The 230,686-nt window shown below is 69.9% G+C and carries 182 protein-coding genes, 4 pseudogenes and 1 riboswitch (1 of these 187 cut by a window edge); of the genes and pseudogenes, 100 read left to right on the forward strand and 86 right to left on the reverse strand.

From position 1 onward, the window contains the following. The first annotated feature begins 168 nt into the window (after positions 1–168). A complete protein-coding gene (locus ACIRG9_RS20495; RefSeq protein WP_402857954.1) occupies positions 169–684 on the forward strand; it encodes a hypothetical protein in 516 nt (171 codons plus the stop codon). Positions 685–849: 165 nt separating this feature from the next. Here the strand turns inward: ACIRG9_RS20495 and ACIRG9_RS20500 are convergent, their stop codons facing one another. After that, a complete protein-coding gene (locus ACIRG9_RS20500) occupies positions 850–2,793 on the reverse strand; it encodes a BTAD domain-containing putative transcriptional regulator (RefSeq protein ID WP_402857957.1) in 1,944 nt (647 codons plus the stop codon). Positions 2,794–3,249: 456 nt separating this feature from the next. Here ACIRG9_RS20500 and ACIRG9_RS20505 point away from each other — a divergent pair, with 456 nt between their 5' ends. Then, on the forward strand, positions 3,250–3,585 hold the full coding sequence (locus ACIRG9_RS20505; protein WP_402857960.1) for a hypothetical protein: 336 nt from the start codon (positions 3,250–3,252) through the stop codon (positions 3,583–3,585). A 154-nt stretch (positions 3,586–3,739) separates the two neighbouring features. On the opposite strand, the gene ACIRG9_RS20510 is transcribed toward ACIRG9_RS20505, so the two are convergent. Continuing rightward, positions 3,740–4,957 (reverse strand): ParB N-terminal domain-containing protein, encoded by a 1,218-nt coding sequence (locus ACIRG9_RS20510; protein ID WP_402857963.1) that lies wholly within the window; start codon positions 4,955–4,957, stop codon positions 3,740–3,742. Positions 4,958–5,193: 236 nt separating this feature from the next. Further along, positions 5,194–5,415, reverse strand: coding sequence for a hypothetical protein (locus ACIRG9_RS20515; protein WP_402857966.1), 222 nt, complete (start codon positions 5,413–5,415; stop codon positions 5,194–5,196). Positions 5,416–5,688: 273 nt separating this feature from the next. Between ACIRG9_RS20515 and ACIRG9_RS20520 the strand changes: the two genes are divergently transcribed. The 6 genes from ACIRG9_RS20520 to ACIRG9_RS20545 all read left to right on the forward strand — a co-directional run bounded on the left by ACIRG9_RS20520 (position 5,689) and on the right by ACIRG9_RS20545 (position 22,288). Further along, positions 5,689–6,381, forward strand: coding sequence for a helix-turn-helix domain-containing protein (locus tag ACIRG9_RS20520; RefSeq protein WP_402857969.1), 693 nt, complete (start codon positions 5,689–5,691; stop codon positions 6,379–6,381). Between the two features lie 23 nt (positions 6,382–6,404). Continuing rightward, positions 6,405–7,652, forward strand: coding sequence for an ATP-binding protein (locus ACIRG9_RS20525; RefSeq protein ID WP_402857972.1), 1,248 nt, complete (start codon positions 6,405–6,407; stop codon positions 7,650–7,652). 8 nt (positions 7,653–7,660) lie between these two features. Further along, positions 7,661–8,398, forward strand: coding sequence for a LuxR C-terminal-related transcriptional regulator (locus tag ACIRG9_RS20530; protein WP_402857975.1), 738 nt, complete (start codon positions 7,661–7,663; stop codon positions 8,396–8,398). Between the two features lie 384 nt (positions 8,399–8,782). Beyond that, complete coding sequence (locus ACIRG9_RS20535; RefSeq protein WP_402857978.1) at positions 8,783–14,500, forward strand: RHS repeat domain-containing protein; 5,718 nt, start codon at positions 8,783–8,785, stop codon at positions 14,498–14,500. A gap of 79 nt (positions 14,501–14,579) precedes the next feature. Next, positions 14,580–16,187, forward strand: a complete 1,608-nt coding sequence (locus ACIRG9_RS20540) for a DUF5722 domain-containing protein (protein ID WP_402857981.1) — start codon at positions 14,580–14,582, stop codon at positions 16,185–16,187. 278 nt (positions 16,188–16,465) lie between these two features. Beyond that, positions 16,466–22,288: a LamG-like jellyroll fold domain-containing protein gene (locus ACIRG9_RS20545; protein WP_402857984.1), complete on the forward strand. Its 5,823-nt coding sequence runs from the start codon at positions 16,466–16,468 to the stop codon at positions 22,286–22,288. A gap of 149 nt (positions 22,289–22,437) precedes the next feature. On the opposite strand, the gene ACIRG9_RS20550 is transcribed toward ACIRG9_RS20545, so the two are convergent. Together ACIRG9_RS20550 and ACIRG9_RS20555 are read right to left on the reverse strand one after the other, a co-directional pair. Next, a complete protein-coding gene (locus tag ACIRG9_RS20550) occupies positions 22,438–25,485 on the reverse strand; it encodes a tetratricopeptide repeat protein (RefSeq protein WP_402857987.1) in 3,048 nt (1,015 codons plus the stop codon). A 406-nt stretch (positions 25,486–25,891) separates the two neighbouring features. Then, positions 25,892–26,608, reverse strand: coding sequence for an MBL fold metallo-hydrolase (locus tag ACIRG9_RS20555; RefSeq protein ID WP_402857990.1), 717 nt, complete (start codon positions 26,606–26,608; stop codon positions 25,892–25,894). A gap of 112 nt (positions 26,609–26,720) precedes the next feature. Between ACIRG9_RS20555 and ACIRG9_RS20560 the strand changes: the two genes are divergently transcribed. Then, positions 26,721–27,338 carry a TetR/AcrR family transcriptional regulator gene (locus ACIRG9_RS20560; RefSeq protein ID WP_402857993.1) on the forward strand — a complete coding sequence of 206 codons (618 nt, stop codon included), beginning with the start codon at positions 26,721–26,723 and terminating at the stop codon, positions 27,336–27,338. A 227-nt stretch (positions 27,339–27,565) separates the two neighbouring features. Further along, entirely contained in the window at positions 27,566–31,813 is a 4,248-nt protein-coding gene (locus ACIRG9_RS20565) for a S8 family serine peptidase (protein ID WP_402857996.1), read from the forward strand. A 37-nt stretch (positions 31,814–31,850) separates the two neighbouring features. On the opposite strand, the gene ACIRG9_RS20570 is transcribed toward ACIRG9_RS20565, so the two are convergent. The 4 genes from ACIRG9_RS20570 to ACIRG9_RS20585 form a co-directional block, all read right to left on the reverse strand. After that, entirely contained in the window at positions 31,851–32,795 is a 945-nt protein-coding gene (locus ACIRG9_RS20570) for a helix-turn-helix domain-containing protein (RefSeq protein ID WP_402857999.1), read from the reverse strand. A 16-nt stretch (positions 32,796–32,811) separates the two neighbouring features. Continuing rightward, positions 32,812–33,924, reverse strand: a complete 1,113-nt coding sequence (locus ACIRG9_RS20575) for an IS630 family transposase (protein ID WP_402858002.1) — start codon at positions 33,922–33,924, stop codon at positions 32,812–32,814. Positions 33,925–34,179: 255 nt separating this feature from the next. Then, positions 34,180–34,728 carry a winged helix-turn-helix domain-containing protein gene (locus ACIRG9_RS20580; protein WP_402858005.1) on the reverse strand — a complete coding sequence of 183 codons (549 nt, stop codon included), beginning with the start codon at positions 34,726–34,728 and terminating at the stop codon, positions 34,180–34,182. A 107-nt stretch (positions 34,729–34,835) separates the two neighbouring features. Beyond that, on the reverse strand, positions 34,836–35,069 hold the full coding sequence (locus ACIRG9_RS20585) for a hypothetical protein (protein WP_402858008.1): 234 nt from the start codon (positions 35,067–35,069) through the stop codon (positions 34,836–34,838). 563 nt (positions 35,070–35,632) lie between these two features. Between ACIRG9_RS20585 and ACIRG9_RS20590 the strand changes: the two genes are divergently transcribed. Then, a complete protein-coding gene (locus ACIRG9_RS20590; protein ID WP_402858011.1) occupies positions 35,633–39,607 on the forward strand; it encodes a carboxypeptidase regulatory-like domain-containing protein in 3,975 nt (1,324 codons plus the stop codon). A 182-nt stretch (positions 39,608–39,789) separates the two neighbouring features. On the opposite strand, the gene ACIRG9_RS20595 is transcribed toward ACIRG9_RS20590, so the two are convergent. Next, positions 39,790–40,347 carry a DinB family protein gene (locus ACIRG9_RS20595; protein ID WP_402858014.1) on the reverse strand — a complete coding sequence of 186 codons (558 nt, stop codon included), beginning with the start codon at positions 40,345–40,347 and terminating at the stop codon, positions 39,790–39,792. Positions 40,348–40,351: 4 nt separating this feature from the next. Between ACIRG9_RS20595 and ACIRG9_RS20600 the strand changes: the two are divergent. Next, positions 40,352–40,495 (forward strand): annotated as a pseudogene (locus tag ACIRG9_RS20600) (IS5/IS1182 family transposase); the annotation flags it as partial. A 134-nt stretch (positions 40,496–40,629) separates the two neighbouring features. On the opposite strand, the gene ACIRG9_RS20605 reads toward ACIRG9_RS20600, so the two are convergent. Both ACIRG9_RS20605 and ACIRG9_RS20610 read right to left on the reverse strand, forming a co-directional pair. Beyond that, positions 40,630–41,409, reverse strand: coding sequence for an SDR family NAD(P)-dependent oxidoreductase (locus ACIRG9_RS20605; protein WP_402858017.1), 780 nt, complete (start codon positions 41,407–41,409; stop codon positions 40,630–40,632). Continuing rightward, positions 41,406–42,191 carry an SDR family oxidoreductase gene (locus ACIRG9_RS20610; protein WP_402858020.1) on the reverse strand — a complete coding sequence of 262 codons (786 nt, stop codon included), beginning with the start codon at positions 42,189–42,191 and terminating at the stop codon, positions 41,406–41,408. The genes ACIRG9_RS20605 and ACIRG9_RS20610 overlap by 4 nt, the downstream gene beginning before the upstream one ends. 305 nt (positions 42,192–42,496) lie before the next feature. Here ACIRG9_RS20610 and ACIRG9_RS20615 point away from each other — a divergent pair, with 305 nt between their 5' ends. Then, positions 42,497–43,327 (forward strand): helix-turn-helix transcriptional regulator, encoded by an 831-nt coding sequence (locus ACIRG9_RS20615; protein WP_402858023.1) that lies wholly within the window; start codon positions 42,497–42,499, stop codon positions 43,325–43,327. Positions 43,328–43,473: 146 nt separating this feature from the next. After that, positions 43,474–43,803: a putative quinol monooxygenase gene (locus ACIRG9_RS20620; protein WP_402858026.1), complete on the forward strand. Its 330-nt coding sequence runs from the start codon at positions 43,474–43,476 to the stop codon at positions 43,801–43,803. Between the two features lie 52 nt (positions 43,804–43,855). Here ACIRG9_RS20620 and ACIRG9_RS20625 read toward each other — a convergent pair whose 3' ends face one another. From ACIRG9_RS20625 to ACIRG9_RS20645, 5 genes are all read right to left on the reverse strand, one after another. Beyond that, positions 43,856–44,461, reverse strand: a complete 606-nt coding sequence (locus tag ACIRG9_RS20625; RefSeq protein WP_402858029.1) for a TetR/AcrR family transcriptional regulator — start codon at positions 44,459–44,461, stop codon at positions 43,856–43,858. Positions 44,462–44,543: 82 nt separating this feature from the next. Beyond that, the gene (locus ACIRG9_RS20630) at positions 44,544–45,275 is read right to left on the reverse strand and encodes an SDR family oxidoreductase (protein WP_402858766.1); all 732 of its coding nucleotides are present in this window, start codon (positions 45,273–45,275) and stop codon (positions 44,544–44,546) included. A 148-nt stretch (positions 45,276–45,423) separates the two neighbouring features. Then, a complete protein-coding gene (locus ACIRG9_RS20635; RefSeq protein ID WP_402858032.1) occupies positions 45,424–45,891 on the reverse strand; it encodes a cupin domain-containing protein in 468 nt (155 codons plus the stop codon). Continuing rightward, positions 45,888–46,193: an alpha/beta fold hydrolase gene (locus ACIRG9_RS20640; protein ID WP_402858035.1), complete on the reverse strand. Its 306-nt coding sequence runs from the start codon at positions 46,191–46,193 to the stop codon at positions 45,888–45,890. The genes ACIRG9_RS20635 and ACIRG9_RS20640 overlap by 4 nt, the downstream gene beginning before the upstream one ends. A gap of 115 nt (positions 46,194–46,308) precedes the next feature. Beyond that, entirely contained in the window at positions 46,309–46,893 is a 585-nt protein-coding gene (locus tag ACIRG9_RS20645; RefSeq protein WP_402858038.1) for an isochorismatase family protein, read from the reverse strand. Between the two features lie 225 nt (positions 46,894–47,118). Between ACIRG9_RS20645 and ACIRG9_RS20650 the strand changes: the two genes are divergently transcribed. Next, positions 47,119–48,228 (forward strand): epoxide hydrolase family protein, encoded by a 1,110-nt coding sequence (locus ACIRG9_RS20650; protein ID WP_402858041.1) that lies wholly within the window; start codon positions 47,119–47,121, stop codon positions 48,226–48,228. Positions 48,229–48,248: 20 nt separating this feature from the next. Here the strand turns inward: ACIRG9_RS20650 and ACIRG9_RS20655 are convergent, their stop codons facing one another. Continuing rightward, on the reverse strand, positions 48,249–49,109 hold the full coding sequence (locus ACIRG9_RS20655; protein ID WP_402858769.1) for an oxidoreductase: 861 nt from the start codon (positions 49,107–49,109) through the stop codon (positions 48,249–48,251). A 145-nt stretch (positions 49,110–49,254) separates the two neighbouring features. On the opposite strand from ACIRG9_RS20655, the gene ACIRG9_RS20660 reads away from it, so the two are divergent. Beyond that, the gene (locus ACIRG9_RS20660) at positions 49,255–49,692 is read left to right on the forward strand and encodes a winged helix-turn-helix transcriptional regulator (protein WP_402858044.1); all 438 of its coding nucleotides are present in this window, start codon (positions 49,255–49,257) and stop codon (positions 49,690–49,692) included. 272 nt (positions 49,693–49,964) lie between these two features. Further along, positions 49,965–50,384 (forward strand): Dabb family protein, encoded by a 420-nt coding sequence (locus ACIRG9_RS20665; protein ID WP_402858047.1) that lies wholly within the window; start codon positions 49,965–49,967, stop codon positions 50,382–50,384. Positions 50,385–50,472: 88 nt separating this feature from the next. Here ACIRG9_RS20665 and ACIRG9_RS20670 read toward each other — a convergent pair whose 3' ends face one another. Next, complete coding sequence (locus ACIRG9_RS20670) at positions 50,473–50,871, reverse strand: DUF2690 domain-containing protein (RefSeq protein WP_402858050.1); 399 nt, start codon at positions 50,869–50,871, stop codon at positions 50,473–50,475. 165 nt (positions 50,872–51,036) lie between these two features. Here ACIRG9_RS20670 and ACIRG9_RS20675 point away from each other — a divergent pair, with 165 nt between their 5' ends. Further along, positions 51,037–53,226 carry a glycoside hydrolase domain-containing protein gene (locus ACIRG9_RS20675; RefSeq protein ID WP_402858053.1) on the forward strand — a complete coding sequence of 730 codons (2,190 nt, stop codon included), beginning with the start codon at positions 51,037–51,039 and terminating at the stop codon, positions 53,224–53,226. A gap of 8 nt (positions 53,227–53,234) precedes the next feature. Next, positions 53,235–53,852 carry a hypothetical protein gene (locus ACIRG9_RS20680; RefSeq protein WP_402858056.1) on the forward strand — a complete coding sequence of 206 codons (618 nt, stop codon included), beginning with the start codon at positions 53,235–53,237 and terminating at the stop codon, positions 53,850–53,852. Positions 53,853–54,007: 155 nt separating this feature from the next. Here ACIRG9_RS20680 and ACIRG9_RS20685 read toward each other — a convergent pair whose 3' ends face one another. Next, entirely contained in the window at positions 54,008–55,219 is a 1,212-nt protein-coding gene (locus tag ACIRG9_RS20685; RefSeq protein ID WP_402858058.1) for a low temperature requirement protein A, read from the reverse strand. A 183-nt stretch (positions 55,220–55,402) separates the two neighbouring features. Here ACIRG9_RS20685 and ACIRG9_RS20690 point away from each other — a divergent pair, with 183 nt between their 5' ends. The 3 genes from ACIRG9_RS20690 (at position 55,403) to ACIRG9_RS20700 (ending at position 57,869) form a co-directional block, all read left to right on the forward strand. Beyond that, complete coding sequence (locus ACIRG9_RS20690; protein ID WP_402858060.1) at positions 55,403–56,113, forward strand: hypothetical protein; 711 nt, start codon at positions 55,403–55,405, stop codon at positions 56,111–56,113. A gap of 111 nt (positions 56,114–56,224) precedes the next feature. Continuing rightward, positions 56,225–56,770: a SigE family RNA polymerase sigma factor gene (locus ACIRG9_RS20695; protein WP_402858062.1), complete on the forward strand. Its 546-nt coding sequence runs from the start codon at positions 56,225–56,227 to the stop codon at positions 56,768–56,770. After that, a complete protein-coding gene (locus ACIRG9_RS20700; protein ID WP_402858064.1) occupies positions 56,709–57,869 on the forward strand; it encodes a hypothetical protein in 1,161 nt (386 codons plus the stop codon). The genes ACIRG9_RS20695 and ACIRG9_RS20700 overlap by 62 nt, the downstream gene beginning before the upstream one ends. An 80-nt stretch (positions 57,870–57,949) precedes the next feature. Here the strand turns inward: ACIRG9_RS20700 and ACIRG9_RS20705 are convergent, their stop codons facing one another. From ACIRG9_RS20705 to abc-f, 3 genes are all read right to left on the reverse strand, one after another. Further along, positions 57,950–58,738: a cellulose binding domain-containing protein gene (locus ACIRG9_RS20705; RefSeq protein WP_402858067.1), complete on the reverse strand. Its 789-nt coding sequence runs from the start codon at positions 58,736–58,738 to the stop codon at positions 57,950–57,952. Between the two features lie 145 nt (positions 58,739–58,883). Then, entirely contained in the window at positions 58,884–59,051 is a 168-nt protein-coding gene (locus ACIRG9_RS20710; RefSeq protein WP_402858070.1) for a hypothetical protein, read from the reverse strand. Between the two features lie 623 nt (positions 59,052–59,674). Next, complete coding sequence (abc-f, locus tag ACIRG9_RS20715; protein WP_402858073.1) at positions 59,675–61,309, reverse strand: ribosomal protection-like ABC-F family protein; 1,635 nt, start codon at positions 61,307–61,309, stop codon at positions 59,675–59,677. Positions 61,310–61,778: 469 nt separating this feature from the next. Between abc-f and ACIRG9_RS20720 the strand changes: the two genes are divergently transcribed. Further along, positions 61,779–62,822 carry a P1 family peptidase gene (locus ACIRG9_RS20720; RefSeq protein WP_402858076.1) on the forward strand — a complete coding sequence of 348 codons (1,044 nt, stop codon included), beginning with the start codon at positions 61,779–61,781 and terminating at the stop codon, positions 62,820–62,822. Positions 62,823–62,934: 112 nt separating this feature from the next. Here the strand turns inward: ACIRG9_RS20720 and ACIRG9_RS20725 are convergent, their stop codons facing one another. The 5 genes from ACIRG9_RS20725 to ACIRG9_RS20745 form a co-directional block, all read right to left on the reverse strand. Further along, positions 62,935–63,798: a hypothetical protein gene (locus tag ACIRG9_RS20725; RefSeq protein ID WP_402858079.1), complete on the reverse strand. Its 864-nt coding sequence runs from the start codon at positions 63,796–63,798 to the stop codon at positions 62,935–62,937. Continuing rightward, complete coding sequence (locus ACIRG9_RS20730; RefSeq protein WP_402858082.1) at positions 63,798–64,112, reverse strand: PadR family transcriptional regulator; 315 nt, start codon at positions 64,110–64,112, stop codon at positions 63,798–63,800. Before ACIRG9_RS20730 ends, ACIRG9_RS20725 begins: the two co-directional genes overlap by 1 nt. Positions 64,113–64,200: 88 nt before the next feature. Further along, the gene (locus ACIRG9_RS20735) at positions 64,201–64,944 is read right to left on the reverse strand and encodes an SAM-dependent methyltransferase (protein WP_402858085.1); all 744 of its coding nucleotides are present in this window, start codon (positions 64,942–64,944) and stop codon (positions 64,201–64,203) included. A 563-nt stretch (positions 64,945–65,507) separates the two neighbouring features. Next, positions 65,508–66,731 (reverse strand): MFS transporter, encoded by a 1,224-nt coding sequence (locus ACIRG9_RS20740; RefSeq protein ID WP_402858088.1) that lies wholly within the window; start codon positions 66,729–66,731, stop codon positions 65,508–65,510. A 251-nt stretch (positions 66,732–66,982) separates the two neighbouring features. Beyond that, a complete protein-coding gene (locus ACIRG9_RS20745; protein ID WP_402858091.1) occupies positions 66,983–67,681 on the reverse strand; it encodes a TetR/AcrR family transcriptional regulator in 699 nt (232 codons plus the stop codon). A 95-nt stretch (positions 67,682–67,776) separates the two neighbouring features. On the opposite strand from ACIRG9_RS20745, the gene ACIRG9_RS20750 reads away from it, so the two are divergent. Next, positions 67,777–69,003: a DUF418 domain-containing protein gene (locus ACIRG9_RS20750; RefSeq protein WP_402858094.1), complete on the forward strand. Its 1,227-nt coding sequence runs from the start codon at positions 67,777–67,779 to the stop codon at positions 69,001–69,003. A gap of 356 nt (positions 69,004–69,359) precedes the next feature. Here ACIRG9_RS20750 and eno read toward each other — a convergent pair whose 3' ends face one another. Next, positions 69,360–70,643, reverse strand: coding sequence for a phosphopyruvate hydratase (gene eno, locus ACIRG9_RS20755; protein WP_402858097.1), 1,284 nt, complete (start codon positions 70,641–70,643; stop codon positions 69,360–69,362). After that, entirely contained in the window at positions 70,640–70,888 is a 249-nt protein-coding gene (locus ACIRG9_RS20760; protein WP_402858100.1) for a hypothetical protein, read from the reverse strand. Before ACIRG9_RS20760 ends, eno begins: the two co-directional genes overlap by 4 nt. Positions 70,889–71,217: 329 nt before the next feature. On the opposite strand from ACIRG9_RS20760, the gene ACIRG9_RS20765 reads away from it, so the two are divergent. From ACIRG9_RS20765 to ACIRG9_RS20780, 4 genes are all read left to right on the forward strand, one after another. Then, positions 71,218–73,062, forward strand: a complete 1,845-nt coding sequence (locus ACIRG9_RS20765) for a BTAD domain-containing putative transcriptional regulator (RefSeq protein ID WP_402858103.1) — start codon at positions 71,218–71,220, stop codon at positions 73,060–73,062. Between the two features lie 333 nt (positions 73,063–73,395). After that, positions 73,396–81,717, forward strand: a complete 8,322-nt coding sequence (locus ACIRG9_RS20770) for a DNRLRE domain-containing protein (RefSeq protein WP_402858106.1) — start codon at positions 73,396–73,398, stop codon at positions 81,715–81,717. Positions 81,718–81,805: 88 nt separating this feature from the next. Continuing rightward, positions 81,806–82,228 carry a hypothetical protein gene (locus tag ACIRG9_RS20775; protein ID WP_402858109.1) on the forward strand — a complete coding sequence of 141 codons (423 nt, stop codon included), beginning with the start codon at positions 81,806–81,808 and terminating at the stop codon, positions 82,226–82,228. 61 nt (positions 82,229–82,289) lie between these two features. Beyond that, a complete protein-coding gene (locus ACIRG9_RS20780) occupies positions 82,290–82,709 on the forward strand; it encodes a hypothetical protein (RefSeq protein ID WP_402858112.1) in 420 nt (139 codons plus the stop codon). Positions 82,710–82,852: 143 nt separating this feature from the next. Here the strand turns inward: ACIRG9_RS20780 and ACIRG9_RS20785 are convergent, their stop codons facing one another. The 8 genes from ACIRG9_RS20785 to ACIRG9_RS20820 form a co-directional block, all read right to left on the reverse strand. After that, on the reverse strand, positions 82,853–83,266 hold the full coding sequence (locus ACIRG9_RS20785; protein WP_402858115.1) for a VOC family protein: 414 nt from the start codon (positions 83,264–83,266) through the stop codon (positions 82,853–82,855). 96 nt (positions 83,267–83,362) lie between these two features. Beyond that, positions 83,363–84,571, reverse strand: a complete 1,209-nt coding sequence (locus ACIRG9_RS20790; protein ID WP_402858118.1) for an acetyl-CoA carboxylase biotin carboxylase subunit family protein — start codon at positions 84,569–84,571, stop codon at positions 83,363–83,365. A 35-nt stretch (positions 84,572–84,606) separates the two neighbouring features. Then, on the reverse strand, positions 84,607–93,417 hold the full coding sequence (locus ACIRG9_RS20795; protein WP_402858121.1) for an amino acid adenylation domain-containing protein: 8,811 nt from the start codon (positions 93,415–93,417) through the stop codon (positions 84,607–84,609). Further along, on the reverse strand, positions 93,414–93,758 hold the full coding sequence (locus tag ACIRG9_RS20800; protein ID WP_402858124.1) for a phosphopantetheine-binding protein: 345 nt from the start codon (positions 93,756–93,758) through the stop codon (positions 93,414–93,416). The genes ACIRG9_RS20795 and ACIRG9_RS20800 overlap by 4 nt, the downstream gene beginning before the upstream one ends. A gap of 34 nt (positions 93,759–93,792) precedes the next feature. Continuing rightward, complete coding sequence (locus ACIRG9_RS20805) at positions 93,793–94,542, reverse strand: hypothetical protein (RefSeq protein WP_402858127.1); 750 nt, start codon at positions 94,540–94,542, stop codon at positions 93,793–93,795. Beyond that, on the reverse strand, positions 94,539–96,314 hold the full coding sequence (locus tag ACIRG9_RS20810) for a non-ribosomal peptide synthetase (protein ID WP_402858130.1): 1,776 nt from the start codon (positions 96,312–96,314) through the stop codon (positions 94,539–94,541). Before ACIRG9_RS20810 ends, ACIRG9_RS20805 begins: the two co-directional genes overlap by 4 nt. A gap of 854 nt (positions 96,315–97,168) precedes the next feature. After that, positions 97,169–98,554, reverse strand: a complete 1,386-nt coding sequence (locus tag ACIRG9_RS20815) for a DEAD/DEAH box helicase (RefSeq protein WP_402858133.1) — start codon at positions 98,552–98,554, stop codon at positions 97,169–97,171. A gap of 180 nt (positions 98,555–98,734) precedes the next feature. Then, on the reverse strand, positions 98,735–98,953 hold the full coding sequence (locus ACIRG9_RS20820) for a hypothetical protein (protein ID WP_402858136.1): 219 nt from the start codon (positions 98,951–98,953) through the stop codon (positions 98,735–98,737). A 424-nt stretch (positions 98,954–99,377) separates the two neighbouring features. On the opposite strand from ACIRG9_RS20820, the gene ACIRG9_RS20825 reads away from it, so the two are divergent. Continuing rightward, positions 99,378–99,884, forward strand: coding sequence for an RICIN domain-containing protein (locus ACIRG9_RS20825; RefSeq protein ID WP_402858139.1), 507 nt, complete (start codon positions 99,378–99,380; stop codon positions 99,882–99,884). 140 nt (positions 99,885–100,024) lie between these two features. On the opposite strand, the gene ACIRG9_RS20830 is transcribed toward ACIRG9_RS20825, so the two are convergent. Next, complete coding sequence (locus ACIRG9_RS20830; protein WP_402858142.1) at positions 100,025–101,008, reverse strand: NAD(P)-dependent alcohol dehydrogenase; 984 nt, start codon at positions 101,006–101,008, stop codon at positions 100,025–100,027. Between the two features lie 111 nt (positions 101,009–101,119). Between ACIRG9_RS20830 and ACIRG9_RS20835 the strand changes: the two genes are divergently transcribed. Beyond that, positions 101,120–101,836 (forward strand): TetR/AcrR family transcriptional regulator, encoded by a 717-nt coding sequence (locus tag ACIRG9_RS20835; protein WP_402858145.1) that lies wholly within the window; start codon positions 101,120–101,122, stop codon positions 101,834–101,836. A gap of 13 nt (positions 101,837–101,849) precedes the next feature. On the opposite strand, the gene ACIRG9_RS20840 is transcribed toward ACIRG9_RS20835, so the two are convergent. From ACIRG9_RS20840 to ACIRG9_RS20860, 5 genes are all read right to left on the reverse strand, one after another. Next, entirely contained in the window at positions 101,850–102,938 is a 1,089-nt protein-coding gene (locus tag ACIRG9_RS20840; RefSeq protein WP_402858148.1) for a uroporphyrinogen-III synthase, read from the reverse strand. Next, positions 102,938–103,279, reverse strand: a complete 342-nt coding sequence (gene nirD, locus ACIRG9_RS20845) for a nitrite reductase small subunit NirD (RefSeq protein ID WP_402858151.1) — start codon at positions 103,277–103,279, stop codon at positions 102,938–102,940. The genes ACIRG9_RS20840 and nirD overlap by 1 nt, the downstream gene beginning before the upstream one ends. Continuing rightward, complete coding sequence (gene nirB / locus ACIRG9_RS20850) at positions 103,276–105,798, reverse strand: nitrite reductase large subunit NirB (protein ID WP_402858154.1); 2,523 nt, start codon at positions 105,796–105,798, stop codon at positions 103,276–103,278. The genes nirD and nirB overlap by 4 nt, the downstream gene beginning before the upstream one ends. Positions 105,799–105,910: 112 nt before the next feature. Next, on the reverse strand, positions 105,911–107,419 hold the full coding sequence (locus ACIRG9_RS20855) for an FAD-dependent oxidoreductase (RefSeq protein ID WP_402858157.1): 1,509 nt from the start codon (positions 107,417–107,419) through the stop codon (positions 105,911–105,913). Next, entirely contained in the window at positions 107,416–109,614 is a 2,199-nt protein-coding gene (locus tag ACIRG9_RS20860; RefSeq protein WP_402858160.1) for a molybdopterin oxidoreductase family protein, read from the reverse strand. Before ACIRG9_RS20860 ends, ACIRG9_RS20855 begins: the two co-directional genes overlap by 4 nt. Positions 109,615–109,881: 267 nt before the next feature. On the opposite strand from ACIRG9_RS20860, the gene ACIRG9_RS20865 reads away from it, so the two are divergent. The 5 genes from ACIRG9_RS20865 to ACIRG9_RS20885 all read left to right on the forward strand — a co-directional run bounded on the left by ACIRG9_RS20865 (position 109,882) and on the right by ACIRG9_RS20885 (position 115,994). Beyond that, positions 109,882–111,249, forward strand: coding sequence for an MFS transporter (locus ACIRG9_RS20865; RefSeq protein WP_402858163.1), 1,368 nt, complete (start codon positions 109,882–109,884; stop codon positions 111,247–111,249). Between the two features lie 331 nt (positions 111,250–111,580). Next, complete coding sequence (locus tag ACIRG9_RS20870; protein ID WP_402858166.1) at positions 111,581–112,057, forward strand: hypothetical protein; 477 nt, start codon at positions 111,581–111,583, stop codon at positions 112,055–112,057. A 301-nt stretch (positions 112,058–112,358) separates the two neighbouring features. Further along, positions 112,359–113,117: a DsbA family protein gene (locus ACIRG9_RS20875; RefSeq protein WP_402858169.1), complete on the forward strand. Its 759-nt coding sequence runs from the start codon at positions 112,359–112,361 to the stop codon at positions 113,115–113,117. Further along, positions 113,117–113,737, forward strand: a complete 621-nt coding sequence (locus tag ACIRG9_RS20880) for a vitamin K epoxide reductase family protein (RefSeq protein ID WP_402858172.1) — start codon at positions 113,117–113,119, stop codon at positions 113,735–113,737. The genes ACIRG9_RS20875 and ACIRG9_RS20880 overlap by 1 nt, the downstream gene beginning before the upstream one ends. A 247-nt stretch (positions 113,738–113,984) precedes the next feature. Continuing rightward, positions 113,985–115,994 (forward strand): heavy metal translocating P-type ATPase, encoded by a 2,010-nt coding sequence (locus ACIRG9_RS20885; protein ID WP_402858175.1) that lies wholly within the window; start codon positions 113,985–113,987, stop codon positions 115,992–115,994. 263 nt (positions 115,995–116,257) lie between these two features. Here the strand turns inward: ACIRG9_RS20885 and ACIRG9_RS20890 are convergent, their stop codons facing one another. Continuing rightward, on the reverse strand, positions 116,258–116,902 hold the full coding sequence (locus ACIRG9_RS20890) for a hypothetical protein (RefSeq protein ID WP_402858178.1): 645 nt from the start codon (positions 116,900–116,902) through the stop codon (positions 116,258–116,260). Between the two features lie 277 nt (positions 116,903–117,179). On the opposite strand from ACIRG9_RS20890, the gene ACIRG9_RS20895 reads away from it, so the two are divergent. After that, positions 117,180–118,340 (forward strand): sensor histidine kinase, encoded by a 1,161-nt coding sequence (locus tag ACIRG9_RS20895; protein ID WP_402858181.1) that lies wholly within the window; start codon positions 117,180–117,182, stop codon positions 118,338–118,340. After that, positions 118,337–118,996, forward strand: a complete 660-nt coding sequence (locus tag ACIRG9_RS20900; RefSeq protein WP_402858184.1) for a response regulator — start codon at positions 118,337–118,339, stop codon at positions 118,994–118,996. The genes ACIRG9_RS20895 and ACIRG9_RS20900 overlap by 4 nt, the downstream gene beginning before the upstream one ends. 328 nt (positions 118,997–119,324) lie before the next feature. Here ACIRG9_RS20900 and ACIRG9_RS20905 read toward each other — a convergent pair whose 3' ends face one another. Then, the gene (locus tag ACIRG9_RS20905) at positions 119,325–120,290 is read right to left on the reverse strand and encodes a GlxA family transcriptional regulator (protein ID WP_402858187.1); all 966 of its coding nucleotides are present in this window, start codon (positions 120,288–120,290) and stop codon (positions 119,325–119,327) included. Between the two features lie 144 nt (positions 120,291–120,434). Here ACIRG9_RS20905 and ACIRG9_RS20910 point away from each other — a divergent pair, with 144 nt between their 5' ends. From ACIRG9_RS20910 to ACIRG9_RS20940, 7 genes are all read left to right on the forward strand, one after another. Continuing rightward, the gene (locus ACIRG9_RS20910; protein WP_402858190.1) at positions 120,435–121,001 is read left to right on the forward strand and encodes a dihydrofolate reductase family protein; all 567 of its coding nucleotides are present in this window, start codon (positions 120,435–120,437) and stop codon (positions 120,999–121,001) included. 69 nt (positions 121,002–121,070) lie between these two features. Next, positions 121,071–121,451, forward strand: coding sequence for a VOC family protein (locus ACIRG9_RS20915; protein WP_402858193.1), 381 nt, complete (start codon positions 121,071–121,073; stop codon positions 121,449–121,451). Between the two features lie 72 nt (positions 121,452–121,523). Further along, positions 121,524–122,423: an LLM class F420-dependent oxidoreductase gene (locus tag ACIRG9_RS20920; RefSeq protein WP_402858196.1), complete on the forward strand. Its 900-nt coding sequence runs from the start codon at positions 121,524–121,526 to the stop codon at positions 122,421–122,423. After that, positions 122,423–122,998: a dihydrofolate reductase family protein gene (locus ACIRG9_RS20925; protein WP_402858199.1), complete on the forward strand. Its 576-nt coding sequence runs from the start codon at positions 122,423–122,425 to the stop codon at positions 122,996–122,998. The genes ACIRG9_RS20920 and ACIRG9_RS20925 overlap by 1 nt, the downstream gene beginning before the upstream one ends. Positions 122,999–123,042: 44 nt before the next feature. Continuing rightward, the gene (locus ACIRG9_RS20930) at positions 123,043–123,669 is read left to right on the forward strand and encodes a dihydrofolate reductase family protein (protein WP_402858202.1); all 627 of its coding nucleotides are present in this window, start codon (positions 123,043–123,045) and stop codon (positions 123,667–123,669) included. After that, a complete protein-coding gene (locus ACIRG9_RS20935) occupies positions 123,666–125,411 on the forward strand; it encodes a DJ-1/PfpI family protein (RefSeq protein ID WP_402858205.1) in 1,746 nt (581 codons plus the stop codon). Before ACIRG9_RS20930 ends, ACIRG9_RS20935 begins: the two co-directional genes overlap by 4 nt. Before the next feature lie 47 nt (positions 125,412–125,458). Then, positions 125,459–126,037: a GNAT family N-acetyltransferase gene (locus ACIRG9_RS20940; protein WP_402858772.1), complete on the forward strand. Its 579-nt coding sequence runs from the start codon at positions 125,459–125,461 to the stop codon at positions 126,035–126,037. 195 nt (positions 126,038–126,232) lie between these two features. Here the strand turns inward: ACIRG9_RS20940 and ACIRG9_RS20945 are convergent, their stop codons facing one another. Together ACIRG9_RS20945 and ACIRG9_RS20950 are read right to left on the reverse strand one after the other, a co-directional pair. Continuing rightward, on the reverse strand, positions 126,233–126,496 hold the full coding sequence (locus ACIRG9_RS20945) for a type B 50S ribosomal protein L31 (protein ID WP_402858208.1): 264 nt from the start codon (positions 126,494–126,496) through the stop codon (positions 126,233–126,235). Next, positions 126,493–127,779, reverse strand: coding sequence for a CobW family GTP-binding protein (locus ACIRG9_RS20950; protein ID WP_402858775.1), 1,287 nt, complete (start codon positions 127,777–127,779; stop codon positions 126,493–126,495). Before ACIRG9_RS20950 ends, ACIRG9_RS20945 begins: the two co-directional genes overlap by 4 nt. A 150-nt stretch (positions 127,780–127,929) precedes the next feature. Between ACIRG9_RS20950 and rpmB the strand changes: the two genes are divergently transcribed. Genes rpmB through rpsN form a run of 3 tightly spaced genes read left to right on the forward strand, consistent with a single transcriptional unit; the run spans position 127,930 to position 128,640 of the window. Further along, positions 127,930–128,166 (forward strand): 50S ribosomal protein L28, encoded by a 237-nt coding sequence (gene rpmB / locus ACIRG9_RS20955; RefSeq protein WP_402858211.1) that lies wholly within the window; start codon positions 127,930–127,932, stop codon positions 128,164–128,166. Then, positions 128,166–128,333 carry a 50S ribosomal protein L33 gene (rpmG, locus tag ACIRG9_RS20960; RefSeq protein ID WP_013287204.1) on the forward strand — a complete coding sequence of 56 codons (168 nt, stop codon included), beginning with the start codon at positions 128,166–128,168 and terminating at the stop codon, positions 128,331–128,333. Before rpmB ends, rpmG begins: the two co-directional genes overlap by 1 nt. A 1-nt stretch (position 128,334) precedes the next feature. Further along, positions 128,335–128,640, forward strand: a complete 306-nt coding sequence (gene rpsN / locus ACIRG9_RS20965) for a 30S ribosomal protein S14 (RefSeq protein WP_402858227.1) — start codon at positions 128,335–128,337, stop codon at positions 128,638–128,640. A 71-nt stretch (positions 128,641–128,711) separates the two neighbouring features. Here the strand turns inward: rpsN and ACIRG9_RS20970 are convergent, their stop codons facing one another. After that, the gene (locus tag ACIRG9_RS20970; RefSeq protein ID WP_402858230.1) at positions 128,712–129,359 is read right to left on the reverse strand and encodes a choice-of-anchor M domain-containing protein; all 648 of its coding nucleotides are present in this window, start codon (positions 129,357–129,359) and stop codon (positions 128,712–128,714) included. Positions 129,360–129,405: 46 nt separating this feature from the next. Further along, the gene (locus ACIRG9_RS20975) at positions 129,406–130,059 is read right to left on the reverse strand and encodes a choice-of-anchor M domain-containing protein (RefSeq protein WP_402858233.1); all 654 of its coding nucleotides are present in this window, start codon (positions 130,057–130,059) and stop codon (positions 129,406–129,408) included. Between the two features lie 224 nt (positions 130,060–130,283). On the opposite strand from ACIRG9_RS20975, the gene ACIRG9_RS20980 reads away from it, so the two are divergent. After that, entirely contained in the window at positions 130,284–131,747 is a 1,464-nt protein-coding gene (locus tag ACIRG9_RS20980; protein WP_402858236.1) for a choice-of-anchor M domain-containing protein, read from the forward strand. 222 nt (positions 131,748–131,969) lie between these two features. Here the strand turns inward: ACIRG9_RS20980 and ACIRG9_RS20985 are convergent, their stop codons facing one another. The 6 genes from ACIRG9_RS20985 to ACIRG9_RS21010 all read right to left on the reverse strand — a co-directional run bounded on the left by ACIRG9_RS20985 (position 131,970) and on the right by ACIRG9_RS21010 (position 139,112). Then, a complete protein-coding gene (locus tag ACIRG9_RS20985; RefSeq protein ID WP_402858239.1) occupies positions 131,970–132,908 on the reverse strand; it encodes an anchored repeat-type ABC transporter permease subunit in 939 nt (312 codons plus the stop codon). Continuing rightward, complete coding sequence (locus ACIRG9_RS20990; protein WP_402858778.1) at positions 132,908–133,621, reverse strand: anchored repeat-type ABC transporter ATP-binding subunit; 714 nt, start codon at positions 133,619–133,621, stop codon at positions 132,908–132,910. The genes ACIRG9_RS20985 and ACIRG9_RS20990 overlap by 1 nt, the downstream gene beginning before the upstream one ends. A gap of 26 nt (positions 133,622–133,647) precedes the next feature. Beyond that, on the reverse strand, positions 133,648–134,628 hold the full coding sequence (locus tag ACIRG9_RS20995; protein WP_402858242.1) for a choice-of-anchor M domain-containing protein: 981 nt from the start codon (positions 134,626–134,628) through the stop codon (positions 133,648–133,650). Positions 134,629–134,639: 11 nt separating this feature from the next. Further along, positions 134,640–136,265, reverse strand: coding sequence for an anchored repeat ABC transporter, substrate-binding protein (locus ACIRG9_RS21000; protein WP_402858245.1), 1,626 nt, complete (start codon positions 136,263–136,265; stop codon positions 134,640–134,642). After that, positions 136,262–137,851, reverse strand: a complete 1,590-nt coding sequence (locus tag ACIRG9_RS21005; protein WP_402858248.1) for a TIGR03773 family transporter-associated surface protein — start codon at positions 137,849–137,851, stop codon at positions 136,262–136,264. Before ACIRG9_RS21005 ends, ACIRG9_RS21000 begins: the two co-directional genes overlap by 4 nt. An 82-nt stretch (positions 137,852–137,933) precedes the next feature. Then, entirely contained in the window at positions 137,934–139,112 is a 1,179-nt protein-coding gene (locus tag ACIRG9_RS21010; RefSeq protein WP_402858251.1) for a WxL protein peptidoglycan domain-containing protein, read from the reverse strand. Positions 139,113–139,575: 463 nt separating this feature from the next. Here ACIRG9_RS21010 and ACIRG9_RS21015 point away from each other — a divergent pair, with 463 nt between their 5' ends. After that, on the forward strand, positions 139,576–139,980 hold the full coding sequence (locus ACIRG9_RS21015) for a Fur family transcriptional regulator (RefSeq protein WP_402858254.1): 405 nt from the start codon (positions 139,576–139,578) through the stop codon (positions 139,978–139,980). Between the two features lie 203 nt (positions 139,981–140,183). On the opposite strand, the gene metE is transcribed toward ACIRG9_RS21015, so the two are convergent. Both metE and ACIRG9_RS21025 read right to left on the reverse strand, forming a co-directional pair. Then, positions 140,184–141,890, reverse strand: a complete 1,707-nt coding sequence (gene metE, locus ACIRG9_RS21020) for a 5-methyltetrahydropteroyltriglutamate--homocysteine S-methyltransferase (RefSeq protein ID WP_402858257.1) — start codon at positions 141,888–141,890, stop codon at positions 140,184–140,186. An 83-nt stretch (positions 141,891–141,973) separates the two neighbouring features. Then, a pseudogene (locus ACIRG9_RS21025) lies at positions 141,974–142,498 on the reverse strand (hypothetical protein); the annotation flags it as partial. A gap of 47 nt (positions 142,499–142,545) precedes the next feature. Beyond that, positions 142,546–142,759: riboswitch (cobalamin riboswitch) on the reverse strand. Between the two features lie 389 nt (positions 142,760–143,148). Between ACIRG9_RS21025 and ACIRG9_RS21030 the strand changes: the two are divergent. The 3 genes from ACIRG9_RS21030 to ACIRG9_RS21040 all read left to right on the forward strand — a co-directional run bounded on the left by ACIRG9_RS21030 (position 143,149) and on the right by ACIRG9_RS21040 (position 147,061). After that, the gene (locus ACIRG9_RS21030) at positions 143,149–144,693 is read left to right on the forward strand and encodes a cellulose-binding protein (RefSeq protein WP_402858260.1); all 1,545 of its coding nucleotides are present in this window, start codon (positions 143,149–143,151) and stop codon (positions 144,691–144,693) included. Between the two features lie 375 nt (positions 144,694–145,068). Beyond that, entirely contained in the window at positions 145,069–146,391 is a 1,323-nt protein-coding gene (locus tag ACIRG9_RS21035; protein ID WP_402858263.1) for a radical SAM protein, read from the forward strand. Between the two features lie 163 nt (positions 146,392–146,554). Then, positions 146,555–147,061 carry a nucleoside deaminase gene (locus ACIRG9_RS21040; protein ID WP_402858266.1) on the forward strand — a complete coding sequence of 169 codons (507 nt, stop codon included), beginning with the start codon at positions 146,555–146,557 and terminating at the stop codon, positions 147,059–147,061. Between the two features lie 35 nt (positions 147,062–147,096). Here ACIRG9_RS21040 and ACIRG9_RS21045 read toward each other — a convergent pair whose 3' ends face one another. Further along, on the reverse strand, positions 147,097–147,927 hold the full coding sequence (locus ACIRG9_RS21045; protein WP_402858269.1) for a GntR family transcriptional regulator: 831 nt from the start codon (positions 147,925–147,927) through the stop codon (positions 147,097–147,099). 136 nt (positions 147,928–148,063) lie between these two features. On the opposite strand from ACIRG9_RS21045, the gene ACIRG9_RS21050 reads away from it, so the two are divergent. Both ACIRG9_RS21050 and ACIRG9_RS21055 read left to right on the forward strand, forming a co-directional pair. Further along, positions 148,064–148,687 carry a hypothetical protein gene (locus ACIRG9_RS21050; RefSeq protein ID WP_402858272.1) on the forward strand — a complete coding sequence of 208 codons (624 nt, stop codon included), beginning with the start codon at positions 148,064–148,066 and terminating at the stop codon, positions 148,685–148,687. Beyond that, positions 148,684–150,549 carry a DUF2207 family protein gene (locus tag ACIRG9_RS21055; RefSeq protein ID WP_402858275.1) on the forward strand — a complete coding sequence of 622 codons (1,866 nt, stop codon included), beginning with the start codon at positions 148,684–148,686 and terminating at the stop codon, positions 150,547–150,549. The genes ACIRG9_RS21050 and ACIRG9_RS21055 overlap by 4 nt, the downstream gene beginning before the upstream one ends. 72 nt (positions 150,550–150,621) lie before the next feature. Here the strand turns inward: ACIRG9_RS21055 and ACIRG9_RS21060 are convergent, their stop codons facing one another. Further along, entirely contained in the window at positions 150,622–152,190 is a 1,569-nt protein-coding gene (locus ACIRG9_RS21060; RefSeq protein ID WP_402858278.1) for an amidohydrolase, read from the reverse strand. A 182-nt stretch (positions 152,191–152,372) separates the two neighbouring features. Here ACIRG9_RS21060 and ACIRG9_RS21065 point away from each other — a divergent pair, with 182 nt between their 5' ends. Genes ACIRG9_RS21065 through ACIRG9_RS21080 form a run of 4 tightly spaced genes read left to right on the forward strand, consistent with a single transcriptional unit; the run spans position 152,373 to position 156,236 of the window. Next, positions 152,373–153,401, forward strand: a complete 1,029-nt coding sequence (locus ACIRG9_RS21065; RefSeq protein WP_402858281.1) for an iron-siderophore ABC transporter substrate-binding protein — start codon at positions 152,373–152,375, stop codon at positions 153,399–153,401. Continuing rightward, positions 153,398–154,399 (forward strand): FecCD family ABC transporter permease, encoded by a 1,002-nt coding sequence (locus ACIRG9_RS21070; RefSeq protein WP_402858284.1) that lies wholly within the window; start codon positions 153,398–153,400, stop codon positions 154,397–154,399. The genes ACIRG9_RS21065 and ACIRG9_RS21070 overlap by 4 nt, the downstream gene beginning before the upstream one ends. A gap of 5 nt (positions 154,400–154,404) precedes the next feature. After that, positions 154,405–155,421 (forward strand): FecCD family ABC transporter permease, encoded by a 1,017-nt coding sequence (locus tag ACIRG9_RS21075; RefSeq protein ID WP_402858780.1) that lies wholly within the window; start codon positions 154,405–154,407, stop codon positions 155,419–155,421. Next, the gene (locus ACIRG9_RS21080) at positions 155,418–156,236 is read left to right on the forward strand and encodes an ABC transporter ATP-binding protein (protein WP_402858287.1); all 819 of its coding nucleotides are present in this window, start codon (positions 155,418–155,420) and stop codon (positions 156,234–156,236) included. The genes ACIRG9_RS21075 and ACIRG9_RS21080 overlap by 4 nt, the downstream gene beginning before the upstream one ends. 151 nt (positions 156,237–156,387) lie before the next feature. Here the strand turns inward: ACIRG9_RS21080 and ACIRG9_RS21085 are convergent, their stop codons facing one another. The 4 genes and pseudogenes from ACIRG9_RS21085 to ACIRG9_RS21100 all read right to left on the reverse strand — a co-directional run. Further along, positions 156,388–156,972: a DinB family protein gene (locus ACIRG9_RS21085; RefSeq protein WP_402858290.1), complete on the reverse strand. Its 585-nt coding sequence runs from the start codon at positions 156,970–156,972 to the stop codon at positions 156,388–156,390. Between the two features lie 151 nt (positions 156,973–157,123). Further along, positions 157,124–158,281, reverse strand: a complete 1,158-nt coding sequence (locus tag ACIRG9_RS21090) for a LacI family DNA-binding transcriptional regulator (protein ID WP_402858293.1) — start codon at positions 158,279–158,281, stop codon at positions 157,124–157,126. Positions 158,282–158,287: 6 nt separating this feature from the next. Then, the gene (locus ACIRG9_RS21095; protein WP_402858782.1) at positions 158,288–158,818 is read right to left on the reverse strand and encodes a hypothetical protein; all 531 of its coding nucleotides are present in this window, start codon (positions 158,816–158,818) and stop codon (positions 158,288–158,290) included. Continuing rightward, a pseudogene (locus ACIRG9_RS21100) lies at positions 158,804–159,577 on the reverse strand (exo-beta-N-acetylmuramidase NamZ domain-containing protein); the annotation flags it as partial. The pseudogene ACIRG9_RS21100 and the gene ACIRG9_RS21095, both read right to left, overlap by 15 nt. Positions 159,578–159,708: 131 nt before the next feature. On the opposite strand from ACIRG9_RS21100, the gene ACIRG9_RS21105 reads away from it, so the two are divergent. From ACIRG9_RS21105 to ACIRG9_RS21120, 4 genes are all read left to right on the forward strand, one after another. Then, entirely contained in the window at positions 159,709–161,349 is a 1,641-nt protein-coding gene (locus tag ACIRG9_RS21105) for a RecQ family ATP-dependent DNA helicase (RefSeq protein ID WP_402858295.1), read from the forward strand. Positions 161,350–161,429: 80 nt separating this feature from the next. Next, the gene (locus ACIRG9_RS21110; RefSeq protein WP_402858298.1) at positions 161,430–162,665 is read left to right on the forward strand and encodes an N-acetylmuramoyl-L-alanine amidase; all 1,236 of its coding nucleotides are present in this window, start codon (positions 161,430–161,432) and stop codon (positions 162,663–162,665) included. A gap of 82 nt (positions 162,666–162,747) precedes the next feature. Next, positions 162,748–163,542: a GNAT family N-acetyltransferase gene (locus tag ACIRG9_RS21115; RefSeq protein ID WP_402858302.1), complete on the forward strand. Its 795-nt coding sequence runs from the start codon at positions 162,748–162,750 to the stop codon at positions 163,540–163,542. Between the two features lie 172 nt (positions 163,543–163,714). After that, the gene (locus ACIRG9_RS21120) at positions 163,715–164,632 is read left to right on the forward strand and encodes an NADP-dependent oxidoreductase (protein ID WP_402858305.1); all 918 of its coding nucleotides are present in this window, start codon (positions 163,715–163,717) and stop codon (positions 164,630–164,632) included. A gap of 78 nt (positions 164,633–164,710) precedes the next feature. Here the strand turns inward: ACIRG9_RS21120 and ACIRG9_RS21125 are convergent, their stop codons facing one another. Beyond that, complete coding sequence (locus ACIRG9_RS21125) at positions 164,711–168,199, reverse strand: phosphodiester glycosidase family protein (protein WP_402858308.1); 3,489 nt, start codon at positions 168,197–168,199, stop codon at positions 164,711–164,713. Between the two features lie 347 nt (positions 168,200–168,546). Here ACIRG9_RS21125 and ACIRG9_RS21130 point away from each other — a divergent pair, with 347 nt between their 5' ends. After that, on the forward strand, positions 168,547–169,404 hold the full coding sequence (locus ACIRG9_RS21130; RefSeq protein WP_402858311.1) for a class I SAM-dependent methyltransferase: 858 nt from the start codon (positions 168,547–168,549) through the stop codon (positions 169,402–169,404). 16 nt (positions 169,405–169,420) lie between these two features. Here the strand turns inward: ACIRG9_RS21130 and ACIRG9_RS21135 are convergent, their stop codons facing one another. After that, a complete protein-coding gene (locus ACIRG9_RS21135) occupies positions 169,421–170,041 on the reverse strand; it encodes a TetR/AcrR family transcriptional regulator (RefSeq protein WP_402858314.1) in 621 nt (206 codons plus the stop codon). A gap of 156 nt (positions 170,042–170,197) precedes the next feature. After that, the gene (locus ACIRG9_RS21140; protein ID WP_402858317.1) at positions 170,198–171,430 is read right to left on the reverse strand and encodes an acetyl-CoA hydrolase/transferase family protein; all 1,233 of its coding nucleotides are present in this window, start codon (positions 171,428–171,430) and stop codon (positions 170,198–170,200) included. Between the two features lie 530 nt (positions 171,431–171,960). On the opposite strand from ACIRG9_RS21140, the gene ACIRG9_RS21145 reads away from it, so the two are divergent. The 7 genes from ACIRG9_RS21145 to ACIRG9_RS21175 are packed head-to-tail and all read left to right on the forward strand — an operon-like array spanning position 171,961 to position 179,256. Next, a complete protein-coding gene (locus ACIRG9_RS21145; RefSeq protein ID WP_402858320.1) occupies positions 171,961–172,524 on the forward strand; it encodes a 2-oxoacid:acceptor oxidoreductase family protein in 564 nt (187 codons plus the stop codon). Then, positions 172,517–173,752 carry a pyruvate ferredoxin oxidoreductase gene (porA, locus tag ACIRG9_RS21150; RefSeq protein WP_402858323.1) on the forward strand — a complete coding sequence of 412 codons (1,236 nt, stop codon included), beginning with the start codon at positions 172,517–172,519 and terminating at the stop codon, positions 173,750–173,752. Before ACIRG9_RS21145 ends, porA begins: the two co-directional genes overlap by 8 nt. Further along, on the forward strand, positions 173,749–174,756 hold the full coding sequence (locus ACIRG9_RS21155; RefSeq protein ID WP_402858326.1) for a thiamine pyrophosphate-dependent enzyme: 1,008 nt from the start codon (positions 173,749–173,751) through the stop codon (positions 174,754–174,756). Before porA ends, ACIRG9_RS21155 begins: the two co-directional genes overlap by 4 nt. Further along, the gene (locus tag ACIRG9_RS21160) at positions 174,753–176,381 is read left to right on the forward strand and encodes an NAD(P)-binding protein (protein WP_402858329.1); all 1,629 of its coding nucleotides are present in this window, start codon (positions 174,753–174,755) and stop codon (positions 176,379–176,381) included. Before ACIRG9_RS21155 ends, ACIRG9_RS21160 begins: the two co-directional genes overlap by 4 nt. 12 nt (positions 176,382–176,393) lie before the next feature. Next, positions 176,394–177,539 carry an NAD(P) transhydrogenase subunit alpha gene (locus ACIRG9_RS21165; protein WP_402858332.1) on the forward strand — a complete coding sequence of 382 codons (1,146 nt, stop codon included), beginning with the start codon at positions 176,394–176,396 and terminating at the stop codon, positions 177,537–177,539. Then, the gene (locus ACIRG9_RS21170) at positions 177,536–177,847 is read left to right on the forward strand and encodes an NAD(P) transhydrogenase subunit alpha (protein ID WP_402858337.1); all 312 of its coding nucleotides are present in this window, start codon (positions 177,536–177,538) and stop codon (positions 177,845–177,847) included. Before ACIRG9_RS21165 ends, ACIRG9_RS21170 begins: the two co-directional genes overlap by 4 nt. Next, the gene (locus tag ACIRG9_RS21175) at positions 177,844–179,256 is read left to right on the forward strand and encodes an NAD(P)(+) transhydrogenase (Re/Si-specific) subunit beta (protein ID WP_402858340.1); all 1,413 of its coding nucleotides are present in this window, start codon (positions 177,844–177,846) and stop codon (positions 179,254–179,256) included. The genes ACIRG9_RS21170 and ACIRG9_RS21175 overlap by 4 nt, the downstream gene beginning before the upstream one ends. A 122-nt stretch (positions 179,257–179,378) precedes the next feature. Here the strand turns inward: ACIRG9_RS21175 and ACIRG9_RS21180 are convergent, their stop codons facing one another. Continuing rightward, positions 179,379–180,269, reverse strand: a complete 891-nt coding sequence (locus tag ACIRG9_RS21180) for an SGNH/GDSL hydrolase family protein (protein WP_402858343.1) — start codon at positions 180,267–180,269, stop codon at positions 179,379–179,381. Positions 180,270–180,574: 305 nt separating this feature from the next. Here ACIRG9_RS21180 and ACIRG9_RS21185 point away from each other — a divergent pair, with 305 nt between their 5' ends. Both ACIRG9_RS21185 and ACIRG9_RS21190 read left to right on the forward strand, forming a co-directional pair. Further along, entirely contained in the window at positions 180,575–181,171 is a 597-nt protein-coding gene (locus ACIRG9_RS21185) for a carboxymuconolactone decarboxylase family protein (RefSeq protein ID WP_402858346.1), read from the forward strand. Between the two features lie 263 nt (positions 181,172–181,434). Then, positions 181,435–181,602, forward strand: a complete 168-nt coding sequence (locus ACIRG9_RS21190; RefSeq protein WP_402858349.1) for a hypothetical protein — start codon at positions 181,435–181,437, stop codon at positions 181,600–181,602. 312 nt (positions 181,603–181,914) lie between these two features. On the opposite strand, the gene ACIRG9_RS21195 is transcribed toward ACIRG9_RS21190, so the two are convergent. Then, on the reverse strand, positions 181,915–182,154 hold the full coding sequence (locus tag ACIRG9_RS21195) for a hypothetical protein (RefSeq protein WP_402858352.1): 240 nt from the start codon (positions 182,152–182,154) through the stop codon (positions 181,915–181,917). Between ACIRG9_RS21195 and ACIRG9_RS21200 the strand changes: the two genes are divergently transcribed. From ACIRG9_RS21200 to ACIRG9_RS21215, 4 genes are all read left to right on the forward strand, one after another. Beyond that, positions 182,153–183,025, forward strand: a complete 873-nt coding sequence (locus ACIRG9_RS21200) for a multicopper oxidase family protein (RefSeq protein ID WP_402858355.1) — start codon at positions 182,153–182,155, stop codon at positions 183,023–183,025. The two genes, ACIRG9_RS21195 and ACIRG9_RS21200, sit on opposite strands and share 2 nt — an antisense overlap. 192 nt (positions 183,026–183,217) lie before the next feature. After that, positions 183,218–184,582 (forward strand): multicopper oxidase domain-containing protein, encoded by a 1,365-nt coding sequence (locus tag ACIRG9_RS21205; protein WP_402858358.1) that lies wholly within the window; start codon positions 183,218–183,220, stop codon positions 184,580–184,582. Beyond that, on the forward strand, positions 184,579–185,031 hold the full coding sequence (locus ACIRG9_RS21210) for a hypothetical protein (RefSeq protein WP_402858361.1): 453 nt from the start codon (positions 184,579–184,581) through the stop codon (positions 185,029–185,031). The genes ACIRG9_RS21205 and ACIRG9_RS21210 overlap by 4 nt, the downstream gene beginning before the upstream one ends. Positions 185,032–185,200: 169 nt before the next feature. Then, positions 185,201–185,947, forward strand: a complete 747-nt coding sequence (locus ACIRG9_RS21215; protein ID WP_402858365.1) for a helix-turn-helix transcriptional regulator — start codon at positions 185,201–185,203, stop codon at positions 185,945–185,947. Positions 185,948–186,048: 101 nt separating this feature from the next. On the opposite strand, the gene ACIRG9_RS21220 is transcribed toward ACIRG9_RS21215, so the two are convergent. Both ACIRG9_RS21220 and ACIRG9_RS21225 read right to left on the reverse strand, forming a co-directional pair. Beyond that, positions 186,049–186,681: an HNH endonuclease family protein gene (locus tag ACIRG9_RS21220; protein WP_402858784.1), complete on the reverse strand. Its 633-nt coding sequence runs from the start codon at positions 186,679–186,681 to the stop codon at positions 186,049–186,051. A 360-nt stretch (positions 186,682–187,041) separates the two neighbouring features. After that, a complete protein-coding gene (locus ACIRG9_RS21225; protein ID WP_402858368.1) occupies positions 187,042–188,157 on the reverse strand; it encodes a serine hydrolase domain-containing protein in 1,116 nt (371 codons plus the stop codon). 110 nt (positions 188,158–188,267) lie between these two features. Between ACIRG9_RS21225 and ACIRG9_RS21230 the strand changes: the two genes are divergently transcribed. Next, positions 188,268–188,408 (forward strand): hypothetical protein, encoded by a 141-nt coding sequence (locus ACIRG9_RS21230; protein ID WP_402858371.1) that lies wholly within the window; start codon positions 188,268–188,270, stop codon positions 188,406–188,408. A gap of 11 nt (positions 188,409–188,419) precedes the next feature. Here ACIRG9_RS21230 and ACIRG9_RS21235 read toward each other — a convergent pair whose 3' ends face one another. The 12 genes from ACIRG9_RS21235 to ACIRG9_RS21290 form a co-directional block, all read right to left on the reverse strand. After that, positions 188,420–189,091, reverse strand: a complete 672-nt coding sequence (locus ACIRG9_RS21235) for a cysteine hydrolase family protein (RefSeq protein ID WP_402858374.1) — start codon at positions 189,089–189,091, stop codon at positions 188,420–188,422. Between the two features lie 31 nt (positions 189,092–189,122). Continuing rightward, positions 189,123–189,440 (reverse strand): SAV_915 family protein, encoded by a 318-nt coding sequence (locus tag ACIRG9_RS21240; protein WP_402858378.1) that lies wholly within the window; start codon positions 189,438–189,440, stop codon positions 189,123–189,125. A gap of 346 nt (positions 189,441–189,786) precedes the next feature. Further along, positions 189,787–190,803, reverse strand: a complete 1,017-nt coding sequence (gap, locus tag ACIRG9_RS21245) for a type I glyceraldehyde-3-phosphate dehydrogenase (RefSeq protein WP_402858381.1) — start codon at positions 190,801–190,803, stop codon at positions 189,787–189,789. Between the two features lie 87 nt (positions 190,804–190,890). Beyond that, positions 190,891–192,219, reverse strand: a complete 1,329-nt coding sequence (locus tag ACIRG9_RS21250; RefSeq protein WP_402858383.1) for a condensation domain-containing protein — start codon at positions 192,217–192,219, stop codon at positions 190,891–190,893. After that, entirely contained in the window at positions 192,220–193,458 is a 1,239-nt protein-coding gene (locus tag ACIRG9_RS21255; protein ID WP_402858386.1) for an MFS transporter, read from the reverse strand. A gap of 8 nt (positions 193,459–193,466) precedes the next feature. Then, on the reverse strand, positions 193,467–194,687 hold the full coding sequence (locus ACIRG9_RS21260; protein WP_402858389.1) for an LLM class flavin-dependent oxidoreductase: 1,221 nt from the start codon (positions 194,685–194,687) through the stop codon (positions 193,467–193,469). Then, entirely contained in the window at positions 194,684–195,820 is a 1,137-nt protein-coding gene (locus ACIRG9_RS21265) for an acyl-CoA dehydrogenase family protein (RefSeq protein ID WP_402858392.1), read from the reverse strand. The genes ACIRG9_RS21260 and ACIRG9_RS21265 overlap by 4 nt, the downstream gene beginning before the upstream one ends. Further along, the gene (locus ACIRG9_RS21270; RefSeq protein WP_402858395.1) at positions 195,817–196,584 is read right to left on the reverse strand and encodes a class II aldolase/adducin family protein; all 768 of its coding nucleotides are present in this window, start codon (positions 196,582–196,584) and stop codon (positions 195,817–195,819) included. The genes ACIRG9_RS21265 and ACIRG9_RS21270 overlap by 4 nt, the downstream gene beginning before the upstream one ends. Then, entirely contained in the window at positions 196,581–197,288 is a 708-nt protein-coding gene (locus tag ACIRG9_RS21275) for a dihydrodipicolinate reductase C-terminal domain-containing protein (protein ID WP_402858398.1), read from the reverse strand. Before ACIRG9_RS21275 ends, ACIRG9_RS21270 begins: the two co-directional genes overlap by 4 nt. Continuing rightward, positions 197,278–197,541, reverse strand: coding sequence for an acyl carrier protein (locus ACIRG9_RS21280; protein ID WP_402858401.1), 264 nt, complete (start codon positions 197,539–197,541; stop codon positions 197,278–197,280). Before ACIRG9_RS21280 ends, ACIRG9_RS21275 begins: the two co-directional genes overlap by 11 nt. After that, entirely contained in the window at positions 197,534–199,051 is a 1,518-nt protein-coding gene (locus ACIRG9_RS21285) for a class I adenylate-forming enzyme family protein (RefSeq protein WP_402858404.1), read from the reverse strand. The genes ACIRG9_RS21280 and ACIRG9_RS21285 overlap by 8 nt, the downstream gene beginning before the upstream one ends. 54 nt (positions 199,052–199,105) lie before the next feature. Next, entirely contained in the window at positions 199,106–200,596 is a 1,491-nt protein-coding gene (locus ACIRG9_RS21290; protein ID WP_402858407.1) for a hypothetical protein, read from the reverse strand. Positions 200,597–201,028: 432 nt separating this feature from the next. Between ACIRG9_RS21290 and ACIRG9_RS21295 the strand changes: the two genes are divergently transcribed. The 6 genes from ACIRG9_RS21295 to ACIRG9_RS21320 all read left to right on the forward strand — a co-directional run bounded on the left by ACIRG9_RS21295 (position 201,029) and on the right by ACIRG9_RS21320 (position 207,577). Continuing rightward, complete coding sequence (locus tag ACIRG9_RS21295; protein WP_402858410.1) at positions 201,029–201,196, forward strand: hypothetical protein; 168 nt, start codon at positions 201,029–201,031, stop codon at positions 201,194–201,196. A gap of 118 nt (positions 201,197–201,314) precedes the next feature. Beyond that, positions 201,315–201,479 (forward strand): mersacidin/lichenicidin family type 2 lantibiotic, encoded by a 165-nt coding sequence (locus ACIRG9_RS21300; RefSeq protein WP_402858413.1) that lies wholly within the window; start codon positions 201,315–201,317, stop codon positions 201,477–201,479. A gap of 107 nt (positions 201,480–201,586) precedes the next feature. Then, positions 201,587–204,781 (forward strand): type 2 lanthipeptide synthetase LanM family protein, encoded by a 3,195-nt coding sequence (locus ACIRG9_RS21305; RefSeq protein WP_402858416.1) that lies wholly within the window; start codon positions 201,587–201,589, stop codon positions 204,779–204,781. 266 nt (positions 204,782–205,047) lie between these two features. Then, positions 205,048–206,403, forward strand: coding sequence for a helix-turn-helix domain-containing protein (locus ACIRG9_RS21310; RefSeq protein ID WP_402858419.1), 1,356 nt, complete (start codon positions 205,048–205,050; stop codon positions 206,401–206,403). 131 nt (positions 206,404–206,534) lie between these two features. Further along, a complete protein-coding gene (locus ACIRG9_RS21315) occupies positions 206,535–206,711 on the forward strand; it encodes a hypothetical protein (RefSeq protein WP_402858422.1) in 177 nt (58 codons plus the stop codon). Further along, entirely contained in the window at positions 206,708–207,577 is an 870-nt protein-coding gene (locus ACIRG9_RS21320) for a DUF6745 domain-containing protein (RefSeq protein ID WP_402858425.1), read from the forward strand. Before ACIRG9_RS21315 ends, ACIRG9_RS21320 begins: the two co-directional genes overlap by 4 nt. A gap of 102 nt (positions 207,578–207,679) precedes the next feature. On the opposite strand, the gene ACIRG9_RS21325 is transcribed toward ACIRG9_RS21320, so the two are convergent. After that, positions 207,680–208,453, reverse strand: coding sequence for a DUF2306 domain-containing protein (locus tag ACIRG9_RS21325; protein WP_402858428.1), 774 nt, complete (start codon positions 208,451–208,453; stop codon positions 207,680–207,682). Between the two features lie 577 nt (positions 208,454–209,030). On the opposite strand from ACIRG9_RS21325, the gene ACIRG9_RS21330 reads away from it, so the two are divergent. The 8 genes from ACIRG9_RS21330 to ACIRG9_RS21365 all read left to right on the forward strand — a co-directional run bounded on the left by ACIRG9_RS21330 (position 209,031) and on the right by ACIRG9_RS21365 (position 219,089). Continuing rightward, entirely contained in the window at positions 209,031–210,350 is a 1,320-nt protein-coding gene (locus ACIRG9_RS21330) for an LVIVD repeat-containing protein (protein WP_402858431.1), read from the forward strand. 86 nt (positions 210,351–210,436) lie between these two features. Next, entirely contained in the window at positions 210,437–211,603 is a 1,167-nt protein-coding gene (locus tag ACIRG9_RS21335) for an ABC transporter substrate-binding protein (RefSeq protein ID WP_402858434.1), read from the forward strand. A gap of 47 nt (positions 211,604–211,650) precedes the next feature. Continuing rightward, positions 211,651–213,462 carry a copper resistance CopC/CopD family protein gene (locus tag ACIRG9_RS21340; protein ID WP_402858437.1) on the forward strand — a complete coding sequence of 604 codons (1,812 nt, stop codon included), beginning with the start codon at positions 211,651–211,653 and terminating at the stop codon, positions 213,460–213,462. Positions 213,463–213,478: 16 nt separating this feature from the next. Beyond that, positions 213,479–214,231 (forward strand): hypothetical protein, encoded by a 753-nt coding sequence (locus ACIRG9_RS21345; protein WP_402858440.1) that lies wholly within the window; start codon positions 213,479–213,481, stop codon positions 214,229–214,231. Between the two features lie 93 nt (positions 214,232–214,324). After that, a complete protein-coding gene (locus tag ACIRG9_RS21350) occupies positions 214,325–216,139 on the forward strand; it encodes an LVIVD repeat-containing protein (RefSeq protein WP_402858442.1) in 1,815 nt (604 codons plus the stop codon). Between the two features lie 131 nt (positions 216,140–216,270). Further along, complete coding sequence (locus ACIRG9_RS21355) at positions 216,271–217,470, forward strand: branched-chain amino acid ABC transporter substrate-binding protein (RefSeq protein WP_402858445.1); 1,200 nt, start codon at positions 216,271–216,273, stop codon at positions 217,468–217,470. Positions 217,471–217,507: 37 nt separating this feature from the next. Next, on the forward strand, positions 217,508–218,242 hold the full coding sequence (locus ACIRG9_RS21360; RefSeq protein ID WP_402858448.1) for a hypothetical protein: 735 nt from the start codon (positions 217,508–217,510) through the stop codon (positions 218,240–218,242). Positions 218,243–218,324: 82 nt separating this feature from the next. After that, positions 218,325–219,089, forward strand: a complete 765-nt coding sequence (locus tag ACIRG9_RS21365; RefSeq protein ID WP_402858451.1) for a YcnI family protein — start codon at positions 218,325–218,327, stop codon at positions 219,087–219,089. 9 nt (positions 219,090–219,098) lie between these two features. Here the strand turns inward: ACIRG9_RS21365 and ACIRG9_RS21370 are convergent, their stop codons facing one another. Then, positions 219,099–220,421, reverse strand: a complete 1,323-nt coding sequence (locus ACIRG9_RS21370) for an aspartate aminotransferase family protein (protein ID WP_402858454.1) — start codon at positions 220,419–220,421, stop codon at positions 219,099–219,101. Between the two features lie 86 nt (positions 220,422–220,507). Here ACIRG9_RS21370 and ACIRG9_RS21375 point away from each other — a divergent pair, with 86 nt between their 5' ends. From ACIRG9_RS21375 to ACIRG9_RS21390, 4 genes and pseudogenes are all read left to right on the forward strand, one after another. Continuing rightward, the gene (locus ACIRG9_RS21375; protein WP_402858457.1) at positions 220,508–221,416 is read left to right on the forward strand and encodes a LysR substrate-binding domain-containing protein; all 909 of its coding nucleotides are present in this window, start codon (positions 220,508–220,510) and stop codon (positions 221,414–221,416) included. Positions 221,417–221,509: 93 nt separating this feature from the next. Then, entirely contained in the window at positions 221,510–221,641 is a 132-nt protein-coding gene (locus tag ACIRG9_RS21380; protein ID WP_402858460.1) for a hypothetical protein, read from the forward strand. A 1-nt stretch (position 221,642) separates the two neighbouring features. Then, a complete protein-coding gene (coaD, locus tag ACIRG9_RS21385) occupies positions 221,643–222,164 on the forward strand; it encodes a pantetheine-phosphate adenylyltransferase (RefSeq protein ID WP_402858463.1) in 522 nt (173 codons plus the stop codon). A 32-nt stretch (positions 222,165–222,196) separates the two neighbouring features. Next, positions 222,197–222,406 (forward strand): annotated as a pseudogene (locus ACIRG9_RS21390) (NUDIX hydrolase); the annotation flags it as partial. Between the two features lie 41 nt (positions 222,407–222,447). Here ACIRG9_RS21390 and ACIRG9_RS21395 read toward each other — a convergent pair. Further along, positions 222,448–222,711, reverse strand: a complete 264-nt coding sequence (locus tag ACIRG9_RS21395) for a hypothetical protein (protein WP_402858466.1) — start codon at positions 222,709–222,711, stop codon at positions 222,448–222,450. Positions 222,712–222,902: 191 nt separating this feature from the next. Here ACIRG9_RS21395 and ACIRG9_RS21400 point away from each other — a divergent pair, with 191 nt between their 5' ends. The 5 genes from ACIRG9_RS21400 to ACIRG9_RS21420 all read left to right on the forward strand — a co-directional run. After that, entirely contained in the window at positions 222,903–226,604 is a 3,702-nt protein-coding gene (locus tag ACIRG9_RS21400) for a nitrate reductase subunit alpha (RefSeq protein WP_402858469.1), read from the forward strand. Then, positions 226,604–228,223 carry a nitrate reductase subunit beta gene (gene narH, locus ACIRG9_RS21405; RefSeq protein ID WP_402858471.1) on the forward strand — a complete coding sequence of 540 codons (1,620 nt, stop codon included), beginning with the start codon at positions 226,604–226,606 and terminating at the stop codon, positions 228,221–228,223. Before ACIRG9_RS21400 ends, narH begins: the two co-directional genes overlap by 1 nt. Further along, a complete protein-coding gene (gene narJ, locus ACIRG9_RS21410; RefSeq protein WP_402858474.1) occupies positions 228,220–228,891 on the forward strand; it encodes a nitrate reductase molybdenum cofactor assembly chaperone in 672 nt (223 codons plus the stop codon). The genes narH and narJ overlap by 4 nt, the downstream gene beginning before the upstream one ends. Then, a complete protein-coding gene (gene narI, locus ACIRG9_RS21415; RefSeq protein WP_402858477.1) occupies positions 228,888–229,637 on the forward strand; it encodes a respiratory nitrate reductase subunit gamma in 750 nt (249 codons plus the stop codon). The genes narJ and narI overlap by 4 nt, the downstream gene beginning before the upstream one ends. Before the next feature lie 278 nt (positions 229,638–229,915). Continuing rightward, positions 229,916–230,686, forward strand: the 5' portion of a protein-coding gene (locus ACIRG9_RS21420) for a nitrate/nitrite transporter (protein ID WP_402858480.1). It continues 570 nt past the right edge of the window; 771 of the gene's 1,341 nt are visible here — the first part of the coding sequence; the start codon lies at positions 229,916–229,918; its stop codon lies beyond the right edge, outside the window.

The raw sequence follows: 230,686 nt of genomic DNA on the forward strand, positions 1-230,686 counted from the left end.
GGCGAGACCAACATCGCCCGTGCCACCCGACGTGCCAGCCATCGTCCACACGACCTCATCACCGTGGTGACCAGCAGTTATCTCAGAACGCAATGACCCTGTCCGGCCGGGGCGGGGGCGAGCGGATCGGCGGATCCGAGTGGGGAGCCACCGGCCGAGCGGTCTTCGGTGCCGGAGCAGCCGGAGAACAACAATGCGGTGGCTGCCCGTACATCCAGCGATTTCTCATCGGTGTGTGACGGTGGCTCGATTCTCAACGCTGCTGCGTACACGGAGGCGAAGGGCGCCAAGGTTTACACGTTCGGCAACTCGCCGGAGCGTCCGCAGTCCTGGCTGAGTAAGTCGGTTGGCTTCGACAAGGCGTATTACGCCAAGACCGCTGATTGGGCCAAGGTATCCGTGGTCGGCTGTCTCAGCTTTGACGAGGGCAGCGAGGGGGAGTCCCGTAAGTGTCAATACAAGGAGCGCGACGGCAAGTCGGTCACGGTGGACTACGTTTCGTTGCGTTACACGCTGACGCTCTACGTGGCGCGGACCGGTGAGAAGATCGCGGACGGGGGCCGGGTCAACGCCCCGGCAGCCCGTTGTCCGAGTTTTATCTCCTACAACAAGGAGACGATGAAGGCGTACGGCTCGCCGGACATCCGCACCATCGAGCTGGCCTTGGACAAGTTCACCGCCTGACCTGTGGCCAACTGCCTGGTGGCGGGGTGGAAACCGACTCCCGCCCCGCCACCATCGGCCTGCCGACCGGCAACCGGTTCCACCGCCCAGGCTCCCGCGTCCTCGGAAGGATCGCACGCTGGTACGGCATGAGCTGGAGCGGCGCGACACGGTGCCGAACACCGGCTACGACCTGTCCGAGTTAGCCTGATTGAGTCGGTCGGCAAGCTGCGCGACTGCGGATTTTCTCAGTCGCACAGGCCGTACACCGACACGCGGTAGCGATCCTTGGCGCTTCCTGCACCCGCCGGATCGCCGGCGGAGTGCGCGATCCGCCCCCAAGAGGCTGGGCTGCTCCTCCGCCTCGGCCAGCTCACGCGCGTAGATCCGGATTAGCTCGTGGAACCGGTAGCGCACGTGCCCCTCGGCCGTCGCGGCAATGTCGAGCAGATGCACGTCGACCAGCTCGTCCAGCAGCGGCTGCACAACCGAGGCCGTGGCGTTCAGGACGGCGGCGGCGGCCCAGGCCGCGAAGTCGGGCGCGTCCAGCAGCCCGAGCAAACGGAAGAGGCGCTGAGCCTGGGGTGATCGCCCTCGGTAGCTCAGCGCGAAGCTTGTCCGCACGCCCAGCCCTCGATAGCGCAGCCCATCAAGCCGGTACCGGGCATCGTCCAGCTGGGCGACCATGTCGGCCACCCGGTAGTGCGGCCGGGCCGCCAACAGCGAACCCGTGACCTGCAGCGCCAACGGTAGCCCGGCACAGAGCCTGATCAGCGTCTGTACGTCCCGACGCGCGGATGCGGTCAGCCGGTCACCAGCCATGGTCCGCAGCAGTGCCTCGCTGTCGGCGTCGGAGAGCTCACCCAGTTCCACCCGGTGTGCCCCGGCCAACCCGCCGAGCCGGAATCGGCTGGTCACGATCACCCCGCAGGTCCCGCTCGCCGGCAGGAGCGGCGCCACCTGTCCCTCGTCCCGCGCATCGTCCAGCACGACCAACACCCGTCGCGCGGCCAAGAGGCTCCGGTACAGCTCTGCCCGTTCGTCGTCGTCATCAGGGACGGCGGTCGGCGGCACGCCGAGCGCCCGCAGGAAGCGGCCGAGTACCGCGTACGGAGTGAGCGGCTGCGGCCGACCACCGCCCAGCTTCGCGAACAGCTGCCCACCCGGAAACGCCAGCCGGAGCCGGTGCGCCACCTGCACCGCCAGGCTGGTCTTCCCAGAACCGCCACGGCCCGATACCACCACCGCCGCGGTCGGGTCTTCTGCGGCACGCTCCTCGCCGAGCGTCTCCTCGATTCCGGCCACCTCACGACTCCGGCCGGCGAAGTCCCCGAGCGCCGGCGGAAGCATACGCGGGACGACCGACGGTCTCGGTCCACCCGGGAAGCCCGTGATCCTCGCTGTTGCGGATGGTGCCAGATCGAGTGAGGGGTCCTGGGTGAGCATCCTCTGATGCAGGTTGCGCAGCTCTTCGGCCGGATCCAGCCCCGTCTCCTCGATCAGGGCTCTGCGGGCGCGGGTGTACTCGGCGAGCGCGTCCGCCCGCCGGCCGCAGCGGTACAGCGCCAGCATCAGCTGCGCCCGCAACCCCTCCCGCAGCGGGTATTCGTTGGTAAGCACGGTCAGCTCGGCCAACAGCTCGGCGTGGCGGCCCAGCCTGAGGTCGACGGCGATCCGCGACTGCAACGCCGACAGGCGGACCTCGTCCAGCCGCGCGGCCTCGGCGGCCAGCACCAGAACGTCGGTCATGCCGGCGAACGCGGGCCCACGCCACAGGCTCAGTGCCTCCCGCAACCGGCGGCTCGCTTCCTCCAGCTCACCGTTCGCGGCCACCGCCCGCCCCGCGGCCGCCAGATGCTCGAACTTCGTCGCGTCCAGCTCTTCCCGCAGCGCCGGCACCAGGTAGCCGGAGCCCTCGCGCACCACGCGCGCCGGGTCGCCAAGGTGCCTACGGAGTCGGTGGGCGTACGTCTGCATATTCTTGGTGGCACTCTTCGGAGGAGTGTTTCCCCACAACGCCAACGCCAGTTGCTCTTCCGAGACCGGATTACCCGCTTGACACAGCAGAACCGCCAGCAGCATCCGCGCCTTGGGCGTACCGAGGTCGAGTTGCTCGCCCGCCCGCCACACCGCCAGGGCACCTAGTATTCCAAACTTCACCGAATTCCCCTTACACGTCGACGCACGCTAGAGCCTGGGCGGCCTGAGATCGACGGTTTCTCTGCGTAAAGAAATGATTGCTGGCGGAATCCTCGACAGGCACTCTGCTGCACGCGGGGTCGACGTGGAACGGGTCACGGTAGTGGCACTCGATGAAGACGGCGTGAGGGCGTCCAGGGTCCTGGATCAGGAGGCGTCTCGGCGCGAGGATGATGGCGGACTCCGCCGGGCATTTCAAGGTTCAGGTACGCGTGGAAGGTGCTTTGTAGCATCCGTACCGTATCGGTCATCGGCATCCTTGACGGGACACGCGATGGGTCGCAGGATCTACGGGCGCCAGCCGAACTCAGGATCAGCCGAACCGGCGGAGAGGGATCAACAGAGGTGCATCAGAGAGAAAATGGAGCGGGCCGCAGGGACAGCACCGTGAAACGGATCGCGGTCGCCCTGGCCCTTGCCGCCACATCGACCTTCGGTGTGGTGGCGGTCACCGCGGCGCCGGCGCAGGCGCTGCCTTCGACTTGCAACGGCACCCTCGGGTCCGCCAGCTATGGGGTCATGTGTAGGGCCGGCACGGGTTTCTACCGCGCCTGGGCCAACTGCACCCACGACAACAACTCAACCTTGAAGAAGTACTTCTACGGTTCTGCCGTGGGCATTGGGGGATACTCCAAAGCGGCCTGCGGCGCCAACTACCACCTCAAGAACAAGAGCAGCGACTACGGGGTGTCCAAGTCTGACTATCTCCCCCCGAACTGGTAGCAGGACGTCGTAGGTGCCACGACCGGCTGCCCCCAGTGGGATACCGGTCGTGGCCCGGCGGAAGCTGGGCAGCCGATTCCTTCAGGTGATGGCCCAGCCGGTTGGCTGTGCGACTGAGGAAGCCCGCAGTCGCACAGTTGCCGGCCGGTGTCAGTTAGGCCAGCTCGGACAGTTCGTAGTTGGTGTTGGACGCCCTGTCGCGTCGTTCCAGTTCATCGGCGAACGTGATCCATTCGTTGCCGTACCGGCGTGCGATCCTTGCGATCATGATGGCGCAGTGTGGCGGTATGGTTCTCAGCGCGTCTCGCCACTTGGCCGAGGCAATGCCTGACGAGTTGAGCCAACGTAACAGGCTACGCCCGGACTCCGTGTAGCGGAGGGAAGGGTCGCGCTGCAAGCCTTTGAGGATCACCAGCGGGTCGGAAAGCTGCGCCAGGCCGCCACGCTGTGGGGGTGACGCTCCGGCGGGATTTTGGGCCCGAGTGCCGGCGGAACCAGGGCCTCTCGGGTGCAGCTGTGTGACGTCTCCGGGTACGCGTTCGCCCACACCGACCGGTGCCGGCTGTTCACCGGACTGGACTCGCGCCCGCACGTCGCGGACTGTCGCAACCGAAATGCCGGCTTCCTTGGCGATCTGCCGAAGGGAGAGGTCGGGTCGCTCGATGATGGCGCGGCCGGCGATCCGCCGTCCCTCCGCCGTGTTCAGCGGTCGCGCGCGCCCGTCCTTGCCCACGCGGACGGCGGCCTCGGCGCCCACTGTGCGGGCCCGGATCGCCGCGACCGTGCGAGCCGCAAGACCAGCGGTGGTGGCGATGCGGCGGTCGGACAGTTCGGGGTTGGTGCGGATGATTCGGGCTGCGGCGGTCCGCCGTTCAGCAAGGCTGAGTCGGAGACCATGCCTCACATTGGCCTCGACTGCGACCCGAAACGCATCGTCCGGCGACCCGTCGAAGAACCGTGCGGCGATCTGCACACGACCGCGTAGCTGAGCCGCCCGGCATCGGTGCACACCGTCGATGACGCGCATTGTTGCTCGATGCACCAGGATCGGCGGCAGTTGATCCTGCACCTCCGCCAACAGTCGGACATGGTCATCGTCAACGCCATGCAGACGCGGCGAGTCAGCCATCCGGAGATCAGCGATCCACACATCTACGGTAGCGCTGTCCGTGTAGGACCGCACTTCCGCCTCCCGATCATGGTAATTTTCCTGGCCGTTAGCCATTCCGGTGTGGCGTGCCATAGACTGCTCCTCTATCTTCCGCAGCTTGCCAACGAGGAAAGACTGCCGATTCGGGTAGAACTCGCCGGAAACCGCAACACGGCCTAGCATGGGAAGCGTTATCGTCGCGATGACTTCCGAAATGGTCATTTGTAGGTGACAGAGGCCATACGAGGGTGCCCGTACCGAGCAACAGCAATCCCGAACAGGTCACGCTGTCAGCGACTGAGGGACGCGGCCGGCCGTCGGACCCGGTTGCCTACCGGTGCGGCAGGCGGAAGTCGATCTCGCCCCGCCGGACACGCCGGAGACACCAGCGGTACGTCGATCCGTCATCCATCAACGTAGGTGCGCCCGTCGTGTGCGCGGGCGGAGGCACCGCGCTCTCACCGCCTGATGCTCACGTGTCCACCCGTGCCGGGCGAGCCGTGGACATCTGCGAACATCGCGCACCACTCGTACGTGCGGCCGGGCCCGTACTCCAGGCGACCACCGTTGGCCTCGGAGCTGCCGACCTCCGCCCGGGCGGCCGAGACGACTCCGGCGCGGGTGGGCGCGGCGGCCTGAGCGGGCCCGACGGCAACGAGCACGGAGGCTGGGACTGCCATCGCCGCGACCGTGGCCAGCGCAGGCTGGCGCCGCCATCGGGTAAAGGTGGGTGGCAATGTCGACATGCCGTTGCTTCCCTCCGAGTCACTGCCGTTTGCTGAGCTAGCATGATCATTGGCCTCTGCCGGTTCGTTGTGACCCAACGAATCCGCGGAGTTGGTGTGGGCCTGGGCCGCGCGAGGGGGCCGTTCGCTGTGCGTCCGCCTGTACGGCCGGCGGGCGGCGGCGAACCGCGCTCGTCGTGCGGTCGACGCCGTCACGTGCGGTCCGGGGTGAAAACCATCCAGGCGTACCGGTACGCCATTGACCTCACCCCGGCGCAGGAGCGGGCCGTGCTGGCGCACGCCGGGGCCGCCCGGGTTGCGCACAACTGGGCTTTAGCCAGGGTGAAGGCGGTAATGGATCAGCGGGCGGCCGAGCGTTCGTACGGGATCCCGGACGATCAACTCACCCCGGCGTTGTCATGGTCGTTGCCCGCGTTGCGTAAGGCGTGGAATGCCGCCAAGCACGATGCCACGCCGTGGTGGCAGGAGTGTTCCAAAGAGGCGTTCAATACCGGTCTCGACGCCCTGGCGCGTGGGTTGAAAGGCTGGGTCGACTCCCGGACCGGGAAACGAGCCGGGCCGCCGGTCGGGTTCCCCCGGTTCAAGTCCCGGCGCCGCAGCACACCGAGCGTGCGGTTCACGACCGGCGTGATCCGGGTCGAGCCGGACCGGATGCACGTGGTGCTGCCCCGGCTGGGCCTCGTGAAGCTGCACGGGTCCGCCCGCAAGCTCGCCCGCCGTCTCGACAACGGCACCGCCCGGATCATGTCCGCTACTGTCCGGCGCGACGGCGGGCGCTGGTACGTCTCGTACACGGTCGTGCTCGAACGGGCAGTGCGGACACCGGCCCGGCCCGCATCCGCCGGTCAGACCGGGACCGTCCCACCGCAAGGCGGGGACTATCGATCGTGTGCTCACTAGAGCCCGCTGAAAGGTAACGGAGCATGAGCGGTCGGACTGGTCTGTGGCGGGTCGCGGATTTGCCGACGACCAGGGCTGGCGTCGAGCGGCTCTTCTCGTACTTCATCGCGGGGGTCCGCTTGGGCACGGTCGCCCAGATGATCCCCGCTGTTCACCTCGGCGTGGCGACGTCGCCGCACCAGGTCGTCTACCTCGCCTGCTGGGTCGCCGCGGCTTTTACGGCGGTCGCGGTGAGCGTGGTGACGCTCGTGCGCCGTCGCCCGCTCGGTGTGGCGGCTTCTGCGGCGGACCTTGCGCTGGCCTGTGTGTTGCTCCTCCTGGGGCCGGTGGTGCTGCTGCCCGGCGAGCGCATGGGCAGTTGGGTCGCGTACCAGCCGGGCTACGCGCTGTCGGTCAGCTCCACGATCGGCGGTGTCCGCAGCCGCGCTCTCTGGGCGGGCGGCCTCCTCGCTGTTGTCGTCTGCTACCTGATGTATGTCGGCGGCGAGGTGGGGGGAGAAATGGCCTCGACCGCCGTCGGCAACGTCCTTACCTTCGTGGTGTACGCGCTGGTCGCGCGCATGTTTGTCGGATACACGCGCCGTATCGCGCACGATGCTGATGCCTCGCGTGCCCTTGCGGCAGAGCTGGCACGGCGCGAGGAGGAACGACGGGCCCAGGTGATGTTGCACAACGGCGTCGCCGTCATGCGCCTGCTCACCGAGCCGGGGACCGACGCCTCGCGCTCCCGGCTCATCGGCCAGGCTGAGGTGGAACTACGGCGCATGCGCTCCTACCTGCGTGGCCGAGCGCCGGACGGGGATGGGGCCGCCGCCTACACGGCGGCCGGTTCCGATCCCACCGTAGCCGTTGCCGCGATGATCGAGCGGGTGTGCGACCGGTTCGTCGACCTGCCCGTCGATGCGTTGCTCGACCTTGGTGCCGACCTGAGACTTCCCGCCCCACAAGCCGAGGCTCTCGAGCGCGCGCTCGACAGTCTGCTGCTCAACGTACGGATGCACGCCCGGGCAGATGCGGTCGTGATCCATCTCGACCAGGGAGCGGACGGGGGCTGGACGCTGACCGTGCACGACGATGGCGTGGGCTTCGACCCGGCGGGGGTGACCGCCGGGGTTGGGCTGGGCGAGGTGGTCGTTGGCGAACTCCGGCTACGAGGGCTCGCCGTCGAGATCGACTCCGCGGCAGGTGAGGGGACGACTGTGACGATCTCGTCCGGCCCTGGGCCGGCGGCCGTTCGTACCGGCCGAGACGACCTCGCGGACACGCCGTGAGGCCCGCAGTGGCGGTCGTCGATGACGCGTCGCTGATACGCGACTCGTTCGGCCTGCTCATGCCTGCCCTGGACGTCGTCGCGGCATTCGCGACCGTAGAGGAGTTGGTACGTCGTCGCCCCACGGCGGATGTCGTCGTGCTCGACCTGCACCTGGCGAACCTTGAGCAGCAGCCTGACGTCCGGCAGGGCATCGCCGCGATCCGCGCCTTGACGGTCTGCGGCTACCGGGTCTGCGCCTACAGTCAGGAGGAGCGCCGTTTCGTCCTCGCGGCGTGCATCGCGGCGGGTGCAAGCGGGGTCGTCTCCAAGGCGCTGCCGACCGGCCGCGCGGAGCAACTCGTCCTCGAGGTCGCCTCCGGCGGCACCGTGGTGCCGCAGCCGGTCATCGGGATACTCGAGGTTCTGGTCCGGCGCGACCGCATCACCGTGCTCAGCGAGCGCCAGCGCCAGATCCTCCACGGCCGAGCCCGCGGACTGAGCTACGCCCAGATTGCCAAGCAACTGTTCGTGAGCGAATCCACGCTGCGTGGCTACTGGCTCGAGCTCACCCGGTCGCTGTCCGACTCCCTGCGAGGCCTCACCCCCGGCGAGATCGAACGTGCCCTCGGTCTCGCGCCGGGAGACCTGCTGGAATTCTGGCCCGGAGAAGCGGCTGACGGGAAGGACTGGTGGCGCATCGGCACGGGCCATCACGGCGTCGGCCGGGGGATCGCGTCCGAGAGGACGCCCCAGCTCGATCTTTAACCCGCCGGGCGGTGGCATCGACCCCGGCCGATCATGGGAACAGCTCTTGATCGATCATTCCTCTTGTCTGGGGAAGAAGATCAAGAACCAAGGGCTGTCCGGTGATCAGGGTGCACGATGCCGGGACAACCGGCGAGGTCGTGCGGCTGGCCGCGTTCCGGCGCAAGTTCCACCGCTGTCTGGCCGCTCGCGAAATGCGTTGTTCGTGTTGGCCGACGCGCTGTTGTGCGGCGCAACGACCCACTCAGACCGATCTTGCAACCAGGACCCCAAGCAGTATCCGGACCTGTGGCAGGGCCCCGACGGTGTGGCACAGCGTATGTGAAGCCGATTTGAAGGCGGCCGCTGTCACGCTCTTCCCGTCCACACTCGCAGGGGGAGAGCATGAGCAGACCGAGAGCTCGCCGGTGGATCTCGTACGCGACCGCCATGGTGCTCGCCGCGTCGCTGCTGGTGGCGGTGGAACGGCCGGCGCCGGCCGCGGCGGCCGGCCCGTCCGCCGACCTTCCGGTGATGCCGCCGGTGCCAGTGACCACGGATCAGATGGGCACCCGACCCAAGGACCAGGCCGCCGAGGGAGCCCTGTCGGGCGACCAGGCGAAGCTGCCGCCCAAGGAAGGCGCCGGCACCTCGGCGGCCACGTCGCTGTCGCCGTCCGCCAACTGGGCGGTGTCGACCCAGTCCGGCGACTTCCAGTGGGCGTACCCGCTCCGGGTGCCCCCGGTCCCCGGCGACCTGGTGCCGGATCTGGCCCTGACCTATTCCTCGTCGGCTGTGGACGGCCGTACCAGCGCCACCAACAACCAGCCGTCCTGGGCCGGCGACGGGTGGGACCTCAACCCCGGCTTCGTAGAGCGAACCTACGGCGCCTGCGCCGACGACAAGGAGGGCGGCACCGTGCCGTCCACCACCATCGGCGACCTCTGCTGGCGCAGCGACAACGCGACAGCGTCCTACGGGGACGGCGGCGGCCAGCTGGTCTGCTGCGACGGCGACGGTAGGTGGCGGACGCAGTCCGACGACGGCTCCCGGATCGAGCGGCTGGGCCGGCCGGAGAACGGCAACGAATCCTGGAAGATCACCACGCCGGACGGTACGCAGTACTTCTTCGGCTCCCGAGCCGAGTCGAAGTCGACGTGGACCGTGCCGGTGTACGGCGACGACGCGAACGAGCCGTGCAACAACCGAGCCGGCTTCGCGGCGTCCCGGTGCACCATGCCGTGGCGATGGAACCTGGACAAGGTGATCGACCCCAACGGCAACATGATGCTGCTGACCTACCAGACGGAGACCAACTCGTACGGCGTCAACGGCGGCACCGCCGCAGTGCCGTACATCCGAGGCGGGTGGCTCGATCGCATCGAGTACGGGCTGCACGAGACCGCGTCCAGCATGCCCGCCGCGCAGGTGGTCTTCGGCGTGGCGGACCGGTGCGTGCCGGGCAGCACGTGCACCTTCGACCGGCCGGAGAACTGGCCGGACACCCCGCTCAACGACCGGTGCGAGGCAGCGACCTGCACGGACAAGCCGGCACCCACGTTCTGGACGACCAAGCGGCTCGCCACCGTCACCACCCAGGTCCGCAAGGACGGCAGCCTGACCGATGTGGATCGGTGGACGCTGGGCCAGCAGTATCCGCGGCCGGGCGACGGTGAGCCGGGTGCCGCCCTGTGGCTCCAGTCGATCGTCCACGCCGGGCTCGTTGGCGGCACCGCCGAGCTGCCACCGGTGACGTTCGAGGGCACCGCGCTGCCGAACCGGGTGTACCAGGAGGACAACCTCTCGCCGCTGCTGCGGTACCGGCTCACCGGCATCGTCTCCGAGTCCGGCGGAGTCATCTCGGTCAAGTACGCCGAACCGGATTGCAAACCCGGCCAGTCGATGCCGGCCAACGCGTACACCAACACCCTGCGCTGCTTCCAGGCGACCTGGGCCCGGCCGATGCACGCCCCGCGCACCGACTGGTTCCACAAGTACGTGGTGGAGACCGTGACGCTCTCCGACATGGTCAGCGCCAACATGGAGGAGGTGCTCGCCTACCAGTACCTGGACGGCGCCGCCTGGCACTACGACACCTCCGAGTTCACGCCCGCCGACAAGCGGACCTGGAACGAGTTCCGTGGCTACGGCAAGGTGCGGATCCGGCACGGCACCAGGAACGACCCCGCCGGACCGGTCTCGATGTCCGACGAACGGTACTACCGCGGCATGGACGGCGACCGGCTCAATCTGCAGGGCGGCACCCGGGATATCGAGATCGAGGACTCCGAGCGGGTCAGGCGCCGCGACCACGACTGGCTGTCGGCCGTCCCGCTGGAGACCATCACGTACCTCGGCGACAGCGACACCGTGGTGGACAAGACGATGTACGAGCCGTCGTGGGGGGCCGGCCCCACCGCCTCCCGCGGCACCCTGAAGTCGTACCTGGTCGTGCCGCATGTACAGCGCACGTTCACGACGACCGAGAGCGGCCGGCGGGAGACCCGGGTGGAGACCGGCTACGACGACCGCGGCCAGCTCACCACCGTTGACGACCTGGGCGACACCGCCACGGCCGACGACGACCTGTGCACCCGCACCACGTACGCCCGCAACAACGGCAAGTGGCTCATCTCCTATCCGTCGCGGACCCAGACCGTCTCTGTCGCCTGCACCGCCACCCCGACGTTCCCGGACGACGCGGTCTCCGACGAGTACGCCTCCTACGACGGCCAGGACCGGGGCGTGGCCCCTGAGCGTGGCAACCAGACGAGGACCGAGGTGCTGTCCAGGTTCAACGACAACGTGCCGGTCTACGCCCTGGAATCCACCGCCGGATACGACGTGCACGGCCGAACCATCGAGGCCGCCGACGCGCTGGGCCGCACGACCCGGACCGCGTACACCCCGGCCGAAGGCGGCCCCACCACCCAGCTGGTGGCGACCGACCCGAAGGGGTTCACCACCACCAGCCAGCTGGAGGTGGCCAACGGGCAGGCGCTCGCCGTCACCGACGTCAACGACCGGCGCTCCGACACCCGACTCGACCCGCTCGGCCGGGTCACCGAGGTGTGGACGCCGGACCGGCCGCGCAGCGGCGGCACGGCCGGCTCGCAGAAGTTCGCGTATCAGATCCGCCGCACCGGCCCCACGGTGGTGACCACCACCAAGATCGGCCCCAACGGCACCTACATCAGTGGCAATGAGCTCTATGACGGCAACATGCGGCTGCGCCAGGTGCAGGTGCCCGCGGTCGGCGGCGGCCGGCAGGTCACCGACACCCGGTACGACTCGCAAGGGCGGGCGTACAAGACCACCCGGCCCTACTACACCACCGGCGCCGTGGACGCCAACCTGCTACGCGCCTCCGACGCGGACATACCGGGCCAGACCGAGACCCGGTTCGACGGCGCCGGCCGGCCAATCGAATCGATCTTCAAGGCCGGCGCGACGCCGAGGTGGACCAGCTACACCCGTTACGGTGGTGACCGCGTCTACGTCACCCCGCCGACGGGCGGTACGCCGACCGCGACCGTCACCGACGCCCGCGGCAACACTGTTGAGCTGCGCCAGTATCGCGGTGCCAGCGCGACCGGGAACGACTTTGACCTGACCCGGTACGAGTACGACCCGTCCGGCCAGCTCACCAAAGTCACCGACCCGGCCGGGAACGCCTGGCGGTACGAGTACGACCTGCGCGGCCGGCAGATCCGGACCGACCACCCGGACAGCGGTGAATCCACCCTGACCTACGACGAGGCTGGGCAGCTCCACTCGACCACCGACGCTCGCGGCATGACCCTCGTCTACCGCCACGACGAGTTGGGTCGACAGCTCAGCACCCGGATCGGCACCGCCACCGGCAGGCTGATGGCCGAGTGGACCTACGACACCGTGCCGGACGGGTTCGGCGGCGTGGTCAAGGGCCAGCCGGCCAAGGCGACCAGCTACGACGCCCAGGGCCACGGCTACGCCACCGAAGTCCTCGCCTACACGGCGCGGTATCAGCAGCGCAAGGCGTCGGTCACCATCCCCGGGGCCGAGGGCCCGCTGGCCGGCACCTACACCACCTGGGCCAGGTACAACCCGGACGGCAGCCTGGCCGGACAGACCTACCAGGCGATCGGTGGGCTGTTCGAGGAGGAGGTCTTCCACACCTACGACGACGCCGGCCAGCCACTGACCACCTACGGCGGACCCGAGGGACAGACCGTCACATACGCCGCCGACAGCCAGTACACCAGGTACGGCGAACTGCAACGGCTGCAACTCGGCACCGGCACCAAGCGCGTCTGGCAGTCCTGGTACTTCGACCCGGCGACCCGCCGGCTGGACCGGTCCATCATGGACTCGGAGCTGCCCAGGCCGATGCAGTCCGACGTGCACTACCAGTACGACGACGCCGGCAACGTCACTTCGGTCGCGGACACGCCGCTGTACCAGACAGCTGACCGCCAGTGTTTCCGGTACGACCACCTGCGCCGGCTGACCGAGGCATGGACGCCGGCCGGCGCCGACTGCACCGCCGCGCCGGACGTGAAGACGCTGTCCGGACCCGCGCCGTACTGGCAGTCGTACATCTACGACGCGGTCGGCAACCGGCGTACCAAGGTCGAACACAAGGCCACCGGCGACGCGACGACCGGCTACAGCTACCCGGCGCCGGGCACCGAACGACCGCACGCGGTCACCGCCACCACCGGCCCCCAGCCGCAGGCGTTCCAGTACGACGCCGCCGGCAACGCCACCGTCCGCGGCACCCAGCAGTTGACCTGGGACGAAGCCGGGCGCCTGGCCATGGCGAGCGACGGCGACGAGAAGACCACGTTCGTCTACGACGCCAGCGGCGCCCGGCTACTTCGCCGCGATCCGACCGCGACCACCCTGTACCTGAACGGGCAGGAACTGCGACTGGAGCGTGGCACCGGCAGGCTGGCCGCCACCCGCTACTACACACACGGCGACCGGACGGTCGCCAGCCGGACCGAGTCCGGCCTGACCTGGCTGGCCAACGACCACCACGGCACCACCGACCTGGTCATCGACGCCGCCACGATGACGGTCACCAAGCGCCGTTCCGACCCGTTCGGCAACCCGCGCGGCGAGCAGCCGGCCGACTGGCCCAACGAGCGGGGTTTCGTCGGCGGTACCGAGGACGAGAGCACCGGCCTGACCCACCTCGACGCCCGCGAGTACGACCCGGAGCTCGGCCGGTTCATCTCGGTCGATCCGGTCACCGACCCGGCCGACCCGCAGCAGCTGAACGCGTACGCGTACGCCAACAACAGCCCGGTCACGATGTCCGACCCGGACGGCCGGCGATACTTCGCCGGCGATTACGGCTGGGGTAGCACTCCGGCGGCGGCCGAGAAGGTCAACGCCTCCAACAATCGAGTGCAGAAGGCTCTCCGCAAGCAGCCCAAGTCGAAGTTGTCCAAGCCCAGGCACAGCAAGCCGAAGGGGAAGCTGACCAAGCCGAACAAGAAGGCCGTCAGCCGGGCCGCCCAGCACGACTGGAACGGCGCCGACGGGCCGCGCGGGCGGGTCGGTGGCTACAACTCCCGGGCCGTGCCCCGCCAGCAGTACGGACCGTACAGCCCGTACGAGCCGTATGACATGCCTAGCCCGTACCAGCCGTACGACCGAGAGGGGACGGACCTGGACAAGGCCGGCGACATCCTCAAGGACACGTTCATGCCGCACGCCGACGAGGGCGGCTTCGGGATGCTGCAGGACGGTCTCATGTTCAACTGGCAGATCGCGGGGCCGGCAGTGATCTGGGTCTGGGAGAATATGGACCTCATCGCGGCCGGGTTCCAGCTCTGCGCGGCGCTTATACCGAACCCGATCTGCGTGGTGGGCGCGGTGCTTACCACGATGATCGCCACTGGTCAGGGCATCTACAACTGCGCCTCGAATAAGGCGGGACCGGACTGCTACGTGCTGGTCGCGGTCGACGGCCTCTTCACGTCCAAGAGACACGGCGTAACCGCGTTCGCCGTGAACAGAGGGTTAAAAATCACGGCCAACCTCTTGGGCTTGGGTGGCACCGCGGCGGGCAAGTTCGCCGACCCCAAAACCCACATCGGGCGCACCAGTCCGCAATTGAAAAAGCCCCGATGAACGCCTATCGAGCGGCACCCGGATCGGTGTGGAAGGAGACATGCAAATGCGCAAACGACCCCGATCTCTAAGTGGATCTGTGACCAGCGGCCGCTCGCGTGTGCTGGCCGGGGCCGCGCTCGCCCTACTGTCCACTCTGGTTGTCGGATCGGCGCCGGTCGCGGCGGCGGCGCCGCTGCCCTACCCGGAACGCGACGCCTACCGGATCAAGGCGATCCAGCCGGACTCCTGGCCGGACAAGGCGGAGATCGCCGGCAACAACACCGGTGGCGTGGCGATGAATCTGGTCTGGGCGCAGTGGCAGCCGACCCGCAAGGCGGCGCCCTGCGCGGCGGGTGAGGAGACCTACGACGGGTACTGCTTCACGGTGCCCGCCCAGATCGACGTCGACATCGCGGACTGGACCGCGCGGGGCCTCGTGGTCACCGGCGTCGGGTACGGCGTGCCGGTCTGGGCCCGGCAGGGCAAGGCATGCTCACCGGCCGCGCCAGGCTTCGAGATCTTCTGCACCCCGACCGACCCGGCCGACTACGGCCGCTTCGCCGGCATGCTCGCCAGCCGATACAGCGGCCTGCGCGGCCATGGACGCATCGCCGACTTCGTGGTGATGAACGAGGTCAACTCCAACGCCTGGTTCGACATCGGCTGCGGCCAGGGCGTCGCCTGCGACGTCGGCCGGTGGCTGGACGAGATTGCCGGCAACTACACCGCCGCGTACGACCGGGTGGTGGCCGAGCAGCCGACCGCCAAGGTGCTCATCTCGCTGGACCACCAGTTCGGCACCGCCCTGCACCGCCCGGGCGCGGCCGATGCCACCCTCGCCGGCGAGACCGTCCTGCGCGGCCTGGCCGCCCGGGTCGGCGACCGCGCCTGGCGGGTGGCTTTCCACCCGTACCCGAAGGACCTGCGCGACCCCGCCAGCAGCCCGGACGACTACCCGTACGTTACCTACGGCAACATCGGCGTGCTCGCCGGCTGGCTGCGCGCCACCTACCCCACCCGCCCGCACACCTGGGACATCCAGCTTACCGAGAGCGGGCTCAGCTCCGCGGCACCCTCCGCCCCAGCACGGCAGGCCGCCGCCGTCTGCGACTCGTTTCGCAACGTGCTCGCCACTCCCGGCATCAGCAACTACGTGTACCACCGGATGCGTGACCACCCCGACGAGGTGGCCGGCGGCCTCGCCCTCGGCCTGCGCAACGCGGACGGCATCGCCAAGCCGGCGTGGGCGACCTGGGCACTGGCCAACCGCAGCGACCTGAACCCACCGCAGCTCTCCTGCGGGTTCGAGACGCTGCCGTACACCCGGCTCGTCCGCGGCTACCACCCCACCCGCGGCCACTGGGCTTCCTCGCGCCTGCTGCCCGCCGGGTTCGTCGTCGAACGCACCTGGCAGCTCTGGCGTGACCAGGTGGCCGGCACCGTGCCACTTTTCGAATGTCGTGTCGGCATGCACACCATGCTCAGCCGCGACCCCGCATGCGAGGGACAGTTCCCACTCGGCCCCGTCGGATACGCCTACGACCAGGCAAAGGCAGGGACCGTACCGCTGTACCGCTGTCTGATCCCCGCAAACGGCGACCATTTTGTCTCCACGGATCAGGCATGCGAGGGGCACCGAACCGAGAGCAGAACCCCACTGGGCCATGCCATCGGCTACCTCGTGGTGCCGCGCGGCAGACGCTAGGAACCGGACGGTGACGGGCCCGGCCGAAGCCGGGCCCGTCGCTCAGATCAACGAGGCGAACCCGCGCGGGCGCGGGTGCTTCACCACTGGTTAGTCACATGAAGCTGAAGTGAAGGCGTCGCTTGCCAGGATGGCGTCCTGGTCCAGCACTCGGGGAGGAAAACGTGGCGGGAATCCGGGCGCGACGGCTCATCGCGGCTGCGACGGCGGTACTGGCGGCAGTAGGAGTGGGGGCAGCGGTCGCGAATCGTTCCGGTCCGTCACGCGCCCATGCGCAAGTGAAGGTTGCGGAGGCGCCCGAGCCGGGCGCGGCGTTCCGCGCGGCGCGGGCGCAGGGTAGCCGGGTGGAGGCGGTGAGCCTGCGCACCGAGACGCGCGCGGTGTACGCCGAGCCGAACGGCACGATGACGGCGGAGCTGACCAGCCGGCCGGTCCGGGCCAAGCATGCGGACGGCAGCTGGTCCACGGTGGACACGAACCTGGAGCGGCGCGCCGACGGCACGGTCGCGCCCCGAGCCGCGCCCGTTGACCTGACGTTCTCCGGCGGCGGGACGCGGGCGGCCCTGGTCCGGTACGGCCGGCAGGGCAAGTGGTTCGAGCTGACCTGGCCGGGCCGCCTGCCTGCGCCCACCCTGGACGGAAGCACCGCGACCTACCCGGAGGTGCTGCCCGGTGTGGATCTGCGGCTGACCGCCGACGTGGACGGATACGCGCAGTACCTGGTGATCAAGAACCGCGTGGCGGCGGCCGACCCGGCGGTGCGCGCGATCCGGCTGGGCCTGCGCACCCACGGCCTGAGCGTGCGCGCCGGCCGCGGCGGCATCCTGGAGGCCCGGGACGCGAAGGGTGCCGTGCTCTTCGCCGCGCCGGTGTCTCGGATGTGGGACTCGGGGTCGCCGCGGCGTGCGGCCCAGGTGGAAGTGTCTGTGGAGAACGGGGAGCTGGTGCTGCGCCCGGACCGGGCGTTGCTGACCGGCGAGGCGACACACTATCCGGTCACCGTCGACCCGCTGTGGCACACGGCGGACAAGGCTCGTTGGACGTCGGTGTTGTCCGGCAAGCCGGACCAGAGATATCCGAACGGCAGCGGCGATCCGAATGGGCGAGCGCAGGTCGGACAATGCTACGACGATGGGACCTGCAACGGCATCGGCGCCGCACGCACCTACTGGTTGTTCGACACCAGTTTCCTTACCGGCCGGCTGATCATTTCGGCCGCACTGCAACTCTCGGTGGAGCACAGCCCGAACTGCACCGCCTACCAGCAGCAGGTGTATCTGGCGGGCAGCGAGATCGACGACCTGACAACCTGGAATCGCCAGCCGGGTGGCACAGGCACCCCACGTACCTTCTCGTCTCCCCATGCGTGTAACGGCTATGCCGGGGTCGGGATCGACGTGAACGGCATCATCAACGCGGGCGGCACCACGACGTACCTGGTCAAGGCGACCAACGAGGGCGATCAGCTGGCGTGGCGCAAGTACAACAACAACGCCAAGCTCATGGTGAACTTCAACCGGGTGCCGGACGTACCGCGTAACCTGCAGACCGACCCGCCGCTGACGGCGTGCCACTGGTGCGGCGGCGTGCCGTACGTCGGCAACGACAACGTACGGCTGATGGCCACCCTGACCGACCCCGACGGCGACCAGGTGCAGTCGGTGTGGCAGGTCAAGGTGAACGGAGCCGCCACCCAGACGGCGAGCGCCTTCCAGAACAGCGGTGCCACCCACTCGTCGAACGTCAGCACGGTCAACCGGCACGGCGCCACCATCGAGTGGGCGGTGCGGGGCGTGGACACCGCCGGGCACGGCGGCGGATGGGCCCAGGGCACCACGTTCGTGGTCGACAAGGAGCCACCCGCGGTGCCGCCGGAGGTGGTCGCTACACCGTACGACGCGGACAACCGGTGGCACGGGGGTGTCGGGGTGCCCGGCCGGTTCGAGTTCAAGTCGGCCGGGGTGGACGACGTGGATCACTACCTGTGGGGCTGGACCGACCCGCCGTCAAACGTGGTGTTGGCCAGCGCGCGGGGCGGCTCCGCGAGGGTCACCCTGACCCCGCCCGGAGACGGGCCACGGGATCTGATTGTGCAGAGCGTCGACCGGGCCGGGCACCGCAGTGAGCCGACCGTCCACCATTTCTACGTCCGGGCCGGCAGCGGCCCGCTGGCCCAGTGGTCGCTGGACGGCAACGCCGAGGACGAGGCGTTCCTCGGCGACCGGCACGGCACCGCCGCTGGCGGGGTGACCTACGCGCCGGGCGCCGTGGGTCAGGCGGCCAGGTTCGACGGTTTGACCGGGTACATCAGCGCGCCGCACACGGTGCGTACGGACGCCAGCTTCGTCGTCTCCGCCTGGGCCAGAGTGGACAGCGGCGGGTACGCGCGGGCGGTGGTGAGCCAGAGCGCCGCCAATTTCCCCGGCTTCGTGCTGTGGTACCGGCCGGAGGACGGTGGCCACTGGGTCTTCGGGATGCCCAGGTCGAAGGACACCTACCAGGGCACCGACATGGCCGCCTCGGCCCAGCTGGCGCAGGTCGGGGTCTGGACCCACCTGACCGGCGTGTACGACGCCACCGCACGCGAACTGCGGCTCTACGTGAACGGGACGCTGGCCGGTACCGCCAATCGGGCCGTCGCGGACTGGGCCGCCGGCGGACCAGTCCAGATCGGACGGGTGAGGTGGAACGGCAGCGCCGGCGCCGACTACTGGCCGGGCCTCGTCGACGAGGTGAAGCTCTACGACCGCCTGCTCGGCGACGCGGAGATACAGGCCGCGGTCGGTGCGGACAACGTGCAGGCCGGGCATTGGAAGTTCGACGAGACGTCGGGCTCGACCGGCCGTAACGAGGTCGACGGCGGCGAGATGGCGGCCCTGCACGGGGATGCGACCTTCACCGGGGACAGCGACGGCGACGGACTCGCCGATGGTGGCGCGGTGGGCGGTGCGGTCCGGCTGGACGGTGCCGGCGACTACGCCGCCACCAGCGGCCCGGCCGTGCACACCGACCAGAGCTTCACGGTCGCCGGCTGGGTCATGCTGGATCAGGCACCGGCACCGGGGCAGTTCGCCACGGCGCTCTCTCAGGACGGGACCGCCAACAGCGGGTTCTCCCTGGGGTACCGGCAGCGTGCCTCCGGCGGCGGGGTGTGGGAGTTCACCACGCCGAGCTCGGACGCCTCCGGCGCGGGCGGCCCGGCGGTGCAGTCCGCGACGGCCGCGTCCGTTGACGTGCCGACCCATCTGGCGGCCGTGTACGACGCCGACGCCAAGCAGATCCGGCTGTACGTCAACGGTGCGCTGTCTGCCACCGGCAGCCGACTCGACGGGTTCGACGCCGCCGGTCCGTTCGCGATCGGGCGCGGCCTGAACGGGACGCCGGGTGCCTACTGGAGCGGCTGGGTGGACGAGGTCCGGGCGTACAGTCGGGCCCTGCCCCAGGCGGAGATCCAGGCGGTGGTCAGCCGTGATGACGTGGCGCTGGGGGAGTGGCGGCTGGACGGCAACGCCGCCGGCACCAGGGGCGGGGCTGGCACGCTGAACGGCACGCCCTCGTGGACCGGCGGGCAGAGCGACGCGCCGGACCCGACCGACCTCGCGGTGCAGCTCAGCGGCGCCGATTACGTGAGCCTGCCGCACACCGTGGACGTGCGCAACAGCTTCTCGGTGGCTGCCTGGGCGAAGCTGGACCAGGTGGGCGGCACCGCGACCGTGGTGTCCCAGGACGGCACTGCAGTCAGCGCCTTCCAGCTGTCGGCCCTGCCGAACGGCCACTGGGCGTTCGGCATGTCCGCCACTGAGACTGGGCAGGCCCCCCAGGACCGGGTGGACGGCCCGCCCGCGCAGGTCGGCGTCTGGACCCACCTGGTCGGCGTCTACGACGCCGGCGCGGGGCAGCTTGCGCTGTACGTCAACGGGGTGCCGGCCGGCACGGCCACGCCGCACGTGCAGACCTGGAACCAGCCCGCCGGCGGCCTGCAGATCGGTGCCGGCCTGTGGAACGCGAACCGGCAGAACCGCATGAGAGGTGCCGTCGACGACGTTGCGGTCTACGGGCGGGTGCTGTTCGCCCCGGAGATCAGGGAGATGGCCGGGCGGGACCTGACGCTGGCCCACAACTGGCGAATCGACGAGGGGAGCGGCAACCAGTCCCCGGACGCGGTCGGCCAGCGCACCGCCACGGTGACGGGCGGGGTCAGCCGGGTGGCGGGGCGGCTGGGGAACGCGGCGTCGCTCAACGGCACGGATGGGCGGCTCGCCACCGGCGGGGTCGACATCCGCACGGACACGAGCTTCACCGTCGCCGCCTGGGTACGGCTCAAGAACACCTGCGTACCGGCGCCCGACGCGTTCGAGTGCAAGCTGATCGCGGTGAGCCTGGATGGCGCCGCGGGCGGCGCCAGCAAGTTCCGGCTCGGGCACTGGCGTGACCGGGGCCAGAACGTAGACGGCGTGTGGGTGTTCGAGATGCCCGAGCCGGACGGCAGCATCACCAAGGCGGCGGTACCGGTCCTCCCGTCCGACCTCGACACGTGGGTGCACCTGGCCGGCGTCTACGACAAGGCCACCGGCAAGCTGTGGCTGTACGTGAACGGCACCCGCAAGGGCGACGGCACGCTCCTCACGTCCTGGCACACCGCCGGCGGACTGCAGATCGGCCGGGCGAATGACGCCTCCGGCAACCCGGGGCAGTACTTCCCGGGCATGGTCGACGACGTGCGGCTGTACAGCGGCGTGCTGGACGACGACCGGATCAGCAACCTGTACGGCTCGTATCCGGTGCAGTGCGGCACGATCGCGAAACCCGTGGTCTGCCCGCTGCCGACGCCGGACAAGGGGCGGTGGCGCTTCGACGAGAACACCGGCACGACGGTCGCGGATCCTTCCGGTGCCGGACCGGTTGCCACCATGCTCGGCAGCACGGGCTGGACCGCCGGTCGGATGGGCGCCGCCGGCAAGTTCGACGGCACCAGCGGGGGCGCGCGGACTGCCGGGCCGGTGCTGGCCACCAGCGAAAGCTTCGCGGTGAGCGCGTGGGTGTACCCGGGCGCCACCACCATCACCACCAACCAGGTGATCCTCGCCCACGCGGGCGCCACAGCGAGCGCCTTCTACCTCTATCGCGAGGCGGGCGGCCGGTGGGCGGCGGCGACGACCTCGGCGGACACCGCCAATCCCACGCTGACCACGATCCTCTCCACCGAGCGGGTGTTGCCGGGCCAATGGACCCACCTCGGGCTCGCCTACGACGACACGCTGCACCAGCTGCGGCTTTACGTCAACGGCCGACTGTCCGCGGCGCAGACCGGCGTGAACACCTGGAACCAGAACGCCACCGGGCCGCTGACCATCGCGTACGGCCAGTGGGCGGGCGCCGACAGCCTGCACTTCCAGGGCGCCGTCGACGAGGTACGTGCCTTCGGCACGGCGCTGCGCGACGGCGAAATGAGCAAGGTGTACGACGACGCCGGCCCGGTCGGGCGAGGGTCCTGGACGTTCGACGATCAGACCGTCACGGACTCGTCCGGCCGGAATAACCCGACCACCACCGCCGGGCCTGTCTCCTACGTGGACGGCGCGAAAGGCAAGGCGCTTGCGCTGGCCGGCAACGGCGCCGCGACCGCCCAGCACCCGTGCGTGCTCCCGCCGACGAGCCTGACGGTGTCGGCGTGGGTGAAGCTCACCTACGAGCCGGCAGTGCAGGCGGTGGTGGCCCAGGACGGCACCCGCATGAGTGGCTTCGCCCTGCAGTACCGCCCCGAGCTGGGTACGTGGGTGTTCGGCGCGTGGACGCAGGACAACGATCAGGCCGAGTTCGTCTACGCCCGATCCCGCGTCACCGCCGTGCTGGGGGAGTGGACCCACCTGACCGGCGTCTACGACCACGCCGCCGGCGAGCTGCGGGTCTACGTCAACGGCCAGTTCGCCGGCAGCCGCAGCGGCGTCACGCTGTGGCCAACGACCGGCGGCTTCTCGATCGGCCGCGGCCTGCTGTACGGCGTACCCGCCCAGCACTTCACCGGCCAGATCGACGAAGTCCGCGTCGACCTCGGCATCGTGCCCGATGGCGAGCTTGTCCAGCGGGCCACCCGCGGATAGCTGGACCGGCGGCTGTTGATCGACGATTTGTGTCGGTCCAGTGATACAACTGCCATCGCAGCGATGCGATCAAGAAGGAGGTCGTGGCGATCCCTGCTCTCGCCGAGCGCCAGACGACCGTCACAGTGGCCCGTGGCAGCGTCCGGGTGTCAGGCAGTCCTGGAAGCCCCGTGCTCGACCAGATGAGCGCGGATATTCGCGACAGTGGTTTCTTCGTCGTCGGTGTGGTCGATGCCGAGCTCGGTGAGGATGTCCAAAGCATGCTGCCAGTGTGTGCGGGCTTGCTCATCCTGCTTCAAGGCGTGGTGGGCGTGGGCGAGCCCGTCGTGGGCACGGGCCCGGTCGTCGGGCTGGCCCAGTTCGTCGGCGAGCGCGAGCGCGTTGCGGTGGTGGGTGAGGGCGGTGTCCGGGTGGCCGGTAGCGTGCTGTAGCCGGCCGAGTCCCTGCCGTGCTTCGAACTCGAAATTGCGGTCGCCGCCACCTTGGGCGAGGTTGAGAAGGCGTTGGTAGTGCTCCTTGGCCTGGTCGTACCTGCCCTGCCGCAAATGGATATGGCCGAGGCCGGCCAGCGTGGCCTGCTCGATGGTGCGGTAGCCGGTGGCGCGGGCGAGCTGTAACGCCTGCTGAAGGAGGTCCGTGGCCTGCTCGTACCGGCCCTGCAGCCGGTGAAGGTGGCCGAGGCCGGCCAGCGCGTTCAACTCGCCGGGGTGATTGCCGGTGGCGCGGGCGAGCTGCAGCGCCCGTCGGCGGTGGTCGGTGGCCTGCGCATACCGGCCCTGCCGCAGGTGAACCCAGCCGAGGCCGTGCAGCGCGTCCAGCTCGGCTGCCTGGTTGCCGGTGGCACGGGCGAGCTGCAGCGACCGCCGGAGGTGCTCGGTGGCCTGCTCGTGCCGGCCCTGCAGCATATGGAGGTGGCCGAGACCAGCCAGGGCGTCCAGCTCGGCTGCCTGGTTGCCGGTGGCGCGGGCGAGCTGCAGCGCCTGCTGGTAGCGGTTGATGGCCTGCTCGTGCTGGTCCTGCAGGCGGTGGATGTGGCCGAGGCCGACGAGCGCCTCCAGCTCGGCCGCCTGGTGGCAGGCGGCGCGGGCGGTAGTTAACGCCTGCTGGTGGAGGGCCGCGGCATCCTGGTAGCGGCCACGGGTGCGTAGGTGTCGGTGCAGGATGGCCGACAGGTGCAGCAGGTGTGCGGGCCGGTCGTGCTCGGTGGCGTAGCTTGCGGCGGCCAAGAGGTTGGGCAGCTCGCCGTCCAACCAGTTCAATGCTGACGACGGGTCGGACAGCGCAGGGCCGGGGGTGCGCGCGGGTGGGACCTGCGGGCGGCGCTGACGCTCGTACGGATGAGCGGCGTCCATGGCGCCAGCGGCGGTATTCCGGTAGTGGTCGAGCAGCCGGTCCAGCGCCATCGGCCTGCCGAGTTCGGTCTCGTCACGGGTGGCGGTCTGGGCGGCGTGGGCGCGGGTCAGGTCGTGGAACCGGTAGCGGCCTGGGACGGATTCCTGCAGGAGGTGGGCCTCGTGCAGCCGGTCGAGTGCGCGTGTTGCGGTCAGCACTGTGGAGTCGGCGAGAGCGGCCGCTGCGTACGCGTCGATGTCGGGTCCGGGGTGCAGGCCCAGCAGCCGGTAGGTCTGTTGCAGATCGGCGCCGAGGTGTTGGTAGGACAGGTCGAGGGCGGCGGTGACGCTGCGTTGGCCGGCCTCCAGCTCGACCAGTCGGTGTTGCTGGTCGCGCAGTCGTTGGATCAGGTGGGGCAGGTTCCAGCTGGGGTGGGATCTGAGCCGGGCGGCGGCGACGCGGATCGCTAGCGGCAGCCGGCCACAAAGCTCGACCAGCTCGGCGAGTAGGTCAGGTGGCGAGTCGCTGAGCCTGTTTTCGCCGGCGATCCGGCAGAACAGCCTGACGGCGTCGGCAGGGGGCAGGGTGTCCAGTGACAGGGTGTGGGTGTGGTCGAGGCCGGCCAGCCGGTGGCGGCTGGTGACCAGCACCAGACAGCCCGGTGCACCAGGTAGCAGCGGCGCCACCTGGGTCTCGGTGGCGGCGTTGTCCAGCAGGATCAGCATTCGCCGGTCAGCCAGCCGGGTGCGGTACAGCGCGGCCCGCTCCTCGATTCGAGAGGGGATCTGCGCTCCCGGGACGTCCAGTGAACGCAGCAGGTGATCGAGCGCGTCCGCTGGTTCCATCGGTTGCATGCCCTGGGTATAGCCGTGCAGATCGATGAACAGCTGCCCGTCCGGGTAACGGCTGGCGATGCGGTGGGCGATGTGGACGGCCAGGGCGGTCTTACCGATCCCGGCCATGCCGTCGATGGCGGTGATCACCACTGCGTTCGTATCGGGGATGCGGTCTAGGTCTGCCAGCTCGTGTGCCCGGCCGGTGAACGCCACGACGTCGGCGGGCAACTGCCGCGGTACGGTGACCACCGGCTGTGGCGACGACAACCGTTGCGATGAGGTAGGCCCGGGGTCGTCTGATTCGGTGTGCGCAGTCAGGATCTGCCGGTGCAGTCCCTGTACCGCGTGTCCTGGTTCGATGCCGAGTTCGTCGGCGAGCAGCCGGTACAACTGCTGGTAGGCCGCCAACGCGTCGGCCTGCCGGCCGCAGCGGTACAGCGCCGTCATCAGGTGCCCCCACAGCTGCTCCCGTAGCGGGTGCCGCGCGGTCAGCTCGCGCAGCTCCGCGACGAGATCCGGGCCCGGACCCAGGTCGAGGTCAAGCTCGATGCGCCGCTCCAGCGCGGCCAGGTATCGTTCGGTCAGCCGGGTGGACTCCACACCCTCCAGCCAGGCCGATCGCAGACCGTCGAACGGAAGCCCCCGCCACAGGGCCAATGCCTGCACCAGGTTGGCCCGTTCGGTTGCCGGGTCGCCGGCTGCTGCCGCCGTCTCCAGCAGCCGTTCGAACAGGATGGCGTCCACCCGCTGTGGGTCGACATGTAACCGGTAGCCCGCCGCGGATGTGACAATGGCGTCCGGTCCGAGCACCTTGCGCAACCGGGTCAGGTAGGTCTGCGCGGCACGCCGGACGTGGGCAGGCGGCAGCTCGCCCCACACGATGCCCGCTAGCCGGTCGACCGATACCTCCTCGTCGGCCGACAACGCCAACGCCACCAGCAGCGTGCGCAGCCGGCCAGCCGTGACCGCCACTGGCCGGCCATCCGCCGACACCGACAGTGGCCCGAGGACCTTCACCTCCAGACTCATACCCGGGTACCGGCGTTCATCAACTCTCCTGCGCGATCGGCCGTGCCTGCTACACGGGCCGCTCGCAGCGGTACAGCTCCGGACCGGCGTGCAGGTATCCATCTCACGACGATTCGTGATGCTGGCACCAGAATCCCCCACAGTTATGTGTCACCGAGCGCCATTCAAGTACGTTGCTGGACGTACACGCAAGCACTCAGAGCGCCACGACGTGACGGTGTTGGTGTAACGATGGCCGGCGCCGGGCTCGGGCTGCTGCCGGGCGCCGCAGTGAGGGCGGTGGGAGTGCGTCGCAGTCGTGGAGGTCTTCCATCGCGGAATGGCGGATGGCCAGGCCACTGACAGCTTCAGCTGCTGCCCGGAAGACGGGCGGACCCGAAGCCGGAAAGGGCCATCCGGGTTGGTCTCAAGTTCCGGCCGCAGTCCTGATCGCGCGTATCGCCTCGGTGACTCCGCCGGACCATGGAGCGCCGTGGCCGGGCAGCACCCACGATGCCTGAATACCTTCGAGATGGCGCAGCGACGCCAATGCCTGGTGCGGGTCGTCGGTGAAGGGCGCGGGTTGAGGGCCGCGCTGTCCGGTCAGCACGTGCCGGGTGGTCAGCCCGTCGCCGACGAAGATCGCGTCGGCCACGGGCACGTGGATGGCGATGCTGCCCGGCGAGTGGCCGGGCAGTCCGATGATGCGCGGCGCGCCGGGCAGGTCGAGCACCTGACCGTCGCTCACCGGGATGACCTCGGTGAGATGGGTGGTGCGTAGCCCGTTTTTGCGGATCGCGTACCAGAGGAAGCCGGCCGTCGCGCCGAGCTTCATGCGCCCCCACGAGTTGTCGGGTTTCACCTCGCCTCGTGCACGGGCGGCGTCCGCCTCGTGGACATGGACCGGTACACCGTGATCGCGCCGGAGCCGCTCGGCGAACCCGAGGTGGTCGCTGTCGCCGTGGGTGAGAACGACACCCTGGATGTCGTCCACCGATCGGCCCATGTCGGCAAGTTCGGCCTGCAGGTCGTGCCAGTGTCCGGCCATGCCCGCGTCGATGATGGTCACTCCTTCGTCGGTGTCGACGAGGTAGGCGGCCACGATGTCGTTGCCGATGCGGTGCAGGTGCGGGGCGAGTCTCATCGTGGTGCCCGAGCCCGGGTTGCTGTCGTCGTCATGATTGCTATGCTACGTAGCTATCAGGCTATGGTCAATAGCCATGGGGTCGCCTCCCAGGGATCCGGAAGGAAGTGGCATGCCGACGCCCGATCGGACCTCGCTCAGCGAGGTCGTCCAGGCCGGACGCGACATCCTGGAGTCAGCGGGCCTCGCGGGTCTGACCATGCAGGCCGTCGCCGACCGGGTCGGTGTGCGCGCACCCTCGCTCTACAAACGCGTCCGCAACCGCGATGACCTCGTACGCCTCATCACCGAAGTCACCATCCGTGACCTCGGCGAACGGCTTGCGACGATCCGTGCTGGCACCGATCCGCGCCGGGACCTGGCCGAGCTGGCCCGGGCCCTCCGCGCGTTCGCGCGCGCCTGCCCGATGGGCTACCAGCTGATCTTCGCGCCGACGCCCGGCCTCGCCGCACCCAGCATCGAAGCAATGACCCACGCCATCGAGCCCGTGATGCGGGTGGCCGTGGACCTCGCCGGAGAACAGCACGCCCTGGAGGCCGCGCGCACGTTCACGGCCTGGGCGAACGGATTCATCGGCATGGAACTGGCCGGTGCCTTCAAACTCGGTGGGGACATCGACCGGGCATACGAGTTCGGCATCGCTCGCCTCACCGACGCAATCGGCGGACAGCCACCTGATGGAACAACGGCCGGCGCGGCTCCAGGCCCAACGGTGCTGGTCCGCGAATGACGGCGCCGTGAGCGAACAGTGCGTCGCCGCAACAGGGGAACACCACAGGTACGCCGGTCGCAGCGGCATGAGGAGGCATCATCGCGCAGTCATCGATGGCGTGCGGACGGTCCGACCGCGACACCCTGGCGGGCTGACGTCATGACGTAAGCCCGCCAGGGTCAGTGAGGGGTTCTTGCTGTGAGTATCTACGGGCCGAATCAGTTTCCCCGTCTGGAGCAGCAAGAATGACTTCTCGCCGTATCCGTGCTCTGGTCGGCGCGGTGGCGGTCCTCGCGGCGTCGATGCTGGTGTCGGCGTCCGCGCATGCGGACCCGAAACCGAAGATCCACCCTCGCCTGGCCAAGCAGCTCTCCTCGTCTGGGGCGGTCGACTTCTGGGTACGGCTCGACCGCCGAGCCGACCTCGGCAACGCCTCCACCGCCGCTGACTGGGCGGAACGCGGCGACGCAGTCATGTCCGCCCTGCGTCAGGCCGCCGAGTCCAGCCAGCGTGACGTGCGGGCAAGGCTCGACGCGGCCAAGGTCGGCTACGAGCCGTTCTGGGCCACCAACGCCATCTACGTGCGCAGCGGGACCGCCGAGCTCGCGGCCGAGCTAGCCAAGAAGTCGGAGGTGCGCGGCCTGTTCGCCCCGACGACCTACGCCCTCCCCGAGGTGACCGCCACCGCCGAGCCCGCGCCGGCCGCCGTCGAGTGGGGCGTGGCCGCGATCAACGCCGACGACGTGTGGCAGTCCCGCGGCGTCAGGGGTGAGGGCATCGTGGTCGCCAACATCGACTCCGGCGTCCAGTATGACCACCCCGCGCTCGCCGCCGCCTACCGGGGCAACTCAGAGTCCGGGGTCGTGAACGACTACAACTGGTACGACCCGCTGGCCGGATGTGCGAGCAGCTCCCCGTGTGACGACAACGGCCACGGCACCCACACCATGGGCACCATGGTCGGCGCCGGCGGCATCGGCGTCGCACCCGGCGCCCGATGGATCGCGGCCAAGGGCTGCTCGAACACCGGCTGCCCCGACGTGGCACTGGTCAAGGCCGGACAGTGGCTGCTGGCCCCCACGGACGCGAACGGCCAGAACCCCAAGCCCGCCCTGCGCCCCCATGTGATCAACAATTCCTGGGGCGGCGACAACGGCTCCGTCGAGGACCCCTTCTACGACGACGTCATCGACGGCTGGGTCGCTTCGGGCATCTTCCCCGCCTTCGCGGTCGGCAACGCGGGCCCCGCGTGTGACACCGCGGGCTCGCCGGGCGACAGCGCCTCGGCCTACGCCGTGGGCGCGTTCGACGCCTCGGGCGCCATCGCCTTGTTCTCCAGCAGGGGACCGGGCGCGGGCGGCGCCGCCAAGCCGGACATCACCGCGCCGGGCGTGAACATTCGGTCCAGCCTGCCGGGCAGCTCCTACGGCACGGCAAACGGCACCTCGATGGCCACCCCGCACGTCTCCGGCGCCGTAGCCCTGCTCTGGTCGGCCGCGCCGCAGCTCATCGGCGACGTCCAGGCGACCGAGGCGCTGCTCGACGGCACCGCGATCGACGTGGCCGACACCCTCTGCGGTGGCACCGCCGGCGACAACTCCACCTGGGGTGAGGGCAAGCTCGACATCCTTGCGGCGATCACCAGCGGACCCTCGGTCGACACCGGTCAGATGGGCGGCGCGGTCACCGACGCCGCCACGGGCAAGCCGCTGGCCGGGGCGAGCGTCCGCTTCGAGGGTTCGTCCACGCGCTCGATCGCCGTTCTCTCCGACGGCGGCTATGTGGCCTTCCTCGAGGTGGGGACGTACAAGGTCACGGTGTCCGCCTACGGCTACGAGACCGCCGTCGCCACGGACCTCACCTTGGCCAAGGGAGAGAAGCTGACCAGGGATTTCGCGCTCGCCCCGCTGCCCATGGCCACTGTGCGCGGCACAGTCACCGACGTCTCGGGACAGGGCTGGCCGATGGCCGCCACGGTCCAGGTGACCGGCAGGCCCGCCGAGCCGGTGCGGACCGACCCCTACACCGGCGCCTACTCCATCGACCTGCCCAAGGGCGCCGAGTACACCCTCCAGGTGACCCCGCGCTACCCCGGCTACCTGCCCGCCAGCAGGACCGTCGCCGTCGGCGGCGACATGGCGCAGGACCTCGCGCTCGCCGTCGACCCCGTGGCGTGCACCGCACCCGGTTACCGCCACGTCCACGGGGGCAAGGTCGAGACGTTCGACGCCGCCCCCGAGGACTGGACTGTCAAGGACAACAGCACGGGCGGCGGCTGGCGCTTCGACGACCCCGGCAATCGCGGCAACCTGACCGGCGGCACCGGCGGCTTCGCCATCGTCGACGGCACCTACTTCGGCAGCGGCAAGACGCAGGACTCCGAGCTGATCAGCCCGGTCTACGATCTTTCGCAGGTGGTGCTGCCCGAGGTGGTCTTCGACACCCGGCACAACACGTACGGCGGTGCGTCCGCCTCGGTCGACTACACCGTGGACGGCGGCCAGACCTGGACGACGGTGTGGCGACAGACGACCACCGCGGTTCAGGGGTTTATCGAACTGCCGCTTCCTGCGCTGGCCGGTAAGCAGGCCGTACAGATCAGGTTCCGGTACAAGGGCAGCTTCGGCTTTTGGTGGGAGGTCGACAACGCCTCGCTCGGCGCGCGCACCTGCTCTCCCGTCGACGGCGGCCTGCTGGGCGGGCGTGTGCTCGACCGCAACACCGGCGGGCCGGCCGCCGGGGCCCGCGTGACCACCTCGGATGTCACCGCGACGACCGACCTCGACGGCTCATACTGGCTGTTCTCGCCCGCGTACGGCGAACAGCAGGTTGTCGCGGCCAAGGACCACTACCAGCCGGACACGCGCGCCGTCGAGATCACCAAGGGCAGCATGACCCGCGCCGACCTGGCCCTGTCGATCGGCAGGATCGAGTTCGCGCCCGCCGAGGTGGCGCGGACCGTCGCCTGGGGCGGCAGCGCGACGACGCCGCTCACCGTCACCAACACCGGCAGCGCACCTGCCACGGTCACCCTGACCGAGCACGCCGACAACTTCAGCCTGCTGTCACAGCAGGGCGCGCCGCTGCACGAGGTGACGGCCACCCTGTCGGCCGAGGCACCCGGCAAGGCTCCCGCTGCGGCGACGGGACAGGAGCAGGAGTTCGTCCCGTCGGCGGCCCCGTGGCAGTCGATCGCCGACCATCCCGTCAATATTCAGGACAACGCCGTATGGCTGGCGGACGGAAAGGCCTACTCGGGCTTCGGCTACTCCGGCACCGAGTACCTGAAGTCGCTCTACACCTTCGACCCGGGCAAGGGCAGCTGGGAGCGCCGCGCCGATGCCACAGTGCCGAGAGCGGCGGCCGGGTACGGCACCATCGATGGCCGCTTCTATGTGGCGGGTGGCTGGATCTCCGACGGCGGCGAGACCCGATCGGTGGAGATCTACAATCCCCTCACCGATACCTGGTCCGTCGGGGCCGAGGTGCCGAAGGCGTACGGCGGGGTGGGGTCGGCGGTTCTCGACGGCAAGCTGTACGTGATAGGCGGGTGTGCGAATTCGTGCGGCAGCACCGACGTGTTCGCCTACGACGCGGGGCAGGACCGCTGGACCAGGGTCGCCCCCTACCCGGAGCCGGTCGCGTGGCTCGGCTGCGGCGGCATCGATGGGAAGGTTTACTGCTCTGGCGGCCTCGTCAACGGCGCCGTCAGCGCTCGGACCTACGCCTACGATCCGGACAGTGACGCCTGGACGCGGAAGGCCGACCGGCCCGCCGGGGTTTGGGGCGCCAGCTCAGCCGCGGCCAACGGGCTGTTGCTGATGTCGGGCGGCGCGGTGCAGGACCGGGTCACCAACGTGGGATACGCCTACCACCCCTCCTCCGACACCTGGTCGGCGATGCCGAACGCCAACTTCTCGATGTACCGCTCGGGTGCCGGCTGCGGCTTCTTCCGGACCGGCGGTGCGCCCACCGTGGGCAGCCTCCCGTGGTCGTGGTCACAGATGTTGCCCGGGTTCGACCAGTGTGACTCGTCCGGCGATGTCTCGTGGCTCGACGTGGACAAGGGCGAGATCACCCTCGCACCGGGCGAGAGCGCCACGATCGCGGTCTCCACCAACGCGGTGAAGGCGGCGATGACCCAGCCGGGCACCCTGCGGGCCGCGCTCGGCGTGCAGACCGACACGCCGTACGCGGCCAGGTCGGTCCCGGTCGCGCTCACGGTGTTGGCGCCCGACACCTGGGGCAAGATCACCGGTGTGGTGACCTCGGACGGCACGCCCACGGCGGGCGCCGCCGTGCAGATCACGGGCAAGCTCGGCAGGAGGACGGTTACCGCCGACGCCACCGGGCGCTACGCGATCTGGCTGGACAAGGCGACCAGTCCTGTCACGGTCATCGTGACTGCCGACGGCTACCAGCCCGAGACGGCCGAGGCGAAGATCAAGAGCAAGAAGACCGTCACGGTCGACTTCCAACTCGCCAGGGCGTGACCTGGGTGAGGGGGGCCGTCCAGCGGGGCGGCCGCCCTCACAGCCAGTCGTTCTGGGCCGCGTGCCAGACGAGCTGGATGCGGGTCTCCACCCCGGCGATCGCGATCAGCCGGCTGATCCTGCGCTGGGCGGTCCTCTGGCTGAGCCCCATCTGGGTGCCGATGGCCTGGTCGGTGTAACCGGCGATGAGCAACGACAGCAGTTGGCGGTCAGCCTGATTGAGCGTGGCTCCCGTTGCGGGGAAGGGCACGCCGGACGCCCAGACGGTCTCGAACACCCAGTTCAGGATGTCGAGCAGGGCCCCCGACGAGACCACGAGAGCCGAGGGCTCGTTGCCCTCGGTCAGCGAGGGCAACAGCGCCACCCGCGAGTCGATGATCATCAACTTGACCGGTACATCGGCGGCGATGCGCATCTGTTCGCCGAGATCGGCCGACCAGGCCAGGTGGAGCGGGTCGCCCGGCGCGTCGAGCAGCGATCGCTCGTACACGATCCGGTAGCCGACCCCGGCCGCCATGGCGCTGCGCTGGGCCGAGCTCTGGTTTGAGTCGGCCACCACGACAGGCCCCTTGGCCAGGCCCTTCACCTCGGACTTCGCCGAGAGCTGGAGCTGTTCCCAGCGGGCCATGACCTCGGCGGCCCCCGCGACGACCTCCACGACCTCGCGGGCGTCGCGCAGCGCCGCCCGCTCGCGGTACTCCTCCATGAGCGCAGCCATCAGCGCCTGCATCCGCTGGGTCTCCGCGTGCCTGCGCAGCATCATCGGGCCGAGGACCAGGTCCGGTTGTACGGCACGCAGCCGCGTGCCATCGGAATTGCGCCTGACGAAGCCCTTCTCCTCCAGGCTGCGCACGGTGGCGGCCACGTCGTCCGCTGCCAGGCCAAGCCGGTCGGCCAACTCGGCGGACTCCTCTACAGGAAGGCGCAGCAGCGCGAGATAGGCCTGCTCCTCGGCCGCGTCGAGACCGACCAGATCCAGCAAGGTCCCTTGGCTCCCTTCACGTATAAGGCTGGAGGCGCTGGTGTTCCACGCCGGAAATTCGCCGATAAAATCGGGCGAGCGAGTCGAGGATCTCTTCGGCGGTCCTTGTCCAGACGAACGGGCGCGGGTTGCTGTTCCAGTCGGTGATCCACGCCCGGATGTCGGCCTCGAGGCTCTGGACGCTCTTGTGGGTGCGGCGGCGGATCTTTGGTTCGGTGAGGTGGCCGAACCAGCGTTCGACCTGGTTGATCCACGAGGATCCGGTCGGGGTGAGGTGCATGTGGAACCGCGGGTGCCGGGTGAGCCAGGCGCGGATGGCCGGAGTCCTGTGGGTTCCGTAGTTGTCGCAGATCAGGTGCATGTCCAGGTCGGCTGGCACGGTCGTGTCGATGGTGGCCAGGAACCTTTTGAACTCGGCGGCGCGGTGCTGGCGGTGCAGTTCGCTGATCACGGTGCCGTCGGCGATGTTGAACGCGGCGAACAGGCTGGTGATGCCATTGCGGGCGTAGTCGTGGGTGCGCGGCTCGGGCATGCCAGGCATCACCGGCAGCGCGGGCGGTGAGCGGTCCAGGGCCCGGATCTGGGATTTCTCGTCCACGCACAGCACGACGGCCCGTTCGGGCGGGTTGTGGTAGAGGCCGACCACGTCGACGACCTTCTCGATGAACTGCGGATCGGTGGACAGCTTGAACGCGTCCGGTCGGTGCGGTTTGAGCCCGAAGTCCCGCCAGATCCTGCCGATTGTTGACTTCGACAGCCCTGACCGCTCGGCCATCGACTTGCGGGACCAGTGGGTGGCATTGCGTGGTGTCTGTTCCAGGGTGGCGGCCACCACCTGTTCGACCTGGTCCAGACTGATCGACGGGGGCCGGCCCGGCCGCTGCTCGTCGATCAGCCCATCGAGGCGTTCGCGCAGGAACCGCCGCCGCCACTTGCCGACGGTGGACAGGTGCACGCCCAAAGCCGTTGCCACATCTGTGTTCGACGTGCCGTCCGCGCACGCCAGAATGATCTTGGCGCGCATCGCGAGGATCTGTGCGGATTTCGCCTGCCGTGACCACCGCGCCAGCGTCGTGCGTTCCTCATCGGACAGCACCAACGGCGGGATGGGACGGCCGGTCCTCGGCATCTCACCACCCTACACCCACTTATGAGGCGAACTTCAGGCGCAGAACTGGTTCATCGGCTGCCCGCTCTTAAGAAGGCGCCAGCCGGGCGGGCCGGGTCCGGCTGTGCCGCCGTGCCGCGTGACGTGCAGTGCCCGGCACTTCGCCCGGTGCGCCCCCCGTTTCTCGGCGAACCCTTCTCCCTCGAGGGTCGGCTCCGGCAGCAGGTAGCCCGGGTCGGACCCGAACACATCGATCTGGAGGACCCGGAAGGCGCATCACTCCCAGATCTGGTTTCGGCTCTCCCGCGCTTCTTCGGCGTTCGTTGACAGCAGCGGGCCGGGTTCAAGAAGGCGCAGGCCGACGCCGCGTACCGCCTGAATCCGCAGCGGGCAGTCCAATTCGTCGAACTTGCGGCGAAGCCGCTTCACCACTGACCGCACGTTGCCCCGGCCGCCAAGGTGGTCGTTGCCCCAGACCGCGCGGTGAAGCGACTCGAAGGTGCAGGTGTGGCCGAGTCGTGTCAGCAGAAGGTGCCGAAGCAGGTCGTGCTCGAGGGGCGAGAGGGGCACGGTGCGCCCGGACCAGGTTGCCACCCGCCTGTCCGAGTCGACCTCCAGGGCGACATCAGCCATTCCTGTGGGGGCTCGTGGGAGCGGCTCAGCGACGCGTGGATGGACTGACGGGGCTTCGGCGGGTGGGGCGGTGCCGATAAGTAGCGACAGGGCCTCCTTCGGCGACGAGACCAGCAGCACCGGAGCATGGCCGGTCACCAGCGACGCCAAACGTACTCTCTCCTCCGTCGAGGAGGCGATTGCGATGATCACGGGTGCGCCGTCGGCACCCGGTGGACGTTCCGTCCGGACGTCCGTGATGGACTTCTCCCCCCGAGAGAGAGTCATTTTCTTCCTTCCTGTGGCCTACGGCGTTCCGCCTATGCCGCGGGCCCGATGTGGGGCAGGAACAGACGCCGGTAGGTGGCCGTCTGCCGTCCACAGCACCGCCCGGTCGCCGGGGTCGAGAACACGCGGCTGAGGGCGGCGGCGTGCCGGGCCTCCCGGCGGTCGACGTACGACACGACCCGGGCCGACCGCGGGTCGACCTTGTGCCTGGGCGCGGCAAGGCCGGCGACTCCGCCCTCGTAGGCCACTACCGGGTCGAGTGCCACCTGCACCACGTAGGGCCCCGGTCGGCTGTGGGCTCGCACTCGCGGTGCTGGTCCCCGGTACGATGGTGAGCCCCACGGGCGCGGCGCCCAGCGCAACCGGCACGGTTGTCCGCTGCTGCCAGGTAGTAGCGGGATTGGTCGTTCGGGCCACGTGGTCCCTCCCTACCGGCGGGCCGCTTCCGAACATCCAACGGTCGGAGTTGATGTGCTGTGCGAGCAGCCTATTGACTTACTCACCGGTTGCCGCTGGCGGAGTCGTGCCATGTCGGAGACCCGCCATCTCGTCGCGTTTGGGACGAGAACCCGGCGACGCCGCACGCTTGCGACGCGCTGACGACCAATTGGCCGCGAGTTGACCGGTTTGGTGTCGAGTTGCTGATGCCGCAGGGTAGTGCCAGCTCATCGGGATGATCCATGTTGGTCTATAGCCCCGCGACCGTGGGGTGTCATGCGCGTCCTGTCCCTGGGGCGCGCTAGGACCTGGAGGTTCCGTGCACACACGAACCAGGCATGTGAGGCGCGCGTCAGCCGTTACCGCGGCTTTCGCGATTCTCACGACATGGATGGCGAGCGCAGTACCCGCCGCGTTCGCCGCGCCATCGACCACAGGACCGTCGGCCGACCCGGCCGACAAGCTCACCTCGGCCGTCGAGAAGACGCTCACCACGCACGACTCGGCGGACTTCTGGGTCAAGCTGTCGGTGAAGGCCAATCTGGACGCGGCGCAAGACATCGCCGACTGGGGCAAGCGCGGCCAGTACGTCTACGACACGCTCACCAGCACGGCCAAGACGTCCCAGGCGGACGTGATCAAGCAGCTCGAGGCGAACGACGCCGACTACGAGAGCTTCTGGATCAGCAACCGCATCCTCGTCGAGGACGGCACGCTGGAACTCGCCAAGAAGCTCGCCGCCCAGCCCGAGGTCAGCCAGATCGTCGAGAGCACGACGTTCGACCTCGTCGAACCGGTCAAGCGCGACAAGGCGTCGGCGAACGCCCCGGCCACGGTCGAGTGGGGTCTCGACTTCATCAACGCCCCTGAGGTCTGGGCCCAGGGCTTCACGGGCGAGGGCATCGTCGTGTCGAGCATCGACACCGGCGTCCAATTCGACCACCCGGCGCTCGCCGACGGTTACCGCGGTCGGCAGCCCGACGGGACGATCGTCAACGACTACAACGCGTTCGACTCATCCGGACGGTGCGGCTCGGGCAACCCGTGCGACACCAACGGCCACGGCACCCACACCATGGGCACCATGATGGGCGACGACGGCGCGGGCAACCAGATCGGTGTCGCGCCCGACGCGCAGTGGATCGAGGCCAACGGCTGCGACACCTGCTCGGACGCCGACCTGCTCGAGTCCGGTGAGTGGATCACCGCGCCGACCCGCACGAACGGCACCGACCCCGACCCGGCGAAGCGGCCGCACGTCGTCAACAACTCGTGGGGCTACAGCGCCGCCGGGATCATCGACGACTGGTACCAGGACATCACCGACGCGTGGGCGGCCGCCGGCATCTTCGGCGCCTGGGCGTCGGGCAACGCCGGTCCCGGTTGCAACACGACCTCCTCGCCGGGCGCGAACACGTCCAACTACTCGGTGGGCGCGTTCGACTCCTCGGGCACCATCGCGTCGTTCTCCTCGCGTGGTGCTGGTGAGGGCGGCGGGATCAAGCCGAACATCTCGGCGCCGGGCGTGAACGTTCGGTCCTCGGTGCCCGGCGGTGGGTACGCGAACTACAACGGCACCTCGATGGCGACCCCGCACCTCGCGGGCGCCGTGGCCGTGCTGTGGAGCGCCGCGCCGGCGCTGATCGGTGACATCCCGGGCACCTGGGAACTGTTGAACCGGACCGCCGTCAACGTCGACAACACCTCGTGCGGCGGCACTGCCGAGAACAACAACGTCTACGGTGAGGGCAGGCTTGACCTGGCCGCGCTGATCGACGCTGCGCCGATCGGCGACATGGGTACCGTCGCCGGCACCGTCACCGAGACCGACGGCGACCCGATCAGCGGGGCGCGCGTGACGATTGACGGCGAGCACGACCGCACCGTCACCACCGGCACGGACGGCACGTACAGCGTCCGCGTCGCTGTGGGCGACTACCACGTCTCGGCTTCGGCGTTCGGCTACCTGCCGTCGGCCCCGGCCGACGCCACGGTCACCGTCGACGCGACCACCACGGTGGACATCGACCTGGCGGCGGCGCCGCGTCACGCCGTGTCCGGCACCGTCACAGATGTCGCCACGGGCGCGCCGTTCGTGGGCACCACGGTGAGCATCTCCGCACCGATCGCCCCGGTCACCACCGACGCCAACGGCGCGTTCGTGTTCACCGCGGTGCCCGAGGGCACCTACACGATCTCGGTCGCGGGCGGCTCCTGCACGAGCGCGTTCTCCCAGGAGGTCGTTGTAGACGGTGACGAGACGGTCACGGCTGAAATCGCCCGGCGTTACGACGACTTCGGGTACTTCTGCACGGTCGGCAGCAACGGGATCGCCACGGGTGACACCCGGCTGAGTCTGACCGGTGACGACGCAACGGGCACGGTCCCGTTGCCGTTCTCGTTCCCGTACTACGAGGGCGAGTTCAACACGGCGTACGTGACCACCAACGGCCACGTGAACTTCGCCGGGCTGTCGAACTCGTGGAGCAACGTCCAGATCCCGAACAGCGCCCTGCCCAACGCGGCGATCTACCCGCTGTGGGACGACCTGTTCTTCGACGCCTCGTCGGGTCTGTACACCGCGGCCACCCAGGTCGACGGGGTCGACGCGTTCGTGCTCGAGTGGCGTGATGTCACGACCTACGCCAACCGTAACCTGCGGACGAACTTCTCCGTGACCCTGCTGGCCAACGGTGAGATCGAGCTCGGCTACGGGGCGAACTCGGGCGGAGCGGCGGCCGGCAGCTCGGCCACGGTGGGTATCGAGAACACCAACGGCACCATCGCCCATCAGTTCTCCTACAACACCCCGGTGATCAACGAGGGCATGTCGATCCGCTACGACTCCGCGCCGCGGGGCACGGTGGCCGGCACGGTGACCGACCGGAACACGGGTACGCCGATCTCTGGCGCGACCGTGGCGATCTCCTCCGAGGCACTGAGCAAGACCGTGACCACTGGAGCGGACGGCACGTTCTCACTGTCGGTCGTCACCGGTGGCTACTCGGTCAAGATCACGGCGCCGGACTACCAGGGTGCCACCGGCTCGGTCATGGTCACCGAGGACGCCACCGTGAGGTTCGACGCCGCGCTGGCCGCGGGCATGGTGACCATCGCTTCTGATGGCGACACCCATGCCGAGCTGCCGATGGGCGGCTCCCACACCGAGAAGCTCACGATCACCAACGAGGGCACCGCCCCGGCGTCGGTCGAGCTGGAAGCCGGCGGCGGCGTGTTCGAACCGGTCGGCAAGGGTGCTCTCACGGCGGTGAAGGGTAAGGCGACCGTCCCGGCGTCGGTGGCCCCGAAGGGGAAGCTGTCGGCGGGCGGCCCGTCGATGTCGCCTTCGAACGTCAAGGGCGAGACGGTGACGCCGCTGGCGGCGCCGATCCCGGCCGACGAGATCTCCATCACGCACTCCGCGTCGCAGGCGATCATGACCGGCAACTCGGCGTCGTGCAACAACACCTCCACCACCCGGAACAACTCGTACCTGCGGACGTTCACACTGGCCGACTTCGGGCTCAACGGCCTGGACGTGTCGAGCGTGTCGTTCGGCGTGGAGCTGAACCGGGGGAACCAGCCCCTCACAGTCAACCTCTACACGCTCAATGGCGACCTGCGGTACGCCAACATGACGCTCATCGGCTCGGCCGACGCCACCGTTCCGGCCGGTAACGGCACGCTGGTGACGGTCCCGGTCGAGGGCAAGGTCCCGTCCGGCGGCACCCTGGTGGTCGAGGTGAAGGTCCCTGCGGATGGCTACTTCTTCATCGGCTCGAACAACGCCGGCCAGACTGCGCCGTCGTACATCGCCTCGGTGGACTGTGGTATCTCCGAGCCGGCCGACACGGCGTCGATCGGCTTCCCGGGCATGCACATCGTGATGAACGTGGCGGGTAGCTCGGGCGCTCCGGCAGACTGGGTGTCCTTCGACAACACGGCCTTCACGCTCAAGCCGGGCGAGTCACGCACGGTGACGGCGACCATGTCGGCCAACGTCGACCAGCCGGGTGCGTACTCCGCCGCGATTGGTGCCAGCACCGACACGCCGTACCGCGTGTCCGAGGTGCCGGTGTCGATGAACGTCACCGCGCCGAGTTCGTGGGGCAAGGTCGCCGGCACCGTCACCTCGGCAAACGGCCAGCCGCTCGGTGGGGCCATCGTCCAGGTGAACGGCGGCAAGGGATACCACAAGACGCTGGTCACCGAGAAGGACGGCACGTACGAGTACTGGATCGACACGAAGGTGAGCCCGCTCACGCTGGTCGTCGCGGTCGAGGGCTACGTGCCTGCGACGGCGAAGGTCACGCTCAAGGCGGGCAAGACGGTCACGGCGGACTTCTCGCTCGACCCGCTCCGGTAGCGCCTACACGGGGCGCGCCGTAGCGCCCGTCCCGTAGCGCGTGTCCTGTCCGACGACGGCCCGGTCACCACCCAGGTGGCCGGGCCGCCGCCGTCGGGCATCGAACGGACCTGAGCGGCCTGCTCCGCCGGCACCTCGTAGCCGGCTTCCAGGACCTGGCCGACGTCCGCGGACGTCCGGCACTACTCGTTGACGAGTTGCTCTCGAAGAATGTCTGCGTGCCCGCAGTGCTGGGCGAGCTCGCGCAGCACGTGGAGATACACCCACCGCAGCGGAAGCGGGCCCCGCCGATGCCCGTGAAGGATGTCGTCCAGACCCAGGGATGACGTCGCATGGCGTGATGCTTCGCAGGCTTCGCGGTGTGCGTGCTGGACGGTGACGATCGTGTCGTCGTCATTGAGGACGAACGACTCCTCTGACCTCGCAGGGATGCCGATCTCAGCGCGCGATCGGCATGTTACGGCTTCGTCAAACCAGACCTTCTCGACGAAAGTCGCGTGCTTCACAAGCCCCAGCAGCGTGGTCCGGGAGGCCACCAACGATCGGCGCACCTGTTCCTCTGTCAGCCCGTCCAAGCAGCCATTGAGCGCGCCGCGGTGCTCGTCGAGGAACGCCTCGAACTGGGCATGGGCTGGCTGTGCGACGACCTGGTCGGCGAAGGTAGGCGGGTAGGAAGGCATGGGCGAAGCATTCCAGACCTTCGCCGGGCTGCCGGGCAGCGCCGGCAGCAGGCCATCCACTTAGGCGATCTACCGCAAGCGCAACGTGGTGGAACGCTGCTTCAACCGGCTCAAGCAGTGGCGCGACCTGGCCACCCGCTACGCCGAACGGGCACCTCTACACCGGCCCAGCCCCGTCCTCATCGCGGCCGTCAACTGGCTGTCATGATCGACAGGACCGGCCCAAAACGCCGGCCACAGTGCCCGCGTAGCCCCGGATGCCGCGCCACGAGGGTCGGCGGCCTCGATGCCTGAGCCGCCGACCCTGCGGAGGCAGGCGCGGTGTCCCTTCGCCTGCGCCGGTCAGGACTTTTGGTAGCGCGATGCCAGTTCAGGGCTCTGGCCACTGAAGGCAGCGAGTTCGGCGGCGAAGACCGTGGCAAGAAGACCCGCGTCCTCCACGCCGGGTGCGACGACCACTTCGCCCAGCTCCATGCCGCGCAGGCTCGCGGTCACGACGTCCTCGGCACTCATGCGCGGGATCTGGCTGAGGTCCATTCCCTGCCGCTCGTGGAACTCTGTGGCGACCACGCCCGGGCAGACCACCTGGACGCGTACGCCGGTCCCCTCGAGTTCTGCGTTGAGGGTCTGTGACATGGTGACCGCGAACGCGAGCCCGCCGGCGTAGATCGCTCGACGAGGCATGAGTGAAGTCGGTACCGGGCCGCTGAAGGCGATCATGCCGGAGACGTTGATGATCGTTCCCTTGCCGCGCTTCTGCATGCCGACGACAGCCGCGCGGGTGAGCATCGTCGGTGCGACGACCTTGATGTGGGCCAGTTCGCGAGCCTTCTCCGCGGACAGGTCGGCCAAGGGCATGTAGTGGGCGACGCCGGCGTTGTTGACGAGTACGGTCAACGGTTCGGTGGCACACAGCTGCGCCACGGCGTCGACCCCGGCATCGGTCGAGAGGTCGGCGACCACGGGCCGCACGTTGACCTCCGGGCGAGCGGCGACGATCTGCTCGAGGCGGTCACCGCGCCGACCGACGACGATCAGATCGTATCCGTCAGCGGCGAACCGGTCGGCGTACGCCCTTCCGATGCCGGAGCTGGCACCGGTGATGAGGGCGAGCTTGTTCATGTTCGATCCCCTTTGTGCGGTTGCTGAGGCGTGCGGGCGGGAGCCGGTGCGCGTGTCTGTTCGGCTGTGGTGCGGACCGCGTCCGGGTAGAGCGACTCGGTCGGCTCACCCAGGCGGGCGCGCCACTCGCGGGTCATCTGGTCGCCGTACACCTCCAGAGCACCGGCCTCGACACCGTCGAGCGCGGCCCGGACCACGTCGGCCGGGTCGGCCAGCGACCACCCCTGCTCGCTCTTCGCCCATGCCGACATGTCCGTGTCCACCAGCGCCATGGCCAGGGCGATGACCTGCGTGCCCTGTCCGGCCAGCTCCAGCCTGACGCCGTTGGTCAGCTGCCACGCGGCGGCCTTCGCCGCCCCGTAGGTATCGGCGAACCCGAACGCCCGAAACGAGCTCTGTGAGAGGACATTGAGGATGGCCCCGCCGCCGTTGAGGTCGAGGATGGGCGCGAAGGCCCGCACCATGCGTAGCATGCCCCAGAAGTTCACCTCCATCTCCTGCCGCGCATTCGCGAGGTCGCTGCCGATGAACGAGCTGAGCGTCGCGACCCCGGCGTTGTTGATCAGCAGGGTCACGTCACCCGCCGCCGCGGCCGCCTCCACCGACTTGTCGTCGGTTACGTCCAAGCGCAGCGGCACCGCCCCCGGCACGTCGACCGTCTCAGGGTTCCGCGCGGCCGCGTACACCTTCGCCGCTCCCCGGCCCAGCAGTTCGGTGACGAAACGCCGGCCAAGCCCGCGGTTCGCCCCGGTAACCAGGGCAACCTGACCCTTGATCTCCATGCGCTCTTCCTCTCCTCGGGTCAGGCGTTGCCGCGGACGGGCAAGAGCCCGGCGTGGTCGGTGGCGACGTTGGTGATGCCGATCGGGAACGCCGCTGTCAGCATCAGCGGCACCGTGACATCGCGGCCCGGCCGGGCTGACCCCTTCAGCCTGTTGCGTTGGAGCGCGTGTGCACAGGCCAGGGACTTCCTAGTAAGACTCGTACCAGCCTGTGGACCGTCGATGATCGGGACCCAGCAGGTCACCGATGCCAGTGAAGGTCGTAAGTGAACCTCACCGTCCCCGACCACCCATACAATGGCGGGGTGTCCGCAGATGTCCACTCGCTGGCCAGTCTGATCCGGGTGTGGCGGGAGCGGCTGGTCCCGTCGGATGTCGGGTTGCTCTCGTACGGGCGCCGCCGCGCCAAGGGGCTGCGCCGGGAGGAACTGGCACAACTGGCCGGCGTGAGCTCGGACTACATCACCAGGTTGGAGCAGGGGCGATGGCAGACACCATCGCCCCAGGTTGTCGCTTCCCTGGCACGAGCTCTACAACTCGACCGCACGGAGGCCGACCTGCTCTATCGGGCCGCCGGCCTCGCGCCGCCCGGTCCGGGAAGGATTTCGCACCATATTCCACCGGGAGTGCAGCGCATGTTGGCGCGGATGGCCGACCTGCCGCTGGCGGTGTTCGCGGCGGACTGGACGATGCTCGCGGCGACTCCGTTGCACGACAAGCTGTTCCTCAGGCCGTCGCCGATGGACGTCCCGGGGCAGAACCTGGTGGTCGACATGTTCGTGAACAAGACGTCGATGGTCGTTGCGTATCCGGAGGCCGGTGCGGAGGCGTTCAAGCGGGCGCTCGTGGCTGACCTGCGTCGTACGGCGGCGTACGCGGCGGACGATCCAGGTTTCGAGTCGCTGCTCACGATGCTCCGGAACGAGAGCCCACGGTTCGTCGAGCTGTGGGCCGAGGGCAGCGTCGCGGCGCACCGGAGCCTTGTTCTGACGGTTCACCACCCGGACGTCGGCGATATCACCGTCGACAGTGACACGCTGACCGTCCCCGACTCCGACCTGAAGGTGGTCGTTTTGACGGCGGCGGCCGGAAGCGATGCAGCGGAGCGGCTTGAGCGCCTGCGTGCAGCGGCCTGACCAGGACCGTCGGGCTCGGCGGTACTGCCGCGCACGACCGGTGCGGCAGCCTGTTTGACGCGTATGGCAGGGAAGACGCTTACCTGGTTACGGCCGGCGCGCACCCAAAGACTGGTTCCGTCCCGACATAGACGGAAGGAAGCATCATGAGCGACAAGGCGACGCCGGCCGGCTACGTCACTCTGATCTGGGAAGCCCGGTCCAAGCCCGGGCAGGAGGCCGAGATGAAGGCATTCCTGACCCGGGCCATAAGCCCGTCACGCAACGACACCGGCAACATCGACTACGAGGCGCACGAGGTGGAGGGCGAGCCCGGAACCTTCATCATCCTTGAGCGCTGGGAGACCCGCGAGGCGCTGCACCGCCACCTGAACGCACCGCGGATGACCGAACTCGTCCCGCGGCTCCTGGAACTCATGGAGGGCACCATCGAGGACGGCGTCAGGTTCCTGCGCCCGTTCCGACCGCCGCGGTAGCGGCCGCGGATGACGGGTGGTCAGGCCGTTGATGACGGCGCTGGCCGGGCCGTCACCGCGGCGCGATGCCGTCCAACAGGTTGCCGACGAGCGCGACGAGGAAGTCATCGGTGACGGGCTCGTCAGGGACGAGCAGGCGATAATACGTGGCACCCCACAGCTGATCGACCAGCACTTGGACGTCGACGTCGGCGCGGATCTCGCCCGCCTCCTGGGCGGCTGCAAGCCGTTCGCCAGCGAGGCGGCGGCGCTCGGAGGTGTAAAGCCTGCGTAGCGCGGTGGAGAGGTCGGGGTCGGTCTGGGACTGGCCGATCAACTCGAGGAGCGCTCGTCCACCGGGTGCCGTGGTCATGATGTCGGCGAAGGCGCGCAGCTGGTCGACCAGATCGGCGCGGATGTCGCCGGTGTCGTGGAAGGCCAGGGCTGGTTGCACGGCGTGGAAGTAGCCGTCGAGGGCGAGAGCGCCCTTCGACGGCCACCACTTGTAGAGCGTCGTCTTGCTGACCCCGGCGTGCCGGGCGACGCGTTCGAAGGTGAGGTCGGCGGTGCCTTCCTCGAGGAGCAGCTCTCCGACCGTCTTGAGCACGTCAGCCCGGACCTCGTCGGCGGGCCGGCGGCCCCGGCCGCGGCGCTCGGGAAGCGCTTCAGGCTCTGTCACGGCTGCCTCCTTCGGCTGGTGCGGCCGAGTCTAGGGTCAGGCGAACGCGGGACCGCCGGCATACCGCCTGACGTGGCGGTGCTCAGGCCATGCCGCCGTTGGTGAACAGCACCTGGCCGTTGACCCAGCGGGCCGGGCCGGCGAGGAAGGCGACGGTCTCGGTGATGTCCGAAGGCGCGCCGAGGCGATCCATCGGGTTGGTCGAGGCGATCTGAGCGATCAGCTCCTCGCTTTTCCCGTCGAGGAACAGCGGCGTGGCGGTCGGCCCTGGGGCGACGGTGTTGACCGTGATGTCACGGCCACGCAGCTCGCGGGCCAGGATCAGGGTGATGCCCTCGACCGCGGCCTTCGAGGCGACGTACGCGCCGTAGGCCGGGAACTGCGTGCGGGTCACCGAGGTGGAGAAGTTGATGATCGCCCCGCCGGTACGTACACGGTTGGCCGCCAGCTGGGAGACGACGAACGTGCCTCGGATGTTTGTGCGGTGCATCCGGTCGAGGTCGGCGAGGTCGAGGGTCGCGATCGGCGAGAGCAGCATGATCCCGGCGGTGTTGACGACGACGTCGATGCCGCCGAGCTCCGCCTCGATGCGGTCGAACGCTGTGGCCATCGCGACCTCGTCGGCGACGTCACCGCCGACGGTGATCGCATGGCCGCCGCGCTCGCGGACCGTCGCGGCGAGCTTCTCGGCGCGGTCGGCGTTGCCGGCGTGGTGGATGGCGACGGCGAAGCCGTCCTGGGCGAGGCGCTCGACGACAGCGCCGCCGATGCCGCCGGAGCCGCCGGTGACGAGGGCTGTGCGGGTGGTACTCATGGTGGGTTCCTTCCAGGTTATGTGGATGGTGCGTACATATAAACATGATGCGAACTGACCGTCCATATGTCTGGCCGAAATTCCAGGCAGGTTTGTGAAGCGGCACCGTGCCCCCTGACCAGCTCCTTTCGGTCGCCAAGTGGAACGTTCAGCGTGGCGGGCCCACGATGATCTGGCCGTACGCATCGGCGGCCTGTGCCATGACGGCCGGGTCGATCTCGAAACCGTCGGGGCGCGGGGCGGCGCGGTCGCGGCCGGCCTGGCGGAACATGCCCTCGATGCCGGCTGGCGTGCAGATCATCAAGAGGTCCGCGGTGGCCGAGGTGATGCGGTAACCGTGCGGGATGTTGCGGGGCAGGTAGACGATGCCGCCTTCGGCCAGCTCCATCCGTTCCTCACCCGCCCACACGAGGGCGCTGCCCTGCAGGAGGAGGAACACCTCGTCCTCGCGGGTATGCAGGTGAAACGGCGGCGCCTCGCCCTTGGACACGGCGAATCGGCCGACGGTTAGGCTGCCGCCGGTTGCGGCGCCGTCGAGCAGCAGGGAGAGGGTGCCGCCGTCGAGCCACTCCAGCTGTTGGTGCTGGTCGGACTGGGCCAGGTACGGGATGCTCATCGGTCTGCTCCGTTCGTGCCAGTGAGGAAGGGGGTGATGACCGCGAGCAAGGCCTCCGGGTTCTCCTCTGCGACGAAGTGACCGCTGCCAGGTACGACGCCGGCGGCCACTGCGGGTGCTACGTCGCGCAGGGCCTCGGCCAGACGGGAGCCGACGGCATGCTCCCCGCCGACTGCCAGGGTCGGCATGCGGAGGCGACCGCCGGCCGCGTACCAGGCCTTGTTGGTCTGGCCGTCGTCAAGGAGCGTGCGGTAGTGCTCGAACCCTGCCTTGAGCGCGGCCGTGCCGGAGTAGCTCGCCACAACGTGGGCCAGATCGAAGGGATCGGTGACGACACTGGCAGTGTCGGCGGCCAGGTGGGCGAACCACCAGGATGACGGGCGAAGGCATCCGGGAGCGGGTCGGAACCGTCAGTGGTCAAGACGGGATCAACTCGCCGACGATCGGGATCAGGGCCTGGCCGGCGGGGCTGGCCCAGCTCTTGGCGAGTTCGGTGAGGATCATGTTGGTGGAGGTGATCCCGGCGCCGGCGTTCTCCATCCGCCGTAGGGCGACCTCGTCTGCCTGGGTGCTCATCGATCCCCCGGCGTCGGCGACGACTTGGACCCTGTAGCCCTGGCCGAGCGCGGTCAGGGTCGGATATACCGTGCAGACGTCGTTGGTGACCCCGGCGATGACCAGGTTGCGGCGGCCAGTCGCGGCAACGGCGGCCGCGAAGGCAGGGTCGTCCATGGCGTTGACCACGCCGATGCGCTGAATGCGGGCGGCGTACTCCTCGGGGGCGACGGTGGCGATCTCGGGAGCCAGGGGACCCTGGTCATGGTCCTCCAGGGACGTCGTCAGGACGAGCGGGAGGCCGAGCGCCTTGGCCGCCTTGGCCAGCGCGACGGCGTTGGCCAGCATCTCGGCGTGATCGGTGGAGCGGACCCAGCTCATCGTGCCAATCTGGTGGTCGATGAGCAGGATCGCGGTGTCGTCGGGCGTGAACAGGTTGAGTGACATCAGAACTCCTCGGGTCGTCTCCTGGTTGCCCCGTTGTTGGTGGGCTTGTGCCACATCGCAGCACCCTCGTCGCCCACGTGGCAGGGAAGAGGCTTCCCTGGCTGCCCCCGGCGCGTACGCACAGGCTGGTGCCGTCGTGACAGCGGCGACAACGAGAAAGGCAGACCTTGTCAAGACCGCCTCGGCATCAGAGCGACTCAGGCGCGCTGAGTTTCCGGAGGAGTGATGAGCACACTCGACGTTGCCGACTTCGCCATCGGGGTGCCGGACCATGACGTCACAGATCTGCGACACCGCCTGTCGTCGACACGGTGGCCCCGAGACTGGCCGGAGCCCGCCTGGTCGGCAGGAACCGACCGGGACGTCCTGGCACGCCTCGTTGGCTATTGGGCCGACGGGTTCGACTGGCGCGGTCACGAACGCCGTCTGAATGGTGAGCCGCAGCGCATCGCGACCGTCAGCGGGCAGCGGGTGCATTTCCTCCACGTGCGCGCGGAGCAGCGGAGAGGTCTTCCGCTGATCCTGACCAACGGTTGGCCGAGCACCTTCGCCGAGATGATTCCCCTGGCGCACCGGCTTGCCGACCTCGGGCACGATGTGGTCGTACCGTCGCTGCCCGGGTTCACGTTCTCCGATCAGCCTGCCGCGGCTCCGGCCGAGGTCCCGACGTACGAGCTCTGGCACCGCCTCATGTCAGGGCTCGGCCACCACCGCTACGTCGCGCACGGGGGCGATCTCGGCGCCGGGATCACCTCGCGTCTCGGCGCCGCGCATCCCGAAGCGGTCGCAGGCATCCATCTGATGGCTGTCATGGCGGCCGCCGACCACAGTGACCTCACGGCAGCCGAGGAGGCCTATCTGGCAGGCATCGAATCCTGGACCAGCGACGGCGGGGCCTACCAGCACCAGCAGCAGACCAGACCCCTGACCCTGGCATACGGCCTGACAGATTCTCCGGTCGGCCTGTTGGCCTGGATCCTTGAGAAGTACCGTGCCTGGAGCGACTGCGGTGGAGACGTCACCGCTCGATGGAGCGACGACGAGATCCTGGTGCAGGCCTCGCTCTACTGGTTCACCAACACGATCGGCACGTCCTTCCGGCCCTACTTCGACCACCTCGCGCACCCTCTGCCTCGGCCGGTGATGGGCGACGTGCCGACCGCTGTCGCCGCCTTCCCGTACGACATCTCCGTGCCGCCGCGCGAGTACGCCGAGCGGACCTACCATGTTGTGCGCTACACCCGCTTTGACCGCGGCGGGCACTTCGCACCGCATGAGGAGCTGGCTATTGTCGCTGGCGACATCCACGAGTTCGCCGCTGTGCTTCCTGCCTGAGGAGGCTCACCGTCGGCTGGTCAGCGGCCGATGCTGTTCAGCTCGGCCACGTCCTGCTCAGAGAGGGAGAGCCCGGCGCCGGCGATGTTCTCACGCAGATGCGCCGCCGATGACGTACCTGGGATGAGCAGGATGTTCGGTGAGCGTTGCAGCAGCCAGGCCAGAGCGACCGCCACCGGCGTTGCCCCCAGCCGGTCAGCGACGCCTGAGAGCGTCGCGGACTGGAGGGGCGTGAAGCCGCCGAGCGGAAAGAACGGCACGTAGGCCACGCCGTCGGCGGCGAGCCGGTCGATGAGGTCGTCGTCGTCGCGGTAGGCAAGGTTGTACATGTTCTGCACGCACACGATCGGAGCGATGCTCTGCGCCTCGGCGACCTGCTCCGCGGTTACGTTGCTGACACCGAGATGACGGATCAGTCCCTCCCGCTGGAGCTCGACGAGTGTCTCGAACGCTTCGGCGAGGGAGCCGGACTCGTGGCCTTCGGCATTGCCCATGCGCATGTTGACCAGGTCGAGTGTCTCGACGCCGAGGGACTCGAGGTTCTCGTGGACCTGCTTGCGCAGATCTTCGGGTCGCCTAGCGGTGGGCCAGCCGCCCTGTGCGTCGCGGTTCGCCCCCACCTTGGTCGCGATGAGCAACCGCCCGGGATAGGGGTGCAGTGCCTCCCGGATCAGCTCGTTGGTGACCCGTGGCCCGTAGGCGGCACTGGTGTCGATGTGGGTGATCCCGGCATCGACCGCCTCGCGCAGTACCGCGAGGGCGCCGTCGTGGTCGCCGGGCGGCCCCATGACCCACGGGCCGGCGAGCTGCATCGCGCCGTAGCCGAACCGGGTGATGGTCGAGTCGCCCAGAGTCCAGGTGCCGCCGGGAAGGGCGGTCATAGGTGTGTTCATCGTGCTTGTCCTGCTCCTTGATCAGCGGGTAGCGCTTTTCGCCTCCCTGATTCAATAGTTGGGGAGTAACTTTCTAGGAGGAAGTAGGCACTTCAAGGTGCGTAACCCACCCACAGGAACAGATGTGATCCGGTTGGCGACGATGAACGCTGCGCAGAGACGAGAGCAGGCCAAGGTGGAGTACAACGCCTTCATGGCGGCATGCCCGAGTCGTCAGCTTCTCGACCGGATCTCGGACAAGTGGGTCGTGCTGGTGCTGTGCGCACTCGGGGGCGACACCTCCGATCCTTCCGAGGCGGCAGGTGCTGCCACGTCCATGCGCTATTCCGAGATCTCGCGCCTACTGGCGGGGGCCAGCCAGAAGATGTTGACGCAGACCCTGCGGTCACTGGAACGTGATGGCCTGATCACCCGCACGGTGACGCCAACCGTCCCCGTCACCGTCACCTACGGGCTGACCGACCTCGGTTTCTCGCTCCACGACATGACGCGCGGCATCCGGCACTGGGCACAGGACCACATGGACCAGGTCCTCACCAGCCGCGAGGACTACGACGCCCGTACCTCCTGACCGACGCCCAGCCCTCATCGCGCACGTACCAGGGAAGTCCCTTCCCTGGTTGCCGCCGGTGCGTCCGAGCAGGCTGGTGTCGTCCCGATAGAGAGGGCAGGCAGACAATTGACCACCACACATGAGCTGTGTGTCTCCCTCGCTCCGTTCGACCTGGTGCTACTACAACGAGCTCATCGATCTCGAACCCTCTCACGGATTCGAGTGGCGCAGCCATGAGCGACGCCTGAACGGCGGATGTCCGGTACCGGACGAGATAAAGGAGAAGGCCGATGATCTATCACAGCACGCGGATGAGCATCAAGCCGGGTGTGGCGCCGGAGAAGTTCGAGGAGGCGGTGGAGAGCCTGCGAAACCAGGGGCGGGTGATCCCGTCAGTGAAGTCCTTCATCGTCGGCCGTGACTTCGGTGGTGAGTACGAGATCGCCGCGATCTACGCGATCGAAGACCTGGAGGGGTACTGGCAGTACCTGATCCACCCGGCTCACCACCACACGGACATGATCGGGCTGCCGCTGGTCGACAAGTTTGTGTCCTACGACGTGGTCGACGACGATGATCCGGACATGGCCGCGAAGATCGCCGCACTGCACCAGCGCCGCTACGACAACGACACCGAACTCACCCATCTGGTGTCGGACCTTGCCAGTTACGAGGGCAGCGCTGCCCCCGGTCCACACGGCGACCGCTGACCACCAGGCGCGGCCCAGCAAGCCCGGATGGCCCGCTAATCCCTGGGCGAGGGCGCCCGGATCACCCGGGCGCCCCAGCCCGTCTCCGTCACCACCACGACGTGCATTCGAAGCTCTGGTAGTTGTTCCACGCGGGGCCGATCCAGCCCCAGCCGTAGCAGGCCCGCAGCGTGCGGGTCCAGTTCGCCTTGGGGGTCCACTCCTGCGAGCTGTGGCCTAGTTGGTGGGTGTAGAGCAGCCCGTCGGTGGACTGCAGGAAGATGGCCGTGCCGTACCGGTTGTTGCCTGGCTGGGTCGAGCGCGCCCACGCCCCGTCGCAGTTGTCCGAGTACCGCAGCTCGATGCGAATCCCGGTCTTCGCGGCCGTGAACTCCCGCACCGTGGTCGCCGGCGAGCACCCCGACGTGTTCGGGTCCTCGCCCTCGGCCAGCGCGGGCGAACCGATCATCATCGTCCCGGCCGCGACCGTGACCAGCACCAGCGCCATCCGTGCGATCCGGCGCCGTATCCCCGTCTGCACCATGTCCCCCAAAGAAGCCTCGACATTCGTACGGGATCGACGATCGTCATCGGCTCGGGGTTCGGGCAAGATGTTTTGGGCAGGACCGAAACGTGTTGCCCGGGCGTGCGCCGCCACCGGAACCTCAGGACCATGTCGGTCACGATTCATCCGCGCTCGGTCTGGGCCGAGTTCGTCATCAACGGCAAGGACAAGGCCGCCGCGCCGCCCGCGCCCAGCAACAACTCCGACTGGAGTCCGGTGGCCGGCGTGTTCATCCACTACCGCGGCCCGGCCCTGCCGAACAACGACTACAACGACCACCTCGAGTGCGTCGTCGACATCGCCGGGGTGTACGAGGAGCACACGTCGAGCGACGACTTCAACGGGGACATCGCCTACAACTTCCTGATCTGCAAGCACGGCGAGATCTACGAGGGCCGGGGATTCGAGCGCGGCGAGGCGAACCACTGCGGCCACATCGGGATCTATGGGCGCAACGCGAACTTCTACTCGATCTGCGCCGTGATGCGGGCCGATCACACCGCGACCGAAGCGATGCTGCGCGCATACCGCGACCTCATCCAGTTCCTGCGCACCGAGGCGCCCGTACCCACCGGCACGCGGATCCTGCCGCACTCCTTCCACTACGAAGACCGGGACTGCGACGGCTCCGACTACCCAGAGACCGACTGCCCCGGCAACCTCACGATGTACGCCCAGCCGGGCTCGACGATCGATCCGGCCGCGCCGTGGACCGGGCTTGCCGACATCTACGTCTACGCCGCCCAGAAATGGGTGAACGCGACCTACCAGAACGCCTCCGGCTACATCCACTGCACCGAGGACGGGCGGACCGGCTGGGGCACGGTTCTCTCGTTCACCCAGGGGCTGCAGCAGGAGCTCGGCATCTCACCGACCGTGCAGAACTTCGGCCCGGGCACGTTCAACGCGGTCAAGGCGCACGACACGCTGCCGCAGGACGAGATCAACACGAATCTCGTCCACCTCTACAACGGCGCCCTCTGGTGCAAGGGCTACTGGACGTCGACGAACCTGGGCGCCTGGACGCGGGACTCGGAGACCGCGCTGCGGCAGCTCTACACCGACGCCGGACTGTCCTGGTCGGACACGACGATGCGCAGGAAGATGTGGCCCCACATCTGCAAGGCGCTGATGCGGATGGACCAGTTCAAGCGGGTGCCCGGCGGTGACGTCGAGATCCAGCACATCCAGCAGCGGCTGAACGCCCGATACGTCGCCGAGGTCGGCATCCCGGCCATGGGGCTGGTGCCCTGCGACGGCTACTACTCCCGCGACGTCCAGCAGGGCTTCATGATGGCCCTCCAGTACGAGCTCGGCATCGCGCTCGGCTCGATCAACGGATACTTCGGCCCCGGGACCCAGTCCGCCCTGCGCGGAAAGGGATCCGGCACGCTCACCGGCGACCTGCGCTACCTGTTCCGCTCGGCCTGCTACTTCAACTCGCCGACGATGGAACCCGACGGGTCGGGCGGGCAGCAGCCGTACGCGTACAAGGCGTCGGACATCGGCACCGACTTCCCGACCGGCACCCACCAGAGTTGGGTACAGGCGTTCCAGCGCTTCTCGCAGATCCCGGTGACCGGCACGAACGACTACACGACCTGGGCGCAGCTGCTCGTCTCGTGCGGCGACACCGACCGGCCGGCCACCGGTGCCGACTGCATCACCGAGATCACCGCGGCGCGGGGGCAGCAGCTGTACGCTGCCGGCTACCGGATCGTCGGCCGCTACCTCGACGAGCACCTGCCACCGACCGATCCGTCCTACCTCGGCAAGGCGCTCAAGCCGACCGAGCCGCAGACGATCCTCAACGCCGGGCTGCGGCTGTTCCCGCTGTTCCAGTACAACGGGACCCAGCTGGGCAACTTCACCTACGAGAAGGGCTTCGACCAGGGGACCAAGGCGCACCTGAAGGCGATCGCGTATCGGCTGCCGGGCGGGACGTGCATCTACTTCGCGGTCGACTACGACGCGCTGGACGTCGACATCGACAGCAACATCAAGCCGTACTTCCGTGGCGTGAAGGACGCGCTCGCCGAGGCCGGCAACCACTACTCGTTCGGCGTCTACGGTTCCCGCAACGTGTGTATCCGAATCTCGCACGAGGTCGGCGCGCGCTGGTCGATGGTCTCCGCAATGTCCTGGGGATACTCCGGCAACCTCGGGTTTCCGCTGCCAGACAACTGGTCGTTCAACCAGATCCGCGAGTACAACTTCCAGGCCGGCTGGGGCCTGGACCACGACGTCTGGCGGGAGAACGCCGACCCCGGCGTCTCCTTCCTCGAACCCGGTCAGTGAGGATCACAATGGTCACCCGACGCAGTCTTCTCGGCGCCGCGGCGCTGGCGCTCGTCCCCGTCTCCCCGTCCCGTTCCACCCCCGTCGCCGTCTGGACTCCCGACGCGGGTGCGATCACCACGTACCGGATCGAGGGCTCGAGGGCGTCGGTCGCCCTTCGCGAGGGCGACGCGGGCGCGGTCCTGCTGCACGTCGCTCGCCGCTGGCACTACGAGATCGCCGCGCTCGACACCGGCGAGGGGGGCGGCGTCGAAGGTTACCGGTCCGGGCGTACCGCGAAGGCCGCGTACGAATCCCACTACCTTTCCGGTACGGCGGTGGCGCTGCACCCGCGCGCCTACCCCATCGGCGGCAGCGAGTCGTTGTGGCCGCACCAGGAGGCGATCGTCCGCGACATCCTGGTCGACTGCGAGGGCACGATCGCGTGGGGAGGCGACCTCAAGCCGGCGTCGGCCGGGCACTTCCACGTGGCGGCCGCCCCGGGTGACAAGGTGCTGGCCCGGGTCGCCGCACGACTGTCCCCGGCGGCGCAGACCAAGTCCCGAACCCAGCGGGCCGGCGCGGTCTCCGACCCGGCCATCCCGTCCCGCCGCGGGCGTGCACTGCTCCTGCCTCGCGCGCGGTGACCACGCCATCTCAGTCGGCGTCGCCCAGCTTTCACCCACAACCTGCGCGGCTGCGGCGCCGCGTTCTGCTCGCCGATTTCGCTCGTCCAGCTGGGCGAGTCGCAGTTCTACAGCGGGCCAGCTTGTACCGGAACCGTACGCCGGAGGCAAGTCGCCTATCTGGGTGGTGATGGGGCCTCGAGTGGTTTCCCGCGGGCTCGTGCCGCGTCGGTGGCGGCGATCCCGGTCAGGATCAGTGCGGCGGTGAGGGAAACCAGCACCGGTGGTAGGAGGTGCATCGGCGGGGCTGCGAGGACGAGGACGATGACTCCGATGATGCGGGGGCGGGAGACCCGGGCGAAGACCACGTATTCGAAGTGGGCGCGGCCGGCGACGTACAGGGCGGGGCCGCCGAGGATGAAGACCAGCCAGGCCAGCCTGGTGTGGCCGATCGGGTGGGAGATGGTCAGTTCGTATCCGATGGCGGTGATGATGATGCCGAGGATCATGGTCCAGTGGGTGAAGGCGGCCATCCGGCCGAGGTTGGCGGGGTCCTTCGACGCGGCGATGGCGTCGGCGAGGATCTGCCCGGCCCGGTAGAAGTAGATCCGCCACAACAGCACGGTGGTGGCGAAGCCGATCACGAACGCCGCCGTCGACTCGACGTCGTACAGGCCCATGGTGTAGGCGATGGCGAGGGCCAGGACCGATTCGCCGAGGGCGATCAGGAGGAACTGCTGATAACGGTCGGCCAGATGTTCGCCGGCCGCCGCCCACGGGATGGCACGGGCCCGGCCGAGCTTCGGCACGGGCCACCCTAGGCGGGCCGCCAGGTAGTCCCCGGCCGCTGCGGCGATCCACAGAATCACCCGGGTCCCGTCGTGGGTGAGCGCGCCGCCGATCCACAGGAGGCCCGTCAGCGTGAACCAGACGAGGTCACGGGTGACCCTGTTCTCCAGCTCGTGCCCTCGCAGCAAGACCTTGAGGACGACGACCCGGCCGACCTGGATGAAAACGTACGGTACAGCGAAGGCCAGGCCGCCGCCGTGGAACGCGGTCGGTAGCCCAGCCGACATGATCAGCACACCGAACATGGTCATGATGACGATGGCCTGTACGGGTAGCCGGCGTGGGTCCAGCCTGGCCGTCGTCCACGCGGTCATGGTCCAGACCCAGGTCAGCGGCATGAGCAGCAGCAGCGTCTTGCCGGCGTCCGTGAGAGCGGGCCACGCCTCGGCGAGGCCGGGACGGGCCAGATGTTCGGTCACCCGCAGGGCGATCCGCTGGATGACGAAGACGAACGCCAGGTCGAAGAACAATTCCAGGAACGTCGCCTGCTGCGGGCTCCCATGTTTGCGCAGCAGGTCGGACCGCCCTGCCGCCATCATCGCCGGCCTCGCTTGGCTGACCCATCACGCCGTTACCCTGCCACGCCCCCCTGCCGGCGCGTGTGCACTCGCGCCGATCTCACCCGTGGAACGTGGGTACGGGAAGCCTCACCGATCAGGTGTGGGGTGATCGCTGGTCTCGGTAGGCCCGGGTACGTCACGATGCCGGCCGCACTCACATGGTTGAACTCCACCAGGCCGTCTGGTGCCGCCGGAGTAACCGGCGCCATCGATTCGGTCGAGCCGACCACACCGGTCGCGCCGGCCGCATACGGCCCCACCATCGCGGATGTTGTCGACCTCGGTGCGTGGCCGGCGCTGTCGCAAACCCCGGCTATGGCATGGTCCTCACTCGTGAAACGCGATTTCTCGGGCCGCGACGGCGACCTCGTTCCGATCAAGGGTTGGCCAACCGCCCTGAAGTTCGACGGACAGGTCACCTACCTGTGGTGGGGCCAGGACATCGACAACGAGGACCGTGCTGCGGCCCGGGCGGGACGCCTGTACACCTTCGCCTCCGAAGCTGACTGCTGGGCAATGGCAGATGCGAAAGGTTGGGCTGCCGACGGCGATCCAGCGGACCAAGAGCTTGTGGTCGCGACCGACCTGGAGCCGGCTCAAGAGTGGCTACGAGGTCGGCGAATGGCGCTCGACCCGAAGGCCGGGCTGAACCTCTGGAACTGGGCCACCGACGCCGCCTACAGCACCGGCCGGCCATGGAGCGACCGCGGCGGCCGGCGCGACGACTGCTACGACAAGCTCTTCGCCGCTAACGTCCCATGGGCCTTCGGGATAGAGTCGTACCGCCCCAGGTGGAATCCCCGTCAGCTGCGGACGTTGCGGCAAGTCCTGAGCCAGGCGGTTCACCTGCTGCGTGCCGCGATGCGCGGCTGACGGTCCTTCCGCATCAGCGCGTGCCCTTCTACGGATCCCTGCCTAGCGGTGTGGCGCGGGGTGCGGATTTGACTGGCCGTGCGTTAACCCCGCTGTCCTCCCAGAGCGTTCATGCGGTGGGAGGTACACATCAACATGCAACGACCCCGGGACCTGGGGCCGCCGGAGGGCTTCGTCGAGTTCGTCGCGGCACGCTCTGATGCGCTACTGCGTTCGGCCTGGCTGCTTACCGGTGACGCCGGGCGGGCCGAGGACCTGTTACAGACGGTCCTGGCGGACGTCTGGCGGCGCTGGGCCACGATCACGACTGTCGGACATCCCGACGCGTACGTCCGTAAGGCCCTGTTTACCACGTACGTGTCCTGGTGGCGGCGTCGCTGGCGCAACGAGATTCCAAGCCAACCACCGGACAAGCCCGAACACAGCGACATGGCGGGGGAGTCCGCTGATCGGGACGCGTTACGCCGCGCCTTGGCCCGGCTCAGCCGGCAGCAGCGGGCGATCGTGGTGCTCCGCTACGTCGAGGACCTGACGGTCCAGCGGACCGCGGAAGTGCTCGGTTGCTCGCACAACACGGTCAAGGTGCAGGCCTCCCGTGCCCTACGGATTCTGCGTACCGATCCGAATCTTGAGCTGTTTGCCGCGTGGAGGTCATGAAATGAACCATGAAGATGAGGAGATCAAGCTCCTGTTGACCGAGGCTGTTCCCCCGCTGCCGTCGCCGGTGGATCGGGTTGGCGCGGTGGCGAGGCGGGTCCGCCGGCACCGGCAGCGCCTCATCGGGAGCAGCGTGCTCGCCATAGCTACGGCGGTCGCACTGGGTGTCGGAGGCATGCAGATACTCACCGGAGGTGAACGTGTCCCTCCAAATCAGACGGCGGGCAACTCCGGCGGACAAGGGCGCTGGGCTTCGTGCGTCGAGGCGGCACCGGAGGTGGCGACGCGCGGCTTCTTGATGACGGGCGAGCAGGCCCACCTGCCCCGCCTCAACGCTGACTTCACCCCGGACGTGGTCGTCATCTGTGGACAGGAGACGCAGCGACGCGCTGACGGGGGCCAGGACCTGGTGGCGACGGAACGTCGTGGCGACGACGTCGCCGCCCTCGTTACCGCGCTGCGCCTGCCGGACGAGCCGCGCACAGACCGAGCGTGCACCTACGAGCTGTGGTTGCAGCCCTGGCTGGCGGTCGTCGACGCCAACGGCCGGTGGATGCGGCCCGAGATTCCCCGCGACCCGTGCGGAAAGCCGCGGATCGAGGTACGTGAAGCCCTCGACGCACTGCCGCTGACCACCGTGGCGACCCGCCCTGTTGCCGAGATCGAGTCGGCCGGGGCCGCCGCAGCCGGTTGCAGGCAGAGTTGGAAAGACATGCTGTCGGTGTATACGGCGGCGAAGCCGGGCCCCCGCCCCGGGGCCGTGCCGGAGCCGTTCCCCGCCGGGCAACAGATCCGCCTCTGCGTGTATGAACTGCCGAAGGGCGAGCAAGGGAACGGCGGCGGAGAGTTCGCGCACGGGACGGTGCTACAGGCGGACCGCCGGACGGCAATCGAGCACGCCCTCACGGCTGCCGGGCCGGTGGAGCCGTGCGGCAGGCACGCCAGCCGCTTCGCGCTGCTGTGGTCAGTGGCCGGCGACGGCCCGCAGACGTACGTCGAGCTCGACGGCTGCCATCGGATCATGGTGGTCGCCAATCCCGGCGGCCAGGTCATCGCGCAGGGCGGCACCGCACTGGCCGAGCTGCTCGACAAGCCGTGACGTTATGGCGAGGCCGCTTCAGTCCCGGGGACCAGGTGGGGACCACTCGACACACAACCCTGCGGGAGTGCCGACGTGCGTCAGCGCACCTCGCAGGGCGCGCCGTTCACGGTGAAGGCCGTGGGCGGCGCGTCGCTGTCGTGCCACGTACCCATGATGCCGAACGTCGCGGTACCACCGGGGGACACGACGGCGTTCCAGGCCTCGTTGCGGGCTGTGACGGCGGTGCCGGCCTGGGCGGTGGTCGCACCCCAGGCGCCGGTGATGCGCTGGTCGCCGCCGAAGTCGAAGGCGAGCGCCCAGCCGTCGATCGGCGCGGTCGCGATGTCGGCGATGGTGAACTGCGCGACGAAGCCGGCGTCCCACTGGCTCGTGGTGCGGTACGTCACCGCGCATCCTGGCCTGGGCGGTACCGGCGTGATCGCCAGGTCGGCGGAGCCGGAGGCGACCGTCGTGTCGCCGGTGCTGAACCGCGCGGTGACCTGGAGTCGGGTGGCGGTGCAGGTGGCGAACGTGCTGTAGCCGGACGTCGCCGCATATGTTGCACCGGCCGCGATGGTGATCTGGCGTGGCGGGAGCGGGTCGAGGACGGGGCACCCGGGCGGGATACTGCCGGGGTCGGCGCCGAGGAACCGCCCGTAGGAGAACAGCGAGACCTGCTGCAGCGTGTCGGTGCAGTTTTGCGCGACGAGCGTCAGGGTGCTGCCCTGCCCGGGCGTGATCTGGGGCGGCGACCAGGTCATCGACGCGATCCGGATGGTGCCGGTGCAGGCCGGATCGGCGGCGTGCGCCGGGGCGGTGGCGGCGAGGACGGCGAGGGCGGCGCCGGTGGTGCAGAGCGCGGCGAGGGCGGCGGTGAGCTTGCGCAACGGGACCTCCTGCGTGGCGTATGCGGGACCCTTGCACAGCACACCGGAACGCAGTGGCAACTGTCAATATCTAGACTTCCGCCACCGGGGCGCGGACACCTTCCCGCCCTGGGCGTAGGCTCCGGCCGCCCGCTGGCTGGGGTGGTCAGAGCAGAGGGCTGGCCACCTTGGCACCTATCCGGGAGGTGGAATCTGGCGGAGGATCCTGTCCGATGTACCGCTCGGTGCGCGGAAGCGGCACCTCGACAAACCTGCCGTCATACAACATCCAGAGGCCGAAGCAGTCGTCCTCCTCCTCGTCGTGGATCAGCACCTGCAGAGACTCGGAGCGCCTGTAGGTACTCCAGCAGTTCAGCCCAATGGTGTCGATGGGTGAATTCAGCCGCCCAGCCGCGGCCAAACGTACCCGGCCACTCGCTCTCAACTGGAACGAAGATGTTGTTCCATGGACGTGTGCCGTCGTTGTCCTGGGTTAGTGGGGCCATGACCTCGTGCGCGTCGGCGGCCAACACGACGACTTCCGCGAATCTGGCTCACCAGGTTCTGGTCTGTCCAGGTTCTCGACCTCCCAAACCGATGCTCTGTGCCGCCCAACTCGCGCAGTCCGCCGCCCGAGCCGCCGGAGCCGTCATCGTCCGAGCCGCTGCCGTCGGAGCCCGCGGTGCCGACGTGGACCCGAAATTCGGCAGGGTTGTCGGCCGGGTTGGCGTCCCTGGCGTCGTCCGTGGACAGAGCCGCGGGGCCCGCGGGCAGCTTGTCACTCGTGCCGCGGGGCGACCGAGTTGAGGCTTGAGTCCGTCCAATCTGGTGGGTGTTTCGGCGGCCGGGGCTGACCGTGGCCGGCAACCGGTTCCGGTACGGGCAGTGGCGCGGCGGGCCCGACCCGCGCGCGGGGCGGCATGCCTCGGGCACGGGCCAGGTCGACACGTCGACGGCTCACACCTCAGGAGCCCCCGTCTCCTTCAGCGCGCCGTCGGCAAGCCGCAGCCATCGGTTCACGCCGATCTCGTGCAGGAACCGCTCGTCGTGGCTGACCACAATGAAGGCACCCTGGTAGGAGCTCAGGGCGCTCTCCAACTGACCCGCGCTGACCAGGTCGAGGTTGTTCGTCGGCTCGTCGAGCAGCAGCAGGTGCGGAGCTGGTTCCGCGCACAGCACACAGGCCAGGGTGGCGCGCAGTCGCTCGCCTCCGGAGAGCACACCGACGGGCAGGTGGGCGCGAGGCCCCCGGAAGAGGAAGCGGGCGAGCAGGTTCATCCGCTCGGCCTCCGGCCGCTCCGGGGCGTAGTCGGCGAAATTCTCGGCGACCGTACGGTCCGGGTCCAGCAGGTCGAGGCGCTGCGAGAGGTAGGCGATGCGGCCGTCGGCCCGCTTGATCTCGCCGCTCCGGGGTGTCAGGTCGCCGCTGATCAGACGCAGCAGCGTGCTCTTGCCGGCACCATTGGGACCGGTCAGCGCGATGCGCTCCGGGCCCCGGACGGTCAGGTCGACGCCCTGGCCGGCGAACACGTCCTTGTCGCCGAGGCGAATGCAGAGCTGCTCGCCGAGGAACAGGTTGCGTCCGGCGGGCACGTTGGTGTCCGGCAGGTCCAGCGTGATGCGCTGCTCCTCGCGTAGCGCACGCCCGGCCTCGTCCAGCCTGGCCTTCGCCTCGCTGACCCGGCTGGCGTGCATCTGGCCCACCCGGCCCGCGGACTCCTGCGCGCCCCGCTTCAGGTTGCCGGCGAAGATACGAGGCAGGCCGGCGTTCTTCAGGTTGCGAGCGGCGTTGCTCTGCCGGCGTTCGGCGCGCTCGCGGGCCTGTTGCATCTCCCGCTTCTCCCGCTTCAGATCCTGCTCGATGTTGCGGACGTTCTTCTCCGCGACTTCCTGCTCGGCCCGCACGGCCTCCTCGTACTCGGTGTAGTTGCCGCCGAACAAGCGCAGGTTGCCGCGGTCGAGTTCGGCGATGCGTTCCATGCGGTCGAGCAGGGCGCGGTCGTGGCTGACCAGGAGCAGGCAGCCGTTGAAGTCCTCCAGCGCGTCGTAGAGCTTGTGCCGGGCGTCGAGGTCGAGGTTGTTGGTCGGCTCGTCGAGCAGCAGCACGTCGGGCCGCTTCAGTAACTGGGCAGCGAGACCGAGGGAGATGACCTGGCCGCCACTGAGGGTGCTCAGGCTGCGATCCAGGGTGAGGTCGGCCAGGCCGAGGCGGTCGAGCTGGGCGCGGGTGCGTTCCTCGATGTCCCAGTCGTCGCCGATGGTGGCGAAGTGCTTCTCGTCGACGTCCCCGGACTCCACGGCGTCGATTGCCTGGATGATCGCGGCGACACTCAGCACCTCGGCGACAGCGAGGTCGCCGGCCAGGGGGAGGCTCTGCGGGAGGTAGCCGAGGGTGCCGGCTACGGAGATCGATCCGGCACCGGGCCGCAGTTCACCGGCGATCAGCTTGAGCAGAGTGCTCTTGCCGGTGCCGTTGGGCGCGACGAGGCCGGTGCGGCCGGAGGCGACGGTGAATGACAGGTCCTGGAAGACGGGGGTGCCGTCGGGCCAGGTGAAGGACAGGTTCGAGCAGACGATGCAGGCATCGGACATGGAGGTGACCTCGTGGGGAGGGGGCAGGAAAGAGACTTCTGCCCCGGCAGCAGACAGGGAGAAAGAGGGACGACAGCAAGGCCACGTCGGCGGCGCTTCCACGCACCGGCCCAGCGGCCTGCCAGTTCCGGGTATCACCCGGAGATGTCGTCGTCCACCACCATGTCTGGGCTCCTCAACAAACGATCAACGCCCCGTCAGTCTAACAACAGGGGCGTTGGACCGGAGATACGACGGGCCACTCGGTCGGAACCTCGGCGGGCCGTCCGCGCAGGTGTGCGATGTCCACTCCAGGGAGGCCCCAGGTGCTCCGTGCCGCCAGACGACCGGAAGATCATCACGCCGCTCTGGATGTTGTCGTGGTCCTCGCCGTGCACATACCGCCGCACCCGGCCGGCACGGTTCCGCAACGATCCATGCAACGCCGCACTGTAAAACAACTACGACAACAACGATGACAGGAAGCGCCATGAACCAGCTCAGTCGCCGCGCCCGCGATCTCGGACTCGTCGTCGGGTCGCTGTCCACCGGGCGGCACAACGCGATCACCGACGTCGCCGGGATCCGGGTCGGGCACACCACCATCGACGACGGTGCCGACCTGCACACTGGTGTCACCGCCGTTGTACCGAGCCAGCTCGGCCCCGGACGATGGACCCTGCCGGCCGCGATCTACTCCGGCAACGGCCACGGGAAACTCGTCGGCTCAACCCAGGTGGACGAACTCGGGGTCCTGGAGTCACCGATCGTCCTGACCGCCACGTTGTCCGTCTTCCGGGCCGCGGACGCGGTGCTGAGCTACCTGATGGACCGCCGGCGAGACAACCTGTCGTTCAACCCACTGGTCGGCGAGACCAACGACGGCCACCTGTCAGACATCCGCCGTCGCCCGATCACCGCGGAACACGTGCTCGCTGCCATCACCCAGGCGTCCGGCGAACCGCCAGCGGAGGGCTGCGTCGGAGCCGGCACCGGCACCACGGCCTTGGGCTTCAAGGCCGGCATCGGCACCTCGTCCAGGACGGTACAGGTGGCCGACCGTCCGGCGACGGTCGGCGCCCTCGTCCAGTCCAACTTCGGAGGAGTGCTGACCGCCCTCGGCGTCCCGCTGCCGGTCCATGAGCTGATCCCGGACGCCGATCTGGCCGAACCACCTGGCAACTCGTGCATGATCGTGGTGTCCACCGACGTTCCCCTGGACGCCCGACAGCTCCGACGGGTCGCCAAGCGGGCGGTTTTCGCGATGGGCCGAGTCGGAGCGTCGTACAGCAACACCAGCGGCGACTACGCGATCGCGTTCAGCACCCTACAGCCGGGCCCGCCACCGATCCCCGACGAGGAGATCAACCCGCTCTTCGCCGCAGTCCTGGACGCGGTTGAGGAAGCGCTGCTCAACTCGCTGTTCACCGCCGTCACCACCACCGGCGCGGGTGGTCGTACCAGTCACGCCGTTCCGCATCGAGAGGCGATCCGGCGGCTGTCGGCCGCCGGGCGACTCGCGGCACGAGCCTGACCACTGAAGTACGTCGACGGCTCGACAAGGTTTGGTGTGGGCGCCAGCCGAGGGGGCGCACGGCGTGCCGTACGTCAACGAGCCGCTCCCCGTCAGGTGGGAGTCACACCGATCACGCGGCCGGTCTGGGCCTGCTCGCGCTGACGCCGACCACGGCGAGCAGGAACACCGTGCACATGGTCAGCACCGGCGGCAGCATCTTGATCGAGTCCTCGAGCTGCCGGTACGTGCCGTCGACCAGGCCTGGATCCCACCAGCTCATGGTCGACAGGTACCACAGCGGCGCATTGTGTCGCGGGGCGCGCTCCGGCGGCAGCGCGGTGAACACGTACACGGCGGTGACCGCGTCGAGCAGCAGCAGCGCCCCCAACCCGCTGCTGATCCAGGCAGCGGCGCGGCGGCCGTGGCGCAGTAGGACGCTCACCGCCCAGCCGAGACCGGCGGCGCCGACCGCCCAGCAGGCCGCGGCCGCCAGTGATCCGGCACGGACCTCGCCGAGCACATCACCGACATGCGGTACGGCGCTGATGCCCGCGACGCCCAGCGCGAGCGCCACCGGAACCACGACGGCGGCCGCGACGATCGGCTCGGAGCGTGCCACCGACCGGCCGAACCACCACATCGAGGCAGCGGCAAGCGCCACCGCCAGCGCGTACCCGTAGGGCGCGGCCTCGTGTGCGCCGGTCACGTCGGCCAGCAGACCCGCCGTGGTCAGCAGGGCCAGCAGCAGCACGCCGAACGCGAACGGCGCGATCACCAGCTTGATCAGGGTGACGGCGGCGGTGCGTGCCTGGGCCACGGTCATCGTCTCCGTTCGGTGGGTGAGCCGGTCGCGCAGTGCACACCGGGCGGTGTCGGCCAGGTCCCGGGCCGGGGTGTCGCTGGCGGTGAGCAGTTCGGCGATCTCGTCGCCGTAGCGCTCGCGGATCGCGGCCGGGTACAGCGCCAGCACGGCGCGGATGATCCGGGTGCGCATCAGGCCACCGCCAGCCGGCGCAGCCCGGTCGCGGCGAGGGACCGCATGCGCTGCAGTTCGGTGCCCAGGGCTGCCCGGCCGGCGTCGGTCAGCCGGTACGGCTTGCGTCGGTCCTGCTCGGGCAGGGCCTCGATGTAGGCGTGCTCCTCCAGGCGACGGATCGCGCCGTAGAGCGTGCCGGGTCCGGGGCGGGCGCCGGTGAGCTCGCCGATGTCGTCCTGCATCGCGTAGCCGTGCTTGGGTCCTGCGGCGAGGCTGATCAGGATGTGTAGTGCCGGTTCGGAGAACCGGCCGAGGTCGGCGAGCCCGGCCATCGAACCCCCTTACTACGTCCCGCGTAGCATCGCAGTACGTAGCAACGCCGTCAAGCCCAGTTTCAGGTCAGTGAAAACCGCCCCACCATCAGATACGGCGTAGCACCAGCGTCGCGAAGCCCAGGACGTTGCGGTACCCGCGCAACCACTGGTCGCGGTGCTCCCGGGCGACGGCGAGTGCCTCGGCAGCCTCTGGATGGCCGGGATTGTCCAGCGCCCACTCGGTGAGCGAGCCGATCCACGACCATTCGTAGTCGTCCCACTCGGCGGCGTCGCTGACATGGGCGTACACCGGCGTCCAGCCGGCCTGCTCAGCAGCTTCGACCAGGCCGGCCAGGTCGGTGAACTCCTCAGGTTTCGCATCGAGCGCGGCGAGCGCCTCCGGAGTCGGCGGGACCTGCCAGAATCCCTCACCGACCATCAGGACGCCGTCGGCATTCACATGCCGGCCGGCCAGCTCCAGCGTCTCGCCGAATCCGCCGAACGCGTGTGTCGACCCGACGCACAGCACCAAGTCGTAACCGCCGTCAGGCACGTAGGTCCGGGCGTCGCGTTCGTGCAGCGTGAGCCGGTCGGCGAGGCCGCGTTCGGCGGCGGCGCTGGCGGCGCGTTCGAGGGCGTACGGGTTGACGTCTATGCCGTCCGCGTGCCCGTCCGGAAAGTGCGCGAGGGCCTGCAGCGCCCAGGATCCCTCCCCGCAGCCGAGGTCGAGGACACGAGCCGCCGGCTGGCGGTCCGCTCGGCGCAGGAGCCGGTTGAGGTTGACAGCGAAGATCGGGGCCGCGATCGGGTGGTGCGAGTGGGCGATGCTGCTGAGCCGTTGACGATCCACCGGCAAAGTCAACACGACTCCGGCCGATGCTCGCATTCGGGTTGTCATGCCAGGCGCCGCCGGCGGCAGATTGGGTCGCGCCCGGTCCCAGGTGACGTCGATCCGACTATCCTCCGGAGGAGGTGTCCGCGCCATGCGCAGTGTCATACATCGTCCTCGCGTTCCCCCCGCCGCCTTCGCCCCGGATCGTGCCCTTGCTGGAACGCCGACGTTGGTCTTGCATCTCGGCCATAGCTCGCCGCGCCTTCCGCATGACTGGGTCACGCGTTATCGATGCGCGGGCCACCCGGCGCTGCCGTACAACGACGACGGCTGACGCGACGACGAGCAGCAGCGCTACACCGCCCAGGACGATCCAGAGCCAGGGCATCGTCAAGGTTCACTCCAATCGACCGCTGTGCGGGTTGCCTTAGCATGACCCATCAGCGCAATCGTTCCGCCGCGGGTGAATGTCAGGATCGTTTACAACGGCCGCTGTCCGCCGAGGAAGCTGCCCGACCACGGTCGTCCTCACGCCAGGGGGTGGGCTCGCTACCGTCCCTGACGGTTTCCGGCCGTATCTCTCATGCCGGCGTCCGTTGACCGGGCGTCGCCGGTTCCCCTTCCTCGGTGGTGCCGGCCCGGTCCCGCCGGTCGCGCAACGAGACACCCCACAGCACCATCGCCCCGAGCAGGGCGGCGACGGGCGCGATGGCCAGACCGTACCGCAGCCCGGTCGACACCAGCGGGCCGGCGAGCGCCGAGCCGGCGGCGCTGCCGATCACGAAGGTGGTGGCCACCCACGCGAACGCCTCGGCCACCGTCCCCGGCTCGGCCAGCCGCTCAGCGGTGAGGAAGATGGCGGTCAGCACCGGCGGCAGCGCGAACCCGCTGACCACCAGCAGGCCGGCCATCGGCACCGGACCCGGGGCGAGCAGCAACGGCAGGTACCCGGCGGCCAGACCGGCGGCCAGCAGCGGCAGCCGGCCCGGCCCGCCCGGCCGGGCCCGGGTGTAGAGCAACCCGCCGGCCAGCGCTCCGGCCGCCTGCGCCGCGAGCAGCCAACCGCTCAGTCGCCGGTCGCCGACCGCCTCCGCGTAGCCGGTAACCGCCACCGCGATGCTGCCGACCGCCGCACCGATACCGATCACCCCGGCCACCATGACCGCGAACCGGGGTACGCGCAGCGGTCCCGCCCAGTGCCGCACCGCCGGCACCCCGCGCCACGCCCGGGCGGCCGGTGCCATCGCGTACGCCGCCGTGCCGACGAGTTGCGCCACGGCGGCGGCGACCAGCCCGGCGGCCGGCCCGCCCAGGGCGATCGCGCTCAGGGTGACCAGCGGACCCACCACGAAGATCACCTCCTGGACCGCGATGTCGAGCGTGTACGCCGTCGGCACGGCGCTCGCTGGAAGCAGACTGGGCCAGAGGGTCCGCAGGCATGCCTCCAACGGAGGCGTACCGAGCCCGGCCACCGCCGCGCCGGTCACCGCACCCGTCAGGTGGCCGCCGGTCAGCGCCACCACGCTGAACCCGAGGCCGGAGAGGACCGCCGACCCCCACAGCACCGGTGGCTGCCGCCACCGGTCCACCGCCCGGGCCAGCAGGGGCGTGCCCACCGCCATGCCCGCCGTGTAGGCGGCGACCAGCAGGCCGGCGGTGGCCAGACTCAGCGACTGCCGGGCGAACAACAACAGGGCCAGCGGTCCGCTGGCGGTGGGCAGCCGGCCGACCTGGCTGCTGACGAGGACCCGTAGGACCTGGGGTGCGCGCAGCACCACCAGGATTCCGGAACTGTTGACGGACATGAGGCATCGCTCCCGGTGCACGCTTCGGGTTGGGGAAGAAGGGCGTTCAGCTCGGGAGCGGATCAGGGAGCGAAGTCAGCCCGCTCGTGATCGTTGCCGTACAGCGGCAGGGCGGGCGTGATCCACTGCGCGTATGCCGCAGCGACGGCCTCCACCGGAATCACCCGCCGACGGTAACCCATCTGTCGGGGTGGTGCGGTGCCGGTCGCGGTGGTCAAAGAGCATGCCGGCGCCCCTGGCCAGCCTGCTCGTCACGTTACGTCGCCGGCCGGTCCGGCGGTCGCCGCGAGGGTACGCAGCGCCTGGACCAGTTGCGTTGCGGCGGGCGCCCGTTCCGGGTCGAGCAGCCACTGCACAGTCAGCCCGATGATCACGGTCATCACCAGGTCCCCGACCTCGGACCCGGGGCCTCCCGCCGCCATGTCTCGAGCCCTGCCGCCCGCCCCGCTGCCGGTGCCGTCGGCGGGGTCCCTGCCGTTGGTGTTGGGGTTGGCGCGGTCGTTGCCGTTGGCGGTGTCGCCGGTGTCGCCGTTGCCGGGACCGTCCAGCACGACCGTGGTGAACGCGGCCCGCCCGGCGGCCATCGCGGCGGCGAGCCGTTCCCGCAGCTCGGGGCGGTGGTCGACCTGGGCTAGCAGGTCGACCGAGGCGGCCCAGAGCTGCCGGTGCCGGGTGACCGACTCCGACACCCCGGTCCAGATCGCGGTCAGCCGCTCCAGCGGGGTGGCGTCCGCGGCGACCGCGATGGCCTGTTCGAGTTCGTCGCCCCACTCGTCCATCGCCTCGATCATCGCGGCGGTGAGCAGGGCCTCCTTCGAGCCGAAGTGGTAGCCGATGGAGGCCAGGTTGGTGCCGGAGGCGGTGACGATGTCCCGCGCGGTGGTGCGGGCGTACCCGCGCTCGTAGAGGCAGCGCTTGGCGCCGGCGAGGAGTTGTTCCCGATGACCCACGCCGCGATCCTAACGTGTGCTATACGCCCGTCCAATACGTGTGTCTCATACAAGCGTCATAGACAGATGTATAGGACGTCCGTATATTCCTGACCATGAGCAGCCGAGCCCCGAGCCACGCGTCCGCCCGTCCGGCAGCGCCGGACCCGTCCTCAGCGACCACCGACCGTCGCCTCGGCGACGTCGATGCGCTGCGCAGCGTCGCGCTGTTCAGCATCCTGGTCGAAAACATCGCCTACTTCGCCACGGCCTTCCCGTGGCACGGCATCGACGACCCGGCCTTCTCCTCCGGCCTCGACCAGGGGGTGCGCTGGGTCGTCGCGCTGCTGTTCGAGCTGAAGTTCTATCTGCTCTTCGCGTTCCTGTTCGGCTACAGCTTCACGTTGCAGTTCGACTCCGCCGCCCGGCAGAACGCTGCCTTCGTACCCCGGTTCCTCCGCCGGCTGGCCGGACTGTTCGTGATCGGCGCCGCACACGCCGTACTGCTGTTCCACGGCGACATCCTCACCACGTACGCCGTGCTCGGGCTGATCCTGCTGGCCGTACGCGGCATCCGGCCCCGGACCGCGCTGATCGCCGCCGGAGTGCTGACCGGGATAGTCGCGCTCTTCATGACGATGTCGGCGCTGTCGGGCACGGTCTTCGCCCCGGACCCGGCGGCCGCGATCGCCGCCGGGCAGGAGTCCACCGAGGCGCTACGCGCCGGCCCGGGCTCGGTGATCGCCGAGCACCTCCGCTCGATGCCGCAGATGCTCGGCGCCCTCGCCGGCTTCCAGGGGCCGCTGGCGATGGCCGCGTTCCTGGTCGGCCTGGCCGCCGGCAAGCGGCAGGTGCTCGCCGACGCCGGGCGGCACCGGCGCACGCTGCGGATCATCCAGTACGTCGGATATCCGGTCGGCCTCGCCGGCGGGGTGGTGCTGGCCAGTACCGGCGGCACCACCCGGATGAACATGTTCGCCGTGGCGATCTCGGTGCTGACCGCGCCACTGCTCACCGCCGCCTACGTCAGCACCCTGCTGGAGTTCTTCCGTACCCGGTCGGGGCGGCGCCTGGCCGCCGCGCTCACGCCGGCCGGGAGCATGACGCTGAGCAACTACCTCGGCCAGTCGCTGGTCTGCGCGATCCTCTTCACCGGATGGGGTTTCGGACTCGTCGGCCACGTCTCGCCGCTGACCACCGTGCTCCTCGCCGTCGCAATCTTCCTGCTCCAGCTCCTGGTCAGCGCGCGCTGGCTGGCAACCCACCGCTACGGCCCGGCCGAGTACTGCCTGCGTGCCTTCACTTACGCGGTCCGCCCGGCCTGGCGTCGCCAGCCGAACTGACACCGCACCGCCACCCCGACATCCCGTCGCCTCGACGAGGATCGACGCGTTGCGGTCCGCGCGACGCGTCGATCGGCCGGGTTCACGTCGACCCGAGACGGCGGCGGATCAGTCGGACCGGACCGGCCGCGCTCTCGTTGCCGTACCGCTATCTCGGCGCCGACGACCGTGCGGGTCCCAACTACATCGGCCAGCCCGCTGTGGTTGTCCAGCAGGGGCCCCGGACTCAGCGGCCAACCGTCGTCAACGCGTGTCAATGGCTCGATCGAGGCAAGGAAGGTGTGGCGAAACACTCGCGGCAATCGACCGTCGCCGCTCGGACCGCGCCGCTGAGGCCCGGAACGGCGACAGGCTGGTCAGGGCCGGACGGTCAGTGCCGTGCGGCCGGCGTAGAGGGCGCGCTCGCCGAGTTCCTCCTCGATGCGGATCAGCTGGTTGTACTTCGCCGTCCGATCGGACCGCGAAAGCGATCCGGTCTTGATCTGTCCACACACCGTCCCGACGGCGAGGTCCGCGATTGTGGTGTCCTCCGTCTCGCCGGACCGGTGCGACATCACTACCGTGTAGCCGGCCTTGTGCGCGGTGTCCACGGTGGTGAGGGTCTCGGTCAGCGTGCCGATCTGGTTGACCTTGACCAGGATCGAGTTTGCGTACCCGCCCTCGATGCCGTCCCGCAGCCGCACCACGTTCGTGCAGAACACGTCGTCACCGACGAGCTGTGCCCGGTCCCCGGCGACTGCCATCAGCTGCTTCCACCCATCGATGTCGTCCTCGGCCATCGGGTCCTCGATGGAGGCGATCGGGTAGCGGGCGATGAGCTCGGCGAGATACGCGACGTGCTCCTCCATGGTCCGCTTGCGTCCCTCGCCCGCGTAGTCGTAGACGCCGTCACGATAGAACTCGGAGCTGGCCGGGTCCAGGCAGATGGAGATGTCCCGGCCCGGCTCGTAACCGGTCTCCTCGATCGCCCGCACCACGAACTGCAGCGCCTCGTCGGCGGTGGCGAGGTTCGGAGCGAAGCCGCCCTCGTCGCCCACGTTGGTGTTGTGCCCCGCCTTGGCCAGGGACTTCCGCAGCGTGTGGAACACCTCGGAGCCCATCCGTACGGCCTCGGCGAAGCTCGGCGCCCCGATCGGCGCGATCATGAACTCCTGAAAGTCGAGCAGGTTGTCCGCGTGCACCCCGCCGTTGACGATGTTCATCATCGGCACCGGCAGCAGCCGGGCCCCGACGCCACCCACGTACCGGTACAGCGGCTGGCGGTGGGCGACGGCCGCCGCTCGCGCGGTGGCCAGCGAAACCCCGAGGATCGCGTTGGCGCCGAGGTTGCCCTTGTTCGGGGTGCCGTCCAGGGCGATCATCGTCTCGTCGACTCCAGCCTGGTCCTCCGCGTCCAGGCCCACCACGGCTTCGGCGATCACGCCGTTCACGGCGTCAACGGCCCTGCGTACGCCCTTGCCATGGAAGCGGCTCGCGTCGCCGTCGCGCAGTTCGACGGCCTCGTTGGCGCCGGTCGACGCCCCGGACGGCACCGCCGCCCGGCCGAGGGAGCCGTCGTCGAGTACGACGTCCACCTCGACGGTCGGGTTTCCCCGGCTGTCGAGGATCTGACGGCCGGTGATGCGGCTGATTACGGTCATTCCACTCCTCCGAATAGGGCTCGTCCTGGTCCGTAGGGACGGACCGCGACGAGCGTATCGGCTGGCTGACCCTCGGTCGTCTCGCTGACCGTCTGGTGGAAACCCTGGGACCGTTTGCGCGGGCCGAAGATCCGTTCGGCGAACTCCGCAGGCAGGTGATCATCAGGGTCGGCGGTGTTCTGGAACAGGGCGAGGCTGTAGGCGAGGAACGGTCCGTAGACGAAGCCGCCGAACGCGAAGAGCAAATATCAGCCCGGGTTGGGGTCAAGGTCGGGTGACGGCGTTCACGACCGTAGGCAACGGTGTCGGTTCTGTCGCCGTGGGCCGACCTCGGGTTGGTAGCGTGGGTGCCCGATCCTGCCAGGTCCTGGCCCGAAAGGACAGTCGGCGGGCTGTCGGTCGCCCTACCTGCTGTCCCATGGTGATCCGATGCGTTTTCGACGGCATCGACGTTACGTGGACACGCCGCTCATCGGTATTGATTTTCATCACCTTAAGCTGCTCGTTCATCGTCTTGTCGGACAGTGATGGTCTTCTCTAGCCTGGCCGCTCCTGAGATCAGCAGGGAGCGGGCATGATGGAACTGCGGATTCGGCTTCTGGGCCCGGTGGAAGTCGTCAACAACGGCCAGGATGTCACCCCTGGAGGGGCCAAGCGGCGAACGGTTCTGGCGGGCCTGGCACTTGAGGCGAATCGGCCCGTCTCGCTGGCCCGGTTGGCCGGCATGGTGTGGCGCGACGCCCCGCCGGCCTCCGCCGTGGCCAACCTACGGTCCCACGTCGCCGCGTTGCGGTCCACGTTCGGCGCTCGCCTCGTCGCCCGCTCGCAGGCGTACGAGCTGCAGCTGGCGGCGCATGAGCTGGACGTGACCGAGTTCCAGCGGCTGGCGGGGGAGGGGCGCGCCATACTGGCCAGTGACCCGGTCGGCGCCATCGGGAGACTGGGGAGCGCGCTGGCGCAGTGGCGCGGTGCCTGCGGCGACGGCCTGCCACGCGGCACGGTGTTGGACAATCGCTGGGCGAGCCTCGATGAGCAGCGACTGCAGGTCTTCGAGGAACTGGCCGAGGCCCGACTGACGGCCGGCCAGCATGCGCAGCTGCTGGCCGAGCTGCGCGGCCACGTCGCCGCACACCCGCTGCGGGAGCGGGCCTGGTCGCAGCTCATGCTCGCCCTCTATCGCTGTGGGGACGTGCCGGCGGCGCTCGCCGTCTACCAGGACGCGCGGGCGGTCTTCAGCGAGCAGCTCGGCATCGAGCCCAGCGGCGAGCTGACCGGCCTGCACCGTGCGGTGCTCGACCGGGCACCGGAGCTGTCGTGGACGATGCCGGCCGGGCCCACGGTCACGCCGACGGCACCGACCGCGGTGGGCTCGTCCGTCGGGTGGGCGGTGCCTCGGGAGCTTCCGGCGGACCTGGTCACCTTCGTCGCCCGCCCTCGGGAGACCGCCGATGTCGTCGCCGCCCTGCACGGCCCGGCGCCGGCGGCGGTGATCGTCACCGGTGCCGCGGGTAGCGGCAAGACGGCGCTGGCGGTCCGCGCCGCGCACCAGGTGGCCGCCGACTTCCCGGACGGGCAGGTCTTCGCGGACCTCGACCACCGGACCGCGGTGACGCCGGGTGAGGTGCTGGCCCGGGTGCTGCGCGCGTTAGGGGTGGCGGCGACCGACGTGCCCGAGAACGCCGACGAGCGGGCTGGCTGGTTCCGGTCGCTGGTGGCCGGGCGCCGGCTGTTGGTGGTCGTCGACGGTGTCACCAGGGCGGCCCAGGTGCGGCCGCTGCTTCCCGCCGGCCCGGGACCTGCCCTGGTCGCCGTCGGTTCCCGAAGACTCGGCAGCCTGGACGGGGTTCGGCGGGTGGCGCTGCGGCCGTTGGGGGTGGCGCAGGCGCGGGACCTGCTCGCCACCACTGTGGGGCGGCAACGGCTGACGGCCGATGGTGCGGCGACGGCGGAGCTGGTCCGGCTGTGCGCCGGCTCGGTGCTGGCGTTGCGGGTCGCCGGCGCGCGCCTGGCGCGCTGGCCGACCATGCCGGTGGCCACCCTCGTCGCCGAGCTCGGCGACGACCGTCACCGGCTGGACCTGCTCGCCGACGAGGACCTGTCGGTGCGAGCCAGTCTGGCCAGTATCGTTGCCGCCGTCCGCGCCGAGGACGAAGTGACCGGCCAGCTCCTGAAACTGCTCGGTACCCATCCCGACACGCAGGATCTGGTGGACCGGGCCGCCACCCAACTGGTCGTCAGCACCCAACGAATCCGGCGGGCGTTGGACAGCCTCGTCGACGCTCACCTGCTCTTTCCGGACGGTTCCGCCGGGTACCGCCTGCCGGCTCTGGTCCGCGAGTACCTCACCGAGCTGGCCGCCGTGCCGGCCGCGCCGATGCATGCCCGTCCTGGTCCTCGGATCGGTCCGGTCGCGGCCTGAGTGGCCGAGCATCTCGTCCGCTCACGTCGTGCCGGCTCGCCGGGAGCCGGAATGTATCTCGACGATATCGATGCGTATAGAAGTCGTTTCTAGCCTGCACTCGTCGTGTCTCCAAGGGACCGGAGGGTGACGGTGAAGGGACGATCGCGGGGCCTCCTGATCGGGGGGCTGGTGGTGGCCATGGTGGTCACGTTGGGTGGGACGGAGGTCCTTCCGGGCCGTGATCCTGACCCCGCCGGCCAGGCTGCAGGTGGCGACAAGGATGAGTCGGGTGGTCTGTTGTCGCGGTTGGGTGATGCCGCGCGTGGGCTGTCTGATGGTGGTGCGGGTCGGGTGCGGCCGGAGGTGGTCGCCGCGGGGTTGTTCCAGGCGGAGAAGCCGTTGGCGGCGAAGGCGTGGCCGGCGCAGAAGCGGGTCAAGGAGTTGACCGGCAAGCGAACGGCGAACACCAGGACCTACCAACTCTCTGACGGCCGTACCCAGGCGGAGATCTCGGCGGTGCCGCTGCACTACCGGGACGCGAACGGCCGGTGGCAGTCGATCGACACCACCGTGCGTTCGACCGGCGAGAAGGGGTATGTGCAGGGCAACCGCACGAACACGTTCACCAGCTTGTTCGGGGGCAGCTCGAAGGATCTGGTCCGGTTCGAGGCCGAGGGCCGGAGCGTCGAGCTGGGCTTGGCGGGCGCGGCGAGGAGTGTGACGCCGCGGGTTTCCGGGTCGACGGTGACGTATCCGGGTATCGCCGGTGGCGCTGACGTGGTGTACGACGTCACCTCGACGGCGTTGAAGGAGAAGATCGTTCTGGCGAAGGCGCCGGCTGGTCCGGTGTCGTACACGTTCACCCTGGACACCACGGGCCTGTCCGCGCAGCAGCGGGCGGACGGTTCGATTGCGTTTGTTCGCCTGTCTGGTGGTGAGCCGGTGTTCGTGATGCCGGCGCCGTTCATGTATGACTCGAAGGCGGACAGGGCGTCTCCGTATGGCCGGGTGTGGTCGGATCGGGTCAGCCAGCGGGTGCAGCAGGTGTACGGGCAGACCACCGTCACGGTGTCCGCGGACGCGGCCTGGTTGGCGGATCGGGCGCGGGTGTATCCGGTGGTGATTGATCCGACGATCAAGATTCAGCCGGTGCCGACGGACGCGCAGGACGTGCAGATCTACTCGGGTAACACGGGTAAGAACTACAACGACACGTACCAGTTGAAGGTTGGCACGGACGAGACGCAGGCGTGGCGGTCGTTGCTGAAGTTCAATCTGGATTCGGTTCCGGTGAACACGCCGATCGACGACGCGCAGTTGCAGTTGTACTACGACCAGACCCACACCACGTATGAGTACGACGTGCCGATGGAGGTCGGTCGGGTCACCACGGGGTGGACGGCGGACACGGCGACGTGGGCGAACATGTCCGGCAACATCACCGGGACGCCGGCGGCGAACGTGGTGACGGTGGACGACGGGGATCCGGGCACGTCGGTGGTCGGCTCGTGGCCGTACTCGGGGAACACCGAGATGACGGCGAAGGCGGTCAACGGCGATTACCGGGTGAACAACGACGCCACGACCGGTGACACGCACACCTGGGTGCCGACGTTGACGGAGTCGGGTGACTACAAGGTCGAGGTGCACTATGTCGGTGCTTTCGACCGGGCCACCAACGCCCCCTACACCGTGTACTACTCGGGTGGGTCGAAGGCGTACCCGGTCAATCAGACCACTCCGGACAGCGCCGGGGCGTGGGTGACCTTGGGTACGCATCCGTTCGTGGCCGGGACCAGCGGGAAGGTTGTGCTGGGGGATGTGGCGAACAAGGCGGTCATCGCCGACGCGGTCCGGTTCACGAAGGTCGGGGCGTTCAAGGCGGCCGGTAAGTCGAGTGTGTGGACCTCGTTCCCGGTGCGCAACCTGGTGCAGGACTGGGTGAACAGGACGTACACCAACCACGGTTTCATGGTCAAGGCGGTGGATGAGGCGACCAAGGGCCGGGGTGGGCCGGTCTATGAGGCGTCGGAGTACGCGTACGCCAACGACCGCCGGGACCACAACCTGCCGAAGCTGGTCGTCACGTACGGGCGTCCGGGTGTGGCGGTGAATCCGCCGACGACGGTCACCTCGACCGGTGCGGTGCTGGACTGGCCGGCGTACTCGGGTTCGGACATTGTCGAGTATCAGGTGCACCGGAGTGTGTTGCAGAACTTCACCCCGTCCGCGGCGACGTTGGTCGCTCCGGTGTCGTCGGGTGCCCGCACCTATGAGGACACGACGGCGGTGCCGACGGCGGCGGACAACACCGACCCGATGGCGCGGAAGTTCTACTACTACATGGTGGCGGTGAAGACCGCCGACGGTCGGTTGATCGCGGGTCCGACGCAGCCGGCGATGCTGCCCAAGGCCGGGCAGATCACCCGGATCTACCGCACCGGGGTGGAGGACACCACGCTGTCCGCGGCCCGCCCCACGGAGAACGCCGATGTCTACGGCGGTGCGTCCGGTGATCCGTACGTGTCGCCGGGAAACAACTCGAGCTTCTACGGCAGGACCCGCGGCCTGGTGAAGTTCCCCGGCCTGGAGGGCATTCCCACGAACGCTCAGGTCGTGGGCGCCGAGTTGCGGATGTGGAACACCTACCTCCTGCCGGGCACCAACACCAGCGACTACGTCGACGTGTACCGGTTGACCCGTTCGTTCAACCAGACCCGCGCCACCTGGAACACCTCCGACGGCAGCACCGCGTGGACCACCCCGGGCGGTGACTACGACACCGCCTGGAAGGCCGGGTTCAACGGGTTCACCAACGACCCGGAGTGGGAGACCTGGGACGTCACCTCCCCGGTGAAGGGCTGGCTGACCAACCCGGCCAGCAACTACGGCCTGATGCTGCGCATGCGCGACGAAGCCGCCCAGACCGCACGCGCGATGCTCCTCTCCGCCGAAGCACCGGAACCGCTGCTGCGCCCGACGCTGGAGGTCACCTACCTGGAGCAGACCGCCGAGTCGACGTACTACGCCGCCGAGACCCCGCAACTGCTACTGCCGGACGCCACCTACACCGTTCCGGTGACGGTGTCGAACCCGACCCTGGCCACGTGGAACCCGACCGACTGGGAGATCTCCTACGACTGGAAGCGGGCCGACGGCGTCACCGACGGCGCGGACTCCAGCTTCGAGCTGCGCACGCCGCTGCCGGCGAGCGTTCCGCCCGGCGGCACCGTCGACGTTGCCGCACAGGTGAAGGCCCCGCCGTCGTCGGTGGAGGGGAACAAGCGCACCGACTACGTCATCGAGTGGGAGCTGCAGAACAAGAACACCGGCAAGAAGCTGTCGGAGACCACGCCCATCGAGCCGTTGGCGCAGCGGGTGGCGGTGGAGGAGCCGACCTCCGACCAGCTGGGCCTGGAGAAGTTCTACTCGTACGCGGGGAAGAACACCGGTGCCGGCGGCACGCTGATGAACAACCTGTACTCCGGCAACACGGTCTGGTCGTACGACGCGTTCACCAACCCGTCGCGGGGCCTGTCGACGTTCGTGCGGCTGGCGTACAACTCGCTCGACACCTCGGACACGGTGGCCGGCTACGGGTGGTCCCTGCAAGCCAGCTCGATGATGCGGCTGGGTACGCCGTTGGACTTCCACCCGAACCAGAACCCGACGACGGTCACCATGACCGACGGGGACGGCACCAGCCACTGGTTCACCTGGGATGCGGCGACCTCGACGTGGAAGAGCCCGAAGGGCGTGCACCTGTATCTGGAGAAGGTCACCGAAGTCACCTGCAAGCCGAACACGCAGGAGCCGAAGGCGTGGCGGCTGACCAGGCCGGACCGTACGCAGTTCTTCTACGACTGCGAGGGCTTCCTGTCCAGCGCGGTGGACAACAACGGCAACGAAATGGTGTTCACCTACGAGGAGCGCAAGTCGAACAACGCTCCGACGAAGTTCCTGAAATACATCACCGACCCGACGGGCCGGCGGACGCTGACCGTCGACTACTACGTCAAGGGCCAGGACTACGACTACATCGACGACACCACCTGGACCCGTAAGTCGGCGACGAAGCTGACCAACCCGAAGATCATCGACCACGTCTCGCAGATCACCGACGTCTCCGGCCGGAAGTTGACCTTCACGTACACGGACAAGGGTCTGCTCGGTGAGCTGGTCGACGGCGCCGGGTCGACCAACGGCGCGCCGAAGACGTTCAAGTTCGCCTACGACATGACGCAGGGGAACAAGAACGTCAAGCTGGTCAAGGTCACCGACCCGCGCGGCAACGCCACCGGCCTGACGTACAACTATCCGCAGAACGGGGACGACCCGAAGTTCCACTGGACCACCAAGTCGTACCGGGACCGGCTGGGCAACGACACCGCCTTCGGGTACGTGGACCCGGACGGTCCGCAGGGCAAGAACATCAACGCCACGGTGACCGACGCGGAGAACCACACCACGCAGTACCAGATGGACGGCTTTGGCCGGCCCGTCCAGACCACGGACGCGAAGAACCAGGTCACCAAGCTCGAGTGGGACGACGACCACAACGTCAGCAAGCTCACCGAGCCCAACGGCGCCGCGTCGACCTGGGCGTACGACCCCAAGACCGGCTTCCCGACGCAGATTCGGGACGCCGAGGCGGTCCGCAACGGCTGGCCGGGCACGGTGATGACCTACCAGCGGCAGCTCAACGGCTATGTCGCTGACCTGACCGAGAAGACCAGCTCGGAGGGGCGGAAGTGGACCTTCGGGTACGAGCCCGACGGTGACCTGTCCTGGGTCGTCGACCCGATCGGCAACACCACGACGGACCCGAACGACTACAAGACGTCCTACACGTACGACGCGTGGGGTCAGATGCTGACGGCGACCGACGCCAACGGCAACACCACCAAAAACGACCAGTTCGACCCGAACGGCTACCCGCAGACCATCATCGACGCCGACACCAAGCAGACGACGTTCGTCTACGACGTGCGGGGACAGGTCCGCAAGGTCACCGACGCGCTCGACCACGACACCACCCAGAGCTACGACACGTTCGGGCGTCCGCTGGAGAACAGGGTGGCCAGGAAGCAGGCCGCCGACGACTGGATCACCACCCCGGCACCCACCTATGACGCGAACGACAACGTCACCGAGTCGACCGCGCCCAACGGCGCCGTCACGACGGCATTCTACGACGCGGCCGATCAGCTCACCTGGACCAAGGCGCCGGTCGACGTCGTGGGTGACCCGGAGCGCAAGACCTCCTACACCTACGACAAGGTCGGCAACATCAAGACCACCACCGAGCCGAAGGGCAACCTGACCCCGCAGGGCGGCGACTACACCACCACCAACGTCTACGACCCGATCTACCAGCTCACCTCGGTGACCAACGCCAAGGGCGAGACGATCACCTACGAGTACGACACCGCCGGCAACGTGGTCACCGTGGTCGACCCGCGTAAGAACGCCACCCCCGACCCGGCCGACTACACCAGCAAGATGGAGTACGACCGGGCGCACCGGGTCACCAAGAGCATCGACGCGATCGGCAAGTTCACCACCAGCACCTACGACCGCGACGGTCTGGTCACGGCGACCATCGACCAGCTGGGCAACACCACCCAGGTCACCCTCGACGCCCGGGGCATGCCGACCGAGGTGAAGGTGCCACACAAGAACGACGGCGCCACCACCACCTACCGCACCACCCGGTACGAGTACGACCAGGTCGGCAACCAGACCAAGGTGATCAGCCCGCGTGGTGTGGCCACCACCGACGACCCGGACGACTTCGCCACCGTCACCGTCTACGACAAGCTCAACCGGGTCAAGGAGACCCGCACCGCGTACGACAGGGACGACGCCCGCTACAAGACCGCCGACGTCACCACCTACACCTACGACGCGGTCGGCCGCCTGGCCACCCTGTCCGCACCGCCGTCGGCCGGGCAGTCGGTCCGCAACGACACCACCTACACCTACTACGACAACGGCTGGACGAAGTCGTCCACCGACCCGTGGGACATCGTCACCTCCTACGACTACAACAAGCTCGGCGCCCAGACCTCCAGGACGGTCGCGTCGGCGGGCGGGTCGTCGAACCGGACGATGACCTGGTCCTACTTCCCCGACGGCAAACTCGCGACCCGCACCGACGACGGCGTGCCCGTCGGCAAGCAGGTCGTCCTGGTCGACAACTCCGACTTCAACAACACCTCGACCACCGGCACCGGCGCCTGGACCGCCGCCAACACCGCGACCGGCAAGTACGGCACCGACTACGCCACCCGCCCGGCGGGCACCGGCACCAACACCTTCACCTGGCAACTCAACGTGCCGCAGGCCGGTACGTACGAGGTGTTCGCCCAATACCCGCAGGTCACCGGCGCCGCCACCGACGCCAAGTACACCGTCAAGCACGGCGGCGGTGACACCGTCAAGACCGTCAACCAGACCACCAACACCGGCACCTGGGTCAGCCTCGGCTCCTACAGCTTCACCGAAGGCAACACCCACACGGTGTCCCTGACCGACCAGGCCACCGGCACCGTCGTCGCCGACGCGGTCAAACTCGTCCGCGACAACACGGCCGACGTCGACGACGAGAAGGTCGACTACAGCTACCGCTACGACCCGAACGGCAACCAGACCAGGATCGAGGACAAGAGCGCCGGCGCGCTGATCGACACCTACGAGATGGCCTACACGGATCTCAACCAGGTCGAGACGGTACGCGAGCTCAAGGCGGGCGGGCTGAAGAACACGACGTCCTTCAGCTACAACGAGAACGGGTCGCCGCTGACGGTCGGGCACGACCGGACGTATTCCAAGTACACCTACGAGGCTCGCGACCTGGTGGAGACGGTCCTCAACGGAGCGTCCGCGAACGATCCCGAGCGGAAGACGACGACCTTCACGTACACCGACCGGGGAGAGCGACTCCAGCAGGTCAAGGGCAACGGCAATGTGGTCGACCACACGTACTACCTGGACGGGTTGCCGAAGACCCAGGTCGAGAAGACGGCCGGCGGCAGGGTCGTCGCCGACTACCACATGGAGTACGACCTCAACGGCAACCGGAAACGCAGCACGACGACCAAGATGAACGCCGACGACAACTCGGCCACGTTGAGCACCCAGTACGACTACACCTACGACCCGCGGGACCGGATCGCCTCGGTCATCAAGACCGGGACCGGCGCCGGGGTGGAGAACTACGCCCACGACGCCAACAACAACGTGGTTACCCAGTCGGCTGACGGGGTCACCACCAGCTTCGAGTACGACCGGAACCGGCTGTTGACGTCGACGACGTCCGGGCTCAAGTCCTCCTACAACTACGACCCGTTCGGCCGCCTGGACGCCGTCACCGCCGGTGGCACGCTCCTGCAGCGCAACGTCTACGACGGCTTCGACCGGGTCGTCGAGAATCGGACCAGCACGTCGGTCACGAAGTTCACGTTCGATCCCCTGGACCGTACGAGGACCGAGACGACCGACGCTGGTACGGCCAAGGCGGAGACCACCACCTTCGACTACCTGGGCCTGTCCCGCGACGTCATCGACGAAGAGGTGGCCGGTTCGGTGACCCGGTCCTACCAGTACTCGCCCTGGGGCGAACGGCTCGCGCAGGTCACCCACAAGTCGGGCGGCGCCAAGGAGTACGCCTACTACGGGTACAACACGCACACAGATGTCGAGGTGCTGACGGGCGCCGGCGGAAACGCGCTGGCCACCTACGGCTACACCGCCTACGGCAGCGACGACACCGCCCAGTTCACCGGTCTCGACAAGGCGGATCCGGCGAACCCGGACAAGAAGCCGTACAACACCTACCGGTACAACGCCAAGCGGGTGCAGGGCGGCGGTTCCGGAACCTACGACATGGGCTTCCGGAAGTACGATCCGGGTCTCAACCGGTTCCTGACCCGCGACAGCTACAACGGCGCCCTGGCCGACCTGCGGCTCGGCCTCGACCCCTGGAACGCCAACCGGTACGCCTTCGCCGGCGGCAACCCGATCTCCCGCGTCGAGATCGACGGTCACTCGTCGTGCAGCTGGAATCCCCTCACCTGGGGCGACTGCGCGAAGGACGCCTACAACGCGGTGGACGAATTCGTCACCAACACGGTTCCCGAGTTCGTGACCGAGGACATCCCCGAATGGTGGAACGAGACCGCCGTCCCGGCGTTGAAGGAGACCTGGGAGGACGTCAAGCAGGGAGCCAGCGACGCCTGGGACAAGACGAAGGAAGTTGCCAACAAGGTGATGGACTCCGACTTCGTCGCAGGTGCCGCAGACTGGTGGAACAAGTACGGCGGATACGTCGGCTTGGGGGCTGCGGCGCTCTGCATCGTCGTCACCGCGGGTGCCTGCAGCGCGCTCGCCCTGGTCGTCGCCGGCGTGAGCATCATGTCGCGCGGCTACAACCTCAGGGAGAAGGAAAAGGCGGGAACCGTCACGACGTGGGACTACGTCGACGCGGGGACCGGCGCCGCCATGGATCTGATGTTCGCCTTCGTGCCAGGGGCCCGGGTGAAGGGGGTCAAGTTCTGGGACACTCCGTTCAATACCTTCGTTGCCGGATCTGCCGCTCAGGCCGGAGCCTGGACGGCTGGCCAGCTCTATCCCGGCGGCCTCTTGTTCAACACATTCCTTGAAGGTAAGTAGGCAGTCCGCGATCATGTCGTGACGACGTGTCGGGGGTCGCTGGGCGACCGGTCCAGCGACCCCCGACCACGGTGTTGAAGGAGCCGAGATGGGGCGTGACTTCCACGACCGCCGAGCGCGCGTACTTGTCGCCGTGACCACCGTTCTGGCGATGCTCTTCCTGGTGCCCGCAGCATCGGTGGCGGGCACGTTCCGGTTCCGGAACGGCACGTACAGCGACGGTCAGGTTGTCGACGGCCTCGCGTTGCAGGTGGTGCGGGGCCGGTCGGGCGAGGCGAAGATGGAGTACTTCGTCGACGCCAAACGGTATGAGGCGTGGGTCGACTGCGGCAACTCCTGCCCGAAGGTGGGCGACCGGATGGAGGTCGAGTATTCCGCCAGTGACCCGACGGAGGTGGTCCGGAACCGGAAGCGCCCGTACTCGTCGTTCGATGTGGGCGCGCTGACTCTGATCGGACTCGGCATCGTGGCCTGCGCGCTTCTGCTGCGCCGCGACCTGGCCCGTCGGTGAGGTGACGCCGCCTTCGGCGGCGACGTGGAGAACAGTTGGAATCGACCACGGAAGGGATCCGATGACTGACGACAGCAGCCCGGCCGCTCGCGAGGGAACCGTTTCCGTCACCTTCAGCCGTCCGACCGGTACCTTTCTCTACGCGGCCAGCAAGCCCCGCCTGTCACTCGACGGTGGGGATCCGGTGGCGCTCTCCTGGGGCACCCACCGTCTTCCGGTCGCCGCCGGTCGTCATCGCGTACAGGCGTGGGTGCCGTACCTCCTGCCGCGCCGGGCCGGCCGCGCGGAGGCGGTTGTCGCCGTCGCGTCCGGCCGGACCGCCGAGATCGAGTACGTCCCGCCCTTGGTCACCTTCGCGAAGGGTCACCTCGGGGCGCCGAGCCGGCGGAAGGCAAAGCGTTCCTCGGCTGTGATGGTCTTCAATGGTGTCGCCGCTGTCCTGTTCGTGCTCATGCTGGCGGTGACGATCCTCGGGCGGTAACGCGATCGAGGCACGGCGGCTGAGGGGGCCAGCCGGACGGCACATGTGCCTGAGCGGTGGGCTGGGGCGTGCGGCTGGGACTTTGCGTCGGTCACGGCGATCCTCGCGTCCGGTGCCTCCGATCCGGACGGTCGGAGTCGACGTTACGCAACGAAGACGCAGAACGGGTGACCTGACGGATCCGCACACACATACAGCGGCTCGTCGGGGTGCCCGGTCCGGTCTAGCAAGATCTTCGCGCCCAGTGCCTCCGCCCGCTCACGCTGCCGCTGCAACTCGGCTGAGGTCGAGACGGTGAAATCCAGGTGCATCTGCATCGGGACGTCGTGCTCGGGCCAGGTTGACCGGGGCAGATGATCAACCAGTTGGAAGGCGAGCTTTCGTACCCCGGCCGAGTCGACCAGCACGAGCCAGTCCTCGTCGCCAGCCGTCCCGTCTGCTGATGGTTCGTCGCCGGGTCGGTACCGCAGTCCAAGCAACTGCCGGTAGAACTCGGCGAGTTCTCGCGGCCTCGTGGTGTCGAGTACGGTGTGCAGCAACTGGGGGTACTCGGCCATGCTCTTCCTCCCCAGCCCCCGTGACGCGATCTCGTAACCCTAGACCAGAACCCCTTGCGGCGATCGGTGAGGCACTCACCTCGGCGTTGCGGCGGGTCAGGCGCAGCATTCCCGCGCGGCGTGCTCGAAGTGCCCGATCAGGGACAGCACTTCGGCATGGCTTCGCGCCGAGCCGTGCACGATGGCGAGCATGTTCTGGGTGCCCTCGTGCCAGTTCACCCGTTGGCCGACCTCGGCCCGTACGTTGACCCAGTCGACACCGGGCAGACGCTCCAGCCCGTCCAACGCGTCCAGTGAGACGACCTCGCGGCTGCCTGGCGGGGGCGCGACGAACCGCTGGTACGCGACCCCGTCGACCTCCGGCGGCGAGATGGCCACCGGCTCACCGAGTGCGACCTGGAGAGCGATCCGGATCATGTTGGTCCCGGTCGCCTGCCGAAGCAGCCCGTTCAGATACCCGGCCAGCCGCCCGTTGACCTCGATGACGCGCGGTCCGTCGGCAGTCAGCTTGATCTCGGTGTGGCACACCCCGTCCCGCACGCCGAGTGCGTTCAGCGCGGCTCGCTCCAGCCGTACGACATCCTCGGCGAGGGAGCTGCCCAGGGTGTGCGGGAGGACGTCGCCGGTCTCGCGGAAGGGTTCCGCGAGCGGATGTTTCCCGGTCAGGCAGACCGTCTGGACCACGCCCGCCTGCACGACCGACTCCACCGAGACGAAGTCGCCCCAGCCGGCCCCGGCGGCATCCGGATCGCCCACGAGGAACTCTTCCAGCACGAACGGCGACACACCGGCCGGGGTGTCACGGAAGGCGGCTCGGCATTCCTCGACCGACCCGACCAACCGGGTGTGCGCGCTCGCGGCACCCTGCCGCGGTTTGAGGACAGCGGGAAAGCCGACCTCGACGGCCGCCTTCTCGATGTCGGACTCATCGGCGATCGGCGCGGTACGCGTCGACTGGACGCCCGCGTCCGACAGGCGCTGACGCTGCAGGAGTTTGTCGGTGAGCAGGGCCGCGGTTCGTGGCCCGTGGCCGCGCCATCCCGCCCGGTGCGCGAGGCCGGAGACGAGCCGCTGCTGAAACTCGCTGAAGGTGACAGCGCCGGCGGCACCGATCTCCGAGACCTTCCGCCACACCTCGTCCGCGTCGAGCCCGCTGATGTCCACGACGTCGGCCAGTTCGCACATCGCGTCGTACTGATCGGCGACATGTGGCCGCGAACGATCGGCGAGGAAGACGATCCGGCAGAGACCCCGCGCGGCGGCAGCTATCCCGAGCGGAGCCGCGGCACCCAGGTCATAGGCCAACAGGAGAACACGCGACCCTTGATCCAACACGTCCGCTACCGCCCCCGCTGCGTCTCGGCCAGATGGTGGTCGGCGAGTGCCTGCAGCCGATCCTTGTCCCGCAGAATCACCGCGCTCGTCTCGGCGTCCGGCAGGACCTCGTCCAGCCTGCGGATCGGCCGGTAGGCGAAGCCGGCGGCGCCGAGCAGGAGGGTGCACAGCCCCGCGAAGACGGTGGTCACCGCGATTCCCCGACCCGGGCCGTCCCCGACAACCGCGTTGAGCACAGCCGCCACAGAACCATTCGCGGCCAGTGGCCCGAAGACGTTGTCGACCAGCGGCGCCGCGGACAGGAATCCGGCCGGGACCATCAACCAGGAGAGCATGATCCCGGTCGACATGACCCGGCCCTGCAACTCCAGGCCGACCTTGGTCTGCACGACGGACAGCCAGTGGGTGTTGACGAACGCGGTCGCCAGTCCCATGCCGAACAGCCCCAACGCCGGGAAGACCGGGCTCGGCCGCAGGCCCACGGTGATCAGTGCGACGCCGAGGAGCAGCACGCTGGCGAGGATGCCCACCGCCCGCCGTGCCAGCCCACCCCACACACTCATGGCGATGCTGCCCAGCAGTAGCCCGGCACCGCTGGCCCCGAGCACCACCCCGAGGACCGACGGATCGCCGAAGGACAGCGTCAGTGGCGTGGCCAACACCTCGACCATGGCGAAGAAGTAGTTGAGCAGCGTGGTGAGCAGGATCATCGCGAGCAGGCTCTGCCGGCGCACGATGAATCGGAAGCCGCCCGAGACCTCCCGGCCGAACGACTCCTCACGCCGCTTGAACATCAGGTCGGGGAACCGCACCGAGAGGGTGATGGTCACCGCGACGGCGAAGGTCAGCAGGTCGATGACGATGATGCCGCGCAGCCCGATCGTGCTGACCAGTGCGCCACCGAGCAGTGGAGCCAACAGGGTGCCGCTGGCCCCACCGAGGGAAGCCATGCCGTTGGCCCGACCGTAGTACCGCTTCGGCACCAGTTGCGTGACGGCGGCCAGATACGCGGGTTGCTGAAAGGCGCTGGAGACCGCGGTGATGGTGATCGCCGTGAAGATGTGCCACAGCTGGACCCGGTCCAGCCACAACAGCAGTCCCAGCCCCACTGTGCCGCTGGCGGCCAGGGTGTCCGCGAACACCATGATCAGTCGTCGGTTCCACCGGTCGGCCACGGCGCCCGCGATCGGGGAGAGCGCCACCGCGGGCAGCAACGCCAGCACCGCGGCGGTGGCGAACAGCGTGACCGATCCGGTCCGCTGGAACACCCACAGGCCCATCCCGAAGCTGGTCAGTCCGCTGCCGATCAGGGACACGAGCTGACCGAAGGCGACCCGGTAGAAGACGCTCAGGCTGGTCCGGGCCGGTCGGGTGGTCGGACGCGTACCCGGGGTCGGCGCCTGCGGCGCGGCGGTCCGCGGGTCCGGCGACGGCGCGGGCTCCGGCTGGGCAGCGGCCGCCGTGGGCTCGGCGGGTGCCGCCGCCGGACCCCGTTCGGCGGTACGGGTGATGATCTCCGCGAGGTCGCCGGCCTGGTGCTTCGCGAAGTAGTGGCCGGCTCCCTCGATCACCTCCAGCGACACCGAGTCGCTGAAGAACTCCCACTCGAGGTACCGCTCCTCGAACAGTTCGGTGGACCGGTCGCCCGCGCCGATCACACAGACGATCGGCGCGCGCAGTCTGTCCGGCGGCCCGTCGGCGTAGACGTCGGTGTAGTAGTCCTCACCGATCGTCCAGTCGGCGAGGGCGACCCGCATGACCAGTTCCTTCTCCCGCTTGTCCAGGACGTCGGTGAAGAAACCGAGAGCGCGCAGGTTCTCCAGGGCAACCCGCTTGGACGTCCAGCGTTCCGCCGGGAACCATCGACGTCGCCACCGGGACAGCCGGCCGGGCAACCTGGGGGCGGGGAAGTGGGCGCCGATCACGACCTTGACCAGGTCGACACCGGCGGCTTCGAGGCGGCGGGCCAACTCGACGGCTATCGCCCCACCGACGCAGTGCCCGTACACGACCACCGGTCCGGTGATCCCGTCGACCACCTCCGCCACGCAGCGCGTGACGATCTCGTCCATGGACAGCTGTGGTTCGTCGACCCGGTTCAGGTCGTGTCCCGGCCGCTCCAGCGCGTAGAGCGAGACACCCCCGGGCAGCGCCTCGGCGAGCGGCCGGAAGGTGGCCGCACCTCCGCCCGCGAACGGCACGCAGACCAGGGTCATCGTGGTCGGCACGCCGGGCCTCGACGCGGTGAGTTCGTGCAGCAGCCGGTCGTCCGACCCCGCCGAACTCTCGACGTGCTCGGTCAGCGAACGGATGGTGGTGTGGCGGAACAGATCCAGTACGCTGATCGGCGTTTCCAGCCCACGTAGCGCCTTGATCGCTTTGAACGAGTCGCCGCCGAGATCGAAGAAGTCGTCGTCGATGCCGACCGTCTCGTAGCCCAGCACCTCCGCCCAGCGCGCGACCAGCGCGTGCTGCAACGGGGTCTGCGGCGCGGCCCCGCCGGCCCCGTCACCGCCGCGCCGCCAGGCCGGCAACGCGTTCCGGTCGACCTTGCGGTTCGTCGTCAACGGCAGGGCGTCCAACACGACGAACGCCACCGGCACCATGTAGTCGGGAAGGTACCTACGCAGGTAGGTCCGCCACGACGCGGAGCCGGTGATCTCGTCCCCACCGGTTCCGTCGGCGGTGTCCGGGCGCAGCGACAGGTACGCCACGATGACCGGCTCACCGGCGTCCTCGCGGACGACGACCGCGCTCTCCCGCACCGCAGGGTGACGCTGCAGCAGCGACTCGATCTCGCCCAGCTCGATCCGGTACCCGTGTACCTTCACCTGCGAGTCGTTGCGGCCGAGAAACTCGATCCTGCCGTCGTGCCGGTACCGGCCCAGGTCCCCGGTGCGGTAGAGCCGCCCGTCGCCGAACGGGTCGGGCACGAAGCGCTCGGCGGTGAGCTCGGGCTGCCCGAGGTAGTCGCGGGCCAGCCCGGTCCCGCCCAGATGGAGTTCGCCCACGACGCCGACCGGTACCGGACGCATCGCGGCGTCGAGCAGATACACCCGACTGTTCGCGAGCGGGCGACCGATGGTCACCTCCGGGGCGCCCCGTTCGATCCGCTCGGCCGTGGCCCAGACCGTGGCTTCCGTGGGGCCGTACAGGTTCCACAGCTCGCGCACCCGCTCGGCCAGGTCCCTGGCCAGCGGCGCGGGCAGGGCCTCACCGCCGCAGATCGCCCGCAACCCTGGCCGGCCGGCCCAGCCGGAGTCGATCAGCAGTCGCCACGTCGCCGGGGTCGCCTGCATGAGGGTGACGCCCTCGGCGTCGAGCAGGTCGGTCAGCCGTGCCGCGTCGTACGCCACGTCCCGCGATGCCATCACGATGCGGGCGCCCACGACCAGCGGCAGGAACAAGTCCGGCACGGACAGGTCGAACGCGTAGCTGGTCATGGCGAGCATGCTGTCGTCGGCGCCGATCCCCGGCTTCTCCCGCATCGCCATGAGCAGGTTGACCAGACCGGCCTGCCGGATGCGTACCCCCTTGGGGCGGCCGGTGGAGCCGGAGGTGTAGATCACGTACGCCAGGTGGTCGGGTGTCGTCAGCGGCTCGGGATTCGTCTCCGCCGGACCGCGATCCGAGGGTTTCGATCCTGGCCCGGTCTCGTCACAGAACAACAGTTCGCCGGCGAACTCCGGGAACTGCCCGGCCAGGCTCTCCTCGGTGACCAGCACCGCCGCCCGGCTGTCGTCCAGCACGTACCGCCGCCGCTCAATCGGATACGACGGGTCCACCGGCACGTAGGCGCCACCGGCCTTGAGAATTCCCAGCAACGCCACGATCAACCGTTCGGAACGCTCCAGCGAGACCGCCACCGGGACGTCCGGCCCGACTCCGGCTCCGCGCAGCCGGTGGGCCAGCACGTTGGCCCTGGCATTGAGCTCGGCGTAGCTGAGCGTGGTGTTCCCGAACGTGACCGCGGGACGGTCCGGTGCCGTGCCTACCTGCCGCTCGAACAACTGGGTCAGGGTCCGGTCCGGCGTCGGGCGGGCCGTGTCGTTCCACTCGACCACCTGCCGGTGCAGGTCCGCGGGGGTCAGCAGGTCCACCTCGGACAGCCGGACGCCCGGATCGGCGACGACCGCGGTGAGTAGCGTCTCCAGGTGCTCCATCAGCTGTTCGGCGGTCGCCGGCTCGAACAACGCGCAGTTGTACTCCAGCCGCAGGCGCAACCCCTCGTCGACCTCGTACGCGTACAGCGCGAGGTCCTGCTGGGCGACCTCCGGCTCCACGTCGAGCTCTGTCACCCGCAGGCCGCTCATCCGGAGATCCCCCTGGTCGGGGATGTTCAGCAGGTTGAACATGACCTGGAACAGCGGGTTGCGGCTCAGGTCCCGGGGCACCCTGAGCGCGTCGACCACCCGCTCGAACGGCACCTCCTGGTGGTCGTACGCCTCCAGCGCCGTCCGGCGCACCCGGGTGAGCAGGTCGGCGAAGCTCGCGCCGCCGTCCAGTTCGGTACGCAGCACCAGCATGTTGACGAAGAAGCCGACCATCGGCTCCAGCTCCGTCCGGACCCGTCCGGCCACCGGCGTGCCGACACAGATGTCGCGCTGCCCGCTGTAGCGGAACAGCAACGTCTGGAACGCCGCCAGCAGCGTCATGTACAACGTCGCCCCGGCCTGCTGAGCGAGCTGGCGCAGTCCCTCGGTCAGCGGTTGCCCCAACACCCGGGCGCTGACCGCACCCGTGAACGTCTGCACCGGCGGACGCGGGTGGTCGGTGGGCAGGTCCAGCGTGGTGGCCGCGCCGTCGAGCTGGCGTAGCCAGTAGGCCATCGAGTCCGCGGCGGTCGTGGCGGCCAGCCGCGCATGCTGCCAACGGGCGAAGTCGTGGTACTGGATGGCCAGCTCGGGCAGTGGCGACGGCTGACCCGCCAGGAAGGCGTTGTAGAGCGCGGCCACCTCGGTTTTGATCACGCCCAGGGACCAGCCGTCGGTGACGGTGTGATGCATGGTCATCGACAGGATGTGCCGGTCCGGGGCGAGCCGGAACAGCACCGGGCGGAACAGCGGACCGCCGGCCAGGTCGAACGGGCGGTGGATCTCGGCGAGCAGCGCGGCGTGTACGGGGTCCCGCCCGACCGCCGTGCCGGCCGGTGCGAACGGCCGGTCCGCGGGCACCTCCACCACCGGCAGGTCGATGGCGGCGACCGGCAGTACCACCTGGACCGGGTCGCCGTCCGTGCCCGCCGGGAAGACGGTACGCAGCGCCTCGTGCCGGCGGAGGAGTTCGGACAGTGCGGCCCGCAGTACGTCCACGTCGAGGTCGCCGTCGAGCCGCAGCGCGCTCCCCGTCGTGTAGACCACCTCGTCGTAGACCCGGTCCAGGAACCACAGCCGGTGCTGCCCGGAGGAGAGCGGCGCGGGTCCGGCGTCCGGCTCGGCGCGTGGGATCGGCGCCACCACCGGCGCGGAGGTGCCCGGCAGCGTGGCGGCGTCCACCATCCGGCGCAGGAACATCGACAGCGATCGGACGGTGGGATGGCGGAACAGGTCGGCCAGGCTGACCACGTCGCCGAGCCGCTCGCACAGGCGGGCATGGACCGCGAGCAGCCGCAGTGAGTGGCCGCCGAGGTCGAAGAAGTTGTCGTCCACGTCCACGTGCGGCGGGTCGAGCACCTCGCGCCACACCTCGATGATCAACTGCTCGAAGTCGGCTCCGGTGGCCGGAGATGGCGCTTCCGTCGGGTGGTGCGTCGGCGTGGCCACCGGCGCGGCGGGCCGGGTCGGGGCGGCCGACTCGGCGGGCAGGGCCGCCACGTCGAGTTTGCCGTTGCCGGTCACCGGCAACGCGTCGAGGAAGACGATCGCGGACGGGATCATGTACGGCGGCAACTCCGACCGCAGCGCCTCGCGTAACGGGTCGGCGTGCCGCTGGTCGGGTGCGACCCCGGCGACGTATCCCACCAGTCGCCGATCCTGTGGCGTGTCCCCACGCGGCAGCACGGCCACCTCGGCCGCGGGCAACTGTCGTCCGATGGCCGCCTCGATCTCGCCGCACTCCACCCGGTAGCCGCGCACCTTCACCTGGGAGTCGGTGCGTCCCAGGTACACCAGGTTGCCGTCCGGCCGGTAGCGCACCAGATCGCCGGTGCGGTACAGGCGAGCGCCCTCGACGGTGCGGAACGGGTGCCGAACGAAGCGTTCGGCCGTCAGGTCGGGCCGGTTGAGGTATCCCCGGGCCAGGCCCGCGCCCCCGATGTACAGCTCGCCGACCACGCCGATCGGGACCCGGTTGCCCCACTCGTCGAGCACGTACAACTCGGTGTTGGCGATGGGCCGGCCGATCGGAACGGACCCGTCGTCCGGCGTGGCCGAATCGACCTCGTACGCGACGCAGCCGACCACCGCCTCGGTCGGGCCGTACTCGTTGATCAGCCGGGTGTCCGGCGCGTGCTCCCGCCACAGCGCGACCTGATCGGCGCGCAGGTTCTCGCCGCCGATGACGAAACACCGGGTACCGTCGGGTGCCTCGGCCGGCCCGACCTGCCGGTTGACGAGCTCCAGTTGGGCGGGGGTGATCTTCACCAGTCCGAAGGGGACCGACCGGCCACGCAACGCCTCGCCGAGCCCTTGCGGGCCGAGTTGCTCGCCGAGCATCCGCACCGTGGCGCCCGCGGCCAGCGGTACCAGCAGGCTGGTCACCGTCAGGTCGAAGGCGATCGAGGAGTGCAGCGGCACGACGTCGCCGGGGCCGACCTGGTACGCCTGTGCAGCCCAGGTCACGTAGTTGGTCACGCCGCGGTGGGGGACCATGACACCCTTGGGCTGCCCGGTCGACCCCGAGGTGTAGATGACATAGGCCAGGTCGTTCGGTCCGGGTGCCGGTGCGTCCCAGACCGCCCGGGCGTCGTCCGCACCGGGCGCGGCGTCCAGCGTGACGTCGATCAGAGCCGCGGCTGTCTCGGGCAGCAGCCGCCGCAGGGTGGCGGAGGTGAGCACCACCGGCGCGGCGGTGTCGTCCAGGACGTACCGCAGCCGCGCCGCGGGATTCGACGGGTCCAGCGGTACGTACGCCCCGCCGGCCTTGAGCACGGCCAGCACCGCCACGGCCAGTTCGGCCCGGCGTTCCACGAGGATCGCCACCAGTCCGCCCACGCCCACGCCGTGGGTGTGCAACACCCGGGCCAGCGCCTCGGCGTGCGTGTCCAGTTCCGCGTAGCTGAGGGTGTGCGTCCCGTCCACGACCGCCGGGGCGTGCGGGTTCGTCGCGGCCCGGGCCGCGATGAGGGCGTGCACCGGCTCCACCGGCGCGTGCTCCGCCGTCGGGCCGGCCGGGTCCGGGGCGGTGGCGGCCGGGGCGGTGGCGGCGCCTCGGCTCCAGGTCCGCAGCTGATCCAGCTCGCCGGCGGTGAGCAGTGGTGCGGCGCTTACCGGGACCGCCGGATCGGCCAGCAGCGCGCCGAGCAGCACGTGGAAGTGCCCGGCGATCCGCTCGACGGTGCTGTCCTCGAACAGGTCCGTCCGGTATTCGATGTCCACGGTGAGTTCGCCGGCGGTGTTGCGGACGCCCAGGGTCAGGTCGAACTTCGCCGTACGCAGCGGCACGTCGATCCGCGCGGCGCTGATTTCGGTGAGGCGCGGCGGCGCCGGCTGGTCGCCGTACATGAACATGACCTGGACCAGCGGGCTGTGACCTGGCTCCCGGACCGGCCGCAGGGCCTCGATGAGCTTCTCGAACGGCAGGTCCTGATGCTGGTTGGCGTCCAGGACGGCCGACCGGACCCGGCCGAGCAGCTCGGCGAAGGAGGGGTTGTCCGCCAGGTCGCAGCGGATCGCGACCGTGTTGACGAACAGGCCGATCATCGCCTCGGTCTCGGCCCGCTGGCGGTTGGCCACGGGCGCGCCGACCACGATGTCGCGCTGCCCGGTGTAGCGGGCCAGGAGCACCTGAAAGGCGGCCAGGGTCACCATGTACGGCGTGACCCGAAACCGCCGGCACAGCTCTCGCAGCGCGTCCTGTGGGACATCGAGCGGGAAGGTACGGACAGCTCCGGCGACCGAGGGCTCGGCCGGGCGGGTCCGGTCGACGGGTAGGTCCAGGACGGCGGGCGCGCCGGCCAGCCGGTCCCGCCAGTACTCAAGCTGGGTCGCCGCCTCCGGGCCGCCCAGCCACTCGTGCTGCCAGGCGGCGTAGTCGCCGTACGTGATCGGTGGCTCGGCCAGCACCGGCGTCCGCCCGGCCAGCCGTGCCGCGTACAGCTCGCCCAACTCTTCGTCGAAGATCCGTAGCGACCACTCGTCGATCGCGGCGTGGTGGAACGCCAGCAGCAGTACGTGATCGTCCGGTGCGCAGCGCAGCAGGCTGGCCCGCAGCACCGGGTCGCGGGCCAGGTCGACGGGCGTTTCCGCCTGCGCGGCGAGGCGGGTAAGCACCTGCGCCTCCCGCCGCGCCGGCAGCACCCCGGTGAGGTCCACGATGTTCAGCAGTCCCGGCTCGGCGTCGCGTACCACCTGCACCGGTTCGTCACCCTCGGTGCGCAACGAGGTGCGCAGCGACGCGTGCCGCTCCACGACCGTGTCCAGGGACCACGCCAGCGCGGACTCGTCGAGGCGTCCCCGCAACCGGTACGCGACCGGCACCAGGTACGTCGGCTCGTCCGGGGCCAGCCGGTTCAGATACCACATCTGCCGCTGGGCGTACGAGGTCCTCGCCGTGCCGGTCGGGCCACCCGAGGTGATCCGGTCCAGCGGTGGCCCGGCCTGGCCGGCGCGGAGCGCCGCGAGCAGCGCCGCCTTCCGGGGAGTGAGCAGGTTGGTCACCGCATCTTCTCCCGCGCTGCCTGGACGTCGTCGTCGGAGTAGCCCAGCACGGTCAGGTACTGCTCGGCGGCCTTTTCCACCTCCGGTCCGTACTCGGCTCGCAGGCTGGCGACGAACTCGGCCAGGGTCGGATGCTGGAAGACCGCGTTCATCCGCACCTGCACGTCCAGCGCGGTACGCAGGCTGGCGGCCATCCGCATCGCGGCCAGCGAATCCCCGCCGAGGGCGAAGAAGTCGTCATCGTCGGTCACCGGGTCCCGGTTCAGCGCGGCGCTCCATGCCGCCGCCACGACCTCGTACACCGCGGTCTCGGACCTGCCCGGGGCTTGTTCTGTTGTCACGGCTCATCTCGCATCTCTGGGGTTCGGTTGCCCTTCAGGCGGCCTTCAGCACCAGGCCCGCCAGCTCAGCAGGACTGCCGGACCGAACGGTGCCCGCCTCGTCGGCCGCCGGCTGCCCGCCGTCCGCGACGATCTCCGTCGTCGGACACGGGATCTGCGGCGTGGCGGGTCGGGCTGCCTGGAGCAGAAACCACAACCAGGCCCGGTAGCGACCGACGATCTCGTCCACGGCCTCCGCCGCTTCCGTGGGGCCGTAGCCGGCCATGGTGGCGAAGTCGCGGGCCTGATCGGCCAGCCGCGTCGTCAACCGGCCGATCGCCGCCGTCGCGTCGTCGAGCAGCGGGAACACCGGATCGCCGTGGCTGTCGCCGGTCAGCTTTCGGCACAGCAGGTCGAACTCGTCCCAGACGGTCTGCTCGGTCGGATGCCGTGGGGCGACCAGAACGAGTGAACGCGGCGTAAGACGGGCCGTTGCCAGGGCCCCGGTGACGTGGTGGGCGAAGCGGGCCGCACTGCAGTATCCGACCACCGACACCGCCGGGTCCGCTCCTGGGCGCAGCCGCTGGAACTCCGCCACGCACAGGCGGGCGAGCGCCGCATAGTCAGGCAACTCGGCCTGCAGGTCGAGAGTGGTCACCGGGTCGAGTCGCCAGATCTCGTACTCCTCGCCCTGCCCGGCGAGGGCGGCCGCGAGTCCGGGACCCGAGGAGTCACCGGGGAACTCCACCGACAGCAGGCACCGCCCCGACCCGTGAGCGACCTGCCGTAACGCGATACGGCTCACCGGATCGCTCCCGGTCCGCCGCCGGCCGCCGAACCTGCCTTCTGCCTCGCGTGCAACGCCTCGATCTCGGCGAGATAGTCGGCGAAACGTCGGTGTTCGTACAGCACCGACGACTTGAGTTCGATGCCGAGCTCGCGCCGCACGTAGGCGGTGAGCCGTACCGCGAGGAGGGAATCCCCGCCGGTGAGAAAGAAGTCGTCGTCCGGGCCCGGCGCCGAATCGAGCACGGTCCGCCAGGCCTGCGTCACCGAACGGCGGGCCGGCGACCCGCCGCCGCCCGGCTCGGCGGACGCCGGCGCGGTGTCGTCCGAGGCGATGGCAGGCATGGCCCGCAGCGCCGCCCGGTCCAGCTTTCCGTTGACCGTCAGCGGCAGCGCCGCGAGCACCTCGATCCGGCCCGGAACCATCGAGCCCGGCAGCCGGTGCCGGAGGTGCGCACCCACCTGTTCGGCGTCCACGGGACCGGCGACCCAGGCGGTCAGCAGCGCCTCGCCCGCCCGGTGGGTCACGTCGGCGGCGGCCTGGGTCACCCGTGGTACGTCGAGCAGGGCGAGCTCCACCTCTCGCAGTTCGATGCGGTTGCCGCGGATCTTGACCTGTCCGTCGACCCGGCGGACGAAGCTCAACTCGCCGTCCGCCGTCCAACGACAGATGTCACCGGACCGGTAGCGGCGGGTCGCCGAGTCCGGCGCGGCGACGAAGGCGGCTTCCGTCTCCTGCGGCGCGTCGCGGTATCCCCGGGCGAGCCCGTCACCGGCGATGAGCAGTTCGCCCTCGTCGCCCGGTCGGGCGGCGGGCAGGTCGAGGGTGAGCCGGGCGCCCGCGACCGGCCGGCCGATCGGGGGCGGTGCCGAGCGGTCCCGGCTGGCCCGCAGGTCTCCGGTCGCGGTGACCAGGATGGTCGCCTCGGTCGGACCGTACAGGTTGTGCACGGCCGCGCCGAAGTCGGTGGGCGGCCAGGTGCGCAGGCGATCACCGCCGGTGGCGAGGGTGGCCAGCCGGCCGGTGTCCACGTTGCTTCGCAGGAGCTGTTCCGCGAGTGGGGTGGCGAGGAAGCTGTGGTCGACCTCGCGCAGCGTGGCCGCGATCAGGTCGGGGTCGTGGACCACCTTCTCGTCTGCGAGCAGCACGGTCCCGCCGGTCATCAGCGGGGCCCACAGATCCAGCAGACACGCGTCGAAGGCCAGCCCCGCGAAGGCCGCAGTGCGTACTCCCGGGCCGAGCCCGAAAAACCGCGCGTACCAGCTCAGCGTGCCGGCAAGGCTACGGTGCTCGATCTCGACCTGCTTCGGTTTCCCGGTGGAGCCCGAGGTGGAGATGACGTAGGCGAGCCGGTCCGTCGCGGCGAGGCTGGTGAGGTGGCCGTTGCCGGCGACCACGGGGGTCACGTCCGGCGGAAGCGCGTTGACGAGCCCGCTGTGGACCGTGGCGACCCGGCAGCCGGCCCAGGTGAGGATGTCGCGAATCCGAGCCGCCGGCAGTCCCGAGTCCAGCGGCAGGAACGCCGCACCGCAGAACCAGGCGGCCAGCTGGGCGACCACGGCCTCCGCGGTACGCGGCCACAGGACCGCGACGACCGGGTCGGTCGAGTCGTCGACGTCATTCAGCGCCGACCGCAGGGAAGCGGCGAGAGTGCTGGCACGCTCGACCAGATCACGATAGGTGATGCTTCCACCGTGGTCGATCACCGCGATCTGGTCGGGCGTGCTGTCCGCATGGCGCAGCACCTGGGCGGGGACGGTGGGGGCCCCAGCAGTCGACAAAGTGACCACGGCACTGTCCTTTGGATGCTCACGGCGATCACTGCCCGTCGTCTGACTCGCCATCTGGCTCATCAATCTGCTCCGGTGTCAAGTCTGGTTGCACATGATGACACGCCCGCCGGACGCCGTCCAGATCAAAGATCAAGTCGTGATTCCGTGGTCAACGAAACCGACCCGGGACTGCGAAGGCGCCAGCAAACTCGGCAAATGGACCATCCTGAGTGGATCGGTATCACTGCCGACCGCCCTTCGGGCCCGATTTGCACGGCGACGAGGTGGGCGCCGAAGCGCCGCCAACTGATCTTTGTCTGGCCTGGTGGGCGAGCGTTTCCGGGGTCGGTCCAGGGCGGTGGGCGGGTGCGCGCCTCCTGAGTGGACAGACGGGTTGCACCGCCGGTACTCGTGCGAAAGAAAGGCCGTTCGGATCAGTCCGAGGTTCCGGAGTTCGCCGGCGAACAACCGGAGTGATCATGCCGCAGCCAGGTCAAAGACTTGTTCGCCAGATCGGGGGCGGGCGCCTACGGCAATTCGCTCGAATCGGACGGCGAACCGGGAAATAGCCATGCCCAGCAGCACAAAGAATGCCCGACATCGCCCCTTCGGGCGTGGCCATCCCGGTGCGGGTCCGGCCTACCAAACGGCGGCGTCCGGCGACCAGGCCCCCGATGCACCGTGCGCATGGCCGGACGGCCGCCGGGTACGCCCACGGATCTTCCTCCCGCCTTCGATGAGCGCGACGCGAGGTCGGCGTCGCGCTCATCGAAGGAGCCGTCGTACCAGTCCCTGTTCGCGCGCCGGCTGTGGCGGGACCCGCCGGACTCACCGAGGTCTCGGTGCTCGGCCCCGTCGGGGGGGGGCAGGGGTCAGCGCCCGCCGCGGCGGGCGCCCGGCCGGGCCCGGGCGGAGAAGGCCGCCGCACCGGATCGCGCCGGCGCGGATGGTGTCGAGGTGGTCGGCGCCGGCTTGCCGCCGCGTCGGCCCCGGCCGCCGTGGGCGGGCTGCGCCTCGTGCTGCGGGCCGGCGGACTGCGGCACGGGCTGGGGGACCAGCGTCCGTTCCCCGGGGGCGAGTTCGCGTAGCAGCGCGTCACCCGGACGCAGCCGCGTCGTGGTCGCCGTGATGCCCGCCTTGCGGGTCAATGCCCGCACCTCGGGCACCTGTCCGTCGGTCATCAGCGTGACCACGGTCCCGGCCGCGCCGGCCCGGGCGGTACGGCCCGAGCGGTGCAGGTACGCCTTGTGCTCCTCCGGCGGGTCGGCGTGCACGACGAGGGCCACGTCGTCGATGTGGATCCCCCGGGCGGCGATGTCGGTGGCGACCAGCGTGCGCGCCTGCCCGGCGGAGAACGCCTGCAGGTTCCTGGCGCGCGCGGCCTGGGCCAGGTTGCCATGCAGTTCGACGGCGGTCACACCGGCCGCGACCAGCCGGCGGGTGAGGGTTTTCGCGCCCCGCTTGGTACGCGTGAACACCACGGTGCGGCCCGGCGCGGCGGCCAGCTCGACCAGCACGGCGAACCGGTCGTCGGCGTGGACGTGCAGGACGTGGTGCGCCATCGCGGCGACCGGCGACAGCGTCGAGTCGACGCTGTGCACGACCGGATCGGTGAGGAACCGCCGCACCAGGACATCGACGCCGGCGTCCAGGGTGGCGGAGAACAGCAGGCGCTGCCCGCCGCGCGGGGTCTGGTCCAACAGCCGCCGTACGGTGGGCAGGAAGCCGAGGTCGGCCATGTGGTCGGCCTCGTCGAGCACGGTGATCTCGACGGCGTCCAAGAGCGCGTTGCCGGCCCCGACATGGTCGGCGAGGCGGCCCGGGCAGGCCACCAGGACGTCAACCCCGGCGCGCAGCCCGGAGATCTGGGGTCGGGCGGCGACGCCACCGAAGATCGTCATCGTGCGTAGCGACAGCGCCTCCGCCAGCGGCGCCATCACGCTGTCGATCTGGGTGGCCAGTTCCCGAGTGGGTACGAGGATCAGTGCCCGAGGGCGCCCGGCCCGCCGTGGCGTGGCGGTGGCGGCCAGGCGGGTCAGCACCGCCAGCACGAAGGCATAGGTCTTACCCGAACCGGTGCGGCCCCGACCGAGCACGTCCCGCCCGGCGAGCGCGTCGGGCAGCGTCGCGGCCTGGATCGGGAACGGCCGGTCCACCCCGGTCGCGGCCAGCACGCGGTTCAGCGCGTCGGGCACGCCGAGGTCGGCGAAGCTGGTGGCGTTGGATGAGGTGGTCTGGCGTGGGCGGCGTGCCGCCATGATGGCTCCGAACGTCGAAGGGACGTCCCGCCCGGCGCTGACCGTTTCGGCCGCGGCGCGTGGCGTGGGACATCGAACCCGGCCGCCTTGCTGGGCGGGCCGTGCTGTCAGTCTACTCGAACCCGCTGCCGGGTCCCGCTGCCAGCTGACGGACGGTGAACGAGCATCGGCGCCGGTCGATCAGGGTGCCACGACCTGCCACCGGCTCTGTTCGTCCATCCATGCCCGGGCCAGGATCTCCGCCGACTGTCGGCCCGGGCACTGGTGGATCTTCGACCGGCCGGCGTCGCCGCCGGCTCGGGCCTCGACCTCCCATGACTCGCCGTCGGTGCGGATGAACACGTCGCGACGCCCCCGCACAGTGCGGTTGCCGTTCCACCAGTGGCGCTCGGTTTTCACCCCCCGACCGTATAGCACCAGGTCCGAGTATGGAATCTTGACGATCTTGGCGGCCTGGGCCCGGAGCGTGGGAGTTGGCCTCGTCGCCGGCCGCGAGGGCGGGTGGGGCGTAGTGCGGCGTCGGACGCCCTCGAATCATGGCGTCCGCCATCGGCGCGTACCGCAATGATGTCGTTACCGGCTGTGGTCGATCTGCCCGATGTGCAAGATCATTGTCGACAGCCGGGTCGACATCCGCGCCCTGCCGCGGGTGTCCGCGCGGCCCGCCGCGACGAGCGCCGGCAGATCGGCTGTTACCGGGGCGTGAACACCGGTTGAATCCGATCTTGAATGGGTTCTGCCCGTCTGTCCGGTCTGCGTAGGGTCGTCACCAAGGCGATCGTGTGATCGTCCACATTGGTCGGACGACAGTTCGGAGGCACGCGTGCAGCGGAAGACTCGGGGGACCCTGGCAGGGCTGGCCGTCACGGGAGCGGCGGTCGCGTCGTCGCTCGCGGTCGCATCGCCGGCCCAGGCCGCCTCTTGGTACGAGATCATCAATTACAAGAGCGGCAAGTGCATGTCGATCGCCGGCGGCGGCAGCACCGCCAACGGCGCGAACGCCATCCTGTGGACCTGCAACGACGGCTGGGAGCAGGTCTGGCGCTGGTCCGGCCGCACGCTCGTCAACGGCAAGAGCGGTAAGTGCCTCTCCGTCTCCGGTGGCGGCAGCACCAGCAACGGCGCCAACATCATCCAGTGGACCTGCAACGGCGGACCCGAGCAGGACTGGTACCCATCCAACGGCTACCTGGTCAACGGCAAGAGCGGCAAGGTCCTCTCCGTGTCCGGCGGTGGCAGCACCGCCAACGGCGCGGAGATCATCCAGTGGAGCGCCAACGGCGGGTCGGAGCAGGGCTGGCTGTTCAACCTCCACTACGCGGACGTCTGAGCGTCCCACCAGACCTGGTGGTCGCCGTGCCGGCGCGTCCTCACCGCGCCGGCACCCGGCGCCTGCCGTACCCATCCGCGTGGTGCGACCGTGCCACGGCCACCCGTGCCCGGTCTCCAGGAAGGGTGATGGCCGGCGGATCAGATGGTGATGACGACCTTCGCCCGCGCGTGTTCACCTTCGAGGTACCGGATGGCCTGGGGCACCTCGTGGAGCGGATAGGTCCGGTCGATGACCGGGGTGAGGCGGCCGGCCTCGGCGTGGGCGCGGAGCGTGTCGAGGTGTTGCCGGCTGAGGGTCGTGGTGAGCGTGACGATGCGGTGCCGAACGAAGGGCGCCAACAGTTGCCCGCGCGTGATGAGCCAGACCGGTCCGATGAGACTGCCGCCGCGGTACACGCCGCCGCCGGAGAGCACCAGCGTCCCGGTCGGGGTCAGCACCCGCCGGAGTCCGTTGAGGTTGCGGTTGCCGACCAGGTCGAACACGACGTCGTGGCGGCGGGCGTCGCGGGTGAAGTCGTCGCGGGTGTAGTCGACGACGTGGTCGGCGCCGAGGGAGCGGACCAGGTCGGCGTTGCGGGTGCTGCACACCCCGGTCACGGTCGCGCCGAGCACCTTGGCCAGTTGGACGGCCAGGGTGCCGACGCCGCCGGACGCGCCGTTGATGAGGACGTGGTGGCCACGCTCTACCTGCCCGACGTCGCACAGTCCCATCAGCGCGGTGACACCGGCCAGTGGCAGGGCGGCCGCCTGCTGCGGCGTCAGGTTCGCCGGCTTCGGCGCGACAAGGGTCTCGGGTACGCATACGTACTCGGCGAACGCGCCGTTGGCGTCGCCGAGGTCGCCGAAGACGGCGTCACCCGGGCCTACCTGTCGAACGTTGGTGCCGACGGCCTCAACCCGGCCGGCGAAGTCGCGGCCGCGGATGCGTGCCCGGGGCCTTGACCGGCCCATGGCCAAGCGTGCCATCCGTGGATCGCCACGCATGGCATGCCAGTCGTACGCGTTGAGCGCGGCGGCTTCGACCCGTACGAGCACCTCGTCGGCGGCGGGCACCGGCGTGTCGACGTCCGCGAGCGTGAGGGTCTCCGGCGGGCCGTATCGGTCCTGGACGATCGCTTTCATTTCCCCTCCCTCGGGTGTACGGCGTACACCTTATGTAAGTAGGGTAGGTGTACGCCGTACACCTGTCAATGCGGTTATGGTTCAACCGTTGCCGGAAAGACGAGGACCGAGATGGTTGAGCAGGCTGATCCGCTACGCCGGACGCCCCTGAGCAGGGACCGGATCCTGCGCGCCGCCGTCACGCTCGCCGACGAGGCCGGGATCGAATCCCTCAGCATGCGCAACCTCGCCCAGGACCTGGGCGTCGTGCCGATGGCCCTCTACAAGCACGTGGCCAACAAAGACGAACTGCTCGACGGCATGATCGACGTGGTCGTCGGCGAGATCGATCCGCTGGTACCCGAGGCCGACTGGAAGCAGACGGTCCGCGGGCGCATCCTCTCGGCGCGACGGGTGCTGCTGCGCCACCCCTGGGCGCCGCTCGCCATCGAGTCGCGGAACATGGCGACCGCGGCCATCCTCGCCTACCTCGACTCGATGGTCGGGGCGTTGCGGGCCGGCGGGTTCACCGCCGACCTCGCCCACCACGTGATGCACGCGATGGGCAGCCGAATTCTGGGCTTCAGCCAGGAGCTGTTCGACGCCTCCCGGCAAGCCGGCCGGTCGGGCCCGACCAAACCAGACCCGCCGGCGCCGCTACCACCGGAGGTCGCGGCCCGGTTCCCGCATCTCGCGGAGATAGCCACGGCGTCGTCCCACGACAACGAATCGGTCGTGGGGCAGGGCTGCGACGACCAGTTCGAGTTCGAGTTCTCGCTGGACCTGCTGCTGGACGGCATCGAACGGCTGCAACGGCAGGGTTGGACGTCGTCGCCTCGACCCCGGTGAGACGGTTGCGGCTTCACTCCACCCGGAGCCGATAGCCGCGCTTGACCACGGTCTGGACCACCCGGGGGTCCCCCAGCCCGGCCCGGAGCCGGGCGACGGCCATCTCCACCGCGTGCCCGTCCGCCCCTCGGGGCAGGACATGCAGCAGCGCCGTGCGGGGCAGCACCTTCCCGGGGGAGGCGGCGAGTGCCCGCAGCACCGCCATCGGGGCCGGGGCCAGCGGTCGCAGCTCCCCGTCGACCACAGCGGCATGCCCGCGCAGGGTGAGCAGGTGCCCGCCGGCCTTCACGGTCACCGTCCGGCGCGGCAGCTCGTCGACAATCATCCTGACCAGCGCGCCGAGCCGGGCCCGGCCCGGCGCGCTCACCGGCACCCCGCGCCGCGTCAGCGGTTCGGCGGTGACCGTACCGACGCAACTGGCCAGCACGTCCTCTCGCAGCGCCGCCAGCACCGTCTCGGTCCGCTCGCCGGCCGCCCGCAGCAACGCCTCCGCCGCCGGGGCGGAGGTGAACGTGACCGCGTCGACCAGCCGTCCCGCGACCAGGTCGATCAGCCGGTGCAGCGGTGCCGGATCGGTGGGCGGTGACCACCGGTAGACGGGTACCTCGATCACGGTGGCTCCGGCCGCAGCCAATGCCTCGGTGCACTCCGGTTGCCGTTCGCCGTGCAACTGCATGGCGACCACCTGGCCGGCCACGCCCCGCCGGACGAGATGCTCGACCACCTCGTCGCAGCTCTCCGAGGCCGGGGACCAGTGCTCCCGCAGGCCGGCGGCCCGGATCGCGCCCGTCGCCTTCGGGCCCCGGGCCACGACGTACGAGCGGGAGAGCACCTCTCGCAGCGGCTCGGCCAGCCCCCACCCCTCGGCGGCCTCCAGCCAGCCCCGCATCCCGATGCCGGTGTTGGCCATCAGCACGTCCGGCGGGCGGTCGAGGCAGGCCCGGGTGGCCTCGCGCAGGTCGGTGTCGTCGGCCAAGGGCACGATCCGCAGGGCCGGGGCCAGCACCACCCGGGCACCACGCCGCTGCAGCAGCGCGGCCAACTCGTCGCGCCGCCGGTCGGCGGTGACCCCGATAGTGAAGCCCGCCAGTTCGTCCGGCATCACTCCTCCTGTCGCAGCCGGACCTCGACCAGCCCGTGCCGGCAGCGCGCCTCGTGCCGCCGCAGCGCCACGCCCGGCAGGTCGAGGCACCGCCCGGTCCGTAGGTCGTAGACCTGTTTGTGCAGGGGAGAGGCGAGCGTCGGCGCGCCGCCCCGGCTGCCCACGATCCCCCGGGACATCACGTACGCGCCGCCGACCGGGTCCAGGTTGTCCACCGCGTACAGCTCGCCACCGGTCCGGAACAGGGCCACCTGCACCCCGTCGACCAGGGCGGCCACCCCGCGATCCGGGTCGAGCCGCTCAAGCGGGCAGATCAGGGCCCAGTCGAGAGTGCGGATCATCGTCGTACCTCCGGCAGGCCGAGCGTGACCGGCTGACGGCGGTCGGTGCCGGTGGCCGGCCCGGCTCCGCGCGCGGGTACCAGCTGGCCGCGTTGGACCGCGAACGTGATGGACGGGTCGGGCACGTCCGGGGCGTTGACGAACGAGGTGAAGCGACGCAGCCGCTCCGGGTTCTCCAGCACGTCCCGCCACTCGTCGGAGTACGACGCGACGTGCCGGGCCATGGCCGCGTCGAGTTCGGCGCAGAGCCCGAGCGAGTCGTCCACGAGCACGGACCGCAGGTGGTCGAGGCCGCCGTCCATCGCCTCGATCCAGGCGGCGGTGCGCTGTAGCCGGTCGGCGGTGCGGATGTAGAACATCAGGAATCTGTCGATCAGCGGAATCAGCGCCTCGGTGGACAGATCGGTGGCGAGCAGGTCGGCGTGCCGGGGGCGGAAGCCGCCGTTGCCGCCGACGTAGAGGTTCCAGCCGGTCTCGGTGGCGATGATGCCGAAGTCCTTGCTGCGTGCCTCCGCGCACTCGCGGGCGCAGCCGGAGACCGCCGCCTTGACCTTGTGCGGGGCGCGCAGCCCTCGATAGCGCAGTTCGAGGGCGACGGCCAGCCCGACCGAGTCCTGCACCCCGTACCGGCACCAGGTCTCGCCGACACAGGACTTCACCGTGCGCAGCGCCTTTCCGTACGCGTGGCCGGACTCGAAGCCGGCGTCGACCAGCCGGCGCCAGATCTGCGGCAGTTGCTCGACCCGGGCGCCGAACAGGTCGATCCGCTGCCCTCCGGTGATCTTGGTGTAGAGCCGGAAGTCCCGGGCCACCTCGCCGATCACGATCAGCTTCTCCGGGGTGATCTCCCCGCCGGGGATCCGCGGCACCACCGAGTAGCTGCCGTCGCGTTGCAGGTTGGCCAGGAAGTGGTCGTTGGTGTCCTGAAGGGACGCCTGCTCGCCGTCGAGCACGTGTCCGGTGCCCAGCGAGGCGAGGATCGAGGCCACCACCGGCTTGCAGATGTCGCAGCCGCGTCCCCTCCCGTGATCGGCGACGAGCTGCGAGAAGGTCCGGATGCCGCGGACCCGGACGAGGTCGAACAGCTCCTGCCGGCTGGCGTCGAAGTGCTCGCAGAGCGCCGTCGACTGCGTCACCCCGGCCGCGTCCAGCAACTGCTTGAGCATCGGCACGCAGGATCCGCAGCTGGTGCCGGCCCGGGTGCACGCCTTCAGCGCCGCCACGTCGGTAGCCCCGCCGGCGATCGCGGCGTCGACGTCCGTGCGGGTCACCGCGTTGCAGGAGCAGACCTGCGCGGCACCCGGCAGCGCGGTGGCCCCACCGACGCCGGCCGGGGCCAGCAGCGCCAGCGGGGGAGCGGGCAGCGGGCCACCGACGCTCGCCCGCAGCGTCGGGTACGCGCTCGCGTCGCCGACCAGCACGCCGCCGAGCAGAATCTGCGCGTCGTCGGAGAGGACCAGCTTCGCGTACGACCGGGTGGCCGGGTCGGTGAAGGTGACCTCCAGACATCCCGGGGTGGTGCCGTGCGCGTCGCCGAACGAGGCCACGTCCACGCCGAGCAGCTTGAGCTTGGTCGCGGTGTCCGCGCCCGCGAAGGTGGCCGCCCCGCCCAGCAGCCGGTCGGCGACCACCTCCGCGGTCGCGTACCCGGGGGCGACCAGGCCGTGGCAGGCGCCGTCCACCGCGGCGCACTCGCCGACCGCCCAGATCCGCTCGTCCGCCGTCCGGCAGGTGGCGTCGACCAGCACCCCGCCGCGCGGGCCGAGCGGCAGCCCGGCCGCCCGGGCCAGCTCGTCCCGGGGCCGGACGCCGGCGGCCACCACCACCAGCTCCGTGTCGACCGTGCGGCCGTCCGCGAGTTCCAGCGTGCCGACCGTTCCGTCCAGGCCCGCGCGCAGCGCCCTGGTGGCGACCCCGAGGTACGCGGTGACGCCCAGCTCCTCGACGTATCGGCGGAGCATCGCCCCACCCGCCGCGTCCACCTGCACCGGCATCAGCCGCGGCGCGAACTCGACCACGCTGGTGGCCAGCCCCAGCAGGCGCAGCGCGTTGGCCGCCTCCAGCCCGAGCAGGCCACCGCCGATCACTGCCCCGGTCCGCCGGCCCCGCGCGTGCTCCCGGATCGCGGCCAGGTCGTCCAGCGTCCGATAGACGAACACGCCGGGCAGGTCGGCGCCGTCGACCGGAGGCACGAAGGCGTACGAACCGGTGGCCAGCACCAGGGCGTCGTACGGGTGCTCACCGGTCTCGGTGCGTACCACCCGCCGGTCCCGGTCGACGTCGACGGCGGGCTCGCCCAGACGCAGCTCCACCCCGTCGTCGGGGGTGTGCAGGTTCAGCTCCTCGGCGCTCACCCCGTCGAAGAAGACGGAGAGCCGCACCCGGTCGTAGGCCGGCCGCCGCTCCTCCGCGAGCACCGTCACCTGCCAGTGCCGGTCGTGGTCCCGGGACCGCAACGCCTCGACGAAACGCTGCCCGACCATGCCGTTGCCGACGACCACCAGCCTGCCGCCGCTCATGCCGGCACCCCGCCCCGCCGAGCCCCGGCCGCCGCCGCAGTCCTGCCGGAGCCTGGAACGTGCGCAGTGCCGTCATGCGGCACGCTCGCACCGATCCTTCTGATTCGCCCACTCACCGTGTCACCTCCACGCGATCCGTCGCGTCAACTGCCCTCAGGCCGCCCGGCGGCCGATCCGGTGCGCCGGGGTCCGCCTCGGCGAGCCAGCCGGCGATGCCGGCGACCGAGTCCCGGCAGCCGCCGCAGCCCGTCGCGGCGCGGGTCGCCGTCGACAGCTCCGCGACGGTGCGGGCGCCGGAACGCCAGCACGCCACCAGCGCGCCCTTGCTCACGTGATTGCACTGACACACCGTGGCCGCGTCCGGCATCAGCGCCGGGGACGCGGCCGGGGCGGCCGGGGCGACGCCGAACGCCCGCCCGAGCAGCAGCGACCGCCGGTCGGCCGGCACCGGGGCGCCCCGGTCGAAGAGTTGCACGACGGTGCCGACCGCCGGGTTGTCGCCGAGCAGGATCGCCCCGGTCAGCCGCTCGTCGCGGATCCGCAGCCGGGCGTACGTGCCCCGGGCAGGGTCGGTGAAGGTCAACTCCTCGACCGGTGTGCCGTCGTCAGTGCCGCCGGCCGGGACGGGCCCGCCGGCGTCGCCCATCGCGGCCAGGTCGATGCCCGCCGCCTTGAGCCGGGTCACCACCGGGCGAGGCCGGTACCGGGCCAGCCGGTCCGCCCCGGCGAGCACCTCGGCCACCACCCGGGCCTGCGCCCAGGCCGGGGCGACCAGTCCGGTCACCACCCCGTCGTGCTGGGCGCAGTCGCCGATCGCCGAGATCCGCCGGTCGCTGGTCCGCATCCGGTCGTCCACCACCACGCCCCGGTCCACGGCCAGCCCGGCCGCGACGGCGAGCGCGGTGTCGGGGCGTACGCCGCAGGAGAGGACCAGCAGGTCGGCGGCGAGTGAGCGGCCGTCGGCGAGTTCCAGACGGATCCGGTCGGCATCGGCGGCCAGCGCCACCGCCGGCACGGCCAACACGGCCCGTACGCCGAGCCCGGCGAGGGTGCCGGCGAGCACGTTGCCGGCGGTTGGGTCAAGCTGCCGTTCCATCAACCACGGCTTCGGATGCACCACGGTCACGTCCAGCCCTTGGCCGGCGAGCCCACGCGCCGCCTCCAGCCCGAGCAGCCCACCGCCGAGCACCAGGGCACTGCGGGCACCCCGGGCGGCGGCGCGGATGCGCCGGCAGTCGTCCAGGGTGCGGAACGGGACCACGCGGGCGGGCAGCGGGTCGAGCCCGGGTAGCGGCGGCACCACCGCCCGGCTACCGGTGGCGAGGACCAGGTGGTCGTAGCCGTGCCGGTCGCCGTCCGCGGTGCGGACCTCCCGGGCGACCCGGTCGACGGCGGTCACCGCCACCCCGGTCCGTATGTCCACGCCCGCTCCGCTGACGTCGGTCAGCTCCACGTCCGGCTCGTCGATCTTCCCGGTGAGCAGGGTGGAGAGCATGATCCGGTTGTACGCCCGGTGCGGCTCCGCCCCGAGCACGGCGACCTTGCGGTCCCCGTCTCGGGCGTGCAGTTCGGCGGCGAGCCGGGCACCCGCCATCCCGTAGCCGACTATGACGATCCTCATGCCGGCTCCACCCGAACCGCGCAGATCTTGAATTCCGGCATCCCGGAGATCGGGTCGACGGCGTCGTTGGTGACCGAGTTGGCGCGGGCCGCGCCCGGCCAGTGGAACGGCGCGAAGACCGTGTCCGGCCGGATCGCCGGGCTGAGTCGGGCCGGCGCGACCAACTCGCCCCGGCGGGAGACCACCCGCACCTCGTCCCCGTCGGCCACGCCCAGCCGGTCGGCCAGGTCGGGATGCAGCTCCACGAAACCTCCGGGCGCTGCCCGGCGCAACGCGGCGACCCGTCGGGTCTGCGCGCCGGACTGGTACTGGGCGAGTACCCGGCCGGTGGTGAAGTGCAGCGGGTACGCGGCGCTGACCGGCTCGGCGGCCGGCCGGTGGGTCACCGGATGGAACCGGGCCCGCCCGTCCGGGGTGGGGAAGGACGCGGCGAAGAGCCGGGGCGTGTCGGGCCCGTCCGGGTCCGGGCAGGGCCAGAAGACCCCCTCGTCCCGTTCGATCCGCTCCCAGGTCACCCCGGCGTAGTCTGCCGGCCCACCGGCCGAGGCTCGGCGCAACTCCTCGAACACGGCACGGGGATCGGTCGGAAAGCTCGCCCCGCCGTGGCGGCGCCCGTCGCCCCCGCCGTCCGGCGTCGGCGGGCCGTTCCCGCGGTGTGGCTCACCCGGTAGGCGACGGGAAGGGGCCCGCCGTCGCAGGCGGTCCGCGAGGGCGGCGAGGACGTCGAGGTCGGTCCGGACGCCCGGTGGGGGCTCGCGCAGCGCCCGGCGGCGCAGCACCCGACCCTCCAGGTTGGTCATCGTGCCGTCCTCCTCGGCCCACTGGGCGACAGGCAGCACGACGTCGGCCAGGGCGGCCGTCTCGGAGCGCAGGAAGTCGGCCACCACCAGCAACTCCAGGTCGCGCAGCCGGGACTCCACCCGGGTCGCGCGAGGCGCGGACACCACCGGGTTGGAGCCGAAGACCAGCAGCGCCCGGGGACCGGTCGCCGTGCCGAGCGAATCGAGGAGCTGATAGGCCGGTACGCCGGGCCCGGGCAGCGCCTCGGGAGTGACGCCCCAGACCCGGGCCACGTGTGCCCGGGCCGCCGGGTCGTCGATCCGGCGGTAGCCGGGAAGCTGATCGGCCTTCTGCCCGTGTTCCCGGCCACCCTGCCCGTTGCCCTGGCCGGTGAGACAGCCGTACCCGGAGCCGGGGCGGCCGGGCAGACCCAGGGCGAGCGCCAGGTTGATGAACGCGGTGACCGTGTCGACGCCTTTGGCGTGCTGCTCCGCACCCCGCGCGGTGAGGATGATCGCACGGTCCACGGTGGCCAGCGCACGGGCGGTGGCTTCCAGATCGGCCACCGGCACCCCGGAGAGGCGTTCCACCTCGGCCGGCCAGTAACCGGCCACCGTCTGCCGCACCTCGTCGAAGCCGGTGGTCCGGTCCGCCAGGTACGCCCGGTCGAGCCACCCCTCGGTGAGTGCGATGTGCAGCAGCGCGTTGGCCATCGCCAGGTCGGTGCCGGGCAGCGGTTGCAGGTGGAGGTCGGCGAGGCGGGCGGTGGCGGTGAGCCGGGGGTCGACCACGATCAGCCGGCCGCCACGCTCGCGCTGGTCGGTCAGGTGCCGCAGCAGCGGCGGCATGGTCTCCGCCGGGTTGGCGCCGACCAGCAGCAGGGTGTCCGCTCGACCGAGGTCGGCGAGGGGGAAGGGGAGCCCCCGGTCGACGCCGAAGGCGCGCAGCCCGGCCGCCGCGGCCGAGGACATGCACCAGCGACCGTTGTAGTCGATGTGCCGGGTACCCAGCGCGACCCGGGCGAACTTGCCGAGCGCGTACGCCTTCTCGTTCGTGAGCCCGCCACCCCCGAAGACCGCGACCGCGTCCCGCCCATGCCGGTCCTGCACGGCACGGAGGCCGGCGGCCACCCGGTCGAGGGCCTCGTCCCAGCTCGCCGGGCGTGGCTCGCCGCCGCGCCGGTCACGCAGCAGCGGGGTGGTCAGCCGGTCCGGGTGGTCGAGCAGCTCGGCGGCGGTCCAGCCCTTCTGGCAGAGGCCGCCCCGGTTGGTGGGGAACTGTCGGGGCAGCACCTCGACCCGCTGCCCGGTGTCGCGCAGCACCATCCCGCACTGCAGCGCACAGTACGGGCAGTGCGTGGCCGCCTCCCGGGGGCGTACCCCTGGCGGCGTCGCGGCGCGCACACTGTCTGTCATGACCGAGAAGCGTGCCGGCGGGTGGTTTCCGGTCCGGATCCCTTTCGTTTCGGTCCTGTCAAGAGCGGCTCACACCGGGCAGGCGCAACGGACCGGGCCGCCGGGTCCGAACCGCGAGACGAAGATCCTCCAGCAGCTCCGACCGGCTCACCACCAGCCCGCGACGGACGTGCGAGCTCTGTTCGCGGAACGACGTCGTACGGGCACGACCGGGTAACCGGTCCTTCCTAACGTCCCCTCGTCGACGACGAGGAGGAGGAGCCGCCCGTGAGCATGCTCGCATCCCCCACAACCCGGCCGCCGGCCTCCGGCCGCGGACCGCTCACCGACTGGCGGCCCGAGGACCCCGAGTTCTGGGTGACCACCGGGACCCACGTGGCCCGCCGCAACCTGTACGTCTCGATCCTCGCCGAGCACGTCGGCTTCTCCGTGTGGAGCCTCTGGTCGGTGATGGTGCTCTTCCTCGGCCCCGAGTACGGCATCGACCCGGCCGGGAAGTTCCTGCTCACCGCCGTGCCCGCCGCGCTGGGCGCGGTGCTGCGGCTGCCGTACACCCTTGCGGTGGCCCGGTTCGGCGGGCGGAACTGGACCGTCGTCAGCGCCCTGCTACTGCTGGTGCCCGCACTGCCGATGGCGCTGCTCATCAAACCAGGCGTGTCGTACGCCACGCTGATGGTGCTCGCCTGCCTCACCGGTGTCGGCGGCGGCAACTTCGCCTCCTCGATGGCGAACATCAACCTGTTCTTCCCGGAACGGCTCAAGGGTCGGGCACTCGGCCTCAACGCCGGATGCGGCAACCTCGGCGTGCCAGCCGTGCAACTGGTCGGGCTGGCGGTGCTGGCCACCGCCGGGGCCGCGTACCCCCGGCTGGTGCCCGCGGTGTACCTGCCCCTGATCGCGCTCGCGGCGCTCGCCGCCGCGCGCTGGCTGGACAACATGCCCGGATCGCGCAACGAGCCGGGCGCGCTGCGCGCGGCAGCCCGCCAGCCGCACACCTGGGCGATGTCCCTGCTCTACGTGGGCACCTTCGGCTCGTTCATCGGCTTCGGCTTCGCCTTCGGACAGATTCTCCAGCTGCAGTTCCACGACCGGTTCCCGACCTCGGTCGACGCCGCCTGGCTGACCTTCCTCGGGCCGCTGATCGGCTCGCTGATCCGGCCGCTTGGCGGCCAGCTCGCCGACCGGCTCGGCGGGGCCCGGGTGACCTTCTGGAACTTCATCGCGATGGCCGCCGGCGCCGGGCTGGTCCTGTACGCCGCCCGGGATCGCTCCTTCCCGCTCTACCTGGTCGGGTTCCTGGCGCTCTTCGTCTTCTCCGGGATCGGCAACGGGTCGACGTACAAGATGATCCCGGCGATCTTCCGGGCCCGCGCGGCGCGCGAGGCGGCGCTGACCGGCGACCGGGAGACGGCCGACCGGCGTGCGCGGCGCCTCTCCGGGGCGTTGATCGGCATCGCCGGGGCGGTTGGCGCCTCGGGCGGGGTGCTGGTGAACGTGGCCTTCCGGCAGTCCTTCCTCGTCGCCGGCAACGCCGACCTGGCGTACCTGGCGTTCATCGGCTGGTACGCGCTTTGCTTCGCGCTGACCTGGGCGGTGTACCTACGGCCGAGCCGACGCACGCTGCCCGGTGTCTGACCTCGGGCATGGGTGAGGCGCAGGCCATGCGACATCCCGCCGAACCGCGCCGGCGAACGGCGTCCCGCTCTCCGCGTGCCGTCATCCGGTAACTGGTGGGGGCCTTTGGTCCTACGGGTTCGGGTGAAAGGTCCCGAGCCCCGCGCCGGGATTCGGGGTTATCTTCGCCTCACATTCGGTGAGCTGGTCCGGGTTGGCCCGGCGTGACGTCTGGACGTGGATGAGCGGTATCGCAGGCGGCGCCGAGCGGCGTGCCGCATCCGATCCGCCGGATACGGCGGGACGGTCCATGATGGCCGGCGGGCGTGGACGACCGGTCGGCATTCGCTCGATGTGGCTTGGCGCGGTGCCGCTGCTGGTCGGCGCCGTGCTGTGGATGGTGGCACGCCAGGCGCCCCCGGTCACGGTCAGCCGCTGCGTGTCGGCGGACGGGCCGTGGGCCTGGCTGGGCGTGCACCTGGCGCTGTTGCGCGAGCATCCCGACTGCGCCGCCGGCCAGTACGCGGTGGACGCCGGTCCGGGGCACAGCGTCGGGCTCGTGGTGATGGTGGCCGCCCCGGCATTGTTGCTCAACCTCTGCACCGTCCTGGGCCTGGTCGGGGTCTGGGTCAGCGTGCGGGCGCTGCTGGCCGGCGCGGCCGAGGCGGTGGGCCGGCTGTGGCCGAGGCTGCCGGCATGGTCGCGCCTTGCGCCTGGTGTGCGCCTGGTCGCCCCCGGCCCCCACGGACCCGGGCAGTCGTTGCGGGCGTGGCAGCTGGACCGCTCCCCGGTACTGCGTCGCGGCCCGCCGGATCCTGTCGCCGTCTGATCCCCGCACTCCATCGCTGACCTCGACGCCGTTGCGTCAAGGCCGGCGGGACGGCCGTTACGGCCGCCTGGAATGCCGGGGTCGGCGGATCTGCCACAGGACGGGTAAGGGACCCCGAACCCCATGCAGCGGCGCGCTGGCGCGAGTGGTCGCGCCGGCAGGCTGCACGCTGCCCAATCCAGACGGAACGCCGCCGGTCGGGCATTCGGCGGCGGGCGCCGCTCGATGGCTGGCGCCCGCCGCCGACCACCCCGCGTACGGCCGGTGGGTCGGTGCACCAACGCGAGAAACGAGAGGGACCATGAGTAAGGAAGCACGGATCAAGGCTCGGGAGCTGCGCCTGGCGCAGGTGGCTGCGGCCCGGCGGCGCAAGCGGGTACGGCTGGCCGGCGGAGTGGTGATTGTCGGCCTGCTGGTCGCGATCATCGGCGTCGTGGTCAACGCCGCGTCGAACGGCGACTCCTCGCCGAGCAGCGCCAGCGGACAGCTGGTGACCCCGGCCAACCTCACCGACGCGGGCGCGATCCCGGTCGGGCAGGCCACCGCGCCGGTGACGTTGGAGATCTACCTGGACTACATGTGCCCGGCTTGCGGGAAGTTCGAGCAGGCCAACAGTGGCGAGATCGACCGGCTGATCGAAGCCGGGACGGTGAAGGTGCAACTACGGCCGATCTCGTTCCTGGACCGGACGTCGATGGGTTCGAAGTATTCCACGCGGGCGGCCAACGCGATGGCAACGGTTGCCGACCGGGCCCCGGAATCGGTATGGGCGTTCAACACGGAGTTGTTCAACCACCAGCCCGAAGAGGGCACCCGCGGGCTGTCCGACGACCAGATCGCCGACCTGGCCCGCAAGGCTGGGGTGGGCGGGGACGTGGTCGACGTGTTCACCCGGCGGACCTTCGAGCGGTGGGTGGCGACCTCGACCGAGGCCGCGTTCAAGTCGGGCGTGCAGGGTACCCCCACCATCAAGATCAACGGCACGGTGTTCGAGGGCAATGTGTACGCCTCGGGCCCGCTGACCCAGGCGATCGAGGCCGCGGCGGGAGGGGCAGAGTAGTGGCTGGCCTGGTGGGCCGACTGGACCGATTGCGGCACGCCAATGCCTGGCTCTTCGGCACGATGCTGTTCTCGTCGTGCCTGAGCCTGCTCGCCTCGTTCGTGCTGTCGGTGGACGCGATCACGCTCGCCGCCGACCCGGCCGCCGAGCTCTCCTGCAACATCAACGCGGTGATCAGCTGCGGCACGGTCGGCAGTTCGTGGCAGTCGCATCTTTTCGGGTTCCCCAACGCGTTCCTGGGGCTGATCTCGGAGCCGGTGGTCATCACCGTGGCCGTGGCGAGCCTGGGCGGGGTGCGGTTCCCGCGCTGGTTCATGTTCGCCGCCCAGGTCGTCTACACCCTTGGGCTGGCCTTCGCGTACTGGTTGTTCTACCAGTCGATGTTCCACATCGGGGCACTGTGCCCGTGGTGTCTGCTGGTAACCGTCTCGACAACGCTGGTGTTCTCCACCCTGACGCATGTCAACATCCGTGACGGCAATCTGTTCCTACCTCCGCGTACGCAGTCCGCGCTTGCCGCGGCGGTGCGGGCCAACGTCGACCTCATGGTCGTGGTGATCTGGATGCTGGTCCTGGTCCTCGCCATCGTCGTCAAGTACGGCGACCTGCTGTTCGGCTGACCCGCTCGGCGCAGCGCAACTCCGGGCGGGCGGGTGGGGTGCGACCCGTCGGTCGCACCCCACCCCGTGGCGGCGGTCCCGGCACCGCTTCCGGCCGTCGCCCTGGCGTCGGCGCCCTTCTTCCCCGCTCCCGACCCCGACGGTTCCTACCCTTGCGGGGTAGCAGTAACGGAGAGGCCTAGGCGTAGCGGTGCCCGCGCTTGTAACATACCCGGTAGGGGTATATGTTGAGGGTGGAGGTGGACTCATGACACGTCACCACGCCGGCCACGACCCGGAGCAGTTCCGGCGGAAGTTCTGGCTGAGCCTGGCCCTGACCGTGCCGATCGTGGCGACCAGCCACATGGTCATGGACTGGTTCGGCTACAGCCTCGACTTCCCCGGCATCACCTGGGTCGGTCCCATCCTCGGATCCTTGGTGTTCGCCTACGGCGGCTGGCCGTTCCTGGCCGGCGGCGTACGCGAGATCCGCGACCGGGCGCCCGGCATGATGCTGCTCATCTCGATGGCCATCACCGTGGCCTACACAGCCTCACTGGCGACCACCCTCGGCGCGTTCAGCCTCGACTTCTGGTGGGAACTGGCGGCCCTGGTGACCATCATGCTGCTCGGCCACTGGCAGGAGATGAAGGCGATCGGCCAGGCCCAGGGAGCCCTGGCCGCCCTCGCCGCGCTACTGCCCGACGACGCCGAACGCCTCGACGACGCCGGCCGACCGCACCCGGTCCCCGTGGCTGACCTGCGGGTCGGCGACCTGGTGCTGGTCCGCTCCGGCGGCCGGGTGCCCGCCGACGGCCGCATCGTCGACGGCACAGCGGAACTGGACGAGTCGATGATCACGGGGGAGTCCCGGCCGGTGCCACGCGCCGTCGGGGACCGCGTGGTCGCCGGCACCGTCGCCACCGACTCCGCACTGCGGGTACGCGTTGACGCCGTCGGCGAGGACACCGCGCTGGCCGGCATCGGCCGGCTCGTCGCCCAGGCACAGGCGTCCGCCGGCCGCGCGCAGGTGCTCGCCGACCGGTTCGCCGCCTGGCTGTTCTACCTGGCCACCGCCGCGGCGCTGATCACCTTCGGCGCATGGTGGGCACTCGGTGACGTCAACGAGGCCGTGGTCCGCACCGTGACCGTCCTGGTGATCGCGTGCCCGCACGCCCTCGGGCTGGCCATCCCGCTGGTGATCGCGCTGTCGACGGCGGTGTCGGCCAGAGCTGGCATCCTGGTCAAGGACCGCCTGGCCCTGGAGCGCATGCGGGGCGTGGACGCGGTGCTGTTCGACAAGACCGGCACCCTGACCAGGGGCGCCCACACCGTCGCCGCCACCGCCGCCACCGTCGGGCTCACCGCCGACGACGTGCTGCGGATCGCCGGTGCCGTCGAGGCCGACAGCGAACACCCCCTGGCCCGGGCCCTGGTACAGGCAGCTCAGGACCGAGGCCTGACGGCAAGGGCCCGTGACTTCCGCTCGCTGACCGGACGTGGTGTCCAGGCCGTCGTTGATGACACGTCGTACGCGGTCGGCGGCCCCGCCCTGCTTCGGGAACTCGACGCCACCGCACCTGCCGACCTTGAGGCCGCCAGCGGCCGGTGGTCGGCCCGGGGTGCGGCCGTCCTGCACCTCGTGCGGCTGTCGGCCGGCGGCCGACCCGAGCCGATCGGCGCGTTCGCGCTTGAGGACGAGGTGCGTCCGGAAGCCCGGCAGGCCATCGCCGAGTTGCGCGAACAGGGCGTGAAGAAGATCGCGATGATCACGGGCGACGCCCGGCCTGTCGCCGAAGCCGTCGCCGCCGACCTGGGCTTCCGGCCCGGCACGGACGAGGTTTTCGCCGAGGTACTGCCCGCGGACAAGGACCGGGCGGTGGCCGCGTTGCAGGCGCGGGGCCTGACGGTGGCGATGGTCGGCGACGGGGTGAACGACGCTCCCGCGCTGGCCCGCGCCGACGTCGGCATCGCGATCGGTGCCGGCACCGACGTGGCGATCGAGTCCGCCGGCGTGGTCCTGGCCTCCTCCGACCCGCGCGGGGTCACCGGCGTGATCCGGCTGTCCCGGGTGTCCTACCGGAAGATGGTGCAGAACCTGGCGTGGGCGGCCGGCTACAACGTGGTCGCGATCCCGGTCGCGGCCGGCGCCCTGGCCTGGGCGGGGATCGCCCTCAGCCCGGCTGCCGGCGCCGTCCTGATGTCCGCCTCCACCATCGTGGTGGCGCTCAACGCGCAACTGCTCCGGCGGGTACGCCTCACTCCCGGACGCGACTGAGCAGCCCTTTGGAGCTGATAGCGCAAACGGACCAGGCGGGCCCCGGCCGAGGGCGTGATTCGTTTACGGCTACCTCCGTGGCAGGGTGGCGCCACGACAGACTGCAGATGCGCTTCGAAGCGGCTCGGGGGCCGACCGTCCGCAGCCCTCGGGCACCTGTCCGACCCGCTATGACACAGGTCGGCGCCGGAGGTTCGTACCGTCCCGATTTGGGCTGCGGCGGCGGCCGGGCGTGGCAGTCGGGCCCGGCGGGGCGATGAGGATCATCCCGCCGGGCTGACCACCGCCTGCTCGACCGGTACGGAAGCAGGCTGCGTACGCCCCCGCACGGCGTAGACGCCGATGGCGAACAGGGTTGCGAAGAAGATGCTGTCGGGCAGCAGGAACCAGGCTCCGGGCAGCCCGAGGGCGCCGACGACACACGAGACGATCATCGCGACCCCGATCCACCACGGCAGCGTCCGGGCCCGCAGGATGGCGATACCGAGGCAGATGGAGCCGACGACCAGGGCTAGCAGCGCGATGCCCTCGAAGACGGCGAAGCCGAGCGGCTCCGTTGCGGGGAGGCCGCCGTGATCGACCAGGTACGGCTTGACGAATGCCTCGGTCGTGCCCTCTCCGACGTTGAGCATCACAAATGCCGCGAAAACGCCGACGTAGCCGACGATGTGCAGCCGCGGCACACGCCCCGCGAAGGTCAGGATCACCGGCAGTCCCAGCCCGACGATGACGTTCCCGACCGTCGCGACTCCGTAGAACAGCGGCCAGAGCCGGTAGCGGAACACCTCCTCGCCACTGCCCGGCGCGAGCAGATTGGCGGCGAAGTAGCCCAGCGTCGCGACGATCGTGCCGACGACGAGCGCCCATCCGCCAAGGCGTTTCATGTCTATGGTCATGGTCTCCTCCACGAGTTGCAGCGCCCTGCGCTATGTGATGCCGCCCGTCAGCGGCGCGCATTCAGCGTCGGGCCGGCCGGCCGGTGACGTCGTCGTGCCGTGGCTGGCACCGGGTCATCCCCCGGTCGTGAAGTGAGCTGCCGGAAATGCGACCTTCGAATGACGCCGTGCAGGTCCACCGACCGTTAGCTTTGCCGATGTGATGCGAGCGACGGCACCGGCTCAGGCCCAGGCGCGGGGTCGTTTCCAGGCGTGGGCGGAGTCGAAGTCGCGTGCATGGCTGCGGCGCGTGCCGGCGGGGATGCTTTCCGACGCGCTGCTCGCGCTCGCGATCGCCGGCTTCGCCCAGGTCAATCTCGTGTTCCAGTTGGACAACTCGACACCCTACGGCCCGATGCCGGCCGTCGTCGTCTCCACCTTGGTGGCGACGTTGGTGCTGGCGCTGCGCCGGGTGATGCCGTTGGCCACCGTCGTGGTCGTCGCGGTCGCGATCGCCGGGCCGATGTTGGCCAGGCCGCTGACGGTCACGCTGTGGGGTGACTTCCTACCGATCCTGGTCGTCAGCTACTCGGTGGCCCGGCACAGCGAATGGGCGCGGGCCGTTGTTGGCGTGGCCGCCATTGCCAGCGGTCTGGTCGTCGTCTTTCTGCGCAACCCGGAATCGCCGACAATAGGCAACGTCCCGTTCGTGGCGGTGCCGGTCGTGGCATGTTTCCTCGCCGGACGGGTGCTGCGCGCCCGCGCCCGCAGCCACTCCGACGACCGAGCCCGCGCCCAGCAGTTGGAAGCCGAGCGCAAGGAGGCGATCCATGCCGCGTTGGCCGAGGAACGCGCTCGGATCGCGCGCGAGTTGCACGACATCGTGGCCCACTGTGTGAGTGTCATGGTGGTCCAGGCGGGTGCCGCGGAGGACCTGCTCGACCGCGACCCGCAGCGGGCCCGGGCGCCGCTGCAGTCGGTCCAGGACACCGGACGGCAAGCGGTCGGCGAACTCCGGCGGATGCTCGGCCTGTTGCGTGGAGAACAGGCTCAGCTCGCGCTCAAGCCGCAGCCCGGTACGGCGGATCTGGCCGACCTGGTCGACCACATGGCCGAAATCGGTCTGCCGGTCGAACTCACCGTGCAGGGTCCGGCCCGGCCGCTGCCGCCCGGCGTGGACCTGACGGTCTACCGGATCGTCCAGGAGGCACTCACCAACGCGCTCAAGCACGCGGCCCCGACCACGGCACACGTGGTGTTGCACTTCGACGATCAGTCCGTACGGGTGGGTGTCCGGGACACCGGGCAGCGGGGCGGGTCGGGCGGCGCCGGCGCGAAGCGGGTCGGGCACGGTCTCATCGGGATGCGCGAACGGGTCGCGCTCTACGGCGGCACGCTCGAGACGGCGAAGGCGCCCGGGGCGGGCTTCACCGTGACGGCGCGGCTGCCGCTGCAGGCGGACGAGCGATGATCCGCGTACTGCTCGTCGACGACCAGGCTCTCGTGCGTGGCGGTTTCCGCTCCATTCTCGATGGTCAGGACGACATCGAGGTGGTCGGCGAGGCGGCCGACGGCGTGGAGGCCATCGACAGAGCGCTCGCGCTGCTGCCCGACGTCATCCTCATGGACATCCGCATGCCACGCATGGATGGCATTGCGGCGGCACGTCGCCTGCTGGACGGCGGTCGGTGCCCGGCGCGCGTACTCATCCTCACCACATTCGACGAGGATGAGTACGTCTATCAGGCCCTGCGTGCCGGGGCAAGCGGCTTCCTGCTCAAGAGCGCACCACCCCGCGAACTGGCCGGGGCCATCCGTACGATCGCCGGGGGTGAGGCACTGCTGGCGCCGGAGATCACCCGGCGAATGATCGAGGAGTACGTCCGGCGCCCCCGGCCCGGCTCCGGCCGCCTCGCCGGAGTCGAGACGTTGACCCGACGCGAACTCGAGGTGCTGGGGCTCATCGCCAGAGGTCGCTCCAACGCCGAGATCGGCGCGGAACTCTATTTGAGCGAGGCGACGGTCAAGACCCACGTCACCCGCGTCCTCGCCAAACTGGGCCTGCGGGACCGAGTCCAAGCCGTCGTCTTCGCCTACGAGTGCGGTCTCGTCCAACCCGGGCGATGATGCGGTGCGCCGCGCCGGCGGTGAGCGGGTGATGTCAGGGCGATCCATTCGTCAGCAGGAGCATCAGGACGTCACCCCGGTGCAGGTAGGTGGCGGTGTCGTTCGGGCCCCCATCGAAGTAGGCGGTGTCTGACTGCGGCGGCTGGCCCGCATCCCGGTAGCAGGGTGTTGCTGTTCATCACCTTGTCAACCGCGGTCAGCAACGCATCGACCGCAGGGGTGTCAACATCGCGCAGGAGCGAACGCACCGACCCATCTAACATTGTCCAGACCCAGATTCGGACGGTCCCATGCGAGTGGCTCGTCCGGTTGCCGCGAGGCGGGTGCCCTACTGGGCGCGCCGACGGTGGACCGTCCGGTACTGCGTCGGCGAGATGCCGAACCATGCGCTGAACGCCTGGCGCAGGGCTTCGCCGGAGCGGAACCCGGTCGCCTTGGCGATCGACGAGACGGCCTGGTCGGTGGTGACCAGGGCGGTGGCCGCAGCCTCCAGCCTCACCTGGCGGACGAGCCGGGCCGGGGTCTGCCCAGCGTGGGCGACCAGCAGCCGGGTGAGGTGCCGTTCGCTCACACCGGCCACCGCGGCGAGCCGGGCGGTGGAGAGTTCCACGTCGGGATTGGCCGTGACGTGGTCGAGGACGCGCCGTACCACTGCGTGCTCGGGGCGTCGGGCACGCACGAACATGCTCATCTGCGCCTGGTTGCCTGGTCGCTGCAGGTAGGTGACCATGCCCATGGCCACCCATCGGGCCAGCTCGGCGTCGTGGTCGGCCTCCACGAACGCCAGGGTGAGGTCGAGCGCCGCCGTGACGCCGCCGGACGTCCACACATGATCGTCGCGTACGAAGATCGGCGCAGGATCGAATCGTACCGCCGGATACGCGGCGGCCAACTCGGCCGTATGGTGCCAGTGGGTGGTCGCGCGCCGACCGTCCAGCAGCCCGGCTGCGGCGAGCACGCTCGCACCGGTGCACACCGAGGCCACGCGGCTCGAACTGCGGGCCAGCCTCCGGACCTGAGCGAGCAGGGCGTGGTCCGCGGCGGCTGCGGCGTGCCCAAGGCCGCCGGAGACGACGAGGGTGTGCAGGTGGTTCACGTCCTGCAGCGCCACCTGGCTGGGCAGCTCCAGCCCGGAGTCACAGCGCACCGTGCCGCCGGACAGGGTGGCGAACCGCACGGCGTACGGGGGCGTCGCGCCGAGCCGGTTGGCCATGGCGAGACAGCTGGTGACGCTCGCAACGTCCACCAGCTCGATGCCGTCATAGCCGACGACGAGCACTTGCCGCTCGTGCACAGTGCCATCGTAGGAGCGCATGAAGCGGTCCGGCAGGACACGTTCCCCAGAATTTCGGACATGATGGTCGCCGCATCTGTCCCTGGAGGTGCCCGGCGAATACGGTTCCGCTGGTGACGCCACATTGAGAAGGGGGCACGCCGAATGGGCAGGCTGGTAGTGACCGAATACATATCCGTTGACGGGGTTGTGGAGGCCCCCAGCGGCACTGAGCGATTCGCGCGTACGGGCTGGACCGATCACTTCTCCCGCGGCCAGGAGGGAGAACAGTTCAAGGTGGACGAGACGATGGCCGCGGATGCCCAGCTGCTCGGACGCGTCACCTACGAGGTCTTCGCGGCGTCCTGGCCACAGTTCGAGGGCGAGTTCGCCGACAGATTCAACGGGATGCCGAAGTACGTCGTCTCTTCCACTCTCAACGACCCGAAGTGGCAGAACACAACGGTCCTCAACGGAGATCTGGTCGAAGAGGTCACCAGACTTAAGGAAAAGTACGACCGAGACATTCTCGTGCACGGCAGCCCGCGGTTGTCTCAGACGCTCATCGAGCATGACCTGGTCGATGCCCTGCACCTTCTCGTGTATCCGATCATCGTCGGTGCGGGAAGGCGCCTGTTTGACGGTACGAGCGAGACGAAGCGCCTGCGGCTTGCCTCGGCACGAACCTTCGGCGACGGTGTTCACCTTCTGGTCTACGAACGCGCCGCCTAAGGGTCGAACGTGTATCTCACGCCCGCGTTTCTGAAGGTGCCTTCCGACCCCCGGTAGGGAACAGATGCCATGGCCGTGCAGCTCAACCACACCATCGTCCACGCGCACGATGCCGCCTTGTCGGCGGCGCTTCTGGCCGAGATCCTGGGCCGGCCAGCGCCGGCCCCGTTCAGCCACTTCATGGTCGTCCAGCTCGACAACGACGTCTCGCTGGACTTCCTGACCGTCCCCGACGTGCGGCCGCAGCACTATGCGTTCCTCGTCGGCGAGTCCGACTTCGACGTGATCTTCGGCCGTATCCGCGAGCGCGGCTTGCCGTACTGGGCCGATCCTCTCCACCGGCAGGCCGGTCAGATCAACTCCAACGACGGCGGCCGCGGCGTGTACTGGGAAGACCCGAACGGTCACAACCTGGAGATCATCACGCGTCCCTACGGCAATGCAGGTTGACGTTGTGCCACGACACGTACTGGCTCTGGCATCAGGAGACGCCACGTGTGGGCGTACGAGAGGAGCGCAGGCGTGCGGCTGAGCATGAGCGTCACCAACTTCTCCTGGCGTGGCGAGCGCCACGGCCTCGGAGACCAGCTTGTCCGGATCGCGGAGGCGGCCGACCGGGGCGATATCTATGGCCTCTGGGTTGCCGACCACCTGCTGCAGGCCGATCCGTACGGCGCCGCCCCTGACGAGACCGAGATGCTGGAGGCCTACACCACGCTCGGCTACCTCGCCGCGCGAACCTCGCGGATACGGCTCGGCACGCTGGTGAGCGCGGTGACCTTCCGCCCGCCTGCCCTGTTGGTCAAGGCCGTGACCACCCTCGACGTGCTTTCCGGCGGTCGTGCCCTGTTCGGCATCGGCGCCGGCTACCAGGGCGAGGAGGCCGCAGCGATGGGCCTGCCGCTGCCGCCCGTACCCGAGCGGTTCGACCGGCTGGAGGAGACGCTGCAGATCGCCCTGCAGATGTGGAGGGAGGATCCGTCGCCCTACCGCGGCCGGCACTACACGCTGGACGGGCCCGTGGGCAGCCCGGCGCCGGCCTCCCGTCCGCACCCGCCGATCCTGATCGGCGGCACCGGGGAGAAGCGAACGTTGCCGCTGGTCGCGCGTTATGCGGACGCCTGCCACGTGTTCGACATCCCCGACGGCGGCAAGGCCGTGCGGCACAAGCTCGCCGTGCTGCGGGCGCTCTGCGACGACCTCGGGCGGCCGTACGACCAGATCGAGAAAGTGATCGCGACACGGTTGTCGCCCGGCGAGTCTGCGGCCTCCTTCGTGACCCGCTGCGCGGCCTTCGCCGGCCTGGGCATCGACCACGTCAGCGTCATCACGACCGGGCCATGGACCGCCGAAGGCGTCGCCACCCTCGTCGAGGCCGCAGCCCAGATCGTTGTTCTCGACCGCCCAGAGAGGAAGCCCTGATGGCTCTGGTGATCTGCGACATGTCCACCTCGCTCGACGGGTACGTCACAGGCCCGAACGACAGCCGGGAGAACCCGTTCGGCGATGGCGCCGGAACGCTGCACGACTGGCTATTCGACGCGGCGACCGACCAGGACCGGGCCATCGCGCAGGAAGCGCTCGACGGCATCGGGGCCATCGTGATGGGCCGCAAGTCATTCGACAAGAACGAGGGCGACGGTGGCTGGGGCGACGGCGGCCCGGTCGGCGACACCCCCTGTTTCGTGGTCACCCACAACAAGCCGACCGCGTCGTATCCACCCGTGTACACCTTTGTCACCGACGGCGTGACCAGCGCGATCGAGCAGGCCAAGCGTGCGGCGGGCGACAAGGTCGTCGGCCTGCATGGCGCGACCGTCATGCAGCAGGCGCTACCGCTCGGCCTGGTCGACGAGATCCGCGTGCACGTGATCCCCGTCCTGCTGGGTGGGGGCACGCCCCTGTTTGCCGCGCTGGACTCCGCGATCACGCTCGAACGCACCCACGTGCTCGCGACCCCCGCCGCGGCCCACCTCGGATTCCGGGTGGTGCGGTAACGCACGGGATCCAGACCGGCGGCACACCCGCAGAGGAGAGATCAATGAGCAAAGTGATTTGCGACCTGTCGATCTCGGCTGATGGTTACTCGGCCGGACGCAACCAGACCGAGGAGCGTCCGTTCGGTGACGACGGCGGAGACGGCTGGGCCAACAAGCTGCACGCCTGGATGTTCGAGACCTCCGAGGAGAACCGGGCCGAGGTCGACCGGATGGCGACGCCCAGCGCATTCGTCATGGGGCGCAACATGTTCGGCCCGGTGCGTGGTGAGTGGGATCGGGAGTGGAAGGGCTGGTGGGGCGACAACCCACCGTTTCACGCTCCGGTCTTCGTGCTCACCCACCACCCGCGCGGCCCGCAGCCGATGGACGGCGGCACCACGTTCCACTTCGTCACCGACGGAGTGGAGTCCGCGTTGAAGCAGGCGCGCGAGGCGGCCGGGGACCGCGACGTGTCGATTCTGGGCGGCGCCACCACGATCAACCAGTACCTCACCGCCGGCCTGATCGATGAGCTGCGGTTGCACATCGTGCCGTTGACGCTCGGCGGCGGCACGCGGCTCTTCGACGGCGTTCCGCCGCTGGATCTCGAGCAGGTGGAGTCGCGGTCGGCCAGCTCGGTCACGCACGTGACCTATCTCGTGCGCCGAGCCACACGGCGGACACCATGACGACCGCGCGACCCGTCTTCCGGTTCTGCGGCCATCTCCTGGAGATGATCGCCGCGATGTTGGCCGGCATGTTCGCGCTGGCGCCACTGTGGGCCCTGGCGCTGCCGGGCGCGATCGAGCAGACGGACGTACACGCGCTCACGATGGCCACCGACATGGCCATCGGCATGGCGGCGTGGATGCGTGTACGCGGCCACGGTTGGGCCGGCATCGGCGAGATGACCGCCGCGATGTACACGCCGTTCATCGTGCTGCTCGTGCCGTACTGGTTCGGCGCCGTATCCGCCGGTGTCGTCATGACCGGCGGCCACGTGCTGATGGTGATCGCGATGGCCGCAGTCATGCTGCGACGGCGGTCGGAGTACACCCACAGCGGGCACCGGCTGCCGCGCACCGTGGTTCGGATCGGCGCGGTGGTGCTGGCGCTGGCGGTACTGCCGGTGTCGGTCGGTGCGGCGGTCGCCGTGGTGAACACACGAAGCGAGTACCCGCCGGCACCCTCGCCGGGCGCTCCGGCGCCGGCTTCACGTCCCTACGACCCGGCGCTGCCGACGGCGGTCGTGGTGCTCGGCGCCGAGGGTGCGAACGTCGCGGACGCGTTCGGACCGTTCGAGGTACTGGCCGCCACGGGGCGCTTCAACGTCCTCACCGCTGCTCCGACCGCGGCACCGGTCACCCTGACCGGCGGTCTGGACCTGGTGCCCGATGCCACGTTCGAGTCCCTGGCGACCCGGCTCGGCGGCCGTGCCGCGGACGTGGTGGTGATACCTGCCATGCCGCGCACCGACGAGCCGGCGGTGCTCGACTTTCTCCGGCGGCAGGCCGGCGGCGGCGCGTTGGTGCTCAGCGTGTGCTGGGGCGGCGGCGTCGCCGCGGCGGCCGGGGTACTCGACGGGCACGCCGCCACGTCGCACTGGTACTACCTGGACGGCCTGGAGAAGGACTTCCCTGAGGTGCGGTGGCAGCGCGGCGTCCGCTACGTCGACGACGGTCGAGTGATCAGCACCGCGGGCGTGCTCTCCGGCATCGACGGCGCGCTGCGGGTTGTCGAGCGCCTGGCCGGCACGCAGGCGGCCTCGGCCGCGGCAGAGGCCGTGGGCTGGCGTCACTACTCGCCCGGAGCGCCGCTGCCGATTCCCGTGCAGCGTTTCGGTGCCGGCGACGCCATCGCCGCGCTGAACCTGTCGTACCGCTGGGACGCACCGACGGCCGGGGTCCTGCTGACGGAGGGCGTCGGTGAGCTCGAACTCGCCTCGGTCTTCATCACCTACACCGAGGCCGTCTACGCCGCCCGGACGCTCGCGGTGTCGTCGGGGGCCACGACCGTCCACTCCCGGCACGGACTGACGTTCGTGCCCCGCGCGTCGCTCGGGGACGCACCGCGGCTGGACCGGCTGCTGGTGCCCGGCGCGGCGGCCGCCGCCCGGCACGACGCGCCCACGACGCACGACCTCCGGCCGACGTATCTGCACGCGGCGCCCGGTTTCGCCTTCGACGGCCCGCTGCGCGACATCGCGGCCAACGTCGACGTCGCCTCCGCGGCATGGCGGGCCAAACTACTGGAGTACCCCGCCGGAGACATCACGCTCGCCGGCCGTGGCTGGCCCTGGGAACGCACCCTCCGCCCGGTCGTGCTGGCGCTGGCCGGCCTCGCCCTGCTCCTCGGTGGGCTGGCCGTCCGGCGGCGTCGGGCACGCCGGCCGGTGCAGCTGGACGGCCAACCCGCTCCGGCGGCCGCGTGACGGGCGGCTACCACCCGGGTGGCGAGGCGGTGGTGACGGTGACCAGAATGCACCGGGTGACGACGTTGGTGACGCCGCGTCTGGTACTGCGTCCATGGCGCTCGGACGACCTTGACGAGCTCGCGGTGATCTACGGTGACCCGGAGGTGATGCACTACATCCTGGACGGGTCCGTGCGTGACCGCGAGCAGACCGCCGCAGGCATGGAAAAGCTGTCGGCCGATTGGGCGGAGCGCGGGTTCGGTCTGTTCGCGGTGGAGGTGCGGGCGACCGGCGCACTGGCGGGCTGGGTCGGGCTCGCGGTGCCCGAGTTCCTGCCCGAGGTGATGCCGGCGGTCGAGATCGGGTGGCGGCTGGGACAGCCGTTCTGGGGATACGGCTACGCCACCGAAGCGGCCCGGGAGGCGCTGAGGTTCGGCTTCGTCGAGCGAAGCCTTGACCGGATCATCAGCATCCGGCACGTCGACAATCTGCGCTCCGCACGGGTGATGGAAAAGCTCGGAATGCGCTTCGAGCGACGCACCACCGTGCCGGTGCACGAGCAGCCGGTCGATGTCTTCGCGCTCACCCGGGAGGAATATCTGGCGGCCGAGAAGGCCGGGGGCGCCACCGATGCGCCGCCGTAACCAACCGCCCCATCGGTGGCGTTCCGGGGGGACGTCAGGTAATGGCGCGTAGTACCGCCTGGCCATGTACGGCGGCCGTTTGGTAGAACCGGCACAGGTCCGCGAAGGCTGGCGCGGTACCCGTGAGCAGGTAGTGCAGGGCGTGCCAGGACTTGTACAGATCCAGCTCGGGATCGGGCATCTGGGCGGAGGAAGTCAACGCGGTTGTTGCCGGCCGCGGCGGGCGTACTTGGCGCGGAACTTCTCCACCCGGCCTTCGGTGTCGAGCAGGCGCTGCCTGCCGGTCCAGAAGGGGTGGCTGGCGGAAGAAATCTGCACGTCGATGACGGGGTAGGTGTTGCCGTCGGTCCACTCGATCGTCTGGTCGCTGGTGGCGGTGGAGCGGGTGAGAAAGGCGAAGTCGGCCTCGCGGTCGCGGTAGACGACGGGCTGGTAACTGGGGTGGATGTCAGGCTTCATGCGGACTCTCCTTCGGTGTCGGTCGGGTCGAGGTCGGCGAGTGGGAAGCAGCCGGTGAACGGGTCGTCGTAGCCGCACCAGGTGGCCTCGCCGTCGGCGAGTTCGGCGTCGGTGAGCAGGCAGCCGGTGAGGGTGCGGTGCAGCCCGGCGGGGTCGAGGTCGAGGCCGATGAAGACGAGGTGCTGGTGTCGGTCGCCGTAGTAGGGGTCCCAGTCGAGGGCGGCGGCGAGCCGGCGGTGGTCGGATGCCTCGTTCCAGTGCCGGTCGGGGAGGGCGGCCAGCCAGCGGCCGAGGGAGCCGAGGCTGAGGCCGCCGCCGGCGAATTCCCAGGCGATGACGGTGTCCGGTTGGCTGGCCAGCCACAGGTGCCCCCGGGAGCGGATCACCTCGGCGTTGACCTCCTCGAGGACGTCGTGCAGCCGCCGGGGATGGAAGGGGCGGTGGGTGCGGAAGGCCACGGACACCACTCCGCAGTCGGGGTGCGGGTCGTGTAGGCCAATGTTGTAGCCCTCCAGCCCGCGGGTCAGGATGCCGGGGGTCTCGGGGCGGTGCCGGCGGGTGCCGCGTAGCTGGCGGGTCAGCGCGTCGGCGTCGACCCGTTCGCCGTCGACGCGTAGCTGCGTCGCCCATGGCACCATGCGTTCCAGCAGCACCGACAGTCGGCTGGTGTCGTACGCGCCGTCTCGGGACTGTCCCCACAGGACGAGGGTGTCGGCGTACTCGATCTGGCGGACGATGACGTCGGCGAGGCCGCGGTTGTCGTTGTCGGCGGCGTGGATGCCGAGCGTCTTGAGGTCGTCGGTGCTGGCCAGCCCGTCGAGCAGATGCTCCGCGTCGACGACGGTGACGTACGAGTCGATGTGCAGCAGGTCGGTGATCGACGCACCGTCGACCCGGCAGTGCGCGCAGACGGCGGCGACGGCTTCCGGCTCGACCACCTCCGGCAGCATCAGCATCAGGTCGCGGTGCGGGTGGGCGCGCGCCAGCCGGGCGAGGGTCGGCAGTACGTCCTCGCGCAGGGTGCAGGAGACACAGCCGTGCGCGAGCGTGATGCGCTCGTCCTCGAGTATTCCGTCGCCGTCGCGCACGATCCGGTGGACGGTGCCGGTGCCGAGGCCGGCGAGATCGTGCCGGATCAGCAGCAGCGCCGGGTCCGCCGCGAGCAGGCTGCGGGCCACGGCGTACGTGGCGGACGGCCAGAAGCCGCTGAGCACGGTCAACGACGGTCGCGCGCCGGACGCCGGGACTCCGGTGCCGGCCGGTGCGAGTGGGGACGTCGACATCACGGTCCTCTCGACGTAGTTGAAAACGATTGTCATTATAGGCATGCGGTCGGCGGCGGATGGGAGGGAGGTCCTCCCGGTCGCCCGGTCGGCTGCGATAAAAATGACAACGATTATCGCTAAGGCGAACTCGTTCCTGAAGGAGTACCTGTGTCCCATCGCTGTGACGTCACCGGCGCGAAGCCGAGCTTCGGCAACGCCGTGTCCCACTCCCACCGGCGCACCCGCCGGCGCTGGAACCCCAACCTGCAGAACCACCGCTACTGGCTGCCCTCGGAGCGGCGCTGGGTCCGCCTGACGCTGACCGCGAAGGCGCTGAAGACGGTGGACCGTAGGGGCATCGAAAAGGTCGTCGCGGAGCTGCGTACCCGGGGGGTGACGGTCTGATGGCCCGGCAGACCGACGTCCGCCCGATCGTCCGGCTGCGCAGCACCGCCGGCACCGGCTACACGTACGTCACCCGCAAGAATCGCCGCAACGACCCCGACCGGCTGGTGCTGCGCAAGTACGATCCGGTCGTCCGCCGGCACGTCGAGTTCCGGGAGGCGCGCTGACATGGCCCGTAAGAGCCTCGCCAATCGACAGGCTCGCCGAGCCGACCTCGTCACCCGCCACGCGTCGCGCCGAGACGAGCTGAAGCGGACCATAGCCCACCCGGACACCGACCCGGCGGTGCGAGACGACGCCGTCCGGCAACTGGCGCAGTTGCCCCGTGACTCCAGCCCGGTGCGGCTGCGTAACCGGGACATCGTCGACGGGCGACCGCGAGGTGTGCTGACCCGCTTCGGATTGTCGCGAGTGCGGTTCCGGGAGATGGCGCTACGGGGCGAGTTGCCGGGGGTCCGCAAGGCGTCCTGGTGAGGGTGTCACCCAGCGCGGATCGCGCCCTCGACCCGACCGGGTCGAGGGCGCGACAGCCGCCGAGGCGGGCCTCAGCCGACCTGGAAGGTGTAGTTGACGGTGGGACTGGCGACGCCGGAGCCGCCCTGGGTGGTGGCCCGGAACGAGAGGGTGTAGGTGCCCGGCGCGGAGAACGCCCAGTTGCCGTGGGCGTGCGAGCCGGCGCTGATGTTGCCGGGCCAGGTGGAGATCGGGCAGCCGTTGGCGCTGTTGGAGTTGAGCCGGTAGGTCGGGGCGCCGAAGGCGTTGGTGGTGTAGATGGCGAACCGCCCGCCGGCCGGCACTGACGACACGCCGACCAGTTCCATCTTCACCGGCCCCTGGGTGGCGGGCACGTCCTCGGTGTTCCAGCCGGCCCACAGCAGGTCGGGATTTTCGGCCTGCGGGGCGACATGGACGGTGGAGCCGGAGGCGCCGAGGCAGGCCCAGGCGGACCCGCTGGGCACCGTGACGGCGGAGACCGCGGGCAGTCGGAGGATCGTGCCCGCCGGGGACAGGTCGTCGTTCGCGGGGCTGTATGTCTTGATGTCGAGGGTGAGGGCCCCGTCTGCGTAGTCGACGTCGAGGACGTCGAGGTGGCCGGTTTCGACGGTGGCAGCGGCGGCCGGGGTGGCGGCGATGCCGAGGACGGTGGCGGTCGTGGCCGCGACGACGGCCATCATCCGGTGGACGAGTCTCATCACTTCTCCAGTTCTGCGGTTGGGTAGGTCCGGCCGGGGGCGGGGGTCAGCACTGGACCTGGAAGGTGAGCCACACCGGGGTGGAGGTGACCCGCTTGCCGGTCGCGGCGAGCTTCCCGGTCACGTCGACCCTGATCCGGTAGGTGCCGGGCTTCTCGAACGCCCAGTTGGCGTGCATGTGGCTGCCGACCGGCCGGGTGACCACGTCGGGCAGGCCGTCCTCGCTGTCCACCAGCACGTTCGGCGCGCCGACCGGGTCGGTGGTGAACAGGCTGAACCCGTCCGGACCGATCACCCGGGTGAACCTGATCTGGACGATGTCGCCGGCGAAGACGCCCGCCTCCAGTTCCTCGGTGGCCAGGCCGGCCCAGAGCAGGTTCTCGTCCTGGACCTCGGGAAGGATGTGGACGGTGGCTCCCGGACGGCCGAGGAACGCGTACCTCGCGTCGTCCGGTACGGTCGCGGCCGCCTGAGGCTTGGCGACGAAGACCACGTCGGCGGGGTCCCGCTCCACGTCGGGGTGCACCGTCTCGTCGTGGACCGAGATGGCGAACTGGCCGTCCTCGAAGGCGACGTCGACCGCGTCGACGTGCCCCTGGGACAGCCGCACGGTGCTGGCCTGGGCGGGTACGGCCCAGGCCAGCACCCCGGCGGTCATCGCCACCGTGACTGCGGTCAGCGCGGACATCCTGGCTCGCATGCAAACTCCTCCTCACCTCGCGACGACACCCGTCGCAGCTAGATGGAAACGATAACCATTTCCATCTAGCTGTCAATCACCTCGCCGCATCCCGCGGACCTGGACGCGTGTGGACGGTGATCCCCGTCCAGGTCGGCCGCCGGTTGCTCGACACGGTGCCGGGCGCGTGTTAGCTTCCCCGCGTAACCGATATTGGGTTTCATTTTCGAAAGATGTAGGGGGAGATGAAGACGAGAAGCTTGGGACGTCTCACCGCCGTAGCCGGCGCGGCCGTCATGTGCATCGGCGGCCTGGTGGCGATCACCGCCACGCCGGCGCAGGCGCAGGAGCGTGTCGTGCTGTCCAGCGGCCACACCGACGCGGTCGACGTCCACTACGAGGACGGTCGGCTGGCCCTGAAGGTGCACGACGACACCGTGCGGCCATCGGTCACCCGCGATCCGCAGGACGTGACCTTCCAGGTCCTGCCGCAGGCCGCGGTCGAGGTGCCGGACCTACCGGAGTACGCCTTCCTCGGCCCCGCGGGCTCGACGGTCTGGCTCCTGCCGATGACGCAGGATCCGAGCCTGTTGTGGCCAGGCTGGAACACGACCACGCTGCAATCCGGGCTGTTCCAGGGCGACAAGGTTCGCCTGAGCCTGGTCGACGTGGTCGGGCCGGGCCGAGTGTCGGTGTTCATGACCGACCCGGTCGGTCAGCCGCTGGTCAAGTTCCGCAGCGACGACGGCCTGCCCGACGCGCTCGACGTGCCCATCGGCACGCACGCCCACGCCAACTGGGTCTTCAGCGCGCTGGGCAGCTACACGTTGACCTTCCGGGCCGACGCCGCGCTGTCCAGTGGCGTCGCGGTGTCGACCGGGCCGGTGGCCTACCACTTCGTGGTGGGCGACCGGCCGGATCCGGAGCCGCAGGTCAAGCTGTCGATTCAGGGCCAGCAGCCGGCATACGCTCCGGGTGCGGCGGTGACGCTGACCGCCGTACAGACTCCGGCCACGGACCTGGACCGGTACCGCTGGTTCAGCAAGTGCCCGGGGGCGACGGGGTACGCGGCGATACCGAGCGAGGTGTCGGCGACGTACTCGTTCACCGCCACGGTGAAGTTGGACAACTGCCAGTATCTCGTCCGCCTCTACCGGGACGGTGAGGTGCCGGTGGCCGAGAGCGCCCCGGTGACGGTGAACGTCGAGGACGCCGACGTTCCGGGATCGTCGCAGACGATCAAGGTCACCATCGACGAGGCGCAGGGGGCGTTGGTCCTCAGCGTGGACCCCAAGGACCGTACGGTGAACCTGCCCGCGGCGACGATGTCCGTCGCAGGTGACCGGTGGCAGAGCGCCGGGGACCTGCGCCCGGTGACCGTGACGGACACCCGGCCGGGCGAGCCCGGCTGGAACGTCGCCGGGCAGCTGAGTGACTTCACCGCGGGAGACCTTCGGGTCAGCGGGAAGTATCTCGGCTGGACGCCCCGCGTACTGGGCCAGGCCGACGGCCAGGGTGTCGCCGCGGGTGCCGCGGTCGCATCCGGCTTCTCGGCCGGGAACGGCCTCGCCGCGAGCAGCGTGCTCGGCTCCGCGCCGCCCGGCGACGGACGGGGCACCGCCCGGCTCGGCGCCGGACTGACCCTGGAGTTGCCCACTGAAACGGTTCCGGGGCAGTATGTCGCGACGCTGACCCTGACCGCCATCTGAGGAATCCGTCTCGGCAGCCGTGGCCTTCTTTGCCACGGCTGCCGAGACGCCGTCCGGCGTCCCTGGTGCCGAACCCAGGGCCATCAGCCGCGTGCCCCGAACCTTCCGTCCACCGCGGAGAGCGAACCGCATGACTGACGACCCGTACGCGGGGTTCGGTGAGTTCATCGACCTGTTCAGCCGGGACGCGTGGCGGGCACTCGGACGACCTGACCCTTCGTCCTATCGAACGGCCGGCGACGCCTCCTGTGCGCCGGCTGCGGCAGACCGGGGTTTCGGCCCCGTATCGTCGGGCCGTTGGTCCGCTCGGGCGCGTCGCCAGCGTCTGGTGAGCAGTCCGTGTCGTGGGGCGAACAGCCAGGCGGTGAGGAAGACGGCGGTGGCGACCAGGACGATGGTGCCGCCGACGGGTGTGTCGTAGCTCCACGACAGGTACAGCCCGACGATCGCGGACGTGCCGCCGATCACCGGGGCGAGCAGCATCATCACGCCCAGCCGGTCGGTGAGCAGGCGAGCCGCCGCGGCGGGGGTGATCAGCAGAGCGAGGACGAGGACGTTGCCGATGGTCTGCAGGGAGATCACAACGGCCAGGGTCACCAGGGTGTAGAGCACGATGTCGAGCCAGAAGACGGGCAGGCCCATCGAGCGGGCCATCTCCCGGTCCAGGCAGACCGCGACGAACTCCTTGTGCAGCGCGAACACCAGGCCGAGGACGACCAGCCCGGCTCCTCCGACCAGGTAGAGGTCCCGGTCCGGGATGCCGGTGATCGAGCCGAACAGGAACTGTTGCAGCGAACCGGCGTATCCGGGCGCCTGCGAGATGATCACGATGCCGAGGGCGAACGCGGCGACCAGGAAGACACCGATCAGCGAGTCCTCCTTGACCCGCCGGTTCTGCGCGAAGACGGCGATCAGCAGGGCGGTCGCCACGCCGGCGACGGCGCCGCCGAGCACCAGGCTGCCCTGCAGGACGAAGGCGACGGCGAGGCCGGGGAAGACGGCGTGCGCGACGGCGTCGCCGATGAAGGCCATGCCGCGCAGGACGACGTAGCAGCCGACCACCCCGCAGACGATGCTGGACATGACCGCGACGGCCAGTGCCTTGGGCAGGAACGCGAGGTCGGGGTTGAACAGGTCGGTGAGGAAATCGGCGATGGACACTAGCCGGCCTTTACGAGTTTGAGGAGCGGGGAGGTCTCGCTGACCCCGAAGGTGCGCATCCACACCTCGACGTCCTGGAGCTCTTCTGGGCGCCCGTCGGCGATGACCCGGCCGTTGAGCAGGACCAGCCGGGTGCAGGATGCCATCGCCGCGACCAGGTCGTGGGTGGTCATCAGCACCGCGCGGCCTTCCTGGGCGAGGCTGGCGAACAGGTCGCCCAGCAACTCCTGAGTGGGCATGTCCAGCCCGGTGAACGGTTCGTCGAGCAGCAGGATGCCCGGTGCCAGCGCGAGGGCGCGCGCGACCAGGACGCGTTGACGTTGCCCGCCGGAGAGTTCGGCGACGGGCCGGCCGCGCAGCGCGGACAGTTGGACCCGGTCGAGTGCATCGCCGACCGCCCGCCAGTCGGCCACGCCGGGACGGCGGAGCAGCCCGAGGCGACCGGTCCGGCCGCTAAGCACGACCTGCTCCACCGATATCGGGAAGTCCCAGGTGAACTCGTGGCGCTGCGGGACGTACCCGATCGTCGAGCGTCCGGGCCGGGATGGTTTGCCCTCCACCAGAACTCGGCCGCTCCTGGTACGTACCAGCGCCAGGATGGCCCGCAGCAGGGTGGTCTTCCCGGCTCCGTTGGGGCCGAGCAGCCCTACCAGTTCCCCGCAGTCGAGGTGCAGCCGCACGTCGCGCAGTACCGGCCGGCCGCCGAGGTCCACGGCCAGGTGTTCGATGTCCAGCGCTCTCACAGCCGGCCCCCGGACGACGGGTTGCCGCGTTCCCGTTCGGCCCGGCGCTTCGCGCCGCGCCCGCGCAGCAGGACCAGGACCAGGGCGACGGCGAGCAGGAGCGCGGCACCCGCCAGCACGACGACCAGTCGCAGCCGCGGGGCGTCACCCGCTGAGCCGGCGGCAGCGGGGGACCCACCGGCCGCCGCCTCGCCAGCCGGCGGGTGGTTGCGGTCCACGGCGGCCGCGAAGGCCTCGTCGGTGCTGGTCGCGTCGCCGACCGCGAAGCGTAGCGTCCGGGTCGCGGAGACCTTCTCGCCGCTGATCAGGTCGGCGGACACCTGCACGGTGACCAGGTAGACGCCGGGGACGGAGAAGACCCAGTTGGCGTGGGTGTGGGTGTTGACCTCGACCCAGAACGGTTGGGCCGCCGGCTCGGCGGAGCGCCACAGCACCTGCGGCGCGGCGAAGTTGCCCGACTGCACGAACGTGGTCAGCGTGCCGGGTCCCCGTACCCTGAGCAGGCTCAGGGTGGCGCCGCGGTCGATGGCCTGCATCACCCGGGGATCCTGCGTGTTCCAGCCGATCCAGACCACGTCCTGGTTCTGCACCTGTGGCACCACATGGACCCGCCTGCCCGCGCCGACGCCCAGGAACGCGTACGCGGGATCGTCGGGAACCTCCTGAAGCGCGGCGTCGGAGACCCGTAGCACGGTGTCGTCCGGGCTGCGCCACACCGGCTGGTCCCGGGTGCCGTCATGGATCAGGAGAGTCCACTGGTCGCCGATGTACCGAGGGCCGATGTCCACGTGTCCGGTGGCGAGCGTCGCTCGGCCGGTGGCCACCGGCTGGTCGGCCGCGATCGTCTGGCTCAGGCCCGGCGACGGATCCCCGGCCAGCGCCGGGGATCCTGCCGCGAGCAGCACGACCAGCGCCGCAACCGTGCATCGCCCGATGGTCGTGGTCGCCCTGGCGCGTCGCGCCCGTCCTGCCGTCACTGATTCCTCCCTCACTGTGGCGTGGCCAGGCAGTCGTGCAGCGATTCGGCGTTGAACCGCATCATGTCCACGTAGGTGGTGACGTGCTCGTCGAAGGTGTCGCCGTAGATCGGGCAGACCCGCAGCCGCTCCTCCCGGGCCACCTCACTCAGGGTCGCGGAGCGGGCCGCCAGGTTCGGTTCCAGGAACACGGCGGGAATGTCGAGGTTGCGGATGGTCTCGGTGAGCCGGCGCCGGTCGGCCAGGCTGGGCTCGGTGGCCGGGTTCGGGGTGACGAAGCCGGAGATCTGGATCCCGTACGCCTGACCGAGATAGCCGAACGCGTCGTGGGTGGTGACCAGGTGCCGCCGCGACGGCGGGATCCGGGCGACCAGGTCCCGGACGTAGCGGTCCAGGCGCTCGAGTTCGGCGACGTAGGCGGCGGCGTTGGCCCGGTACGTCGCCGCACCCGACGGGTCCACCCCGACCAGCGTGTCCCGGATCAGTTCCACGTACGCGACGGCGTTGCGGACGTTCTGCCACAGGTGCGGGTCGATCTCCCCGTGCACGTGCTTGCCGAGTACGGCCTGCGGCAACTGGTACACCCGCGCGCCGGGTCGGCCGAGGAACCGGAACCGGCGGTCACCGGGCACCTCCCGCAGCGCCTTGCTCGGCACCTCGATCACCGTGCGGGCCGGGTCGTACACCTGCTGGTCGGCCTCGCCGCCGCCCGCCGGATCGGCGAACAGGTACAGCCGTCCCTCGTCGATGTCCGCGGTGAGGTCGGCGTGCCCGGAGTTCAGCACCGTCGCGCCCGACATGCGCGGCGCCGAGTACGGATCCACCCCGACCGCGAAGGTGAACGTCTGTTCGCCGAGCGGGACGGGCGACGCCTGGGGGGTGAGCGCGAGCTGTGCCCGGATGGTCAGCCGGTAGATTCCCGGCTTGGTGAACGCCCAGCTCATGTGGGTGTGCGCGTCCGGTGGCAGGCGGGCCGTGTCGTCGCGGTAACCGTTTGCGGGGTCGAAGCCGTCGGTGGAGTCGACATAGAACGACGGGTTGCCGAACGACTCCGTGAGGTAGGCGACCAGGTCACCCGGCCCGTGCGCGGCGGTGGCGGCGAGCAGCACGTCGGAGGAGCGGGTCGCGCCGTGTGCCGCTCCGGTGCCGCGCACCCGCATGCCCAGCCAGATGGTGTCCAGCGACGCGTCCTCGACCAGCGGAATGATTTCCGCCGCGTACTTCACCGCTCCCTCGGCCAGCGAGATGTTGGGCACTCCGGCGCGCAGGTTTGCGTCCAGTGCCTTGATGACGGCCTGCTCCTCCAACAGCAGGTAGTTGCTGAACGCGACGTCGGCGTACACCACGTTGCGGACGTCCCGCAGCGACGGCTCGTAGCTGTGCGGATCGGCGCCGTCCGGTACCAGCGAGCTGACCCGTACCCGATCGCCACCGACCCGGGTCGCCAGGTCCCGCAGGATCCCCGTGGTCGTGATGATCTGGACCCGCTGGTCGTGCGCGGTCAAGGCGACCTCGGTGCGGCAACCGGCCAGCACCCCGACGAGCAGCGTGAACACGAGAACGAGTCGCCACGGGCCGGCCCGTCGCGGACAGGCGCGGGGAGCGCCGGCACCGACGGGGGACATCTGCGTCCTCATCTCCCATATTCCTGATGGGTGGGTCCGGCGGGAGCCACCGCCGGGCCGCGGCGACGGCCGGCGAGCCGCAGCAGCGCTCCGATCAGCACGAGCAGGAACCCGCCGGCGGAGACCGGAACGACCCAGGACTCTCCGGTACGCGGCAACCGGCCGCTGCCGCCCGGATCGCCGTCGCCGGTCCCGCCGTCGCCGCCGGTTCCGGATCCACCGCTGAAGCCGGGGTTCGGGTTGGTGCCGTCGCCCACGGCGAAGGTCAGTGTCCTGCTGTCGGTGGCCGTCCGACCGGTGGTGGTGGTGGCGCTCATCGTCACCGCCAGCCGGTACAGGCCGGGCCTGCTGAAGGCCCAGTTGCCGTGGGCGTGGGTGTTCGGTGGGATGGCCAGCCGCTGCGGCAGGCTCTTGGCCGAGTCGAACAGGACATCGGCTTTGCCGAACGATCCGGTCAGGAAGAGCGTGAAGCGTCCTGGACCGTCGACGCCGGCCAGGGTCCAGGTCACGTTGCCCCGCGTGCCGGTGACGACCGACTCGTGCTGGGTGTTCCAGCCCGGCCAGACGATCCCGGCCCGCTGCGCCTGCGGCAGCAACCAGACCGCCTCTCCCGGCTTGCCGAGGAAGTCCGCCCCGGCCGGCACAGTGGTCTTGGCGTTGTCCTTGACCTGCAGGACCACATCGGCGATGTCCCGCCACACCGGTGGGGTGACCGTGTCGTCCCGGACGCGGATCGCCCAGTCGGCGCCGGACAGTTGCGGCCCCATGTCGACGTGCCCATCGGAGATCACCCGCCGGGAACCGCCCGCTGCCGACCTGGCCTCGGCCGCGCTCGCGGCCGCTGCCGGCGGGGAGGCGGGCGCGGCCAGTGACGTGGCCGGCGCGATGCCCCGGACCGTGGTGCCGGGTGACCGAGACGCCGGCGCCTCGACCGGCGTGGCCGGGGCGGCCAGGGGCGCCGCCGGCCCCGGCTGGATGGACGGCACCGTCACCCGGTAGGTCGCCTCGGCGGTGATGGTACGGCCGGCCGGCAGGGTCGCCGACGCGACGAGGGTCAGGCGGTAGTCCCCGGCCGTGTCGAATGCCCACACCACCGGCGTACGGGCCGCGGCCGGCAGTGCGACCTCCCGTTCGGCTTCGCCGAGCAGACGTCTGGGTGTGCCCAGACCGGACACGGTGTAGGCGGTGAAGGTCCCCGGACCCTCCGCCGCCTTCAACGACAGCGTCACCGCGTCCCCCCGGACCGCGCCGCGCCTGACTCCGCTGGTGTCGATCGTGGGTAGACCGCTGTCCCCGGGCGTGAGTGACCAGATCGCCTTGCCCGGGTCGCCGAGAAACGAGAACGACGGGTTCGGCGGCACGCGTACCGCCACGCCACCGTCCGGGCCCAGCGTCACGTCGGCCGGGTCGTGCCCGACCGCCTGCCGTGCCACCTGCGCGGCGTCGCGGACCCGCAGCGACAGCGCGTTGTCGGCAACCGACAGGGACACCAGGTCCGCCCCGGCGGCTTCGATCGGCACGGCGGCGGCGCCGGCCGGTGCGGCACCGGTGGTCAACGCCAGCACCGCCACCGCGAAGCCGGCCGCACCAGCACGCATACGTGCTGTTCTCATCATTCCCCCTACCTGGATTCGTCATCCTTCGAAGCCGCGGTCATCCGGGCGGCACGGGCCATGGTCGTCACGCCTCGGCCTCGGGTGCTGTCGCGGAAGCTGCCGGCGCGGCGTCGGGGCTCTGCCCGGTTCCGGCGCCGACCGTCGTGACGCGCTGGGTCTCTGCCGTCGCACCCACCGCTGTCGTCGCCACCTCGGCTCGACCCTGCTCACGAGCGGCGGCGACAGCCTGCTCCAGGTTCCGGGCCGCCCGCCGCCGTCGACGACGACGGATCGCCACGAACGCCCGGACGGCACCGGCGACCAGGACCGCCAGCAGCAGTTGCGACCACGGGACGGCCCAGACGCTCATTCGGCGGGACGTGGCGCCCGGGTACGGGTCGAGGAGTTGTCCGTCGACGGGTGTGGGCGTGACCGTGGTGGTGACGGCCAGCCGGAACAGCGGCGGCACCGCGGAGAGTCGTACCGTGGTCCGCACCGCGTTTCCGGGCAGGATCTCGGGCAGGGCCACGCCGGAGACGGTTCCGGCACCCAGGCCGAGCGGCCCGGCGACGTCGGCTGCCGGCCGGCCGGCGAGCCGGACGTTTCCGGTGTTGCGCACGGTGGCTGTGGCCGTGACCTCACCGCCGCCGAACGGGTTGACCGATCCCCGGTGCCGGATCCGTACGTCCTCCAGGGCCAGCGCCGGCCGAAGTTCGCCGGTGACCCGCAGGTAGACGCGGGTGCCGACCCTGTGGTCGATCGCCACCCGGTTGCCCTGCGCGTCGGTCGTCGTGGTGGCGAGAGACGCCACGACACCGCCGACGTGATCCCCTGGGGTGGCGTTGGCCGGCACGGTGACGGTGAACGGCACCTCCACCCGGGATGTCGCCGGGATGGTCACCGTCCGGGCGGTGAGGCTGACCCACGAACCCACGTCGACCGGCTGCTGCGTCGCCGGCAGCAGGTCGAAGCCACCCTGCGAGGTGGTGACAGCGTCGCTGGCGTAGACGTTCAGGGTGACCGGATGCGCGGAGTGGTTGGTGACGGCGACGTAATCGGTCAACGTTGCCCCGGGGTCGAGCTTGTACGCGAACACCGCCCGCCCGTTGGGCCCCCTCGGGCTCGACGGTGCCACGCCCCACGTCACCGGGGCAGGTGCGGATGGAGGCGCACCGTGGTTCGTCGGCGTGGGAATCGGTGAGGGTATGGCCGGTTGTGGGGCCATGCCCAGTACGACGGTGGCGATGGCGATGGGCAGACGCATGTCGGGTAGTCGGTCCGTTCGCGTAGTGATGTGGTCGGCGCGTTACCGCCGGTGGTCGAGGCGGGCCGTCGGCCGTTGTCGGCGACGCCTCCTTCCGCCAAGGACTATAAACATAATGGTTCCCGTTTTCATCTAGCGGTTTGCGCTGGGTGGGACGGCATCGATGTTGGCAACGTTGGCAACTCTCCGGATCGCCGGCCGGAGCGCGCCCGCGACAGGGGGTGAAGGTGGTCGGTGCGAACCAAACGGCGACGCGGCGACGCCGCGCCGGCCTGGAGTGGGCCGTGCGGAATCCCCGTGCCGGGCGAGGCGTCGTGACCGTGTCCGTGGCCAAGGCCGCTTACGCGGGTGTGAACATATGCGCAATGCATAATGGGTTCGGATGTCACCTGTCCCGCGGCGGGGCGGGAGGGCGCGGAAGCGGACGCCGAGTAGGCGCCGGGACGAGTGGAGACGGCAGACGGTGACCCAGGCTTCGACCAGCGCTACGCGTAACACCCGGCAGCGCGCCGAGGTGTTGGCGCTCCTGCGCGAGCTGGAGGGCTTCCACAGCGCGCAGCAGTTGCACCAGATGCTTGTCGACCGCAAGGCGCGAGTCGGCCTGACCACCGTCTACCGGACACTGCAGATGCTGGTGGACAGCGGCGAGATCGACTCGACGCGGCTGCCGGGCGGGGAGAGTCTGTACCGGCGGTGCAGCCAGAGCCAGCACCACCATCACCTGGTGTGCCGGGAGTGCGGGCGTGCGGTCGAGGTTGCCGGACCGGCCGTGGAACGGTGGGCCGACCAGGTCGCGAGCCAGCACGGATTTACCGACGTCGGTCACACCCTGGAGATCTTCGGCACCTGCGGTAAGTGCGCCGCCTGACCCGGCGGCTGTCTGGATCAGCGCCGCAGGCTCGCTGACCACCTCCCGTCCCATCCGGCACTCCGGCCCGGCGAGGGCGCCGGCATCGGATGCGCGAGTGCTGGCGCCGCTGCCGCAATGCCCGGTCAACTGGTCGGACCTGACCGCACGCTTCGACGCGGGGGCTGGGCAGGACGACGCGGCGTCCCGCCCAGCCCTGCGGGTCAGCTGTCGCGCAGCTCGACCGCGGCGGCGACCAGATGTGTGAGGGAGGCCTCGACCTCGGCATAGCCGCGGGTCTTGAGGCCGCAGTCGGGATTCACCCACAGCCGTTGCGCGGGTACCACCGCCACCGCCCGGCGCAGCGCGTCGACGATCTCGTCACGCGACGGCACCCGAGGTGAGTGGATGTCCCACACCCCGGGTCCGACCCCGCGCCGGTATCCCACCGCGGCGAGGTCGTCGAGGACCTCCATCTTCGAGCGCGACGCCTCGATGCTGGTGACGTCGGCGTCGAGGGCGTCGATGGCGGTGATGACCTCCCCGAACTCGGAGTAGCACAGGTGGGTGTGGATCTGTGTGCCGTCGGCGACACCGCAGGTGGCCAGGCGGAACGCGCCGACCGCCCAGTCCAGGTATGCCTTCTGGTCGGCCCGGCGTAGCGGCAGCGTCTCGCGCAGCGCCGGTTCGTCGACCTGAATGACCCGGATGCCGGCCGCCTCCAGGTCCCGGCACTCGTCGCGCAGGGCCAGCGCGACCTGATCGGCGGTGTCACCCAACGGCTGGTCGGCCCGGACGAACGACCACGCCAGGATCGTCACCGGGCCGGTGAGCATGCCCTTGACCGGGCGCTCGGTCAGCGACTGCGCATAGGTGGACCAGGCGAGCGTCATGGGCGCCTTGCGGGCCACGTCGCCGTGGATGATCGGCGGACGGACGCAGCGAGAGCCGTAGGACTGCACCCACCCGTGCTCGGTGGCGGCGAAGCCGGCCAGTTGCTCACCGAAGTACTGGACCATGTCGTTGCGTTCCGGCTCACCGTGCACGAGCACGTCCAGCCCGAGCCGCTCCTGAAGGCGGATGACCTGCTCGACCTCGGCGCGCATCCGCTGCGTGTAGCCGGCATCGTCGAGCCGGCCGGCCCGGTGCTCGGCACGCGCCCGGCGCAGCTCGCCGGTCTGCGGGAACGAGCCGATGGTCGTGGTCGGCAGCGGCGGCAGGCCCAGCCGGGCCTGCTGAGCCGCCGCGCGCCGCGAATAGGCGCCACGCTGCCGGTCCACCGGGCGCAGCGCGGCGAGCCGACCCCGGACGGTGTCGTCGCGCCAGGCTGCGGGGGCGGGAGGAACCGGCTCGGGCAGGGACGTGGTGCCGTCGCGCAGGGCGCGGCCGAGCAGGACGACCTCATCCACCTTCTGCCGCGCGAAGGCCAGCCGACGGCGCAACTCGGGGTCGAGCGCGGTCTCGGCGGAGAGGTCCACCGGCACGTGCAGCAGCGAACACGACGTGGAGACCGCGACCTGGTCGGCGAGTCCGGTGACCGCGGCGCCGGCCGCCACCGCCGCGCGCGGGTCGGTACGCCAGACGTTGCGGCCGTCCACGAGCCCGGCCACGATGGTCTTGCCGCGCAGATGACCCGCAGCGGCGAGCTGTTGCAGGTTGTCCCGACCGGCCACGAGGTCCAGGCCGAGGGCCTCGATCGGCGTGTCCAGCAGGGCGGGCAGTGCGTCGCCGAGCTCTCCGAAGTAGGTGGCGACGAAGATCGCCGGCCGCCGATCGGTCGCGCACAGCCGGGTGTACGCCTCGCGCAGCGCGTCGATCTCGGCGCCGCTGCGGTCGGCCACGTAGGCGGGCTCGTCCAACTGCACCCACCGCACGCCGCTGTCGGCGAGGGCCCGCAGGATGTCGGCGTACACCTCGACCAGGTCCGGCAACCGGTCGAAGGTTGTTCGCCGGGCGCGGAGGGCTTCGCCAACAGCAGGAAGGTGGCGGGCCCGACCAGCACCGGCCGGCTCTCGATGCCCAGCTCGCGGGCCTCACGGTATTCCTGCAGTGCCTTGACGGTGTTCGCCGCGAAGGGGGTGCCGCGGCCGATCTCGGGGACCAGGTAGTGGTAGTTCGTGTCGAACCACTTCGTCAGTTCCAGCGGCGGCTCGGCATCGACGCCTCGAGCCATGGCGAAATAGGTGTCCAGGTCGGCCAGGCCGAGCCGGGCGAAACGCTGCGGGACGGCGCCGACGGCCACCGCGGTGTCGAGCATGTGGTCGTAGTAGGAGAACGTGTTGGACGGGATGGCGTCCAGGCGGGCGTCGCGTAGGGTCTGCCAGACCTGGGCCCGCAGTTGAGCGGCGACAGTCGCCAACTCGGCGGCGTCGATCCGGCCCGCCCAGTAGGCCTCGACGGCATTCTTGAGTTCACGGTTGCCGCCGATCCGTGGATAGCCGAGCACGGTGCTCTGACCGAACGGGATAGTCATCAGATTCCTTCCCTCGAGGGTGCCCGAGGACTCCCACGACGACCGGGAGGGAGGGGACGGCGACATGCCGGCTCCGCCCGGTCGTCCCGAGAGACCGTCGGCGGCGCACACCGGGCGGTGTGCGCGGTGCGGGCAGGTCTTCGGACTCGCGGGCGTGACCAGCATGGTCGCCTACTGGCCGTCGCTTCCCAGACCTCACGGTCCAGTGCTTGATGACGGCGGTCGTTCCCACTCACCGCTGCGGGGCAGTCCCGGATTCACACCGGGTTCCCTCTTACGACGCCGCGCCCGTTCTGGGCCCGGCGAACCAACACCACCGCCCATCGTATCGCTCAATGAGCTCTGTGGTCGGCGTGCCCGTCCCCGGGTTCTTTGCCGCCCACGGCATGTGGGGCGTTTCGGATGGAGCGACACTGATACCGCTGCTGGGCTATGAGCAGGCCGGCAACGAACGCGTCGCACTCGACGCCGCCGGCGCGGTCGTGCCCGCATCCTGGTCGAACTGGTGCACCCCACCTCCTGACCCGCTCCGCCGGTGGGGCTCCTCCGGTGTCGGCCGCCCGTCGCCCGAAAGTGTTTCAGGCGGGTAACCCATTGACACGCTTCAGTGAACGGCGTGAGGCTTTTAGGACTTCCGTGTGCATCCATCACGGTCGTTTCCCCACCGCCGTTCCCGGGAAGGAGCCCTTGTGGCCGTCACCTTAGGACGCCTGAAGATGCAAGCGAGGATCGCCATCCTGGCCGCGCTGTCCCTCGTCGCGGGACTCGTCGCGATCGTGGCGACCGTCCGGCCCGCCCTCGCCGCCGTCGAGGACGATGGTGCCGACTGCCAGGTCGGCTCGGCCACACTGACCTCGAACTCGCAGCTGCCCGACCCCTTCACCAGGATCAACGGCACACGCATCACCACCACTTCCGACTGGCGGTGCCGTCGAGCGGAGATCAAGAAGCTGGCCGAGCAGTATGTCTACGGCAGCAAGCCGGCAAAGCCGACGAGCGTCACCGGCACGGTCTCCAACAGCAACATCACGGTCAACGTCAGCCACAACGGCAAGAACGCGAGCTTCTCGGCGAGCGTCCAACTGCCCAGCGGCAGCGGACCCTTCCCGGCCGTCGTCGTCGTGGGCGGGCTCGGCGCGGACACCTCCACCATCCTCGGCGCCGGCGTAGCGATCATCAACTACGACCCGCTCGCCGTCGGCAAGGAGGGCACGGCGCGTAACAACAAGCAGGGCGCCTTTTACACCATCTACGGCAACACCAGCAGCACCGGCATCCTGGCCGCCTGGGCGTGGGGCGTCAGCCGCATCATCGACGTCGTCGAGCAGTCCGGCGGCAGCATCATCAGGCCCAGTTCCATCGGCGTCACCGGCTGCTCCCGTTACGGCAAGGGCACCTTCGCCATCGGCGCCTTCGACCAGCGCATCGCCCTGACCATGCCGATCGAGTCCGGTAGCGGCGGTGTGCCGATCTTCCGCGGCATCGCCGGCGAGTCGGGCGCGCAGCCGCTCTCCAGCGCCTACAGCGAGCAGCCCTGGCTCGGCGACGCGTTCAGCTCCTTCACCGGCAACCCGAACAACCTGCCCATCGACACCCACCAGATCATCGGCATGATCGCGCCGCGCGGTCTGTTCATCATGGAAAACCCCGGCGTCGACTGGCTGGCCACCCGGTCGGGCAGTGTCGCCGCCCTGGCCGGTGCCGAGATCTACCGGGCGCTCGGCGTGACCGACAACATCTCGTACTGGTCGGACGTCACGAACACCACCCACTGCGCGGTGCGCAACGAGTGGAAGGCGCCGATGCAGGCGTACCTGCAGAAGTTCCTGAAGGGTGGTGGCAGCACCACCAGCACCTTCCGGATCGCCAGCAGCAAGGCCGGCAACCTGTCGCAGTGGCGCAGCTGGACCACGCCGAACCTGACCGGTGGCGGGTCGACCACCCCGCCGCCCACCACGACCCCGCCGACCACGACTCCGCCCACCACCCCGCCGCCGGGTGGGTGCACCGTAACGCTCAGCCCGGGCACCTCGTGGACGGACCGGTTCAACGTGAACCTGTCGGTCGGCGGCACCAACAACTGGGTCGTCACCATCCGGCTGAACGGCAGCCAGAGCCTGCAGAACCAGTGGAACGCCACGGTTACCGGCACCACCGGGACCCTGACGGCCAGGCCCAACGGCAACGGCAACAACTTCGGCATCACCCTCTACAAGAACGGCAACAGCACGATGCCGACAGCCACCTGCGCTGTCGGCTGAGCAGGCGCACGCCGGCGGACGCCGGCCATCACCGACCTGTGGGGTTGTGGTGCGGCGGCACGGACGCCGCACCACAACCGCATCCGTGCCGAGACCAGCCCCCGACACGGGGTCTGCAGCATCACGCGCTTGACCTGAAGTCAGGTTGAGGTTCTAGCGTCATGTTGTGGATCAAGGAGGGGCGCGGGCGCCGGTGCTCTCGGCGCCAGGAAGGAATCTGAAGCCACCAAGCGGTGCCTGGCCGGCAGGTCGCCGCCGGCCGGGCACCCCTCGGGGCCGGAAGCGCGGGCTGCCAGCCCGACTATGATCGGGACAGCCAGCTCCTCATCCGCCTCGCTGGCGAGGCCCTTGACGCAACCTGTTCAGGAGGGGCGCATGCAGTCGCGTACCGATCTCATCGAAGAACTCATGGGGCGGTTTCCTCACGTGCCGCGCGAGGCGGTGATCAAGGAGGACCTGCTGCGCGGTGGCCTGGCCTTCGACGACTCGGCGCTGACGGACAACGAGAGTGGTGAAATCAAGCCCAAGTCGTACTTCATCTTCTCGTTCGATCACCGGACGCTGCCGGAGTTGGGTGCTGCCGCCCTGCGCCGGCCGCCGGAGGAGATCGTGCTCACCGGGGGCCCGTACGGACTTCGTCGTACGGTGGTGTCGGTCCGCACCAACCCCGACTCGCCCTACCGGATCAGACCCGACGACGACGGGCGGCTCAGGCTCTTCCTCGACGGACGGGCGATCGGCGAGGTGGGCCTGCCCCCGATGCCGGACTACTACCGGCACACGCTCGCCAACGGCAAGTCGGTGATGGAGGTCGCCCCCACGATCCAGTGGGGCTACCTGATCTACCTGACCGCGTTCCGGGTCTGCCAGTACTTCGGCGCCAAGGAGGAGTGTCAGTACTGCGACATCAACCACAACTGGCGCCAGCACAAGCAGGCCGGCCGCCCGTACACCGGGGTCAAGCCGGTGGACGAGGTTCTCGAAGCGCTGGCGATCATTGACAGGTACGACACGGCTCGGGCGTCCCAGGCGTACACGCTCACCGGCGGCAGCATCACCTCGAAGGTCGAGGGGCTGGGCGAGGCCGACTTCTACGGTCGCTACGCACAGGCGATCGAGGAACGGTTCCCTGGCCGGTGGATCGGCAAGGTGGTCGCCCAGGCCCTGCCGAGGGCCGACGTGCAGCGCTTCCACGACTACGGGATCCGGATCTACCACCCGAACTATGAGGTGTGGGACAAACGGCTCTTCGAGCTCTACTGCCCGGGCAAGGAGCGGTACGTGGGCCGGGAGGAGTGGCACCGGCGCATCCTCGACTCCGCCGAGGTCTTCGGGCCGCGCAACGTCATCCCGAACTTTGTCGCCGGCGTCGAGATGGCCGCCCCGCACGGCTTCACCAGCGTGGACGAGGCGATCGACTCGACCGCCGAGGGCCTGCAGTACTTCATGTCCCGCGGGATCACCCCGCGGTTCACCACCTGGTGCCCGGAGCCGACCACCCCCCTCGGCCGGGCAAACCCGCAGGGCGCGCCGCTCGAGTACCACATCCGGCTGCTGGAGATCTACCGGGCGATCATGGAGGCGAATGGCCTGTCCAGCCCGCCCGGGTACGGTCCTGCCGGCCCCGGCCGGGCGGTCTTCTCCGTCAGTTCGTTCATGGACAGCCTGTCGGCCGAACCGGTGGTTCCTCAAAGCTGAAGGCGACCTTCCACCTTCCCCGTTTCCCGGTGAGATCCGGACGGTGTGGGCCCCGCCGCGTCGGCGGGGCCCGTCTCGTCGGTGGGCTGATCGGTCAGCCGGTTGAGTCTGGTCGGCGCAGTCACGGGACGTGTTGGTATACCAAATCTGGTAGGCTGGGCGGATGGAGCGACCCGATCAGCCGCACGCCGTCACCGACCAGGACCACGCTTTTCTCCGCCGCTGCGTCGACCTCGCCCGCGAGGCGCTGCGGGCGGGCGACGAGCCGTTCGGTTCGTTGCTGGTCGACGCCGCCGGGATGATCCGGTTCGAGGATCGCAACCGGGTCAAGGACGGTGACGCCACCCGGCACCCGGAGTTCGAGATCGCCCGCTGGGCCGCCGCCAACCTCTCTGTCGAGGAGCGGCGGGAGAGCGTCGTCTACACCTCCGGTGAGCACTGCCCGATGTGCAGTGCCGCGCACGCGTGGGTGGGCCTGGGCCGCATCGTCTATGCCGCCAGTGCCGAGCAGCTCACCGACTGGCGCAGGCGCTGGGGTCTCGGCGAGGGGCCGGTGGCGCCGCTGCCGATCGGCGTCGTCGCCCCGAACGTCCCGGTCGCCGGGCCCGACCCGTCCCTGGAAGCGGACGTCCGCGCACTGCACGCCCAACTGCTCGGCGTCGACGCTTAGCAGCTGGCGGCCGGCCGCGGGTGGCCGGGGTGCCGTCAGCCACCCGCAGCCGCCTCGGCATCCGCGGCTTCGTGCCGGCGGCCGCCGGCCGGCGATCGGTTCGCCGCCAGGTGCTCGGCGACCAGTTCCTCGACCAGGGCGACGTCCCGGGCGGCAATCGCCTGGTACAGGCCCGCGTGCTGCTCGGCCACTCCGATCAGGTCGTCGTGCTGGGCGAGCAGCCACCGCATCCGGCTGTGCATCGTGCGCGTCAGTTCGCCCAGCAATTCGTTGGCGGCCAACGACGTGACCACGTCGTGGAAATCGGCTGCCGCACGCCGTGCCCGCACCGCGTCCTGGCTGCGAGCGGCGTCCAGCTCCACGTCCAGCACCTCGCGCAGCCGCTGCAGGCCCGCCCGGGTACGCCGCTGCGCCGCCAGGCGGAACGCCAACGGCTCGAATGCCGCGCGGACCTCGTCGAGGTCAGCGATGTCCGACGCCGTGAACTCCCGTACCACCGCCCACGTGCGCGGCCGGGAAGTCACCAGCCCTTCGGCCACCAGCGTCTTGAGCGCGTCGCGCACCGGAACCCGGCTCACCCCGAGATCCGCCGCCAGATCCCGCTCGACCAACCGGCTGCCCGGCCTGCGGACGCCGTCGAGGATTTCGTCACGCAGCAGGCGTGTCACCCGCTGCGACTCCGACTCAAAGCCGTCTGACCGCGTCACCGCTTCCAGTCTCCCACAACCAACGAGTCCATTTGGTATACCATAGTCGAACGAGGTCGTCGGCATCAGGAGCAGTCCCTGGCCCGACAGGTACATGTCCTGCGCGGCGCCGCTGGCCATCCGGATCTCCAACACACCGGTGGATTCCACCGCATCCACTCCGGATCTCTCCGCACGCGCCGCTGCCGGCCTCGAAGCCCTCTCGTGAGTCCGGACGAGCCTGCTACGGCACCCCGGCTCGTCCACCAGAACAATTCCTGAACGACTCCCGAAGCCGGCCGATCAGACTGATCACGTGGACGGGCACGGGCCGCGCCGCCGGCAACGCCGGCGCGTACGCCCACGGATGGTTGGCCGCTACCGCCATTGGATCATGAAAAGACGCTTGGCAGGAGGAGAATCCATGCGCCGTGTGCTTGCCCCGCTGGCGGGCCTGATCCTGTTCACCGTGACCGCCTGCGGGGGCGCGGCAGGCGAGTCGAACGACAGCGGTTCGTCATCGGACGACTCCTCGATCGCCGGGGCCGGCGACGGTGTGGCCGGTGAGACGGTGCCCAAGTGCCCCTTCACCGCAGAGCAGGTCACCGAGCTGGTCGGGCGAGCGATGCACGACGACGGGCCCTGCCTGTGGCGGGACGGGGAAGGCGTTGCCCTGGTGACGATCACCATGTCGACCGGGAGCACCGGCGCGCTCACCTACGACTATCAGCGCAACAATGCCGGGGAGACCTTCAAGCGGGTGACCGAGCTCCAGGACGTCGACCAGGGCTACATCGCGGTGAAGGACATCGAGGCCGAGACCGTCGCGATCAGTAAGGCCGGCGCCTACACCATGAACCTGAGCAGCTTTGACTGGGACCTGGACAAATACGAACAGACGTCTCGCGCGATGCTCGACAAGATCCTCCACCGAGGATGAGCCCCGTCGTCCTCGAGCTCGGCGCCATCGGCGCGTCCCTCGCGCTGTTCTTCGGCGCGTACGTGTTGCTGCTGTCGATCACCAGGCCGCGGCACATCCACGCCGCACCGTCCTCGCAGGACCTGCCGGAGGAACCGCCCGCCGTGGCGAGCCTGCTCGGCACCGGCTGGCAGGTCACCGAGGACGCCGCCGAGGCGACGCTGCTGGATCTGGGCGCTCGCGGCTACCTGGAGTTCCGCCAGCCCGACAACGACCCGTACCACACGACGGTTCACCTGACGGGTACCGTCCCGGCCGGGCTCAACGCGTACGAGCAGCGGGTCTACCAGCGGGTCAGGGACCTGGCCATGGATGGCGTGGTGCCCCTGACCGCGATGACCTTCCGGGACGTCAAGGCGGCGAGGTCCTGGTGGAAGGCGCTGCGCAAGGAAGTTGTCGCGGACAGCCGGGCGCGGGGCCTGTCGCGCCGCCGTTTCGGCCCGACGATCGTCGCTTTCCTGGTGATCGTGGCCGTTGTCGCCGCGGCCGGAATCACCTACGGCTTCGGTCACTGGGCCATCCGCACGCCGGACGAGCGCGGCGACGACCTCGAGGCGATCATCGCGGCGGGTGTCATCAGCTTCGCGCTGCTGGCGACGTTCGCCGGCCGCTACAACGGGGAGCGGGACACCGCCGCGGGACGGCAGGCCGCGAGCCGGTGGATGGGTGTGCGGGACTGGCTGCGCGGGCACGAGGCGTTCGCCGACCTGCCCCCGGCCGCCGTCAGGCTCTGGGACCGCTACCTCGCCTACGGCGCCGCGCTCGGAGCGACCCGTACGGCGAGCACCGTCATCGACATGGGCATGGGTGACCGTACCCGGGTCTGGTCCACTTTCGGCGGCACGTGGCACCGGGTACGGGTGCGGTACCCGAGCAGCGCACGGTACGGGGAGACGGCACCGAAGCTGGTGTTCCGCGGCGTCCTGCTGGCCGTCATCGGATACGTCATCGCCCGCTACGGCCATGTCGTCGTGGACATCGCGATGCAGATCGACGCGGTGTCGGCGAGTGCCTTCGCCCCGTTCGCCGGCCTCACCTCGGCCTTGATCACCCTGGGCGGCGCAGTGCTGGCGCTCAACGGCGGCTACACCGTGGTGCGCACGATCACCGATCTCGTGGCGTCGAGGAGCGTCACCGGTCAGGTCCTCTGGACCGACGTGTGGCGGACGCAGACCTCCAGCAGCGACGACAACAGTCCTCCGCAGCCGATCACGTACTACCTCGCGGTCGACGACGGCACGAGCGACCGCACGGTGGCCTGGGCGCTTCCGCTGGCGCTGGCGGGCAGTTGCGCGACCGGCGACACGATCCAGATGACCGTCCGGCCCTGGTCACGGCGCGTCACGGCGGTGAACGTCGTGGAGCGGGGAACGGGACACGGGCCGCAGCCGGAGGTGCCGACCGACAACCTGGTCCTCGCCGCGATCAGCCGGCGTCCCGACGGCGGCAGCGCGGCCCCGGCTCTGCCCCGCAACGTGTCGCTGCTGACCGCGGAAGAGGTTGCCCGCGCGCTGCAATGGCCCTCGCCGGTCACCGCGGAGGGGATGTCGGGGCCCGGCGGGATCGTGCGGTTCTCCGCACCGGAGGGCCCGATCCTCATGCTGGTCGCGGCGCACGGCTTCCTCGGCTCGATGGCGTGGCGGGCGGCACACCGGGGAACGCCGCTGCCCGGCATCGGCCACAGTGCGTTCACGCAGGCCCAGGCGGCGGTCGCCCGGGTCGGCGACAGCACCGTGCAGGTGGCGCTGCTCCCGGCTGCCGCGGGCCGTGAGGCGGCGCTGCCCGGCCTGCTCAGGCTCGCCGTGGAGCGGCTGTCGTCCTGACCGAGCGGGAACGGGTGGACGCCTCTCGCCACGGTCGCCCGTGGACCGCGCGGTCGTCCGGCCACCCGTTCCTCAGGTTCGTTGCCAGCGAACGTCGCCGCCGACGACAGTCGTGATGACCTTGGTGCGCAGCACCGCGTCCGGCGACTCCCGGTAGGGGTCGGTATCCACCGCGATGAAGTCGGCGAGTTTGCCGGGCGCGAGGACGCCCTTGCGTCCATCCTCGCCGGCGGCGTGGGCAGCGCCCAGGGTGTGGGCGCTGACGGCCTCGGCCATGCTCAGCCGCTGTTCAGGCTGCCACCCACCGGCGGGGATGCCGTCCGGGCGGGCACGGGTCACCGCGGCGTACAGCGCGGCGAAGGGGTCAGGGCCTTCGACGGGGGCGTCGGAGCCGAAGGCCAGCGCGACGCCGGCGTTCAGCATTCCACGCCAGGCGTAGGAGGCCAGATCGTGGCCAGCCAGCAGGGAGTCGACCAGATCTATGTCGCTGGTGCAGTGCACCGGCTGCATCGAGGCGACGATGCCCAGCCTGGACATCCTGGCCAGGTCGCCGGGCCGAAGGTGCTGGGCGTGCTCGATGCGGTGCCGCAGCCCCGGCGTACGGCCGACCGCCTCGTAGGCGTCGATGACCAGGTGGTTGGCGCGGTCGCCGATGGCGTGGGTGGCCACTGCGATGCCGGCACCCGCGGCCGTGGCGAAGCGCCTGACCAGATCCTCGTACGGGGTGACCGCGATGCCGACGTTGCCCTGTTCGCCCGCGAAAGACCTGCTCATGTGGCAGGTGCGCGAGCCGAGTGCGCCGTCGCTGAAGATCTTCACGGGCCCGGTGCGGAACCAGTCGTCGCCCTGCCCGGTGCGGCGGCCCTCGGCGATGGCCGCCTCCAGGTGCGCCATCGGGATCGCCTTGTGGACGCGCAGCTTCAACTCGCCGGCGTCGCGCAGCGCCAGGTAGGCGGCCCGGCAGTCCTCGCCGTCGATGTCGTGCACGCTGGTCAGGCCGAGTGCGAGCAGCTCCTCCTGCGCGGCCTTCAACAGGTTGCGTAGGTCGGGGGAGACCATGAGGGCACGCAGCCGGTCCGAGGCCGTCTCGCGGAGGATGCCGGTCGGCTCCCCGGCCGCGTCCCTGACGATCTCGCCGCCCGCCGGGTCGGGAGTGCTCGCGTCGATACCGGCCAGCCGCAGGGCCGCGGAGTTGGCCCATACCGTGTGGCCGTCGACGCTGGGCAACGCGACCGGCAGTTCGGGGCAGACGGAATCCAGCGCGTACCTGTCCGGCGGCGTCGGCGGATCCCAGGTGTTGCTGTTCCACCGGCCGCCGAACAGCCAGGCGCCCGGCCTCAGCCGCGCCGCGTGCGCGGCCACCATGGAGAGGGCCTCGTCCAGGCGGCGCGCCTCGCGAAGGTCGACGGCGCCCAGGCTCTGCGCGTACTGCGCGGTGTGGATGTGGGCGTCGTAGAACCCGGGGAGCACCGCGGCGCCGTCCAGGTCGACCAGTTCCGCTTTCTGGCCCGCGACCTCGCGGACTTCCGCCTCCCCGCCGACGGCCAGCAGGCGATCGCCGTCCACTGCTATGGCTGCGGCCAGCGGGTTCCCGCTGTCGCCGGTGTGGATGGCGGCGTTGCGGTACACGCGAATGCTCATGCGACTCTCGCCGTTCTCGACTGCGGTGGTCCATCACAGTAGGAGAGCAGGACGGCGGATGGAAGCGCTCTCCACTCACCTCGACCGGTTCGACGTCTCCGGCGGGGCCGGTTTGATGATCAAGTTAGGTAAGCCTACACTCACTTGCGGCTCCCCACCCTGACACAGAGAGGAACCGCAGCATGGCTGTGAGAACACGCTTCCGGACAGGTTGGATCGCCGGCCTCCTCGCCGGCCTCGTCGCGCTGAGCGCCTGCTCCAGCACCCCTACGAAGGACGATGCCGTCGCCGGCTCGGACACGTTCGAGAAGGTGACCATCAAGCACGCGCTCGGCGAGGCCGTCATCAGCAAGAAGCCCCAGCGCATCGTCGCGCTCGGCCAGGGCTCGACCGAGACGGCGATTGCGCTGGGCACGGTGCCGGTCGGCATCGAGGAGTACGCCTGGGGCAGCGACGAGACCGGCTACCTGCCGTGGATCCACAAGGCGGTCGTCGAACGCGGCAGGGAACTGCCGAAGCAGTTCAAGGGCGGCACCGAGCTCGACATCGAGACCATCGTGGGGCTCGAACCGGACCTGATCCTCGCGCCGTGGTCGGGCGTGACCCAGGAACAGTACGACCTGCTCAAGGACATCGCGCCGACGGTGGCGTACCGGGAGCAGCCGTGGGTGATCACCTGGGAAGAGCAGATCGAGGTGATCGGCCGCGCCATGGGCCAGCAGGCGGACGCCGCGAAGCTGATCGAGGACGTCAAGGGCCAGCTCGCCAAGGCCACCCGACCCGAGTACGCCAACATCACGTTCTCCTACATCTACAACACCGGCCCGGGCACGCTCGGAGTGTTCTTCCCGACCGAGCAACGGGTCGCGATGGTCAGCGCCCTCGGGCTCAAGTTGGACCCGGCCGTCGAAACGCTCCGGAAGTTCGAGGTCAAGGGCACCGACTCCGCGTCGATCGGGCTGGAGAACGCCGACAAGCTCGCCGGCTCCGACCTGATCTTCACGTTCTACACCGACGCCAAGAACCGCGCCGAGATCGAGGCTCAGCCGCTGTACAAGAAGATCCCCGCGGTCGCCCGCGGCTCGGTCGTCGCCCCGACGGACCAGCCGTTCGTGACCGGCTCATCGATCATCAACCCCCTGACGGTGCCGTGGACGATCGAACGCTTCACTCCGCTGATCGACGAAGCCGTCGCGAAGCTCGGCAAGTGAGCCGCGGCGTGAGCCCGGCCCGCAACGGCGCGATCCTCGTGGCGGCCGTCGCCGGGCTCGCGCTCGCCGCGGTGGCGAGTCTCTTCCTCGGCGGCAAGGTCACCGCCCCCGCCGATGTCATCGCGGTGCTGACCGGCAAGCCGGACAGCTACCTGGAGGCGGTCCTGGACGCCCGCTTCTCCCGTACGGTCGTGGGCGCGCTCGTGGGATCGGCGCTCGCGGTCGCCGGCGTCGTGATCCAGGGCATCACCCGTAACCCGCTCGGTGATCCCGGCCTGCTGGGGGTGACATTCGGCGCTTCGGCCGCGGTCGTCACGGCGGCCGCGATCACCGGCTCCGGGTTCGGCGCGGGCTCGGTGTGGATCGCGCTCGCGGGCGCCCTCGCAACAGTGGTCCTGGTCTACGCCGTCGGTGGTCGCTCCGCCTCCGGCAGCGTCGTCGCCCTGCTGCTCACCGGCGCGGTGGTCTCCGCGGTGCTGAGCGCCTACATCCAGATGATGACGCTGACCAGGCCGAAGGTCTTCGACTCGTTCCGGTTCTGGGTGATCGGCGCGCTCAACGGCCGAGAACTCGAGGTCGCTGTCGCCGTCGCCCCGGCGCTGGTCGTGGGGTTCCTGCTGGCGATTGTGCTCGCCCCGTCGCTGAACAACCTCGCACTGGGAGAGGACGTGGCGACCTCACTGGGCACCCCGGTGGCCCTGGTACGCGCCGGGGGCATCCTCGCGGCCGGCCTGCTCAGCGCGGCGGCCACCGCGGCGGTCGGTCCGATCGCCTTCGTCGGCCTCGCCGTGCCGCACCTCGCCCGTTCCGTCGTCGGCCCCGACCACCGCTGGCAGATACCCGTCGCCGCGTTCCTCGGGGCTGCGCTGCTGATCGGTGCCGACACCATCGGCAGGATCGTCGCCCGTCCCGAGGAGATCATGGTCGGGATCGTCACCGCCATCGTCGGCGCACCGTTCCTGCTGCTCGCCGTACGCAGAGGATGGGCCGGCCGTTGACCCTCGTGCTGCGCCTCGGCGCACGGGTGGCCGTCCCGTTTCGCCTGAATGCCCTCGTCTACAGCCTCGCGACGATCCTCGCCATCCTCGTCGCGAGTGCCGCCACGCTGACCATGGGCAGGCTCGGCGTCCCGCTGGCCGAGCTTCCGTCAGCGCTGCTGGGTGGCGCAGAGGGGAAGACCGCGTTCGTCCTCGAACGGCTGCGCGGACCGCGCCTGGCCACCGCGATCCTCGCCGGCGCGCTGCTCGGGCTCTCCGGGGCCCTGTTCCAGACCGTGACCCGCAACCCCCTCGGCAGCCCGGACGTCATCGGCGTGGGCGCCGGAGCCGGTGCCGGCGTCGCCGTGACGTCGCTGTACTTCTCGGGCGTCCCGACGCCGGTCGGCGCGGCGCTCGGCGCGGGAGCCGCGGCGCTGACCATCCACGTCTGCACCGGCAGCGGATTCCGCTCTCCAACCAGGACGATCATCGCCGGCATCGGCGTCGCTGCGGCGGCGTACGCGGTGACGCAATACGTGGTGAGCGCAAAGCTGCGCGACGCGGCAGCCCAACTGGCCGCGTACCTCGTGGGTTCCCTCAACGCCGCGAGTCTGCAGGACGTCCTCGTCACCGGCGGCGCTGTCGCGCTCATCCTGCCTGCCGCGATGACCCTGACCCGCGGCATGCACCTGCTGGAGATGGGCGACGAGACCGCCGCAGGTCTCGGTACCAACCCCGACCGGACCCGGTCCCTCGCGATCACCCTCTCCGTCCTGGCCGCCGGCGCGGCGGTTGCGGCGGCCGGGCCGGTCTCGTTCGTCGCGCTGACCGCGCCGCAGATCGCGAAGCGGATCGTCCGCTCCGCGGACGTCGGCGTTCTCCCCGCCGTCCTGACAGGTTCGCTCCTGCTCGTCGTCGCCGACCTCGCCGCGCAGCAACTCCCGCTCGCCGCCGGGCTGCCCGTCGGCGTCCTCACCCTCGGCGTCGGCGGCATCTACCTCGGCTACCTGCTCCTGAGCGAGCACTCGAAGGGACGGCTATGACCAGCGCCGACAAGGGGCTGCGGCTGCAGGACGCGACGCTCGGCTACGACGGCAGGGTCATCTGCGACCGGCTGACGTTCCACGTGCCCGACGGAGAGTTCACCGCGATCATCGGCCCGAACGGATGCGGCAAGTCCACCCTGCTGAAGGCCCTGGGCCGTACCCTTCGTCCCAGCTCCGGCCGGGTGCTGCTCGACGGAGGCGACATCCGCGCGATGCGCCCCAAGCAGATCGCCCGCCGGGTGGCCGCGCTGCCGCAGCATCCCATCGCCCCCGAGTCACTGCGCGTACGCGACCTCGTGGCGCGAGGACGCCACCCCTACCACTCGGTGCTGCGGCAGTGGATGCCCGGCGACGCGGAGATCGTCGATTCCGCGATGGCCGCGACCGGGGTGACCGACTACGCCGACCAACTGCTCACCGAACTCTCAGGCGGGCAACGCCAGCGGGTGTGGATCGCGATGGTGCTGGCGCAGCAGACCGACTACGTGCTGCTGGACGAACCCACCTCGTTCCTTGATCTGGCGCACCAGATCGAGCTGCTGCACCTGTGTCAGGACATGCGGGCCGACGGCCGCAGCGTGCTCGCGGTACTGCACGACATCAATCAGGCAGCCCGCTACGCGTCGCACCTCGTCGTCATGAAGAGCGGGCGCGTCGTGACGCAGGGACCACCCGAGGAGGTTCTGGAAGCGGGCCTCGTCGCCGATGTCTTCGGGATCGACGGCGTGATCGAACGCGACTCGCAGAGCGGCTCACCCATGATCACCGTACGCTCGCGCCTCGGGGCCCCGCGTCGCGCTGGTGCTCGTTAGGCGACTGAGTCGCGCAGGTACGCGATGAGGATCTTCAGGATCGCCTCGAGATGATCGGTGCGCCCGGTGACTTGGGCATGTCAGGTGGCCGGGGCGCTCGGAAATCGCAAGCCGGTAGGGGAGCTGATGTCAGGCTGCCTGGTATGTCTAATTAGGCCGTGATTGGTGCGGCTGACCTGGCGGCCTGCTCGATCTTCGCGCAGTAGGCTGCACGGGCTTCCTCATCGATCTGCTTCTCGTGTTCGGCGCGCAACCCGGTCCGGCCGTCGAGGCCCTCGCGCAGGATATCGGCATGCCCGGCATGCCGGATGGACTCGCCGAGGACATGGACCATGACGGCGAACAGGTTCGTGTTGAGAAAAGGCTCCGGCCACCACGGCACGTGGCCGGGGGCGTCGAGGGGGAGCTCGTTGATCGTCGCGTCCGAGTGTTCCCACGTGCGCCGGTAGAACCCGACGATCTGATCGCGGGTCTCGTCCTCGGCCGCCCACAGATCGCTGCCGTTGTAGTCCTGCCACCGGGGCAGCGGTTCCGGGGAAGGGCGGTCGAAGACCTCGCCGAAGTACCTGGCCTCGACGGTGGCCACGTGTTTGACCAGGCCGAGGAGGTTGGTCCCGGTCGCTGTCAAAGGCCGGCGGGCGTCGTATTCGGACAAGCCGTCGAGTTTCCAGAGCAGCGCCTCGCGGTCCCGCCGCAGTCTCCCGTGCAGGTTGTCTTTCGCGAATTCAGCGATCATGTGGCATGAGCCTGCCATGGGCTGCTCATGGTCTCAAGATCCCGTCGCTGACCCACGGCCGTTGACCCCCGGTGTAGCTGCAGGGCAGTCGTCGCAGGTTGCGGGTGGCAGAGGTTCCTCGCGAGTAGATCGGAGACCGCCCTCGGCGAGTTCACCCTTCCGATGCTGACGGGTGTGCTGCGCGTGCGGCGGCTGTGAATGCCCGGGTGCTGTCGCGTACGACGAGGTCGACCGGGAACCGCTGTCGGTGGCCCGGTGGCGGACTGCCCTCCAGGAGCAGGCGGGTGGCGGCCACCGCCATGTCCTCGACTGGTAGGCGCATCGTGGTCAGCGGCGGATTGGTGCACACGGCGGCGATGCTGTCGTCGAAGCCGATGATGCTCACATCGTCGGGGACGCGCCGGCCGCTGGCGGTGATGGCCTGGATGGCTCCGGCGGCCATCAGGTCGCAGGCGATGAACATCGCGTCGATGGCGGGGTGCCGCTCGAGCAGCTGCCTGGCGGCGTGGTAACCGCCTTCCCGGTGAAAGTCGCCGTCGGCGCTCACCTCCATCAGGCCGAGTTTCCGGACGGCTTGCAGGTAGCCGGTGCGTCGGTCGATGGCACAGGGGTTGAGTGCGGGTCCGTGGATGGCGGCGATCCGCCGGCGGCCGAGCTGGTGCAGCTGGGTGACTGCGGCGTACGCGCCGCCGATGTTGTCGGCTTCCATGGCGGGAACGGACGACGCGGTGGGCACCATCGAGACGGTGCGGCGGCACCGGCTGTAGAACCGGCTCGCCAGCGCCGGGGTGATGTCGGCGAGGACGGCGCCGAGGGTGGTGCCCGCGGCGATCTCGTCGATCGCTTCGGCGGCCGTCTCATGGCCGACGGCGTGCAGGCGCAGTTGCGCGTTGACGCCTTCGAGGACGGGCATCATTCCGGCCAGGACGCGGCTGAAATACGGGTGCGTCCCGAGCCAGCCGATGCCGGGACCGTAGGTCACCGCGATGACGTCGACGGCGCGTTGGCGGCCGGAGGCCAGGGCTCTGGCGTTCTCATTGGGCTGATAGCCCAGCTCGGCCACGGCCGCATGGACCCGGGTGCGCAGCAGATCGGATGCGCCGGGCGCATTGTTGATCACGCGGGACGCGGTCGCGCGGGACACTCCGGCCACGCGCGCGACATCCTCGATCGTGGGCTTGAACCTGTTCATCGGCCTGCGCTCTCCGTCACGGCACCGTGAGCGCCGCAGCGTCTCGAACCGTAGCCCAGAGAGCGCTCTCGCGGGAAGTGGCTTCGGGCTGCCCGCCTTCACGAACGTGGACGGCAAGGTCGCTCAGTAGAGCAGGTAGGGCCGGCGCTGCCGGTCGAAGGCGGCCAGCTCGTCGGCCCACGCGCCCACCACGTCGGTCACGTCGGCGCCCGCGTCGATCATGGTGCGCAGCCGGGGCGAACCGGTGAGCTTGTCGATCCAGTACGGCCGTTGGGCGTCGCCCGCATCCCACCGCCAGGCGAAGGCCGCGTACTTCCGCGCCTCCACCAGCATCGCTACCCCGGTGCGGATCGGGTCGTACGCGTTCCGGTCCACGACCTTCACCTCGACCCCGGCGCAGAGCTTGTCGAGCAGCGCCGGCTTCTGCCCGGCCGCGGTGGGCGAGAAGTACGCCTCGCGGAACTCGACTCCGGGCAGGTCGCGGGCGTTGAGCCGGTCACTCCAGTGGTAGTCGAAGTCGGAGGCGAGCCCGCCGACCAGCTCGAACGGCCGGCAGGTGCCCCGGCCTTCGGTGATCGACGCGACGCCCTCGAAGAGGCAGGTGCCCGGGTAGACGAGCGCCGTGTCCGTGGTGGGCATGTTGGGGCTGGGCATGACCCAGGGCAGATCGGTGTCGGCCGCCAGCACGTCCCGCTTCCAGTGCCGGCACTGCACGACATGCAGGTCGACCGGGCGTCCCGCCTGGGCGGGCAGGAATTCGGCATTGAAGAAGCGAGCCAGTTCGCCGACGGTCATGCCGTGCTGCTGCACGATTTCCTTCAGCCCGACCCCTGAGGTCTAGGCGGGGGTCATCATCGGGCCGTAGGCCCGGCCGCCGATCGGGTTGGGTCGGTCGAGCACGACGTACCGCTTGCCGACCCGGGCCGCGGCGACCATCGAGGTGTACATCGTCCAGATGTAGGTGTAGAAGCGCGCGCCGACATCCTGGATGTCGAACACGACGGTGTCCGTCCCGGAGCGGGTGAACATGGCCTCCCACGTGGCCTGCGAGGCGCCGTACGCGTCGTAGACGGTGATGCCGGTCCGCGCGTCGGTGCCGGTGCCCTCGCTGCCGCCTGCCTGGGCCGAGCCCCGGAAGCCGTGCTCGGGTCCGAACGCCGCGACCACGTTGACCTGACCCGAGGCGTGCATCAGGTCCACGAGGTGCCGGTACGAGGAGTCGACGCCGGTCGGGTTGGAAATCACCCCCACCTGCTGCCCGCTCAGCTCCCGGAAGCCGGAGCGCACCAGGACGTCCAGGCCAGTCTCGACTCGGCGGATTCCCGGATCGGCGCCGGCGGGCGAACTGGCCAGGGTGCCCGCGAGGGCCCCGGTGACCGCCCCGGCTCCGGCGAGGAAGGTTCTGCGCTCCATCGGGTGCCTCCAAGCAGCTCAGTTCACCGAAACTTAGCTACCACATTGCGACCGGTCAAGGAAAGAAATCTACAGCGGCCTCCCGCGCCCGGCCGGGCGCGCTGCGGATCGAAGACCTAACATGCCCTGCGATGATTTTCATGTTTCGCTCCCTGCGGCTGAGCCGCGCCGCCCGTAGACACTTCGGCTGGCAGAAGCTTCGCCCGGCGCAGCTGCGCGCGATGCGGGCTCTGCTGGCTGGCCGTGACGCCCTCGCTGTCCTGCCCACCGGCGGTGGGAAATCGGCCATTTACCAGGTTCCGGCCACGCTGCTGCGGGGTCCCACGGTGGTGATCTCACCGCTGCTGGCCCTGCAGCAGGACCAGATCGGCAACCTCAACGAGCGGGGCGATCCGGCGCTTCGTGCGGTTCGGATCAGCTCCGCGGAGAGCCCCAGCAAGCAGGCCGCCGCCATGGCCGAGCTGCGTTCGGGCGCCGCGAGGTTCCTGTTCATCACGCCGGAGCAGCTCAGTTCGCCGGAGCGGCTGGCCGAGGTCCGTGCGCTGCGCCCGGCGCTGCTGGCGGTGGACGAGGCGCACTGCATCTCGGCGTGGGGTCACGATTTCCGCCCGGACTATCTGACCATCGGCCACCTCATCCGCGAGATGGGACGGCCGCCGGTGGTCGCGCTGACCGCCACCGCGTCGCCGCCGGTACGCGACGACATCATCGGGCGGCTCGGCATGCACAAACCGCGGCTGATCCTGGGCGGGCTGGACCGGCCGAACCTGTTCGTCACCGCCACGCACTGTCCGAGCGAGGACTATCGCTGGCGCAAGCTTCTCGGCTTCCTGAAGGAGGCCGAACAGCCCGGCATCGTGTATGTGCCGACCCGGCGCGCCGCCGAGGAACTCGCCGAACGGTTGTCCGACGCGGGGTTCCCCGCCGAGGCGTACCACGGTGGCATGGCAGCCGGAGTGCGTCGCCGCCGCCACGAGGACTTCCTCGCCGACCGGGTTCCGATCATGGTCGCCACGTCGGCGTTCGGCATGGGCATCGACAAACAGAACATCCGCTGGGTCGCGCATGTGGCCCTGCCTGACTCACCCGACAGCTACCTGCAGGAGATCGGCCGGGCTGGGCGGGACGGCGGGCCGGCCCGGACGCTGCTGCTCCATCGGCCTGAGGACGTCGCCCTGCAGCGCTTCTTCAGCGGCGGCGCACCTGACCTGGAACAGTTACGAGCGGTCGCAGCCGCCCTGCACGGTGGCCCGATGACACGTAGCGCGCTGGCGAAGGCAAGCGGCCTGGGCCCGCGCAAGCTCGCCAGCTACCTCAGCCTGCTGGAGCAGGTCGGCACGGTGGCAACCGGGCCCAGGGGAGAACTCGCCGTCCCTCGGTACGCGCCCCTGCCGGATCAGGCGGCGCGGCAGGCGCTGGTCGAGTACGCCCGCTATCAGGCCGGACAGCGGTCCCGCACCGACATGATGCGCCGCTTCGCGGAGAGTTCCGGCTGCCGGATGCAATCGCTGCTGGGCTATTTCGGAGAGCAGTTGAGCCGCCCCTGCGGGCACTGCGACAACTGTGCCGGCGGCACGTCGGAGGTGATCCCGGACGACGGCCCGTTTCCGCTGCACAGCAGCGTGCGGCACGCCAAGTGGGGGCTCGGGGTGGTTCTCGGGTACGAGAAGGACCGGATGACCGTGCTCTTCGACGATGTCGGCTACAAGACCCTGTCGGTGCCGGTCGTGCAGGCCCAGGGCCTGCTGACGCGCGAGGTGAAGCGCCGCTGAGGAAGGACCGGGTGTCGGGCCGGCTGCGGTGTTCCACCACCACGGCCGGCCGTTGACTCCCGGCTGTTGAAAATTGCCAGGTGCTGCGGTGGAATAGGCGGAATGTTTCATCATCGATCCTCGCGGATGAAGGTTTCCGTCAGCACAACAGTTGTCGTTGTTCCACACCCTCATGGAGGCAGCGCATGTCAGCTCATCGGCACGAGGTCGATCGTCGCACCTTGTTCAAGGCAGGCCTGAGTACCGGGATCGCGGCGATCGTCGGCACTGAACTCTTCGCGGCGGTACCGGCGGGTGCCGCCCCCAGCGCCATGTTCCCCTGGATCATCGATTGCGACACGTGGGGTGCGCGTCGGCCGTCGGGAACGATTCAGATCACCGGCAACACCACCAACAAGATCATCCTCCACCACATGGCGTTCCCGAACGTCACGGACTACTCGCGCGACCACGCGATTCAACTGGCGCGGGACTGCCAGAACCTGCACATGGACGGCAACGGCTGGGCGGACACCGGCCAGCACTTCACGGTCAGCCGTGGTGGCTACGTGCTGGAGGGCCGCCACAGCAGCCTGCAGACGCTCGACGCAGGCGGGCACCAGGTCATCGCCGCACACTGCCCGGGCGAGAACGGGAACGCGATCGGGATCGAGAACGAGGGCACGTACATCACCGAGACGCCGCCTGAGGCGTTGCTCGACGCGCTGGTGAGGTTGTGCGCCGCGGTGTGCCAGCAGTTCCGGCTGCAGCCATGGGACATCTTCGGCCACTGGGACTTCTACAACACCCAGTGCCCGGGCACCGCCTTCTACCGGTTGTTCCCGACGGTGCGCTCGCGCGTCGCGGCAGCGCTCGGCACCCAACAGTCGGACATCCCGGCACGCCGGTGGCCCGACATCTGGCGCTTCGTCGACGGCCCGGTGGTGCAGGTCGCGCAGTATCTGCTCGCGGATCTCGGATACCTGCTGACCCCGAACGGCGACTTCGGCTACGACATGAATGCCGCCGTGGCCGACTTCCAAGCCAAGCACGGGATTCCGGTCGACCCGGACGCGACCTTCGACGCGGCCACCTGGGAAGCGCTGGTGCCGACGCTCCACAAGGACGCCAGCGGTCTTCCCGTCCAGGCGGTGCAGTACCTGCTCGGCCGCAAGGGGTACGACGACGTCACGGTGAGCGGCGACTTCGACCACAGCACCATGAAGGCGGTCCAGGACATGCAGCGCCTGCACGGCCTGGTACCCAATGGGAAGGTCGACGTGGACACGTGGTGCGCGATCGTCGGCGGCTCGGTCCGTTCGGCATTCCAATACTGAAACGCCGCCTGCTGGCTGGTCTCAGGACCGACCCGGCCCGACCGACGTAGGCGCTGGAGCGCTGACACGGCGGTCGGGCCGGATGTCTCCGGGCGAGGAAAGGAAGCGCTACCCTGTGACGATCGAAACGAATGCCATCGACCGGCTCGTCCTCCTCGCCGAGGCGCCGCTGCGCCAGGCCCGCAACTCCGCCGCTTTCTGGTCCGCGACCGGCCGGGCCCGCGGCCATGAGGTGATCCGCCGCCGTGGTTTCCGCGCGGTCGCCGGTGACGAGCGCGCCGGCCTGCGCGTCCTGATTCAGGAACCAGACCTCGGCGCCGACGAGGTGGCCGAGATCACCGAACTGGCGAGCCGTGCCGCCGGCCCGGTGGATGCCGAGGACCCGTTCAGCTCGACCGATCTGAGTCATCTGGACATGCGTAGCTGGCAAATGCCGGTGATGCTGCGCCAGCCCAGCCCAGTGGCCCAACCGGCGATGGACGTGAGCCGGGCGCGGAACGAGGAGGATCTGTGCGCGGCCGAACGTGCCGTGATCGCAAGCTTCGAGCTGGCCAGGTTCCTGCCCTATCGGGACGGCGAGATGTTCCCCATGGCCCTGATCGAGCAGCCGGGTGTGGACGTGTTCGTCGCGCGTCTCGACGGCGAGGTCGCCGGGGCCTGCGTCACCGTCATGGCGAACGGGTTCGGCAGCCACTACTGGGTTGGAACCCTGTCGGCGTTCCGTTCCCGTGGCGTGGGGCGGGCGGTCATGCTGGGCTCCCTCGCCCACCTGGTGGACCGGCCGGTCACGCTCACCGCTTCGCGGTTGGGCAGGCCGCTGTACGAGTCCCTCGGCTTCAGCGTCGCGGCGGCGTCGACCTGGTGGTCGTCCCGCTGACGCTCGGGCCCTCAGGCCGGCACCCACACGGCCGCGATGCGCGCACTGGCGTCTCGCCCGTGACTGGGGACGCGTGACGATGTTGTGACCAGTAACCCGGCGGTAGTCCTGAAGGGCTTCCGGCACCTTTCGTTTGTGGTCGGCTTCGATCCATACTGGACGCGTGTATGGCGTGATCGTCGCGGCGCTTGGCGGACCCGAGTGCCTGCAGGTGGCCGAGTTGCCCGATCCGGTGGCGCGACCGGGCCAGGTTGTGGTCCGGGTGCAGGCGGTGTGTGTGCAGCCGGCCGACATCGGAGCCCGCATCGGGATGATCCCCGGCGGTCCGGTGCCACCGCCCTTCCTTCTCGGCTGGGACATCGCCGGCGAGGTGGCCTCGGTCGGCCCCGATGTCAGCGAGTTCCGGTTGGGTGACCGCGTCGTCGGGATGATCCCCTGGTACCTGACCCGGGGCGCGCCCGGTGGATACGCGGAGTTCGTCGCGGCGGACGCGGATTGGCTTGTCCCACTGCCAGACGGGCTTGACGTCGTGCCCGCCGCCACGGTGCCACTCAACGCGCTCACCGCGCATCAAGCCCTGTCGCTGTTGTCGCTCGAGGATCCCTCCACGGTGCTTGTCACCGGTGCGAGCGGTGGCGTCGGTGGGTTTGCCACCCAGCTCGCTGCCCGGCGGGGCCACCGCGTGCTCGCGGTCGCCAGCGACGACGACGAGGCGTGGGTCGGCGGTCTCGGCGCGGCCGAGGTGATTCCGCGCTCGGCCGACCTGGCCTCGATCGGGCCGGTGCCCGTCGTGCTGGACGCGGTGCCGATCGGCGAGGCGGCGGCCACCGCCGTTGCGGATGGCGGCGACATCGTGGCCACCCGGCCCACGCCACCCACCGACCCGGGCCGTGGCGTGCGCCAGCACCTCCAGCTCGTCAGCCTGGATCGGGAACTGCTGGCCGAACTGGTGGGGCAGTTGGCCGCGGGGAAGCTGCGCACGCGGGTCGCGGCGACGATGCCGCTCACCGAAGCGGCAGAGGCGCACCGGCTCGTAGCGGCGGGCGGCCTGCGCGGCAAGATCGTGCTGACCTCCGGCCACGCAACCTAGCGCGTTGGAAGACGCCGGGGTGGACGCACCCGCGTCCACCCCGGCGCTTTCACGGTGTCGTACGGTTTCGCTGGGCAGTCACTTCATGCCGTCGCCGAACGGCACGACCTGGATGGTCTTCGAGGTCGTGATCGGCGCGAGCGAGCCGTCGTCGGTGTAGGCGCGCATCGAGTCGTTCGTCACCGATACGGTCACCGAGCCTGGGCGCAGCGCGGTGAGCGTCCGGGTCTGCGGGTCGAGGATCGCGACCCTGCCTTCGCGGCGGGCTGCGTCGATGGCCGCCTTCCCGCTGCCGATCGCCAGGGTGGACGAGCCGCTCCAGTCGACCGACATCGGGTACCGCAGCGGCACCACGCGCGTACCCGTCGACACGCCTTCGGGCTGCACGATACTGCCCGAGAGCTGCGCCGTCGTGCTCACCTCGAGCGAGTCCGGAGTGTTGAGCGTGATGGACTGCGCGAAGGCGCGCACGTCGGCCTCGAGCCACTGCTGGTTCGCGTTGCGCAGCGAGTCGACAGACCAGTGCACCCACCCGGTGAAACCGCCGCGGTCCGGCGTGCCGTACGGGTTCTTGCCGGACGACGGCAGCACCGTGTACGGGACGCCCTCGACGCGGTGGACGTTGGCGATCTGGGCGTGGGATCCGACCATCGCGGCGCCCTTGCCCGTGGCGCCACGGAAGTCGGTGAGCAGCTTCTCGATGAGCGCGACCTCGTCGCGGTCGCCGAGCTGGCTGGACTTCGCCTCGTCGGGGTCATCCACCGGGTGGTGGGCGAACACCAGGACGTTCTGCACCGACTTGTCGTTCGTGGCGTCGTCGAGCGCCTTCTGCATCATCGGGAGCTGGTCCCACGCCGTCCCGCGCAGCGACCCGAGGGCGCTGGCAAGCAGGATGAACCGGGTGCCCTTGTGGTCGAACGTCCGGTACGGCCGGCCGAACTCCCTGGTGAAGTTCGTGAGGTCGGACTGGACGTTGTTGAGGCCGTAGGACTCGTGGTTGCCCGGCACGTAGTAGCAGGGGACCGAGCCGGTCGGGTCCGGGGTGCTGTCCTTGGCCGGCTCCTGGCCGACCGGGACGAGGTCGCACCCGGCGTCGGTGAGCACCTGGCGGGCAAGCGTCAGGTCCTGCGGCAGGCCACGGTCGGTGATGTCGCCGTTGAGGACGATCAGGTCCGGCTCGGTCGTGCGGATCCGCTTGATGGCGGCCGTGGCGACCTGGGACAGCGCCGGGTTGTCGGCGGTGAACTGCACGTCGGACAGCGTGGCGAACTGCCACGTGCTGGGACCCTGGAGCAGCGAGCCGTCGTCGGAGACGAGGGGGTCGGGCTGCGGGTCGGGCTGGGCGGGCAGGTCGATGGACGTCGGGACGTCAGCCTCGATGCGGTCCAGGACGAACGTGCCCGCCTTCTGCTGGGCGACGTTTGTGTTGATGCCCTGGAAGCTTGAGATCGAGATCGGGTACGCCGTGTTGGCCGGCAGCGTGAACGTCGCGTACTGCCAGTCATTGCTCGCGGTGAGGGCGGTGCCGTACACCCCGTTGCCCTTGCCGGTCGCGTCGTAGTAGCCCACGTAGGTCAGACCGCTCGGCACGTTGATGCTCGACTTGATCCGCATCCGCAGGCTCAGCGGCTGGCCGGGCACCTGGACGCGCTGGGCCGCAGACTTTGCCGCGATGCCCACGTTGCGCATCGCGTCGAAGTCGATCCGCAGGCCGTCGGGGTCCACCGAGAACTTCGTCGCCGCGGTGCTGTTGTTGCCCCAGCGGCCGAGCACGTCGTCGTCGAAGTCGTACACCGTCCTGGTCTGAACGCCGATCGTGATCGGGAGCTGGACCGACCTGCCGGCGACCGAGACGGTGAGGATCGTGCCCGCGTTGGTGAGCGGGGTGATCTTCAGCTTGCCGTTGGCGGGCTGGATGTCGATGACGCTGTGGTCGTAGGCGAGCGAAAGGTCCCGCGGATCGATCGGGGCCGTGTAACCCTGGTCGTCGCGGCCGGTCACGGAGATGGTGACCGCGGCGGCGGGCGTCGCGTCGGCGATCGACAGGCGCTTGGACGACAGCTCGACGCTGGTGACCGGGCCGAGGACCGTGACCTTCTCGTGCGCCACGTGGCCGTTGGGCAGCTGCGCCTTGACGTTGATCGGGTCACGCTGCTTGTCCGGTGCCGCGAGTACACCGGCCGTGACGGAGGCTCCGGATCCGGACCACCGCACGGACGTCGGGTCGACCGTCACCGGCGTCTGGTGGTCGTCGATGCCCTCCGCGACGAGCGCACGGTGCTGACCCGGGAAGACCTTCACGCCGCCATCGGCCGACGCCGCACCCGGCGCGGGTTTGATGAGGAGCTGGTGCAGCTTGCCGTCGCCCTTCGCGACGAACACGCCCACGCCGTTCGGGTCGTTGCGCTCGGCGCCGTCGGACGGGACGTTGCGGACGGTCGCGTTGTCGTCTCCGAGCGCGCGGGCGACCATCGTGGTCGAACCGCCGCCGTCGAGGTTGACCGCGGTCTGCACGCCCATCGCGGCGAGGTCACGCGCCTCCCTGTCGATCCCGACGCCGCCCTTGCCGGTGCCGCCCGGGCCGTCCCAGGTGGCGAGCACGAGCGTGTGACCGCCGTCCTTGAAACCGAGCGCGGTGCGCGGGGCGATCGACGTGGTGAGGCCGGGGACGACCTGCCCGCCGGAGACGATGGTGCCGCCGTCGCCCAGCGCGAACTTCATCGTCTTGGCGACGTCGTCGGTGAGCGCGTAGCTGAGCTTCACCGGGTCGCCGGGCTGCAGCGCGCGGATCGCGGCCGCCGCGGCGCCGCGCCCTACGAGCACGAAGCCTTCGTCCGGGATGCTCCCCGAGCCGGCGGGACCATTCGGCGTGACCGACACGACCGAGCCGTTCTCGACCAGGACCTCGGCGATCTGGTCGTTGGCCACGCCCGTCAGGCCTCGGTTGCGGCTGTACGTGCCCCACGCGGACGTGAACGCGATGAGGCCACCCGCGGGGACCCCGCCGCCGTTCGCGGCGTTGATCGACAGAACCTTGTGGTCCGCGCCCGCGAAGTAGGCGGTCGCGTCGACCGTGAGGTCCACGAGCTGGGCGATGCCGTCCTTGCTGACGCCGACGTGCGGGCGGCCGCCGACGTCGGCGGTCTTGCGGAGCTGGCCGTTCTGGATCTCGCCACCGAGCGCCGCGTTGGAGTTGCCGATGTCGAAGAACTCGCCGTTGACGCCCGCGACGGCGCCGGCTTTGTTGGCGGCGGCGCTGAGCGGCCCGGCGGACGCGACCGGTCCGGAGGTCAGCAGGTCGGTGCTGACCGCGCTGTTGGACAGGTCCACGGTCAGGAACTGCGCGTCATACCAACCCTTCTCGTCCAGCGCCTTCACGTGCTGCAGGCTGATCCCCGGGCCGAGCTTCTCGACCGTGTTGATCAGGGGGATTCCGCCGGTGACCGGCGCGGGCTGACCCGCGACCGCAGGCTGACCTGCGTCCGCGTATGCGGGGGTCGGCAAGGCGGCCAGCGTGGTCGCCGCAGCGAACGCCACCAGCAGTGGCCTCGTACACCGATGCTTCAAGATCATCAACCTCATAGGAGCCTCTCAGGAGACGAAACGGAGGTAGCGCGGCCCACGCTCGATCAAAAAGATCAACTCGGAAACACCGATGACGGCATCAAGAGCAGGCGATGAACCCCGGCGAAATAGGCGGAGCCGCCGGTCGACGTCAGTCCCGGGCGTTGGAGTCAACCGCCGGGTGAGTTGAGGCACGGCCGGATGCAAGTAAGACAGCCGTGTTCGGGTTGGTGTATCGTCGGAACTCGTACACCGCAGTTCAAATTAGCCCCGAGGTCGGTGACGAGCCGGCGCGGACGCAACCCGCGCCCAACGGCAAAGTCCGACGGGGCACACCAGGGGAGGCTCCTTTGGACAACATCGCCAACACCGAGCAGGCCCAAGCCTGGAACGGATACGAGGGCCAGTACTGGGCCGACCATCCGGAGCACTGGGACGCGGTGGCCGGTGAGCTCAACGTCCCGTTGTTCGGCGCCGCGACCATCGACTCGGCGGATCGCGTTCTCGACATCGCCTGCGGCAACGGGCAGACCACCCGGCTGGCCGCCGGCCTGGCCTCACGCGGACACGCGCTGGGGGTCGACCTGTCCGGGCCGATGGTGGCGTGCGCCCGGGCCATCGCGGCGACGGAAGGCGTCGCCAACGTGCGCTTCGACCAGGGCGACGCTCAGGTGTACCCGTTCCCCCGAGGTGAGTTCGACGTGGCCATCAGCCGCGGCGGGATGACCTTCTTCATCGACCCGGTCGCCGCGCTGGCCAACGTCGCGAGCGCCTTGCGGCCCGGTGGCCGGTTGGCCTTCGTCTGCCTGCGGGAAATGGCCCACCAGGAGTGGTTCACCGTCCTCACGTCGCCGCTGCTCGGCCGGACACCCGAGCCCAACACGGCCGACCCGTACGCGCCCGGCATGTTCTCCCTGACCGACGCCGACCGGATACGCGACGTTCTCGGCCGAGCGGGCTTCGCGCACATCACCGTGGCTCCCGTGGAGGTGCCGATGCTGTTCGGGCCGGACGCGAACAGGGCCGCGGAAATGCACCTGGGCACCGGCCCGGTCCGGTATCACCTGCGCGATGCCGACGGTGCGATCGAAACCCGGGCGCTGCGAGCGGTCACGGCCGCGCTCCGGCCGTTCGAGCAACCTGACGGAGTCCGGCTGCGGGGCGCGTACTGGCTCGTCAGCGCGGTACGAGTGGGCCAGCCGTCGTGACAGCCCGGCCCGTCAACTATCGAGCGCGGACCTTCGCTCCGGGTGGAGTGAAGGCGGCGAGCAGCGTGGCCGCGATGAGGTCCGGGACCTGGTCGACCTTGACGCGGCCGGCGGCGGCGTCCTCGGCCGCGGCGTGCATGAGACTGAACACGGTCGTGAGCAGCCAATGCTTCGGCAGGTCCGTGCGGAACGCTCCGGTGCGCTGCCCCCGTTCGACAACGGACCGGACGCGACCGAGGATGCGGTCGTGTATCCCGCGGATGCGTTCGGCGGGGAGCTCCCGCTGCGCGGCCAGCAGAATGTTGCGGAACTGGTCCACGATCTGCCACGAGGACGCCACCAGGCGGGTGAGCGCCTCGACGGGATCGCCGGTCGTGTCGGTGGCGTCGAGGATCCGGTCGGCCCGCTGGATGGTGCGTACGAGGGCGGCGTCGATCAGATCGGCGCGGGTCTTGAAATGACCGTAGAGGGTGACCCGCCCGACGCCCGCGGCCGCGGCGACCTCCACCACGCTCACCTCGGGGTCGCGGGCAAGGCAGGCCACGGCCGCGTCGAGGATGGCCTCGACATTGCGGCGGGCGTCCGCGCGCTGCGCTCGTGGAGCCGAGCTGCGTCCACCCTCCGACGGCGTCGCCACGTTCCCTACTCCCGCCACGAGGTGCTCTAGTCGTACATCGCAGTTCAGATTAACGTACGCCGCCCGCGTGGACCTCGGCGGTGGCCGGCTCCGCCTGGACGTCTGACCTTCCGGGGGCCGGGCGGACCCGGCCACCGCGTTCCTGGGCAGCTGTCGTCACCGCAGCGTCAGGCCCAGCTCCCGTCCGGCCCCGCGCAGCCCGTCCCGGGCGGCCGGGTGCGCGGCATGGTCGAGGATCTGCTGGGCCTGGCCCAACGCGTCGCGGCCCCAGATCTCGGCGACGCCCTGCTCCGTGACGATGTAGCTGTGCTGGAACGACGTGACCGGCCCCGACAGGAGTGGAACCACCGAGGACACGTTGGCCTTCGGGTGCCACGACCGTAGCGCGATGATCGCGTGCCCGCCCGGGGAGTGCATGGCCCCGACGATGAAGTCGGTCTGCCCGCCGAAGCCCGAGTGCACGCGCGTGCCGACCCGGCTCGCGTTGGCCTGCGCGAACAGATCCACCTGCAGGGCGCTGTTGACCGACATCAGATTCGGGTGCGCCGCGATGGCGCGCGGATCGTTCGTCCTCTCGGTGCGCAGCATCCGTACCCGAGGATTACGGTCGATCCAGTCGTAGAGCTCCGCGGAGCCGAAGCAGAAGGAGGCGGTGACCGGCGTGTCCACATCGAGGCACCCGTCCTTCTCCAACGCCAGGACGCCGTCGCTGAACATCTCCGACCAGATCCGGAGGCCGCGGCGGTCCGCCAGCGCGTGCAGCGTCGCGTCCGGGATCGCGCCGATGCCCAACTGCAGCGTCGCCCGCTGCGGGACGAGTCCCGCGACCCGCTCGCCGATCCCCGCGTAGACCCCGTCGATCGGGTTGGGATGGTGTTCGACCAGCGGCTCGTCGACCTCGATGAGATAGTCGATCGCGTCCAGGTCGACGACCGCATCGCCGTAGGTCACCGGCATGGCCGCGTTGGCCTGCGCGATCACCAGACCGCCGCGCGCCCGGGCCGCCTCGATCGCCGCCGGCAGGATGTTCACCTCGACGCCGAGGCTCACGGCTCCGTTGAACGGCCGGGAGGTGTGCACCACCACGATGTCGGGCGGCAACCGGTCCCGCAACAGGTAGGGCACGAGCGAGAGCCGGCACGGGAAGTACGCCAACCGCGGGTGAGCCCGCATGGCCGGCCCGATGAACGCGGTCTCGTATGCGACGCCGTCGCGGTCGGGAATGCCGGGCTGCGCGTTGAGCATGAACAGGCGGTATTCCGCCAGCGCGCGGTCAAGTATCCGCAGCGCCGACAGCGGCGCGGCGTAGTTACCGCCGGCCACCACCCGGGGCGCGCCCGCGATCTTGCCCAACGCCCTACCGAGCTCGGCCTCGGTCACCACTCGCATGGCGTCTACCGTCCTCTCCCCGGCCCCGACGCGCCGAGTCACCACACCAAGATCCGCGACCTGACTGGCCCCGGGTAGGGCCGAAGGTCCAGGGACCTGTCCCACGGCGGCGCGGGCTGACAGCGCAGAGTTGGGCCTGCGCCGCCCTCGATCTCCCTCGGTCCGGTCGCGGCGAACTGGTTCGGGACGAAGGTCTCCCCCGAATGGGACCAAACGCCCTGGGAGCCGGTCCGCGAAGCGGCGAATCTGGACTCAGACGCCCACCGGCGAAGAGGGGACAACCCTCGGGCAGCAGGGAACTGGGACGGCGGTCCATGGATCGCGAGACCCACCATCGCCAAGATGGGATACCCGCGCCCGGCGCAGAGCCCGCCGGTGGGCGTCTTCACGACCCCGCCGCGCCGACGACCGGATTCGTCGGGACCGGCTTTGGTCCCGGTCAGGGGAGTCTTTCGGCCCCTGATCTGACGGTCCGATGCGACGAAGCTTGGCCGTAAAGACATCTCCCAAGGCGCAGGAGAGGTGGCCAGGTGTTCGGCGTACGAATTCAGGGACGCGGCGGGCAGGGTGTGGTGACCGCCGCCGAACTGCTGTCGGTCGCCGCCTTCGCGGAGGGGCGGCACGCGCAGGCAATTCCCAGCTTCGGCTCGGAGCGGACCGGCGCGCCGGTGACGGCCTTCTGCCGCGTCGACACACGCCCGATCCGCACCCACGACCCGATCGCCACCCCCGACTGCGTGATCGTGCAGGATCCCACGCTGCTGCCGCACGTGGACGTCCTGGCCGGACTGCGTCCGGGCGGTTTTGTTCTGGTCAACTGGGTTGGCCCAGTGGATCAGCTCGGACTGGAACCGCGTCCGAACACCGTCACGGTCGCCGCCACGGATCTCGCCCTACGCCACATCGGCCGGCCGGTGCCCAACGCGGCGCTGCTCGGCGGGTTCGCCGCCCTCACCCGGCAGGTTCGGTTGGCGTCGGTGCTCACCGCGATCCGGCAGCGGTTCCCGGCGCCGCTCGCCGCCGCCAACGTCGCGGCGGCACAGGCCGCGTACGACCTCGTCCGGGCCGAGTGTGAGGAGCGGCAGGATGCGTAGACAGATCGAGGGCTCCCGGGCGGTCGCCAAGGCCGTCGCACTGTGCCGGCCGCGGGTGATCCCCGCCTACCCGATCTCGCCGCAGACCCACATCGTCGAGGCGCTCAGCGCACGGGTGGCGGCAGGCGTGCTCAAGCCGTGCGAGTTCATCAACGCCGAGAGCGAGTTCGGCGCGATGTCACTGGCGATCGGGGCCTCCGCGGCCGGCGGACGTGCCTACACCGCGACGGCCAGCCAGGGCCTGCTGTTCATGGCCGAGGCGCTCTACAACGCCGCCGGCCTCGGACTGCCGATCGTGATGACGGTGGCCAACCGGGCGATCGGTGCTCCCATCAACATCTGGAACGACCACAGCGACGCGATGAGCCAGCGCGACTCGGGTTGGGTGCAGCTCTACGCGGAGAGCAACCAGGAGGCGGTCGACCTGCACCTGCTGGCCTTCCGGTTGGCCGAGGAACTGTCGCTGCCGGTGATGGTGTGCATGGACGGGTTCGTGCTCACCCACGCCGTCGAGGCCGTCGACCTGCCCGACCAGGCCGACGTTGACGCGTTCCTGCCGCCGTACCAGCCGCGTCAGGTCCTCGATCCGGCCGATCCGGTGTCCATCGGCGCCATGGTCGGCCCCGAGGCGTTCACCGAGGTGCGCTACCTGGCGCACGTGCGGCAGGTGGAGTTGCTCGACCGGCTGCCGCACCTGGCGGGAGAGCTGGCGGCCGTGACCGGTCGGCAGGTCGGCGCCGTCAGCCCGTACCGGTGCGACGACGCGGAGACGGTCGTGGTGGCGCTCGGCTCCGTTCTGGGCACCCTCAAGGACACCGTCGACGAGCTGCGCGACGAGCGCGTACCGGTCGGCGTCCTCGGCGTCACCGCGTTCCGGCCGTTCCCGTTCGAGGCCGTGGCGACCGCGCTGGCCGGCGCCCGCAAGGTCGTGGTGCTGGAACGCGCGTTCGCGACCGGCGTCGGCGGGATCGTCACCGCCGACGTCCGCGCCGCCCGGCCCGGCACCGCCTGCCACACCGTGGTGGCCGGGCTCGGCGGCCGCCCGGTCACCTCCGCGTCGCTGCGCGGCATGCTGCTCGACGCCGTGGCCGGCCGGCTCGAACCCCTGACCTTCCTGGACCTGAACCGGGAAGTGGTCGACCGGGAGCTGACCCGCGCGGCGGCCACCCGCCGGTCCGGGCCGACCGCCGAGAACGTCCTGCACGATCTGCGAGGAGGCGCGCGATGAGCGGGCAACCCACGCTCTTTTACCAGGTAGGCACATTCGCCGTCGGCAACCGGCTGCTGGACCCCGCGATGCGTTCGGGCCAGGCCAACCCGGACCGGGCCAACGCGCTCACGTCGGGGCACCGGGCCTGCCAGGGCTGCGGCGAGGCGCTCGGCGCCCGGTACGTGCTGGACGCCGCGATGCGGGCCACCGGCGGCAAGCTCGTCGTGGTGAACGCGACCGGCTGCCTGGAGGTGTTCTCCAGCCCGTACCCGGAGACGTCCTGGCGGGTGCCCTGGCTGCATTCGCTGTTCGGCAACGCCCCGGCGGTCGCCGCCGGTGCGGCGGCCGCGCTGCGTGCTCAGGGCCGCGACGACGTCCGGATCCTCGGCCAGGCCGGCGACGGCGGCACCGTCGACATCGGACTGGGCTGCCTGTCGGGGATGTTCGAACGCAACGACGACGTGCTCTTCGTTTGCTACGACAACGAGGCGTACATGAACACCGGCGTGCAGCGTTCCGGGGCCACCCCACCGGCCGCGCGCACCGCGACCACCCCCGCCGTCGCCGACCAGCGTGGCAACCGGTTCGGCCAGGGCAAAGACCTGCCCGCGATCGCGATGGCCCACCGCATTCCGTACGTGGCGACGGCCAGCATCGCCGATCTGCGCGACCTGGAGGCCAAGGTGGCGCACGCGATGAGCGTGCGCGGCGCGCGCTACCTGCACGTCCTGGTGCCGTGCCCGTTGGGCTGGGGCACGGCGTCGTGCGACACCGTCCGGGTGGCCCGACTGGCCACCGAGAGCGGCCTCTTCCCGGTCTTCGAGGCCGAGCACGGCTCGGTGACCGGCGTGCGCCGCATCCGCCACCGTGCACCCGTGGAGGAGTACCTGCGGCTCCAGACCCGCTACCGGCATCTCTTCGAGCCGATCCGGCGCGACGACGTGCTCGACGCGATCTCCGCCATCGCCGAGGACAACATCCAGCGCTACGGACTGCTCGATCACCCGGAGGTGCGGTCATGACGGACCTGCCGTTCGCGATCACGCTCGGCGTCGGGTCGAGCCTGGCCAACCACACCGGCAGCTGGCGGGTGGAACGCCCGGAGTACGTGGCCCGCCGGCCGCCGTGCGCGGACGGCTGCCCGGCGGGGGAGGACCCGCAGCGCTGGCTGTACCGGGCCGAGGAACGCGGCTACGAGGCGGCCTGGCGGGAGATCATGACCGTCAACCCGTTCCCGGCGATCATCGGTCGGGTCTGCTACCACCCCTGTGAGAGTGCCTGCAATCGCGGCCAGCTCGATGAGCCGGTCGGCATCAACGCGGTGGAACGGTTCCTCGGCGACGAGGCGATCCGGCGGGGCTGGACGGTCACCGGCGACGTACCGCCGACCGGGCACCGGGTGCTGATTATCGGGGCTGGGCCGGCGGGACTGTCCGCCGCCTACCACCTGCGGCTGCTCGGTCACGACGTGACCGTGCGCGACTCCGGTGAGGAGCCGGGCGGGATGATGCGCTACGGCATCCCCGCCTACCGGCTGCCCCGCGACATCCTCGACGCCGAGATCGCCCGCATCGTCGAGCTCGGCGTGCGGTTGGACCTGCGCCACACCGTGACCGACCTCCGGGCCGAGGCCGCCGGCTTCGACGCGGTGTTCGTCGCGGTCGGCGCGCAGCTCGGCCGGCGGATCGACATCCCGGCGGGCGACGGTGCCCGGGTGCTCGACGCCGTCACGATGCTGCACGACGTGGCCGGCGGGCAAGCGCCCCAGCTCGGCCGCCGGGTCGTCGTGTACGGCGGCGGCAACACCGCCATGGACGCCGCCCGCTCGGCCCGCCGGATCGGCGCCACCGACGCCGTCGTCGTCTACCGCCGCACCCGTGACCGGATGCCCGCCCACGAGGTGGACCTGAACCAGGCCCGCGAGGAAGGCATCACGGTTCGCTGGCTGTCGACGCTCACGCAGATCGACGGCGAACGGGTCCGGGTGGAGAAGATGCGCCTGGACGACAACGGATTCCCGCAGCCCACCGGCGAGTACGAGGACCTGCCCGCGGACGCGGTCGTGCTTGCGGTCGGGCAGGAGGCCGACCTGTCGCTGCTCCGCGGCGTCGACGGCGTCGAGCTGGACGGTGGCCGGGTCCGCGTCGGACCCGACCTGATGACGGGCCGTCCCGGCGTCTTCGCCGGCGGCGACATCATCAAGGCCGAGCAGACCGTGACGAACGCGATCGGTCAGGGCCGGCGTGCCGCATCCGCCATCGACGCGTACCTGCGAGGGCGCCCGACCCCGCCAGTGCCGTCCTCCGCGCCGGCCACCTTCGACCGGCTCAACACCTGGTACTACGCCGACGCCCCCGCCGCCGTCACGCCCCGGCTGGCCGCGGCCCGGCGAGTGTCGACCTTCGACGAGGTGATCGGCGGGCTGGACGAGTCGACCGCGTTGTTCGAGGCCCGCCGCTGCCTGTCGTGCGGCAACTGCTTCGAGTGCGACAACTGTTACGGCGTCTGCCCGGACAACGCGATCCGCAAGCTCGGGCCGGGCCTCGGCTTCGAGATCGACTACGACTACTGCAAGGGCTGCGGCCTGTGCGTCGCGGAGTGTCCGGCGGGCGCCATGGAGATGGTGCCCGAGCAGGCCCGGCGGTGAGGAGACGGTGGCATGAATCCGCTGACGGTGGCGGTACGCAGGGAGCACGAGCCCGGCGAGCATCGGGTGGCGCTGACCCCCGACGGGGTCGGCCGGCTGGTGGCGTCGGGCCTGACGGTGCTGGTGGAATCCGACGCCGGTGCCGCGGCTTGGTTCGACAACGCCGCCTACGCCGAGGCCGGGGCGGAGCTCGTCGCCACCGCTGAGTTGTACGACCGTGCCGAGGTGGTGCTGTCGATCGGCCTCGTCCCGCCGGAGCGGCTGCGCACCGGCCAGGCCGTCGTGGGCATGTTCGCACCGTTGCGCCAGCCCGAATACGCCGCCGACCTGGCCGCCCATGGCGTGACGATGATCAGCCTGGACGGCGTCCCGCGCACGCTCTCGCGCGCCCAGGCGATGGACGCGCTCACCTCGCAGGCGAACATCGCCGGCTACAAGGCGGTGCTGGTCGCGGCCAACGCGTACCAACGGTTCCTCCCGCTGTTGATCACGGCCGCCGGGACCGCGCGGCCGGCCGAGGTGCTCATCCTCGGTGCCGGCGTGGCGGGATTGCAGGCGATCGGCACGGCACGCCGGCTCGGGGCGGTGGTGCACGCCTACGACGTGCGTCCCGCCGCCCGCGGTGAGGTGGAGTCGCTGGGCGCGACCTTCGTCGAGCTGACGTCGGTTGCCGACGCGCGCGGCGAGGGCGGGTACGCCCGCGCCCTGACCGATGACGAACAGCTGGCGCAGCAGCGGGAGCTGGCCGAGCGGATCGGCCGCCACGACGTCGTCATCACCACCGCGCAGGTGCCCGGTCGGCGACCGCCGTTGCTGGTGACCGCCGACGCGCTGAAGGCGCTGAAGCCCGGCTCCGTGGTCGTCGACCTCGCGGCGAGCCCGTTCGGCGGCAACGTCGCCGGCTCCGAGCCCGGCCGGACCGTCGTCACCGGAAACGGGGTGAGCGTCATCGGCACGGACAACCTGCCGGCCACCATGCCCACCGCCGCGTCCACCGCCTACAGCCGCAACATCACCGCGCTGCTGCTGCACCTGGTGCACGAGGGTGCGCTGGCGATCGACGGCGGCGACGAGATCCAAGCCGGTGTGCTCATCACCCACGGCGGCGCGGTCGTCCACCCCGGCGTCGCCCGCCTGCTGGAGAGGACCCCGTCATGACCGCCGAGCTTCTGGCCGACCTGAGCATCTTCCTGCTGAGCCTGTTCGTCGGCTTCGAAGTGATCAGCAAGGTGCCGGCGACCCTGCACACACCGTTGATGTCGGCCGCCAACGCGATCCACGGCATCGTCCTCGTCGGCGCGATGCTGATCGCGGTCACCGCCGACAACCTGCTCGGGTACGCGCTGGGCTTCGTCGCCGCGGCATTTGCCGCGATGAACGTGGTCGGCGGCTACGTGGTCACCAACCGCATGCTCGCCATGTTCCGCGCCCCGGCCCGCACGCAGCCCGGCGAGGAGGAACGATGAGCACCCTCGACACCGTCATCCGACTGGCCTACCTGGCTGCCGCTGCCTGCTTCATCGTCGGGCTGCACCTGATGAACGCGCCCCGCACGGCGCGGCGCGGCAACACCGTCTCCGCCGCCGGCATGGCCACCGCGGTCATCGCCACCCTGGTGCTGGTGATCGACTCGGGCATGGTCTCGGTCACCGGCTGGACCGTGCTGCTCAGCGGCAGCTCGGTCGGCGCGCTCGCCGGCTGGTACTTCGCCCGCACCGTCGGCATGACCGCCATGCCACAGCTGGTCAGCCTCTTCAACGCCGTCGGAGGCGGCGCCGCCGCCCTGATCGCGGTACACGACTTCACCGGCGCCGCCGCGGCCGGTGCGGACCTGCCCGCACGGATCACCGTCCCGACCGTCCTCGACATCATCATCGGCGCGGTGACCCTGACCGGGTCCCTGATCGCCTCCGGCAAGCTGCAGGGCATCATTTCCGGGCAACCGTTGATCTTCCCCGGCGCGCGGGTGGTCACCGCCGCCCTCGCCGTCGTGATGATCGGCGCCGGCGGATACCTCGCCACCGGCGCGGCCGACGTCACGGTGCTCGTGGTGCTCGCGCTCGCCGCGCTCGCCTTCGGCGTGACCATGGTGCTGCCGATCGGCGGCGCGGACATGCCCGTCGTCATCTCGCTGCTCAACGCGTTCACGGGCACCGCCGTCGCGATGGCCGGGTTCATCATCGGCAACAGTGTCCTGATCATCGCCGGAGCGCTGGTCGGCGCCTCCGGCGGCATCCTCACCAAGCTGATGGCCGACGCGATGAACCGGTCCATTGCCAACATCATCGTGGGCGGCTTCGGCACCGGCGACGGGCCCACGGTCGACGCGGGGGCGGGCGGGCAGGTCCGCGCGATCTCCGCCGACGACGCGGCGATCCAGCTCGCGTACGCCAGCCACGTCGTCATCGTCCCCGGGTACGGGCTCGCCGCCGCGCAGGCCCAGCACGAGGTCCGGGAACTGGCGGACCTGCTGCAGACCCGCGGCATCAAGGTCGCGTACGCGATCCACCCCGTCGCCGGCCGCATGCCGGGCCACATGAATGTGCTGCTGGCCGAGGCGAACGTGCCGTACTCGCAGCTCAAGGAGATGGAGGAAGCCAATCGCGAGCTCGCCCGCGCCGACGTGGCGCTGGTGATCGGCGCCAACGACGTCGTCAACCCGGCCGCCCGTCGGCCCGGCAACCCGGTCTCCGGCATGCCGATCCTCGACGTCGACCAGGCCAGGAGCGTCATCGTCGTCAAGCGGTCGATGGGGCACGGGTACGCGGGTATCGACAACGAGCTGTACAGCGACCCGAGGACCGGCATGTACTTCGCCGACGCCAAGAAGGGCCTGGCTGAGCTGGCTGCCGCAGTCAAGACGCTGGTCGGTTGATGTTCAAAGCCACCCGGGTGGCGGGCCTGGCCTCGCGCGGTGGGGAGTCGGAAGCCGGCTGTTCCACGGGACTGGCCCCGCCACGACGCGACGGGGCCAGTCCTGATTGGTGTGCTGAACGGTCAGCTGTTCAGCTTGGTCAGTACGACGGTGGCCATGCCCTGCTCGCCGGCGGCGTTCGGGTGGAACGGGGCGGCCGAGTTCTGCGGGATCAGCCCTTCCACCCAACGGGTGCCGCTGCTCTTGCACGCGTCGCGGCCGATCGATGGGGTGTACACGTCGGCGTAGGTGGCATTGTTGGCGGCCGCGGTGGTGGCGAGCATCGCGTTCAGCGACTTCTCCACGGCGCGTAGGTACGGCACGTCCTGGTAGGCGATCGGGACCGAGGGCCAGCAGCCGTTGCCGCTGTCCGGCAGGATCGCCGGGTAGCCGATCACTACGATCCTGGCGTTCGGGGCGGCCGCGTGGACCGCCTGGAGCACGGTGGTCACCTTCGGGGCGGTGGCGTTGATCCTGGTCTGCAGTTGGTCGGTGCCTCCGGCGGTGTACCTGTTCTTGCACGGCGATCCGAGCGGGTTGCTCAGGCTGGCCTGCGCGCAGTCGCTGAGGATGCTGGAGAAGCCGATGTCGTTGCCGCCGATCTGTACGGTGACCAGTGCTGTGCTGGCGGTGACCGCAGTGAGCTGCGGCGGTGTGGCGATGCCCAGCTGACCGCTGCCGCTGTTGAGGATGTCGTTGGTGGTGGCCCCGGAGCAGCTCACGTCGGCGAACGACGAGGAGCCGGCGGACGCGGCGACGAGGGACGGGTAATTGCGGTTGGAGCGCAGGCAGTTCAGGTCGACCTGCGCGGGAATGAGCGGACCGGCGGTGTACGAGTCGCCCAGCGCGACGTAGCGCCCGGCGGGGACGGCGGCGCTGGCGGGCTGGGTGAAGGCGAGCAGCGCACCGACGGTGGTGGCGATTGCGGCCACCCGGGCGGTCGCTCGGAGGAACGGCAGGCGGGGACGGGTCATGGCACCTCCCAGGGGAGCATGAGGTGTCGTGATTCTGTCCGGCGGAAATGACATCCGTCAATATCTGTGGGAGTGTTCCAACGCCGATCGCGATAACCGTCAGGTGAGGAGACCGTCGCCGCAGCCCCCGGCCGACGGCGGCTGGTGGCTGGGGGACTGGCGCCAGCCCGGCCTCAACCATTGGGCTGCTACCGCGACGCCCCACTGCGACTGGCAGTGAACAACGACCCGCAGTAGAAGAATCCGACACCCGAACTGTCGCTGATCAGTCGTCGGATGGTCGCTCGATGCAGCACGCTGGCCCGATGAACCGTCCCGTTGCGTTCCTCACCGATCCGCCGCAGAGCCCGGCGGTGACTGCCGCCTACGAGGCTGATCTCAACTCCGACGGCTACGTCAACAACCTCACTCGCGTCTGGTCCTGGCGCCCTGACGTGCTGGCATCCTTCCAGGCGCTGCGCGCCGATCTCCTGGCCGCGTCGGGCCTGTCTCCGAGGGAAGTAGCCGTCATGGTCACTGCCACCGCCGCCGCCCGAAGCGACGCCTACTGTGCACTCGCCTGGGGATCCAGGCTGGCCGAACTCAGTGACGAGGCGACCGCCGCAAAGGTGCTGCAAGGCGCTGACGGTGACCTGTCCGAGCGGGAGGCCGCACTCGCCGCTTGGTCCCGTCAGGTCGTCCAGGATCCGAATGCCACGACCCAGGCCCACATGGACCGCTTACGCGACGCGGGCCTCAACGACCAGGAGATCTTCGAGGCGACGACCTGGATCGCGTTCCGGCTGGCCTTCTCCACCATCAATGACGCGCTGGGAGCTCGGCCAGATTCGGAGCTTGCGGAGAAGTCGCCGAGGCTCGTCCGCGAGGCCGTCACCTTCGGCCGCAAGTGGACGGCAGCGTGAACCCGTGACGCTTCTCGAAAACGACGACCGCATCTTCCGATAGCACTGACTGGCCGCCGGCCTCGCTGTGGTCCAGGACGAGGGTCTCGTAGTCGCTGCGGGGCCGTGAGGCGGTCTGTGCCCGTCGGCTCGATGTCCTGCGCCGGTTAGCGAGGTCGCGGCGGCCCGGGCTGCGGGTGGTGGCGTTGACCGGGCTGGTCCGGGTCGGCCACGACTCTGATGTTGCCGTTTAGCTGGACGATGACGCGCCGCTGGTGCGGGCGGTGGCGCGGGAAACGACCTGGCGTCGCAACCCCCAGCCGCAGCTGTCGGTCACCGCTGCGCAGCGCACCGAGCTTGTCACGTTGGCCGCCCGAGCGGCGACAGCCCTCGGCGAGGACGCCAGCCAAGGGCTCACCACCTGGCTGGCGCGTGCCCGCCCGGCCGGATGATTGCTCTCTCGGCCATGTGCATCGCGGGGAAGGTCGGCTGGCCCGGCGACAGTCGCAAGGCCGGTCGCGGCGCCGAGCGCGACGGCTTCGCACAGGGGTGAGCCGCCGGTGGGAGAGACCGGCTCCGTGGTGAACTCGCGACCAGCTGGGACCGGGCCGTCCAGAACGCCCTCCGCTCGCCGTGATTCCGGCCGTTGGCGGATCCCGCTCCGCGACCGACCGTCCGGCCACCCTTCAGTCCGGGGCGGGCGCACGACGCGGCACCACACCACCGGAAGCCGGCCGAGGCGAGCAGTGTGACGGCCGTCCCATTCACTTTTCCCAATCGGAGTAGTAAAAACAATGTGACTGGTTTAAACGTCGTCCGAAGAAGGTGTTCATGGTGAGACGGCAGCTCTTGACCATGGCGGTGGCATTCGCCGCCGCCCTCGCGGTCCCGGTCTGGCTCGCCCCGGGCGCGGCGTCCGTCACGGCCGACAGTGGCGCGACGACGGACGCCCCGACCTCATCCGAGTCGTCCTCGACGTCCGGATCGGACAGCGGCTCAGCCATGGACTGGAAGACCATGGACGAGCAGATGGCCAAGCGGGACAAGTCGTTCCCGGCGGCCACCCAGGGCGAAGGCGGCAAAGACCTCACGCCCACCGTGCTCCCCGACGGCACCAAGGAGTTCCACCTCACCGCCGCGCCGACGAAATGGGAGATCGAGCCGGGCAAGACCGTCGACGCCTGGGCCTTCAACGGGACGGTCCCGGGCCCGACGATCCACGTAAACGTCGGCGACAAGGTCAAGATCGTGGTCGAGAACAAGCTCCCCGAGTCGACCAGCGTGCACTGGCACGGCATGCAGGTGCCCAACGCCATGGACGGCGTGTCGAACATGACACAGGACCCGATCCCTCCGGGCGAGAGCTTCTCGTACACCTGGGACGCCACCCGACCGATGGTCACCTGGTACCACTCGCACCACGACGGCACCAAGCAGGTGACCAGCGGCCTGTACGGCGGGATCGAGGTGGGTGAGATCCCGACGCCGGACAACATCAGGCCGAAGCAGGTCGTGCTGATGCAGTTGCAGGACGCCGGCACGATCGGCATGACGATCAATGGGAAGTCGTTCCCGGCCACCAAGCCGGTCGACGCGCACCTCGGTGACTGGGTCGAGATCACGTACATCAACGCGGGCACCATGGAGCACCCGATGCACCTGCACGGGCTCGATCAGTTGGTGATCGCCAAGGACGGGTTCCCGCTACCAGCGCCCTACAAGGCCGACACCGTCCCGGTGTCACCCGGTGAGCGCTACACCGTGCTGGTCCACGCCGACGCCAAGGGCATCTGGGCGTTCCACTGCCACATCTTCCCGCACGCCGAAGGGGATCAGGGAATGTTTGGCCTGGTCACCGCGATGCGCGTCTCCTGACCCGCGGGTTCCGGCCCTCGCTCAGCAGCCCGTCCCCACGTCTTCTCACCCACTGCGGCATGTCATGCGATTTGGAGGTCTGCCGTGCCCACGAACTCAGCAAGCCCCCCGGTACCGAACCCCCCGGACGCCACACCCTCGCCCTCGGGCGGGCGCCGTGGCATCGCGGCCTGGCTCCCGTCCCTGTTCCCGATGCTCACCGGCGGCATCGCGCTGGGCCTGCTCGTCGGATTCGTCCTGGTCGGGCTCGCGCCCGGCGGCGGCCTGCACCTGGCCGCTTCGGGGAACACCTCGACCGCGGGCGCCGGCCACCACTCCGCTGCTGGTGCCGGCACGAAACTCACCTTCGACATCGAGCTGGGCGAGATGTACGTCAAGCCCTCCGCGATCAACGTGCCTAGCGGCGCCGACGTGACGGTCAACGTGTTCAACAAGGGAACCCAGCAGCACACGCTCGCGCTGGAGGGCGCGGACACGGCGATGCTCGACCCGGGCCGGTCGATGACCTTGCGCTGGGGCGTGATCACCAAGTCGACCCAGGCATGGTGCCTGGTGGCGGGCCACAAGGACGCGGGCATGGTGCTCGCGGTCAACGTCGAGGGCGAGCACCCGCACGCCGAGGCGGATGGCGGCGCCGGCGCAGGCGCCGGCACCGCCGCCGACGCCAACGACGCGACGATCGATGCCAACGCCAAGCCCTCCGCCGATTGGAAGGCGGTCGACCCCACGCTCCAACCCGCAGAAGGAGGTACGGCGCACAACGTCACCCTGCGCGTCCAGGAAAAAGCCATGGAGGTTGCGCCCGGCGTCAAGCAGGTCCGGTGGACCTACAACGGAACCGCGCCCGGCCCGGTGCTGCACGGCAGGGTCGGTGACGTCTTCAACATCCACCTGATCAACGACGGCACGATGGAGCACTCCATCGACTTCCACGCCTCCAAGGTCGCGCCGAACGTCCAGATGCGGACGATCAAGCCGGGCGAGTCGCTGGACTACCAGTTCAAGGCGCAGTTCGCCGGCATCTTCACGTACCACTGCGGGGCCGATCCGATGATCTACCACATGGGCAACGGCATGTACGGCGCCGTCGTCGTCGACCCGCCGAACCTCGCCAAGGTGGACAAGGAACTCGTCCTCGTCCAGTCCGAGCTGCACCTCGGGCCGCAGGGCCAGCCCGCCGACCTGAAGAAGATGATGGCGGGCACCGATGACGCGGTCGTCTTCAACGGCTACTACAACCAGTACGCCTTCGCCCCGATCAAGGTCGCTCCCGGTTCCCGCGTGCGGGTCTGGCTCGACGATGCCGGCCCCAACGAGAACATGGCCTTCCACGTCGTCGGCACGATCTTCGACACGGTGTGGAAGGAGGGCGCCTACCTGCTGCAGCCCGGCAACGCCGCACACGGGGGCTCGCAGACCCTCGACCTGCAGCCCACCCAGGGCGGCTTCGTCGAATTCACCCTCCCCGACGCCGGGACCTACCCCTTCATCACACACAAGATGATGAACATGTCCCGCGGTGCGCTCGGCATCTTCGAGGTAGGAGGCAACAAGTGAGCGCCACGACCCACGACACCACCGCCGCACCGCGTCCGGCCGAGCCGGCCACCACGGTCACGGCGCTGCGGAACAGCGCACCGTTGGCGATCGCCGCCGGCTCCTCGGTGCTGGCCGGATTGATCCACTACGCCGTGGTGCCGGAACATCGGAGTGAGTGGGTCTGGTACGCCGTGTTCTTCACGCTGCTCGGGGCGTTCCAGCTGATCTGGGCCGCCGCCGTCTGGACCGTCCGGCGTCGTTGGCTGTTCATCCTCGGCGTGCTGGCCAACGCCGCCGCGATCTCCCTGTGGGCCCTCAGCCGTACGGTCGGACTTCCCTTCGGCCCGGATGCGGGCGAGCCCGAGTCGGCCGGCGTCATCGATGTGCTCTGCGTGCTCGCCGAGGCGGCGGCGCTCACCGCCGCCGCCGCGGCGCTCTGGAATTCGATCCGCCGACGGCAGGGCTGACGCGACTGCGAGCGGGGCCGAGGTTCTTCCTCGGCCCCGCTCTGCATTCGCGCGTCGAAGGCTCAAGGGTCGCGTGAGGCTGCCGGAGCCTCGACGCCGACGCACGCCTCGCTGCTGGCCGCCGCAGGTCACGTGGTTTCTACCAATTTGTTTCGGCTAAACTAGCTGCATGTCCGGGCAGACAGTGAACGATCCCGACCCGACCCCGGCCCTGGGCAGGAGCCGCGGCCAGGTGCTGGAGGTGCTACGCGCGGCCGGAGAGCCGGTGGCGGTCCAGGACGTCGCGGAGCGCAGCGGCTTGCACCGAAACACCGCCCGCTTCCACCTGGACGGATTGGTGGAAGCGGGCCTTGCCGAGCGGGAGGCCGAGGATCGCAGCCTTCCCGGCCGCCCCCGGATCGTGTATCGCGCGACCGCCAGCAACGTGTCGGTCGGCCAGCGCAGCTATCGGCTGCTGGCCGAGATGTTGACCAGCCTTGTCACCGACACGCTGCCCGAACCTGACCGGGCCGCCGTGACGGCCGGCGAGGCATGGGGACGCTACCTGGCCGACCGGCCGGCACCGTCGAAGCGGATCGACGCCGCAGAGGGTGTACGCCGCCTGTCGGCCGTACTCGCCGACGCCGGTTTTGCGCCGGGTGAGCCGGCTGATCCCGCGAACCCGGTGATTCCGTTGCGCCACTGCCCGTTCCGGGAAGTCGCCGAGCAACACCGCGACGTCGTCTGCTCGTTGCACCTGGGTCTGATGCGTGGGGTACTGGCGGAGGTGCGGGCGCCGCTGGTTGCCGACCGATTGGAACCGTTCGTTCAGCCGTCGCTGTGCCTGGCCCATCTGGTTCCCATTCCCCGGAGGCAAGCCGGCGCGGACAGCACGACTTCGACAGCCCAGCGCCGGCAGGCCGGAAGTCCGCATTGACATCCTCCTCCCCGCTTTAGGGCGAGGAGGATGTCAACAGGTACGTCACATCGTGTTGCGGGCCGAGCTTGGCGTAACTCGACCCGCGTGAAGACCTACGGTCAGCAGGTGCCGAGCATGGTGTTGAGCGCGGACTTCTCCGCGCTGTCGACGGAGAGGTTGTAGTACCACTTCGCCTGGATCCAGGCCCTGGCGTAGGTGCAGTGGAAGGCCGTTCGCGAGGGCTTCCACTTGGCCGGGTCCTTGTCGCCCTTTGCCTGGTTGACGCTGTCGGTGACGGCCCACAGCTCGGGACCGCCGAGGTCGTTGGCGTAGGTCTGGCGGGCGGAGGTGGTCCATGCCCAGGCCCCGGAGCGCCAGGCTTCGGCGAGGGGGACCATGTGGTCGATGTCGATGTCGGCGGGGTTCGTCCAGGTCGCACCGTCGTACGGGCTGTACCAGGATCCGGAGGTCGGGTAGCAGCTGCTGTCGACCTTGACGTTGGTGCCGTCGCGCTTGAGGACCTCCTCGCGGGTGTTGCAGGCACCGCTGATGGTGATCCAGTGCGGGAACAGGTCACGGCTGTAGGTGGTCTGGTGGGACTCGGCGGCGACGGTGAGAGAGTTCAGCCGGCTGACGGCAGTGCTGTATGCAGGGATGTTCGGCGGGGTGGCCTCGGCCGGTACGCCGGTGACGGCGAGAGAAACGACGAGTGCGGCCGTCGCGGCGACGGCGGCTCTGATGGTACGGGGGATCACGGGCCTACTCCTGACTGTGCGTCACCGCCGCCGGCCGGGGTTTCCGGTCCGACAGTCGACGACCTGATTGATGGAGGAGAATATAGCGATGGCTCGGCGACGCCGGAACGCTGGCTTGAATCTCATCTGAAGGGCGCACGGACAACATGCGTACGGCGATGACGCGACCGCGATTGCCCATACACCTGGGTGTGATCACATCCCAATGTGGCAGATGTGAATGTCCTCGGGCCGTGGACAGGCAGAGTCGCAGGACGCCGACCGGCAGCACCGCGGTACGCCGGAGGATCGGGCGTACCGTGGTGATGTTGGTGGTGACCGCCTGCCACCGGGCCGTAGGACCACCCTGGCGCCGGTTCAGCGCCGGCACAGCGCTCTGCCGACCAGCGCGTCGGCCGCGCGCTGCTGCGCGAGGAGCCGCTCCGGCGCGTCGCCGAGCGCGGTGTTCATCGAGACCACCGCGCTGCGACGGCCGTCAGCCGAGACACCGATCACCGTGATGTACCCGCCGTCGCCCCCGTCGTGCCCCCAGCGCAGGCCGCCACAGGGTAGGGGGCGGCTGACCAGGCCAAGGCCGTACCGCCCGCCGGGCCAGATGGATGCGACCTCGTCGTCGAGCGGCATCGTGTCCTGCATCTCGGCGAGTTGCGCGGGCGGCAGCAGCCGGCCGCCGAGCAGGGCGCGGAAGAAGACTTCAAGGTCGGCCGGGGTGGCCAGGACACCATCCGGGTCGCTGGATACCTGAACCGTCACATCGACCACTGCGCCGCCCGGGAACACCTGGTACGCCGGAGAGCGCGGCTCAGGCAGTCCCGGCGTGGTGCCGGGGAACATGGTGTGGCGCAGCCCGAGCGGCCGGACGATTCGGTCGGTCACCTCGGTGCGCAGCGGACGGCCGGTGACCCGCTCGATGACCATGTCGGCAAGCAGGATGCCGGTGTTCGAGTAGCCCCAGCCGGTGCCGGGCGCGAAGTCCGGCGCGTGCGCCATTGCCCGCGCCACCAGCTCGTCGCGGGTGTGCACGTCGAAGCGCATCTGCCTGTACTCCTCGGGCGTCGCGTACCCGGGCAGGTCGTCGTGGATGCCGCTGGTGTTGCGCAGCAGGTCTCGTACCGTGATGAGTTGCCCGTCGTTGCCGTTGCCGCGCACGACGCCCGGTAGCCAGCGCTCGATGGTGTCGTCGAGTGAGAGTCGGCCCTCGGCGGCGAGCTGCAGCACCACGGTGGCGGTGAACGTCTTGCGGGTGCTGGCGATGCGTAGGTAGCCGTCCCGCGGCATCGGCCGGCGGCTGACCCGGTCGGCGACGCCACTGACGAGGACCCGGCTCCGGCCATCAGCGGTGGCCACGCGGGCGGAGACGCCCATCACGCCGAGCGCCCGGATCGCGTCGACGTCGTGTTGCATCGGGTCGGGGTCTGCCGCCGACGAAACGGCGGCGAGGACGAGTGCGGTGAGAACAGTCAGCCATCTCATGCCCGCCGACGCTAGGGTCCGCGGCGGATGCGAATCGATACCGTCTACTGCCGGATCCGTACTGCAGCCTGCTGTAGTGCCTGCGGTGTGCCGAGGCGGCCACTGGACCGGTGCTGGACAGACTGCGCGCAGCCGCCTACCTGGCGGTCGTCGCCGCAGGCACCGTGGTGACCGCGGTCGCGCTGCCGGCGCTGTTCGTACCCGCGCTTGCCCGCTCGGGCGGCGTCGCACCGGGCCCGGAACTGGGGTAGGGACTGGCGGCCTACGCCAAGACGCCCACGGCGGGGGACTGGACCCGTTTGATGATCGTGTCGGCGGGCACCAGGTTGACTCCGATTGCTGCCAGGTCGTCCAGCCGCTGCGGGCTGGTCTGTGAGGCCGAATCGGGAGCCAGTACCGTGCGGAAGTCGCGCTCGCTGGCTTCGAACAGCGTGGCGCGCGGGCAGTTCGGCAGATTGCAGCCGGCGACCACCACGGTGTCGACGTCCCGCTCACGCAGCCACGTCTCGAGCACGGTCCGGTAGAACGCGCCCCAGCGCGGTTTGAACAGCACGATTTCGTGGTCGCGGAGTTCGAGTGGGCGGCCGGCCAGCAGCGGCTCCGGATCGATGGGCAGAGACGCGGAGGGGTCGTCGGACGCCGCCAGGCCGGCGATGATCGCTGACCCGGCTGAACGTGGGGCCACAATGCGGGCACCACTCTCGATGAGCTCTCGGCGTGTCAGGTCGACATCGGTTCCTGCCGGGTCGTACAGCCGCACGACGTGCACGACGGGGCGGCCGGCGGCTCGGAAGGCCGCGCTCAGCCGAGCTACGTTTGGAGCGACGGCTGCGGTTCCGGCGATTGGTGAAGAGCCGCCCTCGGCGAAGTCGACCTGCATGTCGATCAGGATCAGGCCTGATGACTGCCAGTGTGGTTCTGTGTAATCGGTCACTATCGATCCTCCCGGCTGCTGGCCCTGCGAACTAGGCCGCGACCGACCCCGATTGTGATGGCGTCTGGAGGCTGACCGGACCACAGCCAGGCCAGACGAGATTCTCGGCAAGCGCAGGGTCGACCTGGATACGGTGAATGCCCAGTGGGGCCAGCATGGTCCGTAGGGCCGACTCGCAGAGCCGCGTCCACGGCTGGTTCGCGCCCAACGTGTTGGCAAGCTTGTCGGTAGTGGTAAAGGCGAGGCCCACCCGCTGCCCTTGTGGGAGCCGGCCGGTCCGTATGGTCAGCGACTGGCGTCCGGGCACGGTACGTACGGGGATGATGTAGTTGTCCGGGACCTCGTCCATCTGGTTGCCTTCCTTCCGGTCCGGACGAGCGAGTGGACGGCGAAGCCCGACGCCGCGACCAGGGCCAGCAGGAAAGGCCACCCGGCTACGTGAGATGCAAAGCGACCCGGCTCCAAGTACTTGTTGGTGCGCGTGCTCGAAAAGGGAGCCGCGTAACCTCATCGCCTTGAGGATCGCCTGGGCCAGAACACACCTGGTCGCCGTGATGTAGCTCGCCTTGGAGGGCCGCGCGACCCTCGCTTACGGCTCACGCCCGGATCGACCGGGCGGGGCCCCGCCCACGTGGCGTTGCAGCCGACGTGGGCGGGATGGTCCCGCGACACGGGCGAGGGCCGGCCGCAGCCCGTCAGCGACTGACTAGCTGCACCAAGTCCACGAGCCGATTGGAATAGCCCCACTCGTTGTCGTACCAGCCGATGACCTTGACCTGGGACTTGTTGACTGTGGTCAGCTTGGCGTCGATGGTGCAGCTTGGCGTGGAGTTGACGATGTCGCTCGAAACGATCTCATCCTCGGTATAGGCAAGTACGCCCTTGAGCGGTCCCTCGGCGGCGGCCTTGAAGACGGCGTTGACCTCCTGCTCCGTCGTCTCACGCTCCACCTGCACGATGAAGTCGGTGACCGAGCCGGTGGGCACCGGCACCCGGAACGCCATGCCGCGTAGTTTGCCCTCCACCTCAGGGATGACCAGGCTGGTGGCCTGGGCGGCACCAGTGGACGTCGGAGCGATGTTCACCGCCGCGGCACGGGCACGGCGAAGGTCGACCTTGCCCTTGCGGGTGAGCGCGATCTGGTCGAGCAACTGCTGCTCGGTGGTGTACGCGTGGATCGTCGTCATGAGGCCGCTGACGATGCCGAAGTTGTCGAGCAGCACCTTGACCATCGGGGCAACGCAGTTCGTGGTGCAGGAGGCGTTGGAGATGATGTGGTGCTTCTCCGGCTCGTAACTGTCGTCATTGACTCCCATGACGATGGTGATGTCCTCACCCTTCGCCGGTGCTGAAATGATCACCTTCCGGGCGCCTGCGGTCAGGTGCTGCCGGGCGTCGTCGGCCTGGGTGAAACGCCCAGTCGACTCGATAACGACATCCACCCCGAGGTCGCCCCATGGAAGCAGGGCCGGAGAGGTTTCCGCAGTGGCGCGGATGGTCCGGCCGTCGATCGTCAGCGAGTCTTCGGTGTAGGCCACGTCGGCCTGCAGCGGGCCTAGCACTGAATCGTACTTCAGCATGTGCGACAGTACCTCCGTCGAGGCGAGGTCGTTGACCCCGACGATCTCGACGTCCGAGCCGCTGCGCAGCGCGGCCCGGAAGAAGTTCCGGCCGATCCGACCGAAGCCATTGATGCCGACCTTGATGGTCATCCGAACGTTTCTCCCTCGTACGACGTGTGCACTGGATCTTCCGGCCTCGTTGCCGGGCAAGCGTCTCCGTTCGACCGCTCGCGTCGCTCAGCCCGGCAGGCGCGCCGCCAGATGTCCGCCGCCTTCTGCAGTTGGCCGGGCAGGCACGCTGTGGCCGCCGCCGACATGCGCGATCGTGGAATCCGGGTCCGCGGTGAGGACCGCGCACATACCGGTCAGGATCGCGGCGACGAGTTCCCGGGACATCCCGCAGGCGCGCAACCTCAGCGTGCCGTCGTCGAACGCGCGTAGATAGCAACGGTGGCCGAAGCGATGGAACGCCTCTTCCCACCGCAGCTGTGGACCTTCTTGATCGTCGTCGCGGCTGCCGCGCGGCAACCGATCGGCGGTGATGTGGTTGAACGCCCAGGCCGACTCCACTTCCCGGGACAGGTCCGGTCGCTCTCGGCGGAATTGCGCCAAGGCCGCGGGGTCGTACATGCCGAGCCGGTAGGTACGTAGCGCGATGTTGTGCATGTGCCGGGCGAGGACCGGAAGGTCGCCTTTGGCGGGCAGGTCGAACTGCACCGGGGCCCACTGGTTCATCGACGTGACGTACCGGCCCCACCGGGCGCTGAACCGGTTTGAGGACATCAGCCGGAGGGGGACGGATGACAGCCCGGCCACCCGCGAGATGGTCGAGGTGTAGGCCGCCAGATAGACGCTCGACGGGGAGATGTCGAGTCGTCGGGCCAGGTTATGCACGTTGACGGCCAGTTCCGGGCGCTGGATGCTCGCCTGGAGGGTGATCGCGTCGGGCGGTGCCTGGCCGCCGGCGCAGGCCGGTGGCAGACAGACTCGCCAGTTGTGGAGCGCTGCCGCATTCTTCGCCGCAAACGACGCGGACCGCTGCTCCTCGGCCATCGTCACCAGGCTGTACGTCTCCTGCTCGGCAGCTTCGCCAGCCGTTGCCCGCAGCGCCGCGGACAGGTCCGCCTGCAGGACTGCTTGCCCGCCACCGTCGGCGACGATGTGGTGGTTGACGAGCACCAGATGCTCCACGTCAGCACCGGACGTCAGCAGCCGGACCCGCCACGCGGGGCTGCGGGTCAGGTCGAACGGAACAGCGGTCAGCTCACCGACCACCGCCGCAATGCTTCGCGACCCCGCCTCGACGAGGTCCCACTCGACGTCGACGCCGTGGTGCACGATCTGACGAGGGTTGTCGGGGTCGCTCAGCTCGTACGTCGTCCGTAATGCAGGGTGCCGCCGGACCAGCCGTTCCAGGCTCCGCCGGACGGCAGCCACCCCCGTGCCCGTAGGCAGCGGCCAGACCGCCCAGACATTCGCCTCGGCCCACCGTGACTCTGGCAGGGCGCGAACATCGCGCCAGATTGACAGCTGACCGAAGGAAAGCGGACCCTCCGTCGCCGGCATCTAGGCCTCCGCCCCGTCGAGCGTCCGCTCGCGGCGGGGCAGAGCGGAGGTGGCGAGCCAGACGAGCAGGATGCCGGCGAGGACTGCGGTGACGACATTGGTGCCCTGCCAGCCGGCTGCCGCGAAGACGGCGGGCGCGGACAGCGACGCGGTAGCGCCGAGGACGCCCACTGACGCTTCCACCGCGCCTTGGACCCGGCCGCCCGCGCCCTGTGGATAGCACCGGACCACGTAGGTGGTGCCGGCGATGAACAGGAAGTTCCAGCCGACGCCGACGAGCGCCAGCGAAACCGTGAACAGCAGCACGCTCTCCCCCAGCGCACCCACCACGCCACCCGCCGCGAGCACGCCGGCACCGAGCAGCCCCGTCCACTGAGGGCCCCAACGGGTGGTGACGCTGCCGCTGAAGAGCGAGGGGCCGAACATGCCCACCATGTGCCACTGAATCATCAGGGCACTTGCGGTCAGGGTGTGCCCGGCATGGTTGCTGCCGATCGGGCCCATTGCCATGAGCATGGTCATCGCCACGGACGCGGTGCCGAGGAGCAGGAATGCCGACCGGAAGTCCTGGGTCACCATCGCCGCCCGGATCGGTACTGCCTTGACGGCCGGCTTCGGGGCGTCGCCGCCGATCTTCTGCCGCTCCCTGATCCTCGACACGAGCAGCACCACGGCCGCCGCGAGGAACGATACGAGCAGGTACGAGCCCGCGAACTGGGCCTTCAGTAGACCACTCGTCGCCGTCGCGGCCCAGGGGCCGACGATCGCCGCAGCGAGACCACCGCAGAGCACGATGCTCAGGGCCCGGGCCCGGCCGTCCGCCGGGGCGCGGTCTGCGGCGAGATAGCGGAAGTAGCCGCCCGTCGCCTTGTAGAGGCCGACCACGGCAGTCCCGACGCACAGCATCCCGAAGGAGTGCGTCATGGTGGCCCATGCGGAGATGAGACCACCGACCACGGCGCAGACTGCACCGACCAGCAGCACTTGACGGTGCCCCCAGCGCACGCTGAGCGAACCGGCGAAGTACGAGGCGATCGTGGCAACGATGGTCATTAACGTCAGCGGCACCGTGGCGAGTGCCGTACGGGGTGCCAGGTGCAGGCCCACCACCGCGGTGAGGGTCAGATCCACGGCGAGGCCCACGTAGTAAAGGAACTGACATGCCGTCAGGATCGACAAGTCGGTGGTGAGAATCTGAGCCCGCTCGGCGGTGGGTGCCTCACGCGTCCTGGTTTCCACGCCCACGTTCAATCCCCTGTTTCGGTGACGAGCTGCATCGCCTCGACCCGTGCCGTCTGCTGGGCATTCTGGAAGTGCTCGCGGCGGGCGGTGGCCCAGGCGTTGCTTGCGAACACGCCCTCCATGGAGTGCCGGAAGTTCGGGGCGACGAACCGGGCGAACCGCTCCAGGCTACGGTTGGTCCGTTCCGGGGTTGCCCAGTCCATGACCGAGATCAGGAGACAGCCAAAGCCGCCGCTAAGCGCTCCCAGCTGACCGATCCGCGATATGCAGTCGTCGATGTCACCGGCGATGATTCCGCCTGCCTCCACGGTGGCCTCGAACGCCTTACGCGCACTGGCGTCGCTCGTGGCCATCGGCATCCCCATGGTTCCCGCCCACAGCTCGGCGCGTTGCCGCAGCCACCCGTCGAAAATCTCGTCCAGAGCTTCCTGCCGGCTATCGGCAACATGCACCGGCACCAGCAGGCGCCACGATTGCCGCGACGGTTCATGCCCTGCATCTCGTGCAGCCGCCTCGTAGTAGCCCCATTGCTCTGCGAGTTGATTGATCGGCAACCCTTGGCCGGGCCTAACCATACCCCACGGGGGCGCCACGTACGAGAGCACATCGGCGCCCATGCGTCCGGCCAGCCGCATGCCGAATGGCGACATCGCGCTCGCCACCGCCACCGGGAAACCCTCGGGCCGGAATGGTCTGAGTTGTATCCGAGCGTCGCGCAACCGGAACCAGTCGGCTTCCCGCGTGACGACCTCGCCGCGCAGCAGCGGCAGGATCGTCTCCAGCGACTCCTCGGTGCGCCGACGCGTGTCGCTGGGATCGATGCCCAACATGTGCATGTCGGAGGGCACCGACCCGGCACCGACCCCGAGGATGAACCGGCCCCTGGTCAGGTTGTCCAGCTGCATGGCTCGCTCCGCGGCCATGAAGGGATGATGGTATGGCAGCGTCATCACGCCGGTGGCGAGCGTGATACGTCGGGTGCGTTCGGCGGCGGCCGCGATGAACAGCTCGGGAGAGGTGATGGTTCCCCAGCCGGCCGAGTGGTGTTCACCCACCCAGAACTCGTCGAAGTTGAGATCGTCGGCGAGCTCCGCAAGTCGCAGGTCACGCTGCAGCAGCAGGACCGGATCCTCCCCGGGCCGGTGCAGCGGGGAGATGAAACAACCGAATCTCAGCGCGCCCATGTATTCCCTTTCCGCGGGCCCCGGCCCGTCCGTCGCGTTCACAGGCTTCTGGCGATGGCGATGCGTTGGATCTGATTCGTGCCCTCGATGATCTGGAGCAGCTTGGCTTCCCGAAGTAGCCGCTCGACGGGCTGGTCGCAGCGGTAGCCGGTATCGCCCAGCACCTGTACGGCATCGGTCGTCACCCGCATTGCGACATTGGTCGTGAACAATTTGCACTTCGCCGCTTCGGCGGAGAAGGCTAACCCCTGGTCCTTCATCCGGGCGACGGAGAGCAGCAGCGCACGCGCGGCAGCGACCTGCGCGGCCATGTCGGCCAGTAGGAAGGAGATCCCTTGCGAGGAGAAGCCGGAGGCGTCGGACGGAGGGCTGTCCCTGGCGTACCGGCAGGCGTGGTCGAGCGCTGCCTGTGCGATTCCCACGGCGCAGGCGGAGATGCCCAGACGCCCGTGGTCGAACGTCGATGCGGCCACCAGCATCCCCCGGTTGCGGCGCCCCAACATCCGGGTGTCGGACACCCGCACACCGTCGAAGCGAACCTCGGCGGTGGGCAGCGCGCGGACGCCCATCTTCCGCTCCGGTGGGCCGGGAAGGAGGCCGGGCGTGCCAGCGTCGACGAGCAGGCAGGAAATGCCACCCGGGCCGGGCCCACCGGTGCGGCAGTAGACGCTGTAGATGTCAGCGAATCCGCCGTGGGTGACCCAGGACTTGGTGCCGGTGACGAGGTACTGCCCGTTCTGCCGCTCCGCTCGGGTTCGTACCGACGTCAGGTCCGAGCCGGCGTCCGGTTCGGACATGCAGGTGGCGCCCAGCAGTTCCCCGCCGAGCATCCGCGCCAGCAGGGCGTCGCGGACCTCGTCGGAGGCGAAGGTGGAGACGGCGTGGCAGGCAAGGACGTGCACGTGCGCCGACTCGGCCACCGCAAGCCACCCGGCAGCGAGCCGCTCCACCACTTGGACGTAGAACTCGTACGACCGCCCAGCCCCGCCTCGACACTCGGGAAACGGCAGGCGGAACACCCCCAGCGCGCCGAGCATCCGGACGAGGCCGGCCGGATAGCTGGCGCTCTCCTCACCGGTCGCCGCCCGGGGCGCCAACTCCTCGTCCGCGATCTGTTCCACCCGCGCGAAGAAGTCCGCCTCCTCCGGAGAGGCGAAGGTCCGAGGCACGCTCACCCGCGCGCCGCCGGCCTGGTCGGCAGCCACTCGCCGGCCTCCGGCCACCGCCTCGCCACCTGTCGGACGCAGTACTCCCAGTATGAGCGGATAGCCAGATCACCATAGATGAACTCGTTCTTGGCGGCGATGTCCTCAACTGTCGAGCTGTGGTAGCCGGAGGGAACCCGCTCGGCGAGGAGTTGGAGATGGCAGGCCCGTTCCAGGGTGTGCGCGGTCACCGTGGCGTGTCTGATGGACTTGCCGACGACCACCCCGCCATGGTTGCGCAGGAGTACCGCCGGGTCGCCGCCCAACGCCTTGGCCACCGCCTGTCCGGTTGCCATCTCCAGAATCGTGTTGCTGGTCATGGTGAAGCGGTGGATCCGGCCCTCGAACCACGCCCCGTCGTGCGATACCGCGCGGATGTCGAGGTCCGTGGCGCCGAACACGAGGGTGTATGGCGCGTGGCTGTGCACGATGGCGTGCACGTCGGGACGGGCGGTGTATATCGCCTGGTGCAGAGCAAGCTCTGGTGGTGCCATGGCGGGTGCCGCGGCGGCATGGTCGACCGGGGCCACCAGCACGTCGTCCGGCCGGCATTCATCGAACCCGGTCAGCGCGCCCTTGATCAGCATGACGTCCGCGCCGGGAATGCGAGCGGACACCTGCCCCTGGTTGAAGTCATCGTGCCCGCCGATCGACAACGACCGGGCGGCGATCGCGATCTGGACCCGAAGGCGCTCGGCGGCCGGGGACAGCGGTTGGGCGTCCTGCGCGGTCATCGAACCTCCTGAAGGAACGCATGGTTGAAGAGCTCCGCGACGCTCACCAGCCCGGGCGGCGCCTCGCGTGCCCAGCTGGCCGCCAGCAAGGCGCCGAACACCGCGGCGTCCAGGCTGCGTACGTCGTGGTGCAGGGTGAGCGTCTCGTGCTCCAGGGACAGGTCGGCCCGGTGCTCACAGACCGCCAGCCCCGCCCGGTAGGAGGCCACCTCGGCCACGGGTCGGCCGGTGACGGCGGTCCAGTTCGCCGCGATCGTGGTCGCTGAGGCGGACGGCCGGTCGACCTTACGTGGAGGGTGCCGCTCCAGCACGCTGAGTTGAGACTGCCCCGGCAGCCGGGCGGCGATCCGGCCGGCGACCGTAAGCAGGTGGCACTGCATCCAGTGGCCCACGGAGAGGTTGACCGCCCTGACCACGGCGACCCGACGGGCGAGGTCCGCCAGCAGGGCGGGGGCGTCGTCGGTCAGGTCGGAGGCGCAGACCACCAGGGCAGCCGCGGACCGATGACACAGCTCTGCCGTGCGCGGCAGCACCTCGCCCCGGCTGGCGTCGATGACGACGTCGACGTCACAGGTCATGGGCCAGTGGTTGCGGATGGCGGCGAACGGCACCGGTATACCCTGCCGTTGGCATTCCGCCACAATCCGCGAGCCGAGCCGGCCGGCGGCCCCGACGACGCCGATCCGTAGTGGTTCAGCCCCCATGGCCACCGCCCTGCGCGCTGACGTAGTCGGCCAGCTCGCGGACCGTGCCCAGCTTGCCGTCCGCCTCCTCCAGGTCGATGTAGACGCCGAACTCGTTCTCGATGGCATCGATGAGACGCAAGTAGGACAGGGAGGTGAGGCCGAGTTCGGTCAGGCGTGTCTCCTCCGCGGCCAGGTCCGGGCCGGCAACGGTGCCCTCGCTGGCGGTCACGACCAACGCGACGATCCGGGTCGCCGTGTAGTCCTCAGTCATCGATCGTCCTTTCTTGCTGCAGGAGAGGGATCTCGCCAGCTCGATCTGCGTGGATGCGGGCCAGATCCCGCAGCGCGCTCATACGGGGTTTGCCCAGGCCGGTGACCGGCATTTCCGGCAGCACCAGGAACCGTTCAGGGACCTTGTACGGTGCAAGCCGGCTGTGGCAGTGCGCGCGCAACTGTCGGGGCGTGGCCGTAACCGGGCCGCTGACCGCCGCGACAAGCATTGGGTCACCGTTTTCCTTGTCCACGGTGAACACGACCACCTCGGTCGCGCCGGGCACCGAGGCCAGGGCTGCGCGCACCTCCGTCGCGTCCACCTTCCGGCCACCGATGTTGATCCCCTTGCCGGCCCGGCCCGTCAGGAACAGCCGTCCGTCCCGGAGCAGCCCCTGATCGCTCGTCTGATACCAGCCCTGCGCGTCGAGCTTTTGTGCGAAGGCCCCGGGGGCGTTGAGGTAGCTGGTCCCCATCGACCCGCTGCGGACCCGGATCTCCCCGGCCTGCCGCCCGTCCAGCGGCTGGTCGGCCCGGAGCTCGACACCCGGCAGGGCGAAGCCGAGGCCACCGTCGGGTGTGGGGGCGGGATCGAAGGTGAGCGGGCCGGTTTCCGCTATGCCGTAATAGTTGCAGACGGTCAGGCCGTGCCGGTCCCGCAACCGCATCAGTGTGTCGGCGGCGAGCGGAGCTGCGGAGGAGAGCGCCACCCGCAGGTCGGCCAGACCTGGTACCGCGGCTTCGCGGCGCAGCAGCGATTCGTAGAGTGCGGGGAATCCGGTCAGCCGCGTCGGCCGGATCTCACGGAGGTGGCGCGCCACGTGGCCGGCGGTGGGTAGGCCGGCCGGTAGCCAGAGTGCCGCACCGGCCAGGAAAGCCGGCAGCAGGGAGGTGTTGAACGCCAGGCCGTTGAACAGCCCGGCGAAACAGAGGATCCGGTCGTCCGGGCCGATCCCGGAAGCGGCGTTCCATGCCGTCGCCGCGTTTTGGACGGCCGTTCCGGAGAACTCGATGCAGTGGGGCACGCCGGTCGAACCGGAGGTGAACCGGCAGACCTCGGTGGTGGGATGCAGCTCCGGGCGTACGCCCTCGCCGGGCAGCGGCCGAGAGACCTCGCTGACCCGGTACCCGCCGATCTCGCCCACCGGCCGCAGGCTGGGTGACCGGGCTGCCTGGTGCTGAATCAGCAGATCGGCGGCGCAGCTGTCGAGGACGGCCGCCAGTTCCTGGAGGCCGAGCACCGGGTCGAGGAGGAACGGTACGGCGCCGGCCCGCAGGCAACCGAGGTAGGCGACCACGTACTGCGGAGAGTTCGCGGCGGAGAGGACCACCCGGAGACGGTCGTCACTCACCCGCCCGGGAAGCGCGCGCCGCAACGCGCGCAGCTCGTACGCGAAGTCGTCGGCGGCTTCGGCAAGTTGCCCGTAGGTGAGTACGGTCCCCTGACCGCCGACGGCCGTCCGGTCTCGGTGTCGGGCGGTCTGCTCGGCGAACACGTCGACTAGTCCCACCGTGGTCTGCCTCTCGTTCCCCTCGTCCGCCATTCGCAAGCCGAGACAGCCCAGCTATTCGCCGTGCGCATAGGCCAGCTCGGCACGGTCGAACTTCGGCAGGCCCGCCTTGTCGCGGCCCAGCGCCAACATGTACAGCAGCTCGTTGTCCGCGGGCATCCCGGCGAGGCAGCGCCAGGTTGTGACGTCCTGACCGCCGACGGCGGTGACGGCTATGCCGCTCCGGGCCCCGCCGAGGTAGAGCAGTTGGACAATCGACGCGGCTCGGAAGATGGCATCCCGCAACGTCTGCCCGTCGGCATCGGAGACCAGCAGATCCCGTTTGACATGGCACAGGATGAAGGCGCCCGCCGCGCCGAGGTGCTGCTGGCCCATGCAGGCGCGCCGGATCACGTCCCGGTCCGACAGCTGGTCCGAGACGACGACATCAACACTGGAGCCGGGCAGCCGGGATCGGCAGAAGTCCGCCAGCGGTCCGGGAGCGACGGCCAGGGTCACTCGCAGACCGTCGTCGAGGAGACGGGGCAGGTCCGTCGGGAGCGAGGTCGCCAGCGCCTTCGCGGCCGCGTCGACGGCCGGGCCGGCCGGCGGATCATCGGAGAACTGTTTACAGGAGCGCCTCAGGTGGGCCAACTCTCGCCATCGTCCTCGCTCGATCGGCTCGCCGGCGGCGAGACCGATGGCCGGGCCGATCAGTGGCCGGTCGACCACAGGCCGGGGCTGGCCGCGTCCCTCGATCAGGTGCCGGGGTATGCCGGACCAGCAGTAGCGCTCCAGGTCCCGATGGCGTTCCGGACCGGCGTCGCCGTGCTGGCGCACGGACGACCAGGCGCGCAGGTCCGGTGACTGGGCGGCCGGCCCCAGGGACAGCACCGAGTGGAGCTCGCGGTAGGGGAGCACCTCCCTGAGCTGCTCCCTGACCTCGTCACGGGGCACTCGCAGACGTAGCGCGGCCGGTCCTCGGTCGAGGGCCGTCCCGAGTAGGTTGGTCGCGGCATGCCCGGCATCGAGCTGAGCGTACAAATAGCCGCGCTGCCCGTACTTCCGCATCGACAACCATGGCCGGCTCAGAATCAGCACGTCGGCAACGACATCGCCGTCTGGGATCAGCCCTGTCTCCAGCGTCCGCTGCATCCGGTCGGCGGCCACCGGTAGCAGGACAGCGGCGCGGCGCATCAGATCGAGGCGGAACAGCATCGCGCCGTCGGTGGCGGTGCCCCGGGTCAGCATCACGAGGTCGTACGGGAAGATCGCGCCAGCCGAGGGGATGCAGCGGGCGGAGCCTCCCGCCCGGAAGGTGCCCTGCTCGACAATCTCGAGGGCCTGGATCAGATTGGGGCTACGGTACGCCTCCACATCTACCCGCAACTCCTGATTCAGGTCGGTCATCCAATGCCATGCTTCGGCGATCGCGTTGACGTCGGCGGGTCGCAGTTGAGAGGGCAGAGGAGAGAGCGCTTCAGCGCGCATTTCACCCGCCAATCTGTCAAATTCCCCGTGTGGCGGAAACGGCGTGGGCGACGCAGCCGGTACCCAGACGCGCACCCGTTCCGCAATTACTGCTCGTCAGTTTAGTTCGCGGACATCGAGTAGTAGCAGGAAGTTGACCGGCAGTATGGCGGCAGCTCGGCTGCAGTTTCGTCGAGCGGCGGCGCGCCGCGGCAGCAACCGGCAGCGCCGGCATTGGTCAGCAGTAGATTCGCCAGCAGCGAGCCTCCCGGCAGCTTCGCTCCTGCGCGTTGACGGCGTCGGGACTGGTGGGTAGAAATCATCCAGGCCCGGCGAACGCCGAAATGAACGCAGAAAGTTTCATCGGGCCTGACGTCTCCGCCGGCGATGGTGGAAACAATTCCGGGATCGGCGACCGGTGGCGGAAGTGGCGGGTTGCGGATATTTGCTGCGGCATTGGTCGCGGCATTTCCCGTGCTGCCCCGATCCGTATTTCATCCGCCGGCCACTTGAGAGGAGGTGAACAGTATGAAGAAGTACGCTCAGCGTGCCGCAGCGGCGGCCCGTCGGGACACCAGCATCGTGGCGGACACCAGCGTCGTGGCCGACACCAGCGTCCTTGCGGACACCAGCGTCGTGAAGGACACCAGCGTCGTGGCGGACACCAGCGTCCTGAAGGACACCAGCGTCTTCTGAGGCGTCGCCGTCCACGCGACGGCGGAGTGCGCCGGGGCCACTTCGTGGCTCCGGCGCACTCGGGCCTGCTCGGACGCCCGCCCCGGCCGCTGCCGGGCTGATATTGCAGAGGTGCCACGTGACCGGCGCGAATATGGATGAGCAGCCGCCGCCACGGGCGGACGAGGTCGTCCGCGCCTGGCGCGACCACGTCTTCCGGGCATCGCTGAGCGATGAGGAGTTGGCGCGCCTACCGGCGAGCCCGGTCGGCGTGCTGGACGCCGACGACCTCCCCGAGGACTGACGACGGCGAACCGACGCGAAGGAGTGCGCGTGCAGACCGATGGCCCCGGAGATCCCAGGTGGTGCCTCGGTGTCCCACTCGCAGACCGGTGGCCGCACCCCGGCCCGGTGAGCGCTGCAGAACTGGAATACGCCCGGCGACGGCTGGAGTTCTGGCGGGCGGGCCGGATCGTCCGAGGCCTGACCGGCCCTCCACCGGGCTGGCCTCATCTCGGCGCCGACCTCACCGCGCTGGCCGGTGAAACCGCCACATCGCTGCACCGCCGGTTGCCCGAGCCACCGGGCTGGCTGCGCACCGTCACCGAGGCGTGGCGGAAGTTTCCCGTCCAGCGACCGGCCGTCCCCGCAGCCGGCCCCTCCGACGGCCATCCCGGCCGCCTGTCGGCTGACTCGATGCTGGCGGACGCATGCCTGCTCGACTGGGTCCGGCCCCTGCTTACCTGGGCACAGGAGCAGCTGCGACCGATGCTTGAGAAGCTCGTGAACGAACCGGCCCGGCTGACCGCCGCGCACCCCCTGCTGATCCCCGACACCGACCACATCCTCGGCATGGTCAAGCGAGTCCTCCTGCTGGAGTTGCACGTCCAACGTGTGCAGGACCGCCTGCACGGCGCCACGACTCAGGAGCGCTTCGCGTCGTTCACGGCCGGGCTGACCGACCCGCAGGCGGCGCTGGACCTCCTGGCCGCGTACCCGGTGCTCGCCCGGGAAGTGGTGGCACACGTGCGGACCTGGATTCGCGTACGGGCCGAACTGGCGCAGCGGCTCGTCGATGACGCGGCGGTGCTGCACGAGACGTTCGGCGCGCCGGCGGAGGGCCTCACCGCCGTACGTGAGATCCGGTTCGGCGCCGGCGACACCCACCGCGGCGGCCGGGCGGTCGCTGTCGTTGGCTACGAGAACGACGTGCGGGTGGTCTACAAGCCGCGCAGCCTTGCCGTGGAGCAACACGTGAACCAACTGATCGGCTGGATCAACGAGCGGGACCCTCGGCACACCCTGCGCGCGGTCCCCGTGATCGACCGCGGCTCATACGGCTGGGCGCGATACGTGCGGACCGCACCTTGCCCGGACCGGGACGCGCTGACGCGCTTCTCCTGGCGCCAGGGCGCCCACCTGGCGTTGTTCCACGCACTGCGCGGATATGACCTGCACGCCTGGAACGTGATCGCCGAAGGCGAGCACCCGGCTTACATCGACCTGGAGGCGTTGTTTTACGCGGCATCGACAGCCGATCCGCCCGAACCGGAGCCCGGGTCGGCCGCGGATCACCTGCTCCGCGAGAGCGTACTCACCGTGCAGATCCTGCCGCGACGGATCGAGGAAGCCGGGCCGGACCGAACTCCGCAGTTCGGCGTCTGCGGTCTTGCCGGCGGTGCGGAGCCGGGCGACGTGGCCGTCTACCCGGTGCCCTCGTACACGGATGAGGGCACCGACCAGATGCGGCTGACGCATCGTCCCCGCGCCGCGGTGCCCACCACCAACCGTCCCCGCTTGGCCGGGCTGCCAGGTCCCGCGCCAGTGGTGGCCGAGGCCGTGTTGAACGGCTTCGAGGAGATCTATCGACTGCTGCTGACACATCGGAACGAACTGCTGCATCCGGACGGGCCGGTGGCCTCCTTCGCCACCGACGAGGTGCGGGTCGTCCTTCGCAACACCCGCTTCTACGTGGCTCTGCTGGACCGGCTCTGGCATCCCGACCTGCTGCGGGACTCCTTCGACCGGGAGCTCTTCCTGCAGCGTCTGGCGAGTGGCCATCAGGGATACGCTGGGCGCGCGGCGTTGGTCGAGAGCGAGCTCCGCCAGATCGAGCGAGGAGACGTGCCGGTCTTTCACGCCCGGCCTGGCTGCACCGCACTGTACGACCCGGACGGCCTCGTGGTGCCGGACTTCCTCCCGGCCGGCGGCGGCCTCGCGGCGGTGTTCCGGAGGCTGGCGGGTTTCTCGGAGAAGGACCTGCGGCGGCAGCTGTGGTTCGTCCGCGCCTCCCTGTGCACGTTGCTCCCGACCCTGTCGGGCAAACCCGCCACGACGGGTGGACCGGCTGACGTGGACGAACCCGCGGCGCGGGCCCAGCCCGCCGCCCTGGCCGAGCTGTCCACTCAGGCCGTGGCGGACACCGGCAGCGGGCGGGGTGGGTCGGATCTCCTGGTAGCCGCCGCGCGCCGAATCGGCGATCGGCTGATCGACACGGCACTACGGGACCGGACCGACGGCACGGTGGAATGGCTGTCGCTCCACCCGATCGGGCGGCGACGGTGGAAGGTGTCCACCACCCCGCTCGGCTGCTGTCACGGGGTCACGGGTATCGCCCTGTTTCTGGCTGAACTCGCCGCGTTCACGGACGACCTACGCTACCGGACCTTGGCGGAGGAGACCGTGGCCGGGCTGGTCGGACCCGGTCGCATGCCGCCGCTTGCGGACCTCCGGGCGATGTCGATCGGCGCTTACGAGGACCTCGGCGCCGTGCTCAATCTGTTGGTCCGGCTGGCTGCGCTTTGGTCCGCACCGTCCCTGCTCGACGAGGCCGACCACCTGGTCGCCGCCATGGCGCAGAACCTGCCGGAGCAACCCCGGGCGGACGTCGTCTCCGGTGCCGCCGGGGTCGCGCTCACCGGGGTCAGGCTGCTCGGCGCGCGGCCCACAGCCGGTGCGGCACAGCTGGTGCGCGACGCGGTCGCGTCCGTGTCGGCCACCGTGGACCGGTACGCCGTCACCGGCGAGAACCTGCCACCCGGATTAGGGTCCGGGGCGCCCGGGTGGGCCTACGCGGTGGCCCGGTCGGGTGACGTGATCGGGGTGACCGAGGCGGCGCGGCTGGCTGGCCGCATTCTCGACCTGCCCTGGGCCGAGGGCGACACCAGCGCCGGCACCGGCGGCTCAGGTTGGCTCGACGGCACGCTCGGCTCCGGTCTGGCCTTGGCCGGGATGGCCGGGCTGCCGCTGCTGGCACCACGTCGACCAGCCCTCCTCACCGAGCTGCGGTGCAGTCTGGACGTGGTCCGGTCAAAACTGTTCGACGGAGGCCGCCCGGGGCCGAGTGACGACTGTCTTGGCCGCGGGGGCCTGGGCGTGGTGGAGCTGCTCCACGAGGCGGGCCTGGCGGGCGCGAACGACGAGCTTGTCGATGAGGCCGTTCGACTGGCACATGTGGTGGCGGACCGGGTCATCAGGGAAGGACCGGTGACCGGCGCGCCGGCGGGTGTCTGGACGCCGGGCCTGCTGCACGGCGGCGCCGGGATCGGGCTTGGCCTGCTGCGCGCCGCCGAACCGGCCCGGATCCCGAGCGTGCTGCGCTGGTGACCAGATGCCTGGAGCTTCCGGTTATGACCGGCGCCGGGCCTGCCACGAACCGTGAACCTGCCATCGCGGCCCTGACGCCTGCTGTTCACCTTGACCGTTGGCGCATTGACAACTATCGTCACGGACAGTGTTCAAATGGTAGCTTCCTGCCGGCGATGGCTCTCGACGATGAGAGGGCGCCAGCGGCGAGCTGGACGAGATGGGAGTTTGTTCGAGGCAGATTCACTGGCTGGGTTCGAGGAATGAACCGGAGCAGGTTTCGACACATGAAAACGGGGATGATGAAAAGTAGTGTTGACGCAAGCTTCAGCATATTTCTAAAGACCTCCAGGATCAGGCTGGGCCTCACCCAGGCGGAACTGGCGATCCGTTCCATGGTCAGCATAAGGAGTATCCGGAACCTTGAATCTGGATACGCGAAGTACCCACGGAAGCAGACCGTCGACCTCCTCGCCGACGCGTTGCAACTCGACAACCAGGCCAGGGCCGACTTCGTCTCCGCGGCACGCCCGCACGAACACGCGTTCATCTCTCCGAGGCTCAGCGCCATCCCACACGACCCCGATCCACTGATCGGCCGTGATACGACCGTGGACCTCGCCACCACGCTACTGGCCGACCGGCAGTCCCGGTGGATATCGCTCGGCGGGATCGCTGGAATAGGCAAGACAAGAGTCGCGCAGAGCATCGCGCAGCGCGTCCATGAAGCCACACGGTGCCCTGTTCTCTGGACCAGTGCAGCGAGTCGACAGGAACTGGACCGGGTTGACGCATGCGGCAGTCGGAAGAGCTCGAAGAGCGAATTGTGTGTGGCCATCGGGCAATCCCTGCGGAGCGGTGAGGACCCGTCCCTGCGGTTGGCGGCACTCCTCGGGGACCGGCACGTTCTGGTCGTTATCGACGACCTTGCGAGCTCCCTTATCTTGCAGGAATCACTCACCCGATTTCTGGGAAGCTGCCGAAACGCCAGTCTGTTGACCTGCACCCGGGCGCCATCGCGCTATCCGACGGCTCATCAGATTCCGCTCGTGCCGCTTGCCGTTCCCGAGACGCCCGAGGACATGCGAGCGGACCGCGCCGCAGGCTTTCCGGCAGTGGCTCTGCTCAAGGCGCACCTGCGCCGCATCCGGCCCGACGCGCCGGTGTCCGCCGTGCAGATCATGGCGATGGCACACGTCAGCCGCGCCCTGGACGGCATACCCCTGGCCCTCAAGGCGGCGTCGTCCTGGCTGCCCCTCTACACATCCGACGAGCTGCTGGAACTGATACGGCAGACCCCGACACTGGTCCTAGAGCCGGTGACCGAAGACGGCAGCGCCTCGGCCGCCGGACTCCTCACGGCGTTGTCCGCCGCCGTCGAGGGCCTGCCGCCGGAGCACGCGGCGATCCTGCGCGTGTTGGCGGACATGCCCGCCTCGTGGTCGGTGGGCGTGGCGGCGCAGACCGTGCGGGTCAGCCTGCCGGAGGCCGCCAAGGCGGTGAACGGCTTCCTGCAATTCGGCCTCGTTCGACCGGCCGAACTGAACGGCGGCGAATTCGGCCGTTTCCAGGTCCTCAATCTCGTCCGGCACCTGCTTCGCGAGCCCGTTCTGCCGGTTGGTACCAGTCGGTGGGCGGCGTGAGAACTCCCAGTACCCGAGGCTGGCCATTGGCAGGTCCGCGAAGCGGGGCCATCCGCTCGGGGCGGTGGCAGGCGGACGAGATCCCGCAGGCGCGTCGCCGGGCCATCGTGGTGGACGCGCGTGAGGATCGCGTGGAAGGCGTGCAGGAGGCCGAGCAATTCGTCGGGGCCGACGTAGCGTCCGTCGCTGCGGGCGGCGGCGAGGGGCAACCGACCCGGCTGGGTAAAGGCTTGCGCCAGTGCCGCGTCGTGGGCCATATTCCTTCCATGATCTCCTACCGGAAGGGCGGCGACGCCCTGGCGCGATGAGCGCCCCCACGCGGCGCAACGACGCCGCGAAACCTTCGCGTGCCGTTCGCAGCGGCGACGCTCGCGATCTGTGGCAGCAGGCGATCCGGATCCGCCAGGAATGGCTCGACCACGCCCTGTCCACCCAGCCGGCTGACAAGTCGACCGCCGAACGCTGTCTGACCGCCATTTACGCCCGGGCATCGCGGCCCCGGCCCCGGTTCGAATGGGTCGACTCGCCAGAGAAGGCGGGCCCCCTGATCGCCGGCTGGCCCAGCCTCGATCAACTGTACGGGTGGATCCGGGACCCGCGCCCGCGCGGGACACCACCAGTGGCAAGTGATCTCGCCATGGTCGCCTCCCAGCTACGCGGCGTACTGAGCGCGGGCGTTACTCACACCGACCCGGAACTGTCAGCCGTGCGTACGGGCAAGAACAAAGAACCGTGGCCCGAACTGGCGCCGCTGCAGGCGCTCGACAGCGCCGTTCCGCTCGGTGTCGTGCTGCACCAGGGCGTACGCACGGCACTGCACCGGAGCCTCGCGCACGGGTACTACCTACCCGTGCGGGCGGCGCTGGCCGACGATGCTCCGCTACCCGTGTGCTGGTACGGGCAACAGGACGCTTCGTGGATCGCCTACTACGACACGCTGCGTCGACTCGGCCTTGCCGGGTACGGGGCAGACGAGGCCGAACACCTCGACGCCTGGGCGGGTCTGGCCCGCTCCTGCGGCTGGTGGTGGCCCGGCGAGGACGTCTGCGTCGTGGTGGACCGGCCCCAGGAAATACGAACCGAGCCGGTCTCCGGAACGGTGCACGACCAGATCCGACTGCAGCCGCGCGGCGTGCGTTACCGCGACGGCTGGCAACCACTGCTGAGGATGTGACCTGAGTCGGCAGCCGGCCGGGACGGCGACCACCAGTCCCGGCCGGCACGCTCCAGGCCGCCGAGGCCCGAGCAGGGATCACCACGCCTGGCAGGAACATCGTCAGGCTGCCGCTCCGCGGCGGCCGGCGGCCTGGCCGCCGCGGCGGGCCCGGCGGCGGGTGTCGCCGCGTTCCAGCCACCACTCGGCGACGAGCAGGTTGACCACCCAGCTCATCCAGACGCTGGCGCCGGCCGCTGCCCGGATCATCGCGTCCTGGTCGCCGCCGTACGTCGTGTCGACCTGGGGCAGCAGGAGGACGACGAAGAGGATCAACCACACCCGGTTCAGCACGATCGACGTGGTCAGCGCGAAGCTGCGGATCATCCACCGGCGGTGCTCCGCGAACCGGCGTTGCCGTGCCATCCGGTATCCGGCGACCGAGGTGGCGAGCCAGAGCAGCGCCAGCATGGTGTTGCCGACCTGCGAGACGAAACCGGTGTTGCTGAACGGTGCGACGCCCAGAACGGCGATTCCCGCCGGGAAGACCCCGCCGAAGAGGTACGCCCGGCCCATCCACCGGTGCGCGGCCGGGTAGCGCCGGCGGAACCACGGCCAGACCTGGAAGCATCCGGCGAGCAGGGCCACCGAGCCGAAGACGATGTGCGCGACCAGCAACGGGTAGTACTGCGGGACGCCCTCCGGGGCAGGCAGCCGGGACCGGCTCGGGTCGAGCGTCAGGTACGGCGGCAACGCGTACGTGACGAACGCGACCGCGCTCAGCAACAGTGGTGCCACCCAGCGTAGTTGTCTCCGTGCGCGGCGCCGGCTGTCCGGCCGCCCCGGCGACGTGCCGGTGGCGGACGGGATTGACGAGTTGTCGACCGTCGTGGGCATTTCGCTTCCCCTGTCTCTGACCTCGACTGGCCCCTGTGCCCAGGGGCGTCCGGCGCTCACTCGTCCGGCCCGATCGGCCGGGGCCCGCAGTCGACCGTGGCGGCGTGCCGCTGTGGTGTTTCGAACCGATGGAACGAACTCTGCTCCGGACGGGCCGGTGGGTCAGCGGTGCTGGGGTCCGCCTTTGCGGTGGTGCTGGCCCTACCTCGGTCCGCCTCTGGTCACCACGGCGGCGCCGGCCTGGTTGACGTGCTGCCCTGCGTGATCACGACGATTGACGGAGGCTTGCGGCGGCCTTCTCGACAACTGCACCATGACGGTCTGCTCGTGCCGTCTCTAGTGTCGTGCCACACACGCTCTTCGGCCGCGCGGTGCCCATGCTGCGCTGAGGTCGCCAAGGAGAACGCCAAGGGAGAATGCGGTGAAAACGAAACCCCTCGTGGCGGGTGCGGTCGCTCTTGCGACCGCTTTGGCAGTGCAGCTGTATGGAGTTGGCGCGGCGCACGCCGCCGACCCAGGATCGAACCCGTCGGACAACTCCGCCCATGGCGGTGAGGTCCTCGACGACGTTCACAACGTGCCGACGACCGCCGTCGCAAGCAACGTCACGTTCATCGACAACGTCAAGGGAGTCAGCGGCTACTCGGCGCTGAACTTCATCAAGTACGACAAGTACGGCTACGACTTCATGTTCGCCAACGGCACCGGCGGCCTGGCCGTCTGGTCGCTGGAGGACCCCCAGCACCCGGCCCTGGTCTCCAAGATCACGGCGGCCGAGCTGCGCCTGCCGGGGGACACCCAGGACAGGTTCTGGGAAGGCGAGAACATGACCGTCGACCCGAAGCGCAAGCTGGTCTTCCTCATTCGGGACCCGCGCGGCTTCGGTGGCACCGTCAAGACCGGGCAGTCCGGCGTCTACATCGTCGACGTCAAGAATCCGTGGAAGCCGGAGATCGTCACCTTCCATCCGATTCCAGCCGGGCACACGTCCACCTGCATCAACGACTGCAAGTATCTGTGGTCGGTCGGTCCGGCCAACACGGGGACGCCAGGCCAGGACCCCTCCTGGAACGGCGTGCCGGTGCGGGTGACCGACATTCACGACATCAAGCACCCGTACACCTTCGACCGGGCGGTCGATCTCGGTCGGCACGACGGGGTCACCGACTACGTACACAGTGTCGATGTCGACAAGGACGGCATCGCCTGGGTCTCCGGTGAGGGCGGCGTGCGCGGCTACTGGACCGAGGGCAACCACTACGACCCGGTCGAGAAGCGCAACCGCGTCGCGACGGCGTACGACCCGGTGCCGTACGCGGGCGGGACCGTGATCGCCACCAACCCGGCGGGCACCGACTTCTTCGACTTCTTCGACCACAACGCGTACCACAACACGGAGAAGATCGGCGACTTCGACAAGGGCGAGCTGCTCTACATCACCAACGAGAACGTCACGAGCTGCTCGCAGGCCGGGGAGTTCAAGATCGCCTCGTTGAAGGGCAGCTACGGCGGCGAGGGTTGGCGTTCCACGCCGGAGGACCCGTTCCGGCTGGAGCTGATCAGCCACTGGTCGCCGTGGGGCAAGGAAGGGTCGGCCACCAGCGGTAGTTGTTCCGCGCACTGGTTCACGGTGAACGGCAACATCGTGGCGCAGGGGTGGTACGGGCAGGGCACCCGCTTCCTCGACGTGTCGGACCCGAGGAACCCGACCCAGGTCGGCTACTTCCGCGTGCCGTCGGGGCAGGGCGTGACCGGCGGTTCGGCGTCGGCCGTCTACTGGCACAACGGGCTGGTCTACGTCGCGGACTACAACCGGGGTGTCGACGTCCTGCGGTTCGACGGCAAGCTGGCCGGAACGCCGGACGAGAAGATCTGCTGGAACTCGTGCGACAAGTAACCGTCTGAGCGAGAGCACCGGCCCGAGCGTGGCGACCGCTGCGCCCGGGCCGGCTTTCGATGGTGACGGACCTGGAGGTAGGAACGGTGCGACGCAGAGGTGCCATGCGCGGGATCGCGCTGGGCGCGACGGCGCTGGTGGTGAGCGCCCTGCTCGCCGCCTGCACCGCCTCCGACGAGGGCGCGGGTGCCCCGAGGCCGCGGGGCGAGATCACGTTCGGGGTGCTGGCCCCGCTCTCCGGCGACCTGGCTGAGCGTGGCCAGGACCTTGTCGACGGGGCGCAGCTGGCCGCCGCCGAGATCAACGATCAGGGCGGGGTGCTGGGCCGGCAGGTGAAGCTGGCCGTGGTGGACGGTGGCTGCACGTCGGCGACCGGTGAGCAGGGGGCGACGGAGCTGACCACCAAGAGCGTCGTGGCGGTGGTCGGCGGGCTGTGCGAGGACGCGGCGGTGGCGGCGGCGGACGCCGTGGCCGCGGCTGGCACGCCGTTCCTGGTCTCCTCCGCACGCGCCGACCGGCTGATCGAGGCCGGGTTGCCGTCGGTGTTCCCGATGGAGGGGACGGTCTACCAGGAGGCGCTGGCCGCGGTGCACTGGATGGGTTACCGGAGCCCGCAGCGGGTGGCGGTGCTCGGGGACGGTTCGCCGGCGTCACAGCGGCTGTCCGGGCTGGTGACCGACCGGGTCAAGGCCGACGGCCTGAAGGTGACCAGCCAGAACGCCGAAGCGAACGACCCTGACCTGGCGAAGCTCGCTCGCACCGTCACCGCGTCCAAGGCGGACTTCGTCTATTGGACGGGAGCCGCGGAACCAGGTGGACGACTGGTGAGCGCGCTACGTCGTACCGGCTATGCCGGCTATTTCATGGCCTCCTCGGGGTCGGACAGCCCCGAGTTCCTGCAGGCGGCCGGCGCGGCCGCCGAGGACGCATTCCTCACCATGGCCGCGGATCCACGGCTTCTCCCGACGGCGACGGACTGGGCCGCGCGTTTCAAGGGCCGTTACCAACGGGACCCGGGCCGTGACGCCATGCAGGCCTACGACGCCCTTCGCGCGCTCGCGGAGGCGGTGCGCCAGGCCGGGGACCCGGCTCCCTCGAAGGTCGTCGAGAACCTGCCGCGGCTCGAAGATTTCACCACCTTCACCGGGACGCTCCGCTTCGCCGCAGATCACTCCCTGACCTACGACAACTACATCATCGCCCAGGTCAGTGGCGGCAAGCTCACCCTGGCCAGCAAGCTGCGTACGGACTAGGTCGGATGACGCGCACCCTGTACCCTGCGGGCCCTTGTCGGACCCGGATGATCACCCGGCTGATCACGCGGCTGGCGGCGGTCGTCCTCCTCGTGGCCGGTTGCCTGGTCACGGACCTCGCGTCCATCCATCCGGCGTACGCCCACGCCTACCTGCTGGAGACCTCGCCGGTCGACGGCGAGGTGCTGGCCTCGCCCCCGGCGGAGGTCCGGCTTCGCTTCGACGACGCGGTCAGCTTCAACGAGCGGTCGATCCAGCTGCTCGACGTGAACGCGAAGAAGCTGGCGATCGGCACCCCTGGTCATGTGGACGGGAAGGCCAACACGACGCGGGTCAGCCTGCCCCCGGATCTGGCCGAGGGCACCTATGTCCTGGCCTGGCGGGTCACCTCCGCGGACTCGCACGTGGTGTCGGGTGCGTTCAGCTTCAGCGTCGGCCACCCGAGCGCAACGGCCGCCCCGGTGGAGCAGGACGCACACCGGGACGTCCTCGTCGTCGACGCGGTCGGTCGCGCCCTGGCCTTTCTCGGTGTGGCCCTCGCCCTCGGTGGCGCACTGTTCGTAGCCGTGCTCTGGCCCGCCGGTCGCACCGACCGCCGCGGCCGGCGCATCGTGTGGTCAGGGTTCGGCGTGCTGGCCGCCGGCACCGTCGCGGTCCTGCTCGTGCAGGGGCCGTACGCCGCCGGCACGTCGCTGGCCGGAGTGTTCGACCCCGATCTGCTCGGTACGGTGCTGTCCACGCGGTTGGGCCACGCGCTGCTGGCACGGCTGGTGATCGTGCTCGCCCTCGGCGTGGCCTTCTGGATCGCCGTCCGCCCCAGCTCAGCCTCGGCCGCCACCGAAACGGCCGGCAGCGGGACGGCCGGCAGCGGGACGGCCGGCAGCGGGACGGCCGCCACGGCCAGCACGGCCCGCCGGATTGTCCTGCCCGCGGTCGCCGCAATCGGCGCCGTTGCCCTGACGCTGACCTGGACGCTGACGGATCACTCGCAGACCGGCGTGCAGACCTGGTTGGCCGTGCCGGCGACCAGCCTGCACCTGCTCGCCATGTCCCTGTGGCTGGGTGGCCTGGTCACGCTCGCGGCCTGCGTACTCGTTCCGGCCCGGAGGCGGGAGGGCACCCCCGTCATCACCCTGGAGCCCGCGCTGCCCAGGTTCTCCCGGCTCGCGCAGATCTGCTTCGCGGTGATCGCGGTGACCGGCGTCTATCTCTCTTGGCGGCAGGTGGGGACGTGGGCCGCGCTCGGCGCGACCGACTTCGGGCGGCTGCTTCTCGGCAAGCTCGCCGCCGTCCTCGCCGTGGTGGGACTCGCCGCCGGAGCGCGGCGGTTCGTGCGGCGGCGCAGCCGGGAACCCCTCGGCCTCGACGCCGCCCCCTCCGCCGCGCTACGCCGGCTGCGCCGCTCGGTCGCGGGCGAGATCCTGCTCGGAGTCGCAGTCGTGTCGATCACGGCCGTCCTCGTCAACACCGCCCCTGCCCGCACCAGCTACGCGCCGCCGGTACACACCACCGTCCCCATTCCCGCCGCCGCGGCGGAGAGCGCCGGTGCGCCCGCCGGGCTGCGGGACGCCTCGGTCGAGGTGCGGATCGAGCCGGCGAGGTCGGGCAGCAACGTGGCCGACATCTACCTCACCGGGCAGGACGGCTCGCTGGTCGCGGTCCCCGAGATCTCCGGCCAGCTCGAATCACGCGACCGCGCGGTCCCGGCGCTGCCGGTCGAGGTCTCCGCGGCAGAACCCGGCCACTACGTGGCGAACTCGATGTCCATCCCCTTCCCGGGGGAGTGGGTGCTGCGGCTGGACATCCGAGTCTCCGACTTCGACGAGACACCCGTACGCGTCCAGTTCACGGCGCGCTGAAAGGCTGGTGACACACATGCGAGGCGCTGAACGGAAGGCGTTCCGAAGCCGATCGACCGCGGTCGCCGCCGGCTTGCTCGCCCTCGGTGTCCTGGCGGGCTGCTCCAGCGAGAGTCCGGCGCCCCTGACCAAGCCGCCCTACACCGTGGAATCCGTCCGGCTCGGCCTCGTCAGCCCCGGCGACCTGGGCGAAGGCGCCACCGAGATCAAGGACAACGGCCACTCCTCGCACGTCGTCTACACGCCCCCGAACAGCATCCCGACCTGTCCGTACGTCCAGCGGTCGGAGAACGTCGAGGTCCAGGTGGAGCCGGCGGTCGAGCCGGTGGGTGGGAACCCGACCGGACGGACCATCGTCGCGCCAGAGCTCGTGGGAGCGTCGTCACTGCCGGTCGTCACGCAGGGCGCGGTGGTCTTCCAGAACTCTTCGCTCGTCGAGGACACGATGAACACCGTCCTGGCCGAGGCCACCAAGTGCCCGGCGACGTTCAGCGTGCTCGGCGGGCCACCGACCGTCGTGGGCGACTACAAGGTCGGCACCCGGTCGGTCGAGATCAACGGATGGGAAGGGTTCGCCCAGCATCTCGTACACACCTCGCCCGCCGAGGTGAACCCCGACACCTACGACGATCTGGTCACCGTCGTGGTGCGCAAGGCGAACGCCATCCTCTACGTCGGCTACGCGCAGATCAAGTCCGTGGGCAAGCGCGCCGACTCCGACGAGAAGGTCAAGGCGTTGATGAAGACCACGCTGGCCCGCCTCGGCTAGCGCGGACATCACCTAGTGGAAAGTGGAGGAAGGGTGAGAGTCATACCCGTTGGAAGAAAAGGGAGGGGCAGAGCCCTCCTGAGAGGCGCGGCCGTGCTGGTGACGGCGGTCGCGCTGCAGATGTCGGGCGTCGGCGCGGCCCATGCGGACCCGTCCGGTCCGGTCCGCCCCGGCACGGTCGGATCGGCCCAGGCCGAGGCGACCAGCCTGCAGAACCGGGCGGACGCGGCCGCGAAGGACGCCGCCCGGGCAGCCGCCCGCCTGGACGAGGCCAAGGCCAAGGCGCAGGAGGAGGCGCAGAACGCCGCTGACGCCGCCGCCACGGCTGAGGAGTCGGGCAAGATCTCCGACAAGAACAAGGCGGATGCTGCCGCCGCCAAGGCCGCGCGGGCATCCGCCGACGCGGCGCAGGCGCAGTTGGAGTACAACGACAAGGCCGCCACGGCGGCGCAGGCCGCCGCGGCTGCCGCGGCGGCGGCGACCAACGCCGACCGTGAGGCCGCGTCGCTCGCCGGCATCAAGGACGGCACCGCCACCGAGGGTACGCAGACCCTCCCCGACACCGGGGTGTTCCCGGACAACGCGACGCACAGCGACAACGTCGATGTCGTCGGCCACGTGCGTGGCGTGTTGTCCAGCAACGGCAGCTGTCCCGCCTTCAAGGCGACCAAGTGCCCCGCGTTCTCGTCGCTGAACTTCGTGCGCTACGAGAAGCTCGGCTACGACGTCATGGTCGCCAACGGCACCGGTGGCCTGGCCATCTGGTCGCTGAAGAACCCCGAGCAGCCGGAGTACATCGCCGCCGTCACCGTCGACCAGCTCAAGCAGCCCGGCGAGACCATGACCCAGTTCTGGGAGGGCGAGAACCTCACGGTCGACAGCCGTCGCAAGCTCGTCTTCCTGACCCGTGACTCGGGCACCAAGGGCCTGTTCATCATTGACATCAACGACCCTTGGCACCCGAAGCTGCTGGGCTTCCACCCGGTCCCGCTCGGTCACACCGCGACCTGCATCAACGACTGCCGGTTCATCTGGTCGGTGGGTTCGGGTGTGCGTGGTGCGAGTTCCCCCGTCTACGTGACCGACGTACGTGACGTCAACCACCCGTTCACCTACAGCCAGGCCGTCATCTCCGACGTCCGGCGCACCGGTGCGACGGGCGGCTCCACGCACAGCGTCGACGTCGACTTCGACGGCGTCGTCTGGGTCTCGGGCAGCGGCGGCGTCCGCGGCTACTGGACCGAGGGCAAGCACCTCGACCCGGCCACGAAGGCCGAGCGCTACGCGACGGCCTACGACCCGATCCCGTACGCGGGTGGCAGCGTCACCGGCCGGGAGAGTGCCTTCCTGCACAACGCCTACCGCTTCCCCAACGCCCTCGGCGACCGTCCGGCGGGTGACGTTGTGCTCATCACCAACGAGAACAACAACCAGGACTGCGCGAAGGCCGGGGTGTTCATCCTGGCGTCGCTGGAGGGGACGCACGACGGCGAGGGGATCACCTCCACGCCGGAGAACCCGGTCAAGATGACGCAGCTCGCCACGTACAGCCCCGGGGGCAAGCCCGGCCACTACGTCGACCCGACGGGTAAGGCCGGCGACTGCTCCGCGCACTGGTTCACGGTGAACGGCAACATCGTCGCCGCCGGCTTCTACGAGCAGGGCGTCCGCTTCCTGGACATCTCCGACCCGCGCAACCCGCAGCAGGTCGGCTGGTTCCGGGTTCCCGACCGTGCCGCCGGCCCCGACGGCCCGGCGATCATCGGGAGCAACGCCTCCTCGGCCTACTGGCACAACGGGTACGTCTACGTCCCCGACTATGGTCGAGGCGTCGACGTCCTGAAGTTCACCGGCGACATCCCCGGTAAGCACGAGAAGAAGGTCTGCTGGAACTCCTGCGAGAAGTAGTCTCCAGCGGACATTTCGTACGTGGAGGGATCCCGCGCCGCCACCGGCGGCGGGGGTCCCTCCCCGTCACCCGAGGCCACCCGCCTCGACCACTCCGTTCACCACCACCGGAGCCGAGAGAGAAGCACCCCATGCAGCTCCCGATGACCCTCGACGGCCGCCGCCGCACCCGCTGGCTCGCACCGTTGGCCCTCACCGTCCTCACCCTCCCGGCCGTGACCGCGTGCACCTCGGCCGACGACAAGCCGGCCGCGCCCCGGGGGGAGATCGCCTTCGGTGTGCTCGCCCCGCTGTCCGGGCCGGACAAGGCGCGCGGGCAGGACCTGGTCGAAGGGGCGCGGATGGCGGTCGACGATCTCAATGTCCGCGGCGGAATCATCGGACTGCACGTCTCCCTGGTCCCCGTCGACGACGAGTGCCTCGACGACGGCGGCAAGGAGGCGGCGAAGCAGCTCCACCTCACCGAGAGCGTCGCCGGCGCCCTCGGCGGCGTCTGCGACGGTGCCGCGGAGGCGGCCGCGCGGGTCCTCGGCGGCAACGGGCTGCCGTTCCTGATCACCTCCGCCAACGCGCCCACGCTGGTCAGCGCGGAGGACACCCCCACGGCCTATCTCACCAACGGCACGCCCTACCAGGAAGCGCTGGCGACGGTGCACTGGATGGCCTATCACGCGTCCCAGCGGCTCGCGGTGATCGCCGACGACACCCCGGAGTCCGGATATCTGGTCAACCAGGTGATCTCGGTGTCCTCGCCCGTCCCGAAGGTGGTGAGCAAGCAGACCCTGCCCGCCGGGAAACGGGACCTGGCCGCGGCCGCCACCACCGCGCTGGCCGCCAACCCCGACGTCGTGTACTGGGCCGGCCCGGCCCAGGAGTCCGGCCAGTTGGCCGCAGCGCTCCGCAAAGCCGGGTACAAGGGCAAATACATCGCCTCCGCGGCGTCGGAAAGCCCCGATTTCCTCTCCGCCGCCGGCAAGGACGGCGCCGAGGGCGCGTACGTGATCACAACGGCGAGCCCGCAGAACCTTCCCGCCGCCGCGGCCTGGACCAACCGGTTCGCCAAGGCCTTCGGCCACGCGCCGGGCCGCGACGCCCTGCAGGCGTACGACGCGCTGCGCGCCCTCGGCCAGGCCGTGACGCAGACGGGAAAGGTGGACCCCGCGCTGAACAGCGAACAGCTGGCCAACCTCGAGGACAGCTTCACCACGTTCCTGGGTGAGCTTCGGTTCGCCCCCGATCACACGGTCAAGTACGACAACCACCTCGTGCTGACCGTCAAGAGCGGTGCGTTCACCGTCGCCGACACCCTGCGTTCGGACAACGGCTCCTGACGGCCCGCCGCCTCGCCCCAGATGAAGTGAGCCATCCGTGATCTTGAGCTCCCGTGCCGCCGCGGCCCTCGCGCTGGCCGCCGTCTGTGTCGCCGTCACCAGCTGCTCCAGCGCCGCGGGCGCCACGGCGAGCAAAGCGTCCTACACCGCCGACGACGTCAAGGCCGCGTACTACACGGCGAAGGACGCCGGTGAGGGCGCGCGCGACTACTGGTACGACCGGGACTTCCACTCGCACAACAACTACGTGCCGCCGAGCGCCATCCAGACCTGCCCGTACGTGCAGCGCTCAGACGCGGCCAAGGCGCCGTCCAACGTGGTTCAGCCGGTCGGTGGCCAGCCGGTGGGGCAGTTCGCCGTGGAACCCGCCCGGGCGACCGACACCCGCATTCCGAACGTGACCCAGAACGCGCTGGTCTTCGCCTCGACCGCCATCGCCGACAACGCGATGAACGAGGTCGGTTCCGGGCTGGCCGGCTGCCCCGGATCGTATGAGGTCGAAGGGGGGCCGCCGGTCATTCTCGGCGCCTACAGCGTGACCAGCCGTCCGCTTGAGGTGTTCGGGTGGAAGGGGTACGTGCAGCAGCTCGCCCACACCTACCCACCCGGGCAGGACGACGTCTATTTCGAGGACTTCGCCATCGTGGTGCTCCACCGGGCGAACCTCATTCTCTACCTCGACCTCACCCAGAAGAAGATCGTCGGAGACCGCGCCGACTCGGCCGACAAGGCCAAGGGGGCCATGGAGAAGGTGCTGCGGCGGCTGGGCTGAAGAAGACCCGCGCCGGAGCGCGTACCCGACCGCCCCCTGGTTGAGACGACGATTGTCGATTGATGGAAACTGGAGAACGCACATGCTTCGCCGAGTCGCACGTACCCTCGTCACCGCAGGCGCGGCGGCCTGCCTGGTCGGCGTCCTACCGGCGGCGGCGTTCGCGCACGTGACGGTGAACCCGGGCACGGCCACCCAGGGCGGCTACGCCGCTCTGACGTTCCGTGTTCCCACCGAGAGCGACGACGCGAGCACCACCAGGATCGAGGTGCAGTTCCCGACCGAATCCCCGCTGGCCTCGATCTCGGTGAAGCCACACCCCGGCTGGTCGTACGAGATCACGAAGACGAAGCTGGCCACGCCGATCGAGGTGCACGGCGCGCAGATCAGCGAGATCATCGAGAAGATCACCTGGACCGCGGCGGACCCGCAGTCGGCGATCAAACCGGGGGAGTACGACGAGTTCTCCGTGAGCGCCGGACCACTGCCCACGACCGACCAACTGGCCTTCAAGACGCTCCAGCACTACAGCGACGGCGAGGTCGTGCGCTGGATCCAGGAGCCAGCCCCCGGTGCCGACGAGCCGGACCGGCCCGCGCCGGTGCTCCGGCTCGTGCCCAAGGAGAACGGGACAGCATCCCCGTCGGCGGGCACCGAGCAGGCAGCGCTGGCCGCGGACAGCGCGACGACCCAGTCGGATGCGGGGGTCAGGTGGGCGGTCGGGTTGTCCACGGCCTCACTGGTGATCGGCCTGCTCTGCGCGGCGATCGTCGTGCGGTCGCGCCGCGCGGATAAGCCGCAGCGGTCCGGCGGGCCAACGACCGGCGGCGATATCACCCAGAACTGACGCGGCCGGTCAGGCCGGCGCCGCTTCGCCGATCGCCTGGTCCAGGATCTCCAGACCGAGGGCCAACTCCTCTCGCGTCGTGGTGAGGGGTGGTGCGATCCGGAAGGTGCTGCCCATGCCGGGCAGCTGCACGACGTTCATGTGGAGGCCGAGTTCGAGGCAGCGGCGGGTGACCCGGGCGCCGAGGAGGTCCGAGCCCTCTCGCGTCTCCCGGTCGACAACGAGTTCGATCCCCTGCATCAGCCCGCGCCCGCGTACGTCTCCCACCACCTCGTGCCGGTCTCTGATGTCGAGCAGGCCGGCGCGCAGGAACTCGCCGAGGTCCCGGGCCCGTACGTCCATCTGCTCCTGCCGGAGGACGTCGAGCACGGTGTTGCCGACGGCGGCGACGAGGGGGTCGGAGACGTGCGTGGTGTAGAAGAGATAACCCCGCTCGTGTGCCCGTTGTTCGATCTCTTCGGTCGTGACCACCGCGGCGAGCGGTAGTCCGGCGCCCAGCGTCTTGGACAGGGTGAGGATGTCGGGCACGATGCCGTCGCGCTGGAAGGCGTACCACGTGCCGGTGCGGCACAGACCGGTCTGCGCCTCGTCGACGATCAGCAGCATGCCGCGCTCCCGGCACTTGCGCGCCAAGGCGGCGAAGTAGCCGGGCGGCGGCTCGATGATGCCGCCGGAGCTGAGGATCGGCTCGACGATGCACGCCGCGAGACTCCCCGACGACTGGGCGTCGACGAGGGCGAAACCGTGGTCGAGCTGCCGCTGCCAGTCGAGTTCGCCGTCGGAGGTGGTGTAGTCGGGGCGGTACGGGTTGGGCGTCGGGATCGCGAAGTTACCCGGCGGCGTGGGCCCGTAGCCCCGGTGGCCGGCGCTGTACGTCGCGGCGGCCGCGGCGTGCGTCATGCCGTGCCACGACTTGGCGAAGGCGACGATCTCGTGTTTGCCCGTCACGAGCTTGGCCATCCGGATGGCCGCCTCGTTCGACTCGGCGCCGGTCGTCAGCAACAGCGCCTTCTCCAGCGGCTGGGGGAGAGACTCGGCGAGCCGGCGCGCGAGGTCGACGACCGGGCGCGACAGCATGCCGCTGAACAGGTGGTCCAGCCTCGCGATTTCCCGCTGCACCGTTTCGACGATCGCGGGATGGCAGTGCCCGAGGATGGCGCTCATCTGACCCGAGGTGAAGTCCAGGATCTGCCGGCCGTCGGCGGTGTAGACGAAGCTGCCGGCCGCGCGCTCGATGATCTCCGGCGTGAACGAGGCGCCGTAGCGCACCAGATGACGGTCGGCGTCAGACCAGAACCGTTCGGCGGCACCCTGCTCGGTAGTCAGCGTCATACGCCTCACGATAGGACTGTTCCCTATGCACGAATAGCTAAGGTTTCTGGCTACGCTGTGCGGAATTCATGCACAAGGAGTTTCCGATGCGGCTCAACACAGCCCGCCTGGAGATGCTCAGCCTGCTGGACGGCCTCGGCACCATGCGGGCCGTCGCCGCGGCCCTGCACATGAGTCCGTCGGCGGTCTCGGCGCAGCTGGCGGTCCTGGAGGCGGAGACCCACACCGAGCTGCTGCGGCGCACCGGCCGCCGCGTTCAGCTCACGCCTGCTGGGCGCACGCTCGCCCGGCACGCCCGCATCATCCTCGACCAGATCAAGGCCGCCGAGGTGGACCTGCAGGGCCTCTCCGGACAACCAACGGGACCGGTACGCGTCGCGGCCTTCTCCAGCGCCGCACGAGCCATCCTCATCCCGCTCGCCGCCCGGCTCCGCCAGGCGCATCCGAGGATCGAGCTTGAGATCGCCGAACTCGACCCGCAGGCCAGCCACCCGGCCCTGCGCCGCGGTGACCACGACATCATCGTGACCGCTGACTTCATCGACGGTTCCATGCCGCTGCATCCCGACGTGCACACCATTCCCCTGCTCACCGATGCCATCGTGCTCGTGCTGCCGCGGTCGCGGGCCGGGTCGGACACGCCGGTGGAGCTGGCGGACTTCGCCGAGGCGCGCTGGTCCATCGACATGCCGGGCACCTACCTGTCCAACCTGGTGACGAGCACCTGTCGGCAGGCCGGCTTCGAGCCGGTGGTGGCCGGCCGCTTCGCCAGCTACGAACTGCTGCTGGCGCACGTCGAGGCCGGCCTGTCCGTGTCGCTCCTGCCGGAGCTCGCCGTGGACCGTCGCTACCACGTCGCCACCCGCCCGCTGCGCCAACCGTTGACCCGCCACGTCTACGCGGCCGTTCGCAGCCGAAGAGCACTCACCGCAGCGAGCCAGATCGTCCTGGACGAACTACGCGACCTTTCGACGACGTCATCCAACGACTTTTGACGATCGAATCGTGACACGTGGATAGGAAGAGGATGCCCCGACTACCGCGGCCAGGGCATCCCAGGAGGTGCTGAGGCTAGGTCAGGTGTCTCGGTGGGGCTACTCGCGGCCGAGCGCATCAAGTACGGGCCGGTGAACCCGGCGGAGGCCGCCGACGCTCTTGAAAATCACGCACGCGAGCTGAATTGGCTGCATTCAGCCATCGCGCACCGCGATTGCCGCTGAGGTGCTGAAACACCTGCATGGCTGGCATGATCGTGACCATGTGGTTGGAGGCGCGGTGACGGCTACATCAGATCCCGGAGTGCTGCCGGCACGCGGTTCGTTGGCGATCTATCCCGGTACGTTCGATCCGTTCACCCCGGGGCACCATGACCTTGTGGCGCGCGCCCGGGTGATGTTCGACCGGGTCATCGTGTTGCTGGCGGTGAACGCCGACAAGCGACCAACCGCCGAGGCCACTGTCAGGGCCGAACGCGTGCGCGGCGCCATGCCAGCAGCCTGGGGCAATGTCGAGGTTGACACCTGGACCGGTCTGACCGCCGACTACTGCGTGCGCCGCGGCGCCACAGTCATCGTTCGCGGCCTACGTAGGCCCGCGGACCTTCGCCAGGAGTACCAGCTCGCTGCGATGAACGAGCAACTCGGCATTCAGACCGTCTGGTTGCCGTCCCGTCCGCGGTTGGCCGCCACTTCGTCCACAGTCGCACGGGCATACCGCGCGGCACGTGGGCCCGTCCGTCCCTGAATCGAAGAATGACCCCCAGGGGTAGCTGGAAGGTGGAGGCCACGGGCGTGGTCGGCATCTACGCCAACCCCCGCCAGGCGCTGGCCTACGACGACGGTGAGGTGCGCCAGCAGTTCTCGATCTGCTTCACCGCCAGACCAGTCGGTGGGGAACCGACCACCTCCACCGAGTCGCGTGAGGTCCAATGGGTGGATCCCGCCGAACTCGACCAGCTCGACATCCACCCGTCGATGCGGCTCCGCGAGCTTCGGGCGGGGCAGCCGGCGCTGGCGGGGAAGGTGAGTCAATCGGATTCGGATCCGAGCCGAATCGTCTGCTCGAGCAGGATGTCGATCGCGCGACGCAGGTAGCTCACGATCGCTGCCTGTTCGGCCGGGTCGTATTCGGCAATGACGCCGCCGAGTGCGGGGCCGAGCCCGGCGAACGCGCCGGCCAGCTCGGGGTGCTCCGCGTCGGCGGCGCGGATGACCGCCCGTCGCCGGTCGTCGGGGTCGATCTCCCGCACCACATAGCCGCCGGCCGCGAGTCGCGCGACGACGCTGATCACCCGATCCGCCACCTGACCCACACACCAGGCCTGCATGACCGGTGCCGGATTACGGACTTTGGTCCCGGCAGCTCGGGACCGTGGCCCCCCGATCCGGAGGTTGAAATCGCGGACGCTCGTCGGCAGGGCGCGCCGCCGCGTGCCGCGACGACTCCCAGGTTGTCGTCTCGCACACCGAAGGAGTGACCGACGTGTCACCGCATCGCCCGTCAGCCGCCGGCCGGGCTCCCGCGACCGACCAGGTACCCGGCGTGGCACCGCTCCTGGCCGCCCGTCGGTTCCTCACCAGGGAGACGGTCGGCGATCATGGCCGGACGCTGCACCAGGTCGACGGCAACGAGTGGGAGCACTTCTATCGTGACCGGTGGCGCTACGACCGGGTGGTGCGTTCCACCCACGGTGTCAACTGCACCGGGTCCTGCTCCTGGAACGTCTTCGTCAAGGACGGCCTGATCACCTGGGAGCACCAGGCCACCGACTATCCCACCACCGGGCCCGACTCGCCGGACTACGAGCCCCGGGGCTGTCCCCGGGGCGCCTCCTTCTCCTGGTACGAGTACTCGCCGTCGCGGGTGCGCCACCCGTACGTGCGGGGGGTGCTGGCCGAGATGTTCCGGGACGGGCTGCGGCGCCTGGGCGACCCGGTGCTCGCCTGGGCCGACATCGTGGAGACCCCGCTCAAGGCCCGCGCCTACAAGGCCCAGCGGGGGCGCGGCGGTTTCGTCCGCGCCAGCTGGGACGAGGTGATCACCATGGTCGCCGCCGCGCACGTGCACACCACGAAGACGTACGGGCCGGACCGGGTCGTGGGCTTCTCGCCGATCCCGGCGATGTCGATGGCGTCCTTCGCCGCCGGCACCCGCTACCACGCCCTGCTCGGTGGCACCCTGCTGAGCTTCTACGACTGGTACGCCGACCTGCCGGTCGCCTCGCCGCAGATCTGGGGCGACCAGACCGACGTGCCGGAGGCCGGCGACTGGTGGAACGCCACCTACCTGATGATGTGGGGCTCGAACATCCCGGTGACCCGTACCCCGGACGCCCACTTCCTCGCCGAGGCACGCTACCGGGGCACCAAGGTGGTCGCGGTCAGCCCCGACTACGCCGACAACGTCAAGTTCGCCGACGACTGGCTGGCACCGCATCCGGGCACCGACGGGGCGCTGGCCATGGCCATGGGCCACGTCGTGCTCACCGAGTTCTTCCGCGACCGTACGGTGCCCTACTTCGTCGACTACGTGCGCCGGTACACGGACCTGCCCTTCCTGGTCACCCTCCGCGAGACCGCGAGTGGCGCGTGGGCCGCGGACCGCTTCCTGACCGCCGCCGACCTGGGCGAGCCGGACGGCGCGCACAAGACGGTCCTGGTCGACGAGGGCACCGGAGAACCGGTCGTCCCGAACGGGTCACTCGGCTTCCGCTACGGCGAGGCCGGCGCGGGCCGCTGGAACCTCGACCTCGGCGACGTGGTCCCGGCCCTCGGCCTGCTCGACCTCAGCGACGACGCGGTGGAGGTCGACCTGGCCCGGTTCGACGTCGGCGACACCGAGGGCGGGACCACGATGCGCCGCGGGGTGCCCGTGATGCACGTCGGCGAGCACCTGGTCACCTCGGTCTACGACCTGGTCATGGCCCAGTACGGGGTGCGCCGCGGTGACCTGCCGGGGGACTGGCCCACCGGGTACGACGACGCGGACGCCCCGAACACACCGGCCTGGCAGGAACGCATCACCGGCGTACCGGCCCCGCTGGCCGCCCGCATCGGCCGGGAGTTCGGCCGCAACGCCGAGCGCAGCCAGGGTCGCTCGCTGATCGTCCTGGGCGCCGGCGCGAACCAGTGGTTCCACTCCGACATGACCTACCGCGCGTTCATCTCCCTGGTCACCCTGACCGGCTGCCAGGGCGTCAACGGTGGCGGCTGGGCGCACTACGTCGGGCAGGAGAAGGCCCGGCCGCTCACCGGCCAGCAACACATGTCGTTCGCCTTCGACTGGCAGCGACCGATGCGGCACCAGGCCAGCACCCCGTTCTGGTACCTGCACACCGACCAGTGGCGCTACGAGCGGGTTTCGGCCGACGAACTCTCCTCCCCGCTGGGCACCGGCCGGTTCGCCGGCCTGGCCTTCGCCGACACCGTCGCCGCCGCACAGCGGATGGGCTGGAGCCCCGGCCACCCCGCGTTCAACCGCAACCCCCTCGACCTGACCGACGAGGCGGCGGCGGCCGGGCTGACGGTGCAACAGCACATCGTCGCCGAGCTGACGGCCGGCCGGCTGCGGGGCGTGGCCGAGGACCCGGACGACCCGGCGAACTTCCCGCGCTGCCTGACCCTGTGGCGGGCCAACCTGCTCGGCTCCTCCGGCAAGGGCAACGAGTACTTCCTGCGGCACCTGCTCGGCGTGGACTCGTCGGCCAGCGCCACCGAGTGCGACCCGGACCACCGGCCGCGTGACGTGGCCTGGCGGGAGGAGGCACCGACCGGCAAGCTCGACCTGCTCACCGCGATCGACTTCCGGATGACCAACACCGGCCTGCACTCCGACGTGGTCCTGCCCACCGCCACCTGGTACGAGAAGCACGACATCTCCACCACGGACATGCACCCGTTCGTGCACGCGTTCAGCCCGGCGGTCGACCCGCCCGCCGGCGTGCACACCGACTACGACACGTTCCTCGCCCTGGCCGACAAGGTCAGCGAACTGGCCGTGACTCACCTGGGGGTGCGTCGCGACGTGCTGGCCGCGCCGCTGCAGCACGACACCCCCGATGAGCTGGCCATGCCGAGCGGCCGGGTACGGGACTGGAAGGCGGGCGAGTGCGAGCCGGTGCCCGGCGCCACCATGCCGAAGCTCATCGAGGTCGAGCGGGACTACACCCAGCTCGGCGCGAAGATGCGCGCCGTCGGCCCGCTGCTCGACACGCTGGGCACCACCACCAAGGCGCTCACCGTCGACGTCACCGCCGAGCTGGAGTACCTGCGCCACCAGAACGGCGTCGTCGCCGACGGGCCCTTCGCCGGCCGGCCGTCGCTCGCCACCGCCGACCGCATGTGCGAAGCGATCCTGGCGCTCTCCGGCACCACCAACGGCCGGGTGGCGGCGGCCGGCTTCGACGCCCTGGAGAAGCGCACCGGCCAGCCGTTCGCCGACCTGATCGCCGGGCACGAGCACGATCGGATCACGTACCCGGACACGCAACGGTCCCCGCAGCCGGTCTTCACCAGCCCCGAATGGTCCGGCTCGGAGAAGGGCGGCCGTCGCTACTCGCCGTTCACCCTCAACGTCGAGCGGCTCAAGCCCTGGCACACGATCACCGGCCGGCAGCACTTCTTCGTCGAACACGACTGGGTGGCCGAGCTGGGCGAGCAGCTGCCGGCCTTCCGGCCGCCGCTGAACATGGCGCGGCACTTCGGCAAGCCGGGCGAGCTGGTCGACGGCGGGGTGACCGTACGCTTCCTGACCCCGCACGCGAAGTGGTCGATCCACTCGATGTACCACGACAACGAGCTGATGTTGGCCCTGTCCCGGGGCGGCCCGGTGATCTGGATGAGCGTGGCGGACGCCGCCAAGATCGGCGTACGGGACAACGACTGGATCGAGGCGCAGAACCGCAACGGCGTCGTGGTGGCCCGGGCCGTGGTCAGCCACCGGATGCCCGAGGGCACGGTGTTCCAGTACCACTCGCCGGAGCGCACGGTCAACGTGCCCAAGGCGGAGAAGAGCGGCCGGCGGGGCGGCTACCACAACTCGCTGACCCGGCTGCTGGTCAAGCCCACCCACCTGGCGGGCGGACACGCCCAGCTCACCTACGCCTTCAACTACTACGGCCCGATCGGCAGCCAACGCGACCAGATCACCGTGATCCGCCGTCGCGCGCAGGAGGTGGATTACTGATGCGAATTCGCGCTCAGGTCGCCATGGTGATGAACCTGGACAAGTGCATCGGGTGCCACACCTGCTCCGTCACCTGCAAGCAGACCTGGACGAACCGAGACGGCACCGAGTACGTGTGGTTCAACAACGTCGAGACCAAGCCGGGCATCGGCTACCCGAAGCACTACGAGGACCAGGACCGCTGGCACGGCGGCTGGCAACTCGACGACAAGGGCCGGCTGACCTTGCGCTCCGGCGGCCGGCTCAAGCGGCTCACCCGGCTGTTTGCCAACCCGGACCTGCCCTCCATCGACGACTACTACGAGCCGGCCACCTTCGACAAGGACATCCTGGTCAACGCGCCCGCCGGCCTGAAGGACACCCCGGTCAAGCGGCCCCACTCCACGCTCACCGGTGAGCCGATGGCGGTCACCTGGGGCGCCAACTGGGAGGACAGCCTCGGCGGAGCGCACGAACGCGCCGACGGCGACCCGAACCTCGCCCGCATGCCGAGCGAGGCGGCCGCGAAGGTCAAGTTCGAGTTCGAGAAGACGTTCATGTTCCACCTGCCGCGCATCTGCGAGCACTGCCTCAACCCGGCGTGCGTGTCGGCCTGCCCCTCCGGCGCGATGTACAAGCGCGAGGAGGACGGCATCGTGCTGGTCGACCAGGACCGCTGCCGGGGCTGGCGGATGTGCGTGTCGGCCTGCCCGTACAAGAAGGTGTACGTCAACCACACCACCGGCAAGGCGGAGAAGTGCACCTTCTGTTTCCCGCGTATCGAGGCGGGACAGCCGACCATCTGCTCGGAGACCTGCGTGGGCCGGCTGCGCTACCTGGGCATCGTCCTCTACGACGAGGACGCCGTGCTCGCCGCCGCCTCGGTGGCCGACGAGCGTGACCTGCTCGACGCGCAGCGCGCCGTGTTCCTCGACCCGGCCGACCCCGCCGTGCAGCAGGCGGCCCGGGAAGCCGGGATGCCGGAGGACTGGCTGGCCGCCGCCGAAAAGTCCCCGGTCTGGCGGCTGATCAGCGAGTACAGGGTGGCGCTGCCGCTGCACCCGGAATACCGGACGCTGCCCATGGTCTGGTACATCCCACCGCTGTCACCCGTGTTGGACGCGGTGGGGCAGGCCGGCCGGGACGACACCGACGCCGACGACGTCTTCCACACCATCCGCGATCTACGCATCCCCGTGGAGTACCTGGCCGAACTGTTCACGGCCGGCGACGCCGAGGCGGTCGCCGGCGTCCTGATGAAGCTCGCCACCATGCGCTCCTACATGCGCGCCCGCACCCTCGACGGCACGATCGCGACCGAGCTGCTGGACGGCATCGGCATGACCGCGGACCAGGTGGAGGCCATGTACCGGCTACTGGCCGTCGCCAAGTACGACGAGCGCTACGTGATCCCCGTCGCCCACAGCAAGGACGCCGCCGCCCTCGAGGCCCAGGCCGACGCCCACCCCGACTGCGCGCTGGACTGCGCGGGCGGCCCGGGGATGACCACCGAAGCCGCCGTGCAGAGCTTCCACCTGGTCGAGGGCGACGAGGTACGCCCCGGCCGGCCCGGAATCCTCTCCCGGCGCGCCGACGGCCGACGGGGCCTCACCATCAACCCGCTGCGAGGCCACCCATGACCGCCCCGACCGACCGGGCCCGCATCTTCGAACTCGTCTCGCTGCTGCTCACGTACCCCGATGACGAGCTGCTGGGCGCGGGCGCCGAGCTGCGCGCGGCGGCCGACCGGCTCGCCGACGACACCGTGCGGGGGCAGATCGAGGAGTTTCTCGACTGGCTGCTGCGCACCGCCCCGATCGAGGCGCAGCGGCACTACGTGCAGACCTTCGACCTGCGCCGGCGCTCCGGCCTCTACCTCACCTACTACCTGCACGGCGACACCCGAAAGCGGGGGATGGCGCTGCTGATCCTCAAGCAGCGGTACCGGGCACACGGCCTGCGGCTCACCGACGGGGAACTGCCCGACCTGCTGCCGGTGGTGCTCGAGTTCGCCGCCACGGCCGGCCCCGGCGACGGCGAGGCACCGCTGCGCCAGCACCGCACGGGCATCGAGCTGCTCCGCGCCGGGCTGACCGAATCCGGCACGCCGTACCGGCTCCTGCTGGACGCGGTCTGCGCCGTGCTGCCCGAGCTCACCGAGGCCGACCGGGCCGCCGTCACGGCGCTCGCCGTCGACGGACCGCCGGTGGAGACGGTCGGCCTGGAGTCCCTCGGGTACGGCCCCGACCTGCCCGGCGCCGCCCTAGCCCCGTACCCCGCCTGCACCCCGTCGGAGGCCTCGCGATGACCACGCTCGTCTGGATCGCCCTGCCGTACCTGTGCCTCGCGGTCTTCGTCGCCGGTCACGTCTGGCGCTGGCGTCACGACCAGTTCGGCTGGACCACCCACACCAGTCAACTCCTGGAGAACCGGCTGCTGCGCCTCGGCTCGCCGCTGTTCCACCTGGGCGCCCTCGGGGTCGTCGGCGGGCACGCCATGGGACTGGTCGTGCCCGCGTCGCTGACCGAGAAGATCGGGATCAGCGAGCACGTCTATCACCTCACCGCCGTGTGGGGCGGCACGGTGACCGGCGTGATGCTGGCAGCCGGCCTGGCCCTGCTGATCGCCCGGCGCTTCGTCAACGGCCGCGTCCGCCGGGTCACCACCACCATGGACAAGGTGCTCTACGCCGCGCTGGCCGCCATGGTGACGCTCGGCATGACCGCCACGGTGGGCATGAACCTCCTCGGCAGCGGCTACGACTACCGGGAGACGATCGCCGTCTGGTTCCGGGGCATCTTCTGGTTCCAGCCCGATCCCGCGCTGATGAGCGGGGCACCCCTGGTCTACCAGCTGCACGCGATCGGCGGCTTCCTGCTCCTGGCGCTGTGGCCGTTCACCCGGCTGGTGCACGTCTGGTCCGCGCCACTGGCGTACCTGTGGCGCCCGTACGTCGTCTACCGCGCCCGGCGCGGCACGGTGCCCGCGGCCCAGCCCGCCCCGGCCGTGGTACGCGACGCCGACCGCTCGCCGGTCTCCAGCGGCCGGGCCTGATCATGAGGGGTGCCTGTCGTCGGGCCGGCCGGCACGCCGGCATCCCGGGGCGAGGCTAACCCCATCAACCCGCCGTCAAACCGGGACCTTTCTCCCGTTCGTCCGGGCCTAGGGTCCCGGGCCGGTCACCTCTCGCCGCCGCTTTGTGCGCCCGGGCCTTGTGCCTCGTGACCTTGGACCCGGGGCGGGGGACCGCCGGCCCGTATCAGGGCCGTTTTGCGCACCCGACAGTGGAGCCGCCGCGCACGAGCGCGGCCGGACCTGCGAGGGAGAACCAGATGTCAGCGACCGAGGAAACAACGAACACGGGCCGGGGCGGAGGTGGTGGCCGGCTCCTGGTGCTGTCCAGCGCCGGCTTCACGCTGATGTTCGCGGTGTGGCTCATGTTCGGGGTGCTCGGCATCCCGATCCGCGCCGAGCTGGGCCTGACCGACGTGCAACTGTCCTGGCTGTCGTCCGTCGCGATCCTCAACGGTGCCGCGTGGCGGCTGCTCGGCGGGGTGCTCGCCGACCGGCTCGGGGGTCGGGTGGTCTTCGTCGCGCTGCTGCTCTTCACCGCGATCCCCACCTACCTGGTTTCGCAGGCCGGCAGCTACCAGGCCCTGCTGCTCTACGCCTTCCTCGCCGGCTTCGGCGGCAACGCCTTCAGCGTGGGAGTTTCGTGGGTGTCCGCCTGGACCCCGCAGGACCGGCAGGGCTTCGCGCTCGGCGTGTTCGGCGCCGGCAACGTCGGCGCCTCGGTGACCAAGTTCATCGGGCCCACGCTCATCGCCGCCGTGCCGGTCGCCGGGTACGCGGGCGGCGTGATCCCCGGCGGCTGGCGCTTCGTCCCGTTCCTGTACGCGGTGCTGCTCGTGGTCATGGCCGTGGCGGTGTGGCTCGGCACGCCCCGGCAGGACCGTCGACCCGGCCACGGGCGACCGCTCGGCGAGATGTTCCGGCCGTTGCGGCAGCTGCGGGTCTGGCGGTTCAGCCTCTACTACGTGGTGGTGTTCGGCGCCTACGTGGCGCTCTCCGCCTGGCTGCCGAAGTACTACGTCGACGTGTTC

The organism is Micromonospora sp. NPDC093277 (assembly GCF_044765245.1).
GTDB lineage: Bacteria > Actinomycetota > Actinomycetes > Mycobacteriales > Micromonosporaceae > Micromonospora.

Bases quoted from the DNA above. Each gene is read 5' to 3' on its own strand.
- ACIRG9_RS20510 (WP_402857963.1), bottom strand. From the start codon at position 4,957: ATGACCATTTCGGAAGTCATCGCGACGATAACGCTTCCCATGCTAGGC.
- ACIRG9_RS20515 (WP_402857966.1), bottom strand. From the start codon at position 5,415: ATGGCAGTCCCAGCCTCCGTGCTCGTTGCCGTCGGGCCCGCTCAGGCC.
- ACIRG9_RS20525 (WP_402857972.1), top strand. From the start codon at position 6,405: ATGAGCGGTCGGACTGGTCTGTGGCGGGTCGCGGATTTGCCGACGACC.
- ACIRG9_RS20535 (WP_402857978.1), top strand. From the start codon at position 8,783: ATGAGCAGACCGAGAGCTCGCCGGTGGATCTCGTACGCGACCGCCATG.
- ACIRG9_RS20550 (WP_402857987.1), bottom strand. From the start codon at position 25,485: ATGAGTCTGGAGGTGAAGGTCCTCGGGCCACTGTCGGTGTCGGCGGAT.
- ACIRG9_RS20555 (WP_402857990.1), bottom strand. From the start codon at position 26,608: ATGAGACTCGCCCCGCACCTGCACCGCATCGGCAACGACATCGTGGCC.
- ACIRG9_RS20560 (WP_402857993.1), top strand. From the start codon at position 26,721: ATGCCGACGCCCGATCGGACCTCGCTCAGCGAGGTCGTCCAGGCCGGA.
- ACIRG9_RS20565 (WP_402857996.1), top strand. From the start codon at position 27,566: ATGACTTCTCGCCGTATCCGTGCTCTGGTCGGCGCGGTGGCGGTCCTC.
- ACIRG9_RS20575 (WP_402858002.1), bottom strand. From the start codon at position 33,924: ATGCCGAGGACCGGCCGTCCCATCCCGCCGTTGGTGCTGTCCGATGAG.
- ACIRG9_RS20590 (WP_402858011.1), top strand. From the start codon at position 35,633: ATGGCGAGCGCAGTACCCGCCGCGTTCGCCGCGCCATCGACCACAGGA.
- ACIRG9_RS20605 (WP_402858017.1), bottom strand. From the start codon at position 41,409: ATGAACAAGCTCGCCCTCATCACCGGTGCCAGCTCCGGCATCGGAAGG.
- ACIRG9_RS20610 (WP_402858020.1), bottom strand. From the start codon at position 42,191: ATGGAGATCAAGGGTCAGGTTGCCCTGGTTACCGGGGCGAACCGCGGG.
- ACIRG9_RS20620 (WP_402858026.1), top strand. From the start codon at position 43,474: ATGAGCGACAAGGCGACGCCGGCCGGCTACGTCACTCTGATCTGGGAA.
- ACIRG9_RS20630 (WP_402858766.1), bottom strand. From the start codon at position 45,275: ATGAGTACCACCCGCACAGCCCTCGTCACCGGCGGCTCCGGCGGCATC.
- ACIRG9_RS20635 (WP_402858032.1), bottom strand. From the start codon at position 45,891: ATGAGCATCCCGTACCTGGCCCAGTCCGACCAGCACCAACAGCTGGAG.
- ACIRG9_RS20645 (WP_402858038.1), bottom strand. From the start codon at position 46,893: ATGTCACTCAACCTGTTCACGCCCGACGACACCGCGATCCTGCTCATC.
- ACIRG9_RS20650 (WP_402858041.1), top strand. From the start codon at position 47,119: ATGAGCACACTCGACGTTGCCGACTTCGCCATCGGGGTGCCGGACCAT.
- ACIRG9_RS20655 (WP_402858769.1), bottom strand. From the start codon at position 49,109: ATGACCGCCCTTCCCGGCGGCACCTGGACTCTGGGCGACTCGACCATC.
- ACIRG9_RS20665 (WP_402858047.1), top strand. From the start codon at position 49,965: ATGATCTATCACAGCACGCGGATGAGCATCAAGCCGGGTGTGGCGCCG.
- ACIRG9_RS20670 (WP_402858050.1), bottom strand. From the start codon at position 50,871: ATGGCGCTGGTGCTGGTCACGGTCGCGGCCGGGACGATGATGATCGGT.
- ACIRG9_RS20675 (WP_402858053.1), top strand. From the start codon at position 51,037: ATGTCGGTCACGATTCATCCGCGCTCGGTCTGGGCCGAGTTCGTCATC.
- ACIRG9_RS20680 (WP_402858056.1), top strand. From the start codon at position 53,235: ATGGTCACCCGACGCAGTCTTCTCGGCGCCGCGGCGCTGGCGCTCGTC.
- ACIRG9_RS20685 (WP_402858058.1), bottom strand. From the start codon at position 55,219: ATGATGGCGGCAGGGCGGTCCGACCTGCTGCGCAAACATGGGAGCCCG.
- ACIRG9_RS20695 (WP_402858062.1), top strand. From the start codon at position 56,225: ATGCGGTGGGAGGTACACATCAACATGCAACGACCCCGGGACCTGGGG.
- abc-f (WP_402858073.1), bottom strand. From the start codon at position 61,309: ATGTCCGATGCCTGCATCGTCTGCTCGAACCTGTCCTTCACCTGGCCC.
- ACIRG9_RS20720 (WP_402858076.1), top strand. From the start codon at position 61,779: ATGAACCAGCTCAGTCGCCGCGCCCGCGATCTCGGACTCGTCGTCGGG.
- ACIRG9_RS20725 (WP_402858079.1), bottom strand. From the start codon at position 63,798: ATGCGCACCCGGATCATCCGCGCCGTGCTGGCGCTGTACCCGGCCGCG.
- ACIRG9_RS20730 (WP_402858082.1), bottom strand. From the start codon at position 64,112: ATGGCCGGGCTCGCCGACCTCGGCCGGTTCTCCGAACCGGCACTACAC.
- ACIRG9_RS20740 (WP_402858088.1), bottom strand. From the start codon at position 66,731: ATGTCCGTCAACAGTTCCGGAATCCTGGTGGTGCTGCGCGCACCCCAG.
- ACIRG9_RS20750 (WP_402858094.1), top strand. From the start codon at position 67,777: ATGAGCAGCCGAGCCCCGAGCCACGCGTCCGCCCGTCCGGCAGCGCCG.
- eno (WP_402858097.1), bottom strand. From the start codon at position 70,643: ATGACCGTAATCAGCCGCATCACCGGCCGTCAGATCCTCGACAGCCGG.
- ACIRG9_RS20765 (WP_402858103.1), top strand. From the start codon at position 71,218: ATGATGGAACTGCGGATTCGGCTTCTGGGCCCGGTGGAAGTCGTCAAC.
- ACIRG9_RS20775 (WP_402858109.1), top strand. From the start codon at position 81,806: ATGGGGCGTGACTTCCACGACCGCCGAGCGCGCGTACTTGTCGCCGTG.
- ACIRG9_RS20780 (WP_402858112.1), top strand. From the start codon at position 82,290: ATGACTGACGACAGCAGCCCGGCCGCTCGCGAGGGAACCGTTTCCGTC.
- ACIRG9_RS20785 (WP_402858115.1), bottom strand. From the start codon at position 83,266: ATGGCCGAGTACCCCCAGTTGCTGCACACCGTACTCGACACCACGAGG.
- ACIRG9_RS20815 (WP_402858133.1), bottom strand. From the start codon at position 98,554: ATGGCGGCACGCCGCCCACGCCAGACCACCTCATCCAACGCCACCAGC.
- ACIRG9_RS20830 (WP_402858142.1), bottom strand. From the start codon at position 101,008: ATGAAAGCGATCGTCCAGGACCGATACGGCCCGCCGGAGACCCTCACG.
- ACIRG9_RS20835 (WP_402858145.1), top strand. From the start codon at position 101,120: ATGGTTGAGCAGGCTGATCCGCTACGCCGGACGCCCCTGAGCAGGGAC.
- ACIRG9_RS20840 (WP_402858148.1), bottom strand. From the start codon at position 102,938: ATGCCGGACGAACTGGCGGGCTTCACTATCGGGGTCACCGCCGACCGG.
- nirD (WP_402858151.1), bottom strand. From the start codon at position 103,279: ATGATCCGCACTCTCGACTGGGCCCTGATCTGCCCGCTTGAGCGGCTC.
- nirB (WP_402858154.1), bottom strand. From the start codon at position 105,798: ATGAGCGGCGGCAGGCTGGTGGTCGTCGGCAACGGCATGGTCGGGCAG.
- ACIRG9_RS20855 (WP_402858157.1), bottom strand. From the start codon at position 107,419: ATGAGGATCGTCATAGTCGGCTACGGGATGGCGGGTGCCCGGCTCGCC.
- ACIRG9_RS20860 (WP_402858160.1), bottom strand. From the start codon at position 109,614: ATGACAGACAGTGTGCGCGCCGCGACGCCGCCAGGGGTACGCCCCCGG.
- ACIRG9_RS20870 (WP_402858166.1), top strand. From the start codon at position 111,581: ATGTGGCTTGGCGCGGTGCCGCTGCTGGTCGGCGCCGTGCTGTGGATG.
- ACIRG9_RS20875 (WP_402858169.1), top strand. From the start codon at position 112,359: ATGAGTAAGGAAGCACGGATCAAGGCTCGGGAGCTGCGCCTGGCGCAG.
- ACIRG9_RS20885 (WP_402858175.1), top strand. From the start codon at position 113,985: ATGACACGTCACCACGCCGGCCACGACCCGGAGCAGTTCCGGCGGAAG.
- ACIRG9_RS20900 (WP_402858184.1), top strand. From the start codon at position 118,337: ATGATCCGCGTACTGCTCGTCGACGACCAGGCTCTCGTGCGTGGCGGT.
- ACIRG9_RS20910 (WP_402858190.1), top strand. From the start codon at position 120,435: ATGGGCAGGCTGGTAGTGACCGAATACATATCCGTTGACGGGGTTGTG.
- ACIRG9_RS20915 (WP_402858193.1), top strand. From the start codon at position 121,071: ATGGCCGTGCAGCTCAACCACACCATCGTCCACGCGCACGATGCCGCC.
- ACIRG9_RS20925 (WP_402858199.1), top strand. From the start codon at position 122,423: ATGGCTCTGGTGATCTGCGACATGTCCACCTCGCTCGACGGGTACGTC.
- ACIRG9_RS20930 (WP_402858202.1), top strand. From the start codon at position 123,043: ATGAGCAAAGTGATTTGCGACCTGTCGATCTCGGCTGATGGTTACTCG.
- ACIRG9_RS20935 (WP_402858205.1), top strand. From the start codon at position 123,666: ATGACGACCGCGCGACCCGTCTTCCGGTTCTGCGGCCATCTCCTGGAG.
- ACIRG9_RS20940 (WP_402858772.1), top strand. From the start codon at position 125,459: ATGCACCGGGTGACGACGTTGGTGACGCCGCGTCTGGTACTGCGTCCA.
- ACIRG9_RS20945 (WP_402858208.1), bottom strand. From the start codon at position 126,496: ATGAAGCCTGACATCCACCCCAGTTACCAGCCCGTCGTCTACCGCGAC.
- ACIRG9_RS20950 (WP_402858775.1), bottom strand. From the start codon at position 127,779: ATGTCGACGTCCCCACTCGCACCGGCCGGCACCGGAGTCCCGGCGTCC.
- rpmG (WP_013287204.1), top strand. From the start codon at position 128,166: ATGGCCCGGCAGACCGACGTCCGCCCGATCGTCCGGCTGCGCAGCACC.
- rpsN (WP_402858227.1), top strand. From the start codon at position 128,335: ATGGCCCGTAAGAGCCTCGCCAATCGACAGGCTCGCCGAGCCGACCTC.
- ACIRG9_RS20970 (WP_402858230.1), bottom strand. From the start codon at position 129,359: ATGAGACTCGTCCACCGGATGATGGCCGTCGTCGCGGCCACGACCGCC.
- ACIRG9_RS20975 (WP_402858233.1), bottom strand. From the start codon at position 130,059: ATGCGAGCCAGGATGTCCGCGCTGACCGCAGTCACGGTGGCGATGACC.
- ACIRG9_RS20980 (WP_402858236.1), top strand. From the start codon at position 130,284: ATGAAGACGAGAAGCTTGGGACGTCTCACCGCCGTAGCCGGCGCGGCC.
- ACIRG9_RS21000 (WP_402858245.1), bottom strand. From the start codon at position 136,265: ATGAGGACGCAGATGTCCCCCGTCGGTGCCGGCGCTCCCCGCGCCTGT.
- ACIRG9_RS21005 (WP_402858248.1), bottom strand. From the start codon at position 137,851: ATGCGTGCTGGTGCGGCCGGCTTCGCGGTGGCGGTGCTGGCGTTGACC.
- ACIRG9_RS21010 (WP_402858251.1), bottom strand. From the start codon at position 139,112: ATGCGTCTGCCCATCGCCATCGCCACCGTCGTACTGGGCATGGCCCCA.
- ACIRG9_RS21030 (WP_402858260.1), top strand. From the start codon at position 143,149: ATGCAAGCGAGGATCGCCATCCTGGCCGCGCTGTCCCTCGTCGCGGGA.
- ACIRG9_RS21035 (WP_402858263.1), top strand. From the start codon at position 145,069: ATGCAGTCGCGTACCGATCTCATCGAAGAACTCATGGGGCGGTTTCCT.
- ACIRG9_RS21040 (WP_402858266.1), top strand. From the start codon at position 146,555: ATGGAGCGACCCGATCAGCCGCACGCCGTCACCGACCAGGACCACGCT.
- ACIRG9_RS21055 (WP_402858275.1), top strand. From the start codon at position 148,684: ATGAGCCCCGTCGTCCTCGAGCTCGGCGCCATCGGCGCGTCCCTCGCG.
- ACIRG9_RS21060 (WP_402858278.1), bottom strand. From the start codon at position 152,190: ATGAGCATTCGCGTGTACCGCAACGCCGCCATCCACACCGGCGACAGC.
- ACIRG9_RS21065 (WP_402858281.1), top strand. From the start codon at position 152,373: ATGGCTGTGAGAACACGCTTCCGGACAGGTTGGATCGCCGGCCTCCTC.
- ACIRG9_RS21080 (WP_402858287.1), top strand. From the start codon at position 155,418: ATGACCAGCGCCGACAAGGGGCTGCGGCTGCAGGACGCGACGCTCGGC.
- ACIRG9_RS21085 (WP_402858290.1), bottom strand. From the start codon at position 156,972: ATGATCGCTGAATTCGCGAAAGACAACCTGCACGGGAGACTGCGGCGG.
- ACIRG9_RS21095 (WP_402858782.1), bottom strand. From the start codon at position 158,818: ATGCCCAGCCCCAACATGCCCACCACGGACACGGCGCTCGTCTACCCG.
- ACIRG9_RS21105 (WP_402858295.1), top strand. From the start codon at position 159,709: ATGATTTTCATGTTTCGCTCCCTGCGGCTGAGCCGCGCCGCCCGTAGA.
- ACIRG9_RS21115 (WP_402858302.1), top strand. From the start codon at position 162,748: ATGTCTCCGGGCGAGGAAAGGAAGCGCTACCCTGTGACGATCGAAACG.
- ACIRG9_RS21140 (WP_402858317.1), bottom strand. From the start codon at position 171,430: ATGCGAGTGGTGACCGAGGCCGAGCTCGGTAGGGCGTTGGGCAAGATC.
- porA (WP_402858323.1), top strand. From the start codon at position 172,517: ATGCGTAGACAGATCGAGGGCTCCCGGGCGGTCGCCAAGGCCGTCGCA.
- ACIRG9_RS21155 (WP_402858326.1), top strand. From the start codon at position 173,749: ATGAGCGGGCAACCCACGCTCTTTTACCAGGTAGGCACATTCGCCGTC.
- ACIRG9_RS21160 (WP_402858329.1), top strand. From the start codon at position 174,753: ATGACGGACCTGCCGTTCGCGATCACGCTCGGCGTCGGGTCGAGCCTG.
- ACIRG9_RS21165 (WP_402858332.1), top strand. From the start codon at position 176,394: ATGAATCCGCTGACGGTGGCGGTACGCAGGGAGCACGAGCCCGGCGAG.
- ACIRG9_RS21170 (WP_402858337.1), top strand. From the start codon at position 177,536: ATGACCGCCGAGCTTCTGGCCGACCTGAGCATCTTCCTGCTGAGCCTG.
- ACIRG9_RS21175 (WP_402858340.1), top strand. From the start codon at position 177,844: ATGAGCACCCTCGACACCGTCATCCGACTGGCCTACCTGGCTGCCGCT.
- ACIRG9_RS21180 (WP_402858343.1), bottom strand. From the start codon at position 180,269: ATGACCCGTCCCCGCCTGCCGTTCCTCCGAGCGACCGCCCGGGTGGCC.
- ACIRG9_RS21185 (WP_402858346.1), top strand. From the start codon at position 180,575: ATGAACCGTCCCGTTGCGTTCCTCACCGATCCGCCGCAGAGCCCGGCG.
- ACIRG9_RS21200 (WP_402858355.1), top strand. From the start codon at position 182,153: ATGGACTGGAAGACCATGGACGAGCAGATGGCCAAGCGGGACAAGTCG.
- ACIRG9_RS21195 (WP_402858352.1), bottom strand. From the start codon at position 182,154: ATGGCTGAGCCGCTGTCCGATCCGGACGTCGAGGACGACTCGGATGAG.
- ACIRG9_RS21205 (WP_402858358.1), top strand. From the start codon at position 183,218: ATGCTCACCGGCGGCATCGCGCTGGGCCTGCTCGTCGGATTCGTCCTG.
- ACIRG9_RS21215 (WP_402858365.1), top strand. From the start codon at position 185,201: ATGTCCGGGCAGACAGTGAACGATCCCGACCCGACCCCGGCCCTGGGC.
- ACIRG9_RS21225 (WP_402858368.1), bottom strand. From the start codon at position 188,157: ATGAGATGGCTGACTGTTCTCACCGCACTCGTCCTCGCCGCCGTTTCG.
- ACIRG9_RS21240 (WP_402858378.1), bottom strand. From the start codon at position 189,440: ATGGACGAGGTCCCGGACAACTACATCATCCCCGTACGTACCGTGCCC.
- gap (WP_402858381.1), bottom strand. From the start codon at position 190,803: ATGACCATCAAGGTCGGCATCAATGGCTTCGGTCGGATCGGCCGGAAC.
- ACIRG9_RS21250 (WP_402858383.1), bottom strand. From the start codon at position 192,219: ATGCCGGCGACGGAGGGTCCGCTTTCCTTCGGTCAGCTGTCAATCTGG.
- ACIRG9_RS21270 (WP_402858395.1), bottom strand. From the start codon at position 196,584: ATGACCGCGCAGGACGCCCAACCGCTGTCCCCGGCCGCCGAGCGCCTT.
- ACIRG9_RS21275 (WP_402858398.1), bottom strand. From the start codon at position 197,288: ATGGGGGCTGAACCACTACGGATCGGCGTCGTCGGGGCCGCCGGCCGG.
- ACIRG9_RS21280 (WP_402858401.1), bottom strand. From the start codon at position 197,541: ATGACTGAGGACTACACGGCGACCCGGATCGTCGCGTTGGTCGTGACC.
- ACIRG9_RS21295 (WP_402858410.1), top strand. From the start codon at position 201,029: ATGAAGAAGTACGCTCAGCGTGCCGCAGCGGCGGCCCGTCGGGACACC.
- ACIRG9_RS21310 (WP_402858419.1), top strand. From the start codon at position 205,048: ATGAAAACGGGGATGATGAAAAGTAGTGTTGACGCAAGCTTCAGCATA.
- ACIRG9_RS21320 (WP_402858425.1), top strand. From the start codon at position 206,708: ATGAGCGCCCCCACGCGGCGCAACGACGCCGCGAAACCTTCGCGTGCC.
- ACIRG9_RS21325 (WP_402858428.1), bottom strand. From the start codon at position 208,453: ATGCCCACGACGGTCGACAACTCGTCAATCCCGTCCGCCACCGGCACG.
- ACIRG9_RS21340 (WP_402858437.1), top strand. From the start codon at position 211,651: ATGATCACCCGGCTGATCACGCGGCTGGCGGCGGTCGTCCTCCTCGTG.
- ACIRG9_RS21345 (WP_402858440.1), top strand. From the start codon at position 213,479: ATGCGAGGCGCTGAACGGAAGGCGTTCCGAAGCCGATCGACCGCGGTC.
- ACIRG9_RS21355 (WP_402858445.1), top strand. From the start codon at position 216,271: ATGCAGCTCCCGATGACCCTCGACGGCCGCCGCCGCACCCGCTGGCTC.
- ACIRG9_RS21365 (WP_402858451.1), top strand. From the start codon at position 218,325: ATGCTTCGCCGAGTCGCACGTACCCTCGTCACCGCAGGCGCGGCGGCC.
- ACIRG9_RS21370 (WP_402858454.1), bottom strand. From the start codon at position 220,421: ATGACGCTGACTACCGAGCAGGGTGCCGCCGAACGGTTCTGGTCTGAC.
- ACIRG9_RS21375 (WP_402858457.1), top strand. From the start codon at position 220,508: ATGCGGCTCAACACAGCCCGCCTGGAGATGCTCAGCCTGCTGGACGGC.
- narH (WP_402858471.1), top strand. From the start codon at position 226,604: ATGCGAATTCGCGCTCAGGTCGCCATGGTGATGAACCTGGACAAGTGC.
- narJ (WP_402858474.1), top strand. From the start codon at position 228,220: ATGACCGCCCCGACCGACCGGGCCCGCATCTTCGAACTCGTCTCGCTG.
- narI (WP_402858477.1), top strand. From the start codon at position 228,888: ATGACCACGCTCGTCTGGATCGCCCTGCCGTACCTGTGCCTCGCGGTC.